The 167,935-nt window shown below is 68.7% G+C and carries 157 protein-coding genes (1 of these 157 only partly in view); 70 read left to right on the plus strand and 87 right to left on the minus strand.

Annotation, left to right across the window (positions count from 1 at the left end; genetic code table 11):
• Together ACWF0M_RS10325 and ACWF0M_RS10330 are read left to right on the plus strand one after the other, a co-directional pair.
• Positions 1-515, plus strand: partial view of an ABC transporter permease gene (locus tag ACWF0M_RS10325; protein ID WP_452235317.1) — the 3' portion only. Its footprint begins 271 nt before the window's first position; only the last 515 of its 786 coding nucleotides appear in the window; its start codon lies off the left edge, out of view; its stop codon occupies positions 513-515.
• A gap of 19 nt (positions 516-534) precedes the next feature.
• Positions 535-1,461 carry a COX15/CtaA family protein gene (locus tag ACWF0M_RS10330; protein ID WP_452235529.1) on the plus strand — a complete coding sequence of 309 codons (927 nt, stop codon included), beginning with the start codon at positions 535-537 and terminating at the stop codon, positions 1,459-1,461.
• 524 nt (positions 1,462-1,985) lie between these two features.
• Here ACWF0M_RS10330 and ACWF0M_RS10335 read toward each other — a convergent pair.
• A complete protein-coding gene (locus tag ACWF0M_RS10335; protein ID WP_452235318.1) occupies positions 1,986-3,080 on the minus strand; it encodes a ScyD/ScyE family protein in 1,095 nt (364 codons plus the stop codon).
• A gap of 129 nt (positions 3,081-3,209) precedes the next feature.
• Positions 3,210-4,187, minus strand: a complete 978-nt coding sequence (locus ACWF0M_RS10340) for a heme o synthase (RefSeq protein ID WP_452235530.1) — start codon at positions 4,185-4,187, stop codon at positions 3,210-3,212.
• Between the two features lie 233 nt (positions 4,188-4,420).
• Between ACWF0M_RS10340 and tkt the strand changes: the two genes are divergently transcribed.
• The 8 genes from tkt to ACWF0M_RS10380 all read left to right on the plus strand — a co-directional run bounded on the left by tkt (position 4,421) and on the right by ACWF0M_RS10380 (position 14,184).
• The gene (gene tkt / locus ACWF0M_RS10345; protein ID WP_452235319.1) at positions 4,421-6,601 is read left to right on the plus strand and encodes a transketolase; all 2,181 of its coding nucleotides are present in this window, start codon (positions 4,421-4,423) and stop codon (positions 6,599-6,601) included.
• A gap of 36 nt (positions 6,602-6,637) precedes the next feature.
• Positions 6,638-7,747 (plus strand): transaldolase, encoded by a 1,110-nt coding sequence (gene tal / locus ACWF0M_RS10350; RefSeq protein WP_452235320.1) that lies wholly within the window; start codon positions 6,638-6,640, stop codon positions 7,745-7,747.
• Positions 7,744-9,324, plus strand: a complete 1,581-nt coding sequence (locus ACWF0M_RS10355; RefSeq protein WP_452235321.1) for a glucose-6-phosphate isomerase — start codon at positions 7,744-7,746, stop codon at positions 9,322-9,324. Before tal ends, ACWF0M_RS10355 begins: the two co-directional genes overlap by 4 nt.
• A 25-nt stretch (positions 9,325-9,349) precedes the next feature.
• Complete coding sequence (zwf, locus tag ACWF0M_RS10360) at positions 9,350-10,900, plus strand: glucose-6-phosphate dehydrogenase (protein ID WP_452235322.1); 1,551 nt, start codon at positions 9,350-9,352, stop codon at positions 10,898-10,900.
• Entirely contained in the window at positions 10,897-12,000 is a 1,104-nt protein-coding gene (locus ACWF0M_RS10365) for a glucose-6-phosphate dehydrogenase assembly protein OpcA (protein WP_452235323.1), read from the plus strand. Before zwf ends, ACWF0M_RS10365 begins: the two co-directional genes overlap by 4 nt.
• Positions 11,997-12,716 carry a 6-phosphogluconolactonase gene (gene pgl / locus ACWF0M_RS10370; RefSeq protein ID WP_452235324.1) on the plus strand — a complete coding sequence of 240 codons (720 nt, stop codon included), beginning with the start codon at positions 11,997-11,999 and terminating at the stop codon, positions 12,714-12,716. The genes ACWF0M_RS10365 and pgl overlap by 4 nt, the downstream gene beginning before the upstream one ends.
• Before the next feature lie 105 nt (positions 12,717-12,821).
• On the plus strand, positions 12,822-13,637 hold the full coding sequence (locus ACWF0M_RS10375; protein WP_452235325.1) for an isocitrate lyase/PEP mutase family protein: 816 nt from the start codon (positions 12,822-12,824) through the stop codon (positions 13,635-13,637).
• Positions 13,627-14,184, plus strand: coding sequence for a hypothetical protein (locus tag ACWF0M_RS10380; RefSeq protein WP_452235326.1), 558 nt, complete (start codon positions 13,627-13,629; stop codon positions 14,182-14,184). The genes ACWF0M_RS10375 and ACWF0M_RS10380 overlap by 11 nt, the downstream gene beginning before the upstream one ends.
• Here the strand turns inward: ACWF0M_RS10380 and ACWF0M_RS10385 are convergent.
• Positions 14,143-14,760, minus strand: coding sequence for an NADPH-dependent F420 reductase (locus ACWF0M_RS10385; protein ID WP_452235327.1), 618 nt, complete (start codon positions 14,758-14,760; stop codon positions 14,143-14,145). The two genes, ACWF0M_RS10380 and ACWF0M_RS10385, sit on opposite strands and share 42 nt — an antisense overlap.
• A 65-nt stretch (positions 14,761-14,825) precedes the next feature.
• Here ACWF0M_RS10385 and ACWF0M_RS10390 point away from each other — a divergent pair, with 65 nt between their 5' ends.
• From ACWF0M_RS10390 to def, 3 genes are all read left to right on the plus strand, one after another.
• Positions 14,826-15,170 carry a winged helix-turn-helix transcriptional regulator gene (locus ACWF0M_RS10390; RefSeq protein WP_452235328.1) on the plus strand — a complete coding sequence of 115 codons (345 nt, stop codon included), beginning with the start codon at positions 14,826-14,828 and terminating at the stop codon, positions 15,168-15,170.
• Positions 15,171-15,213: 43 nt separating this feature from the next.
• A complete protein-coding gene (locus ACWF0M_RS10395; RefSeq protein WP_452235329.1) occupies positions 15,214-16,029 on the plus strand; it encodes an LLM class F420-dependent oxidoreductase in 816 nt (271 codons plus the stop codon).
• Positions 16,030-16,128: 99 nt separating this feature from the next.
• Positions 16,129-16,734 (plus strand): peptide deformylase, encoded by a 606-nt coding sequence (gene def, locus ACWF0M_RS10400; protein WP_452235330.1) that lies wholly within the window; start codon positions 16,129-16,131, stop codon positions 16,732-16,734.
• Position 16,735: 1 nt separating this feature from the next.
• Here def and ACWF0M_RS10405 read toward each other — a convergent pair whose 3' ends face one another.
• The 5 genes from ACWF0M_RS10405 to cobT are packed head-to-tail and all read right to left on the minus strand — an operon-like array spanning position 16,736 to position 20,881.
• Positions 16,736-17,275 (minus strand): phosphotransferase-like protein, encoded by a 540-nt coding sequence (locus tag ACWF0M_RS10405; RefSeq protein WP_452235331.1) that lies wholly within the window; start codon positions 17,273-17,275, stop codon positions 16,736-16,738.
• Positions 17,263-17,781, minus strand: coding sequence for a GNAT family N-acetyltransferase (locus ACWF0M_RS10410; RefSeq protein ID WP_452235332.1), 519 nt, complete (start codon positions 17,779-17,781; stop codon positions 17,263-17,265). The genes ACWF0M_RS10405 and ACWF0M_RS10410 overlap by 13 nt, the downstream gene beginning before the upstream one ends.
• A 9-nt stretch (positions 17,782-17,790) precedes the next feature.
• Positions 17,791-18,594 (minus strand): TrmH family RNA methyltransferase, encoded by an 804-nt coding sequence (locus ACWF0M_RS10415; RefSeq protein WP_452235333.1) that lies wholly within the window; start codon positions 18,592-18,594, stop codon positions 17,791-17,793.
• The gene (gene cobA, locus ACWF0M_RS10420; RefSeq protein WP_452235334.1) at positions 18,591-19,814 is read right to left on the minus strand and encodes a uroporphyrinogen-III C-methyltransferase; all 1,224 of its coding nucleotides are present in this window, start codon (positions 19,812-19,814) and stop codon (positions 18,591-18,593) included. The genes ACWF0M_RS10415 and cobA overlap by 4 nt, the downstream gene beginning before the upstream one ends.
• Positions 19,811-20,881, minus strand: coding sequence for a nicotinate-nucleotide--dimethylbenzimidazole phosphoribosyltransferase (gene cobT, locus ACWF0M_RS10425; RefSeq protein ID WP_452235335.1), 1,071 nt, complete (start codon positions 20,879-20,881; stop codon positions 19,811-19,813). Before cobT ends, cobA begins: the two co-directional genes overlap by 4 nt.
• A 180-nt stretch (positions 20,882-21,061) precedes the next feature.
• On the opposite strand from cobT, the gene ACWF0M_RS10430 reads away from it, so the two are divergent.
• Positions 21,062-21,592, plus strand: a complete 531-nt coding sequence (locus tag ACWF0M_RS10430) for a YbhB/YbcL family Raf kinase inhibitor-like protein (protein ID WP_452235336.1) — start codon at positions 21,062-21,064, stop codon at positions 21,590-21,592.
• 3 nt (positions 21,593-21,595) lie between these two features.
• Here ACWF0M_RS10430 and ACWF0M_RS10435 read toward each other — a convergent pair whose 3' ends face one another.
• A complete protein-coding gene (locus ACWF0M_RS10435; RefSeq protein WP_452235337.1) occupies positions 21,596-21,973 on the minus strand; it encodes a YchJ family protein in 378 nt (125 codons plus the stop codon).
• Positions 21,974-22,012: 39 nt separating this feature from the next.
• On the opposite strand from ACWF0M_RS10435, the gene ACWF0M_RS10440 reads away from it, so the two are divergent.
• Complete coding sequence (locus ACWF0M_RS10440) at positions 22,013-22,870, plus strand: hypothetical protein (protein ID WP_452235338.1); 858 nt, start codon at positions 22,013-22,015, stop codon at positions 22,868-22,870.
• A gap of 21 nt (positions 22,871-22,891) precedes the next feature.
• Here the strand turns inward: ACWF0M_RS10440 and ACWF0M_RS10445 are convergent, their stop codons facing one another.
• Complete coding sequence (locus tag ACWF0M_RS10445) at positions 22,892-23,653, minus strand: DNA glycosylase AlkZ-like family protein (protein ID WP_452235339.1); 762 nt, start codon at positions 23,651-23,653, stop codon at positions 22,892-22,894.
• Between the two features lie 199 nt (positions 23,654-23,852).
• Between ACWF0M_RS10445 and ACWF0M_RS10450 the strand changes: the two genes are divergently transcribed.
• Complete coding sequence (locus ACWF0M_RS10450; protein ID WP_452235340.1) at positions 23,853-23,996, plus strand: hypothetical protein; 144 nt, start codon at positions 23,853-23,855, stop codon at positions 23,994-23,996.
• Positions 23,997-24,000: 4 nt separating this feature from the next.
• On the opposite strand, the gene ACWF0M_RS10455 is transcribed toward ACWF0M_RS10450, so the two are convergent.
• Positions 24,001-24,258, minus strand: a complete 258-nt coding sequence (locus ACWF0M_RS10455; RefSeq protein ID WP_452235341.1) for a hypothetical protein — start codon at positions 24,256-24,258, stop codon at positions 24,001-24,003.
• A 439-nt stretch (positions 24,259-24,697) separates the two neighbouring features.
• Between ACWF0M_RS10455 and ACWF0M_RS10460 the strand changes: the two genes are divergently transcribed.
• The gene (locus ACWF0M_RS10460) at positions 24,698-25,321 is read left to right on the plus strand and encodes a class I SAM-dependent methyltransferase (RefSeq protein ID WP_452235342.1); all 624 of its coding nucleotides are present in this window, start codon (positions 24,698-24,700) and stop codon (positions 25,319-25,321) included.
• Between the two features lie 60 nt (positions 25,322-25,381).
• Here the strand turns inward: ACWF0M_RS10460 and ACWF0M_RS10465 are convergent, their stop codons facing one another.
• Positions 25,382-26,110, minus strand: a complete 729-nt coding sequence (locus ACWF0M_RS10465; protein ID WP_452235343.1) for an SDR family oxidoreductase — start codon at positions 26,108-26,110, stop codon at positions 25,382-25,384.
• Between the two features lie 76 nt (positions 26,111-26,186).
• On the opposite strand from ACWF0M_RS10465, the gene ACWF0M_RS10470 reads away from it, so the two are divergent.
• The gene (locus ACWF0M_RS10470) at positions 26,187-26,564 is read left to right on the plus strand and encodes a MerR family transcriptional regulator (RefSeq protein ID WP_452235344.1); all 378 of its coding nucleotides are present in this window, start codon (positions 26,187-26,189) and stop codon (positions 26,562-26,564) included.
• A gap of 586 nt (positions 26,565-27,150) precedes the next feature.
• On the opposite strand, the gene ACWF0M_RS10475 is transcribed toward ACWF0M_RS10470, so the two are convergent.
• From ACWF0M_RS10475 to ACWF0M_RS10495, 5 genes are all read right to left on the minus strand, one after another.
• Positions 27,151-28,035 carry a carbohydrate ABC transporter permease gene (locus ACWF0M_RS10475; RefSeq protein WP_452235345.1) on the minus strand — a complete coding sequence of 295 codons (885 nt, stop codon included), beginning with the start codon at positions 28,033-28,035 and terminating at the stop codon, positions 27,151-27,153.
• Entirely contained in the window at positions 28,035-28,994 is a 960-nt protein-coding gene (locus tag ACWF0M_RS10480; protein ID WP_452235346.1) for a carbohydrate ABC transporter permease, read from the minus strand. The genes ACWF0M_RS10475 and ACWF0M_RS10480 overlap by 1 nt, the downstream gene beginning before the upstream one ends.
• Positions 28,991-30,274 (minus strand): ABC transporter substrate-binding protein, encoded by a 1,284-nt coding sequence (locus ACWF0M_RS10485; RefSeq protein ID WP_452235347.1) that lies wholly within the window; start codon positions 30,272-30,274, stop codon positions 28,991-28,993. The genes ACWF0M_RS10480 and ACWF0M_RS10485 overlap by 4 nt, the downstream gene beginning before the upstream one ends.
• A 209-nt stretch (positions 30,275-30,483) precedes the next feature.
• Positions 30,484-32,619: a 3-hydroxyacyl-CoA dehydrogenase NAD-binding domain-containing protein gene (locus tag ACWF0M_RS10490; RefSeq protein ID WP_452235348.1), complete on the minus strand. Its 2,136-nt coding sequence runs from the start codon at positions 32,617-32,619 to the stop codon at positions 30,484-30,486.
• Positions 32,616-33,836, minus strand: a complete 1,221-nt coding sequence (locus ACWF0M_RS10495; RefSeq protein ID WP_452235349.1) for an acetyl-CoA C-acetyltransferase — start codon at positions 33,834-33,836, stop codon at positions 32,616-32,618. Before ACWF0M_RS10495 ends, ACWF0M_RS10490 begins: the two co-directional genes overlap by 4 nt.
• Before the next feature lie 62 nt (positions 33,837-33,898).
• Here ACWF0M_RS10495 and ACWF0M_RS10500 point away from each other — a divergent pair, with 62 nt between their 5' ends.
• Complete coding sequence (locus ACWF0M_RS10500; protein WP_452235350.1) at positions 33,899-34,630, plus strand: MerR family transcriptional regulator; 732 nt, start codon at positions 33,899-33,901, stop codon at positions 34,628-34,630.
• Between the two features lie 22 nt (positions 34,631-34,652).
• Here the strand turns inward: ACWF0M_RS10500 and ACWF0M_RS10505 are convergent, their stop codons facing one another.
• Genes ACWF0M_RS10505 through ACWF0M_RS10515 form a run of 3 tightly spaced genes read right to left on the minus strand, consistent with a single transcriptional unit; the run spans position 34,653 to position 36,240 of the window.
• Positions 34,653-34,919, minus strand: a complete 267-nt coding sequence (locus ACWF0M_RS10505; protein ID WP_452235351.1) for a DUF6510 family protein — start codon at positions 34,917-34,919, stop codon at positions 34,653-34,655.
• The gene (locus ACWF0M_RS10510; RefSeq protein WP_452235352.1) at positions 34,916-35,674 is read right to left on the minus strand and encodes a ferredoxin reductase; all 759 of its coding nucleotides are present in this window, start codon (positions 35,672-35,674) and stop codon (positions 34,916-34,918) included. Before ACWF0M_RS10510 ends, ACWF0M_RS10505 begins: the two co-directional genes overlap by 4 nt.
• Positions 35,644-36,240: a sulfite oxidase-like oxidoreductase gene (locus ACWF0M_RS10515; protein WP_452235353.1), complete on the minus strand. Its 597-nt coding sequence runs from the start codon at positions 36,238-36,240 to the stop codon at positions 35,644-35,646. Before ACWF0M_RS10515 ends, ACWF0M_RS10510 begins: the two co-directional genes overlap by 31 nt.
• A 185-nt stretch (positions 36,241-36,425) precedes the next feature.
• Between ACWF0M_RS10515 and ACWF0M_RS10520 the strand changes: the two genes are divergently transcribed.
• Positions 36,426-37,211: a hypothetical protein gene (locus ACWF0M_RS10520; protein WP_452235354.1), complete on the plus strand. Its 786-nt coding sequence runs from the start codon at positions 36,426-36,428 to the stop codon at positions 37,209-37,211.
• Positions 37,208-37,927, plus strand: a complete 720-nt coding sequence (locus tag ACWF0M_RS10525) for an ANTAR domain-containing protein (protein ID WP_452235355.1) — start codon at positions 37,208-37,210, stop codon at positions 37,925-37,927. Before ACWF0M_RS10520 ends, ACWF0M_RS10525 begins: the two co-directional genes overlap by 4 nt.
• Before the next feature lie 244 nt (positions 37,928-38,171).
• Here the strand turns inward: ACWF0M_RS10525 and ACWF0M_RS10530 are convergent, their stop codons facing one another.
• Genes ACWF0M_RS10530 through ACWF0M_RS10555 form a run of 6 tightly spaced genes read right to left on the minus strand, consistent with a single transcriptional unit; the run spans position 38,172 to position 43,350 of the window.
• Positions 38,172-39,314 (minus strand): acyl-CoA dehydrogenase family protein, encoded by a 1,143-nt coding sequence (locus tag ACWF0M_RS10530; RefSeq protein WP_452235356.1) that lies wholly within the window; start codon positions 39,312-39,314, stop codon positions 38,172-38,174.
• A gap of 14 nt (positions 39,315-39,328) precedes the next feature.
• Positions 39,329-40,450 (minus strand): CaiB/BaiF CoA transferase family protein, encoded by a 1,122-nt coding sequence (locus ACWF0M_RS10535; protein WP_452235357.1) that lies wholly within the window; start codon positions 40,448-40,450, stop codon positions 39,329-39,331.
• Positions 40,451-40,489: 39 nt separating this feature from the next.
• Positions 40,490-41,071, minus strand: coding sequence for a DinB family protein (locus ACWF0M_RS10540; RefSeq protein WP_452235358.1), 582 nt, complete (start codon positions 41,069-41,071; stop codon positions 40,490-40,492).
• Complete coding sequence (locus tag ACWF0M_RS10545; RefSeq protein ID WP_452235359.1) at positions 41,068-42,519, minus strand: cobyric acid synthase; 1,452 nt, start codon at positions 42,517-42,519, stop codon at positions 41,068-41,070. The genes ACWF0M_RS10540 and ACWF0M_RS10545 overlap by 4 nt, the downstream gene beginning before the upstream one ends.
• 4 nt (positions 42,520-42,523) lie before the next feature.
• The gene (locus tag ACWF0M_RS10550) at positions 42,524-43,054 is read right to left on the minus strand and encodes a YbaK/EbsC family protein (RefSeq protein WP_452235360.1); all 531 of its coding nucleotides are present in this window, start codon (positions 43,052-43,054) and stop codon (positions 42,524-42,526) included.
• Complete coding sequence (locus ACWF0M_RS10555) at positions 43,051-43,350, minus strand: GNAT family N-acetyltransferase (protein WP_452235361.1); 300 nt, start codon at positions 43,348-43,350, stop codon at positions 43,051-43,053. Before ACWF0M_RS10555 ends, ACWF0M_RS10550 begins: the two co-directional genes overlap by 4 nt.
• A gap of 58 nt (positions 43,351-43,408) precedes the next feature.
• On the opposite strand from ACWF0M_RS10555, the gene ACWF0M_RS10560 reads away from it, so the two are divergent.
• From ACWF0M_RS10560 to ACWF0M_RS10570, 3 genes are all read left to right on the plus strand, one after another.
• A complete protein-coding gene (locus ACWF0M_RS10560; RefSeq protein WP_452235362.1) occupies positions 43,409-44,977 on the plus strand; it encodes a LuxR C-terminal-related transcriptional regulator in 1,569 nt (522 codons plus the stop codon).
• Between the two features lie 72 nt (positions 44,978-45,049).
• On the plus strand, positions 45,050-46,129 hold the full coding sequence (locus tag ACWF0M_RS10565) for a flavin-containing monooxygenase (RefSeq protein WP_452235363.1): 1,080 nt from the start codon (positions 45,050-45,052) through the stop codon (positions 46,127-46,129).
• A 99-nt stretch (positions 46,130-46,228) separates the two neighbouring features.
• On the plus strand, positions 46,229-47,050 hold the full coding sequence (locus tag ACWF0M_RS10570) for a helix-turn-helix domain-containing protein (RefSeq protein WP_452235531.1): 822 nt from the start codon (positions 46,229-46,231) through the stop codon (positions 47,048-47,050).
• Between the two features lie 13 nt (positions 47,051-47,063).
• On the opposite strand, the gene ACWF0M_RS10575 is transcribed toward ACWF0M_RS10570, so the two are convergent.
• Positions 47,064-47,495 (minus strand): organic hydroperoxide resistance protein, encoded by a 432-nt coding sequence (locus ACWF0M_RS10575; protein WP_452235364.1) that lies wholly within the window; start codon positions 47,493-47,495, stop codon positions 47,064-47,066.
• Positions 47,496-47,507: 12 nt separating this feature from the next.
• Positions 47,508-48,461 (minus strand): quinone oxidoreductase family protein, encoded by a 954-nt coding sequence (locus ACWF0M_RS10580; protein WP_452235365.1) that lies wholly within the window; start codon positions 48,459-48,461, stop codon positions 47,508-47,510.
• Positions 48,462-48,511: 50 nt separating this feature from the next.
• On the opposite strand from ACWF0M_RS10580, the gene ACWF0M_RS10585 reads away from it, so the two are divergent.
• Positions 48,512-49,162 (plus strand): TetR/AcrR family transcriptional regulator, encoded by a 651-nt coding sequence (locus tag ACWF0M_RS10585; RefSeq protein WP_452235366.1) that lies wholly within the window; start codon positions 48,512-48,514, stop codon positions 49,160-49,162.
• Here ACWF0M_RS10585 and ACWF0M_RS10590 read toward each other — a convergent pair.
• The 4 genes from ACWF0M_RS10590 to ACWF0M_RS10605 form a co-directional block, all read right to left on the minus strand.
• The gene (locus ACWF0M_RS10590; protein ID WP_452235367.1) at positions 49,146-49,892 is read right to left on the minus strand and encodes a sulfite exporter TauE/SafE family protein; all 747 of its coding nucleotides are present in this window, start codon (positions 49,890-49,892) and stop codon (positions 49,146-49,148) included. The genes ACWF0M_RS10585 and ACWF0M_RS10590 overlap by 17 nt on opposite strands.
• Before the next feature lie 104 nt (positions 49,893-49,996).
• Positions 49,997-51,139: an SPFH domain-containing protein gene (locus ACWF0M_RS10595; RefSeq protein WP_452235368.1), complete on the minus strand. Its 1,143-nt coding sequence runs from the start codon at positions 51,137-51,139 to the stop codon at positions 49,997-49,999.
• Between the two features lie 80 nt (positions 51,140-51,219).
• Positions 51,220-51,738 (minus strand): NfeD family protein, encoded by a 519-nt coding sequence (locus ACWF0M_RS10600; RefSeq protein WP_452235369.1) that lies wholly within the window; start codon positions 51,736-51,738, stop codon positions 51,220-51,222.
• Positions 51,739-51,808: 70 nt separating this feature from the next.
• Positions 51,809-52,591, minus strand: coding sequence for an ABC transporter ATP-binding protein (locus ACWF0M_RS10605; protein ID WP_452235370.1), 783 nt, complete (start codon positions 52,589-52,591; stop codon positions 51,809-51,811).
• A gap of 61 nt (positions 52,592-52,652) precedes the next feature.
• Here ACWF0M_RS10605 and ACWF0M_RS10610 point away from each other — a divergent pair, with 61 nt between their 5' ends.
• The 7 genes from ACWF0M_RS10610 (at position 52,653) to ACWF0M_RS10640 (ending at position 62,055) form a co-directional block, all read left to right on the plus strand.
• Entirely contained in the window at positions 52,653-53,387 is a 735-nt protein-coding gene (locus tag ACWF0M_RS10610) for a hypothetical protein (protein ID WP_452235371.1), read from the plus strand.
• 53 nt (positions 53,388-53,440) lie between these two features.
• Positions 53,441-54,658: a phosphoserine phosphatase SerB gene (gene serB, locus ACWF0M_RS10615; protein WP_452235372.1), complete on the plus strand. Its 1,218-nt coding sequence runs from the start codon at positions 53,441-53,443 to the stop codon at positions 54,656-54,658.
• Between the two features lie 18 nt (positions 54,659-54,676).
• Positions 54,677-55,558, plus strand: coding sequence for a GNAT family N-acetyltransferase (locus ACWF0M_RS10620; protein WP_452235373.1), 882 nt, complete (start codon positions 54,677-54,679; stop codon positions 55,556-55,558).
• A 63-nt stretch (positions 55,559-55,621) separates the two neighbouring features.
• On the plus strand, positions 55,622-56,992 hold the full coding sequence (locus ACWF0M_RS10625; protein ID WP_452235374.1) for a glycoside hydrolase family 16 protein: 1,371 nt from the start codon (positions 55,622-55,624) through the stop codon (positions 56,990-56,992).
• A gap of 43 nt (positions 56,993-57,035) precedes the next feature.
• A complete protein-coding gene (locus ACWF0M_RS10630; protein WP_452235375.1) occupies positions 57,036-58,103 on the plus strand; it encodes a cyanophycinase in 1,068 nt (355 codons plus the stop codon).
• Entirely contained in the window at positions 58,100-60,916 is a 2,817-nt protein-coding gene (gene cphA / locus ACWF0M_RS10635) for a cyanophycin synthetase (protein ID WP_452235376.1), read from the plus strand. The genes ACWF0M_RS10630 and cphA overlap by 4 nt, the downstream gene beginning before the upstream one ends.
• Complete coding sequence (locus tag ACWF0M_RS10640; RefSeq protein WP_452235377.1) at positions 60,913-62,055, plus strand: Dyp-type peroxidase; 1,143 nt, start codon at positions 60,913-60,915, stop codon at positions 62,053-62,055. The genes cphA and ACWF0M_RS10640 overlap by 4 nt, the downstream gene beginning before the upstream one ends.
• On the opposite strand, the gene ACWF0M_RS10645 is transcribed toward ACWF0M_RS10640, so the two are convergent.
• The 5 genes from ACWF0M_RS10645 to ACWF0M_RS10665 all read right to left on the minus strand — a co-directional run bounded on the left by ACWF0M_RS10645 (position 62,052) and on the right by ACWF0M_RS10665 (position 66,620).
• Complete coding sequence (locus ACWF0M_RS10645) at positions 62,052-62,903, minus strand: hypothetical protein (RefSeq protein ID WP_452235532.1); 852 nt, start codon at positions 62,901-62,903, stop codon at positions 62,052-62,054. The genes ACWF0M_RS10640 and ACWF0M_RS10645 overlap by 4 nt on opposite strands.
• Before the next feature lie 49 nt (positions 62,904-62,952).
• The gene (locus ACWF0M_RS10650) at positions 62,953-64,638 is read right to left on the minus strand and encodes a Mur ligase family protein (RefSeq protein ID WP_452235378.1); all 1,686 of its coding nucleotides are present in this window, start codon (positions 64,636-64,638) and stop codon (positions 62,953-62,955) included.
• Positions 64,638-65,408, minus strand: a complete 771-nt coding sequence (gene fabI, locus ACWF0M_RS10655; RefSeq protein WP_452235533.1) for an enoyl-ACP reductase FabI — start codon at positions 65,406-65,408, stop codon at positions 64,638-64,640. Before fabI ends, ACWF0M_RS10650 begins: the two co-directional genes overlap by 1 nt.
• 27 nt (positions 65,409-65,435) lie before the next feature.
• Positions 65,436-66,140, minus strand: coding sequence for a 3-oxoacyl-[acyl-carrier-protein] reductase (fabG, locus tag ACWF0M_RS10660; RefSeq protein WP_452235379.1), 705 nt, complete (start codon positions 66,138-66,140; stop codon positions 65,436-65,438).
• Between the two features lie 267 nt (positions 66,141-66,407).
• Positions 66,408-66,620, minus strand: coding sequence for a dodecin (locus ACWF0M_RS10665; protein ID WP_452235380.1), 213 nt, complete (start codon positions 66,618-66,620; stop codon positions 66,408-66,410).
• A gap of 73 nt (positions 66,621-66,693) precedes the next feature.
• On the opposite strand from ACWF0M_RS10665, the gene ACWF0M_RS10670 reads away from it, so the two are divergent.
• Positions 66,694-67,065 (plus strand): DUF3099 domain-containing protein, encoded by a 372-nt coding sequence (locus ACWF0M_RS10670; RefSeq protein ID WP_452235381.1) that lies wholly within the window; start codon positions 66,694-66,696, stop codon positions 67,063-67,065.
• Positions 67,066-67,255: 190 nt separating this feature from the next.
• Positions 67,256-67,459 (plus strand): hypothetical protein, encoded by a 204-nt coding sequence (locus ACWF0M_RS10675; RefSeq protein ID WP_452235382.1) that lies wholly within the window; start codon positions 67,256-67,258, stop codon positions 67,457-67,459.
• Between the two features lie 75 nt (positions 67,460-67,534).
• Here ACWF0M_RS10675 and moaA read toward each other — a convergent pair whose 3' ends face one another.
• Complete coding sequence (gene moaA, locus ACWF0M_RS10680) at positions 67,535-68,554, minus strand: GTP 3',8-cyclase MoaA (protein WP_452235383.1); 1,020 nt, start codon at positions 68,552-68,554, stop codon at positions 67,535-67,537.
• A gap of 57 nt (positions 68,555-68,611) precedes the next feature.
• On the opposite strand from moaA, the gene ACWF0M_RS10685 reads away from it, so the two are divergent.
• Together ACWF0M_RS10685 and ACWF0M_RS10690 are read left to right on the plus strand one after the other, a co-directional pair.
• A complete protein-coding gene (locus tag ACWF0M_RS10685) occupies positions 68,612-69,397 on the plus strand; it encodes an SURF1 family cytochrome oxidase biogenesis protein (RefSeq protein ID WP_452235384.1) in 786 nt (261 codons plus the stop codon).
• A gap of 83 nt (positions 69,398-69,480) precedes the next feature.
• On the plus strand, positions 69,481-70,245 hold the full coding sequence (locus ACWF0M_RS10690) for an SDR family oxidoreductase (protein ID WP_452235385.1): 765 nt from the start codon (positions 69,481-69,483) through the stop codon (positions 70,243-70,245).
• Positions 70,246-70,295: 50 nt separating this feature from the next.
• On the opposite strand, the gene ACWF0M_RS10695 is transcribed toward ACWF0M_RS10690, so the two are convergent.
• Positions 70,296-71,384 carry a DNA polymerase domain-containing protein gene (locus tag ACWF0M_RS10695; protein ID WP_452235386.1) on the minus strand — a complete coding sequence of 363 codons (1,089 nt, stop codon included), beginning with the start codon at positions 71,382-71,384 and terminating at the stop codon, positions 70,296-70,298.
• Positions 71,385-71,552: 168 nt separating this feature from the next.
• On the opposite strand from ACWF0M_RS10695, the gene ACWF0M_RS10700 reads away from it, so the two are divergent.
• From ACWF0M_RS10700 to ACWF0M_RS10725, 6 genes are all read left to right on the plus strand, one after another.
• Positions 71,553-73,148, plus strand: coding sequence for a M4 family metallopeptidase (locus ACWF0M_RS10700; protein WP_452235387.1), 1,596 nt, complete (start codon positions 71,553-71,555; stop codon positions 73,146-73,148).
• Positions 73,149-73,259: 111 nt separating this feature from the next.
• On the plus strand, positions 73,260-74,987 hold the full coding sequence (locus tag ACWF0M_RS10705; RefSeq protein WP_452235388.1) for an FAD-dependent oxidoreductase: 1,728 nt from the start codon (positions 73,260-73,262) through the stop codon (positions 74,985-74,987).
• Entirely contained in the window at positions 74,980-76,344 is a 1,365-nt protein-coding gene (locus ACWF0M_RS10710; RefSeq protein WP_452235389.1) for an adenylate/guanylate cyclase domain-containing protein, read from the plus strand. Before ACWF0M_RS10705 ends, ACWF0M_RS10710 begins: the two co-directional genes overlap by 8 nt.
• A gap of 73 nt (positions 76,345-76,417) precedes the next feature.
• Positions 76,418-78,802 (plus strand): lamin tail domain-containing protein, encoded by a 2,385-nt coding sequence (locus ACWF0M_RS10715; RefSeq protein ID WP_452235390.1) that lies wholly within the window; start codon positions 76,418-76,420, stop codon positions 78,800-78,802.
• A 62-nt stretch (positions 78,803-78,864) separates the two neighbouring features.
• Entirely contained in the window at positions 78,865-79,281 is a 417-nt protein-coding gene (gene msrB / locus ACWF0M_RS10720; protein ID WP_452235391.1) for a peptide-methionine (R)-S-oxide reductase MsrB, read from the plus strand.
• Between the two features lie 63 nt (positions 79,282-79,344).
• A complete protein-coding gene (locus ACWF0M_RS10725) occupies positions 79,345-81,381 on the plus strand; it encodes an AAA family ATPase (RefSeq protein WP_452235392.1) in 2,037 nt (678 codons plus the stop codon).
• Here the strand turns inward: ACWF0M_RS10725 and ACWF0M_RS10730 are convergent.
• Genes ACWF0M_RS10730 through hemE form a run of 5 tightly spaced genes read right to left on the minus strand, consistent with a single transcriptional unit; the run spans position 81,378 to position 85,389 of the window.
• The gene (locus tag ACWF0M_RS10730) at positions 81,378-81,755 is read right to left on the minus strand and encodes a VOC family protein (RefSeq protein WP_452235393.1); all 378 of its coding nucleotides are present in this window, start codon (positions 81,753-81,755) and stop codon (positions 81,378-81,380) included. The two genes, ACWF0M_RS10725 and ACWF0M_RS10730, sit on opposite strands and share 4 nt — an antisense overlap.
• Positions 81,755-82,450: a hydrogen peroxide-dependent heme synthase gene (gene hemQ / locus ACWF0M_RS10735; RefSeq protein WP_452235394.1), complete on the minus strand. Its 696-nt coding sequence runs from the start codon at positions 82,448-82,450 to the stop codon at positions 81,755-81,757. Before hemQ ends, ACWF0M_RS10730 begins: the two co-directional genes overlap by 1 nt.
• Positions 82,447-83,856 (minus strand): protoporphyrinogen oxidase, encoded by a 1,410-nt coding sequence (hemG, locus tag ACWF0M_RS10740; RefSeq protein WP_452235395.1) that lies wholly within the window; start codon positions 83,854-83,856, stop codon positions 82,447-82,449. Before hemG ends, hemQ begins: the two co-directional genes overlap by 4 nt.
• Positions 83,853-84,347, minus strand: a complete 495-nt coding sequence (locus ACWF0M_RS10745; RefSeq protein WP_452235396.1) for a GNAT family N-acetyltransferase — start codon at positions 84,345-84,347, stop codon at positions 83,853-83,855. The genes hemG and ACWF0M_RS10745 overlap by 4 nt, the downstream gene beginning before the upstream one ends.
• Positions 84,334-85,389 carry a uroporphyrinogen decarboxylase gene (gene hemE, locus ACWF0M_RS10750; RefSeq protein ID WP_452235397.1) on the minus strand — a complete coding sequence of 352 codons (1,056 nt, stop codon included), beginning with the start codon at positions 85,387-85,389 and terminating at the stop codon, positions 84,334-84,336. Before hemE ends, ACWF0M_RS10745 begins: the two co-directional genes overlap by 14 nt.
• Before the next feature lie 127 nt (positions 85,390-85,516).
• Here hemE and ACWF0M_RS10755 point away from each other — a divergent pair, with 127 nt between their 5' ends.
• Together ACWF0M_RS10755 and ACWF0M_RS10760 are read left to right on the plus strand one after the other, a co-directional pair.
• Entirely contained in the window at positions 85,517-86,119 is a 603-nt protein-coding gene (locus ACWF0M_RS10755; protein ID WP_380196149.1) for a DUF3000 domain-containing protein, read from the plus strand.
• Positions 86,116-87,387 (plus strand): HRDC domain-containing protein, encoded by a 1,272-nt coding sequence (locus tag ACWF0M_RS10760; RefSeq protein ID WP_452235398.1) that lies wholly within the window; start codon positions 86,116-86,118, stop codon positions 87,385-87,387. The genes ACWF0M_RS10755 and ACWF0M_RS10760 overlap by 4 nt, the downstream gene beginning before the upstream one ends.
• 763 nt (positions 87,388-88,150) lie before the next feature.
• On the opposite strand, the gene ACWF0M_RS10765 is transcribed toward ACWF0M_RS10760, so the two are convergent.
• From ACWF0M_RS10765 to ACWF0M_RS10775, 3 genes are read right to left on the minus strand one after another with little or no spacing between them, the layout of a single operon-like run.
• Positions 88,151-88,642 carry a glutathione peroxidase gene (locus tag ACWF0M_RS10765; protein ID WP_452235534.1) on the minus strand — a complete coding sequence of 164 codons (492 nt, stop codon included), beginning with the start codon at positions 88,640-88,642 and terminating at the stop codon, positions 88,151-88,153.
• Between the two features lie 2 nt (positions 88,643-88,644).
• Positions 88,645-89,316, minus strand: coding sequence for a dienelactone hydrolase family protein (locus ACWF0M_RS10770; RefSeq protein WP_452235399.1), 672 nt, complete (start codon positions 89,314-89,316; stop codon positions 88,645-88,647).
• A complete protein-coding gene (locus ACWF0M_RS10775) occupies positions 89,313-89,987 on the minus strand; it encodes a hypothetical protein (protein ID WP_452235400.1) in 675 nt (224 codons plus the stop codon). Before ACWF0M_RS10775 ends, ACWF0M_RS10770 begins: the two co-directional genes overlap by 4 nt.
• Positions 89,988-90,154: 167 nt before the next feature.
• Between ACWF0M_RS10775 and ACWF0M_RS10780 the strand changes: the two genes are divergently transcribed.
• Together ACWF0M_RS10780 and ACWF0M_RS10785 are read left to right on the plus strand one after the other, a co-directional pair.
• On the plus strand, positions 90,155-91,354 hold the full coding sequence (locus ACWF0M_RS10780; protein WP_452235401.1) for a thiolase family protein: 1,200 nt from the start codon (positions 90,155-90,157) through the stop codon (positions 91,352-91,354).
• On the plus strand, positions 91,351-93,462 hold the full coding sequence (locus ACWF0M_RS10785; RefSeq protein ID WP_452235402.1) for a 3-hydroxyacyl-CoA dehydrogenase NAD-binding domain-containing protein: 2,112 nt from the start codon (positions 91,351-91,353) through the stop codon (positions 93,460-93,462). The genes ACWF0M_RS10780 and ACWF0M_RS10785 overlap by 4 nt, the downstream gene beginning before the upstream one ends.
• 249 nt (positions 93,463-93,711) lie before the next feature.
• Here ACWF0M_RS10785 and ACWF0M_RS10790 read toward each other — a convergent pair whose 3' ends face one another.
• From ACWF0M_RS10790 to dxs, 5 genes are all read right to left on the minus strand, one after another.
• Entirely contained in the window at positions 93,712-95,016 is a 1,305-nt protein-coding gene (locus tag ACWF0M_RS10790; protein WP_452235403.1) for a hypothetical protein, read from the minus strand.
• Between the two features lie 75 nt (positions 95,017-95,091).
• Positions 95,092-96,573, minus strand: coding sequence for an amino acid permease (locus tag ACWF0M_RS10795; protein ID WP_452235404.1), 1,482 nt, complete (start codon positions 96,571-96,573; stop codon positions 95,092-95,094).
• Between the two features lie 68 nt (positions 96,574-96,641).
• Positions 96,642-97,997, minus strand: a complete 1,356-nt coding sequence (locus ACWF0M_RS10800; protein ID WP_452235405.1) for a hypothetical protein — start codon at positions 97,995-97,997, stop codon at positions 96,642-96,644.
• Positions 97,998-98,063: 66 nt separating this feature from the next.
• On the minus strand, positions 98,064-99,398 hold the full coding sequence (locus ACWF0M_RS10805; RefSeq protein ID WP_452235406.1) for a hypothetical protein: 1,335 nt from the start codon (positions 99,396-99,398) through the stop codon (positions 98,064-98,066).
• A 7-nt stretch (positions 99,399-99,405) separates the two neighbouring features.
• The gene (gene dxs, locus ACWF0M_RS10810) at positions 99,406-101,292 is read right to left on the minus strand and encodes a 1-deoxy-D-xylulose-5-phosphate synthase (protein WP_452235407.1); all 1,887 of its coding nucleotides are present in this window, start codon (positions 101,290-101,292) and stop codon (positions 99,406-99,408) included.
• Between the two features lie 119 nt (positions 101,293-101,411).
• Here dxs and ACWF0M_RS10815 point away from each other — a divergent pair, with 119 nt between their 5' ends.
• Positions 101,412-101,912 (plus strand): DUF402 domain-containing protein, encoded by a 501-nt coding sequence (locus ACWF0M_RS10815; protein ID WP_452235408.1) that lies wholly within the window; start codon positions 101,412-101,414, stop codon positions 101,910-101,912.
• A 200-nt stretch (positions 101,913-102,112) separates the two neighbouring features.
• A complete protein-coding gene (locus tag ACWF0M_RS10820; RefSeq protein ID WP_452235409.1) occupies positions 102,113-102,607 on the plus strand; it encodes a DUF402 domain-containing protein in 495 nt (164 codons plus the stop codon).
• A 16-nt stretch (positions 102,608-102,623) separates the two neighbouring features.
• On the opposite strand, the gene ACWF0M_RS10825 is transcribed toward ACWF0M_RS10820, so the two are convergent.
• Positions 102,624-104,099: a CocE/NonD family hydrolase gene (locus ACWF0M_RS10825; RefSeq protein ID WP_452235410.1), complete on the minus strand. Its 1,476-nt coding sequence runs from the start codon at positions 104,097-104,099 to the stop codon at positions 102,624-102,626.
• Between the two features lie 130 nt (positions 104,100-104,229).
• Between ACWF0M_RS10825 and ACWF0M_RS10830 the strand changes: the two genes are divergently transcribed.
• Positions 104,230-106,137: a Na+/H+ antiporter gene (locus tag ACWF0M_RS10830; protein WP_452235411.1), complete on the plus strand. Its 1,908-nt coding sequence runs from the start codon at positions 104,230-104,232 to the stop codon at positions 106,135-106,137.
• A 4-nt stretch (positions 106,138-106,141) separates the two neighbouring features.
• Positions 106,142-106,558, plus strand: a complete 417-nt coding sequence (locus ACWF0M_RS10835; RefSeq protein WP_452235412.1) for an HIT family protein — start codon at positions 106,142-106,144, stop codon at positions 106,556-106,558.
• Here the strand turns inward: ACWF0M_RS10835 and ACWF0M_RS10840 are convergent.
• The 7 genes from ACWF0M_RS10840 to ACWF0M_RS10870 form a co-directional block, all read right to left on the minus strand.
• A complete protein-coding gene (locus ACWF0M_RS10840) occupies positions 106,535-107,086 on the minus strand; it encodes an N-acetyltransferase family protein (protein ID WP_452235413.1) in 552 nt (183 codons plus the stop codon). The two genes, ACWF0M_RS10835 and ACWF0M_RS10840, sit on opposite strands and share 24 nt — an antisense overlap.
• Positions 107,067-107,624, minus strand: a complete 558-nt coding sequence (locus tag ACWF0M_RS10845) for a HEAT repeat domain-containing protein (protein WP_452235414.1) — start codon at positions 107,622-107,624, stop codon at positions 107,067-107,069. The genes ACWF0M_RS10840 and ACWF0M_RS10845 overlap by 20 nt, the downstream gene beginning before the upstream one ends.
• 293 nt (positions 107,625-107,917) lie before the next feature.
• Complete coding sequence (gene acnA / locus ACWF0M_RS10850) at positions 107,918-110,692, minus strand: aconitate hydratase AcnA (RefSeq protein ID WP_452235415.1); 2,775 nt, start codon at positions 110,690-110,692, stop codon at positions 107,918-107,920.
• Positions 110,693-110,838: 146 nt separating this feature from the next.
• Positions 110,839-111,771, minus strand: coding sequence for an LLM class F420-dependent oxidoreductase (locus ACWF0M_RS10855; RefSeq protein WP_452235416.1), 933 nt, complete (start codon positions 111,769-111,771; stop codon positions 110,839-110,841).
• Positions 111,772-111,781: 10 nt separating this feature from the next.
• Positions 111,782-114,418 (minus strand): hypothetical protein, encoded by a 2,637-nt coding sequence (locus tag ACWF0M_RS10860; protein WP_452235417.1) that lies wholly within the window; start codon positions 114,416-114,418, stop codon positions 111,782-111,784.
• 36 nt (positions 114,419-114,454) lie between these two features.
• Complete coding sequence (locus tag ACWF0M_RS10865; RefSeq protein ID WP_452235418.1) at positions 114,455-115,654, minus strand: class I SAM-dependent RNA methyltransferase; 1,200 nt, start codon at positions 115,652-115,654, stop codon at positions 114,455-114,457.
• Positions 115,651-117,678, minus strand: coding sequence for an amino acid permease (locus ACWF0M_RS10870; RefSeq protein ID WP_452235419.1), 2,028 nt, complete (start codon positions 117,676-117,678; stop codon positions 115,651-115,653). The genes ACWF0M_RS10865 and ACWF0M_RS10870 overlap by 4 nt, the downstream gene beginning before the upstream one ends.
• A gap of 94 nt (positions 117,679-117,772) precedes the next feature.
• On the opposite strand from ACWF0M_RS10870, the gene ACWF0M_RS10875 reads away from it, so the two are divergent.
• A complete protein-coding gene (locus ACWF0M_RS10875) occupies positions 117,773-118,435 on the plus strand; it encodes a potassium channel family protein (protein ID WP_452235420.1) in 663 nt (220 codons plus the stop codon).
• Positions 118,436-118,444: 9 nt separating this feature from the next.
• Complete coding sequence (locus ACWF0M_RS10880; protein ID WP_131341098.1) at positions 118,445-119,119, plus strand: potassium channel family protein; 675 nt, start codon at positions 118,445-118,447, stop codon at positions 119,117-119,119.
• 1,180 nt (positions 119,120-120,299) lie between these two features.
• Here the strand turns inward: ACWF0M_RS10880 and ACWF0M_RS10885 are convergent.
• The 5 genes from ACWF0M_RS10885 to dut all read right to left on the minus strand — a co-directional run bounded on the left by ACWF0M_RS10885 (position 120,300) and on the right by dut (position 125,171).
• Positions 120,300-122,135, minus strand: coding sequence for a hypothetical protein (locus ACWF0M_RS10885; RefSeq protein ID WP_452235421.1), 1,836 nt, complete (start codon positions 122,133-122,135; stop codon positions 120,300-120,302).
• Positions 122,136-122,883: 748 nt separating this feature from the next.
• Positions 122,884-123,555: a DUF3159 domain-containing protein gene (locus ACWF0M_RS10890; protein ID WP_452235422.1), complete on the minus strand. Its 672-nt coding sequence runs from the start codon at positions 123,553-123,555 to the stop codon at positions 122,884-122,886.
• Positions 123,556-123,574: 19 nt separating this feature from the next.
• Positions 123,575-123,964 (minus strand): OB-fold nucleic acid binding domain-containing protein, encoded by a 390-nt coding sequence (locus tag ACWF0M_RS10895; RefSeq protein WP_131341109.1) that lies wholly within the window; start codon positions 123,962-123,964, stop codon positions 123,575-123,577.
• Positions 123,965-123,983: 19 nt separating this feature from the next.
• Entirely contained in the window at positions 123,984-124,631 is a 648-nt protein-coding gene (locus tag ACWF0M_RS10900) for a DUF3710 domain-containing protein (protein ID WP_452235423.1), read from the minus strand.
• Between the two features lie 87 nt (positions 124,632-124,718).
• Positions 124,719-125,171 carry a dUTP diphosphatase gene (gene dut / locus ACWF0M_RS10905; RefSeq protein WP_452235424.1) on the minus strand — a complete coding sequence of 151 codons (453 nt, stop codon included), beginning with the start codon at positions 125,169-125,171 and terminating at the stop codon, positions 124,719-124,721.
• Between the two features lie 52 nt (positions 125,172-125,223).
• Between dut and ACWF0M_RS10910 the strand changes: the two genes are divergently transcribed.
• Positions 125,224-125,691, plus strand: coding sequence for a DUF3093 domain-containing protein (locus ACWF0M_RS10910; protein ID WP_452235425.1), 468 nt, complete (start codon positions 125,224-125,226; stop codon positions 125,689-125,691).
• 28 nt (positions 125,692-125,719) lie between these two features.
• Positions 125,720-126,037 (plus strand): DUF4235 domain-containing protein, encoded by a 318-nt coding sequence (locus tag ACWF0M_RS10915; RefSeq protein WP_327634266.1) that lies wholly within the window; start codon positions 125,720-125,722, stop codon positions 126,035-126,037.
• A gap of 71 nt (positions 126,038-126,108) precedes the next feature.
• Here the strand turns inward: ACWF0M_RS10915 and ACWF0M_RS10920 are convergent, their stop codons facing one another.
• The 3 genes from ACWF0M_RS10920 to ACWF0M_RS10930 all read right to left on the minus strand — a co-directional run bounded on the left by ACWF0M_RS10920 (position 126,109) and on the right by ACWF0M_RS10930 (position 128,565).
• Positions 126,109-126,408, minus strand: coding sequence for a DUF4193 domain-containing protein (locus ACWF0M_RS10920; RefSeq protein ID WP_131341119.1), 300 nt, complete (start codon positions 126,406-126,408; stop codon positions 126,109-126,111).
• Between the two features lie 295 nt (positions 126,409-126,703).
• Entirely contained in the window at positions 126,704-127,498 is a 795-nt protein-coding gene (locus ACWF0M_RS10925; protein WP_452235426.1) for an inositol monophosphatase family protein, read from the minus strand.
• On the minus strand, positions 127,495-128,565 hold the full coding sequence (locus ACWF0M_RS10930; protein WP_452235427.1) for a ferrochelatase: 1,071 nt from the start codon (positions 128,563-128,565) through the stop codon (positions 127,495-127,497). The genes ACWF0M_RS10925 and ACWF0M_RS10930 overlap by 4 nt, the downstream gene beginning before the upstream one ends.
• A gap of 48 nt (positions 128,566-128,613) precedes the next feature.
• On the opposite strand from ACWF0M_RS10930, the gene ACWF0M_RS10935 reads away from it, so the two are divergent.
• Positions 128,614-129,813, plus strand: a complete 1,200-nt coding sequence (locus ACWF0M_RS10935) for an MFS transporter (RefSeq protein ID WP_452235428.1) — start codon at positions 128,614-128,616, stop codon at positions 129,811-129,813.
• A 40-nt stretch (positions 129,814-129,853) separates the two neighbouring features.
• Positions 129,854-130,570: a MerR family transcriptional regulator gene (locus ACWF0M_RS10940; RefSeq protein WP_452235429.1), complete on the plus strand. Its 717-nt coding sequence runs from the start codon at positions 129,854-129,856 to the stop codon at positions 130,568-130,570.
• On the opposite strand, the gene ACWF0M_RS10945 is transcribed toward ACWF0M_RS10940, so the two are convergent.
• On the minus strand, positions 130,553-131,158 hold the full coding sequence (locus ACWF0M_RS10945; RefSeq protein WP_452235430.1) for a trimeric intracellular cation channel family protein: 606 nt from the start codon (positions 131,156-131,158) through the stop codon (positions 130,553-130,555). The genes ACWF0M_RS10940 and ACWF0M_RS10945 overlap by 18 nt on opposite strands.
• A gap of 57 nt (positions 131,159-131,215) precedes the next feature.
• Between ACWF0M_RS10945 and ACWF0M_RS10950 the strand changes: the two genes are divergently transcribed.
• Positions 131,216-132,169 (plus strand): phosphotransferase family protein, encoded by a 954-nt coding sequence (locus ACWF0M_RS10950; protein WP_452235431.1) that lies wholly within the window; start codon positions 131,216-131,218, stop codon positions 132,167-132,169.
• A gap of 4 nt (positions 132,170-132,173) precedes the next feature.
• On the plus strand, positions 132,174-133,007 hold the full coding sequence (gene fdhD / locus ACWF0M_RS10955; protein WP_452235432.1) for a formate dehydrogenase accessory sulfurtransferase FdhD: 834 nt from the start codon (positions 132,174-132,176) through the stop codon (positions 133,005-133,007).
• On the opposite strand, the gene ACWF0M_RS10960 is transcribed toward fdhD, so the two are convergent.
• Together ACWF0M_RS10960 and ACWF0M_RS10965 are read right to left on the minus strand one after the other, a co-directional pair.
• Entirely contained in the window at positions 132,991-135,747 is a 2,757-nt protein-coding gene (locus tag ACWF0M_RS10960) for an AAA family ATPase (protein ID WP_452235433.1), read from the minus strand. The genes fdhD and ACWF0M_RS10960 overlap by 17 nt on opposite strands.
• Positions 135,744-136,868, minus strand: coding sequence for a metallophosphoesterase family protein (locus ACWF0M_RS10965; protein ID WP_452235434.1), 1,125 nt, complete (start codon positions 136,866-136,868; stop codon positions 135,744-135,746). Before ACWF0M_RS10965 ends, ACWF0M_RS10960 begins: the two co-directional genes overlap by 4 nt.
• Positions 136,869-136,971: 103 nt before the next feature.
• Between ACWF0M_RS10965 and ACWF0M_RS10970 the strand changes: the two genes are divergently transcribed.
• Positions 136,972-137,523: a GNAT family N-acetyltransferase gene (locus ACWF0M_RS10970; RefSeq protein WP_452235435.1), complete on the plus strand. Its 552-nt coding sequence runs from the start codon at positions 136,972-136,974 to the stop codon at positions 137,521-137,523.
• Positions 137,516-138,010 carry a phosphatase domain-containing protein gene (locus ACWF0M_RS10975; protein ID WP_452235436.1) on the plus strand — a complete coding sequence of 165 codons (495 nt, stop codon included), beginning with the start codon at positions 137,516-137,518 and terminating at the stop codon, positions 138,008-138,010. The genes ACWF0M_RS10970 and ACWF0M_RS10975 overlap by 8 nt, the downstream gene beginning before the upstream one ends.
• Before the next feature lies 1 nt (position 138,011).
• On the opposite strand, the gene ACWF0M_RS10980 is transcribed toward ACWF0M_RS10975, so the two are convergent.
• The 5 genes from ACWF0M_RS10980 to ACWF0M_RS11000 are packed head-to-tail and all read right to left on the minus strand — an operon-like array spanning position 138,012 to position 143,576.
• Entirely contained in the window at positions 138,012-139,685 is a 1,674-nt protein-coding gene (locus ACWF0M_RS10980; protein ID WP_452235437.1) for an ABC transporter substrate-binding protein, read from the minus strand.
• Positions 139,682-140,668: an ABC transporter ATP-binding protein gene (locus tag ACWF0M_RS10985; RefSeq protein WP_452235438.1), complete on the minus strand. Its 987-nt coding sequence runs from the start codon at positions 140,666-140,668 to the stop codon at positions 139,682-139,684. Before ACWF0M_RS10985 ends, ACWF0M_RS10980 begins: the two co-directional genes overlap by 4 nt.
• Complete coding sequence (locus ACWF0M_RS10990) at positions 140,661-141,656, minus strand: ABC transporter ATP-binding protein (protein WP_452235439.1); 996 nt, start codon at positions 141,654-141,656, stop codon at positions 140,661-140,663. Before ACWF0M_RS10990 ends, ACWF0M_RS10985 begins: the two co-directional genes overlap by 8 nt.
• Positions 141,649-142,647, minus strand: coding sequence for an ABC transporter permease (locus ACWF0M_RS10995; protein WP_452235440.1), 999 nt, complete (start codon positions 142,645-142,647; stop codon positions 141,649-141,651). Before ACWF0M_RS10995 ends, ACWF0M_RS10990 begins: the two co-directional genes overlap by 8 nt.
• Positions 142,647-143,576: an ABC transporter permease gene (locus tag ACWF0M_RS11000; RefSeq protein ID WP_452235441.1), complete on the minus strand. Its 930-nt coding sequence runs from the start codon at positions 143,574-143,576 to the stop codon at positions 142,647-142,649. The genes ACWF0M_RS10995 and ACWF0M_RS11000 overlap by 1 nt, the downstream gene beginning before the upstream one ends.
• 153 nt (positions 143,577-143,729) lie before the next feature.
• On the opposite strand from ACWF0M_RS11000, the gene ACWF0M_RS11005 reads away from it, so the two are divergent.
• The 3 genes from ACWF0M_RS11005 (at position 143,730) to ACWF0M_RS11015 (ending at position 147,802) form a co-directional block, all read left to right on the plus strand.
• Complete coding sequence (locus ACWF0M_RS11005) at positions 143,730-144,572, plus strand: alpha/beta fold hydrolase (RefSeq protein WP_452235535.1); 843 nt, start codon at positions 143,730-143,732, stop codon at positions 144,570-144,572.
• Entirely contained in the window at positions 144,572-145,279 is a 708-nt protein-coding gene (locus ACWF0M_RS11010; protein ID WP_452235442.1) for a nucleotidyltransferase domain-containing protein, read from the plus strand. The genes ACWF0M_RS11005 and ACWF0M_RS11010 overlap by 1 nt, the downstream gene beginning before the upstream one ends.
• Positions 145,280-145,447: 168 nt before the next feature.
• Complete coding sequence (locus tag ACWF0M_RS11015; protein WP_452235443.1) at positions 145,448-147,802, plus strand: hypothetical protein; 2,355 nt, start codon at positions 145,448-145,450, stop codon at positions 147,800-147,802.
• 114 nt (positions 147,803-147,916) lie between these two features.
• Here ACWF0M_RS11015 and ACWF0M_RS11020 read toward each other — a convergent pair whose 3' ends face one another.
• Genes ACWF0M_RS11020 through ACWF0M_RS11035 form a run of 4 tightly spaced genes read right to left on the minus strand, consistent with a single transcriptional unit; the run spans position 147,917 to position 150,694 of the window.
• Positions 147,917-148,741: a hypothetical protein gene (locus ACWF0M_RS11020; protein WP_452235444.1), complete on the minus strand. Its 825-nt coding sequence runs from the start codon at positions 148,739-148,741 to the stop codon at positions 147,917-147,919.
• A 48-nt stretch (positions 148,742-148,789) separates the two neighbouring features.
• A complete protein-coding gene (locus ACWF0M_RS11025; RefSeq protein WP_452235445.1) occupies positions 148,790-149,443 on the minus strand; it encodes a hypothetical protein in 654 nt (217 codons plus the stop codon).
• 49 nt (positions 149,444-149,492) lie between these two features.
• On the minus strand, positions 149,493-150,149 hold the full coding sequence (locus ACWF0M_RS11030) for a hypothetical protein (RefSeq protein ID WP_452235446.1): 657 nt from the start codon (positions 150,147-150,149) through the stop codon (positions 149,493-149,495).
• Entirely contained in the window at positions 150,146-150,694 is a 549-nt protein-coding gene (locus ACWF0M_RS11035; RefSeq protein ID WP_452235447.1) for an RNA polymerase sigma factor, read from the minus strand. Before ACWF0M_RS11035 ends, ACWF0M_RS11030 begins: the two co-directional genes overlap by 4 nt.
• A 76-nt stretch (positions 150,695-150,770) precedes the next feature.
• Between ACWF0M_RS11035 and ACWF0M_RS11040 the strand changes: the two genes are divergently transcribed.
• Both ACWF0M_RS11040 and ACWF0M_RS11045 read left to right on the plus strand, forming a co-directional pair.
• On the plus strand, positions 150,771-152,282 hold the full coding sequence (locus ACWF0M_RS11040) for a TldD/PmbA family protein (protein ID WP_452235448.1): 1,512 nt from the start codon (positions 150,771-150,773) through the stop codon (positions 152,280-152,282).
• Complete coding sequence (locus ACWF0M_RS11045) at positions 152,279-153,685, plus strand: metallopeptidase TldD-related protein (RefSeq protein ID WP_452235449.1); 1,407 nt, start codon at positions 152,279-152,281, stop codon at positions 153,683-153,685. The genes ACWF0M_RS11040 and ACWF0M_RS11045 overlap by 4 nt, the downstream gene beginning before the upstream one ends.
• 30 nt (positions 153,686-153,715) lie before the next feature.
• On the opposite strand, the gene ACWF0M_RS11050 is transcribed toward ACWF0M_RS11045, so the two are convergent.
• Positions 153,716-154,354, minus strand: a complete 639-nt coding sequence (locus ACWF0M_RS11050) for a class I SAM-dependent methyltransferase (RefSeq protein ID WP_452235450.1) — start codon at positions 154,352-154,354, stop codon at positions 153,716-153,718.
• A gap of 180 nt (positions 154,355-154,534) precedes the next feature.
• On the opposite strand from ACWF0M_RS11050, the gene ACWF0M_RS11055 reads away from it, so the two are divergent.
• From ACWF0M_RS11055 to ACWF0M_RS11075, 5 genes are all read left to right on the plus strand, one after another.
• Positions 154,535-156,556: an SCO7613 C-terminal domain-containing membrane protein gene (locus tag ACWF0M_RS11055; protein ID WP_452235451.1), complete on the plus strand. Its 2,022-nt coding sequence runs from the start codon at positions 154,535-154,537 to the stop codon at positions 156,554-156,556.
• A gap of 159 nt (positions 156,557-156,715) precedes the next feature.
• The gene (locus tag ACWF0M_RS11060; protein WP_452235452.1) at positions 156,716-158,179 is read left to right on the plus strand and encodes a PfkB family carbohydrate kinase; all 1,464 of its coding nucleotides are present in this window, start codon (positions 156,716-156,718) and stop codon (positions 158,177-158,179) included.
• 25 nt (positions 158,180-158,204) lie between these two features.
• The gene (locus tag ACWF0M_RS11065; protein ID WP_452235453.1) at positions 158,205-159,719 is read left to right on the plus strand and encodes a PfkB family carbohydrate kinase; all 1,515 of its coding nucleotides are present in this window, start codon (positions 158,205-158,207) and stop codon (positions 159,717-159,719) included.
• Positions 159,720-160,032: 313 nt separating this feature from the next.
• Positions 160,033-160,248, plus strand: a complete 216-nt coding sequence (locus ACWF0M_RS11070; RefSeq protein WP_452235454.1) for a hypothetical protein — start codon at positions 160,033-160,035, stop codon at positions 160,246-160,248.
• Between the two features lie 45 nt (positions 160,249-160,293).
• The gene (locus ACWF0M_RS11075; protein ID WP_452235455.1) at positions 160,294-161,730 is read left to right on the plus strand and encodes a PfkB family carbohydrate kinase; all 1,437 of its coding nucleotides are present in this window, start codon (positions 160,294-160,296) and stop codon (positions 161,728-161,730) included.
• Here the strand turns inward: ACWF0M_RS11075 and ACWF0M_RS11080 are convergent.
• The 6 genes from ACWF0M_RS11080 to ACWF0M_RS11105 form a co-directional block, all read right to left on the minus strand.
• Positions 161,644-162,528 (minus strand): Mom family adenine methylcarbamoylation protein, encoded by an 885-nt coding sequence (locus ACWF0M_RS11080; protein ID WP_452235456.1) that lies wholly within the window; start codon positions 162,526-162,528, stop codon positions 161,644-161,646. The two genes, ACWF0M_RS11075 and ACWF0M_RS11080, sit on opposite strands and share 87 nt — an antisense overlap.
• Before the next feature lie 125 nt (positions 162,529-162,653).
• A complete protein-coding gene (locus tag ACWF0M_RS11085; RefSeq protein WP_452235457.1) occupies positions 162,654-162,965 on the minus strand; it encodes a hypothetical protein in 312 nt (103 codons plus the stop codon).
• A 681-nt stretch (positions 162,966-163,646) separates the two neighbouring features.
• Positions 163,647-165,362, minus strand: coding sequence for an IucA/IucC family protein (locus ACWF0M_RS11090; RefSeq protein ID WP_452235458.1), 1,716 nt, complete (start codon positions 165,360-165,362; stop codon positions 163,647-163,649).
• Positions 165,359-166,606, minus strand: coding sequence for a lysine N(6)-hydroxylase/L-ornithine N(5)-oxygenase family protein (locus ACWF0M_RS11095; RefSeq protein WP_452235459.1), 1,248 nt, complete (start codon positions 166,604-166,606; stop codon positions 165,359-165,361). Before ACWF0M_RS11095 ends, ACWF0M_RS11090 begins: the two co-directional genes overlap by 4 nt.
• Complete coding sequence (locus ACWF0M_RS11100) at positions 166,594-167,124, minus strand: GNAT family N-acetyltransferase (RefSeq protein WP_452235460.1); 531 nt, start codon at positions 167,122-167,124, stop codon at positions 166,594-166,596. Before ACWF0M_RS11100 ends, ACWF0M_RS11095 begins: the two co-directional genes overlap by 13 nt.
• On the minus strand, positions 167,121-167,909 hold the full coding sequence (locus ACWF0M_RS11105; protein ID WP_452235461.1) for an IucA/IucC family C-terminal-domain containing protein: 789 nt from the start codon (positions 167,907-167,909) through the stop codon (positions 167,121-167,123). Before ACWF0M_RS11105 ends, ACWF0M_RS11100 begins: the two co-directional genes overlap by 4 nt.
• Between the last annotated feature and the right edge of the window lie 26 nt (positions 167,910-167,935).

Genomic DNA, 167,935 nt, shown 5'->3' on the forward strand with positions numbered 1-167,935 from the left:
TCGCCACCGGCTTCGAGCGGCGGTACGGCGTCATCAAGCGCCTGGGCGCCTCTCCCCTGTCCCGCACCGGTCTCCTCGCGGGAAAGATCGGCGCGGTGCTGATCGTCGAGGTGATCCAGCTCGCCGTTCTGATCGGCACCGGATTGGCGCTCGGATGGAAGCCGATTGGCGGCTTCGAGGCCGTTTTCGGCGTGTTCCTCACCGTTCTGTGCGGTACGGCGGCGTTCGCGTCGCTGGGTCTGCTGATGGCCGGCGTACTGCGGGCCGAGGCGACCCTGGCCGCGGCGAACCTGCTGTATCTGCTGCTGCTCGTGGGTGGCGCGATCATGACGCCCGTCGACGAGTACCCGGCCGGCATGCAAGGCGTCGTACGCCTGCTGCCGAGCGCCGCGCTCGCCAACGGCATCGCGAATTCGACGGTCGAAGGGGTGATCCCGTGGGCGGCGGCGCTGTCGCTGGCTTTATGGGCGGGGGTGCTGGGGTACCTGGTGTCCCGCACCTTCCGCTGGGACTGACCTTTAGAGTGTGCCGGTGATGACGACGGACACGCCGCCCCAAGAGACCGAGCCAGTCAGCGGATTCTGGCGACTGGTTCCCGAGCCGAGCCTGGACGCCGTCCGGCGCTGGGGCTGGGCGTCGGTGGTGGTGAACATCGGCATCGTGGTCACCGGCGGACTGGTCCGGCTGACCGGCTCGGGGCTCGGCTGCCCGACCTGGCCGTCGTGCACCGACAACTCGTACGTCCCGCACGCCGAACTCGGCATCCACGGCGCGATCGAGTTCACCAACCGGATGCTCGGGTTCGTCGTCGCGATCGTGGCGATCCTCACCTGGCTGGTGGTCATGCGCTACCGCCCGATCCGGCGGGACCTGCGCCGGCTGGCGACCGCGGCCGCGCTCGGGGTCCCGCTGCAAGGGGTCATCGGCGGCATCAGCGTGCTCACCGGGCTGAACCCGTGGATCGTCTCGGCGCACTTCCTGGTCTCGCCGGTCATCATCACGCTGACGGTCGCGATGATGCGCCGGTCGCGCACCAGCCCGTACCCGCACACTCCCCCGGTGGTCCGCGCCCTCGCAACCGCTGCGGTGGTGGCGGTCTGGCTGACCGTTGCCCTCGGCACCATTGTCACCGGGGCCGGTCCGCACTCGGGCGATCCGGAGACCGGCCGCAACGGCTTCGACCCCGAACTGGTCGCCCAGCTGCACGCCGACGTCGTCTTCGGCCTGCTCGGAATCACGATCGCCCTGGTGATCGCGACCCGGGTGACCGCCACCTCACGGACGCTGCGCAAACTCGCCGCCTGGCTGCTGGCCGTCGAGCTCCTGCAGGGCGTCGTCGGCTTCACGCAGTACTTCACCGGCCTCCCGTGGGGCGTCGTCCTCGTCCACATGTTCCTGGCCGGCCTACTGATCGCCCTCGTCACCGCCGTATACGGCGAACGCGGGACACCCGCCGCCTGAACGACCGGGACCGTTCCGAACGCGGTCTCCTACAACTTCGCCGACGACGAGGTGGCGCGCCCGAGGAGCCGCCGTGTTCGCGATCTGCAGGCCCGTGCGACAGGTTCTGGTGGGCTAGAACCTGATATTTCCTGTCCGCAGTACCCAGAGGGTGACCCTTCCACCGACAATCGGCTTGTATCCCCAGTTCTCGCGCATTCAATTGCCATCGGCACCCTTTCGCCAGATCTCCAGTTCCACAAGGTCTTCCGGCATCCACGGGCGGGCATTCGCGAATTGACGATCAACCGCCTTTCTGAGCGATCTCACGCGTTCTGAGCGATCTCACGCTCCCTCGTCGACCGACAGCCCACGCCAGCTGCCGCGGTATTCCGGCCTGCCGTCGACGCTTCGCCCGCGATCGTGTTTGCGGCCGGACCTGACTGTTCTGGTCGGGACGCCAGGCCTTCCAGAGAGCGCGAGACACCCGCCACCTGACGGGCGTCCCGCGCTTCGCTCAGAACAGCACTCAGTACTTCACCCGGTCAGTACTTCACCTTGTAGACAGCACCTGGACCGAAGACAGGTCCAGCGACGTACAGCGCGCCCCACCGGTTGAAGCCCGCGCCACCGGGCAGCACGAGCTGGTCCTTCACCAGCTCCCGCTTGAAACCGGCTCGGTGGTTCCTGCCCGGGTACTGCAGGAACAGGCCGCCGTGCGTCGGGCCGGTCAGCTCGAAGCGGAACCAGCTCGCCTTGTCGAGCTCGACCACCGCGAGCGTCCCGCGCGGACCACCCGCGAGGTCGACGATCGACGTGTAGCCATCGGCGTACCGCTTGCAGTTGCCCTTGTTCGGCTTGGCGGGGTCGCACACCGCGCCCACCGAGCCTGGCCTGATCCGCCAGATCTCCGACGTACCCGGTGTGGCCGGGACACCGCGGAGCTCACCGACGTACCAGTAGCCGTCCGAGCCGACCGTCACCGACGTGGCCACCGCTTCGGCCACGAACGGGGACCCGGCCGGCGGCAGCCCCACCTCGGGCGGCAGGCCCGCCGGGACAGTGACCGTGCGCGGCTTCAGCCGGGCGACGGTCCTGATGAGGCCGTTCGGCCAGACGCGGAGCAGATCGTTGTTCGCGGCATCGGAGACCAGCACCGTGCCGTCGGCCAGCGCGGCGACCCCGAACGGGTTCGTCTCGGTCGGCGAGTCGGCCTGGTTGTACGGGTCCGGGTCGTGCGCCTGGTACTTCGCGATGTCGGCGACCACGACCGGTGACTTGCCCAGCCGCAACCGGAACAGGGTCGCGCCACCCGGTGGGATGTCGCCTTCCGGACCGCCACCGCCGGTCAGGGCGTACGTCGTACCCCACTTGTTCGTGTCGATGGCCGGCGCGAAGCCGCCCGGGACCTGACCGAGCTTCCAGGTCTTGTGGCCGTCGGTCGCGTACACCGACCCGTCGGTGACGCTGTAGATGACCTTGTCGCGGTACGTCGAGACGCCGCGCGGGCCGTCCAGACCCGTGACCACCGGCTTCAGGCTCGAGTGACTGCCGCTACCGGCGTCGGCCTGTCCCGCGACCAGCAACGAACCGGTCAGTGCGAGTGCCACGACCGCGGCGATGCGTGTTCGTACCCCCATGCGAATCCCCCTGCTGCTGTGTTCCCCAGGCCTCCCCAGGCGTGGATCCCCCTCCACAGGCAGGACCCATCGCAACACCAGATCACGATCAGGTCAACGGGAAAACCCATCGCGCCCGCGAGGCGACTCTCAGTGCAGGAGCGGGTCGATGGCCGCGGCAATGAACAGCAGCGCCAGGTAGATATTCGAGAAGTGGAAGAGCCGCATTGGGCGCAGCGCCGCGCCGTCCGCGCCGGTGTGGGCCCGGAGCAACAACCGGCGCGCCTCGCGGAGGAAGACGAAACCGAGCACGACGGCGGCCAGCGGGTACACGAAGCCGGTGTCGCCGATCGGCCAGAGCGCGATCGACGTGATCACCATGACCACGGAGTACGCCATGATCTGCCGGGCGGTGGCGACCGGGGTGGCGACCACCGGAAGCATCGGCACGTCGACCGACGCGTAGTCCTCGCGGTACCGCATCGCGAGCGACCAGGTGTGCGGCGGCGTCCAGAAGAACACCACCAGGAACAGCACGACCGGCGTCCAGGCCAGCTTGCCGGTGACCGCAGTCCAGCCGATGAGGGTCGGGAAGCAGCCCGCGATCCCGCCCCAGACGATGTTCTGCACGGTCCGGCGCTTGAGCAGCATCGTGTAGCCGAAGACGTAGAACAGGTTCGCGGCCAGCGCCAGTCCGGACGACAGCCAGTTCACGTAGAAGCCGAGCTCGAGGGTGGCCAGCACGCCGAGGACGACACCGAAGATGGTCGCGGAGCGTGGGCTGACCGCGTGTCGCGGCAGCGGGCGGCGCCGGGTCCGGCGCATCTGCTCGTCGATGTCGCGGTCGAGCACGCAGTTGATCGTGTTCGCGCTGCCGGAGGCCAGGATGCCGCCGATCAGGGTGGCGACCACCACCTCGAGACCGGGCACGCCACCGGCTGCCAGGAACATCACCGGCACGGTGGTGATCAGGAGCAGCTCGATGATGCGCGGCTTGGTCAGACCGACGTACGCCTTCACCACGTCGCGCACCGACGGACTCACCGTTGCAGCTGGTACAGCGGTAGCGTCCGGCAGCGGCGTCGGGTACGACGTCGTCGCGGCGGGACGCGGGTCGACGGCCGTCACGAACACCTCGAACAGAGTGGGTTGACGCCGGATGAGCGGCGCTGACGATTCAGCAGTCTACGACGCCCCGTAGGAGAGTTCTCGCACCCCCCTCCGATACCTGGGGGACAGCTCGGGAACAGCCGGATTCGCTGAACGGTTGACAAACAGTCGAAGGGTGCGCAGCGGAACGAGCAAGCCACAGTAGGCTCATCCTGAGCGAAGAGATCACCATCGAGAGGAGCGCCGCCGGCGTGACGGAGAAGACCAGCCCAAAGCTTGAATGGACCGAACTGGACCAGCGCGCGGTCGACACCGTCCGGGTGCTCGCGATGGATGCGGTCGAGAAGGTCGGCAACGGACATCCCGGTACGGCGATGAGCCTCGCCCCGGCGGCGTACCTGCTGTTCCAGAAGGTGATGCGGCACAACCCGGCCGACCCGCACTGGGCCGGGCGCGACCGGTTCGTGCTGTCCGCGGGGCACTCCAGCCTGACCCTGTACATCCAGCTCTACCTGGCCGGCTTCGGCCTCGAGCTGGACGACCTGAAGTCGCTGCGGACCTGGGGCAGCAAGACCCCGGGCCACCCAGAGTACCGGCACACCGCCGGCGTCGAGACCACGACCGGCCCGCTCGGCCAGGGCGTCGGCAACGCGGTCGGTATGGCGATGGCGGCCCGCCGCGAGCGCGGCCTGCTGGAGCCGGAGGCGCCGAAGGGCGAGGGCCTGTTCGACCACCAGGTGTACGTGATCGCCTCCGACGGTGACATCGAGGAAGGCGTCTCCTCCGAGGCGTCGTCGCTCGCCGGGACCCAGAAGCTCGGCAACCTGACGGTGATCTACGACGCGAACAAGATCTCGATCGAGGACAACACCGACATCGCGCTGTCCGAGGACGTGGCCGCTCGCTACGCGGCGTACGGCTGGCACGTCCAGGACGTCGACTGGACCAACGGCGGCACCGGCTACGAGGAGAACGTCCAGGCGCTCTACGACGCGCTCGAGGCGGCGAAGGCGGTCACGGACAAGCCGAGCTTCATCCGGCTGCACACGATCATCGGCTGGCCGGCCCCGAACAAGCAGAACACCGGCAAGATCCACGGCTCGGCGCTCGGCGCCGACGAGGTCGCCGCCACCAAGAAGGTCCTCGGCTGGGACCCGGAGCAGTCGTTCCAGGTCGCCGACGAGGTGCTCGCGCACACCCGCGCGGCGCTGGACCGTGGCAAGGCCCTCGAGGCCGAGTGGACCGGCAAGTTCGACGCGTGGAAGGCCGCGAACCCGGAGCGGGCCGCGCTGCTGGAGCGGCTGTCGAAGCGTGAGCTGCCGGCCGGCTGGAAGGACGCGCTGCCGAGCTGGGAGGCCGACGCAAAGGGTGTCGCAACCCGCGCCGCCTCCGGTGACGTGCTGACCAACCTGGCGCCGGAGCTGCCCGAGCTGTGGGGCGGTTCGGCCGACCTGGCCGGCTCGAACAACACCACCCCGAAGGGCCAGCCGTCGTTCATCCCGGCGGAGTACTCGACCAAGGAGTTCCAGGGCGACGAGTACGGCCGGGTGCTGCACTTCGGTATCCGCGAGCACGCCATGGGCTCGGTGCTGAACGGCATCGCGCTGCACGGCCTGACCCGCCCGTACGGCGGTACCTTCCTGGTCTTCTCCGACTACATGCGCCCGTCCGTGCGGCTGGCTGCGCTGATGCAGCTGCCCGTCACGTACGTCTGGACGCACGACTCGATCGGCCTCGGCGAGGACGGTCCGACGCACCAGCCGATCGAGCACCTCTCGGCGCTGCGGGCGATCCCGGGCCTGGACGTCGTACGGCCGGGTGATGCCAACGAGACTGCGGCCGCGTGGGCGACCATTCTCGAGCACACCGACCGCCCGGCAGGTCTGATCCTGACCCGGCAGAACGTGCCGACCTACCCGCGTGGGACGGACGGCTTCGCCACCACGGAGAACGTGCACAAGGGCGCGTACGTGCTGCTGGACACGGAAGGTACGCCGGATGTGGTGCTGATCGGCACCGGTTCCGAGGTCCAGCTCGCCGTCGAGGCGCGCGCCAAGCTGGCCGAGGAGGGCGTGAACGCCCGCGTCGTCTCGATGCCGTCGCGTGAGTGGTTCGACGAGCAGGACGACGCGTACCGCGAGTCGGTCATCCCGGCGGACGTGCGGGCCCGGGTCTCGGTCGAGGCCGGGATCGCGCAGAGCTGGCACGACATCGTCGGCGACGCCGGCCGCTCGGTGAGCCTGGAGCACTACGGCGCGTCCGCGGCGTACCAGACGCTGTACGACGAGTTCGGCATCACCACCGACGCGGTCGTGCAGGCCGCGAAGGAGAGCATCGCCGCCGCCGCGGCGATCAGCGGCCCGGGTGTACCGCCCGGCCGCGCCGCCGCCGGTCCGGTGGGTCCGGCCACCCCTGATCACGCCGCCAACTGAAGACACCACGAGATTCCGGAAGAAGGCATCGGACACATGAACGATCGCTTGAAAGCACTCGCCGACGCGGGTGTCTCCATCTGGCTGGACGACCTGTCCCGTGAGCGGCTGACCAGCGGCAGCCTGCAGGCGCTGATCGAGGACAAGCACGTCACCGGCGTGACCACCAACCCGACGATCTTCGCGAAGGCGATCTCGGACGCCGACGCGTACGCCGAGAAGATCGCCCACCTGGCCTCGCAGGGCGTCTCGACCGACGAGGCGATCCGGGTGATCACTACCGACGACGTCCGCGACGGCGCCGACGTGTTCAAGCCGGCGTACGACGACTCCGAGGGTCAGGACGGCCGGGTGTCGATCGAGGTCGAGCCGACGCTCGCGCACGACACCGCGAAAACGGTCGAGCAGGCCAAGCTGCTGTGGGACATCGTCGGCCGGGAGAACATCTTCATCAAGATTCCCGCCACCAAGGAAGGTCTGCCGGCGATCACCGCCACGCTGGCCGCCGGGATCAGCGTGAACGTGACGCTGATCTTCTCGCTGGAGCGCTACAAGGCGGTCGCGGACGCGTTCCTGACCGGCCTGGAGCAGGCCGTCGAGAACGGTCACGACGTGACCAAGATGGCCAGCGTCGCGTCGTTCTTCGTCAGCCGGGTGGACAGCGAGGTCGACAAGCGGCTGGACGCGATCGGCACCGACTCGGCGTTGGCGCTGAAGGGCAAGGCCGCGATCGCCAACGCGCGACTCGCATTCGAGGCGTACGAGGAGATTTTCGACACCGACCGCTGGCGCGAGCTCGAGACCGCCGGCGCGAAGCCGCAGCGCCCGCTGTGGGCGTCGACCGGCACGAAGGACCCGTCGTACTCCCCCACGCTGTACGTCGACAACCTGGTCACCCGCGGTGTCGTGAACACGATGCCTGAGGCAACGATCAAGGCGGTCGAGGAGCACAGCGAGATCACCGGCGACACGGTCCGCGGCGACTACGCGGGCGACCGCAAGGTGATCGACGACCTGGAGAAGCTCGGCATCTCGTACGACGAGGTCGTGCAGCTGCTCGAGGACGAGGGCGTCGCGAAGTTCGACGCGTCCTGGTCGGAGCTGCAGGACATCGTCGCGGCTGCCTTGAAGGCGGCCACCAAGTGAGCGCTCCCAAGGTAAGCACGCAGAACGGCGACTGGGCCGAGGTCGTCGACAAGCTGGTCGCGGAGAAGATCGCGTCCCGGATCGCCGCGAAGGACGCGACGATCTGGGGTCCGGAGGCCGAGTCCGAGGCGTCGATCCGGCTCGGCTGGGTCGACCTGCACGACACCTCGCGGCCGCTGCTCGCCGAGATCGAGGCGCTGCAGGCGGACCTGCGGTCCCAGGGCCTGGACCGGATCGTGCTGTCCGGCATGGGCGGCTCGTCGCTGGCCCCGGAGGTCATCACGCGTACGGCGGGCGTCGAGCTCGTCGTCCTCGATTCGACGGATCCGAGCGTTGTGAAGCGCGCGCTGGACGGTGACCTGTCGAAGACCGTGATCGTGGTGTCCAGCAAGTCCGGCGGTACGGTCGAGACCGACAGCCACCGCCGTACCTTCGCCAAGGCGTTCACCGACGCGGGCATCGACGCCGCCTCGCGGATCGTCGTCGTGACGGACCCGGGTTCGCCGTTCGAGAAGCTGTCGGCGGACGAGGGCTACCGCAAGACGTTCCTCGCGGACCCGAACGTCGGCGGGCGGTACAGCGCGCTGACGGCGTTCGGCCTGGTGCCGTCCGGTCTGGCCGGCGCCGACATCGCCGAGCTGCTCGACCAGGCGGCCGAGGCGGCTCCGGAGTTGCAGGCCGACTCCACCGACAACCCGGCGCTGTGGCTCGGCGCAGTGCTCGCGGCGAGCGCGGGGCGGGACAAGGCAATCATCACAGCGGACGGTTCTGACATCGTCGGATTCCCGGACTGGGCCGAGCAGCTGATCGCGGAGAGCACCGGCAAGAACGGCACCGGCGTACTCCCGGTCGCGGTCGAGGTCGGCGCGCCCGAGCTGCGCAGCGACGCCGACGACCTGACCAACGCGCTGCTCGCCGAGAAGGCGACCAGCGGTGTGCCGACTGCACTGACGTCGGGCTCGCTCGGCGGTCAGATGCTGCTCTGGGAGACCGCGACGGCGGTGGCGGGCTACCTGCTCGGCATCAACCCGTTCGACCAGCCGGACGTGGAGAGCGCGAAGAAGGCGGCGCGTGGTCTGCTCGACGCGCAGCCGGAGCCGGAAGCGGCTGCGTTCACCGACGGCGCCGTGGAGGTCCGCGCTACCGACGGTCTGCTCGACGGTGTCGACTCGCTGCAGGGCGCGGTTGACGCGCTGCTGGGCAAGCTCGATCCGAAGGGCTACGTCGCCGTGATGGCGTACCTGGACTCCGAGCGGGACGCCGACCTGATCGCGATCCGGCCGGCGCTGGCGACGAAGACGGACCGTCCGGTGACCTTCGGTTGGGGCCCGCGGTTCCTGCACTCGACCGGTCAGTACCACAAGGGCGGCCACCCGGAAGGCGTGTACCTGCAGATCACCGGTGCGCACCCGACCGACGTGGAGATCCCGGACCGGCCGTTCACGTTCGGCACGCTGATCTCGGCGCAGGCCGCCGGTGACGCGGGCGTCCTCGCGGAGCGCGGCCGTCCGGTGCTGCGACTGCACCTGACGGACGTGGCAAGCGGCGTACAGCAGCTCCTGTCCCTGTTCAAGTAACACGACACTCGGAGGAAAGCGGGCCATGACGGCTGAGCTCGAGGAAGGGCCTCCGGGCCCGGTGAACCCGCTACGCGATCCGCAGGATCGGCGGCTGCCGAGGATCGCCGGGCCGTGCGGCCTGGTGATCTTCGGCGTCACCGGCGACCTGGCCCGCAAGAAGCTGATGCCGGCGGTCTACGACCTGGCGAACCGGGGGCTGTTGCCCCCGGGTTTCGCCCTGGTCGGGTTCGCCCGTCGTGACTACACCAACCAGGACTTCGCCCAGATCGTGCACGACTCGGTGAAGGAGCACGCGCGGACGCCGTTCCGCGAGGAGGTCTGGCAGCAGCTCGCCGAGGGCTTCCGGTTCGTGCCGGGCGACCTGACCGACGACGAGGCGTTCAAGCGGCTCCGCGAGACCGTCGACGAGCTCGACGTCACCCGCGGCACCGGCGGCAACCACGCGTTCTACCTGTCGATCCCGCCGGGCCTGTTCCCGGAGGTCGTGCGGCAGCTGTCCGAGCACGGCCTGACCGACGAGAAGCCGGGCTCGTGGCGGCGGGTGGTGATCGAGAAGCCGTTCGGTCACGACCTGAAGAGCGCCCGCGAGCTCAACCAGGTGGTCGAGTCGGTGTTCCCGCCCGAGGCGGTCTTCCGGATCGACCACTACCTGGGCAAGGAGACGGTCCAGAACATCCTCGCGCTGCGGTTCGCGAACGCGATGTTCGAGCCGATCTGGAACAGCAACTACGTCGACCACGTGCAGATCACGATGGCCGAGGACATCGGCATCGGCGGCCGCGCCGGGTACTACGACGGCATCGGCGCCGCCCGGGACGTGATCCAGAACCACCTCCTCCAGCTGCTCGCGCTGGTCGCGATGGAGGAGCCGGTCAGCTTCGACGCCTGGTCGCTGCGCCAGGAGAAGAAGAAGGTACTGAACGCCGTACAGCTGCCCGAGCGGCTCGACCTGCACAGTGCCCGTGGTCAGTACGCGGCCGGCTGGGCCGGTGGCGTCAAGGTCAAGGGCTACCTGCAGGAGGACGGCATTCCTGCGTCGTCGGCGACGGAGACGTTCGCTGCGCTGCGGGTCGATGTCGACACCCGCCGCTGGGCGGGCGTCCCGTTCTACCTGCGTACCGGCAAGCGGCTCGGCCGGCGCGTCACCGAGGTCGCGGTGATGTTCAAGCGCGCGCCGCACCTGCCGTTCAACAAGACCGAGACCGAAGAGCTCGGCCAGAACGCCCTGGTGCTGCGGATCCAGCCGGACGAGGGCATCACGGTCCGCTTCGGCGCCAAGGTGCCCGGTACGTCGATGGAGATCCGCGACGTGAACATGGACTTCGCGTACGGCGGCTCGTTCACGGAGTCCTCCCCCGAGGCGTACGAGCGGCTGATCCTCGACGTACTGCTCGGTGATCCGCCGCTGTTCCCGCAGCACACCGAGGTCGAACTGGGCTGGAAGATCCTCGACCCGGTGCTCGACTACTGGGCCCGGCACGGCAAGCCGGAGCAGTACGCGTCCGGCGACTGGGGCCCGGACTCGGCCAAGGAGATGCTCGCCCGCGACGGACGTGCCTGGAGGCGGCCATGATCATCGACCTGACCGACACCACCTCGAGCGAGATCGCGTCGGCGCTGCTGAAGGCCCGGCGGAACGCCGGCTCGCCGGCCATGGGCATGGTCGGCACCATCGTGGTGGTCGTCGACGAGGCGTCCCACCACGACGCGATGAAGGCCGCGAACGAGGCCGGTCGCGAACACCCGTCCCGGGTCCTGGTCGCGATCCTGCGGCCGGGCCGCGGCGCGTCCGGGCTGGACGCCGAAGTACGGGTCGGCGAAGGCATTCCGGGTGAAGCGGTGCTGCTGCGGTTGCACGGTGAGCTGGCGAAGGTGCCGGAGTCCGTGGTCACACCATTGCTGCTGCCCGACTCCCCCGTCATCGTCTGGTGGCCGGGCGGCGGGCCTCGCGTTCCCGCCGAGGATCCGTTGGGCCGGCTGGGTCGGCGCCGGGTGACCGATGCGGCGGCTACGCGCCGGGCCTCGGTGGACTACAGCGCGCGGGCCGAGGGGTACGCGCCTGGTGACACCGACTTCGCGTGGACACGGCTGACGCCGTGGCGTGCGCTGATGGCGGCCGCGCTGGATCAGTACCCGACGAAGGTGACCGGGGCCGAGGTCACGGCCGCTCGCGGGAACCCGAGTGCGGATCTGATGGCCGCATGGTTGCAGTCGCGGCTCAAGGTGCCGGTGGAGCAGCGGAACTCGCGGGGCCCGGGTGTGACCGCCGTACGGCTGTTCACCCCTTCCGGTGCGATCGCGCTGACGCGGCCGGACGGTGCGGTCGCGACGTTCAGCGTGCCGGGCCAGCCGGATCGGCCGGTCGCGTTGAAGCGGCGTACGACGTCCGAGCTGCTGAGCGAGGAACTGCGGCGGCTCGATCCGGACGACGTGTACGCGAAGACGCTGGCGTGCATGGTCGAGCGGGACGCGCTGCCGGCGGACGCGAAGAAGGTCGCGGAGACGGCGCGGAAGTCGACGTCGGCGAAGGCGACCGCTGCGGGTGTCGCGGCGCAGAAGGCTACTCCGCAGAAGAAGGCGGCCGCCAAGAAGCCTGCTACCAAGAAGGTCGCCGCGAAGAAGGTTGCTGCTGCGAAGAAGGTTGCTGGGGGCAAGAAGGCGGCGAAGCGATGAACCAGGCCGAGCTGCTGATCCATGCCGATGCCGACGATCTGGCGTACGCCGTCGCGTCCCGGTTCATCACCCGGGTCGTCGATGCCCAGAGCACCGGTGATGTCGCCCAGGTGGTGCTGACCGGCGGGCGGGTCGCCGCCCTCGTGTACCGGGCCGTCGCGGAGTCGCCGGCCCGGGAGCAGATCGATTGGCATCGGGTCGAGTTCTGGTGGGGTGACGAGCGCTTCCTGCCCGACGGCGACCCGGACCGGAACGAGACGCAGGCCCGGGAGGCGCTGCTGTCTCACCTGGACATCGACCCCGCGCGGGTGCACCCGATGCCTGCCGACACCGGGCAGGGCGCTGAGGCTGCAGCTGCGGCGTACGCGGAGGAGCTCGCCGCGGCGGGCTCGCCGAAGTTCGACGTACTGATGCTCGGCGTCGGCCCGGACGGACACGTGGCGTCGCTCTTCCCCGGCTATCCGCAGCTCGAGGTGATCGATGTCGAGGCGGTAGCCGTCCACGATTCGCCGAAGCCGCCACCGACCCGGGTCTCCCTGACGTTCCCGCGGCTGGACCGGGCGCGGGAGGTCTGGTTCGTGGTGTCGGGCGAGGACAAGGCAGACGCGGTCGCCCAGGCACTCACCGGCGGCGACCTCCCCGCGGCCCACCCGAAGGGCCACGACCGAACCCTCTGGCTCCTCGACCAGGCCGCCGCGTCAAAACTCGGGGCGTAACACCCCCTCCCGCACCGTTGCACAGGAAATAGCCTGTGCTCACTCACCAGTTCCTGTGCAACAGTGCGGTCCGCGCCGAAGTTTGGCGGTGGCAGACTCGGGGGCATGACGTTTCGTGAGTTGCATGCCGGGCGGTTTGTGATGCCTAACGCGTGGGACGCCGGGAGTGCGGTGATCCTTGCGGCGGCTGGGTTTTCGGCGATCGCGACTACGAGTGCGGGGATCGCGTTCTCGATGGCGAAGGGTGATCACACGCTTCCGGACGGGGCGCCTGCGGTGTCGCGGGAGCAGATGTTCGAGCGGATGCGGGAGATCACGGCCGCAAGCGCCGTACCGGTGAACGGGGATCTCGAGGACGGGTACGGCGCCGAGCCGTCGCAGGTCGCGGACACGATCAGGCTGGCCCGCGAGGCCGGGTTGGCCGGCGGGAACATCGAGGACTACGACGGGCGGGAACTGTACGACGTCTCGCTCGCAGTGGAGCGTGTCGTCGCGGCTCGGGAGGCGGCGGGTCCTGATTTTGTGCTGACCGCGCGGACCGACGGGCAGTTGCTACGTACGCCGACCTCGTTGAGCGACTCGATCGAGCGCGCGAACCGCTTCCGCGCGGCGGGGGCGGACTGCCTGTACGTGCCCGGCGTCAACGAGCTCGCCACGATCCGCACCTTGGTGGCCGAGATCGACGGCCCGTTGAACGTTGTCATCGGTCTCGGCAGGTCCACGTTGGCGGTCGCCGACCTGCAGGCGGCCGGCGTCGTCCGGATCAGCCTCGGGGGCAGTATCGCCCGGGCCGCACTCGGGTTCGTCCGCCGGAGCGCGGAGGAGCTGGCGACGAAGGGCACGATCACGTTCGCCGCCGACCAGATCCCACAGGCTGACTTGAACGAGCTGTTTGCGCGATCATCCAAGGGTGAACGCTGATCCGCGGCTGATCCCGGTAGCGAGAACCCACGGCATCGTGGGCCTCGCCACCTGCGCATGCCTGATCGTCTTCTACGCCGCAGGCGAACCCTTCGGTGTCATCAACGACCTCGGCAACGCCCTCCTGGGCCTCCTCAGCCTCACCCTCGCCTGGCTCCTCCGATCCGGCCGTCGGGCGGTTCTTCTGGGTGTTGCAGCAGTCGGGGCGGTGCTGACAGTTCTGGGGACGGTGTTTGTGCTCACCGGTATCACCGGCTTCTACCTGGCCGGGCTGTGGTCGAGTTTCGGGTTTGCTCTGATCGGGGTCTGGCTGGTCGGGATCAGCCGGATCGGGTTGCCGCGATTGCGGCGAGCGGCGTTGGTTGCCGGTCTGGTCATGCTGCTCGGGCTGGTCGGCGTACCAGGTATCCTGATGGGTCTCGACGACATGGACACCGCCCCGGCCTGGACGTTCGTAGCCGGCGTGAGCTGGGCGGGGACCTACCTGCTGTTCCCCGCCTGGAGCCTACGGCTGGCCGGGCAGCACCGCACCGAAAGCGTCAGCTAGCGGTGGGAACATCTCACGCACGTCTCCCCCACTGACCCAGATCCCGATCGCCAGCGCGGCCGTTGCCTCCAGCAACCGTGCCCGCCGCAGTCCGCCCGCGAACACCGGCGTACACCCGAGATCCCGCACCAGCTCCGCAACCTGCTCCACCCCAGCGTCGCCGCACAGCGGCACCCCGAGCCCAGCCGGCGGATTCCGCCACACGGCATCAGGCGCCAGGTTGAACGCCTTCACAACCTGCACCCCCGGCACAGCCCGGCTGATCGCCTCAGCTGCGGCAGGCTGCGCCAGCGTGAAGTCCCGCTGATCCAGCGCATTCGTGCAATCGATCAACGTCGTACCGGCAGGCACCACCTCAGCGACCTTCACCGCCACCTCGGCTGGGACAGCCAGCAACGCCACCTCGCCGTACGCCGCTGCTTCCGCCAGCGACCCGGCCGTCGCGCCGACGCGCTCAGCCACCTCAGCCGCGCGGTCGGCCGAGCGACCACCCACCATCACGTCATGGCCTGCCTTGACCCATTGCGAGGCCAGCGCCTCAGCCATCAACCCGTTGCCCAGTGTTCCTATTCGCATGGATTGGACGGTAGACAGTTCGATGCGCACCTCCAGGTGCCCAACGGCCGACGCACAATGGACGGGTGGAGCCGAGATTCTTCGCCGACTGCCAGGCGCGCGTCGCCGCCGACCTGATCAGCGGACGCTGGCCGATGGTCGTGCTGTACTCGCTCTCGGACGGCCCGGCGCGTCCCGGCGAGCTCCGCCGGCAGATCGGCGGTATCAGCCAGAAGGTCCTCACCGAGACACTCCGCCGCCTCGAGCACAACGGCCTGGTCGAACGCACCCGGTACGCCGAAGCGCCGCCGCGGGTCGAGTACTCGCTGACCGTCGCCGGCAAGGACCTCCTGGTCCCGATCCGCGCCCTCGGCGACTGGGCCGCCGTTTACGCCGACCAACTCCCGGCCGGTGACAACGTCACCCAGTGACCTATCCGGAGGGTCCTCCGTAAAGCGGGATAGGATCGCCGGTATGACAGCTTCCGATTCCACCGACCGTCCGTACGGCGCGTTTCCCGTCCGGATCGGTCTGCAGGTCCAGCCCCAGCACGCCCAGTACGCCGACATCCGGCGGACCGTCGCAGCGGCCGAAGAGATCGGCGTCGACGTTGTTTTCAACTGGGACCACTTCTACCCCCTGAGCGGTGAGCCCGAGGGTCTGCACTTCGAGTGCTGGACCATGCTGGCCGCCTGGGCCGAGGCGACCGAGCGGGTCGAGTTCGGCGCCCTGGTCACCTGTAACTCCTACCGCAACCCCGACCTGCTCGCCGACATGGCGCGGACGGTCGACCACATCAGCGACGGCCGGCTGATCTTCGGTATCGGCTCCGGCTGGTTCGAGAAGGACTACGACGAGTACGGCTACGAGTTCGGTACGGCGGGCGGCCGGCTGGACGCCCTCGGCGAGGCGCTGCCGCGGATCGAGGCCCGCTGGGACAAGCTCAACCCGAAGCCGACCCGGGACATCCCGGTGCTGATCGGCGGCGGCGGTGAGAAGAAGACGCTGAAGCTCGTCGCCAAGCACGCGAACATCTGGCACGGTTTCGGCGACGCCGAGACGATCGCGCACAAGCACGCCGTACTGGACGAGCACTGCGCCACGATCGGCCGCGACCCCGGTGAGATCGAGCGTTCGGTCGCCGTCGGCGACAAGACCCCCGAGCAGGTCGGCAAGTCGCTCCTGGACGTAGGCACCCGCCTCTTCACGGTCCACTCCTCCGGCCCCGACTACGACCTGGGCCTGCTCCGCGACTGGATCACCTGGCGCGACGAGGTCAACGCCAAGTAGCACCCAACTTTGAGCACCCACCAACCACGAACGCGCCACGACAACGGTTGGTGGGTGCTCGAAGATGCGGCGGGGGTGCGGGCGGTTAGGATTTCGGGCATGTCTACGTTGCCTTCGAACGGTTCGGTGCGGCCTATTACGCGGTGGGGTACCGACGTCATGCATCGGGTCAATCAGCCTGTCACCGACTTCGGGGACGAACTGCAGACGCTGGTCGCCGACATGGTCGCGACGATGAACGCGGCCGAGGGTGTCGGCCTGGCGGCGAACCAGGTCGGCGTGGACCTGCAGCTGTTCGTGTTCGACTGCCCCGACAAGGACGGCAACCGCGTCCAGGGCGTCGTGTGCAATCCGACGCTGGAGCTCCCGGAGGGTAAGGACCGCAACCTCGACGAGGGCGACGAGGGCTGCCTGTCGCTGCCCGGCGCGTTCACCAAGTGCGCCCGCCCCGACTTCGCGAAGGTCACCGGCGTCGACCAGCACAACCAGCCGGTCAGCTTCGAGGGCGACGGCCTGCTGGCGCGCTGCCTGCAGCACGAGACCGACCACACGCAGGGCATGGTCTTCGGCGACCGCCTGTCCCGCAAGTACAAGAAGCGCCTGTTCGCCGAGGCCGAGGAGTTCGCCCCGGACTACCCGACCGACTGGCCGGTGTCCCCGATGGTCGAGCACGAGGACGAGCACGAGGACACGCCCGCCACCTGACCTACCAGCGGGCCTTCTCCAGGTCGATCCCGTCGACGGTTTCCGCCGCGGTCTGACCCGAGGTGTCGAGCCACAGGCCTCGGCGCGGGATCTCGTCGAGGCCGGCCTGCAATGCCCGTACGCCGTCCTCGAGCGAGGGACCCCAGTCACGGTACGAGTTGGCGCCGCCGCGGCCGATCTCCCGCTCGACGATCGACTCGACCGACGGGACGAGTACGACGAGGTACGGGTCGATGTCGTGCAGCCGGGAGAACCAGCGCTCGACGTGATCGCCCAGGACGATATCGCTGCAGACGAAGTCGAAACCGGCGTCGGCGTAGTGCTGTGCGACGAGCGCGCTGGCGTCGTACCGGAGTTCCAACTGCCGCACTGCCTCCGCCGACGGGTCCGGCGTCATCACCTCGGCGCCGGCGACCACGCCGCGGTAGAACACGTCCCCGTCGAGCGTCGCGGCCGGCGGACCCATCCGCGCGGCGAGCAGCGGCGCGATAGTGGACTTCCCCGCCGCCTGCATGCCGGTGACGAGAACTACTTTCGCCATTCCTCCGCCTTGAGTGAGTAGATCGTGGCGTCGAACAGTACGCCGTCCTCCTCCAGCACCGCTTGGTGGTCGAAGCTCATGCCGAGCCGGCGCATGACCGCGATGCTACGGACGTTCGGAGTGTCGGTCACCGCAATTACCCGCGGCAGCCCGACCTCGGCGAAGGCGTAGTCGAGCCACGACGCCGCCGCCTCGGTCGCGTACCCGTGGCCCCAGTACTCCCGCGCCAGCCGCCACCCGATCTCGAGGTCGTCCGGGTACCACTGCTCCCTGCTGAGCCCACAGGCGCCCAGAAACATCCCGTCCGTACGTCGTTCCACCGCGAGGAACCCGATCCCGTCGGCGGCGTACGACGCGTTCACGGCCGCGGCGATCCGGTCGGAGTGCTCCCGGTCCAGCGGCGGTCCGAGGTACTGCGTGACGTCGGGATCCGCGTTCAGCGCGGCCCACGGTTCCAGGTCGGTCTCGCGGAACGGGCGCAGTACCAGGCGTTCCGTCGTACGCATAGCTCCCCCTCAGCGTGTGGCGTAGAACGCTACTGCTGCTGAGGATGCCACGTTGAGGGAGTCGACGCCGCCGGCCATCGGGATGCGTACGGTCAGGTCTGCCTGTTCGAGCACATGCGGCTTGAGGCCGTGCCCTTCGGTGCCGAAGATCAGCGCGAGCTTGTCGTCCTTGCGGTCCGCGAGCTCGTCGAGCGTGATCGAGTCGTCGGCGAGCGCCATCGCGGCGGCGACATACCCCTTGTCCTGCAGGTGCCGCAGGTCGCCGGGCCAGTCCTGCAGGCGGGTCCACGGGACCTGGAAAACGGTCCCCATCGACACCTTGATCGAGCGCCGGTACAGCGGGTCGGCGCACGTCGGCGTCACCAGCACCAGCCCGACACCGAGAGCGGCCGCGGCGCGGAACCCGGCTCCAACGTTGGTGTGGTCAACGATCTCGTCGAAGATCGCGATCCGCCGTACGTCGTCGGTGAGGAGGTCCGGCAGCGGTACGGCGGGTTGCCGCTTGTACGACGCCAGCGCGCCGCGGTGCACGTGGAACCCGGTGACCTGCTCGGCCAACTCCTCCGAGACGACGTACACGGGCTTGTCCGGCCATTTCTCCAACACGTCCTGCAACGAGTCGAGCCACCGCGGCGCGAGCAGGAACGACCGCGGCTCATACCCGGCATCCGCCGCCCGGCGGATCACCTTGTCGCCCTCGGCAATGAACAACCCATGCTCTTCTTCCAGCAACCGCCGAAGACTAACCTCCCGCAACCGAACGTAATCGGCCAGCCGCGAGTCCTCCGCCTCCCCAACCGGAACCAGAGTCACGTGCTCTTCCCGGCCCGTGCCTGCGCGGCCACCTCTACCACGTTGCCGATGACAACGATCGCCGGTGCGCCGACGCCCTCGTCCGCCATCGCCTGTGCGATCCCGGCGAGATCCGATGTGACCATCCGCTGCCCAGGAAGGGTGCCGTCGGCAATCGCCGCCGCGGGTGTCTCCGCCGCGCGACCGCCCTCGATCAAGCGGGACGTGATCGCCGGCAGGTTCTCCACCGCCATCAGCAACACCAGCGTCCCGTGCAACTGCGCCAACGCATCCCAGTTCACCAGCGAATCCGGATGCGACGGCGGGATATGCCCCGACACCACCGTGAACTCATGCGTGACCCCACGATGCGTCACCGGTATCCCCGAAACCGCCGGCACGGAAATCGAACTCGTGATCCCCGGCACCACAGTCCAAGGAACCCCAGCCGCCGCACACGCGAGCGCCTCCTCGAACCCGCGCCCGAACACGTACGGATCCCCGCCCTTGAGCCGCACCACAACCTTCCCCTGCTGCCCCCGCTCCACCAGGATCCGATTGATCTCCTCCTGCTGCGCCGCCCGTCCGCGCGGCAGCTTCGCCGCATCGAACAGCTCGACATCAGGATGCAGCTCATCCAGCAACTGCTGCGGAGCCAGCCGATCCGCAACCACCACATCCGCCTCGGCCAGCAACCGCCGCCCGCGCACCGTGATCAGATCCGGATCGCCCGGTCCCCCACCAACGAGGTACACCCCGGGCCGCCGATCCACCTCGCGCGCCGCCAGCTCACCGGTCCGCAGCCCCTCGAGAATCGCGTCCCGTACGGCGGCGGACCGCCGGTGATCGCCTCCACCGAGAACACCGATCGTCACGTTGTCGTGCTGCCCGGACGCCGGAGTCCACGCGGTCGCACGGGAACGGTCGTCGGATCGCACGCAGAAGATCCGCCGTTCCTCCGCCTCCGCGGACACCTGATCGTTGACCGCGGCATCATCCGTCGCGACCACGACGTACCAGGCTCCGTCCAGGTCACCATCGGCGTACCCGCGCTCGATCCAGGTCAGCGACGGGTTGCCGAGCAGCCCCTCGATCGTCGGCGTGATCGACGGCGAGACGAGGTCGATCTGCGCCCCGGACTCGAGCAGCCGCGGCAACCGACGCTGGGCGACCCCGCCACCGCCGACGACGACCACGCGCCGTCCCTCGAGGACCAGACCGGACAGGTACTGGTTGGTCACGAAGTGATCCCCGCGTCCTCGAACGTGGCCATCTCGGCGAGCGCACGGACAGCGCAGGTCAGGATCGGGTACGCGAGCACCGCCCCGGTCCCCTCACCGAGCCGCAGGTCCAGGTCGACCAGCGGCTGCAGACCGAGCTGCTTGAGCGCGACCGCGTGACCAGGCTCCGCGGACCGGTGTCCTGCGACGCAGTAGTCGACGACGGCCGGGTGGAACGCCTGCGCCACGAGCGCGGCCGCCCCGGCGATCACGCCGTCCAGGATGACCGGTGTGCGATTGGCCGCCGCGCCGAGGATGTACCCGGCAAGGGCAGCATGCTCAAGGCCGCCGTACGCCTGCAGAGCCTTGAGCGGCTCGGTCGCAGGTACGGCGTGGAGCGCGAGAGCATCCCGTACGACGCGTGTCTTGTGCGCGAGCGCCGCGTCGTCGATGCCGGTCCCGCGACCCGTGACGGCGTCGGCGGTCGCGCCCGTGAAGGTCGCGATCAGCGCGGCCGAGGCGGTGGTGTTGGCGATACCCATGTCACCGGTCAGCAGGCAGCGGTACCCGTCCCGGACCAGCTGGTCGGCGAGGTCGAACCCGACCGCGATCGCCGTACGCGCCTCGTCCTCGGTCAGCGCCTCGGTCTGCGACAGGTCGCGCGTACCTGGGCGGACCTTCGCGTGCAGGATGTCCAACTGCTCAACCGGCGTGGCGACACCGACGTCGACCACGCGGACGTCGACACCGTTGTTCTTCGCGAACGCGTTGACCGCGGCGCCACCGGCCGCGAAGTTCGCCAGCATCGCGGCGGTCACTTCCTGCGGCCACGGGGAGACGTTCTGCGCGTGGACCCCGTGGTCGGCCGCGAAGACCGTCACCACGGCCGGATGCGGCACAGCCAGCGTTCCGGTCATCCCGGCCACCTTCACGGACAGGTCCTCCAGGACCCCGAGCGAGCCGGCGGGCTTCGTCAGCTGCGCGTGCCGCTCCTCGGCCGCCCGCATCGCTCCGGAATCCGCCGGAGCAATCCGCTCCAGGTACCCCTCCAGCGCGCCGTCCACACCGTCCTCCATCGAGTCCTCCATCGCGCCCACCATCCGTTCCCGTCGGTTCCCGTCCACCGGTCCGGCCGACGGTCCCGTCGTACCGCTCCGATCTTCGCATCCCCGAGTCCGTGCCCCGGAACGGACCAGCGGGATGTGGACAGTAGTGTCGGAATCACCACACTTCCATCAGCACGCCGCGAGACTCGGAGGGCCTACAAGATGTCGCTCGATCGTCCCGTCGCACCGGACCCGTACAAACTCCTCCCGGAGGCCGGTTCGTTCACCGTCACCAGCACCGACGTCGCCGACGGCAAGCCGTTGCCGGACGACCACGCGTTCGCCGGCGGCAACACGTCGCCGCAGCTCAGCTGGTCCGGGTTCCCGGCGGAGACCAAGGCCTTCGTCGTGACCTGCTTCGACCCGGACGCCCCGATCGTCTCCGGCTTCTGGCACTGGGTCCTGGTCAACCTCCCGGCCACCGTCACCGAACTCCCCACCGGCGCCGGCGCAGGCGAACGCCTCGACAACGGCGCCTTCCACGTCCGCAACGACTTCGGCACCAAGTCCTTCGGCGGCGCCGCCCCACCCGCAGGCGACCAGATCCACCGCTACTACTTCGTCGTCCACGCCATCGACGTAGAAGCCCTGGACGTCGACGCGGAAGCCACCCCCGCAGTAGTCGGCTTCAACCTAGCCTTCCACACCCTCGCCCGAGCAATCCTCACCCCGACTTACCAAATCCCGGAGTAGTCCTCACAGCGCCGCGACGTACACCCATTCGCCTGCTTCGCGGGTGAAGGTGCTGTTTTCGGATTGGGTGCCTGGGTGGCCGTTTCGGGTGTAGTGGGCGTGGAACTCGACGGTGCCTTCGGTGTGGAAGGGGCTGCCGCCGGTGGTGTTGACGATCTCCAGGCCGGTCCATTTCTGGCCTGGGGTGAAGTCGATATGGGCCGGGCGGGTGCCGAGGGACCAGGTCTGGCGCAGGTACGCCGCATCGTGCATCGCGAAGGCGGCGTACCTGGACCGCATCAACTGCTCCGCCGTAGTGGCCGTCGCCTCGCCGCGGTGCAGGCGGCCGCAGCACGCGGCGTACGGGAGGTCTTGTCCGCAGGGGCAGGTGGGAACTGGCATGTGCCGATTGTTGCCCATCCGCCGTGATCTACTGCAGCGATGGTGACCGAGGCGGCGCGCTGGCGACGGCAGACGGTACGGCCCGTTCTCGACTGGTACGCCGCTGTAGAGGGCGTCGACGCCGTGATGCTGGGTGGGTCGACCGCTCGCGGGGACGCGGATCGTTGGTCGGATGTCGAGGTCGGCGTGTTCTGGTTCCGGCCGCCTACGCCCGATGAGCGACTCGCGGTCGCTGCTGACGTTCGGTTGGTGAACGTCGACGGGCCGCCCTGGGACGACCACCTGTACCTGGGCGCGCCGCGGCTGGACGGGCTGATGGTCGAGGTCGCGCACACGCTGACGCAGATGGTCGATCGCGCCTTGGACGAGTTGCTCGCCGGCAATCCCGATGGGCAGGTCATGCAGCTGGCGCAGGGGATCATCGACGGCCGCGAGGTGATCGGGCCGCGAGCGGAGGTCGTTGCACGCTGGCAGGAGCGCGTGGCGACGTATCCGCGTGACCTGGCGCTCGCCGTCGTACGGCACAACGGGAACATCGAGAAGTTCTGGCGCTGGCAGATGTTCTTCGAGCGCGACAACCCGCTTCTGGTCGCCCGCGAGTTCGTGCGCATGGTCAACCAGCTGCTCAACGTGCTTTATGCGCTCAACGGCCGGTACAGCGGTCACGTCCTGGCCTTCAAGCGCCTCGACGCGCTCGGGCTCCCACTGGCGCCGCCGTCCCTCGCCGCCCGCCTCCGCGCCGTCTTCGACCGGCCCGCCCCCGAAGGCGCCCAGACCCTCCACGACCTCATCGAGGAAACCTTCGACCTCGTCGAACGCCACCTGCCCGAGGTCGACGTCGATGCTCTGCGCGCGACCTTCCGCAGCGACCGCAAGCCGCTCGACTCACCGGACTGACAGCTCAGCCGGACCGACAGCTCACCGGACTGACAGCCGCGGATCCCGCACCGGCAGGCTCGTCACCTCCGCGCACAAATCGTCGTACTGCTCCCGGCTGAGCCCCTCCGACAGCACCACGTCGACGCGGCCGCCTTTCCGTCCCCAGGCACCGACGATCCGGCCGTCGACCAGCAACCCGTTCGGGTGGAACGAATCGGCCGCCGCGGTCAGGGCCCGCAGACCGGGCGCTATGAACCGGCCGTCTCGATCGCGACCGAACAACCGCAGATCCGGCGCAGCCAGCAACCGCACCCCGCGCGGCGCGTCCGCCGACCACAAACGGTCCGCGTCGTCCCGAAGTACCCAACCGGGTACGCCGTCGAAGTCCACCTCGACCAGCTCGTGAGCCACCTGGTCCCACACCACAAGCGCATCGGCCGGCGACATCCCGGCTCCGCGCCGCTCCTCACCGCCCAACGTCCGGCACACGTTTTCCGCGAGTACGTCGATCCGCCGCGAATCCAGCGGCTTCCGGCCGAGTGTGAACACCCCGAAGTCCCGCGCCGGCAACACATACACCGCCGCGCGCGGACTGTACGTCTGGATCAGCGCCGGGTGCTCCCAGTCCGCCGGCGAGCATCCCGCCATCCGAGCATGCAATCCGAGCAACGCGTCCCGCGGCGCAGTGTCCTGCAACCCGACGTACGCCGCCTCTTCCTGCGACCCGCTCGGCAGTCTCTCGACCAGGTTGTTGACGTGCAGCCGGTAGGCGATGGCCTGCTCGCGCGTAACAATCCGCATAGCCTCGACCGTAGACAGAAAACACGCCACCGCCTGACTTGATTTCGAGAAGCACCTTTGAAGACAGCCCGACTCGATCTCCTGGCGCTCGATCTCGACCGGGATCTCGGCGCACTGCACGCGATGTTGTCGGCCTCGAAGTACGGCGCGCGACGGGCGACATCTCCCCGCCACGGTCGCCGTCGAGGTCGGCGTACTCGTGGATCCGCTGTACGACGCCGCTCACGCCGCAGGCGTCGCCTCCACACCGCCGCAGGACAGGCCCTGGTACCGCCGTACCTTCACTCTCGTCCTGCCCGAAGGGCACAGGCTGACCGTCTCGGGGCCGCTCGGCGGAGCCTGAGCAGTCAGCTTCGGAAGTCGTAGTTGTAGACCATGATCGCGCCGACGCCCACGGCGAGAACGGCGAGGATCAGGCCGATCGCTGCCGCAGGCTTTCCGCGGCGGTTGCCGGCGAGCCCTGCGATCGCCAGGGCCAGTGCCGGTAGGGCGAACGGGAAGGCCAGGTACTGGCGGACCGGGAACCGGTCGATGAGGTTCGAGAACGGCAGGAACGGCGCGACCAGCCCGGCCATCCCGAACAGCAGCGCGAGGACACTCGGCACGCCCGAGCCCATCGGCCGACGGACTCCGGACGGCATTGCGGCAACAGGCTGCTGCGCGTGCTCTGGCCAAAGGTGCTGCGGGTACCCGGAGCCTGCGGGTGGAGGGGGCTGTTGTGGATAGGCGGTGGTCTGCCATGGGGGCTGGGCGGCACCTGATGGGGCATTGCCGAAGGTGGGCTGTTGCCCATAACTCGACGCAGGTGATTGAGGTGCGGCGGGGCGAGGATCCGGCTCGGCCGGGCGGTCGGTCATGGGGAGCTCCACACTCGGGGGGCCAGGCGCGAACTGTGCCTGGTGCGGATGGCATCTTCTCCGCTGACGCGGCGACTCCCGAGAAGGTTCCCCGATCGGCGCGACTACTCCTCGCGCAGCGGGACCCACCGCGCCACCCGCCAAAACCGACTCGCCGCGCTCGGCTGAACGCACTACCGTCCGTGACGTGGAGAACCCGAAGCAGCTCGTACGCCGCGGCTACGACAAACTCTCGCGCCGCTACGACAACGCAACCGGCGCCGACACGAAGTACCAGCCCTGGATCGAAAACCTACTCACGCGCCTCGCCCCACTGAGCCGGATCCTCGACATCGGCTGCGGCAGCGGCGTACCCGTGGCACGCGCACTCAGCGCCGCGGGACATCACGTGGTCGGCGTAGACATCAGCGAGGTCCAGATCAGCCGCGCGCGTGAACTCGTACCGCGGGCCGAATTCATCAACGCCGACGCGATGTCGCTCGACTTCCCCGCCGGATCGTTCGACGCCGTCGTCTCGCTCTACGCGCTGATCCACCTGCCGCTGGACGAACAGCCGCAACTCCTCGCGCGGATCGCTGCGTGGCTCCGGCCCGGTGGTTGCTTCCTCTGTACGACGGGCCACACCGCCTGGACCGGCACCGAGGACAACTGGCTCGACGGCGGCGCTCCGATGTGGTGGAGCCACAGCGATGCGGCGACGTACCGCAGTTGGCTGGCCGGCGCTGGCCTGGTTATCGACGACGAATCCTTTGTCCCCGAAGGGTCCGGTGGGCACACGCTCTTCTGGGCACACCGGCTTTCCGGAACATAATCGCCGCCAGCTGACGGTTTTGTTCCGGAAAGCCGGTGCGCTGAGCTCGCGGGGATGGGCTCAGGCCGTCGTCAGGGTCGCCAGGGCGCGATCCATCGCGGCGTTGAACTCTTCCGGCGTCAGCGACAGCCGGGACTTGATGTCCCGGCTCCACCGGTCGGCGAGGACCTCGGCGGAGCCCGCCTCGACGCCGTCGAGCGCGGCGTCGGCCAGGTCCGACGGGGCGATCTTGTCCACGGGCCAGCCGGCCGCCATGTCCGTGTCGGCCAGGCCCAGGTGGACGGCCGTCACGAGGGTCCCCTGCTCGGCGAGCTCCAGGCGGACGCTGTTGGTCATGGCCCACGCCGCGCCCTTGCTCAGGTGGTAGGCGTGGACGCCCCCGATCCCGAACCACGACATCGCCGAGAGGACGTTCACGATCGCACCCCCGCCGCTCCTGGCGAGTGTCGGCGCGAATTCCCGGATCAGCCCCAGTGGGCCGAGCATATTGGTCTCCAACTCGAGCCGGACCGCGTCCAATGAACCGGTCACGAGGTCGGTCCCCGTCTGGATGCCCGCGTTGTTGACAAGCAGCGAGACGTCGGGGGCCGCAGCGGCCGCTGTCTGCACGGACACAGGGTCGGTGACGTCGAGGGCCAGCACCTCCACGCCGGGCAGGTCCACGCTCTCGGGACGGCGAGCCGTGGCGTAGACCTTGCGCGCGCCCCGATCGAGAAGACGCTGGGCGAAGGCGCGTCCCAGGCCGCGGTTGGCTCCGGTGACAAGGGCAACTGAGTTGTTGATGTCCATGTCCGGTACGCTAGAACCTGACGCTGACGTCAGGGGCAAGTGCTGGACGTCCGGACCCGGTGTGAAGGGAGTCACCATGACCGTCACGGAGACGTCTGCCGAGCGGGTCCTCCGCATCGGCGAGGTGGCACGGGGCGCCGGCGTCTCGGTCCGCGCCGTGCGCTACTACGAGCAGCAGGGGCTGCTCACAGCGGAACGCAGCCCGTCGGGCCAGCGCCTCTACCGGCAGGACGCCATCACTCTGGTGCGCTTCTTCCAGCAGATGTACGCCGCCGGCCTGACCAGCCAGAGGATCGCGGAGCTCCTGCCGTGCTGGGACTCCGGACACACCGACTCCGAGCAACGAGCCATGCTGCGCGCCGAGCGCGACCGCATCCAGGCCAAGGTCGACGACCTGCAGGCCGCCCTCGACCGCCTCGACGAGGTCATCGGGATAACGGACACACACCCGTAGAGGCCCACCCCACCAGCCCGGGGTTAACCCTTCGGATGGTGGGTTCTCTGCTCGTCTGACCAACCCGCATGAGGCCAGCGGGTTTCCGGAACATAATTGCCACCAGCTGACGATTATGTTCCGGAAAGACCGCCCAACGAGCCGGCCTGACCCCGCAAGCTAGATCCGCCCGACGCAACAGCCCGCGCACCGCCGCAGGCGGCCAACAAACAGCCGCCGCGCAGCGGCGTCCGATCTGCCTCACCACCCGAGGTGGCGTCGGGAAGCCGGGTGGGCTCCCCGACGGTTGGGACCGCCCCGCCGACCGCGGTACCCACCGCAACAGTCCGCGCGCCGCAGCAGGGCGCCCAGCAAGTTCGCACCCGTCACCCGCACGAAGGCAGCGGGTTTCCGGAACATAATTGCCACCAGCTGACGATTATGTTCCGGAAAGACCGCCGCCCAACGAGTCGACCTCACCACCGCCAGCTACATCCGCCCAACGCAACAGTCCGCGCACCCCGCAGGTGGCCGACAAGCAGTCGTCGCGCAGGGGCGTCCGGTCTGTCTCACCGGCCGAGGTGGGGGCGGGGAGCCTTGGGTTGGGTCAGTCTTTGATGCCGGATTGGGTTACGCCTTGGATTAGGTAGCGCTGGAGGAAGGCGAAGATCAGGACCAAGGGGAGGATCGAGACTGCTACGGCCATGAAGAGTTCGTGGATGTTGATGGTTTGGGCGGTGATGAAGGTGGACATGGCGACCTGGATGGTCCAGGACGAGGAGTCCTGGCCGATCACCAAGGGCCACAGGAACGAGTTCCAGTTGCCGATGAAGGTGATTGCCGCGAGGGCCGCGAAGAACGGCAGGGAGTTCGGTACGACGATTCGCCAGAACACCCCGAAGTACCCGGCGCCGTCGACCCGGGCCGCCTCCTCGAGCTCCCGCGGAAATCCGAGGAAATACTGCCGGAAAAGGAACGCCGCGAACCCACTGAACAGCGTCGGAATGATCAGTCCGCGCAGCGAGGACACCCACCCAAGCGACGACACGACGATGAAGGACGGGATGAACGTGACCGCGCCCGGGATCATCAGCGTCGCGACGATCGCGTAGAAGATCTTGTCCGCGTGCCGATAGGGAATGCGCGCCAGCCCGTAGCCCGCCATCGATGCCAGCAGCAACTGTCCGCCGGTGCCGAGGATCGCGACGACGGCGGAGTTGTACAGCGCCCGCGCCATCGGCACTGTCGTGTCGTCGAACAGTTCAGTGATGTTGCTCCACTGCAGATGCGACGGGAACAACGTCCACGACGGCGCGGTGATGTCCGATTCGGTGGACAGCGCGTTGCGCAGGATCAGGTAGAACGGGATCAGGAACAGCACCAGCGCGATGAGCAGCGCGACCCAGCGCAGCACCAGGCCGACCCGGCCCAGGGTGCTCCGGCTGAAGCCGATCGGCTGCGGAGTTCCCGTCGTACGTTCGGAGACAGCCATCAGTCGCCCGCCTTTCCGAAGCCGAAGAGCCGACTCTGCAGCAGCGTCACGATCATGATGATGACCGCGAGGATCAGCGCGCCGGCCGATCCGTGCCCGAGGTCCTGGATCGAGCCGAGCGAGATGCTGTACAGGTAGACCAGCGGCGGCCGCGCGTAGTTGACGTTGCCGACCAGGTTGTAGAACTCGTCGAACGCCTGGTACGCCGCGATCAGGTTCAGGATCAGTACGGCGACCGACGTCGCCCGCAGCTGCGGCAGCGTGATGTACCGGAAGACCTGCCATCCGGGTTTCGCCCCGTCGACGTACGCCGCCTCGTACAACGTCGGCGAGATCCGCTGCAACCCCGCGATGAACAGGATCATGTAGAACCCGAGCTGGAGCCACAGCCGGACCGTCACCAGCGGGATCCAGTACCAGGGCGGATCCACGGTCGACAGCCAGGCGATGTTCTCGATCCCGAACCAGCCGAGCACCGTGTTCGCGAGGCCGAACCGGACGCCGTTGAAGATCGACAGCTTCCAGATCAGCGACGCGACGACGTACGAGCACGCGGTCGGCAGGAAGAACACCGACCGGAAGAACGCCCGCGCGATCTTCACCTGGTTGACCAGCAACGCCAGCGCGAGCGAGAGCACGAACGTCAGCGGCACGATGAACACCGCGAAGATCGTGAACGTGCCCAGGCTGGACAGGAAGTTGTGGTCGGTGAGCATGTCGACGTAGTTGCGCAGCCCGACGAACTTCGACGGTGTGGCTGTGTTGTACGCCTCGAAGAAGCTGAGGACCAGGCTCCAGATGATCGGCAGGTACGAGAAGATCAGCAGGCCGACCACGAACGGCCCGACGAACACCCAGAACCACAGGGCGTTCCCGGCGATGCCCTTCTGCCGCCGCCGCGGGCCCCGCCGCTCACCAGCTGTAGCGGGGACCTCGGAGGTCTTGGCCGGAGCGCTCATCCGAACAACCGCGACAGCTCGGTGTTCACGGTCTTCTCGGCCTTGGTGATCTCGGCAGCTGGGTCAGCTCCCTTCTTGATGCAGTTGGTGAGCAGATCGGTGAACGCCGTACCCATCTTCGGGGTCCACGCGGGGTTGTCGGTGTGCCCGTAGTCCTGGTTGAGCTTCACCGTGTCGGCCGCGACGCCGCTCTGCAGCTTCGAGGCCTTCGCCGCGAGGCTCTTGCGCGGCGGGATGTGGAAGCCGTAGCTCAGCGACCAGTCCTCCTGGTACTCCGACTTGTCGATCCAGAGCCACTTGACGAACTTCTTCGCCGCGTCGACGTTGGCGCTCTTGGAGGACACGAACTGCGTCCAGCCGCCGGAGTACACGGCCGGCTTGCCTTCGGCGTCAAGCTTCGGGAACGGGATCACGCCGATGTCGTCGCCGAGCGCCTTCTGCATGCCCGGCACCGCCCACATGCCGATCCACTGCATCGCGACCAGGCCCTGGTTGATCGCGGTCGGATCCCACCAGTCCGTCGGCGCGCCGAGCAGGACGCTCTTGCTCGCGTAGAGCTCGTGCAGTTTGCCGAACGCCTTCGCGGCCCGGTCGCCGGTGAAGCCGGGCTTGTTGTCGTCGGTCAGGTAGCTGCCGCCGGACGACCACAGCGCCGGTCCGCCCATGGCGTTGCCGCCGTCGTTGCCGACGAAGATGCCCTTGACCTTGTTCGTCGTGAGTTCCTTGGCCGCGGCGATCAGGTCGTCGACGGTCTCGGGCGGCTTGATGCCGGCCTTGTCGAGCAACGACTTGCGGTAGTAGATGACCTGCGGGTCGATGATCATCCGGACGCCGTAGATCTTGCCGTCGATGGTGTTCGTGGCGAGGTCGCCGGGCAGGAAGTCGTCCTTGACGTCGGCCATGATGTCGTCGAGCGGTACGACCTGGTTGCTCTTCACCATGCCGATGTTGAACTGGCTCTCGAACACGTCCGGGCCCTTGCTGGACAGGAGTCCGGAGGAGAGCTTGGCGCCGTAGTCACCTGGCGTCCACTGGACGGCGACGTTCGCGTCGGGGTAGGCCTTGGCGTACTTCAGCGCCGCCTGCTGCGTGCCGGTTTCGCCGTACTGGTGGTACCACTGCGACAGGTTGACCTTCGCGCCGCCGCCTCCACTGCCGGTGGACGGTCGGCCGGTGTTGCCACCACAGGCCGCGGTGAATGCGGCGAGGGCGGCCAGCCCACCGGTCCGCTTGAGCAGATCCCGCCGGGTGAGACCGGCGTTCGGAACATGAGCAGGCATGAATTCCACCTTCCCGAGAGGGAACGCCGCAGGGGTACGACGCACGGTTCCGAGTTACTTAACTGTGTTAAGCATCTCTGATTGTTGGCACACGCTACTACAGGTCAATCGTTGTAGAAGTGCCAGCACAATGTCTCAAAAGCGCGCCCGGCGCAAGACCGGGCGCGCTGCTATTTGTTTGAACGTGTGTAGTTGGTATCGACTCGTGATCAGCCGAAGGTCTCGCCGGCCGATGCCTTCGCAAGAAGCAGTGCGGGCGGCTCGAAGCGGGCGCCGTACGCCGCTGCCAGCTGACGCGCACGCTCCGCGAACGCGGCCGACCCGTAGGCGTTCACGTACTGCAACGCGCCGCCGTACAGCGGCGGGAACCCGATCCCGAAGATCGAACCGATGTTGGCGTCCGGCACCGAGCGCAGCACGCCCTCGTCGCGGCACTTGATCGTTTCCAGGGACATCGCGAAGAGCAGACGCTCCTGCAGATCGACGAGTGGGACGTCGGAATCACCAGCGAAATGCTCCCGCAACCCGGGCCACAACCGCTTCGGCCCGTCGGCCGGGTAGTCGTAGAACCCCGCGCCGGCCGCCTTGCCGCGCCGGTCGAACTCGTTGACGAGCCGATCGGTCACCGCCATCCCAGGGTGGTCGTCGAACGCGCCCGCGCTGTCACCGGCCGCCCGCGCGGCGTCCCGGATCTTCTGCGGCAGCGTCAGCGTCACCTCGTCCAGCATCGCCAGCGGCGGCGCCGGGAACCCGGCCTGCGTCGCGGCGCGTTCGATCATTACCGGGTCGACACCCTCGGCGACCATCGCGGCGCCTTCCATCACGAGCGTGCCGAACACCCGCGACGTGAAGAACCCGCGGCTGTCGTTGACCACGATCGGCGTCTTCTTGATCTGCCGTACGACGTCGTACGCCTGCGCGATCGCCCGGTCCGACGTCTTCTCCCCCACGATCAGCTCGACCAGCGGCATCCGGTCGACCGGCGAGAAGAAATGCATGCCGATGAAGTCGTCCGGCCGGTCGATGCCGTCGGCGAGCGTGGTGATCGGCAGGGTGGAGGTGTTCGAGCAGAGCAGCGCGTCGGGCTCGACCACGTCGGCGATCTCCGCGAACACCTTCTGCTTCAGCCCGCCGTCCTCGAAGACGGCCTCGATCACCAGATCGCACCCGGCCAGATCGTTCGGGTCCCCGGTCGGGGTGATCCGGCTCAGGAATGCCTCCGCATCGGCAGCAGTCGACCGGCTTTTCGCGACCTGCTTCGCGAGCAGCTTCTCAGAGTACTCCTTACCGCGCGCAGCCGCCTCCAACGAAACATCTTTGAGCACAACGTCGATCCCGGCCTTCGCGCACACATACGCGATTCCGGCGCCCATCATCCCGGCGCCGAGCACCCCGACCTTCCGCGCCCGAAAGGCAGGTACGCCGGAGGGCCGCGACCCGCCTGCATTGATCGACTGCAGGTCGAAGAAGAACGCCTGGATCATGTTCTTCGCGATCTGACCGGTCGCCAGCGACACGAAGTACCGCGACTCGATCCGCGAGGCGGTCTCGAAGTCGACCTGGCTGCCCTCGACCGCGGCGCTCATGATCGCCCGCGGCGCCGGGTACGGCGCGCCCTTGAGCTGCTTGCGCAGGTTCGCCGGGAACGCGGGCAGGAAAGCAGCCAGCTTCGGCGAGGACGGCGTACCGCCGGGGATCTTGTACCCGTCGCGGTCCCAGGGCTGCTTGGCGTCGCCGTCGTACGACGCGATCCACCGGCGGGCTGCGTCGAGCAGGTCCGCGGCCGGCACCACCTCGTCGACGATGCCGACCGACAGTGCGTGTGCGGGCTTCATCCGCTGGCCCTGCAGCAGCACCTTCATCAGCGCGTCCTGGAGCCCGAGCATCCGGACCGTGCGGGTCACTCCCCCGCCGCCGGGCAGCAGCCCGAGCGTCACCTCGGGGACGCCGAGCTCGATCCGGTTGTCATCGGCAACGATCCGGTGGTGGCAGGCGAGCGCGATCTCGAGGCCGCCGCCGAGCGCGGATCCGTTGATCGCGGCAACAACCGGCACACCTAGGGTCTCCAACGCCCGCAGCTGCCGCTTGACCTCCTCGATCGTCTCGAAGACCTGCGCTGCGTCCGACGGCTGGATCTGCGACAGCTGCTGCAGGTTGCCGCCGGCGAAGAACGTCGACTTCGCCGACGTCACGATCACGCCCTTGATCAGGGCTTTCTCTGCGGTCAGGCGCTCGACGGTCCGGCCCATCGCGGCGACGTACGCGTCGTTCATCGTGTTCGCCGAGGCGTCGGGGTCGTTCATCGTCAGCGTGACGACTCCGGCGTCGTTCTTCCACTCGATCATGCGGAGAGCCTTTCGATGATGGTTGCGACTCCCATACCGCCGCCGACGCACAGGGTGGCCAGTCCGTACCGGAGCTCGCGGCGCTCCAGCTCGTCCAGCAGGGTTCCGATCAGCATCGCGCCGGTGGCGCCGAGCGGGTGACCGAGGGCGATCGCGCCGCCGTTCACGTTCACCTTCTCGTGCGGTACGCCGAGATCCTTCATGAAGTGCATGACCGCGGCCGCGAACGCCTCGTTCATCTCGAACAGGTCGATATCGCTCACGTCCAGACCGGCGCGCGCCAAGGCCTTCCGGGCGGCCGGTGCCGGGCCGGTCAGCATGATGGTCGGGTCCGCACCGCTGACACCGACAGAGACCACGCGGCCGCGGGGCGCCTGACCGAGTGCCTCCCCGGCCTTCTCGTTGCCGACAGCAACCAGCGCGGCACCGTCGACGATGCCGGACGAGTTGCCCGCGTGGTGCACATGCGAGATCCGCTCGACGGTCACGTACTTCTCCAGCGCGACCGAGTCGAACCCGCCGTGCTCCCCGATCGCCTCGAACGACAACGGCAGCCCGGCGAGGGTCTCGACGGACGTCCCAGGCCGGACGAGCTGGTCGTGGTCGAGGATCCGCAGCCCGTTCCGATCCACGACCGGTACGACGGAACGCGCGAAGTACCCGTTGGCCCACGCCTTCGCGGCCCGCGCGTGCGACTCCGCGGCGTACGCGTCGACGTCGGTGCGGGAGAAGCCGTCGATCGTCGCGATCAGGTCCGCGCTGATGCCCTGCGGGATGAAGCCGGTCTCGAGCGCGGTCTCCGGGTCCATCGCCCAGGCGCCGCCGTCGGACCCCATCTTCACGCGCGACATCGACTCGACGCCGCCGGCCAGGATGAAGTCCTCCCATCCGGACCGGACCCGCTGCGCCGCCTGGTTGACGGCCTCGAGACCCGAGGCGCAGAAGCGGTTCAGCTGCACGCCGCCGGTCGTCTCGGGATAGCCGGCCATCAGTACGGCGGTGCGCGCGATGTCCATGCCCTGGTCGCCGATCGGCGTCACCACGCCGAGCACCACGTCGTCGATGGCGGCCGGATCCAGATCGGGATACCGGGTTCGCAGCTCCTGCAGCAGTCCGGTGATCAGCTGGATCGGCTTGACCTCGTGCAGTGCTCCGGTGGGCTTGCCCTTGCCGCGCGGTGTCCGAATCGCGTCGTACAGAAAGGCTTCGCTGGTCATGGACTCGATTGTGACAGCAACGCTGTCACGATGGTCAAGTGCGGGCCGTTATGATCTCCGCCATGTCGGAGGTCTCGGGGGACGCAACACTGACCGTGGACGAACTGTCCACGCGCGTCGGGATGACGGTTCGCACGTTGCGGTTCTACGCGGGTCGGGGGCTGATTCCGCCGCCGATCCGGCGCGGGCGGGTCGGGTACTACGGGCCGGAGCACATCGCGCGGCTCGATCTGGTGCGGGAGCTGCAGGCGCACGGGTTCACGCTGCAGGCGATCGAGGGGTACCTGGACCGGATCCCCACCGACGCGACACCGCAGGACATCGCGCTGCACCGGACGCTGCTGACGCCGTGGATGCGCGATCTCCCTGAAACGCTTGATCGAGCAGCACTGGTACGGCGTACCGGCCGGGAGCTGACCGACGACGACATCGAGATGCTCGTGGCGCTCGGGGTGGTCGAGCCGACGCCGGACGAGGACGTGTTCCAGGTCGCGACCGCGCATCTGAGTCTCGGCGTCGAACTGCTCGACCTGGATCTCCCGGTCGAGGCGGTACTGGACGCCGGCCGGATCTTCACCGAGCACGGCCGCGCGCTCGCCGAGGAGCTGACCGAGGTGTTCCGCACCAAGGTCTGGCCGCACTACCGCGACTCGGGCGGTCCGCCGGAGCACATCCAGCAGCTCGTCGAACGCTTCAAACCCGTCACGATCCAGGGCCTGGTCCTCGCCTACGAACGAGCCGTGGGCGAGACCCAGCGCGACACCATCCGCCGCACCCAGCACAAGCCGCGCTAACCCACCCCACCGACAGGCGGGGTTACGAGTTGGGGACGCGCAGGTACGTGAGGCCTCTCAGGTCCAGGACGGTGTCGTTGGGCGTGGTGACGACCCGGAGCAGGACGTTGTCGCAGTTCTGGCAGCGGGCGACCAGGCCGGGCGCATCGACGTACAGCCGAGCCTTGGCGAAGACGCCGGTCTGGCCGCAGCCGTCGCACCGGCCGATCGCGGCCGTGACATCGACCGCGAACACCGCACTCAACGCCCCCGCCGCCGCATTGCCGTCGAGGTAGGTTGCTTCACTCATCGAGATCCTCCTGTCGGGCCGAAACGTTCAGTTCTGACGCGGGCCGGGTCGTGGCCGGCCGCGACCAGCAGGTCCGCCACCGTCTCCACGAACGGCGTCGGTCCGCACACGTACGTCGTCGCGCCGTCCTCGGGCTTGAACGCGTACTGCTCGATCAGCTCCGCGTCGATCCGCCCGACCCGAGGCTCCCCGGCCGGCGCCTCCCGCGTGTACACGAGCCGTACGTCGACATCGTCCGACGCGGCCAGCTCCTTCAGATCGCTCACGTAGATCACCGACTCCGGGCGTCGCACGGAGTACAGCAACCGCGCGGGCGTCGTACCAGCGACCGCATGCGCCTGCAGCATCGCCCGCAGCGGAACGACCCCCGATCCCCCGCCGATCAGCTGCACGGGCCCTTCCTGCTCGGGCTTCCACACGAACCACCCGCCGACCGGCCCGCGGATCTCCAACGGATCGCCGGCCTTCAGCACCTCGACGAGGTACGGCGACACCTCGCCGTCAGGCACCTGCTCGACGGTCAGCTCGATCGTGTTCGAGGACGATGCTGTCCAGGCCGACGCGATCGAGTACGACCGCGACGCCCGGTACCCGTCCTCCGCGGTCAGCCGTACGTCGAGATGCTGCCCGGCGAGATGCCCCGGCCAGTCCGGTACGTCGAGCACGATCGTGCGAGCCGTCCCGGTCTCCCGCCGTACGTCGGCCACCGTGGCGACCTGCCACATCAGTCGCCGGCGTATCGCTGTTCTTTCCATGGGTCTCCGTACTCGTGATAGCCGGCCGTCTCCCAGAAGCCGAGGTCCTCGGTGTCGGACAGCACGAGGCCGCGGACCCATTTCGCGCTCTTCCAGAAGTACAGGTGCGGAACGAGCAGCCGCGCGGGTCCGCCGTGCTCGGGATGCAGCGGCTCACCGTCGTACTCGTAGGCGATCCAGGACTGCCCGTCGAGCAGGTCCTCGAGTGGCACGTTCGTCGTGTAACCGCCGTAGCTGGTCGCCATCGCGAAGTCCGCGCCGGTCTCGACATCCGCGAGCAGCGTGTCGAGCGAGACGCCCTTCCAGGTCGTCTGCAGCTTGGACCACCGGGTCACACAGTGGATGTCCTTGGTGATCTCCTCGGCCGGCAGCGCCGTCAGCGCCGCCCAGTCCCACTTGTACTGCTCGCCGGTCTCCGTGGTGACCGTGAACTCCCAGTGATCGGTGCGGATGTGCGGCGTCGGTCCCGCCGACAGCACCGGAAACTCGTGCGTCAGGTACTGCCCCGGCGGCAGATCCGTCCCACCCCCGCGCCGACCTGTGAACCCCGGCGACACGATGCCCATCTCGACCTCCCTCGGCTGCTGAACGCAGTCAATCACGGCTCGCCCACACACCAGAAGGGCCGTCGGGACTAAAATGGAGCAGCGAAGAGACTGCTGGTGACGCGCGCGCTATGAACAACATTTCGGTGATCCGGCCGCTAGGGTGGGCCATCCGACCGGTGGCGGCTCGAGTCTGGACGGATTGGGTGGATCACAACCGCAGCGCAAGGGTGTGGGCGGAGATCAGAGCCGTTGCCGACGGCTCGACCCCGTCGTTGGTGCACGCGGTGTCGGCCTGTGCGCAGGCACTCTCCGCGGCCGGCGCCGGGCTCGCGATGGCGCGCGACGGAGGGCTGCTCGAGCCGGTGCTGGCCACCGGCCCGGAGATCCGCGAGCTGGACGAGCTGCAGTTCGAGCTCGGTGAGGGGCCGAGCGGTGAGGCCGGCGCCTCCAGCGCGCCGGTACTCGAGCCGGACCTTTCCGGTGTCGCAGCCGGCCGACGGTGGCCGGCGTTCGCTGCGGCTGGTGGCGAACGGGGTGTCCGCGGCGTCTTCGCGTTCCCGGTCGCCGCCGGAGCCGCGAAGGTCGGCGTACTGACCGTTTACCGGCGAGAGCCGGGACCGCTGCGGCGCGAGCAACTGGAGGAGGCGTTGGTGTTCGCCGACGCCCTGTTCGTGCTCGCCCTGGACAGTCGCCAGGGCATCAGCGCGGACCTCGACGAGGTGATCGCGGCGGCCTTCACCGCTCGCCGGGCCGAGGTCCACCAAGCCGCGGGCCGGCTCGCGTCGCAGCAGCGCATCAGTGTCACGGACGCGCTGATCCGGCTGCGCGCCCACGCCTACAGCAATGGACAGTCGTTGTACACGGTCGCCGTCGACGTGATGTCCGATCGTCTCCAGCTGGACCGCGACGGCCATCCACCGCAAGAGCCGGAGCCGGCAGACCCCGAACAGGACGAGAAGGACGAGAAAGAACAGGAGGAGGAGCGATGAGTGCATCCGACCGTAGAGTGCGCGAAGTGTTCATCGAGCTGTCGGACACGCTCGTCGACGACTTCGACGTCATCGAGTTCCTGGATCGGCTCGCCGCCCACTGCAGCGAGCTTCTGGGCGTGTCGGCCTGCGGGATTCTGCTCGCCGACCATCACGGCGCGCTGAACCTGGTCGCGGCCTCCACCGAACAGGCACGGCTGGTCGAGCTGACCCAGCTGCAGGCCCTCCAGGGCCCGTGCTTCGACGCGTTCACCACCGGCCGCCCGGTGCAGCATCCGGACCTGCGGAAGGCCCGCGGGCGCTGGCCGCTCTTCGCCGAAGCCGCTGTCAGCGGCGGATACCTCTCGGTGCAAGCGCTGCCGATGCGCTTGCGCGATGCCGTCCTCGGGGCGGTCAACCTGTTCAGCAGGACCACCGGGGAACTGGATGCCGACACCATCACCCTGGGGCAGGCGCTGGCCGACGCGGCCACGATCGGCATCGTCCACCAACGTGCGCTGGTCCGCCAGGAGATCGTCACCGAGCAACTACAGACCGCTCTGAACAGCCGCATCCTGATCGAGCAGGCGAAGGGATTCCTCAGCCACAGCCTGCACGTCGACGTCGACGAGGCGTTCGCCTTGATGCGTTCGTACGCCCGGTCGAACAGCCGCCGCCTGACCGATGTCGCCAACGATGTCGTCCAGGGCGGCCTGACGCTCGTCCGGTCGCCTTAATAGTCGCCACTGTAGTTGTCTCCAGCCGTGGTGCCCGGCCGCCGTACGGAGGTAGGCTTTTCGGGCCTGTTCGGGAACGCCCAGGACCCCGGCGTCAAGGTGTGTCGCGCCGCTGGGAGGGGTTGGGCACGACAAACACCGTGATATCCCACAACAGGCGCTTGCACCGCCTGACGGGTCACCAGGCGCAGGAACCGTCGCAAAGGCGCCACCCGCGTGCGCACCAGGCGACGGTTTCCTGCATCTAGATGCCCATCGTGCGGCCGATGATTTCCTTCATGATTTCGGTGGTGCCGCCGTAGATGGTCTGGATGCGGGTGTCCAGGTAGGCCTTGGCGATCGGGTACTCGGTCATGAAGCCGTAGCCGCCGTGCAGTTGCAGGCACCGGTCGACGACCTTCTTCTGCAGTTCGGTGGTCCACCACTTGGCCATCGCGGCCTCGGCGACGGTCAGCGTGCCGGCGTTCAGCTCCTCGATGCAGCGGTCGACGAAGACCCGGGCGATCTGGGTCTCGGTGGCGAGCTCCGCGAGCACGAAACGGCTGTTCTGGAACGACCCGATCGGCCGGCCGAACGCCTTGCGGTCCTTCACGTACCGCAGCGTGTCGTCGAGGATGTTCTCGCAGGCCGCGGCCGCGACCACCGCGATCGTCAACCGCTCCTGGGGCAGTTTCTCCATCAAGTAGACGAAGCCCTTGCCCTCCTCGCCGAGCAGGTTGTCCACGGGGACCCGGACGTCGTCGAAGAACAGCTCCGCGGTGTCCTGCGCCTTGAGCCCGATCTTGTCCAGGTTCCGGCCGCGCTCGAACCCGGGCATCCCGCGCTCGACCACGATCAGCGAGATCCCCTGCGCACCGGCCTCCGGGTCGGTCTTCGCCACCACGATCACCAGGTCGGCGAGGATCCCGTTCGAGATGAACGTCTTCTGCCCGTTCAGCACGTAGTGGTCGCCGTCGCGTCGCGCGGTGGTCTGGATGCCCTGCAGGTCGCTGCCCGCGCCGGGCTCGGTCATCGCGATCGCGGTGATCGTCTCCCCCGAACAGAACGCGGGCAGCCAGCGCGCCTTCTGCTCGTCGGTCGCGTAGTCCAGCAGGTACGCCGAATTGATGTCGGTGTGGATGGTGAAGCCGACCCCGCTCGCGCGGACCCGGGTCAGCTCTTCGATCAGCACGGTGTTGAACCGGAAGTCCCGCGCGCCGCCGCCGCCGTACTGCTCCGGCATCATGAAGCCGAGCAGGCCCGCCTCGCCGGCCGCGGTCCAGAGCTCGCGCGGGACGATCCCGGCGTCCTCCCAGCTGTCGTGGTGCGGGACGATCTCCTTGTCGCAGAACGACCGGACGGTCTCCCGGAAGGCATCGTGATCGGCGTCGAACAGCTGACGTTCCACGGGCGGTTCCTCTCTCAGTTCTGCACGGCCGCGCCGGACTTCAGCAGGTCGTCGATGTCGGTGATTCCCCAGTCGGCCAAGGCTTCCCGGGTGTGCTCCCCCGGCCGCGCGGGCGGTCGGTCCAGGCTGGTCGGCGTACGGTCGAAGCGCGGCGCGGGGGCCGCCTGCCGGACGCCGTGGTGGTCCACAAAGATGCCTCGGGCAACAAGGTGCGGATGGTCGCCGGCCAGCGGCAGCACCGGCGCGACGCAGGCGTCCGAGCCGTCGAACAGCTCCGTCCATTCCGCCTGCGTGCGCTGCCGGAACGTCTCGGTCAGTACCTTCCGCAGCTCGGGCCACTGCGAAGGATCGTTGCGGTCGGGCGCGTCCAGACCGAGTTTGTCGATCAGCTCGGCGTAGAACTGCGGCTCGAGCGCCCCGACCGCGACGTGCTTCCCGTCGGCGGTCTCGTACACGTCATAGAACGGCGCCCCGGTGTCGAGCAGGTTCGTTCCGCGCTCCTGCCGCCACGATCCGGCGGCGAGCGCACCGAGCAGCATCGTGGTCAGGTGCGCCGATCCGTCCACGATCGCGGCGTCCACGACCTGTCCCTGCCCGCTGCGCTGCGCCTCGTTCAGTGCGGCGAGTACGCCGATCACGAGGTACAACGATCCGCCCGCGAAGTCGCCGAGCAGGTTCGCCGGAACCTGCGGCGGCCCGCCGGCGCGGCCGATCAGATGCAGCGCGCCGGACAGCGCGAGGTAGTCGATGTCGTGCCCCGCGGTCTGCGCGAGCGGGCCGTCCTGCCCCCACCCGGTCATCCGCCCGTACACCAGCCGCGGATTGATCGCGTGACAGTCCGCCGGCCCAAGCCCGAGCCGCTCGGCCACCCCGGGCCGGAACCCTTCGACCAGTACGTCGGCCTGCGCGACCAGCCGCCGTACGACGTCGACCGCGGCCGGCTGCTTCAGATCCAGGGCCGCGCTGCGACGGCCCCGGTTGACCAGATCCAGCTCCGGCGGACCCATCGACGCCCCACCGCCCGGGCGATCGATCCGCAGCACCTCGGCGCCGAGCTCGGCAAGCATCATGCACGCGAACGGCGCCGGACCGAGCCCGGCCAGCTCGACCACCTTCACGCCCCGGAGTGGACCCATGCGCGCTATTGTGACAGTCCCACTGTCACAGTCGTCAAGTCATCCTGCGCGTCCGCCACCGAAGTCGCGGAAGGTCTCCGCGGCGCGCTGGATCTTGGCGTAGTAGTCCGTCCAGGCGGCCTCGTCGAGGAGGTCGGCGTCCTTGCCGCCCTGGCCGTCGATCAGTTCGCGGACGATGTCGGCGTGGCCGGCGTGGTGTGCGGTCTCGTCGACGACGCGGACCAGCAGCGCGCCGAACGTCGTACTGCGCGCGCCCTCGGCCCAATGCGGCACCTCGGCCGGATGGTCCAGGTCGAGCTCGGCGATCGAACGGTCGCTGTGCGCATACGCCTCGCGGTAGAGGCCGGTGATGTACTCCGTCGACTCGTCCGCCTTCGCCCACATGTCGGCGCCCTCCCACACCGATCCGTCCGCCTCCCACGGCAGTACGTCGGCCGGCGGGCGGCCCACGCTCGTCCCGAGGTACACGTACTCGATGCCCACCAGGTGCTTCACCAGCCCGAGCAGGTTCGTCCCAGACGGCACCAGCGGACGACGGCGGTCGTACTCGCTGATCCCGTCGAGCTTCGCGAGCATCAGCGCCCGGGTCTCCTGGAGATACTGCTGGAGGTGGGACTTCACGGCGCTCCTGGTGGGATGAACGGGACAGGTGGTGCGCCGTGCTCGATCAGATGCAGTAGCGCGGCGGTGTCGGCGTACTCGTCGATCATGTCGGCCAGCCGATCCAGTCGTTCCTCGCGCAGGCCTGCGAACGAGACCGAACCGTCGGGCGCGGGCTTGCCGGTCAACGCGGCGACCTCGGTGAGGAAGGTGTGCCGCGCGGCGTCGTCGTCGAGCAGACCGTGCCAGATCGTGCCCCACGTGCTCCCCGACCGGCAGCCACCTGGGAACTCCTCCGCGTCACCGACCACCTCGACAACACCATGATGGATCTCGTACGCCGTTCGCGCCGGCCGGGCCAGCGTCTTCTCGCGGGCAAACGTGGTTGCCACCGGCAACAGTCCGAGACCACCCGACGAGCCGCCCGACTCGACCCCGTGTGGGTCGGAGATCGTCGCGCCGAGCATCTGGTAACCGCCGCAGATACCGAGCACCGGACGACCCGCCGCGACCCGTGCGGCCACAGCGTCGGCGAGCCCCTGCGACCGCAACCACTCCAGGTCGGCGCTGGTCGCGCGCGAACCCGGCAACACGACCAGGTCGGCGTCGCGGACCTCCGCCGCGCTCGTGGTGAAGAACACGCTGTTCGTCGGCTCCACCGCCAGCGCGTCGAGATCGGTGAAGTTGCTGATCCGCGGGAACCGCACGACCGCGATCGTCAACAGGTCGCCCGGCGAGGTACGTCGTACCGGGATGTCCAGCGCGTCCTCGGAGTCCAGCCACAGCTCGGGCAGCCACGGCAGTACGCCGTACGTCGGGCGGCCGGTGACTGACGCGAGCATGTCGATGCCCGGCTGCAGGAGTGAGACGTCGCCGCGGAACTTGTTCACCAGGAACCCGCTGATCAGCGCCTGATCGGCGGCGTCGAGCAATGCGACGGTCCCGAACATCGACGCGAACACTCCCCCGCGGTCGATGTCACCGACCACGACCACCGGAGCCCTGGTGTGCTGCGCGAGGCCCAGGTTCACGTAGTCCGACTGCCGCAGGTTGATCTCGGTCGGGCTGCCCGCGCCCTCGCTGATCAGCACGTCGTACCTCGACGCGAGATCGTCGTACGCCGCGAACGCCGCCTTCGCCAACTCCGCCCGCTCGGTCAGGAACCCGCGCGCGGACAGCTCACCCCACGGCTCGCCCATCAGGACGACGTGGCTGCGCCGGTCGCTGCCCGGTTTGAGCAGCACCGGGTTCATCGCGGCCTCGGGCTCGGCGCCCGCGGCGACAGCCTGGATCCACTGCGCGCGGCCGATCTCGGTGCCGTCCGCGCAGACCATCGAGTTGTTCGACATGTTCTGCGCCTTGTACGGCGCCACGCGCACACCCTGCCGCGCCAGCCACCGGCACAGCCCGGTGACGACGGTCGTCTTCCCGGCGTCGGACGTCGTACCGGCGATCAGCAGCGAACCCACGCGGTCAGCTCGCGGGTGCGGCAAGTTCCAGCACCTCGGCGGTGGGGAGCTTGGCCAGGTCGGCGCCGTCGACGAGGAGTTTGGAGGCGCGGATGCCGCTGCCGATCACGACCGGGCCGGCGTTCGCGACCGCCTCGTCGACCAGGACCGGCCAGTCCGCGGGCAGTCCGATCGGCGTGATCCCGCCGTACTCCATCCTGGTCGTGCCGACCGCGTCGTCCTGCGCGGCGAATGAGATCTTCCGGACGCCGAGGTGCTTGCGGATCACGCCGTTCACATCCGCCCGGTGAGTGGCGAGCACCAGCACCGCGGCGTACGTCGACTCGCCGGCCCGCTTGCCGTGGACGATCACGCAGTTCGCCGATGCCGCCATCGGTACGTCGTACTCCGCGCAGAACGCGGCCGTGTCCGCCAGGCCCGGATCGATCGCGGCCGCGTGCGCCGGGATCGACCCGAGCGCCTCGCGGACCGGCTCGGCGAGAAGCTCCGGTACCGCCTCGGCCGGCTTCCACTCGAGTTTGCCCAGGGCCGTCACTCGCCCTCCCGCTTCACGAGGTCGGCGTACTCGGTGTGCTCGGCGAGGAAGTCGACGTAGAACGGGCAGAGCGGCTTGACCCGGAGCCCGAGCGCCCGTGCCTCGTCGAGCGACTGCGTCGCGATCCGGCCGGCCACGCCCCGGCCGCGGAAGTCCGGCAAGGTCTCGGCGTGCAGGAAGCTGATCACACCGGGGTGCAGCCGGTAGTCGACGAATCCCATCAGATTGCCCTCGGCGTCCACCGCTTCGTACCGGCTCCGGTCCTTGGCATCGACCACACTGATCTCGTTCTCCATGCCGCAACTCTAAGCGCTGTGGTGAACCCTGGTGAGCTCCGCGAGTACCGTGTGAATGATGGAGCAGCACGACTGGCCGGCTGAGTACGCCGAACTGACGGCGGCCGACCGGCGCGCTCCGCTAACGCCCGCGGACCTCGACCGGCTCGCGGTCGCCGCGTTCGTCCTCGGTCATGACGACGAGGTCGCGGCGTACCGCGAACGGGCCTACGAGGAACATCTCGCGAGCGGGGACGTGGTGGCCGCGATCCGGACCGGCTTCTGGCTCGGGTTCCACCTGCAGCAGCGGGGCGACCTCGCGCGCGCCGCGGGCTGGCAGGCCCGGATCGGGCGGCTGGTGCCTGAGGACGTACCGCAGCTCGCCGGGCTGGTCGCGATGGCCGACGCGGCGTTGCTGATGAACTCCGGTAACGCTGCCGCGGCACTCCCCCTGTTCGAGCAGAACCTGGGGTGGGCCACCGAGCCCGACGCGATCGTGCTCGCGGCACTCGGCCGCGGCAACTGCCTCGCGATGCTCGGCCGCGGCGCCGAGGCCCTCAAGGCACTCGACGAGGCGATGGTGCACGTGACCGCGAGCCGCGTCGGTCCGGAGGTCACCGGTATGGCGTACTGCTCGGTGATCGCGCTCTGCCTGGACCAGTACGACATCCGCCGAGCGCAGGAGTGGACGCAGGCGCTGACCGGCTGGTGCGACGAGCAGTCCGGTCTCGTCCCGTACCGCGGTGCGTGCCTGGTGCACCGCGCGCACATCCTGCAAATGCGCGGCGCCTGGACCGATGCGGCCGGTGCCGCCGAAGATGCGTGCCAACGGCTGCCGGCCGGCACGGTCGGGACGGCGTGGTACCGGCTGGCGGAGGTCGAACGGCAGCGCGGGCGGTACGAGTCCGCGGAACGCGCGTACGTCGCGGCGGCGGCCGACGGGGTGGATGTCCAGCCCGGTCTGGCGCTGCTGCGCGCCTACCAGGGTCAGGTGGGCGCCGCGGTCGCCGGGCTGGAACGGGCGCTCGCGGAGGACGCGTTCTCGTCGAACCGGCCGATGCTGCTGGCCGCGCGGGTCGAGATCGGGATCACCTGGAACGACCGCGAGGCCGCGCGGAAGGCCGCGTCCGAGTTGAACGAGCTGGCGCGCGCAGACTCGCCGTACCTTCAGGCGCTGGCGGCGTACTGCGAGGGTGCCGTACGCGTCACCTGCGGCGATCCACAGGGCGCGATCCCGTTGCTGCGGCGGGCCTGGACACTGTGGCAACGACTCGAGATGCCGTACGAAGGCGCGCAGACCCGGATGCTCGTCGGACAAGCATGCCGGGCGCTGGGCGATGTCGACGCCGAGCAGATGGAGCTCGACGGTGCGCGAACCGTCTTCGAGCGGCTGGGTGCGATCGAGCAAATGACCGCGATCGACCAACTCGCCAGGCCGTTCGACGGCACCGGCCTCACGCCCCGAGAGCTGGAAGTACTGCGAGTGCTCGCCACCGGCGCCACCAATCGGGCGATCGCCGGCGAGCTGTTCCTCAGCGAGCGGACCGTCGCCCGGCACGTCAGCAACATCTTCGGGAAGCTTCGGGTCGGGAGCCGGTCCGCGGCGACCGCGTGGGCGCTGGGGCACGGCGTCAATAGACAGAAATGACCACTCAATTTCCGCGGGATTGGCGTGGTTGGATGCTGTGTGGGCGTGCCCGGTCGGCCTAACTTGAGGGTTATGGACAGGGTCGGGACTGTGGTGGTCGGTGCGGGGCAGGCGGGTTTGGCGATCGGGTACTACCTGCGTGAGGACTTCGTCATTCTCGACGGGCAGGAGCGCGTCGGTGATTGCTGGCGGGAACGGTACGACTCGCTGCGGCTGTTCAGCCGGCCGCGGTACGCGAGCCTCCCGGGTCTGCGGATCGGTACGCGGGACTGCCCGAGTCGTGACGAGATGGCCGATTACCTCGAGCGGTACGCCGTACATCACCAACTGCCGGTGCGGACCGGCGCACGGGTGACTCGGTTGTCACGCGACGACGACGGATTCCTGGTGCAGACGACCGGCGGCGACTGGCGGGCGGATCAGGTCGTGGTGGCGGCCGGGATGCACAGTGTGCCGCGGTGGCCGGCGTTCGCGGGCGAGCTCGACCCGTCGATCCGGCAACTGCACTCGCTGGAGTACCGGAATCCGGAGCAATTCGCGGACGGGACCGTGCTGGTCGTTGGTGCCGCCAACTCTGGCACCGACATCGCGCTAGATGCCGTCAAGACGCACCGCACACTGCTGGCCGGACGGCACCCGGGACAGGTACCGGTCGACATCGACTCGACCGCCGGGCAGCTCTTCACACCGGTTGTGATGTTCCTGTTCAAATACGTGCTCACTCGTCGTACGCCGATGGGCCGCAAGGCGATCGCGAACGCTTTGCGCAACGGCCTGCCGCTGACCCGCAACAAGCTCGAGCACCTCGACGCGGCCGGGATCGAGCGGATCGGCCGGATCGAAGGGGTCCGCGACGGCCATCCGGTGACGGCGGACGGCGACGTACTCGACGACGTCCGGACTGTGGTGTGGTCGACCGGGTCCGATCCGGATCACCGGTGGATCGACCTGCCGGTGTTCGACGCCGACGGGCGGCCGCGACACGCGCGGGGCGTGGCGGCCGACGTACCGGGTCTCTACTTCCTGGGGCTCGACTTCCAGTACGCGATCGCGTCCGCGAGCATCCAAGGGGTGGACCGGGATGCTCGTTTCCTCGTCGAACATCTCGCTCAGCAGAAGACCCACCGGGCCATACCTGTGGACAGGCGGTAGCATCACCCGCTGGAATGGGTGGGTGGCTGGGCGTGGGTCAGGTTGAGTGAGCAGACGAGTGTGAGCGGCGGCCAAGAGGGGCCGACCGCCCTCCGAATCATGCTCGGTGGGCAGTTGCGGCGGATGCGTGAATCCGCCGGGATCAGTCGCGCCGACGCGGGCTGGCAGATCCGGGCGTCGGAGTCCAAGGTCAGCCGGATGGAGCTCGGCCGGGTCGGGTTCAAGGAACGCGACGTCAGCGACCTGCTCGAGCTGTACGGGATGGCCGACGACGACGAGCGCTTCCGGTTGATGGAGCTGTCCCGGGCCGCGAACAACCCGGGCTGGTGGTCCCGGTACGGCGACGTGATGCCGAGCTGGTTCGCGAACTACGTCGGGCTCGAGGTCGCCGCGACACTGATCCGGACGTACGAGGTGATGTTCGTCCCGGGCCTGTTGCAGACCGAGGAGTACGCGCGGTCCGTCGTACAGATGGGGAAGTCGCTCCTGCCGCACCGGGAGGTCGACCAGCGGGTGGAGCTGCGGGTGGCCCGGCAGCAGATCCTCACCCGGCCGAACCCGGCGCGGCTGTGGGTCGTCATCGACGAGTCGGTGCTGCACCGGCCGGTCGGCGGCGAGGACGTGATGCGGGCGCAGATCGAGCACCTGCTCAAGTGGTCGCAGCAGCCGAACATCACCCTGCAGGTGATGCCGTTCAGCAGCGTCGGGTACCCCGGCGCCGGCGGCGCGTTCAGCCTGCTGCGGTTTCCAGACGGCGAGCTGCCGGACATCGTCTACATCGAGCACGCGGCCAGCGCGGTCTACCTGGACAAGCTCGAAGAGGTCGACGAGTACGTCGCGATCATGGAAGGGCTGACGATCTCCGCGGCCCCGGTCTCCGCGACCGAGGGCCTCCTGGAAGAGGCCCTCGCGCGGATGTAGCTCGGGCTGTGAGTCAGGCGACCTTGAGGTCGACCTTGATGTTGCCACGGGTGGCGTTGGAGTACGGGCAGACCTGGTGGGCCTTGGCGACGAGGTCCTCGGCGACCGCGCGGTCCAGGCCGGGCAGGCTGACGACCAGCGCGACCTCGAGGCCGTAGCCGGCGCCGCCGTTGATCGGGCCGATGCCGACCTCGGCGGTCACGGTCGAGCCCTCGACGTCCTGACGGGACTTGCGGGCCACGACCTTCAGCGCACTGTGGAAACAGGCCGCGTAACCGGCCGCGAACAGCTGCTCCGGGTTGGTGCCGTTGCCGGACCCACCCATCTCGGCCGGCGGCACGACTACGACGTCGAGCTTGCCGTCGTCGGTGGCGACCTTGCCGTCCCGGCCGCCGTGCGCGGTGGCGCGGGCGGTGTACAGAACCTTCTCAACAGCAATCGTCATAGCTGGTTTCTCCTAGCGAGTCGGGTCGAGCAGGAGCTTGCCGACGGTACGGCGAGCTCGCATGTCTTCATGTGCGGTAGCCACTTCGGACAGCGTGTATTCGCCGCCGACGATCGGGCGGAGCTTGCCGCCCGCGGTGAGGTCGAACAGCTCGGTCAGCGGACCGCCGAGCAACTGCGGGTTCGCGAAGCAGTCGGCCAGCCAGAAACCGGCGATCGTCTTCGAACCCTTCATCAAGCGGCTCGCGTCGATCGGCGCCGCCGACTGCCGGGACGCGGCGCCGAAGGTGACGAGGCGACCGAAGCGGCCGAGCGCGGCGAACGACTCGTCGAACGTCTGACCGCCGACCATCTCGAGCACGATGTCGACGGGCTTGCCGCCGTTCGCCTCGAAGATGCGGTCCTTCAGGCCTTCCGGCGCGCCGTCGATCGCGGCATCCGCGCCCAACTCGAGGACCTGCTTGCGCTTCTCCTCGGTGGAGGCGGTCGCGATCACGCGACCGGCGCCCCAGAGCTTGGCGAGCTGAACCGCGAGCGAGCCGACGCCACCGGCACCGGCGTGCACCAGGACGGACTCCCCCGGCTGCAGGTGCGTCGACGTCTTGAGCAGGTGCCACGCCGTGGTGCCCTGCAGCACGAGCGCCAGCGCGTCCCCGTCACTGACACCTTCCGGAACATCCCAGGCGTACGGCGCGTGCGCCACAGCCTGCTCGGCGTACCCACCGGAACCGACCAGCGCGACCACCCGGCGGCCGTCCGCGGTGTGACCGACGACCTCACCGCCCGGGACCAGCGGGAGCTCTGTCTTGGAGAGGTAGCTGTTCTCGACCTGGTGCGTGTCCGCGTAGTTGATGCCCGCGCGGTCGACCGTGATCAGGACCTGCCCCTCGCCGACGACCGGCGCCGGGACATCGCTGACCTTGAGGACCTCGGGTCCGCCGAATTCGGTGATCTGAATGGCTCGCATACACCGTACTATACACTGTACGTTAGAAGGATCGAAGGGAGGTGCGTCACATGGCCAGGACACCGCGGAACACCCTCAGCGCCGAGCTGATCGTGCGGACCGCGCTCGAGCTGATGGAGTCTCGCGGCACGGACGCTTTCAGTCTGCGCGGCGTCGCCGCCGAGCTGGGTGTCGGACCCATGGCGCTCTACACCTATTTCCGGAACAAGGACGATCTGTACGACGCCGTTCGCGATCACCTGATGGGGCTGCTGCCCGCCGTACCGTCGGACGAGCCGTGGCCGGACCAGGTGCGGGCGGTGTGCCGGTCGCTGCGGCTGCTGATGCTCCAGCATCCTTGCCTTGCGCAACTACTCGCCGGACGGCCGCTGAGCGGGCACGAGACGGCGCGGGTCGCCGAGGGTCTGCTCGGCGTACTGCGGACCGCCGGGTTCGACCCGGAGACGGCCGCGCGCACGCACACGACGCTGTTCACGTACGTGCTCGGTTCGACGTCGTGGGAGATCCAGATGGCGGCCGAACGTCGCGACCCCGAGGCGTGGCGGCGGCTGCGCATGTCGATGGAGTCGCTGTCCGCGCGCGACTTCCCGTCGGTCGTCGAACTCGCGCCGGAGCTCGCCCGGACCACGGGCGGCGACGAACAGTTCGACTACGGCCTGGATCTCCTGCTTTCAGGCCTGCAGGTCAGAACACCATCGTGACGATGGCGAGGACGCCGATGCAGACGATCAGCGCGCGGAGTGCGATCGGCGGGAGCTTCCGGCCGTAGCGGGCGCCGAGGAAACCGCCGATGGTCGATCCGACCGCGATCAGACCGGCCGCCAGCCAGTCGATGTCGTGCACGACGATGAACAGAATCGCGGACGCGGTGTTCACGACCGTCGCGAGGACGTTCTTCAGGCCGTTCATCCGCTGCAGGTTCGAGTCCAGGCCGAGGCCGAGGATCGCCATCAGCAGCACGCCTTGCGCCGCTCCGAAGTACCCGCCGTACACACCGGTGACGAAGACGGCCGGGATCACCCACCACGCGCCGCGGTGCAGATGCGCCGGCGTACTGATCCACTTCGACAGCCACGGCTGGAACGCGACGAGCAGACAGCCCAACAGGATCAGCACCGGTACGACGGCGTGGAACGCGGAGTCTGGCAGCGTGAGCAGCAGCACTCCCCCGACGATGCCGCCGGCCAGCGACGCCGGCACCAGGCGGAGCAGCCGGCCGCGCTGCCCTTCGAGCTCGCGGCGATAGCCGATCGCGCCGGCCGCCGTACCGGGGGCCAGACCGACCGTGTTGCTGACGTTCGCCAGCACCGGAGGGATGCCGACGGCAAGCAACGCGGGGAACGTGAGCAGCGTGCCCGAACCCACCACGGCGTTGATCGTTCCCGCGCCCATCCCCGCCAGCAGGACGAATACCGCCTCGAACCATGTCATCGCTGCAGAACTCTACGCACCTGACCAGGCCCTCGCAGATCTGTCCGACGATTGAACACGCAAGAGCCCTCCCGAAACAGTCCGGGAGGGCTCTCTTGCAATGATCAGCGCTGCGGCGGTTCCTGCACCGGCGGCTCCTGGCTGGGAGCCGGCGACGGGATGCTCGGAGTGGCCTGCCCGCGGGTGCTGACGGCTGCGGACTCGGCCGCCGCGATCGCCTCGCGGACCGCGTTGTCGGCCTCGGCCACCGCGGCCGGCGCGGCGGCTCCCGTGTCGAGCTCCGTCACCTCGCCGTTGGACAGCTCCGGCGCCTCCCAGTTGCCCTCGGCCTTCTGCGTGATGCCGGCCACCTGGCCGACCGCGCTACCGAGACCCTTGAGCGCGTCGCCGATCTCGCTGGGTACGATCCACAGCTTGTTCGCGTCGCCCTGAGCGATCGACGGCAGCATCTGCAGGTACTGGTACGCGAGCAGACCCTGATCCGGCTTGCCGGCGTGGATCGCGTTGAAGACCGTGGTGATGGCCTGCGCCTCACCCTGCGCCTTCAGGATCCGCGCCTCCCGCTCGGCCTGGGCCCGCAGGATCCGGGACTGCTTGTCACCTTCGGCGGTGAGGATCGCGGACTGCTTCTGACCCTCGGCGGACAGCACGGCCGACTGCCGCATACCTTCCGCGGTCAGGATCGCGGCGCGCTTGTCACGGTCGGCGCGCATCTGCTTCTCCATCGAGTCCTGGATCGACGGCGGCGGGTCGATCGAGCGCAGCTCGACCCGGTTGACCCGGATCCCCCACTTGCCGGTCGCCTCGTCCAGCACGTACCGGAGCTTCTCGTTGATCTCCTCACGCGAGGTCAGCGTCTGCTCGAGATCCATGCCGCCGATGATGTTCCGCAGCGTGGTCATCGTGAGCTGCTCGATGGCCTGGATGTAGTTGGAGATCTCGTACGTCGCGCGCACCGGATCGTTCACCTGGAAGTAGATGACGGAGTCGATCGACACCATCAGGTTGTCCTCGGTGATGACACCCTGCGGCGGGAACGCGACCACCTGCTCGCGCATGTCGATGGTGTAGCGGACCTTGTCGACGAACGGAGTCAGCAGGTTCAGGCCCGGCTGCAGGCCGGTCTTGAACTTACCGAACCGCTCGACGATGCCGACGGTCTGCTGCTGCACCACCCGGACGGACTTGACCAAGGTCACGATCACCACCAGGGCGACCAGTGCCAGGACTATGAGGAACGCGGTCACTCGACCCTCCACTCGAACGCTCAGACGGGCAGTCTGCCGCCTACCTCCGACACTACTGCGGGTAGGGGACCACTCAACGCTCAGGACTGCGGCGGGTCCTGGGGTTTCGGGGGCTCGGTGCTGCCGATCTGGTGGTGCAGCGGGTCGCTGACCGGGTACACGACCGCGGTCGCGCCGTCGATCGACATCACCTCGACGCGCGTGCCCGGGGCGATCGTCGACACCTCGTCGTACGGGCGGGCCGTCCACAGCTCGCCGCCGAGCCGGATCGAGCCGCCGCCGTCGGGATGGATCTCCTTGACCACGACACCGGACTTGCCGATCACATGGGCGGAGCCGGTCTTCAGCTCCTGGCCGTGATGGATCTTCCGGACGATCATCGGCCGGATCGCGGCGAGCATCGCGGCCGCGGTCACCAGCCCGACGACGATCTGCAGCCACAGCAGCCCCGGAAAGATCGCCGCCACACCGGCCGCGGTGAGCGCACCGGCGGCCAGCATCAGCAGTGTGAAGTCCAGCGAGGCCAGCTCAGCCAGGCCGAGGACGGCAGCGATCGTCAGCCACGCCGCCCACATGTTGTCCCGCAGCCAATCCATCATTTCCCAAGCCTATCCACGTCGGGGGCTTCAAGTAGATGTTTGGACGCGTCTCGCGGGCTGCGGGATCCGGTCAGAGGGCGCGGGCGGTGTAGCGGCCGTCTTCCTGCTTGAGGGTGAGGGCCAGGTCGAAGGTGTCGCTGAGGTTCTCGGCGGTCAGCGCCTCGTCCATCGGGCCGGCGGCGACGACACGGCCCTGCTTGAGGAGGAGCGCGTGCGTGAAGCCGGGCGGGATCTCCTCGACGTGGTGCGTGACCAGCACCATCGCCGGCGCCCCGACCGCGGTCGCGATCGAGCTGAGCGAGCGGACGAGCTGCTCGCGTCCGGTCAGGTCGAGACCGGCGGCGGGCTCGTCCATCAGCATCAGTTCGGGGTCGGTCATCAGCGCGCGGGCGATCTGCACACGTTTGCGCTCCCCCTCGGACAGTGTGCCGAACGTACGGTCGGACAGGTGCGCGATCCCGAGCTCGGCCAGCAACGCGTCGGCGCGCTGGTGATCGAGTTCGTCGTACTGCTCGATCCATCGGCCGAGGACGGCGTACGACGCCGACATCACGACGTCGGACACCCGCTCGCTCTTCGGCAACCGGTCGGCGAGTGCGGCGCTGGTCAACCCGATCCGCGGCCGCAACTCGAACACGTCGACCGCGCCGAGCACCTCGCCGAGCAGCCCGGCGACCCCGGCCGTCGGGTGCATCTGAGCGGCGAGGATCTGCAGCAGCGTCGTCTTGCCGGCGCCGTTCGGCCCGATCACCACCCACCGGTCGGCCTCGTCGACCGTCCAGTCGATCCCGTCGAGGAGCCGCGCGTCACCGCGGACGATCGTCACACCGGCCAGCTCCGCCACTGCAGTCATACCCAAAACCTAAGGGGTCGCCGTCTGAACAGAGTCGTCGGGTGGTGAGAGACTTGCGGGCGTGCTGACGACCTCCGCCTCGCTACGGTTCACGGTCTGGACGAACGCGATGCTGACCGGTGCCTGCGACCCCGACACCGCCGCGCAGAAGATCCTCGGTGACGACGTCGGTCACCACGTCGCGGGACTCGCCGGGCATCCCGAGCCGGCCACCCTGCCGGTCGCGCTGAATCTGCTGCGCGCCGCGGGTACGACGCAGGCGCATCTCGCCCTGCCGGTGCCGGGTGACCCGATCGGACTGGCCGGACCACCGACCTTCAACGAGGCCGCGTTGGAGACCGGCGAGGCCGTCGTACTGACGGGGCCGGAGCTCGGACTTGTTCCGGCGTACGTCGGTCCTGCGGTGCAGTGGACCGTGCTACCGGCCGCTTCGCCGCTGCCGGCCGACCTCGGTGAGGCGGACCGTGGGTTGCGGATGGCGCTGATCGACGCGGCCGAGTCACTGGCCGCGCTGGATGTGGCGCGCTGGAAGCCGGAGGTCGCGGACGCGCTGATCGACATTCGGCGGATCGGTCAGGGACGCGGTGATGATCTCGCTCCGGGATACGAACCACGCGCGGTGAAGACCGCGGCGACGGCCCGGCGGTGTCTCGCGATCGCGGATGCCGCGCTCGACGACGACGGTGCGGCGGTCACCGGGGCCGAGGCCGATGCTCGGCGGCGCGTGTTGCTCGAGCTGGCGGCTGCGGCGCGGCGGGCGTTGGTGGCGGCCTGCGCGCCGCCGGTTCATGCGTGAGATTTGGACCGGACACTGGACCGTCATCTCATTTAGGTAGCGTTCGGGGTGCGATGACAGAGTCCAGTGAGGTTGAGAGCGGATCGGCCGACCGGCCGACCGTGCTGGTGACGTTGACGGGCAGCGACCGGCCGGGGCTGACGTCCGCCGTACTGTCGACGCTCGCGACCCGTGGGCTCGAGGTGATCGACGCCGAGCAGGTCGTCCTCCGAGGCCGGCTGATCCTCGGCGTCCTGCTGTCCGCGCCGCGCGACCACAAGGAACTCAAGGAAGAGCTGAAGGCACTCGCCGACATCATCGACGTCGACATCTCGGTGAAGAAGGGCGTCGGCGACAACGAACCGCGACGCAAGGGCCGCAGCCAGGTGACCGTGATCGGCCGCCCGCTGTCCGCGGCCGGACTCGCCGCGGTCGCCGGCCGGATCGCCGACACCGGCGCGAACATCGACCGGATCAGCCGGATGGCGCGGTACCCGGTGACCGCGATGGAGTTCGCCGTCTCCGGCGCCGACCCCGAAGCGCTGCGGACCGTCCTCGCACTGGAAGGCGTCCGGCAGGGCCTCGACATCGCCGTCCAGGACGGCGGGCTGTACCGGCGGGCCAAGCGGCTGATCGTGATGGACGTCGACTCGACGCTCATCCAGGGCGAGGTCATCGAGATGCTCGCCGACCACGCCGGCCGACTGGACGAGGTCGCCGCCGTCACCGAGCAGGCGATGCGCGGCGACTTGGACTTCGCCGACTCGCTGCGGAAGCGGGTCGCGGCGCTCGAAGGACTGCCCGCGACGGCCCTCGACGAGGTGTACGCCGCGATCGAGCTGGCTCCCGGTGCGCGCACCTTGGTCCGCACGTTGAAGCGGCTCGGGTACCAGTTCGCGATCGTCAGCGGCGGGTTCAGCCAGATCACCGACAAGCTGGCCGCCGAGCTCGGCATCGACTACGCGAAGGCCAACGAGCTGGAGATCGTCGACGGCACCCTCACCGGCCGCGTCGTCGGCGAGATCGTCGACCGGCCCGGCAAGGCGACCGCGCTGCGCCAGTTCGCCGCGCGCTCCGGTACGCCGTTGTCCCAGACGGTCGCGATCGGCGACGGCGCGAACGACCTCGACATGCTGGCCGCCGCCGGCCTCGGCGTCGCGTTCAACGCCAAGCCGGTCGTCCGCGCGGCCGCCGACACCCACGTGAGCGTCCCGTACCTGGACACGATCCTCTACCTCCTCGGCATCACCCGCGAGGAAGTCGAAGCGGCGGACGCGGAAACCCCGGCCTGATGCGGCACGATCGGGTCCATGGACTTCTCGACCCGCCCTGCCATTCTTGACGATGCCCCCGCAATCCACCGGCTGATCGCGGCGGCGGAGCAGGTCTGGCACGGGCAGCCTCAGTCGGCCCCCGACGCAGTGGCAGCCGATCTGCAGCGCCCCCTCATCACTCTCGACCTCGACACGCTGGTGGTCGAAACAGCGGACGGCGAGCTCATCGCCTGGGTCTGGGTGCACGGCGGGCGGCGCGCGCAGCTCGACGTACATCCGTCGTACGTCGGCCTCGGCCTCGGGACCCAGCTGCTCGACTGGGCGGAGGCGCGGGCCCGCGAGCATGGCAGTGACTGGCTCGCGCAAACGGTCGACGACGCGGACAAGGCCGGCACCGCATTGCTCCGCTCGCGTGGGTACGACGTACTCGCGACGAACTGGTTGCTCGAGCGGCCTGTCTCGGGTGCCGCGCCGGCGGTGCCCGAAGGCGTGACGCTGCGGGCGTTCGCGCCGGGCGACGAGCGGGTGGTGCACCAGGTTGTGCAGGACGCTTTCGACGAGTGGCAACCGCGGCGGCACGAGTACGAGGAATGGGCCAAGACAAGCATCGAGCGCCCCAGCTTCGATCCCGAACTGTCGCCGGTCGCGGTCGCCGGTGACGAGGTGATCGGCGTGGCGCTCAGCCTGCACCTCCCCGACTCCCCCGACGGGTACGTCGAGCAAGTCGCCGTACGCCGCGACCACCGCGGCCGGGGCCTGGCCCGCGCACTGCTGACCGTGGCAGCCCAAGAAGCCGGCCGCCGAGGCAAGCAGACCCTGACCCTCTGGACCCACTCCGGCACCGGCGCCCTGGCGATGTACGAGCGCCTCGGCATGACGGTCCGCCGCAGTACGACGGTGTATCGCACGCAGCTGTGACGAGCTGTTGACACTCCGCCATGAGAGCGCTCACATTGGCCTCATCGAAACCTGGAGGCCATCATGCGATTCCGCCCCATCGCACTCGCCCTGGTCGTTCCACTGCTCGCCGTCGTCTCGATCGGCGTCGCCGCGGAGGCCAACGTCCCACCCCCCGCCGCCGGCTGGACGACCGTCTGGAGCGACGACTTCGACGGCGCCAACGGCGCGCTGCCGTCCGCCGCCAACTGGATCATCGACACCGGCCACGCCTACCCGGGCGGCCCCGGGAACTGGGGTACCGGCGAGATCCAGAACTACACCAACAGCCCCGACAACCTGTCCCTCGACGGCACCGGAAACCTGCGCATCACGCCGCGCCGCGACGGCGCCGGCAACTGGACCTCGGGACGGGTCGAGACGCAACGCAGCGACTTCAAACCGCCGGCCGGCGGGGTGCTGGCGATCGAGAGCCGCATCCAGATGCCGAACGTCACCGGCGACGCCGCGCTCGGGTACTGGCCGGCGTTCTGGGCGCTCGGTTCGCCGTACCGCGGGAACTACTGGAACTGGCCCGGCATCGGCGAGTTCGACATCATGGAGAACGTCAACGGGATCAACTCCGTCTGGGGCGTGCTGCACTGCGGCGTGAACCCCGGCGGCCCGTGCAACGAGACCAGTGGGATCGCCAACAACCGGGCCTGCCCGGGCGCGACCTGCCAGGCCGGGTTCCACACCTACCGCTTCGAGTGGGACACCAGCGTGTCGCCGAACCAGTTGCGCTGGTACGTCGACGGACAGCAATGGCACTCCGTCAGCCAGGGCCAACTACCGGCCGACACGTGGTCGAACATGACCACGCACGCCGGCTACTTCGTGCTGCTGAACGTCGCGATCGGCGGAGCGTTCCCTGATGCGCTCAACGGCCCGACCCCGCGAGCGTCGACGGTGCCCGACAAGCCGATGATCGTCGACTACGTGGCCGTTTCGTCGAAGGGCGGCGGCACCACACCTCCCCCGACGACTCCCCCGCCCGGAGGTGGCGGCAGTGCCTACACCACGCTGCAGGCCGAGTCGTTCCAGCAGCAGGCCGGCACGGGTGTCGAGACGACCACCGACTCCGGCGGCGGCCAGAACCTCATGCAGATCGGCAACGGCGACTGGGCCCTCTACCGCGGCATCGACTTCGGCAGCACGGCGGCAACCCAGTTCGTCGCCCGCGTAGCGTCCGGCGCGGCAGGCGGAATCAGCGGCCTCGTCGAGGTGCGCCTGGACAGCCGCTCGAACGCCCCGATCGGCAGCTTCGCCATCGCCAACACCGGCGGCTGGCAGTCCTGGCGCTCCGTCCCCGCCAACATCTCGCCGGTAACCGGCACCCACGACGTCTACATCACCTTCACCAGCGGCCAACCCGCCGACTACGTAAACCTCAACTGGTTCACCTTCACCCACTAACCGCCGTGGGGGGTGTGGGGAGGGTGGGCTTTAAGCTTCGGCTATGTCAGAACTGCAGGGTGGGGCCGGAGCCCTGTTTGCTATTGGTGGCGCCGAGGACAAGCTGAAGAAGCGGACGGTGCTGCAGGAGTTCGTCGAGGCGGCCGGTGGGTCCAGGGCGCGGATCGTGGTGGTTCCCACCGCGTCCGCGCTCGGGCCCGACGTGATCGACGTGTACCGGGCGTTGTTCGCGGCGCTCGGTGCCGAGAGCGTCGTCGGCGTACGCCCGGAGAACCGTGAGGACGCGGACGACCCGGCGTTCATCGCCCCGTTGCATGACGCGACCGGGATCTTCATGACCGGCGGCAACCAGTTGAAGCTCGCGGGCGTTGTCACCGGTACGGCGTTCGGCCGCGCGGTCACCGCCGCGCATGCGCGTGGTGCGGCCGTCGGCGGTACGTCGGCCGGCGCGAGCATCCTCGCCGAACACATGATCGCGTTCGGCCGCTCCGGCGCCACCCCGCGGCAGCGGATGAGCCAGCTGTCCGGGGGACTCGGCCTGGTCCAGGGCGCGATCGTCGACCAGCATTTCGCCCAGCGGAACCGGTACGGCCGGCTGCTGTCGCTCGTCGCCCAGTCCCCCGGCCTGCTCGGGATCGGCGTCGACGAGGACACCGCGGCGGTCGTCCGCGGCACCCACCTGGAGGTCGTCGGCCGGGGTGCGGTGACGATCTTCGACGGCACCCGGATCACGTCGAACGCCCACAACGCCCAGCGGTCCGAGCCGATTCTCGCGTCCGGTGTCGTCCTGCACGTCCTCCCGGCGACGGCGACGTTCGATCTGCAGGACCGCGTGCTGCTGTCGTACGGCAAGCAGCCGCCGGCGACGGAGATCGCCGAGAAGCAGGCCGCGGAGGCGGATCTTCGCAAGCTCGCCAAGGAGATCGCCGCGGAGGGCGTGTCACCCAAGTACTACGCGGACCGCCAGCGGCGGGCGGGACGCCGTACGTCGAAGAAGTCTGCCCTCTCGATCGGGGCCGGGGAGTCCAGACCGGGGGCGACCGAGCCGATCCCGGCCGGCGCCGAAGCCGACTCCCCCGACCCGACGCAAGCAGACAACGGAACCCCATGACCGAAACGCACGGCACCCCGGCTCCCGACCTGAAGATCATCGAGACCCGCGTCTACCGCGGCCCGAACATCTGGAGCTACGAGCCCGCGATCCACCTGGTCGTCGACCTCGGCTCGCTGGAGAACTTCCCGTCGAACACCATCCCCGGCTTCACCGAGCGGCTGCTCGCCGATCTCCCCCGGCTCGACCAGCACCACTGCTCGCGCGGCCGCAGAGGCGGGTTCATCGAGCGCCTGTACGAAGGCACGTGGCTCGGCCACATCGCCGAGCACGTCTCGCTGCAACTTCAGCAAGAGGCCGGCCACGACATGCGCCGCGGCAAGACGCGCCAGGTCAAAGGCACGCCTGGCGTCTACAACATCACCTACGCGTACGCCGACGAAGCGGTCGGGCTGGCTGCCGGTGAACTCGCCGTACGGTTCGTGAACAACCTCGTCCAGCCCCAAATGAAGGATGGACAGCCGGCCTTCGACTTCACCACCGAGCTGGAGAAGTTCATCAAGCAGGCCGAGCGCACCGCGTTCGGTCCGTCGACGCAGGCGATCGTGGACGAGGCGGTGTCCCGGGACATCCCGTGGATCCGGCTGAACAAGGCCAGCCTGGTCCAGCTCGGGCAGGGCGTGCACGCGAAACGGATCCGCGCCACCATGACGTCCGAGACCGGCTCGATCGCGGTCGATGTCGCCAGCGACAAGGACCTGACCACCCGGCTGCTCGCGTCGGCCGGTCTGCCGGTGCCGCGGTCGGAGTCGGTACGCACGGTCGAGGATGCGGTGTCGATCGCCAACAAGATCGGCTACCCCGTCGTGTGCAAGCCGCTCGACGGCAACCACGGCCGCGGTGTGTGCCTGAACCTGCAGGACGCAGACGCGGTGCGCGAGGCGTTCCCGATCGCGGCCGAGCAGTCCCGGCGCGGTTTCGTGATCGTGGAGAACTTCGTCACCGGCAAGGACTACCGGTGCCTGATCATCAACGGGCGGATGGAGGCGATCGCCGAACGCGTGCCCGCGCACGTGGTCGGCGACGGCCTCCACACCGTGGCCGAACTCGTCGACATCACCAACGCCGACCCGCGGCGCGGTGTCGGCCACGAGAAGATCCTGACCCGGATCACGATCAACAACGCGGCCCGGCAACTGGTGCGCGACCAGGGGTTCGAGCTGGACGACGTACCGCCGGAGGATGTGATGGTGAAGCTGACGCTCACCGGCAACATGTCCACCGGCGGGATCTCGATCGACCGGACCTGGGAGGCGCACCCGGAGAACGTCGAGATCGCCGAGGAGGCGGCCCGGATGATCGGGCTCGACATCGCCGGCATCGACTTCATCTGCCCGGACATCACCCAGCCGGTGCGGGAGACCGGCGGCGCGATCTGCGAGGTGAACGCGGCGCCCGGGTTCCGGATGCACACCAACCCGACGATCGGCGAGCCGCAGTACATCGCGAAGCCGGTGGTGGACATGCTGTTCCCGCCCGGCGCGGTCAGCCGCATCCCGATCGTCGCGGTCACCGGGACGAACGGCAAGACGACCACGTCGCGAATGATCAGCCACGTCTTCAAGGGCATGGGCCGCAAGGTCGGGATGACGTCGACCGACGGCATCGTGATCGACGAGCGGCTGGTGATCCGGCAGGACGCGTCCGGCCCGAAGTCCGCGCGGATGGTGCTGCAGAACCCGCGCGTCGACTTCGCGGTGTTCGAGGTGGCGCGCGGCGGGATCCTGCGCGAGGGACTCGGGTACGAGCGCAACGACGTGGCGGTCGTACTGAACGTGCAGCCGGACCACCTCGGCCTGCGCGGGATCGACACGCTCGAGCAGTTGGCCGACGTGAAGGCCGTGCTGGTCGAGGCGGTACCGCGGACCGGGTACGCCGTACTGAACGCCGACGACCCGCTGGTGCGGAAGATGCGCCGGAAGTGCTCGGGGCAGGTCGTGTGGTTCAGCATGGCCGAGCCGGGCAGCGAGGTCCGCGACTACATCGAGGGGCACTGCCGTCGGGGCGGGCGGGCCGTGGTGCTGGAGCGCTCGGACCTGGGCGACATGATCGTGGTGCGGCACGGCCGCCGGTCGATGCAGCTCGCGTGGACCCACTTGCTGCCGGCAACGTTCGGCGGGCGGGCGATGATGAACGTGCAGAACGCGATGGCGGCGGCCGCGGCGGCGTTCGCGGCGGGTGCGCCGTTGCACGACATCCGGCAGGGGCTGCGGACGTTCAGTACGTCGTACTACCTGTCGCCGGGCCGGCTGAACGAGATCGACGTCGACGGGCGGACCGTGATCGTCGACTACTGCCACAACGCGCCCGCGATGCGGATGCTCGGCGACTTCGTCGACCGGATCGGGGAGAGCCTGAGCGCGTCGTCCGAAGTCGGGCGGCCGTCGCGGATCGGCGTGATCGCGACCGCGGGCGACCGGCGCGACGACGACATCCGCGAACTCGGTGAGGTCGCGGCGCAGCACTTCGACGTGGTCGTCGTCCGCGAGGACGCCCGGCTCCGCGGGCGCAAGCGCGGCGAGTCGGCAGGACTGGTGCGGGCCGGCGTACAGGCCGCGATGGACAGCGGCGCGCGGTGCCGCCGGGTGGACGTCGTACTCGACGAACTCGAAGCCGTGCGGTACGCGCTGGGCCTGTCGAACCCGGGTGATCTCGTGATCCTGTGCGTCGATCAGCATCAGTCGGTCCTCGCCGAGCTCGAGTCGGTGTCGCACCTGGCGCAGGCCGGGGCCCGGTCCGGCGACGAGGGCGGTGACCCCGACTTCGTACAGCCCGACGAAGAGGTCACCGAGGAGACGCCCAGCGTCAAGTGACCACCAGACGACAGTTCTTCGGGTACGCCGGTGCGGCCGCCGCAGGCGCCGCGGCCACAGCAGGCGCCGTTGTTGCTCTCGACAACGATCCCGAGACGCCTGTTTCGCGGACGATTTCGCCGTACGGCGAGCACCAGGCGGGGATTGCTCTGGCCGCGCCCGCTGCGGCCGAGTTGGTGAGCTTCAGGCTCGGGACCGATCGGGTCGGGCTCGGGCGGTTGATGCGGCTCTGGACGAATGACCTCGTCGCGTTGGCCGATGGGCAGGCAGCGCCGGAGCTGGTGGCCAACAAGGGCGTGACGGTGACGGTCGGGTTCGGGCCGCGGGTGTTCGAGCTGACCGGCCGGCGGCCGCCGGGCCTCGACGACCTGCCGGTGATGAAGCACGACCGCCTGGAGCCCGCCTGGTCGGGCGGTGACCTACTGGTGATGGTCGGCGCCGACGACACGGTCAGCGTCGTGCACGCCGTACGCCGGTTGATCGCGGACGCGAAACCGTTCGCGACCCCGCTCTGGCGCCAGACCGGCTTCTGGGACAGCACCGGCCCGGACGGCAAACCAGTCACCGGGCGCAACCTGTTCGGCCAGGTCGACGGCACCGGCAACCCCGCCTTCGGTACGCCGGAATTCGACCAGACCGTGTGGTCCGCCGACGGGCCCGACTGGTTCCGCGGGGGTACGACGCTCGTCGTACGGCGGATCCGGCTGAACCTCGACGCCTGGGACGAACTCGCCCGCTCCGAGCAGGAACGCGCCGTCGGCCGCAAACTCTCCACCGGCGCACCGCTCACCGGCACCGCCGAACACGACGAACTCGACCTCGAGGCCCGCGACGCCGACGGCAAGCTCGTCATCGCGCAGAACGCGCACGCCCGCCTCGCGCACCACAGTGAGAACGACGGGCGCCGCATCTTCCGCAAGGGCCTGAACTACGTCCACGACACCGGCGCGACCCGCGAGTCCGGCCTGATCTTCCTCAGCCACCAGGCCGACGTCGCGGGCCAGTTCCTCCCGCTGCTCGCGCGCCTGGACGCTGTCGACGCGCTCAACGAGTGGACCACCGCGATCGGCTCCGCGGTCTTCGCCCTCCCACCCGGCTTCCAGCCCGGCGGGTGGCTCGGCCAGAAACTTCTCGGCTAGTTCACCGGCTGGCGACGTGGGAGCAGTCGCCGACGGGGCTCGTCCTGGTCGATCCAGTCGAGGTCGTCGGACAGTACGGCGTCGTTCGACTTGTCGGCGTACGGGTCCACGGGCGGCGGTGGCGGCGGCAGGGCGCGGAGCTTGAGCGCCACCATCGGAATCGCGAGCAGGACCCCGACCACCATCCACGGCCAGTACTCGCGCAGCAGCGGCTCGAACGACTGGAAGAACGCCTCCGTCGACGCGTCACCGACCGCGTCCATCGGCTTCCCGGTCGACTGGCTCACCAACCGCACGGACGCGACGATGCCGAAGCACGCCAGGTAGAACGCGGTCAGCGGGATCCACGACCCCACCGACCGCCAGCCGCGCTTCCAGCACGCGACGTACAGCAGCACCGCGAGCCCGGCGCCGACCAACAGACCGTTCAACTGCCACAGCCACCGCCAGTCGGCCAACTGCTCGGCGGGCCGCAGCGCGGTCCAGGCCACCGGCAGCGCCAGCGCGAACGCCGCGACCACCGAACTCCTGGTGCCCAGGGCACCGAAGAACCCGCCCAGAGCACTTGCCACCAGCAACGTGATCAGCAGATCGCGCTGTCCGAACGAGTTCCCGGTCAGCCACCACATGCCCGCGGCAACGACCAGCACGACCGGTACGGCGATCCGGATCCGCCCGATCAGCAGCCCGGCCAGTACGCCGCCGGCGATCCCGCCGAGCACCACCAGATCGATCCGCGGCGGCACGAAGTACGTCGTACCCTCCGGCAGGCCCTTCAGATACGTCGCGGAGAAGCCGCCCACGAACCAGGCGACCACCGCGGCCGGAATCGACCACAGGTAGCGCATCACAACCCCGTTCCCACCCCAACCATCCCGGTCAAGGGGGCGGACGGGGCTAGTGCTGGGCTCTCTCGACCTTGCTCTTCAAGGTCTCCGGTGTGTCGACAGTAGCTCCCTCGGACCGCAACCAGCTGTCAAGACTCGCCCGATCCTGCAGAGACATGACCGCCACCACATCCCCTGCCCGCGCCTCGGCGACCAGCGCCTGCGCCGCCGCCAGCTCGGTCGGGAACGCCGGTACGTCGTCCACGCCGACCGACGCCGCGCCCTCGCGGAACACCGCCTCGAGCTCCTCCGGCGGCCGTCCGCGCAGGTAGTCGCTCTTGTGGCCGATCGCCACCCGGTCGGTCGCCCGCGCACCCATCGCGCCGAGTGTCGCGACCATGTCGTCGGCCCGGTCCCCCGGCGATCCGAGCGCCAGCATCAGCCGACCGCCGGCCGGACGGACGCCGTTCATGATCTCGAGCAACGCCTCCAGCCCGGCCTCGTTGTGGGCGAGGTCGATGACGACGGTGAAGTCGCGCAGCGAGTACATGTTCATCCGGCCGGGGTTGTTCTCGTTCGGCGCGAACGTGGTCAGGCCCTCGACCACCGCCGCCCGCGGCAACCCCAGACCGAGCGCCGCCGACGCCGCGGCCAGCGTGTTCTCGACGTTGTAGTGCGACAGGCCGGACAGCGTCATCGGTACGTCGACGACCTTGAGCAACGGCTCCGGGTCGCGGGTGTTGTCGAGCACCGTGACGAACCCGTCCAGCACGGTCGTCGCCCGGCCGCCTTCGTCGAGCACGGTCCGGATCGACGGGGAGTCGGAGTCGCGGGAGAACACCCAGCACTTGGCCGGCGAACCGAGCCGCATCGCGAACGTCCGCGGGTCGTCGCCGTTCACCACACACCAGCCGCGCGGCCGGGTGATCCGCGTGATCACCGCCTTCACCTCGGCGAGCTGGTCGACGGTGTCGATCCCGCCCAGGCCGAGGTGGTCCGCGCTCACGTTGGTGACCACCGAGACGTCGTTGTACGCGACGCCGATCCCGCGGCGCAGGATCCCGCCGCGGGCGGTCTCGGTCACCGCGAGCTGGATCCCCGGCTGGGACAGCACCTGCCCGGCGCCGCTCGGCCCGGAGAAGTCGCCGTACTTCACCAGTTCGCCGTCGAAGTACACGCCGTCGGTACTCGACCAGCCGACGTGCAGCCCGGCGGCACGCCCGATGTGCGCGATCATCCGCGAGGTCGTGGTCTTGCCGTTCGTCCCGGTCACCGCGACGACCGGCACCTTCGGCCGCAGCGTCGGCGGCGGGTTGCCCGGCGGCTCGTCCCGCACCCGCTCGCCCACGGCCGCGATCAACTCACTCAGATCGTCGGCCCCGAACGCGTCCAGCACCTCGACGATCGCCGCCCCGAGCGCCCGCGCCCGTCCCTCGTGCGCCCACGGGAACGCCACCACGAGCCGCCGTACGTCGGACTCCGGGCGGACCCGGACGCCGATCCGCCCGATCCCGGCCTCCCGGGCGATCCGCCGTACGACGTGACCAACGACCCGGATCGCGAACCGCTGCCGGAACCCGGACCCGATCCGGCCCGGCCGGGTGGTGCCGAGACCGATCGCCTGTCCATAGGCTTTCGCCGAGGGCGCGGGCGCGTCCGCGATCGCCGACACGTCCAGCGTCAGCTTGATCGCGGCGCGGCTGAAGTAGAGATTGGCGCCGTCGAGAACGCGGAGCTCTACCAAGGAAGTTGCCACTACGCTCCCATCGCGTGGTAGCCGCCGTCGACGTGAATGATCTCGCCGGTGGTCGCGGGGAAGAAGTCACTGAGCAGAGCGACGATGGTGCGCCCGGTCGGCTCCAGGTCGGACGGGTCCCAGCCCAGCGGGGCGCGGTCCAGCCACGGCTCCTCGAACTTCTCGAAGCCCGGGATCGCCTTCGCGGCCAGGGTCTTCAGCGGACCGGCCGAGACCAGGTTGCACCGGATGCCCTGGGCGCCGAGGTCGCGCGCCAGGTACCGGCTGGTGGACTCGAGAGCGGCCTTGGCCACCCCCATCCAGTCGTACCCGGGCCAGGCCACGGTCGCGTCGAAGGTCATCCCGACGACGCTGCCGCCACGGCTCATCAGCGGCGCGCAGGTCACGGCCAGCGCCTTCAGGCTGTACGCCGACACGTGGACGGCCTGCGCCACGTCGTCCCACGGACCCTCGAGGAACTTGCCGCCGAGGATCGTCTCCGGGTTCCCGTACGCGATCGAGTGCACGACCCCGTCCAGCCCGTCGACATGTTCACGGACGGCGTCCGGCAGCGCGGCCAGGTGGTCCGCGTTCGTGACGTCGAGCTCCAGCACCGGAGGCTCGGTCGGCAGCCGTTTCGCGATCCGCTTGGTGATGCTGAGCGCGCGGCCGAAGTTCGAGATCAGCACGGTGGCGCCTTGTTCCTGCGCCACCTTGGCCGTGGCGAAGCCGATCGACGAGTCGAGGGTGACTCCGGCGACCAGGATCCGCTTGCCGTCGAGGATGCCCACCGGCATGCCCTTTCTAGTGAAGGTTTCTCAGTTGCCCATGCCGATGCCGCCGTCGACCGGGATCACCGCGCCGGTGATGTAGCCGGCCTCCTCCGACGACAGCCAGCGGACCGCGTTCGCGATCTCCTCGGTCAGACCGAAGCGGCCGAGCGGGATCTGGCTCAGGTACTGCTTCTGGGTCTCCTCCGGCAGGACCGCGGTCATGTCGGTCTCGACGAAGCCGGGCGCGACCACGTTCGCGGTGATGCCGCGGCTGCCCAGCTCGCGGGCGATCGAGCGGGCCATGCCGATCAGGCCGGACTTGCTGGCCGCGTAGTTCACCTGGCCGGGCGAGCCGAGCAGGCCGACCACGGACGAGATGAAGACGATCCGGCCCTTGCGCAGCCGCAGCATGCCCTTCGCGGCCCGGCGCGCGACCCGGAACGACCCGGTGAGGTTGGTCTCGATGACCGCGTCCCAGTCGTCGTCGGACATCCGCAGCAGCAGTGTGTCGCGGGTGATACCGGCGTTCGCCACCAGCACCTCGACCGGCCCGTGCTGCTCCGCGATCGTGTCGAAGGCGGCGTCGACCTGCGCCTGGTCGGTGATGTCGCATTGCACGCCCAGGAAGCCCTCCGGCGGCGGGCTCGTGTTGTACGTGACGGCGACCTGGTCGCCCGCCTCTTTGAACGCGGTCGCGATCGCCAGCCCGATCCCACGGCTACCGCCGGTCACCAGCACAGACCTACCCACAAGCCCTCCTCACATCGTCGGACGGAGGAACGCTATCGCGAATCCACCCCCACTCCGCGCAAGGGGTTACCCGGCCCTCCGGACCGTCCACCTCCCCAGCCAGAGGCCCTCGTCGCGCCCGGTCCGGGACCGGACCGTGGCGTGCAGACCCAGCTGGGTCGAGTCGTGGCGAATGGCTTCCGCTGTCAACCGCGAGTCGTGGATCGAGGCCCCCGAGTACGGCGTGTCTCCGCCGAATCCCACGACTCGACGAACGGGCGGGCCGGCTCAGGAGTCTTCGAGGCGGAAGCCGACCTTCATGGTCACCTGGTAGTGGTCGATCTGGTTGTCCTCGATATGGCCGCGGATCTCGCCGACCTCGAACCAGTCGAGGTGCCGCAGGGTCTCGCCGGCCCGGGCGATGCCGTTGGTGATCGCCTGGTTGATGCCCTCTTTCGAGGTGCCGACGATCTCCGTGACCCGGTAGGTGCGATCGGTCATGACGAACCTCTCTCCATCCGGCTGCGCCGGGGCGGTCGGCGCGGCGTACCGTTGTTCCTGGTGAGGAGGATAGATGTCGAAACGCCATGAGCGCAGCGACGCGACCGTCATCTCGGTGACCAGTGCGCAACCCGGCCGGTCCGAGGATCTGGACAGCCGGATCGTGCGCTACGCGTGGATGATGTCGATCCGGATCGTCTGCTTCGTGCTCGCCGTGATCACTCCGTCGCCGTGGCGCTGGCTGTTCGTCGTCGGCGCGATCGCCTTGCCGTACTTCGCTGTGGTCCTGGCGAACGCCCATCGGTCCGTGACGACACCCGCAGCGGTGCCGTACGTCGCGCCCGCGCGGCCCTCGATCGGGGAGCGCCCGACGGTCGTCGTACCCACTGAAGACGACACTCCTCGGGACACTTTTCAGGACCGTCCGGCCGACACCGAAAAGTGATCATGGCCGGGACTGGAAAACTTGGACTGATCCGTGTCAGAATCTCCCGCGTGCTCTGAAGTTCATGAGTGGAATTCAGGGACTTGATGCGGCGTCGGACGGCTCCCCCCGTGGCTGTCCGACGTCGCTTCATTTTGCCCAGGCTATTGATTATTGAGGCATCAGGAATGCAGAGGAATGGCACCCGCGGATGAGTGAAGAAGGTACGCCCGCGGTCTGCTCGGCCAAGGGCTGCGGCAACCCGGCCACCTGGGCAGTGCTGTGGAACAACCCGAAGATCCACACCCCCGACCGGCGCAAGACCTGGCTGGCCTGCGACGAACACAAGGACAGCTTGTCCGACTTCCTCGACCGCAGATCATTCCTGCGCGAGGTGCAGCCATTCAGCGCGTGAATGCCGCGTAGCGAAAAACCACATTTCCGGATTGGGCCGGAACGGCGTGGGATTGCGAGCTCCGCTCGCGGGCACTCAACCGCCGATCGCGGACATCGGGCGGGACGGTTGCAGGAAGCTCGGGTCGTTGATGCCGTGACCCGGAAGTTTGTTGAGCATCGCGCGACGCCAGCGGTCGGCCAGTTCGGCGTCGTCGGCGCCGTCGCGGAGCGCGGTCCGCAGGTCGGACTCGGTGCGCGCGAACAGGCAGTCCCGGACCTGCCCGTCGGCGGTCAGCCGGACCCGGTCGCAGTCCCCGCAGAACGGCCGCGTGACGGAGGCGATGATGCCGACCGTCTGCGGTCCGCCGGCGACCAGGAACGACTCGGCCGGCGCACTTCCGCGTTTCGACGCGTCGTCCGGCGTCAGGTGGAACCGCTCGGTGAGCATTGCGAGAATCTCGTCCGCCGTGATCATCGTCGACCGGTCCCAGCCGTGCTGCGCATCCAGCGGCATCTGCTCGATGAACCGCAGTTCGTAACCGCGCTCGAGGCAGAACTCCAGCAATTGCGGTGCGCCCGCGTCATTCACGCCGCGCATGAGGACCGCATTGACCTTCACGGGCGTGAGGCCGGCGTCGTGCGCGGCCTCCAGCCCGGCGATCACGTCCCGCAAACGGTCCCGGCGGGTGAGTTCCTTGAACGTTTCCTGGTCGACGGTGTCGAGACTCACATTCACCCGGTCCAGGCCGGCGTCCTTCAACGCGGCGGCCTGCCGGGCGAGGCCGATCCCGTTCGTGGTCAGCGACACCTCGGGACGCGGCGCGAGTGCCGTCGTACGGGCGACGATGTCGACCAGCCCGCGGCGTAGCAGCGGTTCGCCGCCGGTGAAGCGGATCTCGTGGACGCCCAGCTGCGTGACCGCGACCGAAACCAGGCGGACGACCTCGTCGTCCGTGAGCAGTTCGGGCTTCGCGAGCCAGTCCAGGCCCTCTTCCGGCATGCAGTACGTGCAGCGCAGGTTGCAGCGGTCCGTGAGCGACACCCGCAGGTCGGTCGCCGACCGGCCGTAGCGGTCCGCCAGACCCGTTCGCGTTGCTTCCTGGATCGCCGTCACGACCCCAGCGTACGTGCCGGGCGTCGGTCGTTTCAGGGCATGGCTTAAGTTCGAGACGTGGGTCGCTTGCTGAACATCCGTTGGATCGTCGCCGCGCTGGCTGTTATCGCACTCGCCGGCGTGTGCGTGGAGCTCGGTCGTTGGCAGCTGCACCGCCTCGACGAACGCAAGGCACGCAACACGGTGACCCGGACCAACCTGGCCGCCCCGGCTGCCCCGATCGACCAGATCCTCGGTCCGCCGGGCGTCGTCGGCGACCAGCACGCGTGGCGCACCGTCGTGCTCTCCGGGCGGTACGACGCCTCGAAGCAGGTCGTCCTGAAGTACCGCAACCTGCAGGACAAGCCGGGCTTCGAGATCGTCACGCCGCTGGTCCTCGCGGACGGGAAGGCGGTCCTGGTCGACCGCGGCTTCCTGGCGCGCCAGAGCTCGGAGCTGATGCCGCTGCACGTTCCCGCCGTACCGGCCGGCGAGGTGACCGTCACCGGCCGCCTGCAGCGCAGCGAACGCGGCGGCCACACGAACGGCGGAACCCCGGACGACGGTACGGCGCGACTCATCAACGGCCCGGACTACGCGAAGGTGCTCGGGCTGAACCTGTACGACGGGTACGTCATGGTCGACAAGCAGGAGCCGGCGAACGACCCTTCGTTCGCGACGTTCCCCGGCCCGGAGATCGACGACGGCCCGCACTTCTTCTACGCCCTGCAGTGGTTCTTCTTCGCGCTGCTGGCCCTCGGTGGACTCGTCTACTTCTCCCGGCAGCAAGCGACCGCCGAGAAGCCCGCGGAGCAGCAGCCCGAAGCCGCCGAACGGTCCCAGGCGCACGCAGCCGCCGACTGAGGACTGCCCGTTGCCTTGCGCAACGACGGTGCTTGCCATCGGCACGAGATGCGCGGCCGGGTGTGGTGCGGCAGGATGGTGGTGTGGACCTCGGACTGCGTGATCGCACGTACATCGTCACCGGCGCGAGTGCCGGACTCGGCTTCGCCACTGCCAAGGCGCTGGCTGCCGAAGGCGCCCGGCTGGTGATCTCCAGCCGCAACGAGGAGTCGATCACGCGTGCGGCGGCGGAACTGTCGGCCCTCGGCGGGAACGTCGTCGGGATCCCCGTCGACAACGCCGACCCGGACAGCGCCGAACGGCTGGCCGCGACCGCGATCGCCAAGTGGGGCGCACTGCACGGCGCGCTGATCAGCGTCGGCGGGCCGCGGGCCGGGACCGCGCTCGAGACGGACGAGGCGGACTGGCGGGCCGCGTTCGACAGCGTGTTCCTCGGCAGTCTGCGGATCGCGCGCGCGGTCGCCCGGGCCGGTGCCGAGGACACCTCGATCGCGTTCGTGCTCTCGTCGTCGGTGAAGTCCCCGATCCCCGGCCTGGCGATCTCGAACGGTCTGCGGCCCGGTCTCGCGATGGTGGCCAAGACGCTCGCGGACGAGCTCGGCCCGAACGGGATCCGGGTGAACGGCCTGCTGCCGGGCCGGATCGCGACCGACCGCCTGAAGGAGCTGGACGCCCGCGGCGGCGACCCCGACGCGACCCGGCGGGCCTCGGAGAAGACCATCCCGCTGCGCCGCTACGGCACCCCCGACGAGTTCGGCCGCGTTGCCGCGTTCGTCCTGTCCCCCGCAGCGTCGTACCTCACCGGCACCATCATCCCGATCGACGGCGGCGCCCTCCGCGCCTTCTGACCAGCCTCACCCCCATTGACACCCATCCGCCGAGACACGCCGCCAAAGTGTCAGTCCGCGATGCGGTTACCTTGCTCGTCCCAGTGCTCGGCGACCTTCTTGCTCGGCTGGACCCGCGGCGGCTCCCCCGGCATCTTCGGGTAGTCCGGCGGGAAGTTCAGCTCGCCGCCGGGAAGCTCCTCCCACAACCGCAGCAACGGCTCCAGCGGGTACGCCGTGTCGTCCATGTCCGCCCACGGATCGCCGTCGGCGAGGTAGTCGGGAACCGTGTGCAGGTTGAACGCCCGCGGGTCGTCGACGTCGGCGAGTCGCTCCCAGGTCATCGGCGTACTCACCGGCGCACCCGGTCGCGGCCGGAGCGACCAGGCGCCCGCGACCGTGCGGTCCCGAAGGTTCTGGTTGAAGTCGAGGAAGATCGACGCCTCGCCGCGTTCCTCCTTCCACCAGGCGGTGGTCACGCCGTCGTCGCGGCGTTCGAGCTCGCGGCCGAGGCCGATTGCGGCGTGCCGGACCTCGTCGAAGCTCCACTCGGGCCGGATCCGGACGTAGATGTGGATGCCCCGGTTGCCGCTGGTCTTCGGATATCCGCGCAGGCCCAGCTCCTCGAGGAGTTCACGGGCGACGCCGGCCACCCGCCGGGCGTCGGTGAAGGTCGCGCCGGGCTGCGGATCGAGGTCGAGGCGCAACTCGTCCGGGCGGTCGAGATCGCTGCTGCGGACGGCCCATGGGTGAAAGGTCAGCGTGCCCATCTGCGCGGCCCACACCGCGGCGGCAGGCTCGCTCAGGCACAGCTCGTCGATCGGGCGTCCGTTCGGCGTCAGGACGCGACAGGTCTCGAGCCAGTCGGGCGCACCCTTCGGGAGCCGCTTGGAGTAGAAGCCGTCCCCCGTCTGGCGGCCGGTCGCGTCCACCGAGAGCGTCATTCCTTCGCGCCACCCACCTGGCCAGCGTTCCAGTGCCACCGGACGGTCGCCGGACGCCCGCATGAACGCGGGAGCCACCGCGACGAAGTACTCGCAGACCTGCAGTTTGGTGACCTCCGCGGCCCAGTCGGTCGCCTCGTAGGCCACTCGATCGGGACTGGAGACGCGGACCTCCCGGTCCCCCACGGTGAGCATCACCGCTGTGCTCTTCGCCATGCGGTGACCGTATCCCCCCAGCCGGACAAAACCGGAGAATTTCCGTTGGGCGCACGGGAAAGGCAACTTTTCTCGACCTCTGGCCACGGTAGGTGACTGGGCGGTAACGTTCCTGCACCTCGTTCCTGGGGCGTGAGGCCTCCGGGACACCTGACAAGGAGCGCGAGGATGAACAGATCCGCCCTGATCGCCGCCGCCACGGCAGTGGTGACCGCTACCGCCCTAGGCCTGACGAGTGCCACCACAGCGACCGGCGCGCCAACGGCATCCCCTGTCCCCACCCCCGCCGCGGCCGTTGCCAAGGCCAAGGAAGCGATCAGCAGCAACCTGACCGCGTTGCGGGCCACCACGGCCGACGCGTTCGTGGTCAAGGACGTGATCGTCGACAAGGACGGCTCCAGCCACGTCCGGATGGACCGCACGATCGGGGGTCTCCCGGTCCTCGGCGGTGACGTGGTCGTGCACCAGTCGAAGGACGGCGCCTTCAAGGGGGCCAGCCTGTCGCTGGGCAGGAGCGCGAACGTCGCCCGTACGCCGAAGCTCAGCAGCGCGACCGCTGCCGCGAAGGCGCTCGCCAAGGGTCTGAAGGCCGACGGCAAGCCGAGTCTGGTGATCGAGGCCCGCAAGGGTGCGCCGCGGCTGGCCTACCTGGTTACAGCGGCCGGCACCCAGGCCGACGGTACGCCGAGCCGCGTCACGACGACGATCGACGCCCTGACCGGCGCGAAGCTGGTCAGCGAGCAGCACATCGAGACCGCGACCGGTGACGGCAAGAGCCTGTACAGCGGGACCGTGCCGCTCCAGACCTCCACGGCGACCGGCGGCTTCACGCTGACCGACGCGACCCGTGGCGGCGGCTTCACCGCAGACGCGAACAACAAGACCGACTCGGTCCTGTGCCAGCTCTTCGGTTTCGGCTGCACGGCCCCGACCAAGTTCATCGACGCGGACAACCACTGGGGCACCGGCCTCAACTCCGACCGCGCCACCGCCGCCGTCGACGCGCACTACGGCGCCGCGACGACGTACGACTACTACAAGAACGTCCACGGCCGGAACGGGATCTTCGGCGACGGCAAGGGCGTCCCGAGCCGCGTGCACTACGGCTCGAACTACGTGAACGCGTTCTGGGACGGCAAGCAGATGACGTACGGCGACGGCGACAACGTCGTGGCGGGTCCGCTGGTCTCGATCGACGTGGCCGGCCACGAGATGTCCCACGGCGTCACCGAGCACACCGCGAACCTCACCTACTCCGGTGAGTCCGGCGGCCTGAACGAGGCGACCAGCGACATCTTCGGCACCCTGGTCGAGTTCTACTCCAACAGCGCCGCCGACCCGGGCGACTACTACATCGGCGAGAAGATCATGAAGGACCGCCCGGCGCTGCGGTACATGGACAAGCCGAGCAAGGACGGCAACTCCGCCGACTGCTGGTCGTCCGGCGTGGGTAACCTCGACGTGCACTACTCGTCCGGTGTGGCGAACCACTTCGCCTACCTGCTGGCCGAGGGCACCGGCGCGAAGACGATCGGCGGACTGCCGCACAACGGGTCGACCTGCAACGGCACCACACTGACCGGTATCGGGCATGACAAGCTCGGCAAGATCTGGTTCCGCGCGCTGACGACGTACATGACGAGCGGTACGACGTACGCCCAGGCCCGGACCGCGACGCTGAACGCGGCCACCGACCTGTACGGCGCGAGCAGCCCCGAGCGCGCCGCCGTCGCCGCGACGTGGTCGGGTGTGAGCGTCAACTAGTGGGGTTTCGTCGGGTCCTGTCCCACTGGGGCGGACAGGACTCGACGAACAAACGTTTTGACCCCCTTTATTGCATTGCCACGGTGTTTGCGCGGACCTACCGTCGCAAACATGGGTGGGGTGCCCGGGGGTGGGTCTCGGCTGCGTACTGCGCGGCCGGTGCTGCTGGTTGTCGACGCTGACCCGGAGCGTCTGGAACGGTGCGAGACAGAGTTGGATCGCGGCTTCGGCGCGGACTTCCGGGTCCGCGGCGAGCTGACGGCGGCGGCCGCGCTCGACTGCCTACGGCGCGCGCACGACTGGGGGCAGCGAGTCGCCGTGGTGATGGTCGACCACGCGCTCCCGGACGACGAACGGGGCGAGATTCTCGCGGCGTCGCGGACACTGCATCCCGACGCGCGGCGGGCGCTGCTGATCGAGTGGGGTGCCTGGGCGGAGCGTACGACGGCGTCGGCGATCCTGTCCGCGATGTCGGTCGGCGACATCAACTACTACGTGCTGAAGCCGTGGATCGCGCACGACGAGCTGTTCCACCGCACCGTGGCGGAGTTCGTCCAGGAGTGGTCGCGGTACGAGGTCGCGAACCTCCGTGAGGTGGTCGTGATCGCGGCCAGTACGTCGGTGCGCGGTCAGGCCGTGCGCAGTCTGCTGGCCCGCAACGGGATCCCGAGCGCGTTCCGGGACAGTGGTTCGGCGCTCGCGAACGACGCCCTCGAGTACATCGGCGAGGCGGATCCCGGCGACGGGGTGCTGGTGTGGATGCCTGCGGTCGGCGGCCCGGTCCTGCACGATCCGACCGACGCGGAGATCGCCGAAGCGTGGGGCGTGCCGACCACCTTGGCCCCCGACGCGGACCGGTCGTTCGACCTGCTGGTCGTCGGTGCCGGACCGGGCGGGCTGGCCGCGGCGGTGTACGGGTCGTCCGAGGGGTTGCGGACGCTCGTCGTGGAGCGTGAATCCATCGGCGGACAGGCGGGGACGAGTTCGCTGATCCGCAACTATCTCGGGTTCTCGCGCGGCATTCGCGGGTCGGAGCTGGCACAGCGCGGATACCAGCAGGCGTGGGTGTTCGGGGCGCATTTCGTGTTGATGCGGACTGTGGAGCGGCTGGAGAAGCGTGGCGATCAGTTCGTCGCCGCGATCGAGGCGGCGGGTGAGGTCACGGCGCGGGCGGTCGTGCTCGCGAGCGGCGTGTCCTACCGCCGGCTCGACGTACCGTCGCTGGAGAAGCTCGTAGGCGCCGGGGTGTACTACGGCGCGAGCGTCTCCGAGGCGCACGGCTTGCAGGATCGGGACGCGTGCGTGGTCGGTGGCGGGAACTCGGCCGGGCAGGCGGTTCTGCACCTCGCGCGGTACTGCCGCCGGGTGCTGCTGGTGATCCGCGGTGGGGATCTGACGGCGAGCATGTCGAAGTACCTCATCGACGCGATCGATGCCGCCGACAACGTGTTCGTCCGGGCGTCGAGCGAGGTGACCGGCGGCGGTGGCGACGGGCGGCTGGAGTACGTCGTACTGCGGGATCGGCCGACCGGTGACGAGGAGACGGTTCCGATCGACGGGCTGTTCGTGATGATCGGCGCGGTGCCGGGAACCGATTGGCTGCCGGCCGAGGTGGCGCGGGACGCGCACGGTTTCGTGCTGACCGGGTCCGATGCCGCCGCGGATCCCCGGTGGCCCGAGGATCGGCCGCCGCAGCCGTACGAGACGACCGTTCCGGGGCTATTCGCGGTCGGCGACGTACGGAGCGAGTCGGTGAAGCGGGTGGCGTCGGCGGTCGGTGAGGGATCGGTGGTGGTCTCGCAGATCCACACGCATCTCAAGGTCCGCTCGGATGCCTGAGCGGAAGTTCGTCTACACACCGGCCATGGTCGGGCTGACCGCCCTGGTGCTGGTGCTGCCGCTCGTGGGACTTGTGCTGTTGCTGCAGCAGCCACGGCTCGACGTGCATTGGGAGCACCATCCGGCGCATTTCTGGCTTGTGCTGCTGACTGCCGCGCTGAGCGCCGTACTCGCCTATACGACCGGCGCCGCGGCACTGCGGCGAGGTGACGCGCGCGTCCTGTTCGTTTCGCTCGCGTTCCTGTCCGCGTCAGGCTTCCTCGGACTGCACGCGCTGGCGACGCCCAAGGTTCTGCTGGACACGCCGAACGTCGGCTTCACGCTCGCGACCCCAGTGGGTGTCGCGCTGGCGTCGGTGTTCGCGTTCCTGTCGAGCCTGACCGTCTCCGGCATCACCTGGGGGCGAAGGCTGCGGGTCGGTCTGCTCGTGCTGATGGCCTTATGGGCGACCGCTTCGGTGCTGCGGTTGTGGCCGCTGCACGCGACATCCGTCCCGGAAGTTGCCGACGGCATCCTCACCGTGCTCGCCGTACCGACGATTCTGCTGTACGGCGTGGCCGCGGCGAGGTACCTGCGGACGTGGTGGGCGCGGCCGTCGCTGATGCTGCTGTCGATGATCGCCGCGTTCGTACTGCTCGGCGAGGCGATGATCGCGCTGGTGTTCGCCCGGAACTGGGCGTTGTCGTGGTGGGAGTGGCACGTGCTGATGCTCAGCGCGTTCGTGCTGGTCGTCGTCGGGGTGCGGATCCAGTGGTACGAGGAGCGGTTCGCGGACCTGTACCAGGCGGACACGGTGTCCGGACGGCGCGAGCTGAGCGTGCTGTTCGCGGACCTGCAGGGGTTCACGTCGTTCTCGGAGCAGCATGACCCGTCCGAGGTCACGGCGATGCTCAACACGTACTTCAAGGTCGTCGTACCGGAGGTCGTGCGACGGCACGGCGGCGACGTGGACCGGATCATCGGCGATGCGTTGATGGTGACGTTCAACAAGCGTGGTGACCAGCCGGACCACGCGCAGCGAGCGGGCGAGGCCGGGCTCGCACTGCAGGCGGCGGCCGCCGCCGTACAGGACGCGCATCCGAACTGGCCGCGGTTCCGGGTCGGGATCAACAGCGGGATCGCGTCCGTGACGCTGCTCGGGACGGAAGGTGGGAGAACGCATACCGTGATCGGCGACACCGTGAACGTCGCGTCGCGGATCGAGGGCAAGGCTCCGGGTGGGACGGTTGCGATCGGCGCGGCGACGAAGGCGTTGCTGCCGGAGGCCCGCACCGAGTCCCTCGGGCTGGTCAGTTTGAAGGGAAAGGCCGAGCCGGTCGAGGTGTACCGGTTGCTGGCGCTGCGCGGCGGCGAATGATCACCCCTGCCTTCGGCACGTGTTCACGTGTTGGACCTTGGAACGACCTCGTGCCGGTGTGAGAATCCGGGCCATGTCTGCCCTGTACCGACCGCGGCGCCGCCTGGGCGCTCTCGTGGTCACTTCGAGTCTCGTCTTAGCCGGCGCCGCCGTACTGATCGCGCGGCCCGCCGACGCTGCATCCACCGATGTGCTCATCACCGAGGTGTACGGCGGTGGCGGCAACAGCGGCGCGCCGTACCAGAACGACTTCGTGGAGCTGACCAACAACAGCTCGGCCCCGGTCGACGTGAGCGGCTGGTCGATCCAGTACGCCTCCTCGGCCGGCTCGACGTGGCAGGTGACGAAGCTGACCGGCAGCATCGCGCCCGGTACGGCGTACCTGGTCCAGGAGGGCGGCGGCACCAACGGCCAGCCGATGCCGACGCCGAACGTGACCGGGACGATCCCGATGTCCGCGAGCGCAGGCAAGATCGCACTGGTCACGAACCAGACCGCGCTCGCCTGCGGCGCCACCTGCCACGCCGACGCGGGCGTCAAGGACTACGTCGGCTACGGCACCGCGACGGACTCCGAGACCGCACCCGCGCCCGGCCTGTCGAACACGACCTCGGCCGCGCGGGTCGACCCGAAGCAGGACACCGACAACAACAGCGTCGACTTCACCGCGGGCAACCCGTCGCCCGGCACGCTGACCGGTGGACCGGCCGAACCGCCGGTCGACGCGAAGATCCACGACATCCAGGGCGCCGCGCACCGGTCGCCGCTGGACGGCAAGAAGGTCGCGAACGTCACCGGTGTGGTGACGGTGAAGGGCAGCAACGGGTTCTGGTTCCAGGACCCGCAGCCGGACGCCGACCCGGCCACCAGCGAGGGCCTGTTCGTGTTCACCAGCGCCGCGCCGACGGTCTCCGTGGGCGACGCCGTGACGGTCGAGGGCTCGGTCGCCGAGTTCCGCCCGGGCGGCTCCGGCGGTACGACGAACCTCACGACCACCGAGCTGACCAACCCCAAGGTCACCGTGACCGGGACCGCCGCCGTACCGGCACCGACCATCGTCGGACCGGGCGGACGCGTGCCGCCGTCGACCGTCATCGAGGACGACGCATCCGGTGACGTGGAGACGACCAGCACCGCGTTCGACCCGGCCGGCGACGGCCTGGACTTCTGGGAGTCGCTGGAGGGCATGTGGCTGGGCATCGACCAGCCGGAGGTCACCGGCCCGACGAGTTCGTTCCGCGAGCTGTCCGTCGTACCGGCTGGTGCCGGCGTACGCACGGTGCGCGGCGGGATCCTGCTGCAGAAGACCGACAGCAACCCGGAGCGGGTGCTGCTGGACGACGTACTGACGCCGATCCCGGACGCCAAGACCGGTGACAAGCTCGCCGGTGTGGTGACGGGGGTCCTCGACTACTCGTTCGGCAACTTCAAGCTGCTGCCGACCACGACGCCGACCGTGATCGACGGCGGGGTCGAGCGCGAGACGACCAAGGCCTCGTCGCCGGTGCAGCTGTCGGTGGCGACGTTCAACGTGGAGAACCTGGACCCGTCCGACGGTGACGCCAAGTTCGACGGGCTGGCGCAGGCGGTCGTGCACAACCTCGCGTCGCCGGACATCCTCGGTCTCGAGGAGGTCCAGGACGACGACGGCGCGGTCAACTCCGGTACGACGAGTGCGGAGAAGACGCTCGGCCTGCTGACCGCGGCGATCGTGAAGGCGGGCGGGCCGGAGTACACCTGGAAGCAGATCGACCCGGTGAACAACCAGGAGGGCGGTGAGCCGGGCGGCAACATCCGGGTCGCGTTCCTGTACCGGACCGACAAGCCGGTGAAGTTCGTCGACACGCCTGGCGGGACCTCGACGACGCCGACCACGATCGTCACCGACCCCGCCGGCCGGCCGCACCTGAGCTCGTCGCCGGGCCGGATCGACCCAGCCAACCCGGCCTGGGCCGCCACCCGGGTGCCGCTCGCGGGCGAGTTCAAGTGGCACGGGCAGACCGTGTTCGTGGTCGTGAACCACTTCAGCTCCAAGGGCGGCGACAACCCGCTGTGGGGCCGCTTCCAGCCGCCGGTGCAGGTGACCGCCGAGAAGCGGCACCAGCAGGCCGCCTCGGTGCGCGGGTTCGTCGACCAGATCCTGGCCAAGGACAAGGGCGCCAACGTCGTCGTCCTCGGTGACCTGAACGACTTCGACTGGTCGGAGACCGCGGACATCCTGGTCGGCGCGGGCAAGACCGCGCTGATCGACCTGCCGCGGACGCTGCCGCTGAACCAGCGGTACAGCTACGTGTTCGAGGGCAACAGCCAGATCCTCGACCAGATCCTGATCTCGCAGAACCTGCGGCCGGCGTCGGTGTACGACGTCGTGCACATGAACGCGGAGTTCCCGGACCAGATCTCCGACCACGACCCGCAGGTGGTCAAACTGATCCCGCTGCCCTCCTGGGTCAGATAACCGGAGTCTTACGTGCGGCGCCCGGGCGGGGTTTTCCTTGCCCGGGCGCCGATACTGGTGACGTGACAGATCAGACCAAGCAGTACGCCGTACAGAAGTCCGATGCGGAGTGGAAGGCCGAGCTCTCCCCCGCCGAGTTCCACGTGCTGCGCAAGGCCGGCACCGAGCGGCCGTTCGTCGGTGAGTACACCGACACCAAGACGGTCGGCGTGTACAAGTGCCGGGCCTGTGACGCGGAGCTGTTCCGGAGCGAGACCAAGTTCGACTCGCACTGCGGCTGGCCGTCGTTCTTCGCGCCGCTCGCCGAGGACCGGGTCGAGTACATCGAGGACCACGACCTCGGTATGAAGCGCGTCGAGGTCCGCTGCGCCAACTGCGGCTCCCACCTCGGCCACGTCTTCGAGGGCGAGGGCTACGGCACCCCCACCGACCTCCGCTACTGCATCAACAGCATCAGCCTCACGCTCGACCCGGCTTGACCTCCGCCGGGCCCGGTCGGGTTCTAGACTGGGGCGGCTGGTGGATCCTGGGGAAGGAAATTGGTGGCTGACGACGTCCGTAGTCCGCGGGTTCTCGATGTGCTGGCGGCGGAGACGCCGTGGGAGGTTCCGGGTGAATGGCTGGCCCGCGTCCGGGTGCAGCTCAAGGCCTGGGCCGACGACCCCGAGGCGCTGCGGCCGTTGCGCCCGGAGGCGTTCCCGGACTTCGTCAAGGGCACGCCCGCCGCGGTCTGGTACACCCATCAGATCGCTCCGCTGCTGACCGGCTGGATCCCGGTCCTGCACGGTGAGTACGCGGACCTGTCGACCGAGCTCACCCACGAGTTCTACCGGCCGTCGTCCCGCCTCGGCGGCAGCGGCCACGTGATCTACGCGGCGCAGACCGACTGGCACCTGCAGGCGATCGCCGGCGCCCGCGGCTTCCGCGAGAACGGGCGCAGGCACGCGCTGCAGCTGTCCCGCAACGTCGCCGCGCTGTTCGTCGACGCTCCCCCGATGGCAGCCCGCGCCACGGCCCTGACCGCTGCGTTCGACCGCGTCCTGGCCAAACGTGAGCTCACCGAGCTGCACGTCACCGGCGAGTACGACGACATCGCGAAGTACTGGCGTACCGAGGCGCTCACGGACTCCGAGCGCGCCGTACTGCCCGAGCTCGCCGGCCCCACCGCCGCCCTGCGCTATTCGTTGAACGCGGTCCGGGACACGCACGCCCGGATGCTGATGCTGAGCCCGGACGAGTACGCCGGCGACTTCGCCCAGGTGCTGGCCGAGCTGATCCTGGCCACCGGGCTGCGCGGGATCCCGAAGTCCGTCGCGACCGTCCTCGGCGACTCCGCGGTCGACGTCCACAAGGCGCTCCAGGAGATCGACCCGACCTTCACGCTGCACGCCTGGCACGGCCACATCAACCAGTGGATGTCCCGCGCGATCCGCAACGGCCAGGCGCCGCTCGCCCGGTCCTGGGGCGCTGCCGCCGCGCGGGTCGGCGTACACCTGTCCGGTGTCCTCAACCGGGCGCCGTGGCCGGAGCCGGAGGTACCGGATCTGACCACGCTGTTCCGCATGCTCGACCGGGAGCGCTGGAGCGCCCTCGAGAACCAGGCCGCAGCCAGCCAGGAGGCCTCGCTCTCGGCCGCCTGGAACGACGTCAAGAAGGACGAAGACGACAAGGCCGGCGACGCAGCGGGTGCCCCGTTCGACGGTCCGCTGCCGACGCCGCTCGACTTCGGCGACAACCCGCTGGCCGAGCTCGACTCGCTGATCGGCCTGGAGTCGGTCAAGGACGCGGTCCGCCGGATGGTCGCCGAGGTGAAGACGAACCTGCGCCGCACCGAGCTCGGCCTGCCGAGCCACGAGCGCGCCCGGCACATGGTGTTCGTCGGCAAGCCCGGTACGGCGAAGACCACGATCGCTCGTCTGCTCAGCCGGATCTACCACCAGCTCGGCGTCCTCGAGAAGGGTCACGTGGTCGAGGTCGACCGCTCCGACCTGGTCGGCGCCGGCGTCGGTTCGACCGCTCCGATGACCGCGGCCAAGTTCCGCGAGGCGCTCGGCGGCGTCCTGTTCATCGACGAGGCGTACAGCCTGACGCCGGAGAACACGCCCGGCGACTACGGCCTGGAAGCGGTCGCGACGATCCTGAAGCTGATGGAGGACCATCGCAACGACTGCATCGTGATCGTCGCCGGATATCACCGCGAGATGCAGCGGTTCATGGAGTCGAACACCGGTCTGCAGTCCCGGTTCCCGAAGCTGCTGTCGTTCGCCGAGTACGACACCGACCAGTTGGTCGGCATCTTCGAGCTGCAGGCCCGGCAGAAGGGCATGATCTACGGCGAGGAAGTGCTGGACAAGGTCCGCGCCGTCATCCCGCCCGCGCCGCGTGGCCACAGCTTCGGTAACGGCCGTTTCATCCGGAACGTGCTCGAGGAGGCGGTCTCCAACCAGGCCACCCGGCTGTCCTCGAGCGACCCGGACAAGCTCACCGAGCGGGACCTGCGCGAGCTGATCCCGTCCGACGTCCGGCCGCCGACGTCAATGCGCGCCGAGGACTACCTGCTGCAGAAGCCGGGAACCTAAACCGGCGTGGCGAGCGCCACCGGGTTGCCTTCCGGGTCGGCGAGGTACGCCTGGCGCTCGCCCCACGGCATCGTGGCCGGCTCCTGCAGGACCGGGTGGCCGGCCGCGCGGAAGCGTTCCACCTCCGCGTCGACGTCGTCGACGTACACGAACAGCTCGAAGCGTGGCGCCGTACCGACTGTGATGCCGAGCTGGGCCTCGGGCCAGTTCGCGTCGGACAGGCCGAGGGACGAGTCGCCGCGCTCCAGGCCGACGTAGTGCGGGTCCCCCTCCAGCGGGAACTGGTACGTCGATTCGTAGCCGAGAAGCGTGTAGAACTCGACGGACCGGCGTACGTCGGACACGTAAAGCACCGGAAAAGCCTTGCGATGCATCACACCAGGTTAGCGATCAGCTCGCTGATTTCTGCGCGTTTGCCGGTGTAGAACGGGATCTCCTCGCGGACGTGCCGGCGGGCCGTCGACGCGCGCAGGTCCCGCATCAGGTCGACCATCCGGTGCAGCTCGTCGGCCTCGAAGGCGAGGATCCACTCGTAGTCGCCGAGCGCGAACGACGCCACGGTGTTCGCCCGCACGTCCGGGTAGGTGCGCGCCATCTTGCCGTGCTCGGCGAGCATGAACCGGCGCTCCTCGTCCGGCAGCAGGTACCACTCGTAGGACCGCACGAACGGGTACACGCAGATGTACGGCCGCGGCTCCTCGTCGGCCAGGAACGCCGGGATGTGGCTCTTGTTGAACTCGGCCGGGCGGTGCAGGGCGAACTGCGACCAGACCGGCACCAGGTGCCGCCCGAGCCGAGAACGCCGCAACTGGTGGTACGCCTTCTGCAGTGCGTCCGACGTCGGCGCGTGCCACCAGATCATGAAGTCGGCGTCCGCCCGGAAGCCTTCGAGGTCGTAGAACCCGCGGATCACCACGTCGTCGGCGGCGAGCTTCCCGACCAGATCGTTCAGCTCGGCGGTCAGCTCGTCCCGGTCGACGTCACCGAGCGGCGTCTCGACCTTGAACACCGACCAGAGGGTGTAGCGGATCACGTCGTTGAGCTCACGGGCTTTCGGCTTACCAGTCACGACTTCATTGTCTCCAATGCGTTCAGGTGTTCCCGCACCCGGGTGGCCGCCTTGCCACCCGAGGCCACACACGCGGCGATCCCGACACCCCGGTACGCCGCCCCGCAGACCGCCAGCCCGGGTACGCCGGCCACCGCGGCCTCCACCCGGTCCACGCGATCCAGGTGCCCGACGGCGTACTGCGGAAGACCACCGCCCCACCGCGTCACCAATGAGCCGACTGGGGGCGCAGTGAGCCCGATGGCTTGCTGCAGGTCGGACACCGCGAGCTGAACCAGCTCCTCGTCGGACCGCTGCAGCACGTACTCCTCACCGAGCCGACCGACCGAGGCACGCAGTACCGCGAGCTCTCCCCCGGCCTCCCCGGACCACGCCCACTTGGCGTGCGAGTACGTCGACGCCTTGATCGTCCGGCCCTCGACGGTCGGGACGAGGAACCCCGACCCGGTGGCCTCCGACGGCCAGTCCCGCTTCCGGACGGCGAGTGTGACGATCGCCATGCTCGCGTACTCCACCGCAGCCAGCTCGGTCGATGCCGCGGGCACCAACTCCCCCAGCATCCGTCCGGCCGGGGCAGCCGGTACGGCGACCACGACCGCATCCGCCGTCAGGTACGTCGGCGCGGGCACCGGTCCCGCCTCCAGCTCGAACCCGTCGGCGGTCCGCGAGATCCGGCGTACGGCGAGCTTGGTGCGGATGTCGACGCCGCGGGCGGTCAGGTCCTGCTCGAGGGCGCCGATCAGACGGTTGATGCCGCCGACGAGGCCGGCGAAGACGGGTTGGCCGGCGCGCTTCTGGCCCAGTTCGCGCAGTTCGGCCGTGGCGGCGAGCAGGCTCGGCGCGGTCCGCAGCTTCGCGTACAGGTCGGGTACGGCGGCGGCAAGCGAGATCTCTTCGGCCTTCCCGGCGTACACCCCGCCGAGCAGCGGGTCGATCAGCTTGTCGGTCACCGCGGACCCCATCCGCTCGGCGACGAACCGCCCGATCGCCACGTCCTCTGTCAGGGCGGGCGCGGGCAGCTGAGCCTCGTGCGCGACCTGCTCGGCGGCCGCGTCCCCGAGTACGTCGGCGGTCGCGGCCGGATCGACCGGGACGCCCATCACGGTCGGCGGGATCGCGCGGATCCGGTCACCGACCCACAGCCCGGCCGAGGTCGTTGCCGGATGCACCAGGTCGTCCCCGAGCCCGACGGCCCGGATCAGCTCGACCGCCTCCGGCCGCCGCGCCAACACCGACTCGGCGCCCAGGTCGACCGGCACACCCTCGATCGCGTCCCCGGCCAGCTTCCCGCCGAGCCGCGGCGACCCTTCGAGGACCGTGATCCGCGGCGGGTTCGGCCCGAGCGAAAGCGCGTGCGCCGCCGCGAGCCCACTGATCCCGCCACCGACCACTACAACCCGGTTCACAGGCTCAACTCGTACTTCGTGCCAGGTCCAAGGTCGGTGCTGCTGCTGCCGACCGGGCGGAACCCGTTGCGCGTCAGCACCGCCTGCGAGGCGCCGTTGTGATCCGAAGCCCCGGCCGTCAGCGCGGTCAGTCCGTAGGTCGGCGCAAGCTCGATCAACGCTCGCACCGCAGCCGTCGCGAGGCCCTTCCCGGCCCACTTCTCGGCGATCCGGTAGCCCAGCTCGGCGGATCCGTTCTCGAGATCCATCAGGTTCACCCGGCCGACCACCGCCCCGGACCCGTCGACCAGCACATGGAAGCGGCAGATGCCGGCCTCCTGCTCGGCGAGCAGGGCGGCGTGGCGAGTCGCGTAATCCGTGAAGAACTCGTCGCCGCGGTCCCAGATCCACGAGGCGAAGTACTGCCGGTTCTCCTGCTCGAAGGCCAGTACGGCGTCCGCGTGGTCCGCGGTCAGCGGCTCCAGGGTTACCTCGTAATCAGGCAGGTACATGAGCCGACTTCGTCTGGACGTACTCCACGATCCGGCGCAACACCTCGGGATCGGCGTCCGGCGGGACGCCGTGGCCGAGGTTGAAGATGTGACCAGGCGCGGCCTTGCCCTCGACGAGGATCCGGTCGATCTCGGGCTCGATCGCCTCCCACCCGGCGAACAGCAGCGCCGGGTCGAGATTGCCCTGCACCGGCTTCGGGCCCGCTCTCCGCACCGCTTCATCGAGCGGGACGCGCCAGTCGACACCGACGACATCGGCCCCGGCCGCGCTCATCAGACCGAGCAGCTCGCCCGTGTTCACGCCGAAGTGCACCCGCGGTACGCCGTACTCCTTGAGCGCCTCGAACACCTTCGCGGAATGCGGCAGCACGAACCGCTCGTAGTCGCGCGGCGACAACCCACCGGCCCACGAGTCGAACAGCTGGATCGCGGACGCGCCGGCCTCGACCTGCACCGCGAGATACGCGATCGCGACGTCCGCCAGCCGGTCGGCCAGCGCATGCCACAGGTCCGGGTCGCGGTGCATCATCGCCTTGGTCTTCGCGAAGTCCTTGCTCGGCCCGCCCTCGACCAGGTACGACGCGACCGTGAACGGGGCACCGGCGAACCCGATCAACGGCGTACCGCCGAGCTCGCCCACCAACTGCTGCACGGACTCCGTGGTGAACGAGACGTCGCTCGGAGTGACCGGGCGGACCCTGGAAACCCCCTCGGCGTCCCGGATCGGGTCCGCGACGACCGGGCCGACGCCCGGCTTGATCTCGACGTCGAACCCGGCCGCCTTCAGCGGGAGCACGATGTCGGAGTAGAAGATCGCCGCGTCGACGCCGTAACGGCGGACCGGCTGCAGCGTTATCTCGACGACGAGGTCGGGCCGCATACAAGACTCGAGCATCGTGATGCCCTGACGCAGCGCGCGGTACTCGGGCAGCGCGCGCCCGGCCTGCCGCATGAACCACACGGGAGTGTGCGGCACCGGCTCACCCCGGGCGGCGAGCAGATAGGCGGAACGGTCCGGAGTGGAGAGTGGTGTCACGGGCACACAGCGATGATCCCACGCGGTGACCAGCGCGGGATCAGCGCCTGGTGACCCGGTCGCTTCCGGCATACACACAGCTACCGGCGCGTCTTAGCAGGCGGCGGTGAGTAATCAGTCGTAGGCTGCCGACATGGGTGCCCGCAAGCAGGTCGACGCGCCACCCGCGGAGTTCGCCGAGGCAGTCTCGCAGTTACGAGGTGCCCGGTTCCGGCCCGAGGTTTTCGTCGAGGAGATGCCCGCACCGCAGCGGATCGCACCGCATGCGGCGGCGGTCAGCGCCGACGTGACGGTCGACGGTGACGATGTCGCCACCGGCCGTCTGGTCGTCCTCTACGATCCGGCCGGGAACGACGCCTGGCAGTCGACCTTCCGCTGTGTCGCGTACGTGCGCGCTGCCGTCGAACCGGAGATGGTGACGGACGCGCTGCTCGGTGGCGTGGGCTGGACCTGGCTGATGGAGGCCCTGGCCGACCGCGGTGCCGACTTCCTGGCCCCGAGCGGTACCGTCACCAGGGTGGTATCCGAAAGCTTCGGCGGCATGGCCGACGACGACGCGACCGCGGAGATCGAGATCCGCGCGTCCTGGAGTCCCGTGCCCGGCCCCGGTGGGCTGGTCGATGTGACCCGGCATGCCGAGGCCTGGGGCGAAGTGCTGTGTACGGCGGCCGGACTGCCGCCGGTGCCGCCGGGGGTGGTCGCGATGCCGACCCGGCGTGGACAGCGGGGCCGATGAGCCCAGCTGACACCCAGCCGTCTGTACCGGACGACCCCGCGGCGCAGAACCAGGAAGTGGACCTGCCCCTGCTCGAACTCAGGGACGGGCTGTCGGAGGTGATCGACTCCGATCCCGCGCTCACCGAGATCGTCGAGGCGTTCCGCTCCGGCACGGGTCCGGTGGCTGTCGACGCAGAGCGCGCCTCCGGCTACCGCTACTCGCACCGCGCGTACCTGGTCCAGTTGCGCCGTGAGGGCTCCGGCTCCGCGCTCGTCGACCCGATCCCGTTCGGGGACCTGTCCGGGCTCGGCGACGCGATCGTCGACACCGAATGGATCATTCACGCCGCGAACCAGGACCTGGCCTGCCTGGCCGAGGTCGGGATGGTGCCGCGGCAGGTGTTCGACACCGAACTCGCCGGCCGCCTGCTCGGCTACCCGAAGGTCGGGCTCGCCTCGCTCGTGAGCGAAGTACTCGGCTACCGGATGCGCAAAGAGCACTCCGCGGCCGACTGGTCGACCCGGCCGCTCCCGGCGCCCTGGCTGGTGTACGCCGCCCTGGACGTCGAGATGCTGATCGAGCTGCGGAACGCGATCGAGCAGGAGCTGCACCGCGAAGGCAAGTGGGAATGGGCCGTGCAGGAGTTCGCCGCGATCCTGGACGCTCCCCCGCGGGAGCCGAAACCGGACCCGTGGCGCCGTACGTCCGGTATGCACCGCGTCCGGAACCGCCGCAGCCTCGCCACCGTCCGGGCGCTGTGGGAGGCCCGCGACCAGATCGCCGAGTCCGCCGACATCTCCCCCGGCCGCGTACTGCCGGACGCGGCGATCGTCGAGGCGGCGTCCGCGATGCCGACCGACCGCGACACGCTGCAGAAACTCACCGCCTTCAAGGGCCGGGGCGCGCACCGCCACATGCGGGCCTGGTGGGAGGCGATCGACCACGCCCGCAAACTCCCCGACTCCGAGCTCCCCAAGCAGGGCCCGAGGTACGACGGCCCGCCGCCGGCCCGCGCCTGGGCCGACCGCGACCCGGACGCCGCAGCCCGCCTGTCGGCCGCCCGGGCCGCCGTCGCCGAGATCGCCGAGGCGCACCGGCTCCCCACGGAGAACCTCCTCGCCCCGGACACGATCCGCCGCCTGGCCTGGTCCCCACCACCGGACCTGAACCTCGAGGTGGTCACGACCTTCCTCCGAGACCACCACGCCCGCGAGTGGCAGATCGCCCTCACCGCCGACGTCCTCACAGCAGCAATGGCAACCGAGGCCAAGAAACCCCTCGACTAGCCCGGTCCGTGCCGCCGGCCGGCCAGACCGAGCGCGACGAGAGCCCCCACACGAGGGGATATCCCTCGGTGTTGTGCCTTCTCCGTTGGTACTAGAGGGGAGAACCCACAACACCAGGGGATATCCGGCTCTTGTGACTGATATGTGGGTGGTCGCCGGGTTCCAGGGCGGCGCCGGGCTTGATGTGATGTGCACGCTCGACAGGACATGTCCAGTGAACGGGTAGTGCACCTGAGCGTGAACGCGCCCGTGCGTACACCGTCTCACCGGTGCACTACCTGTCGAGCGTGCACATCACCCCGGCCGCGAGCACCCGTCCCGCCACCAGCCCCCTCCCCCAGCCGGGGCAGCCAGCCGGCAACACAGCACCCACCCATCCATCCATCCAGCAAGAGAACCGGATATCCCCTGGTGTTGTGGGTTCTCCCCTCTAGTACCAACGGAGAAGCCACAACACCGACGGATATCCCCTCGTGTGCGGAGGCCCTCGCCGCGCCCGGCCGGGCCCAGCCGGTGGCACGGACCGGGCGGTGCATGCCGGGTCCGGTGCGTGCGGAGGTGGTGGGGTGGGGACAGGGGCTGGTGGGCGGAGACAGGAAATTTCCGGTTCTAGATCTCCACGTTCTGTCTCAAGTCCCCGGATGCCGCCACCAGCACCCACACATCGAACCGGAGAGCCGGATATCCGGTCTTCTGCCGGATGTGTGGGTGTTGTGGTGCCGGTTGGGTGATCGGGCTGGTGGCGAGATGGCTGCTCGCGGTGCTACTTGGTTGGGAGTTGGGCCTCGATGGCGGTGACTACCTCGTCGGACTCCGGCTCGGTGCGGGGGCGGAAGCGGGCGGCGACGGTGCCCTCGGGGCTGATCAGGAACTTCTCGAAGTTCCACTGGATGTCGCCGGCCTCACCCGCGGCGTCAGCAGTCTGCGTGAGCTCGTCGTACAGCGGGTGCCTGCCCTCACCGTTCACCTCGAGCTTGTCGAGCATCGGGAACGTCACGCCGTACGTCGTGGAGCAGAAGGTGTCGATCTCCTCGGCGGTGCCGGGCTCCTGGCCGCCGAACTGGTTGCACGGGGCGCCGAGCACGGTGAAGCCGCGCGACGCGTACTTCTTCTGCAGGTTCTCCAGGCCCTCGTACTGCGGCGTGAGACCGCACTTCGACGCCACGTTCACGACGAGGACGGCCTTGCCCTTGTAGTCGCCGAGGGAGGTCGCGGCGCCGGACAGGGTGGTCAACGGAATGTCGTACAGGCTCATGCTCATCCTTGGGAGGTTGGGAGGTGACGGGCAAGAAAGTCTTCGGTACGTCGCCACGCAAGCGCGGACGCCTCGGCGTGGTGGAACATCGGGAGCGGGTTGTCGAACGCGTGCCCGGCACCGTCGTATCGGTAGATCTCGACGTCACCCAGCGCGGGGACGATCGCGTCGACGTCGAGGTACGCGTCGGTGTTCCCGAAGTGGTGCAGGCTGGTCGCGCTCACCTGCGGGGCAAGCTCGAGCAGACCGGGAAGCGCGGAGCCGTAGTAGCTCACGAGGACGTCAGGCGACGACACGGCTGCGACGTTGTAGCCCAGCCCGCCGCCGAAGCAGAAGCCGACCACCCCGGTGCCCTTGCCCCGCGCCTTCAGGTACTCCAGCGCAGCGACGGCGTCCTTCACGGCCTGGTCCCAGTCGAGGCGTCCGACGATGTTCATCGCGCGTGGCAGGAGCTCCGGCGAGGACTCGTCCAGGTCGGTGTCGTCCAGGCGCCAGTAGATGTCCGGCGCGATCACGTAGTACCCGAGGGCGTGCAGGTCCGCTGCGCGGTGCTTGATGTAGTCGGAGACGCCGAAGATCTCTTGCAGCAGCAGGACTCCTGGTGCCTCGGTGTCAGCAGATCCCCACTCGTGGACCGGTAGCAGACCTGAACCGGTATCGATCTCCGATGTCACACCGTGAAGCGTACGACCTCATGCGTAATCGGTTCGGGTGCGGGTGCAGGTGCGGGCATCCACGCCTTGGTCTCGGCGATCGCGTCGAGGAGCAGCTGGTACAGGCGGTCGTCCGGGTCCGGTACGCACGCCTGCGAGATGCCCTCGACCGCACACGAGACCGCGCGCGGCGCCGTACGGCGGGCGAAGTCCGGGGTCGCGCGCCGCCCGCGGGCCGTGAAGGACCGCGCCCACTTGGTCGCCGACGGGACCGCCTCCAGCACCGCGAGCGAATCCGGCTCGATGTCATCGATCGGCCGGCCATCGATGATGGCGAGCTGCTTCTCCCCCACCAGCAGGGCGACGGCCAGGATGTACTGGCGCTCCTGCGAGACGATCGGCAGCGCGTGCTGGATGCAGCGCGCGGTCACCCGCGGCACGACGTGCGGGTCGTCAGGCGTCAGCCCGATCACCGACGGGATCAACGGAGCCAGCCGGGACCGGCCGGAATCCGTCGTGCAGTCGTTCACGTCGCGCGCGACGCCCGCCAGCAGCGGATGTGTACAGGACGGATGGTCCGACCACGGCTCTCCGGCCAGGTAGGACGCGAACTCCATGAAGCAGGCACCCTTGCGCGGACTGCGGTGTTTCCCCCGGCTCAGGACCGGCACGGACAGATCAAGATTGTTCATGGAACAACTCCAGTAACGCGGACCTTGGAGTCCAGCATGCGCCCAATTGCGCCGCATTGCCACGGCTAACTGCTTTGTGAGCCGACGCACAGGCGTGGGTACTTTGGCTCTTCTGTTACTCACGGGTAGCATCGGGGTAGCTTTCCCGACCCCAGAGGAGCGTCCTCGTGCCCCGTGAGATCCGCGATGTCGTGTACGTCGACGGCGTTCGCACCCCGTTCGGCAAGGCCAAGGGCCAGTACGCCGAGACCCGCGCCGACGACCTGGTGATCAAGTGCATCCGGGAGCTGCTGCGGCGCAACCCGGGTCTCCCCCCGGAGCGGGTGGACGAGGTCGCGATCGCGGCCACCACGCAGATCGGCGACCAGGGCCTGACCATCGGCCGAACCGCCGCGCTGCTGGCCGGCCTGCCGAACACCACGCCCGGCTACGCGATCGACCGGATGTGCGCCGGCGCGATGACCGCCGTCACCACCACCGCCGCCGGGATCGCATTCGGCGCGTACGACGTGGTTGTGGCCGGCGGTGTCGAGCACATGGGCCGGCACCCGATGGGCGAGGGCGTGGACCCGAACCCGCGGATCATCTCCGAGAAGCTGGTCGACACCTCGGCCCTGGTGATGGGGTCGACTGCCGAGAACCTGCACGACCGGTTCCCGTCGATCACCAAGGAGCGCGCCGACGCGTTCGCGGTCGCCTCCCAGGAGCGCGCCGCCAAGGCCTACGCGAACGACCTGATCCAGCCTGACCTGGTGCCGATCGCGACGCGGTCGGGCGAGCTCGGCTGGGGCTACGCCACCACCGACGAGCCGATGCGCCCGGGCACCACGATGGAGGACCTGGCCAAGTTGAAGACCCCGTTCCGTCCGCACGGCCGGGTCACGGCAGGTAACTCCGCGGGCATCAACGACGGCGCGACCGCCGCGCTGATCACCTCGGCCGAAGCCGCCGAGGAGCTCGGCCTGAAGCCGAAGATGAAGCTGGTGTCGTACGGCTTCGTCGGCGTCGAGCCCGAGGTGATGGGTTTCGGGCCGGTGCCCGCGACCGAGAAGGCGCTGAAGCTGGCCGGCCTGACCATCGACGACATCCAGGCCTTCGAGGTGAACGAGGCGTTCGCGGTCCAGGTGCTGGCGTTCCTGGAGCACTACGGCATCGCCGACGACGACGATCGCGTGAACCCGTACGGCGGTGCGATCGCCTACGGTCACCCGCTGGCCTCGTCCGGCATCCGGCTGATGAACCAACTGGCCAAGCAGTTCGAGCTCAAGCCCGAGGTCCGCTACGGCCTGACGACGATGTGCGTCGGCCTCGGCATGGGTGGAACGGTCATCTGGGAGAACCCGAACTGGGAAGGCGTAGCCGCATGAGCTTGCAGGAACTGATCGACAGCGCGTCGGTGCTCTCGACCGACGAGGTCGTCACGCTCGCCCACTCGCGGGACGTCGTACTGCCGAACAAGGCCGGCACGATGGCGCTCATCACGCTCGACAACGGGCACGACCACACCAAGCCGAACACGTTCGGGCCGAAGGGCCTGGGCTCGCTGAACGCGGCCATCGACGCGGCGCTCGCTCGCGACGAGATCGTGGCGATCGGTGTCACCGGCAAGCCGTTCATCCTGGCCGCGGGCGCGGACCTGACCGGCGTACCGAAGCTGACCGACCGGGAGCAGGCGCTCGCGCTCGGCAAGATCGGGCACGGCGTGATGCGCAAACTGCTCGACGGCGGCAAACCGTCGTTCGCGTTCGTGAACGGCGTCGCACTCGGCGGCGGCCTTGAGGTCGCGCTGCACGCCACCTACCGGACCGTGTCGGTCGCGGCGGGCATGCTGTCGACGCCCGAGGTCTTCCTCGGCCTGATCCCGGGCTGGGGCGGCAACTTCCTGCTGCCGAACCTGATCGGCGCGGACAAGGCGGTGAAGGTCGTTGTCGAGAACGCCCTGAACCAGAACAAGATGCTCAGCGGGCCGGAGGCGGTGAAGCTCGGCATCGGCGACGTACTGCTGGAGTCGGCGGACTTCCTCGAGCAGTCGCTGATCTGGGCCTCGAAGGTCCTCACCGCGCAGGTCACGGTCGAGCGGCCTGCGGTTGACCGCGGCGAGGCGTGGGACGCGGCTGTTGCCCGGGGCAAGGGTTTCGCCGACGTCAAGGTGAGCGGCGCGGCGCCGGCGCCGTACCGGGCGCTGGACCTGATCGCGGCGGCTCGCGACAACGACCGCGACCGTGGTTTCGCGGCCGAGGACGAGGCGCTCGCCGACCTGATCATGAGCGAGGAGCTGCGCAGCGGTCTCTACGCGTTCGACCTGGTGAACAAGCGGGCCAAGCGTCCCGCCGGTGCGCCGGACAAGTCGCTGGCGCGGCTGGTCTCGAAGGTCGGTGTCGTCGGTGCGGGTCTGATGGCGGGTCAGCTCGCGCTGCTGTTCGCGCGGCGGCTCGAGGTTCCCGTCGTACTGACCGACCTCGACCAGGAGCGCGTGGACCGCGGCGTCGGGTACGTGCACGGTGAGATCGACAAGCTGCTCGGCAAGGGCCGGATCGGCGCGGACAAGGCGAACCAGCTGAAGGCGCTCGTCACCGGGTCGGTGGACAAGGGCGCGTTCGCGGACGCCGACTTCGTGATCGAGGCCGTGTTCGAGGAACTGCAGCTGAAGAAGACGATCTTCGCCGACCTGGAGAAGATCATCCGCCCGGACGCGATCCTGGCCACCAACACGTCGTCGTTGTCGGTGACCGAGATGGCGGCGGACCTGGAGCACCCGGAGCGGGTCGTCGGGTTCCACTTCTTCAACCCGGTCGCGGTGCTGCCGCTGCTGGAGATCATCCGCGCGGACCGGACCGACGACGCCACGCTCGCGACGGCGTTCGCGGTCGGCAAGAAGCTGAAGAAGTCCTGCGTACTCGTGAAGGACGCGCCGGCGTTCGTGGTCAACCGTTTGCTGACCCGCTTCCTCGGTGAGGTCAGCGCGGCGGTGGACGAAGGTACGCCGATCCTCGCAGCGGACAAGGCCCTGTCGGCGCTCGGGTTGCCGATGCCGCCGTTCGTGCTGCTGCAACTGGTCGGGCTGCCGGTCGCGCTGCACGTCGCGGAGACGATGAACCGCGCGTACCCGGACCGGTTCGCCGTCTCGGAGAACCTCGCGAAGGTCGTCGCCGCGGGCAAGAGCTCGTTCTACATCTGGCCCGAGGGCAAGCCGGTCGTGGACCCGGAGGTCGAGGCGCTGGTGACGGTCGGCGACAAGCCGTCCACCGCCGACGAACTCCGCACCCGTGTCCTCACCGCCCTCGCCGAAGAAATCAAGATCATGCTCGACGAGGGCGTGGTCGCCGAGGCCCAGGACATCGACCTCTGCCTCCTCCTCGGCGCCGGCTGGCCCTTCCACCTCGGCGGCATCACGCCGTACCTCGACCGCTCCGGCATCGCCGAAAAGGTCAACGGCACCCGCTTCCTCCCCAAGGGCGTCGCCAGCCTCACCTGATCCGCTGGGGGTCGGTCCGGAGCCGGAAGCCCGGTCCGGCCCCCAGCACCGCTCACCGCTTACGGGCCTCGGGCCAGAACGGTTGCGGTCAAGGGGTGTTGCGAGAAGTTGTTTCGGTGCAGGTCAGCGTGTTCAGACCGCGCAGGCGCGGCGCCGGATGATGGGTTCCATCGCGCAGACAGCTGTCCCGGTGACCGACCGCGGGACATCCCTTGTCAGCCCTTCAACCCCCACGCAGGTCATCCCCTGTCAGCCTTTGAACTTCTTGGCGCCGGTGACGATTTGGGCTGCGGTTAGGCCGGTGTCCTTTTTCAGGACGGTTTCGCCGTGTTGGGAGAGGTCGACGTACAGGGTGGCGAGTTTCTTCTCGCCTAGTTTGTCGGCGAGGTACTCCATGATCCACCAGCTGGTGCCGTAGGCCTGGTCGGCGTTGTCGGCGAAGACGGTGTCGCTGGGGAGCGCCTTCAGGCCGGACAGGTACTTGGTCCGGACGCGCTTGCGGTACGGGTCGACGGACCAGTGCGGGTCGTCCTCGATCGAGCGGCAGCGGACGTATTCGGCGAGACCTTCAACCGCCCAGATCGGGGCATTGAGACCGAGCGTCGACGTCGCCACGTGCGTCATCTCGTGGACGAGCAGGTCCTTCTCGAGCTTCTTGCGCAGCGCCGGGTTCACGACGATGCGGCTCCCGATCGGGCGGCCGACCGGCTTGCCCAGTTGCTCGCCCTCGAACAGGGTCACGGCCTTCGCCGCGATCGTCCAGCCGTCGCCGCTGCCGGTCGTCCAGAGCGTCGACATCACCCGCTCCTGCGGCATCGCCACGACCAGCACCGCCCCGTTCCACGGGCGTTCCCAGTGCTTGCGGACCGACGCCACGGCCTTCTCCGCGACTTTCGCGACCTTCGTGCCGAGACTGGCCTCGCGCTTGTCGACGACCACGACGACCTTGCCCCGCCGTACCAGCTGGACCTCGTCGAAGTCCCAGGGCTGGCGATGCCCGGCCTCGGACAGGAACTCGTCGGTCGCGGTGTCGTCGACGAGCACCCAGGACCCGGCCCGGTGGACGAACGTGTACCCGAGATCGGTCTGCACCGGCCGCGGGTCCAGCCCGGAGATCTGGTACCGCATCATCACCCGCGTCGAGTACGCCGCCGCCCCGAACTTCGTGACCATGGTCGGAACCTGCTCGAACGTGTCGGCGGTGAAGTACTGCAGCGCGCTGAACCCGAACTTCCGCAGGTTGGTGAACAGCAGCCGCTCCCGCCCCACCAACGCGGCCTGCTTGGGGTCGACCGTGGCCAGGAAGCCCTTCAGGTCGCCCTTCTGGACGGCAACGGCCCGGCGCGCCAGGACGGCGTCGACGGCCTTCGTACGCGCCGCCTTCTCGGCCGCACTCAACTCCCCCGGCGTCTTGCCAGCAGTGCTACGCGTCGCCGCGACGGCGCTGCGGCCGGCTGGTACGTCGCCGTGCCAGCCTCGGACAGCGACAACCGCGCCGGACGCAGCGAGCGCCAGCGCGGCAACGCCTGCGAACAGGCGTTTCGGGTGCTTCATGGGTGTCCCCCTCGGACGGTCGGCTGATCCTAACCGCAGCCGACCGTCCCAGCACCAAATCAGAGCGACCCGGAATCAGGCCTTCTGGACCTCGCCCGTGCGCTCCTCCAGGCCGACGCGGCTCCGCCGGTAGCCGTACAGGGCGTAGACGACGAAGCCGAGCACCATCCAGATCGCGAACCGCAGCCAGGTCTCCAGCGACAGGTTCAGCATCAGGTAGATGCAGATGACCGCGGCCAGAATCGGGATCACCGGGTTGCCCGGCACGGTGAACGATCGCTTGATGTCCGGCCGGCTCTTCCGCAGCAGCGGTACGGCGATCGACACCAGGGTGAACGCGGCCAGGGTACCGATGTTCACCATCTCCTCCAGCTTCCCGATCGGGGTGACACCGGCGACGATCGCGACGACGACACCGATGCCGATGGTCAGGCGGTACGGCGTACCCCACTTCGGATGCGTCTTGCCGAGCTGCTTGGGCATCAGGTGGTCGCGGCTCATCGCGAACACGACGCGCGCGGCGCCGATCATCAGGGTCAGTACGACGGTGGTCAGACCGGCCACCGCACCCGCCGAGATCAACGTCGCGAAGCCTCCGCGGCCGACGGATCGGAACGCCTCCGCGAGCGCGGCCTCACCGCTGATGTCGGTGTACTTCACCATGCCGGTGATGACGATGCAGACCAGCACGTACAGGACCGTGCAGATGGCCAGCGAGCCGATGATGCCGCGGGGCAGGTCGCGCTGCGGGTTCTTGGCTTCCTCGGCCGTGGTCGCGACCACGTCGAACCCGATGAACGCGAAGAACACCAGCGATGCGCCCGACACCAGGCCCATCACGCCGAACGTCGACGGTGTGAACCCGAACAGCGCCTGGAACAGCGGCGTCGTGATCGTGACGTGCGCGTCCGGAGTCTCGACACTCGGCGGGATGAACGGCGACAGGTTCGAGCTCTTGATGTAGAACAGGCCGGCGACGATCACGAACAGCACGACGAACAGCTTGATCGCAACGAGCACCAGGTTGACCCGCATCGACTCCTTGATGCCGATGGTCGCGAGCGTCGCCAGTACGACGACCAGCAGCATCGCCAGCACGTTGACGTGGCTGTCGGGCCCGATCGACGACGGCCAGCCCAACCCGATCTGGTCGAGGAACAAGGCGGCGTACGTCGACCAGCCCTGCGCCACGACACTTGCCCCGAGCATCAACTCGAGCAGCAGGTCCCAGCCGATGATCCAGGCGAAGATCTCACCGAGCGCGAAGTACGAGAACGTGTACGCCGAACCCGACACCGGCACGGTGGACGAGAACTCGGCGTAGCACAGGGCGGCGAGCGCGCAGCAGACCGCGGCCAGCACGAAGGACAGTGCGATACCCGGTCCGGCGTACAGCTTGGCCGCGCGGCCGGTCAGGGTGAAGATGCCGGCACCGATGATGACGCCGATGCCAAAGACGGTCAGGTCGACCGCGGTGAGGCGTTTCTTCAGCTGGTACTCCGGCTCGTCGGTGTCGGCGATCGACTGCTCGATCGTCTTCTTCCGCACAAGACTCATCTGCGCCTCCTCGATTGGACGGAACCATTCGAGATTGCCCCTCTGACAGCGCGAGGTCAAACCGCCACTCAGCGTTGCGGTGTGTATGTTGTCAGCGATGTCCACAGGGTGGCTTCGGTGAGCCCGGTGCGACTCAGCAGGATGCGGTCGCGGGCGGCCTGGTCGGTGCCGTTGTGCGCCATGTCCTCGTACAGCTCCTCGACCTTGCCGAGTCCGATCCGCCGCACGAGGAAGCGGACCGCCAGCCAGCTGACGCCGTACACGTCGGCGGAGTTCTGGTAGAAGCCGGCGTCGCTGGGCAGGGCCGTCAGCTGCGGTACGGCGTCGTCGACGACCTCCTGCTCCCACTTGCCGACCTCGCCCGGGCCGCTGACGGCCTCGATCCCGCGCCAGGACACGTACTCCGCGGCGCCTTCGGCCAGCCACAGCGGTTCGTACCCGCCGAGGTCCGCGGTCGCGACGTGGGTGATCTCGTGCGACAGCAGGATCTCGTCGACGCGGTCGCGCTCGTTCGGGTTGATGACGACGTACCCGCCGGCGACCGTGCCGTCGGCGGTGTCCTGTCCGGGCAGCGACGAGAACGTCGTACCGGTGCTCGCCGCGGACTCGATGTCCTCGTCAGCGAACTTCGCGTCGCGGACCTCGGTCTCGTCGAGCGCGATCACGAACACCGACCCGGTCCACTTCAACGGCCAGTACGCCGTGACCTCCTGGAGCCCCTCGGTCGCTTCGGTGACGATCGCCCGGCCGCGGGTCGTGTCGCCCTTCTCCACGACGACCAGGACGCGCGGGCCGCGCTGCACCTCGATCCGGCCGAGGTCCCAGGCCTCGCGATGCGCGCCCGGCCCGAGGTCGTCGTCCAGTTCGTTGTCCGCGGTCAGCAGCCAGTGGCCGCCGCGGGCGATGAACGTGTAGCCGAGCTCGGTCGTCACCGGCGTGAAGTCGACCTTGGGGATCTGGTACCGCATCAGGATCCGGACCAGGTACGTCGTACCGCCGTGGGCCTTGAGGATGGCCGGGTTGAATCGCTCCTCGGCCTGGCTGTAGCCAATTTCGGTGAAGCCGATCTCGACCAGGTTCGCGAACAGGATCTTCTGCGCCGCGCGAAGCTTCTTGTTCGCCGGGTCGACGTCGGCGAGGAACTGCGCCTCGTTGCCGGTCTGCACGGCCTGCGCGCGGCGCAGCAGGATCGTGTCGATCGCGACCCGCCGGGCGGCGACCGCGGCGGCGATCCGGGACGGCTTCGTGGCCTTCGGCGGCGCGGGCGACACGGCCTGCGTGGCGGCGGTCCGCCGGCGCGCGTCCTGCTCGCGTTGTTCAACGGTGTAGACGACACCGCCCGCAACCAGGGCAACCGCTACCAGCAGGCCGAGCCAGCGGCGGGGCCCAGCAGGATGCCCCTCATTGGGCGTCGACGCACTCACTTCGGGTCGTTCTCCTCCGAGTACCCGATCGTTGCAGCCGGGCTACCCTACTCGACGCTCGGCGCTTTACGCTGCCGCTGCGGCCTTGAGGGCGCGGAAAAGTCCCGCCTCGTTCATCCCGACGTGTTCGAGCATGATCCGGTCGCGTTCCTTCTGGGTCGATCCGAGCGCGGCCAGCTCGCGGTACAGCGTGCCGACCTCGACCCCGCCGAAGCGCGTGAACAGATAGTCGAGCGCCAGCCAGGACAGCGGATACGAGCTGTCGGCCTGGTCGAAGAACGTGGCGTCGGCGGGCAGGCTCTTCGCCTTCGCGAGGTACTTCGTCCGCACATCCAGCCGGTACTGCGGGATCGCCAGGGCCTTCTGCCCGTCCATCGGCAGGAACTCGACGTACGTCGCGGCGCCCTCGACCAGCCAGCGGGGAGCGTACGGGCCGTACGGCGCGGTCGCGACGTGGGTGAACTCGTGAGCCAGCGTGCGGGCGTCGACCTTGTTTCGGTTGTGCGGGTTCACGACGACGTACGAGTCGGCCCGCTGCCCTTCGCCGGTGACCTCGCCCGGCAGCGTGCGGTACACCCAGGTCGCCATCGCGAGCGCGTCCTCGGCGTTCTTCGGCTGCGTGAAGTCGGCGCCGCGGACGATCTTCTCGTCGAGCGCGATCACCACGCCGGAGCCGTTCCAGCCGCCGGGCCAGCTCTTCGAGACCGCCTGCACCGCACTGAGCGACATCGCGACGAATCTGTCCGCGAGCGCGTCCTGGCCCTTCTCCACGACCACGACAACGCGTGCGGCGCGCTTCACGAGGACCGCGTTCATGTCCCAGGCTTCCTGGTGCGAACCGCGCGGCAGGCGCTTGTCCAGGTCGGAGTCGGAGACCAGCATCCAGGTGCCGTTCGGCCGCTGGGTGAAGGTGTAGCCGAGCATCGCGCGGACCGGGACCAGGTCGATGCCGCGGATCTGGTAGGTCATCGCGACGGCCACGAGGTACGTCGACGGGCCGTACTTCTGGGCGATCGTGTCGTCGTACTGCTGGGCCAGCTGCTGGTAGGCCAGCTTCGCGAAACCGAACTGGCGCAGGTTCGTGAACAGGGTGCGCTGGCTCGCGACGAGCCGCTTGTTGCCGGGGTCGACGTCGGCGAGGAACGCCTGCTCGTTGCCGGCCAGGACGGCGTCCGAGCGGCGCTTCAGCACCTGGTCGACGGCCGCCGACCGCACGGCCTGGTCGACCGTCGGCGTGTTGGTGGTGGTGCCGGCAGCGCGACCGTCGGACTGGCTCGAGCGATGCAGGGCGAGACCGCCGGTCACCGCGACCGCTACCAGGACGAGCGACAGCAGGACCGGCCAGATCCGCGATCGCCGGCGCGTGGCCGCGTGCCGGCTGTGCCGCCCTGCCTCAGCCACGGTCCCGCTAGGTACCCGGACGGTCGCCGGCGGTGTCCGGCTCGCTGAGAGCTTCTGCGTGCTGCGTGAGCTGCTCGGTGATCTCCCGCGCCACCTCTTGGCCGGTGAGTCCGATCGCCTGCAGTACGGCAGCGCGCTTGGCGTGCTCGAGGAACTCCTGCGGTACGCCGAAGTCGCGGAACGGGGTCTCGACGCCCGCGTCGCGGAGCGCCTGGGCGATCATCGTGCCTACGCCACCGGCGCGGCCGTTGTCCTCGATCGTCGCGACGAGCTCGAAGCCCCGGGCCAGCTCGACCAGCTGCGGATCCACCGGCTTCACCCAGCGCGGGTCGACCACGGTGACACCGAAACCGTGTGCCTCCAGGCGCTGCGCGACCTCCATCGCGGTCGCCACCATCGCACCGATCCCGACCAGGAGTACGTCGGTGCCGGATCGGTGGAGTACGTCGATCTGCCCGACGCGGTCGATCGCCTCGATGTCCGGGAACACCTCGCCCTTCGCGTACCGCAGTACGGTCGGGGCGTCGTCGACCTCGATCGCCTCGTTCAGCAGCTCCTGGACCCGCTTGCCGTCCCGCGGCGCCGCGAGGCGCAGGCCGGGGACGAGGTTGGCCAGCGACATGTCATAGATGCCGTTGTGGGTCGGGCCGTCATCACCAGTGACACCCGCACGGTCGAGGACGAAGGTCACGCCGCACTTGTGCAGTGCGACGTCCAGCAGCAGCTGGTCGAAGGCGCGGTTGAGGAACGTCGAGTAGAGCCCGACGACCGGGTGCAGTCCGCCCAGCGCGAGGCCCGCGGCGCTGGTCACCGCGTGCTGCTCGGCGATCCCGACGTCGAAGATCCGGTCCGGGAACTCCTCCGCGAACGGTGCGAGACCGGTCGGGTGCAGCATCGCCGCAGTGATCGCCACCACGTCCGGCCGCCGGTGGCCGATCTTGATCAGCTCGTCGGAGAACACGTCCGTCCAGCCGCGCGGCTTGTTCACCGGGCGGATCTGGTGGAGGTTGTCCTCCTCGTCCTCCTCGGCGGCGGCGTACCCGAAGCCCTTCTTGGTCACCGCGTGCACGATCACCGGCCCGCCGAACGCCTTCGCGTTGCGGAGCGCGTCCTCGAGCGCGTGCCGGTCGTGACCGTCGACCGGGCCGACGTACTTGAGGCCGAGGTCCTCGAACATGCCCTGCGGGGCAAGCATGTCCTTGAGGCCCTTCTTCACGCCGTGCAGCACCTCGTACATCGGCGGGCCGACGTACGGCGTCCGGCCGAGGTTCTTCTTGATCAGGTCGAGGACCTTCTCGTACCGCGGGTTGGTGCGCAGGCTGGTCAGGTGAGTGGCCAGGCCGCCGACGGTCGGGCTGTACGACCGGCCGTTGTCGTTGACGATGATGACGAGGTTGAGGTCCTTGGCGGCGGCGATGTTGTTCAGCGCCTCCCAGGCCATTCCGCCGGTCAGCCCGCCGTCGCCGATCACCGCGACCACGTGCCGGTCCTCGCCGCGCACCCGGTACGCCTTGGCCAGGCCGTCGGCGTACGACAGGGCTGTCGAGGCGTGGCAGTTCTCGATCACGTCGTGCTCGGACTCGGCCTGGCTCGGGTACCCGGACAGGCCGCCCTGCTGACGGAGCGTGCCGAACTCGTGCGCCCGGCCGGTGACGAGCTTGTGCACGTACGCCTGGTGGCCGATGTCGAACAGGAGCCGGTCCCGCGGGGAGTCGAACACCCGGTGCATCGCCAGCGTGATCTCGACCATGCCGAGGTTCGGGCCGAGGTGGCCCCCGGTGCGGGTCACCGTCTCGACCAGCACATCCCGGATCTCGGTCGCCAGATCGGTCAGCTGCTGATCAGTCAGCTTCTTGAGGTCAGCCGGACCCTCCACCGTCTCCAGCACGCGCATCGAGCTCCTCCTGCGGGTCGTCCTCGAATGCTTGAGTCTATATCTCGGACTTCAAGACGCCCGCCGGGTGTGCCTGGTTCGAAGGTGTGGCGGGTCTCACTTAGGGTGATCGTGTGGAGATGGTGAGGACCCTGTTCCGGAAGTACGACGGGCAGCCGCATCGGCTGGTCGAGGCGGTCCGGCTCGGCGAGGACGAGCACGGACTGTGGGTCGGCTCCGCCCCCGGTACCCGCGGCCAGCGCGCCGACGGCAGCTGGACCACGATCGACCACCACCGGGTCCGGCTGTTCCCGCACGGCCAATGGTGGAGCGCCCTGTTCAACGACGAGCCGCACCAGACCGCGATCTACTGCGACATCACGATGCCGGCCGAGTTCGGCGTCGACTCGGTCACCACCGTCGACCTCGACCTCGACATCCGCCTGCTCCGCGACGGCACCGTACGCGTGATGGACGAGGACGAGTTCCACGAGCACCAGGTCCGCTACAACTACCCGCCACAGGTGATCGCCACCGCGCGGGCCACCTGCGACCACCTGGCAGCCACCATCACCACAGCAGAACCGTTCGCAACGGCGTACAAGCCGTACCTCGAACAGATCCGCGCGCTGGGCCGGTAACTCTGGGCGGTAACCGGCTCCCGTCGGCTAGGAGCCCCCCTGAGCCAACGGGAGCCGGTCACGATGACGACCTAGGGGCCGGCACCCCACCATGTTCCGTCGCATTACGCGACCGGTCCACTCCCCACAGCAAAGTTGCACCAAGTTGCAGAACCGCGGGCCCCAACGCCGCGGACCCGGTGGCCGATAGGTTTGGGTTCATGCGTGATGTTCGGGTGGTTTATCGCAAGTTCGACGAGAAGCTGCACTGGCATCAGTGGATGCGGTATCTGGGCGAGGACGAGTACGGCGTCTGGCTGGGCGCACCGGCCGGGTCCGTGTCGCAGCGCGGCGACGAGCCGGTGGTGACCCAGGAGCAGGCGCATGTGCAGCTGTTCCCGCGGGACAAGTGGTTCACCGCGATCTTCAACGACGAGCCGCGGTACACCGAGATCTACGCGGACATCACCACGCCGGTCGAGTTCTCCGAGGACGTGGTGACGATGATCGACCTCGATCTGGACGTGATCAAGCGCCGCGACGGGAACGTGTTCATCGACGACGAGGACGAGTTCGCCGAGCATCAGGTGAAGTACAGCTACCCGCCCGACGTGATCGCCACCGCGCGCCAGACGTGCGACTGGCTCGTCGGCGCGGTGTCCACCGACGAGCCGTTCCTGACCGTCTACAAGACCTACCTCGACAAGGTCCGCTAGGCCTCTGACACGGCTGCTACCGAGTCAGGTGAAGGCTGAGGGTTCCGTTCTTGAGCATCATCACGCCGGGGAGCGGGCCGCGTTGGCCGGCGTACATGTCGGCGATGGGGGCGACGGTGAGGTAGAGGTTCTGGCCGGCCGGGACGTCGACGGCGATGGCAGGGAGCTCGATCGTGCGTCGTACGCCGCGGGCCGTGTGCTTCTCGCGCAGCGGCATGGTGTTGTTCTGCACGACCTTCGCTGTGAGCGGGTTCTTGCCGACGCTCAACGCGAAGTACGCCGCCGACTGCGGGATCACCGTATAGACGTCAGCGGTCAGCGTGGGCGTGCCGGCGATCGTGATCGGGCCTTTCGCGATCGGCAGGTTGACGGGCAGGCCGACGCCGGTCGGCGCGACGATCTTGCCGAGCGCGTACCGCTTGTTCGGCGTCAGGTTCCGTTGCGTGAGGCAACGACCGTCGGCGGTCGAGAGGTGGTACGTTCCGAAGCCGGACAGGCCGGTCGACTTGTGCAGGAGCTGCAGCTGCATGAAGCGGATCGACAGGCTCGAGAAGTTGGGTGATCCGAGCGCGATCGAGCACGGGTCGCCCGCGGTCGCGTAGCCGGGCGGTACGACGCTGGGCAGCGTGTGACCGCCGTTGTACCCGACGAAGATCGACTTGGCCCGGGCGCGGGCGGTCAGTGCGCGGTCGAAGTTCGCGAGCCCCTGGTTGAGGTTGAACAGGTTGTCGGAGATGCCCTGACCGAACAACACCGGGAGGTCGAGCTTGCGGCCCTGCTGGACGTGCCATGCCGGTCCGTTGTGCGCGAAGAACGCGTTGAGATCGCGCCCCGCCTTCCCGGTCGGCCAGGCCCCGGTCGCGATCAGCGCCACGAAGGCGGCCGACACCGCGGGCGGCAGATGCGTGCCGCCGCCCGCGAACAGGAGCGACAGCCACATGGTCCGGGCGGCCTCCTGCGGCGCGAGGCTCTGCTTGAGATCCCACCAGGTGATCTCCGGAGCGAGCGCGTCGAACCGAGTCCGCCCGCGGTCGCGAAGCTCGGTGAAGGCGCCGGCGAACTGGTACCCGCCGCCGTACGACCCGCCGATCGCTCCGATCAGCGGATCGCCAGGCCCCTGCTTCGTCACCCAGTCCAGGCCTGCGACCAGGTCGACGAGCTTCACCACGTCGCGGCCCTCGTAGTCCGGGTTCATCACATGCGCGACGCCGGTGCTCTGGCCGAAGCTGCGCTGGTCGAAGCTGAGTACGCCGAAGCCCGCGTCGAGCCACGCCTTGAACGCGGCCGGGTCCGTGGTCCGGCTGCCGCCCCACCCGTGGCTGTGGAAGATCAGCGGGACGGTGTGCTGAGGCGAGGCGGTGGCCGGTTTGAACAGCGAGTAGCAGATCCGCACCGGCGTCGTCGTACCAGGCTCTGGGACCGACGCGACACATCCGTTCGTCACCGTGCTCGCGGCTGCGGCCGGAATCACCGGTGACAGGAGCAAGGCCACAACACAGAGCAGAGCAAGCACACGGCGCATCAGTCACTCCAGGTGATCGACGGATCTCGCTTCGCACACGCTAGAGGACAGGTCCCCGGCTGACCAGACCCGAGGCTCAGGTAGCTGCGACACTGTCCGCGTGCATATCGCGATCGAGGTCGTGGCCCTCGTCGCCGTCGTCGCGGCGGTCGCCGCGCTGGCGCGGCGGCTAGGGATCTCGGCCCCTCTGCTGCTGGTCGTCATCGGGATCGCCGTGTCGTACCTGCCGTTCATCCCGCGGGTCGAGCTCGCACCCGAGGTCGTGCTGGTCGGGTTCCTGCCGCCGCTGCTCTACTCGGCCGCGATCAAGACCAGCCTGGTCGACTTCTCCAAGCACCGGCGGTCCATCGGGCTGCTGTCCGTCGGCCTGGTCGCGTTCACCGCGCTCGGCGTCGGCGTCGTCGCGTGGTGGCTGCTCGGTCGGGTGGCGGAGTCGATCGGCCAGGAACCGCTGCCGTTCTGGGCCGCGTTCGCGATCGGCGCCGTCGTCGCGCCGCCCGACGCGGTCGCCGCGACCGCGATCGCCAAGCGGGTCGGCCTCCCCCGCCGCATCGTCACGATCCTCGAGGGCGAAAGCCTGCTGAACGACGCGACCGCGCTGGTCTGCCTGCGTACGGCGATCGCTGCCGCCGTGGTCGCGCCGACCGTGTGGCACGTCGGCCTCGATTTCCTGCGCGCGGCCGGCGGCGGTGTCCTCATCGGCCTCGTCGTCGCGTTCGTGCTGGCGAAGATCCGCCGCCAGTTCACCGATCCGGTCCTGGACACCACGCTCAGCCTGACCGCGCCGTTCATCGCGTACATCGCGGCGGAGAACCACTACATCCACGCGTCCGGCGTACTCGCGGTGGTCGTCACCGGCCTGCTGCTCGGCCACAAGGCCCCGATCATCCAGTCGGCGAAGTCGCGGATGTCGGAGCGGACCAACTGGCGGACGTTCCAGTTCCTCCTGGAGAACACGGTTTTCCTGCTGATCGGGCTGCAGACCCGATGGATCCTCGATGACTTGACCGCGAGCCCGCTGCCGGCGTGGCTCATCGCGACCACGACCGTCGCGGTCTTCGTCGCGGTGATTCTCCTGCGGCCGATCTGGATCATCCCGACGACCATGCTGTCCCGCCGCTTCCTCGGACCCTCGCGCCCCGGCCCGGTGTCGCGCCGGGCCCTGATCGTGGTGTCGTGGGCCGGGATGCGCGGCGTGGTCACGCTGGCCGCGGTCTTCACGCTGCCCGAGGACACGCCGCATCGCGAGGTCCTCGTGTTCATCGCCCTCGCCGTCACCGCCGGCACGCTGCTCGTCCAGGGCTCGACGCTGCCCTGGCTGGTACGTCGCCTGCGCCTGCCGGGACCGGATCCCGCCGAGGACGCGTTGCAGGAGGCCGCCGTACTGCAGGGAGCTCATCGGGCCGCGATCGCCAAGCTCGACGAGATCTCGATGCCGACGGATCCGCCCGCGATTCTCGACGTACTGCGTCAGCGGGGTGAGGCGCGGGCCCAGGCTGCGTGGGAGCGGCTCGGGCGGCCGGAGACCGAGTACGAGACGCCGAGCGAGGCGTACCGGCGGCTGCGGATCGCGATGCTCGAGGCCGAACGAGCCCACATCCTCAAGGTCCGCGACGCCGGGCTGGTCGCCGACGAGGTGCTGCAGCGGGCGCAGAACGCGCTCGACATCGAGGAGTCGATCCTGGACCGCGACGAGGACGACGACGTCGGCGGGCGCTCCGAGGACCTGAAGCCGAAGACCACGCCGGGTGGCGCGTGTGAGCACCTGGACGAGGCGCCGGTGGTGGTCGCGCCGAACACGCCGGACGGCTGCGAGGAGTGCCTGGCCGAGGGCGGTTCGTGGGTCCACCTGCGGCTGTGCCTGGGGTGCGGTCATGTCGGGTGCTGCGACTCGTCGGTGATGAAGCACGCGAGCAAGCACTACGACCAGACCATGCATCCGGTGATGCGCAGCTTCGAGCCGGGCGAGACGTGGCGCTGGTGCTTCGTCGACGAGAAGCTAGGTTGACGGTATGGCGGACTGTCTCTTCTGCTCGATCATCGCCGGTACGACGCCTGCGCAAATCGTCCTGGACACGCCGGACGTCGTCGGGTTCCTGGACGTCCGGCCGGTGTTCAAGGGCCACACGCTGATCGTGCCGCGGACGCACGTGCCGACGCTGGCCGAGCTGCCCGACGAGCTGATGGTGCCGTTCTTCGGGGCGGCCCGGTCGGTCGCGAGCGCCGTACGGACCGCGTTCGACGCGCAGGGGTCGTTCGTTGCCGTGAACAACATCGTGTCCCAGTCGGTACCGCACCTGCACGTCCACGTCGTACCGCGCACGAAAGGCGACGGACTCCGCGGCTTCTTCTGGCCGCGGACCAAGTACGCCGACGACGCCGAGGCCGAGGAGTACGCCGGGAAGCTACGCGCTGCTCTTGATGACTAGCTCGTACTCCACCTGAGGGAGCGGGTTTCCGTCACCGAAGTCGCGGGTCTGGGTGGCTCCGGTTTCGACGAAGCCGCACTTGGTGTAGAAGCGGCGGGACTGCGGTGTGTCTCTCAGGGTCCAGAGGTGCACACTGTCGTACCCGTCGGCGCGGAGCTGCTGGAGGGTGGCGTCCATCAGGGCCGCGGAGACACCGCTCCCCCAGCCGTCGGGGTGCGTGTAGAAGCTGTGGATCTCGGCTAGCTGCGTCCGTGTGTCCGACGGCTCCGACCAGGACATCGCGAGCGGCCGATCGCCGACGAACCCGAGCATCACGAGCCCTTTGCCTGCCGCGAGCCGCTCGTGCCACCTGGTCAACCGACTCGCAATCCCTTCCTGCGCCACGTCCTCGGGAAAGAGCGGGCCGTACGCTGCACCCCACGACGCCGCATGCACCTCGCCAACAGCCGCACCGTCTGCCGGCGTCGCGAGGCGGGTGGAGATCAGCGCGGCAGCGGGTCCTGAGTGGTCAGCGGACAGGTCGGTCAAGGCGGTCCTCCAGTTTCGCGAGTGCGCGCTCGACGGCCGCGCGGACGGTGTGATCGGGATCGTCCGCGAGCGTCCGGATCGCGTCGGCGTGCTCGTACTCCCCCGCGGCGCCGATCGCACGGACAGCCGCCGCACGAACCCGCGGCAGCTCGTGATCGAGCATCGGCAGGAGCGCGTCGACGAGTTGGCCGAGCTCGCGTTGCGCGGTGATCTTCGCGACGTGTTCACGGACCCGCCAGGCCGGATCGTCCGCAGCGACCAGCAGCGCATCGACCACGTCGTCCCGCCACACATACAGGAACGCCCGAGCGGCCCACACCCGGACCCAGTAGTAGTTGGTCGGATCAACCGGCGCCTTCCACCCACCCGGGTTCGCCGACCCGGTGATCGCGACCAGCTTCGGCAGCTCAGCGCCATACGCCGCCATCCCCGAGATCTCCCCGGTAAGAAACGCCACACACCAGCCGACCACGACGTCCTCGCCGTACGTCGCACACGCCGCCCGCACAACATCCCGCGGCGACTCCCGCTCAGTCATGCAGTCAGTAAACCGCGTCCAACCGACAGTTCAGCACCACCAGCCCACGCACGCCCGGCCGCGGGCTGGTTTCCGGAAACAAACTTCCGCCTGCTGGCGTAAATGTTCCGGAAAGCAGTTCGCTCTTCGCGTTCAGTGCACCGTGAGCCACACGGTCCGGTGGCTTTACCCGTCTGCCTCGATCGTCGAGAACGGGGTCCAGCAGCCGCCGGGAGTGCTGGGGCAGTCGGATGACACCCCAGCCCTCCTCGTCGTACCAGAGGCGGACGACGCCGTCGTCCGCTCCAGTCATGTCAGCCGGCGATCAGGGATCGGAGGACGTACTGCAGGATGCCGCCGTTGCGGTAGTAGTCGGCCTCGCCCGGGGTGTCGATGCGGACGACCGCGTCGAACTCCTGCACGCCGCCGTCGGTCGCGGTCACCTTGACGTGCACCGTGCGCGGGATCTCGCCGTCGTTCAGCGCGGTCACGCCGGTGATGTCGAAGGTCTCCTCGCCGGTCAGGCCGAGGGACTCCGCGTTCTCACCCTCCGGGTACTGCAGCGGCAGCACGCCCATGCCGATCAGGTTCGACCGGTGGATCCGCTCGAAGGACTCGGTGATGACGGCCTTCGCGCCGAGCAGCGCCGTACCCTTCGCGGCCCAGTCCCGCGACGAACCCGAGCCGTACTCCTTACCGGCCAGGATCACCAGCGGCGTACCGGCTTCGGCGTACGACTGCGCGGCGTCATAGATCGTCGTCACGGGCGCCTCGGACTTGGTGAAGTCGCGGGTGAAGCCGCCCTCGGTGCCGGGCGCGATCTGGTTGCGCAGCCGGATGTTCGCGAACGTGCCGCGGATCATCACCTCGTGGTTGCCCCGGCGGGAACCGTACGAATTGAAGTCCTTGCGGTCCACACCGTGCTCGGCCAGGTACGTGCCGGCAGGGCTGTCCGCCTTGATCGAACCGGCCGGCGAGATGTGGTCGGTGGTGACCGAGTCGCCCAGCTTGGCCAGCACGCGCGCACCGGCGATGTCGGTGACCGGCGACGGGTCCTTCGCCATGCCGTCGAAGTACGGAGGCTTCCGCACGTACGTCGACTCGCTGTCCCACGCGAACGTCTTGCCCTCCGGCGTCGGCAGCGACTGCCAGCGCTCGTCACCGGCGAACACGTCGGCGTAGTCCTTGGTGAACATCTCCTTGTTGATCGAGCTCGCGATGGTCCGCTCGACCTCGTCGGCGCTCGGCCAGATGTCCTTCAGGAACACGTCGTTCCCGTCGGTGTCCTTGCCCAGGGCATCGGTCTCGAAGTCGAAGTCCATGGTGCCGGCCAGCGCGTACGCGATCACCAGCGGCGGCGACGCGAGGTAGTTCATCTTCACGTCCGGGTTGATCCGGCCCTCGAAGTTCCGGTTGCCGGACAGCACACTCACGACCGCGAGGTCGGCTTCCTGCACACCGGCCGACACGGCCTCCGGCAGCGGGCCGGAGTTGCCGATGCAGGTGGTGCAGCCGTACCCGACCAGGTGGAAGCCGAGCTTCTCCAGGTACGGCGTGACGCCGGCCTTCTCGTAGTAGTCGGTGACGACCTTCGACCCCGGCGCGAGCGACGTCTTCACCCACGGCTTCGACGCCAGGCCCTTGTCGACCGCGTTCTTGGCCAGCAGCGCCGCGGCGAGCATGACGGACGGGTTCGAGGTGTTGGTGCAGGAGGTGATGGAGGCGATCACGACGTGGCCGTGGTCGAGCTCGACCTCCTGACCGTCCATCGAGATCTTGGTCTTCTTCGACGGGCGCCCCGGACCGCCGTGCGGCACGTGCGGCTCGTCGTTGACGTTGCCGTGACCGTTCGGCGCGTCACTGGCCGGGAAGCTGCCGGTCTCCGACGGGTCGACGTCGAGCTCTTCGGTGGCGTAGTCGGCCAGTGCGCCGCGGAAGCCTTCCTTGGCCTCGCTCAGCGCGACCCGGTCCTGCGGCCGCTTCGGGCCGGCGATCGACGGTACGACGGTCGACAGGTCGAGCTCGAGGTACTCCGAGAAGCGCGGCTCGACGTCCGGGTTGTGCCACAGGCCCTGCTCCTTGGCGTACGCCTCGACGAGCGCGACCTCGTCGTCGGCGCGGCCGGTCAGGCGCAGGTACTCCAGCGTGACGTCGTCGATCGGGAAGATCGCGCAGGTCGAGCCGAACTCCGGGCTCATGTTGCCGATCGTGGCGCGGTTCGCCAGCGGCACCGCCGCGACGCCGTCGCCGTAGAACTCGACGAACTTGCCGACCACACCGTGCTTGCGCAGCATCTGGGTGATCGTCAGCACCACGTCGGTCGCGGTCGCACCGGCCGGGACGGACCCGGTCAGCTTGAAGCCGACGACCTTCGGGATCAGCATCGACACCGGCTGGCCGAGCATCGCAGCCTCGGCCTCGATACCGCCGACGCCCCAGCCGAGCACGCCGAGACCGTTCACCATCGTGGTGTGACTGTCGGTGCCGACGCAGGTGTCCGGGTACGCCTGGCCGTTGCGGACCATCACGGTCCGGGCCAGGTGCTCGATGTTCACCTGGTGCACGATGCCGGTGCCGGGCGGGACGACCTTGAACTCGTCGAACGCGGTCTGGCCCCAGCGGAGGAACTGGTACCGCTCGCGGTTCCGCCCGTACTCGAACTCGACGTTGCGCTCGAACGCGTCCGGCGTACCGAACACGTCGATGATGACCGAGTGGTCGATGACCAGCTCGGCCGGCGCGAGCGGGTTGATCTTGGTCGGGTCACCGCCGAGCTCGCCGACCGCCTCGCGCATCGTGGCCAGGTCGACCACGCACGGGACGCCGGTGAAGTCCTGCATGATCACCCGGGCCGGGGTGAACTGGATCTCGGTGTCCGGGGCCGCGTTCTGGTCCCAGTTGCCGAGCTTGGTGATGTGCTCGGCGGTGATGTTCGCGCCGTCCTCGGTGCGCAGCAGGTTCTCCAGCAGGACCTTCAGCGAGTACGGCAGCGTGTCCGCACCCTCGATGCCCGCCAACCTGAAGATCTCGTACGACTGCCCGTTGACCTCGAGTGCCCCCTTGGCACCGAAGCTGTCGACGCTCGCCATCAACCCGCTCCTCTTGTCCAGTCCGTGTCCGCTGCGCTCCATCCTGCCGAGCGCTGTGACCGGCTGCGAGGTCAGGTTCCCCTAACCTCGCGCCGGAAACTCTCTCGACATCAAGATACACGACATCGAGCCAACTTTTCCCGAGATCAGGAAACCTGTGGAAGAACCTCCGCCGCGATCAGGTCGAGGTGGTCGAGATCCTTCAGATCCATGATCTGGACGTACTGACGCTGCGATCCGACGGCGGCGAACTGCCCCAGCCGGTCGACTACCTCGGCCGGCGTCCCCGCGATGGCGTTCGCCTTGAGGTCCTCGACAGCGCGGCCGATCGCCTCGGCCCGCTGCTTCACCTCGGCGTCGTCCTTGCCGACCACAACCGTGTGCGCGGTGGACAGCGCGAGCGTCTTCGGGTCGCGACCTTCGGCCTCGCACGCTGCCTGCACCCGCTTGAACAGGGTTGCGGTCTCGTCGACGCCGCGGAAGCCCGCGTTGAACTCGGCGGCGTACTTCGCGGCGAGCTCCGGCGTACGCTTCTTGCCCGCTCCCCCGACGATGATCGGCGGGTGCGGCTGCTGGACCGGCTTCGGCAGCGCCGGCGAGTCGCTGATCTGGTAATGCTCGCCCTGGAAGTCGTACCTCTCCCCGACCGGGGTGTCCCAGAGGCCGGTGATCAGTTCGAGCTGCTCGGTGAGGATGTCGAAGCGGCCGGGGGTGTCGGGGAAGTCGAGGCCGTACGCCTGATGCTCTTTCTCGTACCAGCCGGCGCCCAGACCGAGCTCGGCGCGGCCGCCGCTCATCTGGTCGACCTGCGCGACCGAGATCGCCAGTACGCCGGGGTTGCGGAACGTCGCGGAGCTGACCAGCGTGCCGAGCTTGATCCGCTTCGTCTCACGGGCCAGGCCGGCCAGCGTGATCCACGAGTCGGTCGGGCCCGGAAGGCCGTCGTTCTCGCCCATGACGAGGTAGTGGTCGGAACGGAAGAACGCGTCGAACCCGTTCTCCTCGGTCTTGCGGGCGACGGCGAGCAGGTCGTCGTACGACGCGCCCTGCTGCGGTTCGGTGAAGATCCTGAGAAGCATGGCGCCAACGCTATCTCGCGCTGGTGTACAGCTTCTCCAGGTACGACGGTTGCCACTGGGCGCCGCGGCTGTACAACCTGCGGACCAGCTCGTTCGGGTCGAAGCGCTCCTCGATCGGGTTGTCCCACCAGTCGGGCACCTGGTCGTACCACCGGTCGATCCGCAGCGTGCGTCCGGCCGCGTCGATCCGCGCGAACAGCCAACCGCCCTGCTCACCTTGTGCCTCGGTCAGCCACAGATCACCGAGCAGCCCGCTGAGCTTCTCGGCAGCGAACTCGGGGGCGTCCACCTCCGGCGGCTCCAGATCGAACCGGTACGACGGCGCACCCGGGTCGAGCACCTGCACCTGGATCGTGAACCCCGACGGCACAATCGCCGTCCGCGCCCGACACCAGTCATGCAACGCCTGCACCGCAGCCGACTCCTCCGGGCGGGGCCGAGGCCGCTCCACCTCGGCCCGCATAGCCTCCTCGAGAGACCCAGCCGCAGGCACCAGCCGAGGCCCACCGCCACCCACCAGCCCCAACCCAGCCACCAACATCCCACCAACAGCAGCCGACCCGTCAGCCCCGCCTGCAGCGCCGTTTAGGTGTTCCGTGGCGCTCGAATAGTCAGGCTCATCGACGGACCCGACCGACTCCAGCTCGTCTTCGTCCACCACAGGCACGAATCCCGTAGGCATGTCATCGTCCGGGTCACCCCAGAACTCATCGCTCGCCGCACCAGCGCCCGGGATCATCTCCCAGCCACCCTCAAGCGGCTCGGACCAGGGCTCCGGCTCCGGTTCGGGAGCCGGCTGAGGCTCGGGCATCGGTTCCGGCTGGGGCTCCGGCTCAGGCTGCGGAAACGGCTCCGGCTCGGGCTGCGGGAACGGCTCAGGCTCAGGCTCAGGCTCCGGGAAGGGCGCAGGACCGGGCCCTGGGGCCGGGGTCGGCGTCGGGCCGGGGGTCGGCTCGTGTGTCGGGTCGGGAGTGGGACTGGGGTGGGGGGTTGGCTCTGGGGCGGGTGGGGTGGGCTGGGGCCAGGGCGCCGGGTGCGGCTCTGGCTCGGGCCACGGTTCTGGGTGTGGTTGGGGTTGCGGCCAGGGCTGAGGTAGAGGGTGAGGCTCAACCTGAGCTTGAACCTCATACCCCTGCGCACCAGGTACGTCGGCGCTGTCCGCAGACGCCCGTACGTCGAGAGTCTCCGGCGCGGCCGACTGGAGGTCGTCGGTTACTGCGGGGATCTCCGCGGTTTGGTCGTCGTCCGCGTCCGTGCCAGCAAGATCAGCCGTCTGAGGCGCCACGTCGGCGCCCGAGGCAGGCGCCGGGGCGAAGGGAGATGGGCCGGTGAAGGACGACAGTTCGGCTTCGTCGTCGGCCGCGGGCAGGTCGAGTACAGCCTGGATCTCGGCGGTGGGTGCATCGTCGTCTTCGAGGTCCGCGACCTGGGCGAACGGTGAGTCGAGCGGGACCGGGTCTGCGGGTGCGGCTGGCACCAAGTTGTCGGGGGTTGCGTTGGCGGGGTCTTCTACCCATTCGCCGTTGATCCAGGCGGGGCCGGTCCACGGCTGGTTCGGGGTGGGTTCGGCGAACGGGTTGTACGCGCTGGTTGGTTCCTGCTCGGACCAGGAGGACTGTTCTGCGGTTTCCCAGTCCTGGTCGGGCGTGGGGGCCGCGCTGGCGGGGGCGTCGGCGAAGAGGCTGTTGTAGAAGTCCTCGCCTTCGTACACACCGCCACCGACACGCGGAGGTTCCGACGACGGAAGCGTCGGGTCGTACGACGAACGGGACGTCGGGAGCCCGGGATCGGTGAGGTTCGCGGGGAGATACGTGCCGGGCGCAGAAGGATCCACGGACGGCGCGGGCGGGGCGTCGGCGATCGGCTGGCCGGTGAAGGGGCTGATGCCGGGTGGGACGACGTACGACTCCTCGTCGTCGCCTGGCGGGTTGTCTCCGATCACGGGATCTTCAACGACCGACACCTCGGCCGTGTCAGGGTCTGTGGGGAAACTTGCCGGTTCTGCAATGTTCCGGGTGAAGTCCCCGCACGCTGCGACGCCTGCCGGGAGGTCCGGTTGCACAGGTGACCGCGGATCGATCCCGAAGTGCACAAAGAACGCCGCGAGTGCCGCCGCCGTGATCCCGGGTCCGGCCGCGGCCCGGATGAGCTCCACGCCGTACGGGCGGAGTTCGTCGAGCCCGCCGAGGTAGTCGCACCATTCCGCGACCCACTCGACCATCTCGTCGGCGGTCGCCTCGTCGGAGGTGATCCACTCCCCGATCGGCGCGAACCCGTCGTCGACCGGCTGCCACGGGTCCCCGGGGTACGACGCGCGCGCCCAGCTCCCGTTGAACGCGCCGTACACGAACCCGAGCTCGCCCGCGGTCTGGCGCCGCCGCACCTCCGGCTGCCCGATCCACTCCGGGGACCCGGCCAGCAGGTCCTCGCCGGCGGTCCGACTGTGCTGCGTGTGGAATCCCCACAGCACCGCCCGCCCGTCCTCCAGGCGCGCCATCCGCAGCACGGACGCGCTCTCGTCCTGGTGGTGGTACCCGTCCGCGTCGGCGTACCAGCGCCGGTCGAAGCCCGTGGCATGCGCGACCGCGGCGAGTGCAGCCCAGCGGGCGCGCAACTCCTCCGGGTCGTCCAGGTCAACGAGCGGCATCAGGTCTCCAAGCGCATTTGGATCCAGGCCCAGACGCTACCCGAGCCCTCCCCCACTGGCCACTTCACTGTCCACAGGCTCGAGGATGGCGACGCATTCGATGTGGTGGGTCATCCCGAACAGGTCGAACGCGCGCAGGGACGCGATGCCGTACCCGAGGCGCCCGAACGTCTTCAGGTCCCGGGCCAGCGCCGCGGGATCGCACGCGACATACGCCACGCGCCGCGGTCCGAGCGCCGCGATCCGCCGTACGACGTCCTTCCCGGCGCCGGTCCGTGGCGGATCCAGGACCACGAGGTCCACATGCTCCAGGCCCTGGCCGGCAGCCGCGTTCAGGACCCGGTCGACGTCGCCGTGCTCGAGCGTCACGCCGTCCAGGTCGTGCAGGTTCCGCCTGGCGTTCCGGACCGCGTCCTTGTCGCCCTCGATCGCCAGCACGGGGCAACCGGCCTCGGCCAGGAACGCCGCGAACAGCCCGACACCCGAGTACAGGTCGAGCGCGGTCTCACCAGGAGCAGGCTCCAGCCCACTCAGTACGGCGTCCACCAGTGTCTCCGGCGCCGCTGGGTGGACCTGCCAGAACCCACCGGCCTCCACCAGGAACCGCCGGTCGCGCACCACCTCGACCAGCCGCTCCCCCGGGTCCTGGTCGGTCAGTACGGCGCTCTTGCCCTCGGACGACACCACCGCCTGCACCGACGACACACCCGGCCACTGTGAGCTCAGCACGTCCGGTGTCCCCGGGTGCGCGAGCAGGCACTGGTCGATCGGGATCAGGTCGTGCGAGCGGTGCGCGTACATCCCGGGCCGCCCGTCAACGACGGCGTACCGCATCCGCGTCCGCCAGCCCAGCCCGTCGTCACCGGGCGACTCCATCACGATGGTCCGTTCGATGCCGCCGATCCGCCGGAGCGTGTCCGACACGACCGTCGCCTTCAGCCGCCGCTGCTCGACGATGTTGGCGTGCTGGAAGTCACAGCCACCGCACCGCCCCGGTCCGGCGTACGGGCACGGCGGCTCGATCCGCTGTGGGGACGGCGTGAGCACCTGGACCGCGTCGGCCCGCAGGTACTTCGCTGTCTGCTCCGTGATCCGGGCGTGCACCAGCTCCCCCGGCAGAGCGTGCCGGACGAACACCACCTGTCCTTCGTGCCGAGCAACGCAGTGTCCCCCGTGGGCGACTGGCCCTACCTCGAGCTCGACTACCGCCCCAACCAGACTGTTCTCGTCTGTCACCGATCTCCTGACGCCTTGCGGGCACCGCGCCGTACCTGGCCGGCTACCCGTTCCACCCGGTCCTGCCGCTCCTCGGCCCCCTGCGACGAGAGCAGCTGGTAAGGAACGGACGTAACCATCACACCAGGTGTGAACAAGAGCCGCCCCTTGAGCCGCAGCGCGCTCTGGTTGTGGAGGATGTGCTCCCACCAGTGACCGACGACGTACTCGGGGATGTAAACCATCACCACGTCCCGCGGCGACTGCCTCCGGATGTCGCGCACGTACTGCAGGATCGGCCGGGTGATCTCGCGGTACGGCGAGGCCAGCCGCTTCAGCGGGATCGGGATGCCGCGGGCCTCCCAATCGGCCTGCAGCTCGTCCGCCTCGTCCCGGTCGACGTCGACGGTGATCGCCTCGAGCGTCGACGGCCGGGCCGCCTTCGCGAACGCCAGCGCCCGCAGCGTCGGCCGGTGCAGCTTCGAGACCAGCACGATCGAGTGCACCCGCGACGGCAGCATCAGCGGCTCGTCGCCTTCGGCCGTCATCTGCTTGCGGACCGTCTCGTAGTGCCGGTGGATGCCCTTCATCAGCACGAACAGCACGGCCATCGCGATGATCGCGATGTAGGCGCCGTGGGTGAACTTGGTCAGCAGCACGATCACCAGGACCACGCCGGTCATCGTCAGGCCGATCGTGTTGATCACCCGGGAGCGGAACATGTGCCGCCGCTTCGCCGCGTCGGTCTCGGTCTTCAGGTGCCGGGTCCAGTGCCGGATCATGCCGAACTGGCTGAGCGTGAAGCTGACGAACACGCCCACGATGTACAGCTGGATCAGCTTCGTGACCTGGGCGTCGAACGCGATGATCAGGCCGGCCGCGCACAACGCCAGCAGGATGATGCCGTTGCTGTAGGCGAGCCGGTCGCCGCGGGTGTGCAACTGGCGGGGCAGGAAGCCGTCGCGGGCCAGGATCGAGGCGAGCACCGGGAAGCCGTTGAACGCGGTGTTCGCGGCCAGCACCAGAATCAGCATGGTCGCGCCGATCACCACGTAGAAGGCCGGCGGGAAGTTCGAGAACACCGAGTCGCCGATCTGGCCGATGACGGTCTTCTGGGTGTAGCCGTCGCCGACCGGTTGCCCGTTGCTGTACAGCTGGGTGGCGGGATCCTCGGCGTACCGGAGCTTGATCTTGCTGGCCAGGAACAGGATGCTCATCAGCATCGTGACCGCGATCCCGCCGAGCAGCAGCAGCGTGGTCGCGGCGTTGCGGCTCTTCGGCTTCCGGAACGCCGGTACGCCGTTGCTGATCGCCTCGACACCGGTCAGCGCCGCACACCCGGACGAGAACGCGCGCGCCAGCAGGAAGACCGCGGCGAGCCCGCTGAACACTTCGTGTCCCGGCTCGGCCCGCACCTCGAAGTTCGCGCTCTCCGCCATCGGCAGGTTGCCGGCGCCGAGCCGGATCAGGCCCCAGATCGCCATCCCGATGATCGAGAACATGAAGATGTACGTCGGGACCGCGAAGATCCCGCCCGACTCGCGGACGCCCCGCAGGTTCATCGCGGTCAGCACGACCACCAGGCCGACCGCGAGCGGCACCTCGTGCCCCTCCAGGAACGGCAGCGCCGACTTCGCGTTCTGGACGCCGGACGAGATCGACACTGCGACGGTCAGCACGTAGTCGACCATCAGCGCGCTGGCCACCGTCAGACCGGCCGTCGGGCCGATATTCACCGTCGCGACCTCGTAGTCACCCCCACCCGACGGGTAGGCGTGCACGTTCTGCCGGTACGACGCCACGACGACGAGCATCACGAACGCGACCAGCAGGCCGATCTTCCACGAATAGCTGTACGCCGCCAGCCCGGCGACCGACAGCGTGAGGAAGACCTCGTCCGGGGCGTAGGCGACCGACGACAGCGCGTCGCTCGCGAACACCGGCAGGGCGATGCGCTTGGGCAGCAGGGTCTCACCCAGCTGGGTGCTGCGCAGTTTGCGTCCGAGCAGCAGCCGTTTGCCGATATCGCCTAGAGCGGGAGTCACACCGGTGATGTTAGAGGCACCCTCAGGTCGGTGTAGCGTCTATCCCTGCCGAACCGAGCCAGCGGCCCGCCACGGGGCAGGGAGTGATCAGCGAGTGCACGTCGTCATCATGGGCTGCGGCCGCGTCGGGTCGATGCTCGCCCGCGGTCTGGAGAAACGCGGCCACACGGTCTCGATCATCGACCAGTCGGCCGACGCGTTCCGCCGGCTGAGCCCGGCGTACACCGGACGGACCATCGTCGGGATGGGCTTCGACCGTGAGGTGCTGATCGAGGCAGGCATCGAGGACGCGGAGGCGTTCGCCGCGGTGTCGAACGGCGACAACTCGAACATCCTGGCCGCCCGGGTGGCCCGCGAGAACTTCGGGATCAGCAACGTGGTGGCCCGGATCTACGACCCGGGACGCGCCGAGGTGTACCAGCGGCTCGGTATCCCCACGGTCGGCACCGTCCGCTGGACCGTCGACCAGATGATGCGCCGGCTGCTCCCCGAGGGCTCCGAGCCGGAGTGGCGCGACCCGTCCGGCAGCGTCCGGCTGGCCGAGGTCCATGTGCACGCGGACTGGATCGGTCGGCCCGCGTTCGACATCGAGAAGGCGACCGGCGCCCGGGTGGCGTTCCTGACCCGGCTCGGCGAGGGCATCCTGCCCCGCGCCGACACGGTCGTCCAAGAAGGTGACCTGGTGCACGTCGTGATGCTGGAGCGGGACGCCGCCGCGATCGAGGCCCAGCTCGGCACGAAACCTGAAGAGGCCTGAGGAGCTGTGATGCGGGTAGCCATCGCGGGAGCCGGCAACGTGGGTCGTTCGATCGCCGGCGAACTGCTGGAGAACGGCCACGAGGTCCTGCTGATCGACAAGGACCCCCGGGCCATCAAGGCCGAGTCGGTGCCGCGCGCCGAGTGGTTGCTGGCCGACGCCTGCGAGCTGTCCTCGCTCGAGGAGGCCGCGCTGCAACGGTGCCAGGTCGCGATCGCCAGCACCGGTGACGACAAGGTCAACCTAGTCGTCTCACTGCTCGCCAAGACCGAGTTCGGCGTACCCCGCACTGTTGCCCGGGTCAACCACCCGCGCAACGAGTGGATGTTCAACGAGGCCTGGGGTGTGGACGTATCGGTGTCCACGCCGCGGATCATGTCCGCGCTCGTCGAGGAGGCGGTGTCGGTCGGCGACCTGGTCCGGCTGTTCACCTTCCGCCAGGGCGACGCGAACCTGGTCGAACTGACACTGCCCGAGGACTCCCCCATGATCGGTCAGCGCGTCGGCGACGTCGACTGGCCCCTGGACACCGCCCTGGTCGTCATCCTCCGCGAAGGCCGCGTCCTGCGCCCCGACCCGGAAGGCACCCTCGAACTCAACGACGAACTCCTTTTCGTCGCCGCCGACGAAACCGAAGAGCAGCTGGAAGACATGCTCTCACCGCACCACCGCAAGTCGGAGTAACGGGCGCACCTCCTGGGGTTGCCGGATGGCGCAGGTCCAGAAGGTCCAAGTCAACTTGTTCTGCGACGACGTGGCCTCGCGTTCTACATGAGCGTCGGGCTGACGGTTTCGCGCACCTGTCTCTGGTCCCGTCGCGCCTGTGGAGGTCGCCGACGTCCGCATCAGGCTGACCTCAGCGCCGGTAACCCGTCAACCTCGGCGTCGAACCGACCGACCGTCCCGCGACCGACATCGTGTTCAGGTACGACGACGTGGACGCCATGTACAACCAAGCCCTGACCGCAGGCGCCACCGGCGTAGTCGCACCAACAGACTCCTCCGCCGGCCGACTGCACTAGCCCGGCTACGCGACCCCGAAGCCCACCAACTCAAGCTCGTCCAACCCCGCACATAACCCGCGCCTCCCCGATCCGAAGCCGGGTCCCGGCACCGCCCGCCCACAGCACCACCCCCTCACAGCACCACCCCTCACTGCACCACTCCCTCATTGCACCGCCCGCACCAGCACGGCCCCTCAGGGCACGGCTTGCACCCGGCACACCCGCTCGCTCACAGCACCACCCCCTCACAGCACCACCCACCCACGGCACCGCCCTCAGCGCACAGCCTGCACCCGGCACACCCGCCCGCTCACAGCACCGTCCGCACACGGCACACCCGCACAGAGGGCCGCCCGCTCACAACGCGGGTCCGGCGAGCCAGCGTGCCAGCGCGACGCCTATTCCCAGACCACCGACCGCCGAGAGCACCTACGGCCGAGGCCAATTACTGGCGCGGGAACCTACTGCCGCGCCGCCTCGGCCGAGTCGGCTACTGGACGGGTGCCGGTGTAGTCGACGACGAACCGGAACCCGTGGGGACTGATCCAGTCGACTGCTCCGCTGGGCAGGCGTCGGCATCGCCAGCCGCCGAAGGTTTTGGCGCGGTGGTGGAGTCTGCCCAGCGGTATGAGGTTGTCGGTGCTGGGTTTGCCCGGTCTGTTTCGGTGGACCGGCGCGCTCGTACGGCGCGATGTGGTCTTGATCCATCCGCGCGGTGGCCTCGGCCCCGCTGTACGGGAACATGTCGACCGGGTGCTGGAGCCTTACCCGGGCAAGCGCGACGCATACTCGCGACGCCTCTCCCAGACCGCCTACCGCCGAGCGCACCTACGGCCGAGGCGACTTACTGCCGAGCGCAGCTACTGCGCCGCCTCGGCGGAGTCGGCTACTGGACGAGTGCCGGTGTAGTCGACGACGAACCGGAATCCGTGGGGACTGATCCAGTCGACGGCTCCGGTGGGCAGGCGTCGGCTTCGCCAGCCGCCGAAGGTTTTGGCGCGGTGGTGGAGTCGGCCGAGTGGTATCAGGTTGTCGGTGGTGGTTTGCCCGGTCTGTCTGGGGGGACCGGCGCGCTCGTACGGCGTGATGTGGTCTTGATCCATCCGCGCGGTGGCCTCGGCCCCGCTGTAGGGGAACATGTCGACCGGGTGCCGCAGCCGAACCCGTTCGCGGATCCTGTCCGGGATCTCGTAGCTGTGCACGCTGACCTGGTCGTGCAGGTCGATGACGGGCTTCACGACAACCTGGTCATGACCGAGCAGCTCGGCCAGCTGGCTCGCCAGCTGCGGGCCTAGTTCTTCGACCCGCAGCACACCGTTGCCGGTGGCGAGTGTCCGGTCGGTCAGGTGCACGTACAAGGTGTGCCGGTTCCGCCGGCCGCTGCCCGCGCCGAGGCCGTTGCTGTAGGCATCCTGCTTGATCGCCGCAAGCCTGGCAGGCAGCGTGCCCGCCAACGCCAGCCGCGTGAACGCATCACCGTCACCCCCACCGTCCCGGACGACCTCGTCCGCGCCGTCATACCCGCCGTCGTCCGCGCCGTCATCCGCGCCGTCGTCCGTGCCGTCGTCCGCGCAGTCATACCCACGGTCGTCCGCGCAGTCATCCCGACCGTCGTACAGAGCGTCGTCCCAACCGTCGGATGCGCTGTCGTACGCACCGTTGTCCCCGCCCTCTACGCGGACCTCAGCCTCATCGTCGGCCGTAAGCGGCGCGCTGTTGACGGTTGCCGCTGCGTCCCGCTCGGCCTGGACGGTCCTGTCGTCTGGGTCGGTCCACTGCGGTACTGCGGCAGCATCGTCTGGGGTGACGTGCGTCCGATGGGCGCGAGAGGGATGCGAGTCGGCGGGCTGAGACTCGGTGGGCCGGGAGCCAGCGGGCCGGGAGTCCGCGGGCTGAGAGTTGGTGGGCTGAGAGTTGGTCGGTTGGGTGCGGGCGAGGTAGCGGGCTACTTCGAGGAGGTGGTGGGCGGCTGCGGGGTCGGAGATCCAGCCGATCGCCTTCGCGCGCCGCTGGTCCAGGCCGTCGGTGTCGCCCAGGATCTTCAACGCCCGCGCCAGGTCGTCGATGGTGGCATCGAACCGGATCACATCACCCGCCGCGGCGCGCACCCAGAACCGCTTCGTGCCGTCGTCATCCGACGGCGCCACGAACACACCCCGGATCCGCGCGGCCGCCTCGGCCTGCGCCTTCGCCAACTCCGGATCGGCCTCCCACACCGCAGCCTTCACAATCTTGCCCAGCGCATCCGGCGTGACCGTGTTCACGATCCCGGCCACCCGCCGGTCCACGACCGCGGCCGCCTCCAGCGACAACGCCAAACACGCCTGCGCGACCTTGCGGGCCCGCCACGCGACCGCGTTCCCGGCCAGCACCGCCGCCCAGATCCTCGGCAGCCGATGCCGCAACGCCAACGCCTCGCCGATCAGCGCCGCGGCCGCACCGCTCGACATCCCCATCACCGCGCCGAACTCGATCGGCGCGAACTCCGCCACCCCCGGACAGCCGTCACCGCCGTAGACCTGGATCTGTTCGTAGCCCGGCAGCCACTGGTACCCCTCCACCACCGCGTGCCGGTCGGCGAACACCAGCGCCGCCTCCAGCACCCGCACCCCGGCCCGGTCCTGGACCCGGCCGAACTCCGACGCCGCGGCCAACAGGTCCACGGTGTCAAGCTCTTCCAGATCTCCTTCGAACATGTGTTCCATTCTAGATCACGATCCGGTCTCGTCCAAATCGAGTCGAGGCCAGAATCCCTTACTAACAAGGGAATACCACGCAGCTGAACGGCGGCGGTTGGCTGTGCGACGGGCGAGGCTACTGGGTTCCGTGATCCCGGGGTCGTCGCCGGCCGGTTCGATCCGGACCAACTCGGACGCCTCAGCTTGGCGGTCTCAGCTCGGTGGCTTCGGCTGCGGGTGGGAGGCACCGCTTTGCCCAGGATCTCTGCCAGATCGATCCGTAGGCGCCCGACAGACAGCCGCCGCGAAGCCCACGTGCCTCTGGTGCGGGACAGTCGCGCCGTCGATGCCTGCCGCATTGCGCTGGGTGCGGGACAGCTGTTCCGCCCGCTGCAGGTCCAAGCAGCACCGCAGCCGAAGGCGGCCGACAACGCAGCCGCAGCCGCAGCCGCCCTCGAAGCGGTGTGCTCGGGGGTGCAGGGCAGGTGTTCCGCCCGCTGTGGTCCGGGCGCTCTACAGTTGCGCGCTGCCGGAGGCGGCCGGCAAGGCGGCCGTCGCGAGGCGGTGGTCCTCCGGGGTGCGGGACAGGTGCTCCCGCATGGTGCGGCTCGAGCGGCCCGCAGCCGGAGGCGGCCAGCAAGGCAGTCGCCGTGGAGCGGTGGCCGTCCCGGTGGGGGCAGGTGGTTCGGCTGGTGCGGTTCGAGTGGTCCACGACGTGCGCGGCCGGAGGCGGGCAAATAAGTCAGGTGGAGCGGTGTCCGGTTTGCTACTTTTTGTTGCCGCGGAGGAGGTGGGTGATGCTGTCTCGGGCTTCGTCCCATTTTTCGGGGGGCATCGAGCCGCGGAGTACGGCGTACGCGAGCCAGATCGCGAGCGCGTAGAACGGCAGGCCGAGGCCGATCTTGGCGATGCCGAGGGCGTTGAGGCTGCCGGTGAAGTACAGCGGGACCTGGACGATCAGGCGGATCGCGAACAGGCCCACGAACACCAGCGTCGCGCGGGAGAACCCCTTCAGCAGCACGGGATCGCGGCGCCAGGCGGTGCCGGTCTGCGTGATCACGCCGTACAGGAAACCGAACAGCGGCCAGCGGATCAGGACGGTGATCAGGTACAGCACGCCGTAGCCGAGGTTCGTCAGCAGACCGGGGACGTAGAAGTCCTTGGCGTTGCCGGTGCGGTTGGCGACCCAGGCCGAGATCAGTACGCCGATGAACCCGCCGAACACATTCCGCAGCGGCTGCCGGCGGACCAGACGCACCACGGCGAGCACCGCGGCGAGACCGACCGCGATGAGCAGCGACTGCTGGAGCTTGTGGTCGGTGACGGCGTATGCGACGAGGAACGCGATCCACGGCAGGCCGATGTCGAGCAGCGCACCCCATCCACCGAGGGCATGAAAGAAGTCTTTGTCGGTGGTCTTCGCGGGCGGCCCATCCACCGTCGGCTCCGTGTGCGGCTCAGCCATGAGCTGCCTGGGGTCGCAACTCGTAGCGCGGGTTGAACATCACCCGGTCGCCGTCGACGACGCCGATCCGCCCGGAGGCGATCAGCTCCGACCCGGCGTGGATGCCGCCGATCTTGCGGCGGCCGAGCCAGATCAGCTTGACCGTGCCGGTGCCGTCGTACAACTCACCCTCCAGGGCCGGTACGCCGCCGCGCGGGCTGAACGTGATGGTGCGCAGCGTGCCGTACAACGTGACGAGCTCCCGGTCGTGGCAGCCGGTGATGGACCGCGCGCCACAGTCCTGCGCGAAGTCCTTCAGGACCTCCGCATCCTCCTCGTCGCGGTCCCCGGCCAGGCCGCGGAAGGCACGCTTCCACAGCCCCGCGGGCTTGTTGCTACCCATGGCTTCGAGTGTAGTCCGCTCAGGCCTCTTCAGGCTCATTCGGCTGGGCGCCCGGCGGCATCTGCAGCGGCAGCGGCTCACGGACCGCCATCGGCTCGTTACCGCGGACCACGACGGACTTGCGCAGGGTCGCTTCCATCGGCTCGGCGGCGTCCGGCTCGACGGCGGCACGGCCGAGGATCGTACCGCGGAGCAGCCAGCGCGGACCGTCCACGCCGATGACGCGGGAGGTCTGGCTGAAGACCTGTCCTTCCGGGTCCTCGACCGGCACGACGAGCACCAGCTCGGTGCCGAACGGTCCGTCGGACTCGGTCGCCGTACCACCCATCCGGGCGGCCTCGCCGGCGATCTCCTGGCGGACCTCGTCCCAGATGCCACTGGTCTTCGGCGCCGCGAACGCGCGCAGCTCGAGAGCCGAGTCGTCGAGCATCAGCAGCACCGCCTGCACCACGCCGCTCTGCTCGTCGACCTGCAGGCCCAGCTCCATGCCGGGCATGCCGGTGACGACCAGCGCACCCAGATCGATGCGGTCCTCCGCCTCCAGGTCGGCGGCGTCGACCTCGGTCGAGTCGAACGGGCCCTCGGCGCGGACGTCCGCCGTACCGGTCTCGTCGAGGGTCTCGCCCGTCTCGGGCTCGTCGTTCTTGCCCTTACGGCGGAAGATCACAGCTGCTGCCTACTTCCTTGATCGTGGTGCCGGCGCTGATTCAGCGCCGTAGTCTCGCGCATCCGGCAGGTCAACGGGTGCACCTGGTCAGCGTGTCACATCGCCGAAACCGCCGGTCGACCCGTGCCCCTGGTCACCGCGTGCGGAACCGGGCAACGAGGTCACTTCGACGAAGCGGGCCTTCTCGACCTGCTGGATGATCAGCTGCGCGATCCGGTCGCCGCGCCGCACGGTCACCTCGGCGTGCGGGTCGAGGTTGATCAGGCAGACCTTGATCTCGCCGCGGTACCCGGCGTCGACGGTTCCGGGGGCGTTCACGATCGAGACGCCGTGCTTCGCGGCCAGCCCGGAGCGCGGGTGCACGAACGCGGCGTACCCGTTCTGCAGGGCGATGGCGATCCCGGTCCCGACCAGGCCGCGCTCGCCCGGTTTCAGGGTCAGGTCGGCGGCCGCCACCAGGTCCGCGCCGGCGTCGCCGGGATGCGCGTACGTCGGGAGCGGGAGGTCGGGGTCGAGTCGCTGGATGAGTACCTCGGTCACGAGAAGCGACCCTATCGAGCGGCCTGGACGGACCACATGCCAGGCTGGTCCCGTGGGCCTGGAACAAAGTACGTATCGGGAGATTCTGCGGGTGCCGGTGTCGTGGTGGATCATCGCCGCCGCCGCTGTGGTCACCCTGTTCGTCATCGTCGCCGTACCGGTCGGGCCGCTGGCCGGCGCACTGGTCGGCGGGCTCGCCGCGGTTCTGCTCCTGGCGCTGTTCCTCCGGTACGGCGGTGCGCGCGTCGAGGTCGACGACACCCGGTTGCACGCCGGACGCGCGGAGATCGACCGGACGTACCTGGGCGTGGTCGAGGCGCTGACCGGCGACGACGCGCGGCACGCGTTCGGACGCGACTGCGACCCGAAGGCGTTCCTGGTACTGCGGAGCTACATCACCGGGGCCGTGCGGGTGCAGATCACCGATCCGGCCGACCCGGCGCCGTACTGGGTGATCGCCACGCGCCACCCGGACCGGCTGGCTGCGGCGCTGAGCGGGCACAGCGTGGGAAGATCCTGACTGTCAGCAGTCGTACGAGGAGGGTGTTGTGGTCGGAGCGAAGATCGGCTGGAAGCTGGTACAGGCCGCCTTCACGATCGTGGTTGGCCTGGCCGCGAGCAAGGCGGTCAGCACGGCCTGGAAGCTGGGATCGGGCGGGAAGCCGCCGAAGAACGGCCAGGGCGGGTACGCCGAAGTTGCCGTCTGGGCCGCTGTCAGTGCCGGTGCCGCCGCCGCTGCCCGGTTGTTCGCGGAGCGTCGCGCGGCCGCGTACTGGCTCAAGTCCACCGGCTACGCCCCGCCCGGTTACGAGGCGGACGCCGCCGACGGCAGCCTGCTGAAGAGCATCAGCAAGAAAGACGATTGAGACAACAGCGGGACCGGCCCACCGAGGTGGGACCGGTCCCGCTGTGCGTTGCTACGAAGTAGGGCGGCAGGTCAGGCTGCGCAGTCGCGGCAGATCAGCTGCCCGTTCTTCGTTTCGGCGAGCTGGCTGCGGTGGTGAACCAGGAAGCAGCTCGAACACGTGAACTCGTCGGCCTGGCGCGGGAGGACCCGGACCGCCAGCTCCTCGTGACTCAGGTCCGCGCCGGGCAGCTCGAAGCTCTCCGCGGCCTCGGCCTCGTCCTCGTCGACCTTGCCGGAGTTCTTGTCGTGACGGCGAGTCTTCAGCTCTTCGATCGACTCTTCGGAGGATTCCTCGTCCGTCTTGCGCGGGGCGTCGTAATCAGTCGCCATGGTGTTTCCCTGCCCTCTTCGTACCCGTGGTGTTGCCTGCTGAGCCCTTGAACGGGTGAAGCGGCCGAGAAATTCCGCAGCGGCGCACCGCGCTGAACTTTCGTCCCCCGAAACCCTTGACAGTCAGGCCGGGATCGGCAATCACCGTTCCCGAGGACGGGATTGTGCCCTATAAAGGGCCGCAATGCACGACTGGGTCCACGCTGTGACCCGCGTGTCGCCACAAATGTCAGTACCGAACACCAGAATGCTCGTTAGTGCGCGATACTGCGCAGAAACGAGCACTCACCGGCATCTAGGCGCGCAAAGGGTCGGCCGCGGCCAGCAACGCGTGGAACGGCTCGAACAGCGCCGGAGTGGCCGCGATCGACATCTCCGGCGACACCGGAGCGCCGTGCAGCCCGCCGACCCGCGCTCCCGCCTCGGCCGCGATCAGCGCGCCCGCGCCGTAGTCCCACGGGTTCAGCCCGCGCTCGTACACCGCGTCCAGCCGGCCGCAGGCGACGTAGCACAGGTCGATCGCGCCGACCCCGATCCGGCGGATGTCGCGGACCTGGGCGATCAGGTGCTGGATCACCTCGGCCTGCACCTGGCGGCGCGCCGGGTCGTACCCGAACCCGGTCCCGACCAGCGCCTGGCTCAGCTCGGTCGCGCCCGACACCTGGATCGGCTTGCCGTCCGCGAACGCCCCGCCACCCAGGGTCGCGGTGAACACCTCGCCCTTGGGCGCGTCCACCACCACACCGGCGACCGTCTCCCCGCCGTACTCGACCGCGATCGAGACGGCGTACGTCGGGATGTCGTAGAGGTAGTTGACCGTGCCGTCGATCGGGTCGACGACCCAGCGCACGTCGCTGGTGCCGACCACGTCGTCGCCCTCCTCGCCGAGGAACGAGTCGTCCGGCCGGGCGCGCAGCACCCGGGCCCGGATCAGCTCCTCGGACTCGCGGTCGACGGCCGTGACGACGTCGGTGACGGTGCTCTTGGTGTCGGCGACGGTGATCGTGCCGCGGCGGCGCTCGACGATCAGCTGCGCCGCCTCCTCCGCGACGTCGACCGCAAGCTTGAGCAACTCTTCAGAAGAGGTCATACGGCTTCCTTAGCTTGGACAGGTCGGCGCAGCGGTGGGCAGCAGTCGTGGCGGCAGTCGTCCCAGGCCGGGCCGAGTGTGCCGACGCAGGGCCGTTCGGGCTGTTCCCCGCGCTCGGCCGCGGCGCGCTCGACGACCAGGTCGCGGAGCATGGTGACGAACTTCTCGTCGGTACCCGGGGTCGCGGCGCGCGCCATCGGCAGCCCGAGCTTCTCGGCCGTAGCGACCGCCTCGGTGTCGAGGTCGTAGATGACCTCCATGTGGTCGCTCACGAACCCGATCGGTACGACTGCCACGCCGGGGACCCCGTCGGCGGCCAGCAGCTCCAGGTGGTCGTTCACGTCCGGCTCGAGCCACGGCACCTGCGGCGGCCCGGACCGCGAGCAGTAGACCAGGTCGGTACGCCGTACCTGGCCGGTCCGCCGCTCCAGCTCCGCGGTGATCTCCGCGGCGACGTCCAGGTGCCAGTCGACGTACCCGTTGCCGTCGGGACCGCTGGTCGCGTTCATCGCGGTCGGGATCGAGTGCGTCACGTACGCGATCGCACTGCCCTCGGGCAGCCGGCTCAGCGCGTCGGCGGTCGACTCGACGAACGATCCGACGAAGCCGGGGTGGTTCGCGTAGTGCCGGAGCTTGTCGATCCGCGGCGCGTCCGGGATCTCGCGGGCGGCGTCCTCGAGGTTCTCCCGGTACTGCCGGCAGCCGGAGTACGACGGGTACGCCGACGTGACGATCACCACTGCCCGGCGTACCCCGTCGTCGGCCATCTCGCGCATCGTGTCGGTCAGGTACGGCGCCCAGTTGCGGTTGCCCCAGTAGATCGGCAGGTCCAGCCCGATCTCGTCGAACGACGCCCGCAGCGCCTTCAGCAGCGCCCGGTTCTGGTCGTTGATCGGGCTCCTGCCGCCGAACGAGTAGTAGTGCTCGCCGACCTCCTTCAGGCGCTCGTCCGGGATCCCGCGGCCGCGGGTCACGTTCTGCAGGAAGGGCAGCACGTCCTCGGGCTTCTCGGGCCCACCGAAGGACAGCAGGAGGACGGCGTCGTACGGGGGTGCAGCAGGCGACATATTCCAAGCTTCTCAGACGCGCATGACCTAAGCTGCTCCCGGTCTCTCATGCTCAAGCCTTACTTCCATCTCATGCGCCGCCGCGGAGCGGCATCGTTCTTCGCTGCCGGGATTCTCGGGCGGATGCCGATCTCGATGATCGGGCTCGGCATCGTCATCCTGATCGCCCAGGAGAGCGGTTCGTACGGTCTCGCCGGCGCGGTCTCCGGCGTGGCCGTGATCGCCGGTGCGCTCACCGGCCCGATCCAGGGCCGACTGGTGGACCGGTTCGGCCAGCGAGGGCTGATCCTGATCGGCTCGGCGGCCTGCACGGTCGGTCTGGCTGCGCTGCTCGTCGCTGTGCGTGCTGACGCGCCCACGTGGGTCCTGTACTTGCTGTCGTTCATTGCCGGTGGCACCCGTCCCCAGGTCGGTTCGTTCGTCCGGGCGCGCTGGACGAACCTGCTGGGCCGGGGACGAGCACTGCAGACGGCGTTCGCGCTGGAGGCAGTCGGCGACGAGGTGGTCTTCATCGTCGGTCCGGTGCTCGTCACCGCGCTGGCGACCCAGGTGAGTCCGTTTGCCGCTCTGTCCGCAGCCGGCGTACTGGGACTGGCCGGTGGCATCTGGCTGGCGCTGCTGCGCGCGTCCGACCCGCCAGGACGTGGCAAGTCGGACGGTGCCGAGCAGGCACCACTCCCCTGGCTCTCGATCCTGCTGCTCAGTCTGATCGGTCTCGGCCTCGGTGCGACGCTCGGTGGCGCCGAGGTGATCACAGTGGCGTTCACCACCGAGAAAGGGCAGGCGGGGCTGGCAGGCGTCGTACTGGCGGTCTGGGCGTTCGGCAGCCTGCTGGCCGGGCTCTGGTACGGCTCAGTGCACTGGCGGGCTCCGGTCGAGCGACGGCTGCTGCTTGGCACGATCGCCCTCGCGATCACACTGGCACCGCTCCCGTGGGTCAACAGCGTCTGGGCGCTCGGCGCCGTGCTGTTCTGCTGCGGTATGACGATCGCGCCGACGATGGTCGCGGTCACCGCCTGTGTCGAGGAGTGGGTGCCGCCGGAGCGGCTGACCGAGGCGATCACCTGGACCGTCACGGGCATCCTGCTCGGCGTCGCCCCGGGCAACGCGGCCGCCGGTCATGCCGTCGACGTCTGGGGGCCGTCCGACGCCTACTGGGTCCCGTTCGGCGTCGGCATCGCCTGCGCGCTCGTCGCCGCGGCCTCCATCACGTTCGCCCGCCCGAAGGAGCGGTTCGCCCACAACTAGTCTTGTATCTCCTGTTACGGGAGGTGTGAGGGTGGTGGGCATGGACCACTCGATCGGTGCGGTGGCGCGACTCGCCGGGGTATCGGTGAAGACCGTGCGGCACTACTCCGACGTCGGGCTGCTCAGGTCACGTCGTACGTCGGCCGGCCACCGGCGGTACGACGCGACCGCAGTCGCCCGGCTGGAGCTCATCCGCACACTGCGCGCTCTGGGCCTCGATCTGGAGACAGTGCGGGCGGTGCTGGAGCAGGAGCGGACGCTGGCCGACGTACTCGCGGCGCACGCCGACGCTCTCGCCGTACAGATCCGGACGCTGCAGGCGCAGCACGCCGTCGTATCGGTGGTCGCTCGTCGTCATTCGACCCCCGAGGAGCTCACCGACATGACTGCACAGTTCGAGCAAGCGCGCCGGACGCTGATCGCCGACTTCCTGACCGACGCACTCGGCGACGACCCCGTACTCGCCGCAGCTCGCCAGAACCTGACGCCCGTACTCCCTGCCGACGCCGAGCCCCAACAGGTCGAGGCCTGGCTGGAGCTCTCCGCGCTGGTGTCGTCAGAAGACTTCCGCGCCTCGGTACGGCGCCTCGCAACCGGCTACCGGGTTCTCGCCGGGGACGACCAACTGTGGGCGAACCCGGAGTTGCGCGGGCAGCTGATCGAGCTACGGCGTACCGCGGATCCGCGGTGGCAGCGGTACGTGGAGTTGGTTGCCGTGGTCAACGGATGGGCGCCGCCGTCACGGATTGCGGGGTAACGGCGCGTTCCAGCCGCGGCGGATCGCGAGCAGGCGGATCGCGAAGCAGGCGATCGCGGCGACGATCGGGACCCAGAGCGCGTGGTACTCCAACGCCGATGCGACGACCACGATGCCGGCACCGAGCAGCGCCGGCGTGGCGTAGATCTCGGAGCGGAGTACGACCGGGACGCGGCCGCTGAGTACGTCCCGCAGTACTCCCCCGCCGATCCCCGAGAGTGTGCCGAGGAGTGCGGCCGAGATCGGCGACAGCCCGAACTGGATCGCCTTCAATGCACCCGTCACGCAGAAGAGGGCCAGGCCGGCCGCGTCGAAGATGTTCACCTGCCGCTCGACGCGGCCGATCCCCGGATGCAGGAAGAACGTCAGCAGGCCGGCCGCGATCGGGACCACCAGATAGCGCCAGTCGCGGAGCGCGGCCGGCGGGGTCTGGCCGATCAGCACGTCCCGGATGAAGCCGCCGCCGAGGCCGGTGACGAGGGCCAGGACCTGGATCCCGAACACGTCCAGCTTCTTCCGTACGCCGACCAGCGCGCCGGTGATCCCGAACACGAAGATCCCGACCAGATCGAGCACCTGCAGCACCATGCTCCGAACGCTAAACCACGAGCGCTCACGGCCTTGGCGGCTCTATCGTTCGTGGACATGAGCCGCGCGCCCGACGTCGACTACTTCGCCACCTCGTCGCGACCCGGCTGGGAGTCGCTCCCACCCGCACTACACGTTGCCCTCGCCGTTGCCCTCGGCACTCAACTCACGTCTGTCGCGTCGCCGGTCAGCTCCGGCTTCACCGGAGGCTTCGCGGCCCGGGCGCAACTGGCCGACGGCCGTCGAGTGTTCGTCAAGGCGGCTGGGGAGGGCCAGCACGCCTACGAGGCCTACCAGCGGGAAGCCGAGGTGGTCCCACAGCTTCCGAAGGCAGTCCGAGCGCCAGCCATCATCACCACCGCCCAGGTCGACGGGTGGTTTGCTGTTGTGTCCGAGTGGGTTGAGGGGCGGATGCCGGGGGCTCCTTGGTCGGTGGACGACTTTCGGGTGGTTACTGCTGCGTGTGAGGAGTTGGCCGAGGTGATGCGGCCGAGTCCGTTGGATGGGTTGAGCAGGTTCGTGGATCTGGTTGGGGCCGACGTCGGGGTGCCGGCGCGAGCCGTGCCGACCGGCTTGCAGGAGTGGCTGCCGCGGGTGTTGCCGGAGCTAGCGGAGCTGGTCACGTTGGCGCCCGAAGCCCTCACCGGCGACTCCGCCGCGCACTCCGACCTGCGCCCGGACAACATCCTGATCGACAACGCCCGCACCTGCTGGATGGTCGACTGGAACTGGCTGACCCTCGGCCCGCGCTGGGTGGACTGGGTCGGACTGCTGCCGGTCGCCCAGTACCAGGGCATCGACACGTTCGCTGCCATCGCGCGCAGCCCGCTCACTGCCGACGTACCGAAGGATCACCTCGACTGTCTCGTGGCCGTGATCGCGGCGTACATGATGAACAACTACGAGGCCCCACCTCCACCCGGCTGTACGCCGGCGCTGCGCGAGCACCAGCGGCTCCAGGCGTGGACGCACCTCGACTGGCTCGCCGTACGGCGGAAGTGGCTACCGTAGAGGTATGACCAAGGCTCCCACCAGCAGATTCAAGGTCGAGGTGCTCGACGGCGACCGGACGTCGCGGCGCGAGGACGTTGTCAGCACGGAGGAGCCGCTGGAGCTGCGGCTCGAATGGCCGGGCCGTCCACCCGAGCCACTGGTCGTGACGATGCGCACCCCCGGTTCCGACTTCGAGCTGGCCGCCGGGTTCTGCCTCGGCGAGGGCTTCGCGGTGCGCCCGGACGCGATCCGGACGGTTGCCTACTGCACCGATGTCACGCTGACCCCCGAGCAGCAGTTCAATACGGTCACGGTCACGTTCGACGGTCCCCCGGACCGCGAACCACCCCTGCGGTACGGCGTGACGTCGGCGGCCTGTGGTGTCTGCGGCCAGCAGAGCCTCGAGGAACTCGCCGAACGCGAGTACGACCCGGTGGATCCGGTCGAGGCCACGGTCGACGTCGTACGTCGGCTTCCCGATCTGCTCCGCGAGGCGCAGCCGATGTTCAGCCGTACCGGCGGTCTGCACGCCGCGGGCCTGTTCACCGCCGACGGCCGCAAGGTCGTGGTGAAGGAGGACATCGGCCGGCACAACGCGGTCGACAAGGTCGTCGGCTGGACCGTCCTCAACCAGCACAGTCGCAAAGGCCTGGTCCTCGCCGTCAGCGGCCGCGCCGGCTACGAGATCATCCAGAAAGCGGTCGCCGCCGGCCTCGGCATGATCGTCGCCGTCGGCGCCCCTTCGAGCCTCGCCGTCGACCTCGCCCGCCGCTTCAACATCACCCTGGCCGGCTTCGCCCGTGGCGACCGCTGCGTCGTCTACTCCGCCCCGGAGCGGATCATCCGTCCAGCTTGATGAAGGTGGCCTTCGGGACGTACTCGTAGCGGTCCGGCATGCAGGTCAGGATGATGACCTGGCCGTGGTCGCCGGCGCGGCCGAGGAGGGCGCCCATGTCGCGGAGGCGGGCCTTGTCGGACCAGCCGAGGGCGTCGTCGAAGATCACCGGCACGCTGCCCTCACCGGTGCTGACGAGGTGGCTGATCGCCAGCCGCGTGATGATCGCCAGCTGCTCCTGAGCACCCGTCGACAACGCCTCGACCGGCAACCGGACGCCGTCCAGTTCGCGCTCCGCGACCGCGAGGTCGTCGTCGAGCCAGACCCGGAACGACGGCCCGTACACACTCCGGCCGAGCGCTTCGATCCGGCTCTGCAACGGCTCCGAGTACTTCGTCTGTGCCTCGGCCCGATGCCGGCTCAGCGTCTCGTGGACGCGGCGCGCCGCCTCGGCCCGGCGCAGGAGGCTGTCGTGCTCCGTGCGTACGGCGGCCAACTCCAGCTCCGCCACATCCCGCCGCGTCGCCAGTCCGTCCCGCCCGGACTGCTCCAGGCGGCCTTCCGTCGTACGCAATGCATCGCGCAAGTTGTCCCGCTCGCCCTGGAGCCGTGTGGCGACCGCCAGCGCATGCATAAGTTCGCCTGCGACCTGATCCGCGCCCGCATCGTCCACTTGTGCCTGCACAGCGGTTAGCTCCTCGAGCACCGCCTCGACCTCAGCCGTCGCCTCGGACTCGGCCACCGCCACGGCCTCGTCGTCGAGCACGGACCGCGCGGACTCCAGCGCCTCGGCTGCCGCAGCCAGCCGCTCTCCAGCCAACTCCGACCGGGCCCGCGCGTTCTGCGCCTCGGACCGGTCCTCGTCCGCCGCCTTGCGCGCCTGCGCCGCCGCGAACTCCGCGTCCGTCAGCAACCGCTCTACATCGGCCAGCTCGCTCCGAGCCTCTTCGAGCACCCGCTGCGCACCCGAGAGATCCCCGGGCTTCGGTCCCGGCTCGTCGAAGTCGTCGAACAACGTGTCGTGCGACGACTCGACCTCGGTGAACTCCGCGAACAGCGACATCTGCCCCGGAACATCCTCGACCGCAGGCTGCTTGCTGCTGTCCTCGGCCAGCTCACCGACCCTGAGACGCGCGGTCAGTACGGCGATCCGCTCTCCCGGATCGCCGCCGGCCGTCAGCGACTTCTCGGTCCGCCGTGCCTCGTTCAGCTCGGCACTCGCGGTGTCAGCCTTCCGCAACAGCTCCCGAGCCGCAGCGACATCCTTGACGCCGGCCTTCTTCAGCAGGTCCTTCTCCCGCCGTACGGCGTCGTCCACGCGCGAGCGGAGCGTCGCCGCCTCACCACCGGCCCGAACGGTCACCTCGACCTGCCCCGGCACGCCGACCACGAGCTCACCGGAGACGAGCACCTCGGTCGACTCGTCGAAGCCGAGCTCCGACGGTACGTTGCCTTCCAGCCCGGTCCCGGACAGTTCCACGGTCTCCGCGCCAAGTCGCCGTACGGACACCTGGGGTACGCCGGCCGCGAGCGCCGCGCGGGCCTCGACCAGCGCCGCGCGAGCATCCTCCAACGCGGCCACCAACGCGTCGTCGACCTTGATCCGGTCGAGGATCGTCCCGGCCGCGGCGATCCGCGCCCGGACGTCGACGAGCTCGGTCTGCTGACCGACCAGCCGGTCCAGCTCGGCGCGGTCCATCAGGTCCGAGACGCGGCGTTCCGCTGTCTGGACGTCGGTACGCCGTAGGTCCTTGAGCTCCACGACCTCCGCGAGCGCGGCCTCGGCCGCCTGGACGGTCTCGGCCGCGGTCTTGGCGACCAGCTCCGCGTCGGCGCGTCGCGCGGCGAGCTCGGACTCGAACTTGGTGAACCGCTCGACCTCGTCGAGGAGGCGTTCCCGGTCGAGCCGGGTACGAGTGTGGTTCTCCAACCGGGCTCTCGCGGTTTCCGCACGGGACTTCACCGAGTCCCGGCGGAGCAAGATCTCGTCCGTCGCCTGCTTGCGTTCGCGCAACGCCTCGACGCCGGTGAGGTGATCGGTCAGGCGGGTCGACACGTCGTTCAGGTCGAGGTTCAGCCGCTCGGCGCGACGGATGTCGGACTGGACCTCCTCCATCGCCTGCAACGCCTGCTTGAACGCCAGCTCGGCGGCATCGACGGACTTCGCGGAGCGCGCGAAGTCGCCGGTCGGCTTGCCGCGCGGCGTCCAGTACCGCAGGAACTCATGCTCGACGGCCGTCACCAGCGGCATCGACGCACCGTCGACCGGGGTGCCCGATTCCGCGGTCACCGCGGTGATCAGCGGCTCCGCGTCGGCCGGCGTTGGCAGCACCAACGACTGTCCCTGGCTGACCATCAAGGTCTGCCACAGCACCGGGTCGACGTTCTCGTGGAACAGCCGCTCGGCCTCGTTGTGCGCCTCGCGCCCGGTCCAGGACTGCCGCCGGCCGTCCGGCTCGACGATGGTCAGCTCGGTGGAACGGTTCTTCAGCCAGCGCTTGGTGTAGGTCAGGTCGCGACCGCCGAGGCTCAGCTCCGCGGTGACCTCCGGGCCGACGTCCTGGCCGACCGGCTGGATGTCGCGGATCCGCGTCGACTTCGAGTCGTCGGGCAGGTCGAAGATCAGCCCGAACGCCTCGACCAGGCTGGACTTCCCGACCTCGTTGTCGCCGACCACCACGGTGGTGCCGAGCGCGCGGAACCGGACAATGCGGTCCTTGACGCCACGGAAGTCCCGTAGCGCCAAGCTGTGTAATCTCATCCCGCGTCCCGCGCCAATCGGTGCATCAGCGACAACGCCGCACCCGCGCCCTCGTCGCCGCCGGCCAAGGCCTGCCGCAACTCCTCCATCGCCGCCCGTGCCGGACCGCTCAGCTGCAGCGACTCCAGGTCCGCCGCATCCGGCGCCGGCCGCACGGTCCAGAACTTCGCCCAACGCTCGACGCTCGCGAAGACCTCGCCCTGGGAGTCGATGATCGTGTCCAACCGGGCCAGCAAGGGCAGCGACAACGAACCGTCACCGGCCAGCCGCACGTACGTGCGCTCCTTGTCCGGCAGCTCGGCGAACCAGTCCTCGAGTGCGGTGATCGACTCCTCGTCGAACAGGTCGACGCGATGATCCACCATGTGCCACGCGCCGACCCTGATGGGCTCTACCTCGATGCCGGCACCGATCGTCACCTTCAGGACGTTGCCCGGCGCGTCCTCCTCGGGCGACGTGACCTCCTGCGTCCCGGAGAACCAGATCCGGTCGGTGACCCGCGTCGTCGAGTGCCGGTCGCCGAGACCGACGTACTGCAGCCGGCCGTCCGCGACGGCGGCCTCCAAAGCTTGTTGATCGATCGTCGGTACGTCGGACATGCCGCCGGACAGACTGGTCAACTGGCCGTGGGCGAGCAGGATCCGCGTCGTCTTCGGGTCTGCGGTGAGGTCGGCGTACCCGGGCGCGGCCGGGTCCGAGAGCGGGCGCCGCGACCGCCACGGTGCGCCGACGAGCTCGACACCCGGCACGATCTGGAAAGGCGTCGTTTCGGTCAGCACCGTCACGTGGTCCGGTGCGTGCGCCAGCCACTGGCTCGACGTCCACAACGACCCGGGCTCCAGCGCGTCGTGGTTGCCCGGGAGCAGCACGACCGGGACCGGGATCCGCTTCAGCGCCTCGCACGCCCGCAGGATCGTCTGCCGCTCGACCTGATTGTGCTCGAACACGTCTCCGGTGACGACTACGAACGCTGCACCGGTCCGCTCCGCGACCTCGCCGATCCGCGCGACAGCATCCAGCCGCGCCTGACCCCACCGGGCCTGACCGTCCGGCCCGAGGAACCGGCGCATCATGCCCAGCTGCCAGTCCGAGCTGTGCAGAAACGTGATCGACTCGTCCATAGCGAAGAGAACGCTAACCCGCACCGCCGACAACCGCCCAACCCAACACCCCCAAACCCCCACACCGCCCACACTCCGGACAGTCCTCGCCTACTATCCGGGCGTGGATGTGTATCTCACGACGGAGCACTTGCGGTTGGGGCGGTTCGGGGCGGGCGACGCCGAGTTGCTGCTCGAGTTGGACTCGGATCCCGAGGTAATGCGGTTCCTGACCGGGCAGGCGACGCCGCGGGACGAGGTCGAGAGCGTCGTACTGCCGGAGATTCTGAAGGTGTACGCCGAGCATCCGCAGCTCGGGACGTTCAAGGCCGAGGATGCTGATGGTTTCGTCGGGTGGTTCGGGATGCAGCCGACGGCGGACCCGCGGACCGTGGGCGTCGGGTACCGGCTGAAGCGGTCCGCCTGGGGCAAGGGGTATGCGACCGAGGGCACCCGGGCGCTGATCGCACACGCGTTCACCGAGCTCGGGATGGAGCGGGTGGAGGCGGACACGATGGCGGTCAACCACCGCTCGCGGGCCGTCATGCGGCGGTCTGGGCTGCGGTTCGAGAAGGTGTTCCACGAACACTTCGACGATCCGCTGCCCGGAACCGAGTTCGGCGAGGTCCTGTACGCCGTCGACCGCGCGACCTGGGAAGCTGGGGCGCATGAGTGACGAGCGACCGTACGCCGTACTGGACATCGACGCGACCTTGTCCGACACCAGTAAGCGGATCCAGTTCATCGAGCGGAAGCCGAAGGACTGGGACTCGTTCTTCGAGCACGCCAAGGACGACGCCGTCCTCGAAGAGGGCCTCGCGGTCGCGACGACCCTGGCCGCGGACCACGAGATCGTCTACCTGACCGGCCGCCCGGAGCGCACCCGGCGGATCACCGAGCAGTGGCTGAAGGACAACGGCTTCCCGGCCGGCAAGGTCTACATGCGCGGCAACACCGACCGCCGCCCGTCGATGCTGATGAAACTCGGCCGGCTCAAACGCCTCGCCGAGCAGCGCCCGGTCGCGGTGCTTGTGGACGACGACGTCAAGGTGATCGCCGCCGCTCAGAAGGCCGGCTACACCGTGATGAGGGCCGACTGGGGACTCGATGCCGAGACCCAGCCGACCCTCTTCGACGCTCAGGAGTCCGAAGGACGGACCTGAGCTACTTGCTGAGGCCGACAATCAGCGTGTTCGCGTACGGCGGGTAGGAGGACAGGTAGAAGTTCTGGACCTTCGACCCGTGCAGGAACGCGTTGCGTGCGTAGATCAGCGGCACGATCGGCGCGTCGGCCATGATCTGCTTGTCCAGCGCGGCCCATAGCCCGGCCGCCTTCGTCCGGTCCGGCTCGGACGTCGCAGCGTTGATCGCGGTGTCCACTGCCGGGTTGGAGTAGCGGGAGATGTTGTACCCGCCGTTGCCGATCTCCGACGTGCCAAAGAGCGGCTGGATGTTGCCGATCGCGCTCGGGAAGTCCGGCAGCCAGCTTGAGACGGTCAGGTCGAAGTCCGGCTTGTTGCCGGTGATCAAGTCGGACAGCGGCTCACTGTCCAGCGGCTTGATGGTGACGGTGATCCCGGCCCGCTTCAGACCCTGCTGGATCGCCTGCGCCACGCCGAGACCGGTCGTGTTGTCGGCGGCCAGCACCAGGTTCAGGTTGCTGACGCCCGCCGCGGTCAGCATCTGCTTGGCCTTCGCCGGGTCACCGGCCGGCGGCGCCTCGTACAGGTCGTACTTGTTGTACCCGTCGATGCCTGGCGTGATCAGCGTCGAAGCGATCTCCCCGCCGTAGTCCGGACCGCCCTCGGCGACCTGGACTGCCTGCTTGTCGACGGCGTACTCGATCGCCTTGCGGACCGCGGGATTGGCCAGCGCCGGGCGCTTGGTGTTCATCGCCAGGTACTCGAGCGCGCCGGACGGCGACGTCGCCACCCGAGCTTTGACGGCCGGGTTGCCGTTGACGGTCGGGATCAGCGCGGCCGGCACCGAGACACCGGTGGTGGCGGCGAACTTGTCGTCGCCGGCATCGGCGATCAGCCGCTGGTTGACCACATTGGGCTCCAGGCCCATGTCGGTCACGATCGAGTCCGGCAGACCGGTCCGGGCCGGGTCGGTCGACTTGTCCCAGTTCGGGTTCCGCGTCAGGACCAGCTTCGAGCCCGGGGTGTACGACTCCACCTGGTACGGGCCGCTGGCCATCGGCTTCTCGCCGTAGTGCGCCGGGTCGGTGTCGGCCTTCTTCGGCACCGGCGAGAACGCCGGCATGCTGACGATCCACGGCCAGTCGCCGTACGGCTTGTTCAGCTTGAAGACGATCGTGGTGTCGTCCGGCGTCTCGATCGAGGCCAGCTCGCCGCCCTTGTACGGGCCGGTGTACTTCTCGGCGCCGGCCAGCAGCGTCTTGTGGTAGCCCAGACCGCCGGACAGCTCCGGCGCGAACGACCGCTCGACGCCGTACTTGATGTCAGCGGCAACGATCGGCGAACCGTCGGAGTACTTGAGACCGGACTTCAGTTTGTAGGTCCAGGTCTTGCCTCCGTCGGTGACCTGGCCGGTGTCGGTGGCCAGGTCCGGGACCAGCTCGGTCGGCTTGCTCGGGTCGGTCTTCCACGACGTCAGGCCGCGCAGCACCAGGTGGATGCCGCTGATGCCCAGGTTCTGGCTCTTGGCCGGGTCGTAGCTGACTTCCTTGGCCGTGCTAAGGAAGTGGAGGGTTCCGCCCTGCTCTGCGGCCGCAGTACTGCCACCGGTCGTGCCGGACTTGTCGTTGGCGTTGCAGGCGGCCGCCGCGAGTGCCAGCACGGCCGCTAGCGCGACCGCTCGGGATATGCGTTTCATTGTGTCCTCTCAGAGGTGGGGGGCTCAGGGAAGTAGCAGGCGGCCCGGTGTTCGGATTTCCCGTGGACGGGTTCGAGCACTGGTCGTTTCGTTGCGCAGACGTCCTCGGCCTTGTAACAGCGGGTCCGGAACGGGCATCCGGACGGCGGGTTGATGGGAGTCGGTACGTCGCCCGTCAGCACGATGCGATCACGCGAGACACCCGGCTCGGGCACGGGTACGGCGGACAGCAACGCCTTCGTGTACGGGTGTGCCGGCGACTCGTACACCTGCGCCGCCGGGCCTTCTTCGACGATCGTGCCGAGGTACATCACGGCGATCCGGTCGGCGACCTGACGGACGACGGCGAGGTCGTGGGCGACCAGCACGTACGACAGACCGAGCTCGTCGCGCAGGTCGGCGAGCAGGTTCAGTACCTGGGCCTGCACCGACACGTCCAGCGCGGACACCGGCTCGTCGCAGACCAGCAGATCGGGTTTGACCGACAGCGCCCGCGCGATCCCGATCCGCTGGCGTTGACCGCCGGAGAACTCGTGCGGGTACCGCACCAGGTGCTCCTCGGCCAGTCCGACCTGTTCGAGCAGTTCGACCAGCTGGGCCCGGGTCGGGCGGAGTCCTTGCGCGCGGAACGGCGTACTCAAGATCGTCGCCACCGACTGCCGCGGGTTCAGCGAGGCCTGCGGGTCCTGGAAGACCATCTGGATCCGGCGGCGGATCGGGCGCAGCCGACGGCCCTTCAGCGTGGTGACGTCCTTGCCGCCGATCTCGACCCGGCCCTGTGTCGGGTCGAGCAGCCGGGTCGCGACCCGGGCCAGCGTGGACTTGCCGGAGCCCGATTCACCCACGAGACCGAGGGTTTCACCCTTGCGTACGACGAGATTGACGCCGTCGACCGCGCGCACGGCCTGCGCCTTCTGCCACGGTACGCCGCGCAACCCGAAGTACTTCTTGACGTCCTTGAGGTTCAGCAGCTCCTCAGACATCCGCCGGCCTCCGTCCCAGGTGGCAAGCCGCTTCGTGATCGCCCTCGCCAGGACGCGGCGTGAGCTCAGGTCGCTCGGTGATGCACCGCTCCCCCACCAGATGCGTGTAGGCACACCGCGGCTGGAACGGGCATCCGGTCGTGATCGACCCCGGCGACGGCGGGCTGCCCGGGATCGTGGTCAGCCGCAGCTTCGGCGGTACGTCGACCCGCGGCATCGCCCCCAGCAACCCGAGGCTGTACGGATGCGCCGCCCGGAAGAACAGGTCGCGTACGGTGCCACGCTCGGCCGCGCGTCCGGCGTACATCACCAGGACGTCGTCCGCGACCTCCGCGACCACTCCGAGGTCGTGCGAGATCAGGATCAGCGCCGTACCGAACTCGTCCTGGACGTCGTCCAGCAGGCGCATGATCTGGGCCTGCACGGTGACGTCGAGTGCGGTCGTCGGCTCGTCCGCGATCAGCACTCTCGGGTCGTTCACCAGAGCCATAGCAATCACGACCCGCTGCCGCATTCCTCCGGAGAACTCGTGCGGGTAGCTCTCCGCGCGGCGGGCCGCGTCCGGGATGCCGACCTTGTCGAGCATCTCGACCGCACGCTGCCTCGCGACCTTCTTCGAGACGTCGTGATGCAGCCGGTACGCCTCGGCGACCTGCCAGCCGACCGAGTAGTACGGGTTCAGCGCGGACAGGGCGTCCTGGAAGACCATCGCGATGTCGTTGCCGCGGATCTTGCGGAGCTCGTCGTTCGGCAGGCCGTTCAGCTCGCGGCCGTCGAGCAGCACCTCGCCGCTGACGTCGGCGTTCGACGGCAGCAGGCCCATCACCGCGGACGAGCTGACACTCTTCCCGGAACCGGACTCGCCGACGATCGCGAGCGTCTGCCCGGGCGCGACCGCGAAGTCGATGCCGTCGACGGCCGGCACCGAACCGTTCTCGGTCCGGAACGTGACCTTCAGGTCATGGACCTCCAGCACTGGATCAGCCATGACTCACCCTCGGGTCGAGCGCTCCGTGCACTATGTCCACCACCAGGTTCGCGAGGATGATCAGGAACGCCGAGAACAGCGTCACGCCGACGACCACGGCCACGTCGAGCTGGCCGACCGCGCTGATCAGCAGGTCGCCGAGGCCCTGCATGCTGAACACCTTCTCGGTCAGGATCGCCCCGCCGAGCAGACCGCCGAGGTCGAGTCCGAACAGCGTGACGACCGGGACCAGCACGCCGCGCAGCCCGTGGATCAGGACCACCCGCCCCTCACCGGCGCCCTTCGCCCGGGCTGTGGTGATGTAGTCGAGGTTGAGCTCCTCGAGCATCTGCGACCTGGTCAGCCGGATGTACGACGCCGCTTGCAGGATCGCCAGCACGATCCAGGGCGTGATCAGGTGCCAGGCCCAGTCGACCGGGCTCTCGGTGAACGGGATGTAGCCGTTGACCGGGACCATGTTCAGCCAGAACCCGAACACCAGGATCGCGAGCAGCCCGAGCAGGAACGACGGCGTCGAGACGCCGATCAGCGCGACGCCGACGGACAACCGGTCGAGGATGCGGCCCCGGTTCAGCGCGGCGATCACCCCGAGCGAGACGCCGATCAGCAGCCAGAGGACCGCGGCGCCGAGCGCGATCGACGCGGTGATCGGCAGCCGGTCCGTGATCAGAGTGGTGACCGGGCGAGCCAGCGGGAACGAGTACCCGAAGCACGGAGCGTTGCAGTGCACAGCCGCCGTACCGTCACCGAATGTGCGGCCGGCGACGATGCCCTTCAGGAAGTTCAGGTACTGCTGCAGGGTGCTCTGGTCGAACTGCATGAAGTGCCGCGCCTGCTCGAGGCGGTCCGGCGTACACGGCTTGCCGCACGCCAGGTGGGCCGGGTCGGCGGGGATCGCGTAGAAGATCAGGTAGACAGCGAGGCTCAGCGCGAGCATCACGAGCAGCGCGGCGGACAGACGCCGGATCAGGAACCAGACGAGGTCGGGCATCAGTTCGTCCTCCGCAGCCGGACGTCGAACGCGTCCCGTACGCCGTCGCCGAGCAACGTGAAGCCGAGGACCGCGAGGAACAGCATCGCGCCCGGGAACAGCAGGAACCACGGGTCCGCGCCGGTGTAGACCCAGGCGATCGAGTCCGAGATCGACCGGCCGAGACTGGGTGTCGGCGGCGGGACGCCGACGCCGAGAAAGGACAGGCCGGCCTCGGCGCCGATGTAGCCGGGGATCGCGAGCGTGGCGATCACCAGCACCGGACCGAGCAGGTTCGGCAGCAGCTCGCGGGTGATCACCATCCAGCCGCTCGACCCGACGCTGCGGGCCGCCTCGACGAACTCGCGGGCGACCAGCGAACGGGCCTGGTTCCGGATCAGGCGGGCCAGGCCGGCCCAGCCGAAGAAGCTCAGCACCAGGATCAGCAGCAGCCAGCGCGGGAACTTCGCCGGCACAACGATGCCGAGGGCAATCATGAAGACGAGCTGCGGGAAGCCGAACAGGAAGTCGAGCAGCCGCGACAGTACTGCGTCGTACCAGCCGCCGAAGTACGCCGCGCTGATTCCGGCGAGGGTGCCGACGACGGTCGTGATCAGCGTGACGACGACCGCAATGAACAGCGACGTACGCAGACCGAGAACGACGATCGAGAACAGGTCCCGGCCGGTCAGCGGCTCCACTCCGAACCAATGGCTGCCGCTCGCGCCACCGACCGCGCCGCGGGGAGCATTGCCGCGCGCCGGATCGAGCAGGTCGATGTGGTACGTCGTCGCGTCCTGGCCGGCCAGCCGCACCAGCAACGGCGCCGCGGCGGCGATCACGATCAGCAGGCCGACCACGACCAGACCGACCTGCGCACTGCGGTCACGCCGCAACCGGCGCATCGCCTGCCGGGTGGGCGATACGGTCCCGGCGACCGAGGAACTCACAAGCACTCCCGACAGGTTCGAAGCTGCAGCCGACAAAACCTAGGCCGCATCCTCCCACCACGGCGAACACATCTCGAATCCCGAGAATGTCAGGTTGTTAACTGTGGATTCGGGTAGGTGCTGTCGGGCGGTTACGCTCCGCTGGTGGACGGCATGGTGCGGATCAGTGACCGGGTGCTCCTGTACGCCGTGTACGGCGCGGATGACGGCGTACCCGTGATGTCGTTCGGAGGTACGCCGAGCACGCGGTGGAAACGTCCCGAGGTGCTGGCGACCATCGAGTCGTCCGGGGTGCGGATGGTGATGCCGGACCGGCCCGGGTACGGCGGTTCTACGCGGCAACCGGACCGGACCGTGGCTTCGGTGGCTTTTGATGCTGCCGCGCTTGCCGACTCGCTCGGGTGGGAACGGTTCGCGGTCACTGGCGGCTCCGGAGGCGGTCCGCACGCGTTGGCCTGCGCGGCACTGCTGCCGGATCGGGTGACCCGCTGCGCGGTGACTGGGAGCAACGCGCCGCCGATCGTCGACGGTCCCGAACCGACCGAGGCGGAGGAACAGATGGACCCACGACGGAACCGCACCTCCTGGCTGGCAGTGCACGGCGACCTGCGACCGGGGCTCGAGGAGACAGCGCGCAGCATCATGACCGCCGTCGAGGAGGGCGGACCGGAGTTCCCACCGGATCCCGGCTCGCCGCCCGGTCCGCCAGCCCGTGAGGACCCTGAGGCAGTCGCACGTCTGACCGCGACCTTCGTCACCAGCCACGACGGGTGGATCGACGACCATCTCGCGTTCGCTCGGCCCTGGGGCTTCGAACTCGGTGACATCCGGGTGCCTGTCAGCCTCTGGCACGGATCGGCTGACGAGCGCGCCGGCAAGTACGCCGACCACCTGGCAGCCGCGATCCCGCACGCCGAACGCAAGTACTACGTGGGCGGCCACATCCCGCCGACAAATGCGTACCGCGAACTGCTGCGGTGGCTGACACTGTCCTGATGGATCTAGCCCTGTTGGACTTGGCGCGTCGACTCGTTCTGGAGCTGTATCCGGAGGCCCGGGCCGCCTGGCTCGGCGGGAGTGTGGTGCGCGGTGACGCGAGTCCGACGTCCGACCTGGACATCACGGTGCTGCTGGACGGACCGCCGGCGCCACGGAGGAAGTCGCTCGAGTACGGCGGCTGGCCGGTCGAGCTGTTCGTGCACACCGAGAAGTCACTGCGCTACTTCGCCGACAGGGACCAGCTGCGCCGCCAGCCGACCATGATGCGGCTCGTCGGCGAGTCCGTCGTACTGGTGGACACCGACGGGTCCGGTGCGCAGCTGCAGGAGCAGTGCCTGGCTGAGGTGGCTGCCGGACCGAAGCCTCTGTCTCCGGACGAACTCGATCTGCTGCGCTACATTGTCACGGACCTGCTGGAAGACCTGTCAGCCGCAGAAGGTGACGTGCGCCTGGCGATCGCGTCGGTGTTGTGGCAGGAGGCGGCGCGACTGCTGCTGACGGGCGCTGGCCACTGGTCCGGCACCGGCAAGGGGCTGCTGCGCGAGGTCACGGCGTACGACGTTGCTCACGGCACCGACCACGCCGTGAAGCTGCTGGACGGTGTGCGGACGTCGGACGACCGTCTGGTGGTTGCCGTCGACCACATCCTTGCCGCGTACGGAGGACGACTGTTCAGCGGGTTCGAACTGGCTGCGGACATCTAGGTTCGGATCCCGACCCACCTACCCCGGCCAGGGCTGCCCGCCTTTCAGGCACCGCCGTCAGCCGGTCACGGGGAGGTCCTGATCGATCTCGAACGGCATACCCGTTTCCGGCATGGCTGGCGTGTGACGTTTCCCCTTGTGGATAAGGGAATCCATGCATCCTGAGGCTTGGATCCCCCACTCAACTGCCGTAGAATCAAACACATGTTCGAGGAAGATCTGGAGTCGCTCCCCACCCGCGACCTGCTGGAAAACGCCGCGGAATGCCGCGCCACCGCCAACCAGGCCGACGCGCGACAACTGGAATGCGCCCAGATCTACGCCGACCGCCACCACCCCTCGGCCTGCGAGCCCCGCCCCACCCGCCGCGCCACCGACGGCCGCGAACGCGCCGTCATCCTCGGCGGCGACGGCTGCCCCGAAATCGCCGAGTTCGCGATCGCCGAACTCGCCCTCGTCATCGGCGTCTCGGCCGGGGTCGGCCACGACCTGCTCGCCGACGCCCTCGCCCTCCGCCACCGCTTCCCCCGCACATGGACCGCGATCCAGGCCGGCCAAGCCACCCCCTGGAAGGCCCGCCAGATCGTCCGCGCCTGCACCAAACTCGACCGCCTCGCCGCCGCCTACGTCGACCGCAAGATCGCCGCCGTGATCGACACCATCTCCCCCCACCGGCTCGAAAAAATCGCCCGCGCCGCCCGCAAACACGCCGACCCCGCCCACGCCGCCGACGAAACCACCGAAGCCGCCGACGAACGCGGCGTCTACATCAGCCGCGGCGACGCCCACGGCAACAAAACCATCTACATCAAAGCCGCCGCCGCCGCAGTCAACCGCTGGAACGCGACCATCACCGACATCGCCGAAGCCCTCAAAGCCCTCGGCGACACCCGCCCGGTCCAGCACCGCCGCGCCGACGCCCTCGAGATCAACGCCGACCCCCGCTACACCCAAGAACTCCTCGCCCAAGCCCGCACCCACATCGAAACAGCACTGCGAGGCGACACAGCAACCAGCCCCACCAACCCCGACCCCGCCACCCACCACAAACCCCGCAACACCACAACCCCCGACAACCCAGCGACGCCGGACAACGCGGCGGTGCAGGACAATGCGGTGCCGAACGAGGCAGTGGTGCAGGACAACCCGGTGGTGCAGGACGACGCGGTGGTGCAGGACAACCCGGCGATGCGGGACGACGCGGTGGTGCAGGACAACCCGGTGCCGAGCGAGGCAGTGGTGCAGGACAACAACGACGTGGTGCGGGAAGACGTGGTGGCGCGGAACGACGCGGTAGTGCCAGTTGGTGAGAACGCGGGGAATGGGCCGCAGGCAAGCGTCCTCGACCGGCCGCTTCCCGGCCCCCGACGCCGACCAGACCCTCTCGAACCACAGAACTCGCCCGAGCCACCGGACTCGCTCGAACCAAACGACACGTCCGAACCAGCGGATTGGCTCGAACCAAACGACTCGTCCGATCCACAGGATTCGCTCGAACTGCAGGAGTCCGACGCTCGGCCGGCTTCCGCCGCGCCGGCCAGTGCGCCGAGCCCATCGCTCGAACCGCCGGACAGACTCGATCTGGTCGAGCCCTCGGGTCCGCCGGACGATCCGTGGCTCGAAGCCTCCGCGCCCTACGACCCCGACCCGCCGACCGATCCGTTCGACCGGCGAACACCCGCCCAGGCCGCGGACGCGGCTGCAGACCCGTGCAACGAACCCGGGGAGGGTTCGGCGATGGATGCTGCCGCGCTGCGGGCACTTCGCGCCCGGCTCGCACAGATCAAGCAGGACGCCTACGCCAACCCGAGCTACCCCACCCACCCCGCCACCCCCAACAGTCCGCACGACCCAGGCGGTCCAGGCGGTCCAGGCGGTCCAGGCGGTCCAGGTGATCCAGGTGAGTTGACGCGCCCCAATGCGCCAGCCCGACCGGACGGCGGGACCAAGGGACAGGTATGTCTGGGCCCGGTGCGTCCAGGACCGGCGCGGGCGGGACAGGTACGTCCGGGACAGGTGCGTCCGGGGCAGACTGAGGTGGTTGTGCATCTGACCGACCACACGCTGGCCACCGGCAGCGGCGTGTTGCGGGTCGAGACGATCGGGCCGTTGCTTGCGGCGCAACTGGCCGAAGTGATCGGGTATGGGCCGTACACGGTGAAGCCGGTGATCGACCTGAACGATGCCGTGAGTGTTGATGCGTATGAGATTCCGACCCGGATCCGTGACCGCGTCAGGTTCACCTACCCGGTCGAGCTGTTTCCGTACGGCAACCGGGAAACCACCAGCACGATCGATCTCGATCACATCGAGCCGTACGACCCGCACGGACCCACAGGCCAGACCAGCACCACCAATCTTGCGCCTCTCGGTCGCTTCGGGCACCGGGTGAAGACTCATGCGCGTGGCTGGCGCGTGCACCGGATCGACTACAAGACACTCGAGTGGACCACGCCCCACGGGTTCACCTTCCACGTCGATCCCGACGGCACCCACCGAATCGATCGACGCGTCGACCCATGAGGCCGTGCGATACCCGGCCGGGTCCAGGCCGGATCGCTGACATCCCGACATCGCGGGTCGAACACGCGCGCGACCTCGCGAAGCGGTCGTCGTCGCGAGCCGGTTGGATGATTGTCAGGCGTTGGCCGGCACCACGGGTCGGCCGGTGGCGGTCTCCACGACGTACGCCAGAAAGTCCCGGGTGTCCGCGAGCAGCTCGGCCTGGTCGGCGTACCCGGATTCCCCGCTGGCGTCACGCAGATGCAGACCCTCGGCCAGGATCCGGTGCCAGCGCTCGTCGAAGTACGTCAGCGCCCAGCGGCCGGCGCGCGACTTCGCAGTCATCTCGCCGGTGATCAGGAGGTGCTGCAGACGCACAGAGGCGAGGATGCAGTGCGACAGCAGATAGTCACGCGTGCGCTCGTCCGTCGGTAGGTCGGCAGTAGTGGCCCGGGTCAGACCCTCGGCGTTACGGCGCCAGTAGGTGTCGAGGTTGCCCACCGTGTACTCGCGCAGCGCCTGCTTGTCGGTCCAGATCTGAAGCGTGGACAGCTCTGGACCGGCGACCGTGATCCCGGCCTGGGCCAGTTCGTGCCAGGTGATCATCCGCGACGGCGAGGCGATGATCTCGAGTTTCCTGGTGGAGATCATCTCCGGCGCCGGCGGCAGCGTGCGCGGGTCGCACGCCAGGTCGGCGGCAAGCAGGTGCGGCCCGTCGAACCGGATCGAGGAGTACTTCGCCATCTGCGCGTGAACGGCCTGCAGCGCCTCCACCTCCGCGAGCTCCGGCCGGCGGGCGAGCGTGGCGAGGAAGTCGACGTCGGACTCCTGCGGCGCCCACTCGTCGAAGACCACGCCACCATGGAGATACAGCCCGGTCAGCAGCCCCGCGGGCAGCTCTCGCTCGGCGAGCGACAGAAAGTGGTCGCACAGGTCCTGGACGGGGGCTGGGAGGGCCACAGGCGTTCTCCTAGGTCGGCTGCCGGAAGGGCCCACCGTACCGGCGCGCTAGTCGATCAGCTCCCAGCGGCGCTTCGGGAACAGGCGTAGGGCGACGACGGTGACTGCTGCTCCGAGGAGTACGCCGGGGATGATCCAGCGCCACCCGGTGAAGACGCTGGACGTCGTGGACACCTGTGCCTGGACCGGTGCAGCAGGTGCCGGTGCAGCAGGTGCCGGTGCGGCAGGTGCGGGTGCCGGCTCTGGTGTGGACTGCTCGACCGCGTAGCCGTCGTCCAGGCTCGGGCCGCCATAGAACTCTCCGCTCAGCAGCTTGAGGTCGCCGAGGAGCTTCAGGAGCTTCACGGGGTCGGTGGCGCGGTGCCACGTGGGCTTCGCGGGTTTGGTGCCGGACATCAGGTCCTCGGTCGCGATCCACGGTCCGCCCGGTGCGTCCGGATAAATGATGTCGATGCGCCAGACGGACATGTCGTGGATCAGCCAGGTAGCGCGGACGAACCGGCCGGAGGGGTGCCCGTCGGTCGGCTCGGATCTCGTCAGCTCGGTCAGTCTCGAGAGTTCGTCGTACCGCGGGTCGTTGTAGCCGAAGGCGACAACCGACGGGGGTGCGCTGAGCAGGACGCTGGTCGGCCCGCCGGCGTGTGCGGGCGTGACACCGATCGCGAAGAGCACGACAACGAGCATGAGGATGCGGCGGACCATGGCAGCTCTCCCTGTTCAGTTCCCTTTGCCGCTGGTACACCGCTCGCGGTCAGGAGGTTCCGATCGCTAGTTCCACGGCCCGGGCCTTGTCGACTCCTTCGAGACGGAACGTGACACCGTCGCGCTCCCAGACCAGCGTGGGGCCTGCGATCCGTACGACGCGTTTGTCGACCAGCACGAGCTCGTGCGGCGTACTGAACCAGAAGCCGGGTACGTCGGGGACGTACTCGAGCCCGCCGTAGTACTGCTTGATGTACCGCGGCTCGAGCCCGGACTGGAACTGCTCCAGCCGTACGCCGTCCCAGTTGGTCGCCAGGAAGCCTTTGGACGCCTCTACCCCCGTCGGCGTACCCAGTGCCTTGGGGAGCTGCGGCGTGAAGCCAGCGACGCGTGCAGCGGCCTCCACGGACATGTGACCGGCCACTGTCGGAACTGCCGGCGCACTCCGAGGCCCAGTGCCCACCGGCTCCGCCTGGACTCCCCCGATGTGCAGCCATTCCGCAACCGTCGCCCGTACCGGAGGGGTGAGCGCAGCGCCCGCGATCAGGATGAGGAAGCCGGCAAGGAACGCCCGCCACCTGTCCCGCAGCCGCTTCCGCACCGGGACGTCAGCGACCCGTGACAGCACTGCTGCGGTCAGGGAGTCGTCTACAGGAGGTACGACGACTGAGCGGCCGACGGATCGCAGTTCGTCTTCGAGGCTCATCGCTGCACCTCCTTGTCGGGTAGGGCGTCACGCAGCCGGCCCAGTGCGCGGTGCAGCCGTGACTTGACGGTTCCTCGCGGCCAGCCGAGTACTACTGCGGTCTCCTGCTCATCCAGGTCCAGCAGGTATCTGCAGGTCACCACCAACCGCATCTGCTCGGGCAACGCGCGTACAGCGGCCAGCAACTCGGTACGACGCTCCAACGACACAGCCGCGTCAGCCGGATCCAGTACGACGTCGACCGGCGCCGCCAGCTCCTCCCGCCGAGCCCGGCGTCCACGAGCGCGCAGAGCGTTCCGGGTCTCGTTGGCGACGATCCGCAGCAACCAGGGCCGGAACGCCGCGCCCTCCCGGAACCCACCGAGCGCTCTGAATGCCTTGACGAACGCGTCCTGCACCACGTCGTCCGCATCGGCTCCGGCGCCCAGGAACACCGCGGTTCGCTTCGCCACGGAGGCATGCCGATCCACCAGCTCGCCGTACGCGGCCGACTCCCCGCCGCGCACCCGAGCCACGATCTCGGCTTCCTCACCGGGGCTGGTCAAAGGCCTCCTGTCTACTTCCGGACACTGGCACTACACCGCCGATCATCTCCAGGTTCCCGTGTATAGGGTCGGGGTCGTGCCAGATATCGACGCAAGCTTTCTCGCTCTCCCCCGGCAGGAGTTGGCGGCGGCCGCCCTCCAGCGCGCCCGTGACCTCGGGGCCACGTTCGCCGAGTTCCGGCTGGAGCGGATCCGGTCCGAGTCCATCTCCCTGCGCGACAGCGTGCTGGAGAACGCGAAGGACGACGAGGACCTCGGTCTCGCCGTCCGCGTCATCCACGACGGCACCTGGGGTTTCGCCGCCGGTGTCGCGCTGACCACCGACGAGGCGGTGAGTCTGGCCGAGCAGGCCGTGAACATGGCCCAGGTGTCCCGGCCGATCAACGCCGAGACGATCGAGCTCGCCGACGAGCCGACGTACGACGACGTCACCTGGATCTCGTCGTACGAGATCGACCCGTTCAGCGTTCCGCGGGCCGAGAAGGTCGCGCTGCTCACCGACTACAGCGACCGCCTGCTCAAGGCGGAGGGGGTCGCGCACGTCAGCGTCCACGTCGCCACGATCCACGAGTGCAAGTACTACGCGAACACCGCCGGTACGTCGTACACGCAGCAACGCGTCCGCATCGGGCCCGACATCACCGCGCACGCCGTCGCGGAGGACCGGTTCGACTCGATGTCCTCCATCGCCCCGCCGGCCGGTCGCGGCTGGGAGTACATGACCGGCACCGGCTGGAACTGGGACGAGGAGCTCGCCCAGATCCCCGGCTGGCTGGCCGAGAAGATGGCCGCGCCGACCGTCGAAGCCGGCACGTACGACGTCGTCATCGACCCGTCCAACCTCTGGCTCACGATCCACGAGTCGATCGGCCACGCCACCGAGCTCGACCGCGCCCTCGGGTACGAGGCGAACTACGCGGGCACCAGCTTCGCCACGCTCGACCAGCTCGGCACGCTCAAGTACGGCTCGCCGATCATGCACGTCACGGGTGACCGCACGGCGGAGAACGGCCTGTCCACCGTCGGGTACGACGACGAGGGCGTCGCGGGCCAGCAGTGGGACCTGGTCAAGGACGGGATCCTGGTCGGGTACCAGGTCGACCGCCGGATGGCGAAGAAGAACGAGGACGTGCTCGGCACGCCCCGCTCGAACGGGTGCGCGTACGCCGACTCGTCCGGCCACATCCCGATCCAGCGGATGGCCAACGTCTCGCTGCAGCCCGCCGCGGACGGCCCGTCCACCGAGGAACTGATCAGCCAGGTCACGAACGGGATCTACATCGTCGGCGACAAGTCCTGGTCGATCGACATGCAGCGGTACAACTTCCAGTTCACCGGCCAGCGGTTCTACAAGATCACCGACGGCAAGCTCGAGGGTCAGCTCCGCGACGTCGCGTACCAGGCCACGACCACCGATTTCTGGGGGTCGATGGAGGCCGTCGGCGGCCCGCAGACATACGTCCTCGGCGGCGCGCTGAACTGCGGCAAGGCCGAGCCCGGACAGTCCGGCGCGATCAGCCACGGTTGCCCGTCCGCACTGTTCCGCGGCATCCGCATTCTCAACACCACTCAGGAGGCCGGCCGGTGACGGGCATTCAACTCACCCCGCAGGACACCATCGAGCGGGGTCTTACCCTGGCCGCAGCCGAGGGCGCCGACGGTTGCGTCGTACTCGTCGCCGAGACCTCCAGCACCAACCTGCGCTGGGCGAACAACACCCTGACCACGAACGGCGCGATGCGCGGCTCGAGCGTGACTGTGATCGCCACCGTCGGCGCTGGCGAGGGTACGGCGGCCGGCGTCATCGGCCGCTCCTCGGTCACCGACGACTCGCTGCGCGAGATCGTGTCCGCCGCGATCGCGACCGCCCGCGCCGCCGGCCCGGCCGAGGACGCCCGCCCGCTCGTCGACGGTACGACGGGAGCGGACTGGGAGCTCGAGCCGGAGGAAACGTCCGTCGGCGTGTACGAAAAGTTCGCGCCCTCGCTCGGCGAATCGCTCAAACGCGCCTCTGCCGAAGAGCGCCGGTTGTACGGGTTCGCGAACCACGAGGTCACCACGCTGTACGTCGGGTCCTCGACGGGACTGCGGCTGCGCCAGGCACTCCCCGGCGGGTACGTGTCGTCGACCGGCAAGAACACCGACCTGAGCCAGTCCGCCTGGGTCGGCACCGCCACCCGCGACTTCACCGACGTCGACCCGCTCGCGCTCGACGCCGAGCTCACCCGCCGCCTCGGCTGGGCTCAGCGGACCGTGTCGGTCGAGGCCGGCCGGCACCCGACGATCCTGCCGCCGGCCGCGGTCGCGGACCTGATGACGTACCTGTACTGGCAGCTCGACGGTCGGGACGCGGTCGAGGGCCGGACCGTGTTCTCCAAGGCCGGTGGCGGCACCCGGCTCGGCGACCCCCTGTCGTCACAGCCCGTGAGCCTGCACTCCGACCCGGCGCTCGCCGGCCTCGAGACGTTCGCGTTCGCGGTGGCCCGTTCGTCCGGCGGATCGTCGAGCGTCTTCGACAACGGACTCACGCTCGCGGCCACGGACTGGATCCGCGGCGGCAAACTCGAACACCTGATGACGAGCCGGTACACCGCCGGTCTGATCGACGCACCGACCGCGACACCGGGCATCGACAACTACGTGGTCACGGTCGACGGTGCGACCGGTTCGACCGACGACCTGGTCGCCGGGCTCGACAACGGACTGCTCCTGACCTGCCTCTGGTACATCCGGATGGTCGACCCGCAGACGCTGCTGCTCACCGGACTCACCCGCGACGGCGTCTACCTGGTCGAGAACGGCGAGGTCACCGGGGCCGTCAACAACTTCCGCTTCAACGAAAGCCCGGTCGACCTGCTGGCCCGGTTCACCGCGGCCGGCACGACCGTTCCGTCGTACTCGCGGGAATGGGGCGACTACTTCTCCCGGACCGCGACGCCGCCGCTGCTGATCCCCGACTTCAACATGTCGAGCGTCAGCCAGGCCAGTTAGCCATTTGGACGGCGTCTATTTGGACGGCGTCTATTTGGACAGGGCGACGCGCCACAGCACGCGTTGTCCTTCGTGGTACGGCGTGAGCTCGTCGAGGTTCCAGTTCTCGGCGAGCTCACGCACCAGGTCCTCGTCGAAGAACCTGCCGACGAAGCCGTCGTGGATGGACAACCCGTCGTCGAGCGTCTGCCAGTACTGCGAGCAGGGGTCCTCCGTCGACCACACGGCGTACACGAAAACCCCGCCCGGGCTGAGCACCCGGTGGATCTCGCCGACGAGTGACCGCAGCTCGGACAGCGAGAACGCCATGTTCAGCAGGAGATTCGCGAACACCGCGTTCACTGCGCCGTCGGCCGGCGGCAGCGGGTCGCGGACGTCGTGCAGCGCGGCGGTGACGCGGTCGTCGAGCCCTTCGCGCTGCGCCTCGTGCCGGAGCTGGTCGAGCGCCGTCTCGCTGAAGTCGGTGGCGTGCACGCTGAATCCCTGTCGGGCCAGGAAGAGCGCGTCGCGGCCGTGGCCGGCGCCGAGTTCCAGCACGTCATCGATGCCTGCGGCACCGAACCGCTCCACGGCCTGCTGTGCAGCGGCCGATGGGTCCGGCCCGTGCAGCTGCGGGCGCCTCGCGTACGCCGAGTCCCACCGTTCCTGCTGAGCTCTCGCGAGCTCCACGTGCCCAGTGTTCCCTGTATGCCCTGTGGTATGCCCTGTGTACATGGTGCTCCCCGTGTTCGTCACGCCGGTCTGGACGATCGGCAGACCGCAGCAGCCTACGTCAGAACTTTGAGTAGACGTACTCAAGCGGCGGGCCGTTCCTTCTCGGGACAGTGGATGCGACCCGAGGAGGACCCGATGCCGACCGCCGCCATCACCTGCCCCACCTGCCGCGCCCCGCTCCACCTGACGATCACCCCGGCCCCTTATCCACAGCCTTACCCACAACCCCACCGCCCCCTCCCCGCCGCCCCACCCCACCTCGGCATCCACCTCCCAGCCCCTCCTCCCGCCCCTCCCGTCGCCCCGCCTGTTGCGCCTGTTGCTGCTCGTCCGACGCGGCCGCCCAAGCCTTCGAGGATCCGCCGCCTGAGCCCCCAGGCCACCCTCCTCACCCTCGGCGTACTCCTCCTCCTGGCCGCCGGCGTCACCTTCCTCGCCGTCAACTGGGACAACCTGCCCGTAGCCGCCCAGGCCGCCATCATCGGTACCCTCGCCGCCCTCTCCTTCGCCGGCTCGATCCCCGCCAGCCGCCACACCCTGGCCGGCACCGCCGAAGCCCTCGCCATCCTCGGCACCGGCCTCCTCACAGTGGACCTGTACGGCGCCCGAGCCCTCGGCCTCATCCCACCGACCGCCGTCGACGGCCTCACCTACAGCGCGATCGTCTTCACGACCATCGCCGTACTCGCCCTCGTCATGACCCGCCTCGCCCCCAAGGTCGTCACGTACGGCGTCACCACCGTCATCGCCGCCCAGATCCCGGTCCCACTCGTCCTGATCGACCGCGCGAGCCTCCCGGTCCTCCTCGGCGCGCTCCTGGCGCAGGTCGTCGGCACGCTGTTCCTGTCCGCGAAGGGCACCGCGATCGTCCGCCGTACCGGATCCATCACCGCCACCATCGTCTTCTGCGGCATCCTGGTCGCCGGCATGACCCGTACCCTGCTGGGCCTCGTGACCACCACCACTCTGTCCATCACGATCGCAACCGCCGCGGTCGTCTGCGTCGCCGCAGCGACCGGCATCGCGATCCTCCGCAAACGCCCGCTCCCCGCCGCGCTCTCACCCGGTCTCGGCGAGTGCGTCTGCGCCGCAGCCGCCGCCTTCGCGGTCGCCACCACACTCCCGCAACTCCCCGGCCCGAGCCGCTGGTTCACCACAGCACTCGCCGCGGCCCTCGCCATCGTCGAACTCGTCGCGGCCCGCCGTACCGGAAAACTCGCGATCATCCTGCACACGGCAACCATCACGGTCGCCGCCGTCGACCTCATGTACTGCGTGGCGACCGACGACATCCGCCAACTCGGCTACCTCGCCGCGATCCTCGCCGTACTGGCCCTCTTCGCCGCAGTCCGCAAGCTCATCGACCCCGTCCCCACCGCCGCCGTCGCGAGCCTGAGCGCCCAATTCGCGATCGTCCTGTTCGCATTCGACGGGTACGTCGACACGTGGCCGGCCGCCGTCGCACTCGCCGTCGTCGCCGCGATCGGCATCGCCGTCACCTGCGGGTACGTCGGCAAGCCGCTAGAACCCGTCCTGCTCACCACCGCCGCCTGCGCCGCCGTACTGGCCGAGATCGCCGCCGTGTCGGCCTCCCCCTTCACCGCAACCGGGGTGGTCCTGACGATCGTCGCCGCCCCGCTAATTGCCTACGGCATGAACCCGCGCCGCCGCCCCACCCTGCTGCAGGCCGCCCTCCTCCTGATCATCGCCAACACCACCTTCATGCTCGGCGCCGACGCACACACCCTGGAGTGGTACACCATCCCGCCGGCACTGATGCTGCTCACCGTCGGCATCGTTGCCTGGCGCAACCAGTCGAGCTGGGTCTACCTCGGCCCCGGCCTCCTCCTCGGCCTCGCCCCCTCAACCCTGACCGCCGACACCACCGACAACTGGCTCCGCGCAACCCTCGTAGTAGCCGCCGCCGTCCTCCTCATCCTTCTCGCCGTCCGCTACTCCCTCCAATCCCCCTTCATCATCGGCTCCGCCGCCGTAGCCAAAATCGGAATCGCCCAATTCCTGGAGGTGTCCCCCCTGATTCCCCGCTGGATAACCCTCGCCACCGCCGGCCTGATCCTCCTAACCACAGGCGCCACCTACGAACGCCGCCTAACCCAAGCCAAACAAGCCACCCGCTGGGTCGCCAACCTCCACTGAAAATCAAATGCTCGTCCCATCTCCACGACACTCGACGGCCGGTCGCCGTCCTGCCAATTGGCGGATACTGAAATTTCTGGCGACTGTTTCACCGGGGGCACCATGTCTGGCGACCATTTCTTGCCATCAGAGGCCAAGGCGCTTGTCTATGACTTCACCGTGCTCCGGAAGAATCAAGGTCTCAAGCAATCCCGACTGACCGAGGACCGCGCCGGTAACCTGCTCGGCTCTCGCGCGGTGCGCGAGTACATGGCGAAACACGGCGTCGGTGATCCTGCAGCCGCCGCGATCCAGGTCGTCATCGACGCCGTGCGCCAACTCTCGGTCCTCTCCGACCAGGTCGTCGCCGATGCCGTCCTCGGCTTGGGACTTTTCCTCACCGAGTACACCGACCAACACGTACCACCGCCAGTGATCGGGACTCTCGAAACCGCCGACCTGGGCGACCGGCGAGACTCGTTGCGCAATCATTGGCACCATCTGCACCAGGCCGTCGGCGCCAGTGCTCCCGAGACACCCGGAGACCGCTATCTCCGCGACACTATCGAGCCACGGATCTTCCGCGATCTGGCAATGCTGATCACCGGCTCCTCCGACGAGCATTCGCTGGCAGGCCCGATCACCACAGCCCCCAGGACCCTTTCCGAGGGTGCGCGTACCTCGTCACAGGGCAGGGTTGTCGTCGTCGGTGGCGTCGCGATGGATCACGTCTTCCACAGTGACGCCGTACCGCTGCCCGAGACGTCTGTCAGGGCCACCGACCATGTCCGATCACCCGGTGGCAAGGGTCTGAGTCAAGCGGTCGCGGCCGCCCGTCTCGGTCTCGAGGTCGTGCTGATCGCCGCCTGCGGCGACGACGAGGATGGTACGACGATCAAGCAGTATCTGGAGGATGAGCGCGTCGACACCTCGATGATGAAGATCGTCCGGAACGAGACAACGCCTCAGACCGCGGTGATCGAGTTCCCGGATGCCGAGAGCGCCGCAGTCGTGTGGCACAACGAGAGCGCCGTCAGCCTGAACATGCAGGACGTCCACCGGCATCGCGCCGTACTCGCGGCCTGCGATGCCGTACTGCTGACGTTCGAAATCCCGCAGGATGTCCTCTCCAGCACGCTGCACCTCGTGACCGGACTGGGTCCGGAACGTCCAGTCACCGTCGTCACGCCCGGGCAGCCCTACGACACAGGCCCGCCGTCGGGTCAGGCATTCGCCCAGATCGACTACCTGGTCGCACACAGTTGGGAGCTTCGGCGGCTCAGCTACTACACGCCCGGCAGACAAGCCTCGAACCACCTCGGCGAGAACTTCCTCCGCCTGGGCGTGAAGTCGGTCTGTGTACTCGGCAACCGAGGCGGAACCATCTACTCCCAGAACTCACCTCAGAGGTCGATCACTCCGCCACCGTCGATGCTGAAGGAATCCTCGATCACGAGAGATCTCTTCTGTGCGGCCCTCGTTGCCCGACTGGTCGAAGACCGCTCACTCACCGACGACGCCGTCCGATGGGCAACCGCAGCCATGGCCAGCTTCACGGAGGACTACGCAAACGCTCGTACCTTTCCCGACCGGAACCGCATAGAACAAATGCTCCGTGCCTTCCCCGGCGAAACCTGGCGATGACTCCAACTCTCCCTTGGCGGGTCAGATGTCCGATCAATTCACCGCACGATCACCCGAGGTAGCTGCCCTCGTCTCGATGTTCGTCGCGCTCCGGAAGAACGACGGCATGACCCCGCAGAGGCTTGCAATCAGTCGGGCGCAGCCTCTCCTCCATCTACCGGCAGTACGCGATCGGACCGAACGCACGGGCGAGGACCCGACGGTGGTCGCCGTCGAACTGGTCCGCGACCAGGTGCGCAGTATGGACATCACGACCGACCGGATCATTGCCGACGCAGTCCTCGGACTGGGCAGCTTTGCTGACGTCTACCAGGCAGCTGGGATCCCGGCAAGCATCCTCCACAAGCTCGAATCCGGAGACCTTGGCGTACGGCGTGCGGTGGTGTTGTCGTACTGGATTGACTTTCACCAGGCGTTGGCTGGGCCCGACTTCGCCGGAGCACCAGACGCGCCGAGCGACCGCAGTCTCCGCGGGCGAGCTGAGGAAGAGGTCTTCGAGCGACTCGCCGTCCACGTACTCAATGCCGCGCACTTGGTCAGCTCCGGCCGAACGTCCGGTCTCACAGTGACTGCGCCGTCCGCGTCTGAAGCACAGCTGAAGCCCACAGGTCGGGTGATCGTCGTCGGTGGCGTGACGATCGATCATGTCTGGCGAGTCGATCGCCCACCCGACCTGGAGACGTCGCGGATCGCCACCGGCTACAGCCGATCTCCAGGCGGAAAGGGCCTCAGCCAGGCAGTCGCAGTCGCTCGCCTCGACTTCGACGTGGCGCTGCTAACCGCTGTCGGAAAGGACCACGAGGGCCAGGAGATCCTTGATCATCTGGAGCTCGAGGGCGTCGACCGATCCTTGATCAAGGCCGTACCCAACGCGACGACACCGGCCACGGGCATCTTCGAGCGACCGTTCGGTGAAAGCGCCGCAGCCGTCTGGCGCGGTCCCTTGGAACTCGATAGTCGACACCTCGACCGGCACGCCAAGGCGTTGTCGAGTTCTGCGGCTGTGCTGCTGACCTTCGAGATCCCGCTGCCTGTTCTTCATCGAACTCTGGACTTGGTTGCCAGCAGACCGGCCGAACGTCCCCTCGTCATTGTCACGCCGGGGCAGCCCTACCCGGACGCCGGGCTGACGCGGGAAGCCCTGCGCCAGATCGACTATCTAGTGGCACGTCCCTGGGAGCTGGAACGCTACGCCCGATCGCCGGACGCACGGTACGACCCACAGATGATCAGCGCTGAACTCCTGAAGCAGGGCTTGAAGGCTCTCTGCGTGCTCGGCACACGGGGCGGCACCGTCTACCTGCCGGCCGGTGACTCGATCGACATCCCTTCCACGTCATCGGTGATCAAGGAATCGTCCATCACCCGCGACGCGTTCTGCGCCGCCCTCGCGACGGGCCTGATCGAACAGCGCCCTCTCGCTGCCGCCGTCCGCTGGGCAGCAGCCGCCATGGCCGCGGTCGCCGAGGACTACCTCAAGTCCCCATCGCCCCCGCTGCGGGCACGCGTCGACGCCATGTACCAGAAATACTTCGCGTGAGCCGGGCTGCCGATTGGCAGTCGATGCACCAGCCAGGTGCGACCTGACGACTGCCCTCCGACCGATTGGCACGGCGACACACCCCGCACACCGGCTGATGTCCCGGGCCGGTAACTGTGCACCGCCATTTGGTCTGACAAGCCTCTGGGGCGCTCACCAAAGTGCCGACAGAGGCCAAAAAGATGCCATTGACACCCAAATGTCATGAGTTGCAATCAGTCTTGAGAAGAATTTCAAGCGGGGATCCGGGGGGATCCTTGGCAGCTGACCAGTGACACGAATGGTTGTGTGAAATTCAGAATCGAGGCTCACCATGGCCGGAAGTCAAGCAGTCGCGCTGATGTTCATCATCTTCATCGCCTACTACCTCGTCAGCTGCTGGAGGAAGTTGGTCTTCCTCCTGGCCGTCATCGTGATCTCAGTCTTCGGATTCGGGATCTTCATGCTGGCTGAGCTGTTCAACGGCGAGCCGCCGCCCACTCAGGGTGACCAGTTCGTGAAGACCGGAACCACCTCCCAGCAACGCTAACCGTTGGCCGCGGTTCGCCGCGGCCAACCACCGACAGGGGGCAGCGTGCACGAAAGTATTTCTTCCGACCAACTCCAGGGCTTTGCGCTGAACATTCTGGAGAAATTGCGATCGGCGTGCGGCGGAATCTCTTCCCACCAGCATTCTGGACGATCTGTGCTTGTCGGGAAACGCGTCCACGAACTGCACACGTCTGACCGAGTCGTGGTCGACGCTGCGCTGGGCCTTGGACTGTTCGCTGAGCGATATGCGCAATCCGGGATCAGTCGGCAAACCATCCAACGGCTCGCCGACAGCCGACTGAGCCACCGGCGGCACGCGCTGCTGGAGAACTGGCAGAGCCTTCACGAGGCACTCACCGACGTTGCGGGCTCGCCGCCAATCGGCAACGTCCCCAGCGAGTATGACCTTGCCGGCACGATCGAGCCGGCCGCACTTCGGACGCTCGCCTGGCAGTTGGTCCGACCTGAGGCGGACCCTCGCGGAGTCGCGACCAGCGTGCCGCCGACATCGCTCGCTGACGACCTGTTTCGCGCGCCCCAAGACCGGGGAAGGATCATTGTCGTCGGTGCGGCAGTAATGGACGCGGTGTTCCAGATCAGAGAACGTCCGTCCTGGGAGACATCGATCGAGGCGCACGACTTCGCCTTTTCGCCAGGCGGACACGGGCTGACCCAGGCCGTTGCAGCGGCACAGCTCGGACATCGCGTCTCGCTCGTGGCGGCTGTTACCGATGATCGGTTTGGTACGGCGATCGTCAACTATCTACGAGCGAATTCTGTCGACACCTCGCTGCTCAAGATCGTGCCTGGAGGAGACACGCCGTTCACGGGCGTCTTCGAGACGGACCTGGGCCGCAGTCTGGAGGCGTGCTGGCGCAATGGAAACGAGCTTCGTCTCGACCCCTGGGACTGCGACGAACTGAGCTCGGAGCTGGTCGAGAGCAATGCGGTACTGATGACCTTCGAGGCCCCCTGTGCGACCGCCGAGCGCATCCTCGCGTTGTTGCGGGACGCCGGAGACGCTCGGCCGTTGACGATCGTGACACCGGCGCAGCCGTACGCTGACACAACGCTCGCTCCCGGCGCTTTCGAGCGAGTCGACTATGTCGTTGCGCACCCTGAGGAACTTCAGCTTGTCAGAGGCACCGCTCTGCAGCAGTGCGACTCGGACGCATCTGCTCGCCAACTCCTGGAGGACGGGGTTGGATCGGTCTGTCTACTACGAGAGGGTGGGTGCACCATCTACTCGAAGTCCACCGAGGACGTCGTTCAGATTCCTTTCCTGACCTCGGTCTACAAGCGGTCGGCGACCGCGCGCGACGCGTTCTGCGCTGCGCTCGCGGGCGATGTGATCCACAGTGGCGAACAATTCTCCAGCCGCGGATTTGCGCGGTCATCGGCGCAGGATCGGCAATTGGTCGCGTGGAATCGGCTCGGTCGCGCCTTTGAGACGCCAGCCGTAGATCGACGAGTCGAGTAGCGCTGCACTACTCACCTCGAGCTGCACTCCCAGTCGCTCACGCAACTCGTGCCGGCCGGCTGTACCGAACTCCTGGCGTAGCTGCCGAGGGCTGACGTATTGCCGGTTGAGATACAGGTAGGGCCGCGGCCTGACACGCAGCCACTCCTGCCAGTTGGCAGCTCGATAACTGGCGCCGGTGAACCCCAGATTGGGGTCCACCGTCGTGACCAGAAGGCGCACGTTCCGCCGTTGGCGCCGGAGCCAGCGCCGCACCTGAGCCAACAGCCTGGAGATCGCGTTGTAGGGGGCGACCTCGAACGAGTAGACCCGCGAGATATCCCAGATCTGCGCTACCGGCACGCCGTATCGCTGCTCGAGCGCGCCACCGAGACGACGCCAGTCCAGCGGCGTCGCGCTGCACAGCGCAACAGGCAAATCGCTCGATCGATCAACCAAGGCGAAGTTCTCCGACCCCGACCGTGCACTCCTGAGATAGTGCATGTGGGTGAAGACCGCGAAAGCCTTGTCATCGTCGTACACGACGAACCTGAGGTCATCGAGGTCACGAACGCCGCCGGTCGGTACGAGCCGACGAATCGCAGCGACATCGGCTGACAGGTGCCGAACGCTTCGGCTCACCTCGGCCAGCGCCAGCCGCCGACCCACAGTCCCATCCGGTCGAGCCACTCGGGGAAGATGCAACCGGGCTCGTACGGCGAGCCCTCGCGCCTCGACACCACGGCTCTCCCCGACCTTGGACACAACATCCAGAAAGCCTGACGTCGGAAGCCGACAGTCAGCCAGCGTCAGCCCCACAGGCAACATCGCAAGCAAGTCGTCATCGGCGTCCCGCCTGACTCCCGACAATCCCGCGGTCTCCTGCTCTCGCTGGGCCCTCACCCAGCCAAGTTGATGATACGCGGCATCAATAGACCTCGCCGCTATGTCGACCGGACGAATGCGCCCAGCGGACGCGGCCGCTTGGCGGCCTTTACGAGGACCTGGTAACGCGCCCAGACATCGTCCTTGCGTAACTCCCGAAACCGCATCCGGTCCAACGCGTTGTACTCGATCGAATCATCGATGAGGCTCTCGTAGGACGCACAGAGCACCGGCCTGTTCCTCAATGGTTCGAACTGGTCACAAGTGAGGTCGATGACCAGACGCTTCGTCGATGAGGAATTTCCATACTCGATCCAGCAATGAAGCTCGGTCCGGCTTCCGCCCGAACCGTGGAAGACGACGTCACCCACGCAATACCTCGCGCGCCACCGGAACGACCACCCGAGCCGGCGTATGACCCATGCGGAACTCACACCGCATTGGCCGACAGAGCGTGATGTAGTGCTCCTCAAGCTCTGCGAGGTCCGTTGATAAGAGGTCTTGTCTGACCATGCCGCAGTCAGGACCTCTCGATACTCCCGCAATCGCTTCCTCAATTGCCAGACGCGCACAAAGGCGACCGTCTGCCGTGGTCCGTCCTGTTCGAGCATGGCGCGGAGCATGCGCACACGACGTTCGGCAGTAGGCCCGACCAGATTCCGCCGGACAGCCCACTGAGTAGCCAGCTCCGGAGCCGCGGTGGCTCGGCGCTCGACGGCAGTAGCCCCCGCGTGCTGACCAAAGAAGAGTGTCACCCCGCTGAACTCCTCCATCCCGCCAAGTGCCTGATGACTCGGGAGTCTAGGGGCTGGGTGACCGAGCGTGTCAATTCAGACACACGTAGTGCTGAGGGCGATGCGGATGGCCCTACAGTCTCTGGCACCGCGTGGCGAGTGCGCTCCGGCATTCGAAACCCTCACTCCGGTTGCGCGAGGCGATTGCATGGGCCATTTGATCCGCCTTGGAGACACCTTGGCAAGGGATTGCAGACGATCGGCGCGATTGCGAATGAAACCTTTCGGAAACCGCCTGCTGCACGGGCCTTTGACGGGTCAATCTGCGGACGCTTGCGAGATGTCGGCGGCGTGGAGGGGGTTGGGGATCGTGCCGGTGGTGGGGATGGGTGGGCGGGTGTCGAGGTCGGTGTAACCGAGGGTTAGGCGGTAGCCGTTGAGGGGGTAGCGGAGGAAGGTTTCGCCGGTTAGGGCGGTGGCTTGTAGGCGGGTGGCGTGTTCGGGGTGGGTTCTCGTGTAGAGGTCTACTTCGGTTCGGGCCAGGGACCAGAAGGATTCTTCCGGGATCAGGTGCTGGGCGGAGAGGGGGTTGAGGACGCCTAGGAGGAGGGCGTCTACGACGTACTGGCGGAGGATTGGCCAGGGTTTTCTGGGGAGGACTCGGATGTGGGCGTCGGGTTCGGGGCCTCGGGCAACGATTGGGTCGGTGGAGAGGTTGATGTCGTCGACGAGGTCCTTGATGACGAGGCGGGTGGGGAGGCCGGTGGGTGAGCAGATGATGGCGAGGTTTTCACCGTGTGGGTTGACTGTGATGCCGTAGTGGTGGAGTAGGTGGAGCAGCGGGCGCAGGAGGGTGGCGAGGAGGTGGCTCAGCCAGGTTTGGGGGTCGGTGCCGGAGCGGGTAATCGCGGCTGCTGCGAAGCCGGGATGCAGCACGGCGGCCAGCGGCCACACGGTCTCGCTGTCCTGGAGGCGGGGGTCGAGGGGGTCTCGCCAGATGCAGCCGAGGGTTTCGGTCCATTGGTAGGGGATGCCGGGGTGGGGCGAGAGATCGGGGTGCGGGACGGTGACTGATGCGACCTCGCCGAGGAGCTCGGTGCCTGAGAGTGTTTCGTCGCGGGACCAGAGGCCGCGTAGCCATTGGGTGATCATCGGGGCGGCCAGCGTGCAATGCTCGGGGATGCCGCGGTAGACCGAGGTGTTGAGGATCTTCAGGGGAAGTTTGACCTGGTAGCGCGAGGGATTCGAGATGTTGACCATCGTGCGGATCGACTGGGTGGGGAGGTACTCGTCGGGGCTCTCCCCCAGTGCGACGATCTCCCCGGTGGCGAGTTCGCGCGCCCACTGCGTGCGTACGACGTGGTCCAGCTGCCACGGGTGGCACGGGAGCCACACGTACGCGTCCGGGTCGTCCAGCCGTGCGCGGAACGCTTCCACGGTCGACGGGTCCAGTTCCCTCGAGATGACGGAGTGCTCCGAGAGGTCCGGCGTACCGCGGAACTCGGCGAGACCACGTCGTACGGCGAGCCAGACCAGGTGTAGCGGCGTACGGGCCTCTGGGGTGTAGCGCTCGCTGTCGGAGGCGGAGAAGCCGAGGCGGCCCTTGTTGGCGACCAGGAGCGGGTGCCCGGTCAGGTGTCCTTCCAGCCGGGTGTGGTGGAGCTCCAGCAACTCAGCAGCGGGCACTGCCGTCGAAGCCATCCGTACGTCGGCCGCGAGCGTGCTCGTCAGCTCCGCGACGTACCCGGCCACGGTGGACCCGTCGACGCCCAGTACGTCGGCGGCGTCGACGAAGAACCGGATCGGGTCGGTGGCGACCTCGCTCTCGTCGTTGCCGAGGATGCCGGCCGTAGTACGTCGTATCGACGCCGGATCGACCCGCCAGCTGCCGAAACCACCACGGGTCGCGGAAAACGCGTAGGACACCGGACCGAGGTCCAGCCGGTTGTCGACGGGTTCCAGCAACCCCTCCGTGCAGAACTGCGAGATGAGCTTCGCCAGCAGCTCCGACGAACACTGGGTCCAAACACTCATCCCGGGATCGCAAACGTCGTGTACGCGGTGGACTTGGGCAGCCGGAACACCTCTCGGCCGGCCACGCTGTTCAGGATGGTCGCGTTGCGGATCGCTCCGATGCCGAGGTCCGGTGCAGCGACGCCGTGGCTGTGCAGGTCGGCGTTCGCGACGAAGATGCGCCCCTCCAGAGCTCCACGCACGCTGTGGTCGCGGTTGATGACCCAGCGGCCGGCAGCGTCGTGCTCGATCTGCTCTTGCAGCGACGCCAGGAACGGCAGCGGACGGTTCCGGTAGCCGGTTGCCGCAACCACAGCGCCCGTCGTGTGCTGGAACGTCTTCCCGCTGTCTGCGTGCAGCATGGTGAGCTCAAGCCCGTCAGCACGCGCCACCGCAGAGACGACAGCCACACCACACTGCAGTTCAGCCGGCAGCTCCCGCGAGTACAGGACGTCGTGGATGTCGTCCAGCGTCTCCGACGAGATGCCCTTGTAGTGCCGCCACTGCTCCTTCACCAGCCTGTCGCGTACCGGCTCGTCCAGGCCGTGGAAGTAGTCGACGTACGACGGGGTCGTCATCTCCAGGACCAGCTTGGAGTAGTCCAGCGGGGCGAATGACGGCGTCCGCGTCAACCAGGACACAGCAGGACCGTCGGCCCGCAGCAGGTCCAGTGCGCACTCAGCACCGGACTGTCCCGAGCCAACCACGGTCACGTGGCCAGAGCGCAGCAGATCGTCGCGCCGGAACAGGAAGTCCGCAGAGTGGAGGAAACGCTCCTCAGGCAGCCCAGCCAGCGCAGCGGGCACAAACGGCTCCGTACCGACGCCGACCACCAGGTGGCGCGCTTCGAAGGTCTCAACTGCATCACCACGCTCCACGGTCAGCTCAAACACAGAGCCGTTCCACACCACGTCCCGTACGTGATGGCCGAAGTGCAGTGAGTCCAGCTGCGCAGCACACCACCGCAGGTACGTTTCGTACTCCCGTCGCGTCGGATGGAACTTCTCCCGCACGTAGAACTGATACAAGCGGTCGCTGTCCTTCAAGTACGACAGAAACGACAGGTGGTGCGCCGGCTCGACCAACGACACCAGGTCCGCCAGGAACGACACCTGCAGCATTGCGTCCTCGAACATCAGCCCGCGATGCCAGGTGAACTCCGGCCGGCTGTCCAGGACCGCGAGCTCAAGATCCTGCACTTCGGAGGCCAGTGCGGCCAGTCCGAGGTTGAACGGCCCGCAGCCGATCGCAATCACGTCGTACATGTCATGCCTCCCTGCAGGGCCCGGGTACGGACCATCAGTAGTGCTGTCTTCTCGGGCAGCTGTAGCTGCCCGTGCTGGACGAATCCGGCCGCAGCGAACGCTCGGACGGAAGGGGTGTTCTCGATATCCGGTTCGGCGACCACCTGCGAACAGGCTGGCTCTGCGCGCAGCACCCGGTCGGCGAGCGAACGCAGTAGCTGTCGCCCGAGCCCCCGGCCGACGCGCGTGACGTCACCGATCGCCACGTGCACGCCCCAGTCCTCCTCGCCGTACGCGTAGTACTCCGCAAGCCGGTCGAGCCGGACCCGGTACAACTCGACGTACGCGAACTCCTCCGCGTCCACCGCGACCACGTACGGCGTGGAGTGCTCCCCCGCCGCCTGTTGCTCGATCTCCTCCGCCCAGCGCTCCACGGACCAGCCCTGATGCCACCAGCGCCGGATGTGCGGCTGCGCCATCCACTGTGCGATGCGAGGGGCGTCAGCCGGCCCTGCAGGGCGCAGCTCGAACGAAGTCACAGCAGCGGGTTAGGGATGTCGAGGTAGACGGACTGCGCGTCCAGTGGCGCTACTACCTCGTCAATGCCCCGCAGCCGGGTCAGCATGTTCGCCTTGCACGGCAGCGTTTCCGCTTCGAGCCATCGCCGCGCCAGCCGATCGCCAGAAGGTCCAGCAGCCTTCAGCAGCGGTAGAGCGAGTGTCAGCCGCTCACGCACCACACCGAGCAGGTCGTCCTCGTCTGCGACCCCGTCCGCCGCCAGACAGCCCACGACGGCCAGCGCCTGGTTGTGGAGCAGGTAGTACGTCAGCCGGTCGTCGACGATCGGGTCGTCCACCACCGCCAGCGTGGAGTCACGTAGCCCGGTGACTGCCAGCAGACCACGCAGGTACGACGACGCGAGGTAGTACCCCTGGTTGTCCCGGTACGCGCCGCCCTTGATCCGCCCGGCCCCGTCCAGGCGCACCAGCGTGTTCTGCTGATGCGCCTCGAGCCCGATGCCTGTCTCGGCGTACAGGTGGAGCATCGGGATCAGTACGTTGTCGATGTACGTCGAAACCCACGCAGCCGGGTCCTCCGCCGCGAAGGTGCTCAACCGACTCACTCCGCCAGGGCGTGGCGCGACGAGCCCCGCCAAGCAGGCGTAGCTGTTGACGTCCGCCGGCACCTCCCGCACCGCGACATCGAGACCGGTCAACGTCGGTCCACCCTCGTCGAGCGCGACCCCGGCCCGGGGGCGCCCCAAGCAGAAGAGCCGGTGGGCCGTCGCCCGTCCCCCGAAGTACCCCGCGACGCGCAGCCCCATTAAATGCACCCCACCCCGCCCCGCAG

This window comes from Kribbella sp. NPDC055110 (genome assembly GCF_053607525.1).

Excerpts from the sequence above, each read along its gene's own strand:
- ACWF0M_RS10795 (WP_452235404.1), bottom strand. The coding sequence starts at position 96,573 with ATGAGTCTTGTGCGGAAGAAGACGATCGAGCAGTCGATCGCCGACACC.
- ACWF0M_RS11010 (WP_452235442.1), top strand. The coding sequence starts at position 144,572 with ATGGATCTAGCCCTGTTGGACTTGGCGCGTCGACTCGTTCTGGAGCTG.
- ACWF0M_RS10705 (WP_452235388.1), top strand. The coding sequence starts at position 73,260 with ATGGGTGGGGTGCCCGGGGGTGGGTCTCGGCTGCGTACTGCGCGGCCG.
- ACWF0M_RS10855 (WP_452235416.1), bottom strand. The coding sequence starts at position 111,771 with ATGCTTCTCAGGATCTTCACCGAACCGCAGCAGGGCGCGTCGTACGAC.
- ACWF0M_RS10845 (WP_452235414.1), bottom strand. The coding sequence starts at position 107,624 with ATGACTGAGCGGGAGTCGCCGCGGGATGTTGTGCGGGCGGCGTGTGCG.
- serB (WP_452235372.1), top strand. The coding sequence starts at position 53,441 with ATGACAGAGTCCAGTGAGGTTGAGAGCGGATCGGCCGACCGGCCGACC.
- ACWF0M_RS10895 (WP_131341109.1), bottom strand. The coding sequence starts at position 123,964 with ATGGGTAGCAACAAGCCCGCGGGGCTGTGGAAGCGTGCCTTCCGCGGC.
- ACWF0M_RS10695 (WP_452235386.1), bottom strand. The coding sequence starts at position 71,384 with ATGGCGAAGAGCACAGCGGTGATGCTCACCGTGGGGGACCGGGAGGTC.
- ACWF0M_RS10440 (WP_452235338.1), top strand. The coding sequence starts at position 22,013 with ATGGTGACCGAGGCGGCGCGCTGGCGACGGCAGACGGTACGGCCCGTT.
- ACWF0M_RS10385 (WP_452235327.1), bottom strand. The coding sequence starts at position 14,760 with ATGCGAATAGGAACACTGGGCAACGGGTTGATGGCTGAGGCGCTGGCC.
- ACWF0M_RS11070 (WP_452235454.1), top strand. The coding sequence starts at position 160,033 with ATGGCCGGAAGTCAAGCAGTCGCGCTGATGTTCATCATCTTCATCGCC.
- ACWF0M_RS10445 (WP_452235339.1), bottom strand. The coding sequence starts at position 23,653 with ATGCGGATTGTTACGCGCGAGCAGGCCATCGCCTACCGGCTGCACGTC.
- cphA (WP_452235376.1), top strand. The coding sequence starts at position 58,100 with ATGACCGAAACGCACGGCACCCCGGCTCCCGACCTGAAGATCATCGAG.
- ACWF0M_RS11005 (WP_452235535.1), top strand. The coding sequence starts at position 143,730 with ATGGTGCGGATCAGTGACCGGGTGCTCCTGTACGCCGTGTACGGCGCG.
- ACWF0M_RS10670 (WP_452235381.1), top strand. The coding sequence starts at position 66,694 with ATGTCGAAACGCCATGAGCGCAGCGACGCGACCGTCATCTCGGTGACC.
- ACWF0M_RS10480 (WP_452235346.1), bottom strand. The coding sequence starts at position 28,994 with ATGAGCGCTCCGGCCAAGACCTCCGAGGTCCCCGCTACAGCTGGTGAG.
- ACWF0M_RS10885 (WP_452235421.1), bottom strand. The coding sequence starts at position 122,135 with ATGTTCGAAGGAGATCTGGAAGAGCTTGACACCGTGGACCTGTTGGCC.
- ACWF0M_RS10600 (WP_452235369.1), bottom strand. The coding sequence starts at position 51,738 with ATGATGGATTGGCTGCGGGACAACATGTGGGCGGCGTGGCTGACGATC.
- ACWF0M_RS10920 (WP_131341119.1), bottom strand. The coding sequence starts at position 126,408 with ATGGCGACTGATTACGACGCCCCGCGCAAGACGGACGAGGAATCCTCC.
- ACWF0M_RS10575 (WP_452235364.1), bottom strand. The coding sequence starts at position 47,495 with ATGACGATTGCTGTTGAGAAGGTTCTGTACACCGCCCGCGCCACCGCG.
- ACWF0M_RS10860 (WP_452235417.1), bottom strand. The coding sequence starts at position 114,418 with ATGCCGCTCGTTGACCTGGACGACCCGGAGGAGTTGCGCGCCCGCTGG.
- ACWF0M_RS10535 (WP_452235357.1), bottom strand. The coding sequence starts at position 40,450 with ATGGGTCCACTCCGGGGCGTGAAGGTGGTCGAGCTGGCCGGGCTCGGT.
- ACWF0M_RS10815 (WP_452235408.1), top strand. The coding sequence starts at position 101,412 with ATGGTGAGGACCCTGTTCCGGAAGTACGACGGGCAGCCGCATCGGCTG.
- ACWF0M_RS10715 (WP_452235390.1), top strand. The coding sequence starts at position 76,418 with ATGTCTGCCCTGTACCGACCGCGGCGCCGCCTGGGCGCTCTCGTGGTC.
- ACWF0M_RS10590 (WP_452235367.1), bottom strand. The coding sequence starts at position 49,892 with ATGACATGGTTCGAGGCGGTATTCGTCCTGCTGGCGGGGATGGGCGCG.
- ACWF0M_RS10930 (WP_452235427.1), bottom strand. The coding sequence starts at position 128,565 with ATGTCGCCTGCTGCACCCCCGTACGACGCCGTCCTCCTGCTGTCCTTC.
- ACWF0M_RS10500 (WP_452235350.1), top strand. The coding sequence starts at position 33,899 with ATGTCGGAGGTCTCGGGGGACGCAACACTGACCGTGGACGAACTGTCC.
- ACWF0M_RS10365 (WP_452235323.1), top strand. The coding sequence starts at position 10,897 with ATGATCATCGACCTGACCGACACCACCTCGAGCGAGATCGCGTCGGCG.
- ACWF0M_RS11105 (WP_452235461.1), bottom strand. The coding sequence starts at position 167,909 with ATGGGGCTGCGCGTCGCGGGGTACTTCGGGGGACGGGCGACGGCCCAC.
- ACWF0M_RS10730 (WP_452235393.1), bottom strand. The coding sequence starts at position 81,755 with ATGCATCGCAAGGCTTTTCCGGTGCTTTACGTGTCCGACGTACGCCGG.
- ACWF0M_RS10755 (WP_380196149.1), top strand. The coding sequence starts at position 85,517 with ATGGGTGCCCGCAAGCAGGTCGACGCGCCACCCGCGGAGTTCGCCGAG.
- ACWF0M_RS10395 (WP_452235329.1), top strand. The coding sequence starts at position 15,214 with ATGACAGCTTCCGATTCCACCGACCGTCCGTACGGCGCGTTTCCCGTC.
- ACWF0M_RS10515 (WP_452235353.1), bottom strand. The coding sequence starts at position 36,240 with ATGGGCATCGTGTCGCCGGGGTTCACAGGTCGGCGCGGGGGTGGGACG.
- ACWF0M_RS10645 (WP_452235532.1), bottom strand. The coding sequence starts at position 62,903 with ATGCGCTACCTGTGGTCGATTCCGGCCGCGGTGGTCGCCTGGTTCGTG.
- ACWF0M_RS10605 (WP_452235370.1), bottom strand. The coding sequence starts at position 52,591 with ATGACTGCAGTGGCGGAGCTGGCCGGTGTGACGATCGTCCGCGGTGAC.
- ACWF0M_RS10985 (WP_452235438.1), bottom strand. The coding sequence starts at position 140,668 with ATGTCTGAGGAGCTGCTGAACCTCAAGGACGTCAAGAAGTACTTCGGG.
- ACWF0M_RS10935 (WP_452235428.1), top strand. The coding sequence starts at position 128,614 with ATGCTCAAGCCTTACTTCCATCTCATGCGCCGCCGCGGAGCGGCATCG.
- ACWF0M_RS10555 (WP_452235361.1), bottom strand. The coding sequence starts at position 43,350 with ATGGAGAACGAGATCAGTGTGGTCGATGCCAAGGACCGGAGCCGGTAC.
- ACWF0M_RS10495 (WP_452235349.1), bottom strand. The coding sequence starts at position 33,836 with ATGACCAGCGAAGCCTTTCTGTACGACGCGATTCGGACACCGCGCGGC.
- ACWF0M_RS10710 (WP_452235389.1), top strand. The coding sequence starts at position 74,980 with ATGCCTGAGCGGAAGTTCGTCTACACACCGGCCATGGTCGGGCTGACC.
- ACWF0M_RS10510 (WP_452235352.1), bottom strand. The coding sequence starts at position 35,674 with ATGGAAAGAACAGCGATACGCCGGCGACTGATGTGGCAGGTCGCCACG.
- cobT (WP_452235335.1), bottom strand. The coding sequence starts at position 20,881 with ATGGAGGACTCGATGGAGGACGGTGTGGACGGCGCGCTGGAGGGGTAC.
- ACWF0M_RS10675 (WP_452235382.1), top strand. The coding sequence starts at position 67,256 with ATGAGTGAAGAAGGTACGCCCGCGGTCTGCTCGGCCAAGGGCTGCGGC.
- ACWF0M_RS10625 (WP_452235374.1), top strand. The coding sequence starts at position 55,622 with ATGCGATTCCGCCCCATCGCACTCGCCCTGGTCGTTCCACTGCTCGCC.
- ACWF0M_RS11090 (WP_452235458.1), bottom strand. The coding sequence starts at position 165,362 with ATGAGTGTTTGGACCCAGTGTTCGTCGGAGCTGCTGGCGAAGCTCATC.
- ACWF0M_RS10975 (WP_452235436.1), top strand. The coding sequence starts at position 137,516 with ATGAGTGACGAGCGACCGTACGCCGTACTGGACATCGACGCGACCTTG.
- ACWF0M_RS10580 (WP_452235365.1), bottom strand. The coding sequence starts at position 48,461 with ATGCGAGCCATTCAGATCACCGAATTCGGCGGACCCGAGGTCCTCAAG.
- ACWF0M_RS10430 (WP_452235336.1), top strand. The coding sequence starts at position 21,062 with ATGTCGCTCGATCGTCCCGTCGCACCGGACCCGTACAAACTCCTCCCG.
- ACWF0M_RS10960 (WP_452235433.1), bottom strand. The coding sequence starts at position 135,747 with ATGAGATTACACAGCTTGGCGCTACGGGACTTCCGTGGCGTCAAGGAC.
- ACWF0M_RS10335 (WP_452235318.1), bottom strand. The coding sequence starts at position 3,080 with ATGGGGGTACGAACACGCATCGCCGCGGTCGTGGCACTCGCACTGACC.
- ACWF0M_RS11025 (WP_452235445.1), bottom strand. The coding sequence starts at position 149,443 with ATGGTCCGCCGCATCCTCATGCTCGTTGTCGTGCTCTTCGCGATCGGT.
- fdhD (WP_452235432.1), top strand. The coding sequence starts at position 132,174 with ATGACCAAGGCTCCCACCAGCAGATTCAAGGTCGAGGTGCTCGACGGC.
- tal (WP_452235320.1), top strand. The coding sequence starts at position 6,638 with ATGAACGATCGCTTGAAAGCACTCGCCGACGCGGGTGTCTCCATCTGG.
- acnA (WP_452235415.1), bottom strand. The coding sequence starts at position 110,692 with ATGGCGAGCGTCGACAGCTTCGGTGCCAAGGGGGCACTCGAGGTCAAC.
- ACWF0M_RS10665 (WP_452235380.1), bottom strand. The coding sequence starts at position 66,620 with ATGACCGATCGCACCTACCGGGTCACGGAGATCGTCGGCACCTCGAAA.
- ACWF0M_RS10410 (WP_452235332.1), bottom strand. The coding sequence starts at position 17,781 with ATGCGTACGACGGAACGCCTGGTACTGCGCCCGTTCCGCGAGACCGAC.
- ACWF0M_RS10835 (WP_452235412.1), top strand. The coding sequence starts at position 106,142 with ATGGCGGACTGTCTCTTCTGCTCGATCATCGCCGGTACGACGCCTGCG.
- ACWF0M_RS10745 (WP_452235396.1), bottom strand. The coding sequence starts at position 84,347 with ATGTACCTGCCTGATTACGAGGTAACCCTGGAGCCGCTGACCGCGGAC.
- ACWF0M_RS10490 (WP_452235348.1), bottom strand. The coding sequence starts at position 32,619 with ATGATCGAGTGGAAGAACGACGCCGGAGTCGTCACGCTGACGATGAAC.
- ACWF0M_RS10435 (WP_452235337.1), bottom strand. The coding sequence starts at position 21,973 with ATGCCAGTTCCCACCTGCCCCTGCGGACAAGACCTCCCGTACGCCGCG.
- ACWF0M_RS10820 (WP_452235409.1), top strand. The coding sequence starts at position 102,113 with ATGCGTGATGTTCGGGTGGTTTATCGCAAGTTCGACGAGAAGCTGCAC.
- ACWF0M_RS11055 (WP_452235451.1), top strand. The coding sequence starts at position 154,535 with ATGCCGACCGCCGCCATCACCTGCCCCACCTGCCGCGCCCCGCTCCAC.
- def (WP_452235330.1), top strand. The coding sequence starts at position 16,129 with ATGTCTACGTTGCCTTCGAACGGTTCGGTGCGGCCTATTACGCGGTGG.
- ACWF0M_RS10405 (WP_452235331.1), bottom strand. The coding sequence starts at position 17,275 with ATGGCGAAAGTAGTTCTCGTCACCGGCATGCAGGCGGCGGGGAAGTCC.
- ACWF0M_RS10505 (WP_452235351.1), bottom strand. The coding sequence starts at position 34,919 with ATGAGTGAAGCAACCTACCTCGACGGCAATGCGGCGGCGGGGGCGTTG.
- ACWF0M_RS10470 (WP_452235344.1), top strand. The coding sequence starts at position 26,187 with ATGACCGTCACGGAGACGTCTGCCGAGCGGGTCCTCCGCATCGGCGAG.
- ACWF0M_RS10585 (WP_452235366.1), top strand. The coding sequence starts at position 48,512 with ATGGCCAGGACACCGCGGAACACCCTCAGCGCCGAGCTGATCGTGCGG.
- ACWF0M_RS10950 (WP_452235431.1), top strand. The coding sequence starts at position 131,216 with ATGAGCCGCGCGCCCGACGTCGACTACTTCGCCACCTCGTCGCGACCC.
- ACWF0M_RS10790 (WP_452235403.1), bottom strand. The coding sequence starts at position 95,016 with ATGAAGCACCCGAAACGCCTGTTCGCAGGCGTTGCCGCGCTGGCGCTC.
- ACWF0M_RS10965 (WP_452235434.1), bottom strand. The coding sequence starts at position 136,868 with ATGGACGAGTCGATCACGTTTCTGCACAGCTCGGACTGGCAGCTGGGC.
- ACWF0M_RS10700 (WP_452235387.1), top strand. The coding sequence starts at position 71,553 with ATGAACAGATCCGCCCTGATCGCCGCCGCCACGGCAGTGGTGACCGCT.
- ACWF0M_RS10570 (WP_452235531.1), top strand. The coding sequence starts at position 46,229 with ATGCTCGGTGGGCAGTTGCGGCGGATGCGTGAATCCGCCGGGATCAGT.
- ACWF0M_RS10630 (WP_452235375.1), top strand. The coding sequence starts at position 57,036 with ATGTCAGAACTGCAGGGTGGGGCCGGAGCCCTGTTTGCTATTGGTGGC.
- ACWF0M_RS10760 (WP_452235398.1), top strand. The coding sequence starts at position 86,116 with ATGAGCCCAGCTGACACCCAGCCGTCTGTACCGGACGACCCCGCGGCG.
- ACWF0M_RS11095 (WP_452235459.1), bottom strand. The coding sequence starts at position 166,606 with ATGTACGACGTGATTGCGATCGGCTGCGGGCCGTTCAACCTCGGACTG.
- ACWF0M_RS11030 (WP_452235446.1), bottom strand. The coding sequence starts at position 150,149 with ATGAGCCTCGAAGACGAACTGCGATCCGTCGGCCGCTCAGTCGTCGTA.
- ACWF0M_RS10485 (WP_452235347.1), bottom strand. The coding sequence starts at position 30,274 with ATGCCTGCTCATGTTCCGAACGCCGGTCTCACCCGGCGGGATCTGCTC.
- ACWF0M_RS10565 (WP_452235363.1), top strand. The coding sequence starts at position 45,050 with ATGGACAGGGTCGGGACTGTGGTGGTCGGTGCGGGGCAGGCGGGTTTG.
- pgl (WP_452235324.1), top strand. The coding sequence starts at position 11,997 with ATGAACCAGGCCGAGCTGCTGATCCATGCCGATGCCGACGATCTGGCG.
- ACWF0M_RS10560 (WP_452235362.1), top strand. The coding sequence starts at position 43,409 with ATGGAGCAGCACGACTGGCCGGCTGAGTACGCCGAACTGACGGCGGCC.
- ACWF0M_RS11065 (WP_452235453.1), top strand. The coding sequence starts at position 158,205 with ATGTCCGATCAATTCACCGCACGATCACCCGAGGTAGCTGCCCTCGTC.
- ACWF0M_RS10620 (WP_452235373.1), top strand. The coding sequence starts at position 54,677 with ATGGACTTCTCGACCCGCCCTGCCATTCTTGACGATGCCCCCGCAATC.
- ACWF0M_RS10525 (WP_452235355.1), top strand. The coding sequence starts at position 37,208 with ATGAGTGCATCCGACCGTAGAGTGCGCGAAGTGTTCATCGAGCTGTCG.
- ACWF0M_RS10765 (WP_452235534.1), bottom strand. The coding sequence starts at position 88,642 with ATGAGCCTGTACGACATTCCGTTGACCACCCTGTCCGGCGCCGCGACC.
- ACWF0M_RS10785 (WP_452235402.1), top strand. The coding sequence starts at position 91,351 with ATGAGCTTGCAGGAACTGATCGACAGCGCGTCGGTGCTCTCGACCGAC.
- ACWF0M_RS10925 (WP_452235426.1), bottom strand. The coding sequence starts at position 127,498 with ATGACCTCTTCTGAAGAGTTGCTCAAGCTTGCGGTCGACGTCGCGGAG.
- ACWF0M_RS10775 (WP_452235400.1), bottom strand. The coding sequence starts at position 89,987 with ATGAACAATCTTGATCTGTCCGTGCCGGTCCTGAGCCGGGGGAAACAC.
- ACWF0M_RS10330 (WP_452235529.1), top strand. The coding sequence starts at position 535 with ATGACGACGGACACGCCGCCCCAAGAGACCGAGCCAGTCAGCGGATTC.
- ACWF0M_RS10990 (WP_452235439.1), bottom strand. The coding sequence starts at position 141,656 with ATGGCTGATCCAGTGCTGGAGGTCCATGACCTGAAGGTCACGTTCCGG.
- ACWF0M_RS10995 (WP_452235440.1), bottom strand. The coding sequence starts at position 142,647 with ATGCCCGACCTCGTCTGGTTCCTGATCCGGCGTCTGTCCGCCGCGCTG.
- ACWF0M_RS10465 (WP_452235343.1), bottom strand. The coding sequence starts at position 26,110 with ATGGACATCAACAACTCAGTTGCCCTTGTCACCGGAGCCAACCGCGGC.
- ACWF0M_RS10880 (WP_131341098.1), top strand. The coding sequence starts at position 118,445 with ATGCGGGTAGCCATCGCGGGAGCCGGCAACGTGGGTCGTTCGATCGCC.
- ACWF0M_RS10940 (WP_452235429.1), top strand. The coding sequence starts at position 129,854 with ATGGACCACTCGATCGGTGCGGTGGCGCGACTCGCCGGGGTATCGGTG.
- ACWF0M_RS10375 (WP_452235325.1), top strand. The coding sequence starts at position 12,822 with ATGACGTTTCGTGAGTTGCATGCCGGGCGGTTTGTGATGCCTAACGCG.
- ACWF0M_RS10475 (WP_452235345.1), bottom strand. The coding sequence starts at position 28,035 with ATGGCTGTCTCCGAACGTACGACGGGAACTCCGCAGCCGATCGGCTTC.
- dxs (WP_452235407.1), bottom strand. The coding sequence starts at position 101,292 with ATGCGCGTGCTGGAGACGGTGGAGGGTCCGGCTGACCTCAAGAAGCTG.
- ACWF0M_RS10945 (WP_452235430.1), bottom strand. The coding sequence starts at position 131,158 with ATGGTGCTGCAGGTGCTCGATCTGGTCGGGATCTTCGTGTTCGGGATC.
- zwf (WP_452235322.1), top strand. The coding sequence starts at position 9,350 with ATGACGGCTGAGCTCGAGGAAGGGCCTCCGGGCCCGGTGAACCCGCTA.
- ACWF0M_RS10980 (WP_452235437.1), bottom strand. The coding sequence starts at position 139,685 with ATGAAACGCATATCCCGAGCGGTCGCGCTAGCGGCCGTGCTGGCACTC.